The sequence below is a fragment of the Thiobacillus sp. genome (assembly GCF_013693775.1).
Lineage (GTDB): Bacteria > Pseudomonadota > Gammaproteobacteria > Burkholderiales > Thiobacillaceae > Thiobacillus.
Genome location: NZ_CP059257.1, coordinates 1,498,811 through 1,729,496 on the forward strand (window position 1 = coordinate 1,498,811; position 230,686 = coordinate 1,729,496).

Below are 230,686 nucleotides of genomic sequence, written 5' to 3' on the forward strand. Positions count from 1 at the left end.
CCATACTCCGCCTCACGCCTCACCCCTAACGCCTCACTTAATACAATGCCCAAAGACTTCCCCGCGCACGCCGCGTCGCCGACCAGATCCAGCGCGAACTGCCGGAATTGATCCGGCAGGAAGTGAAGGATCCGCGCGTCGGCATGCTGACCATCACCGAGGTGGAGGTCAACCGCGACATGGAGTTCGCCAAGGTCTACTTCACCACGCTGGGCGGCCAGGCCGAGCATGACGCCTGCCTGCAGGGTCTGCAGCGCGCCAGCGGCTTCCTGCGGTCGCAGCTGTCGCACCGCATGCAGCTGCGCGTGGTGCCCAAGCTGACCTTCGTGTACGACCGTTCGGTCGAACGCGGCATCGAACTCACCCAACTGATCGAATCGGCCGTCGCCGAAGACGCCAAACACCCGAAAGACGAGTGAAACCCGCCCGCCAGATCGTCGATGGCGTGCTGCTGCTGAACAAGCCGGTCGGCATTACCTCCAACGCCGCGCTNGAAAAAGCCAAGTGGCTGCTCAACGCCNNAAAGGCGGGACACACCGGCACCCTCGACCCCTTCGCCGACGGCCTGCTGCCGCTGTGTTTCGGTGAAGCCACCAAGTTTTCCGCCTACCTGCTCGACGCCGACAAGCGCTATCGCGCCGTGCTGCAACTCGGCGTCACCACCACGACCGGCGATCCGGAAGGCGAGGTGCTCGACACGCGTGAGGTGGCGGTCGGCTGCGACGACATTGCCGCGGTGCTGCCGCGCTTCCTGGGCGAGATCGAGCAGATCCCGCCCATGCACTCGGCGCTCAAGCATCAGGGGCGCCCGCTTTACGAATATGCCCGCGCCGGGATCGAAATCGAACGCCCGCCGCGCAAGGTCACGATCCGCGCGCTGGAGATCGTCGAATGCGCCCCGCCGCGCGTGGTGCTGGATGTGCAATGCACGGCCGGGACCTATATCCGTACCCTGGCGCAGGATATCGGCGCCGCATTGGGATGCGGCGCCCACCTCACCGCGCTGACGCGCACCGCTGCAGGCGGATTCAGCCTGGATCAGGCCCACGCACTGACGGATCTGGACGCGCTCGACGCCAGCCAGCGCCACGCCCTGCTGTTGCCCGCAGACTGCCTGGTGATGCACCTGCCTGCCGTCCAGCTCGATGCTGCCGGCGCCTTGAGCTTGTGCCAGGGACGCAGCGTCCTGCACCCGGACGCGCGTGCGGGGCTCATGCGCGTGTATGCGCCGCCGCACGCCTTCCTCGGCCTCGCCGACGCCAACAATGGCCAGCTGGTGCCGCGACGTCTGATCGCCACCCAACAGGCTTGAGTTGCACGCCTCTTTCCACGTAAAATACGCGGTTTCCCCGAACGTGTCCCGCTCAGCCGCAGGCCACGCGATTTCAAAGGAGTACACCATGGCTGTGAATACCGCGCAAAAGCGCAAATCGTCCAAGATTACCAACGCGCCGCCGCCGACACCGGTTCGCCCGAAGTGCAGGTTGCCCTGCTGACGGCTCGCATCAACGACCTGACCGGCCATTTCAAGGCCAACATAAAGGATCACCACTCGCGTCGTGGTCTGCTGAAGATGGTGAGCCGCCGCCGCAAGCTGCTCGACTACCTGAAGCGCACCAACCTCGAAGGCTACAAGACCCTGATCGATCGCCTCGGTCTGCGCAAGTAATCCCTGCAGAGCCACTGTGATGATCCGGCACCCTGCTGCACCGGCGCTGTCTGTATCAGAGCTGTGGATGGGGCGTATTGCCCCCTGAATTTCGCACGCCCCGCTTCTGCGGGGCGTTTTTGCTTTGAAAGGAACTCGTGTGAGCGCTATCAAGAAAACTTTCACCTACGGCCGCCACCAGGTCACGCTGGAAACCGGCGAAATCGCCCGCCAGGCCTCCGGCGCCGTCATCGTCAACGTTGACGACACCGTGGTACTGGTCACCGTCGTCGCCAAGAACGAAGTCAAGCCGGGCCAGGATTTCTTTCCGCTGACCGTTGATTACCAGGANAAAACCTACGCCGCCGGCCGCATCCCCGGCGGCTTCCTCAAGCGCGAAAGCCGTCCGTCCGAAGGCGAAACGCTGATCTCGCGCCTGATCGATCGTCCGATCCGCCCGCTCTTCCCCGAAGGCTTCTTCAATGAAGTGCAGATCATCGCCACCGTGATGTCGTCCAATCCCGAAGTCAGCGCCGACATTCCCGCGCTGATCGGCGCCTCCGCCGCGCTGTCTCTGTCCGGCCTGCCGTTCGACGGCCCGGTGGGCGCGGCGCGCGTCGGCTTCATCAACGGCGAATACGTGCTCAACCCGACCAACTCCGAGTTGAAGAACTCGGCGCTCGACCTGGTCGTCGCCGGCACCGAGACCGCCGTGCTGATGGTCGAGTCCGAGGCCATGGAACTGCCCGAAGACATCATGCTGGGCGCCGTCGTGTTCGGCCATACCCAGATGCAGGCGGCGATCAACGCGATCAACGAGCTGGCCGACGAAGCCGGCGCCGACGCCTGGGACTGGCAGCCGCTCGCCGAAGATACGGCGATGGTGGAACGCCTCAAGGCCCTGGCCGAGGACGGTCTGCAGCAGGCCTACAACATCAAGCAGAAGCAGGCGCGCATGACCGCCGTCGACGAAGTCCGCAGCAAGGCCTTCGCCGAACTGATCACTGCCGACATGGACACTGTCGCGCAGAATCACGTCAAGGACGCCTTCCACCGCCTGGAAGCCAGCGTCGTGCGCAACCGCATCCTGTCCGGCCAGCCGCGCATCGACGGCCGCGATACCCGCACCGTGCGCCCGATCACCATCCGCACCGGCGTGCTGCCGCGTACCCACGGTTCCGCCCTCTTCACCCGCGGCGAGACCCAGGCACTGGTCGTCACCACGCTCGGCACCGGGCGCGACGAGCAGACCATCGACGCGCTGGAAGGCTCCTACTCCGACCGCTTCATGCTGCACTACAACATGCCNCCCTACGCCACCGGCGAAACCGGCCGCGTGGGTTCGCCCAAGCGCCGCGAGATCGGCCACGGCCGTCTGGCCAAGCGCGCGCTGCTGGCGGTGCTGCCGACCAAGGAAGAGTTCGGCTACACCATGCGCGTGGTCTCGGAAATCACCGAATCCAACGGCTCGTCGTCGATGGCTTCGGTGTGCGGCGGCTGCCTCTCGCTGATGGACGCCGGCGCCCCGCTGAAGGCGCACGTCGCCGGCATCGCCATGGGCCTGATCAGNGAAGGCAACCGCTTCGCGGTGCTGACCGACATCCTGGGCGACGAGGACCACCTCGGCGACATGGACTTCAAAGTCGCGGGCACCGAAAAAGGCGTCACCGCGCTGCAGATGGACATCAAGATCACCGGCATCACCAAGGAGATCATGCAGGCCGCGCTGACGCAGGCGAAGGAAGGCCGCATGCACATCCTCGGCATCATGAAGTCGTCGGTTTCCGAGACGCATGAAATGTCGGCCTACGCCCCGCGCATCATCGCGATGAAGATCAACCCGGAGAAGATCCGCGACGTCATCGGCAAGGGCGGCGCCGTCATCCGCGCGCTGACCGAGGAAACCGGCACCCAGATCGACATCCAGGAAGACGGCAGCGTGAAGATCGCCTGCACCAGCATGGAAGCCGGCGAACTGGCCAAGAAACGCATCGAGGAGATCACCGCCGAGGTCGAAGTCGGCAAGGTCTACGAAGGCCCGGTCATCAAGCTGCTGGACTTTGGCGCGATCGTCAACGTGCTGCCGGGCCGCGACGGCCTGCTGCACATCTCGCAGATCGCCCACGAGCGCGTCAACACCATCGGCGACTACCTGAAGGAAGGCCAGATCGTGAAGGTAAAAATCCTGGAAGCCGACGAGAAAGGCCGCCTGCGCCTGTCGATGAAGGCACTGCTGGACGCACCGGCCGCCACCGACAACGAAACGCCGGAAACGGCAGGCTGACCACGCTGTTTGTCGCCACAGAAAGCCGCGCTCAAGGGCGCGGTTTTTATGCCTGTGCGGGTGCCGCAGGAAACAGGACGTTCACGACCAGACCCACCCNCTCTGCCCCTGTTCCCAGGCTCACCTGTGCGCCATGCAAATGGGCGATTCGCTGGACGATGGTCAGGCCGAGTCCGGCACCCTCCACGCTGCCCGACAGCCGATGGAATGGCGAAAAGGCTGCGGCACGCTGCGACTCCGGGATACCCGGCCCGTTGTCCGCCACCTGCCAGATCACGCCCTGTTCGGAACGCCGGACCGTCAGCGTGATGCGCGTGCCGCCATACCGCAGGGCATTGTCGATCAGGTTGGCGAGCATTTCCCGCAGCAATTGCGCATCGCCCATCACCCAGGCCTCGCTGTCCTTCATGTCGAAACCAATCTCCACCCCGCTCGCCAAGGCCTGCGGAACCCACTCCCGCGCAACTTCCCGCACCACGTCCACGCCATCCAGCCGGTTCAGGCGCAAGGTGTTTTCCGCCGCATCGACACGCGCCAGAATGAGCAGCTTCTGCACCAGATCGCCCATGGTCCGGGTCGACTGGGCAATACGCGACAACGCATGCTGGGCATCCTCGTGTCGCGCGCCGGCCAGCGCTGCCTCGGCTTGCGCGCGGATGCCCGCGATCGGCGTGCGAAGCTGATGCGCGGCGTCCGCGACGAAACGCGATTGCGACTCCACCGCTTCGGACAGGCGCTGCAGCAGCGAATTGATTTCATCCAGAAACGGGCGCAGCTCGGCGGGAGTCTCTCCCAGAGGAACCGGGCTCAGATCGAACGCCTGCCGCGCTGACAACCGGTCGCGCAGCCGGCTCAGCGGCTCGAGCCCCTTCCGCACGCCATAGGCAATGGCGATCGCCGCAGTCAGGGTCATCAGCAGCATCGGAATCACGATCGCCAGCGTGGCGCGTTCGGCCATGGCCGAACGGTGCGACAGCGTCTCGCCCACCTGGACCAGGGCGGTCCCACGCGCACTCGTGCCTTTGAGCGAAAGTCCAAAAGCAGCCACCCTGACCTTCTCGCCGTCCTTGATGCCGTCATAGACAACCAACTGGCCCGGCCGGATATTCTGATGGTCAGGAAGCCGCGGCATATCCTGCTCGCCGTCGATGACACGTCCGGCCGGATTGGTAATGCTGTGGAACAGCAAATCCTCCTGGTCGAACACCAGCAATTCGCGCGCGGCAACCGGCAGGTCCACCTGCACCTGCCCCTGCATGACCTCGACCCGATCGGCCAGCGCGAACGTACGCCGGATCAGCGATCGGTCAAACGCCGCATTGATGAAGTACTGGCTGGAGAAATAGGCGATCACCCACAACAGAATGAACAGCGGCAGCATCATCGACAGCATGCGGACGATCAACTGCCGCCGCAGGCTTGTCTGGCCTTCCCCGTTCAACGCTCGGCTTCCAGCAGATAGCCCAGGCCGCGCAGTGTGCGTATCACCACGCCGGAACCCTCGAGCTTGCGGCGCAGGCGATGGATATAGACTTCCACCGCGTTGTCGCCTACGCCGTCATCCCATCCCGTCAGACGATCCGCGATCGCCTCCTTGGCCGTCACACGCCCGGCATGGCTCAGCAGAATTTCGAGCACCTCCACCTCGCGAGCCGACAACACCAACGGCGTCTCGTCGACGCTGGCCTGCCGCTTCACGCTGTCGAAACAGAAGCGGCCCATGCGAATCTGGGTATCGGCCACGCCATGCGCCCGCCGCAACAAGGCGCGCAGCCGCGCCAGCAATTCATCCAGCGCAAACGGTTTCAGCAGATAATCGTCCGCGCCCGCATCGAGACCGCGAACGCGATCCTCCACCGTATCGCGTGCGGTGAGGACCATCACCGGCAGGGTTGCGCCGCGTTTGCGCGCATTGCGCAACACCTCCAGGCCTTCCCGTCGCGGCAGCCCCAGATCGAGCAGCATGGCATCGTAGGCATAGGTCTTCAGCGCGGTCTCGGCCTGCACCCCATCGCGGCTCCAATCAACCGCGAAGCCTGCCTGCCGGACCGCCAGCATGACGGCCTCACCCAGGGTCGGATCATCTTCCACGAGCAGGATCTTCATGTTTGAAGTCTGACACAAACTCAGGCCATCCGGCCTTCAGTCCATCGCGAATAACAATGTTCTGATCGGGCGAATTCGTAAGGTTCATGTAAGTATCGCACCGCATAGTGCCCTCCATGCAGTCGCAATCAGTGGCCGCATATCTTTCACTTGATCATATGGAGAAACTCATGAACAAACTGCTGTCTTCCCTGGTTGCCGCTACGATTGCCGGCGCTTTCAGCCTGTCCGCCATGGCTGCCGATGCAGCACCCGCCGCACCTGCTGGCGCCACCGCCGCAGAAAAGCCCGCTGCTGCGCCCAAGGCCAAGAAGCACGTCAAGAAGCATGTCAAGAAGCACGCTGCCAAAAAGCTGAAGAGAAGAAGTCTGACGCTGCCGCTCCGGCCGAGTCCGCGAAGTAATTCTTCAAGGACACAAAAACCGCGCTCTCGGGCGCGGTTTTTTATGCCGTACTGGCGAGAAACGATTGCCACCAGCGTTTGCGCTGGCCGGTCACCACCCCGTGCATCTCGAGTTCACGCGGCGGCGTGCGGCTCATCAGCCAGCCTGGAAGGATCGATGACTTGGTTGCACTCGATCCGCACGAACTGCCGAGATGGTTGGGGTCATAGATCTTGATGAAGTTGGGCGCATCCAGGTTGTCCGCATACACAATCGCGCAGTAATCCTCGTGATGCTCGCGCCGCAGCAATTCATCCAGTTCGCGCATGAACTGCTGCACCTTGTCGGCAGCAGCCGGCTCCGCAGGAACATCCTGCCCCACCGCATAGAGATACCAGCCCGCTCCGGTGTCCACCTTTTGCCAGAACGACGTCAACTGGTCCCAGCGCATCACACTGTACAGCAGCCCGTTGTAATAACGGTCGAATTCGTCGAGGTCTGCCATGGCTCTCTCCGCAGCGAGTCTGGTGGGGCGACGGGACGCCGCCGGTTTATTCTGCTACACGTCAGGCTGCCCTGAACAGGCGACCTGGCGCTACTTCTTCTTGTTGTTATTTGGCGACCTGGCGCTCGCGGATTTCCTCGAGCGTCTTGCAGTCGATGCACAGCGTCGCCGTCGGGCGCGCCTGCAGGCGCTCCAGCCCGATTTCGACCCCGCAGGATTCACAGTAGCCGTAATCTCCGGCGTCGATCTTGGCGATGGTTTCGTTGATTTTCTTGATCAGCTTGCGCTCCCGGTCACGGTTGCGCAGCTCCAGCGCCATGTCCGATTCCTGGGTGGCGCGGTCGTTGGGGTCGGCAAAAACCGTCTGCTCGTCCTGCATCGAATGCAGGGTAGTATCGATGTCCTGCGACAGCTCGGCTTTCCAGGCTTCGAGCATTTTGCGAAAATGCGCGAGCTGTTTTGCATTCATGTATTCTTCGCCCTNTTTGGCCTTGTAAGGCTCGAAGCGCATCAAAGTTTCAGCCATCTCGTTCTCTGTTCTCTTTGAAAATTTCGGTCTAATCCGGGCCAAGCCCAACCTGCTTTAATATCAGAATCGCTTACGCGCCGCAACCATATGACACTACACGCCCTACTCTTCGACGTGGACGGCACGCTTGCCGACACCGAACGCGACGGCCACCGGCCCGCCTTCAACCAGGCCTTTTCCGACGCCGGTCTCGACTGGCACTGGGACGTCGCGCTCTATGGCAAACTGCTTGCCGTCACCGGCGGCAAGGAGCGGATGAAGCACTATATCGACCACTTCCGGCCGGACTATAGGAAGCCGGACAATTTCGACGAACTGGTGGCCGAACTGCACAAGGCCAAGACCCGAATTTACAGTGCGCTGGCCGCGCAAGGCGGCATTCCCATGCGCTCCGGGGTCAAGCGCCTGCTGGTCGAGGCGCGCGCCGCCGGCCTGCGCCTGGCGATCGCCACCACCACGACGCCGGAAAACGTCACCGTACTGCTGGAACATAGCCTGGGCGCCGGCACCCAGGACTGGTTCGAAGTGATCGCGGCAGGCGACATCGTGCCGGCGAAGAAACCCGCGCCCGACATCTATCACTACGCGCTGGAGAAAATGGGCCTTGCCGCCGCCGACTGCCTGGCGTTCGAGGATTCGGAGAATGGCCTGCGCGCGAGCCTGGGCGCCGGCCTGAAAACACTGGTGACGGTCAACGACTACACGCTGGATCACGATTTCACCGGCGCGGCCGTCGTGCTCTCCGATCTCGGCGAACCCGGTGCGCCAAACCAGCGACTCGCCGGGGCCGAACTCAGCCAGCGGTTCGTCGATGTGGCGTATTTAAGGGCGCTACACCAGGGCTAATCCCCTTCATGGGTTATGCATCAGCGCGGCTTCGAGCGTGTTCTCCAGCAGGGTCGCGACGGTCATCGGGCCCACCCCGCCGGGCACCGGGGTGATCCAGCTGGCGCGTTCCACCGCGGTATCGAAATCGACGTCACCCACCAGCTTGCCGTCGGGCAGGCGGTTGATGCCGACGTCGATCACGATCGCGCCTTCGCGAACCCAGTCGCCCGGGATCATGCGTGGCCGCCCCACCCCCACCACCAGCACCTCGGCCGAGCGCACGAAGCTCTCGAGGTCGCGGGTGGCGCTATGGCATACGGTGATCGTGCAGCCTGCAAGCAGAAGCTCCAGGCTCATCGGCCGGCCGACGATGTTGGACGCGCCGACCATCACCGCATTCTTGCCACGCAGCTCCTCGCCGGTAGCGCGCAGCAGCGTCATGATGCCGCGCGGCGTGGACGGACGCAGCGTCGGCATCTTCACCGCCAGCCGGCCGATGTTGTAGGGGTGGAAGCCGTCGACGTCCTTGTCCGGGCGGATGCGCTCGATCACCGTCTCGGCATCGATGTGCGCCGGCAGCGGCAGTTGCACCAGGATGCCGTCGATGGCCGGGTCGGCGTTCAGCGTGTCGATCAGCACCAGCAGCTGGTCCTGCGTGGTGGCGCTGGGAAGGTCGTGCGACACGCTGGTGACGGCGGCCCGCTCGCAGGCACGCTTCTTGTTGCGCACATACACGGCCGAAGCGGCGTCGTCGCCGACCAGGATCACGGCCAGGCCGGGACGGCGTTTGCCCTGCGCCTCGCGTTCGGCCACCTTGTCGTGGACCACTGCGAGGATGGTGTCGGCCATGGCCTTGCCGTCGAGAATACGTGCGCTCATCAAGACAACCCTGAAGCAAAAGGGTGATTTTCCCGAAACTCCCCTCCGACTCAAGCGAAAATTGACCCGGCCGATTCGCCAAGGTATAGTCTCGCCTCTCGAAATGCGCCCGGAATGCCGGACGCCGATAGGATTTCGGGGTGTAGCGCAGCCCGGTAGCGCGCCTGCTTTGGGAGCAGGATGTCGGAGGTTCGAATCCTCTCACCCCGACCACCCCAGACAGTAAGTGATCGTGCCCGAGAAGTGAGTCTCTGCCCGTAGCTCAACTGGATAGAGCACCAGCCTTCTAAGCTGGGGGTTACAGGTTCGATTCCTGTCGGGCAGGCCAAGGTTTTCGTTGCCAGCCGTGCTGGCGACAACAATGGTGGATGTAGCTCAGTTGGTAGAGTCCAGGATTGTGATTCCTGTTGTCGTGGGTTCGAGTCCCATCATCCACCCCACCGTTTCACGAGAAGCAGAACCAGGCCCGCGCAAGCGGGCCTGGTTCGTTTCATTCCCGGATCTCGCCGTCGACGTACAGCCAGCGTCCGTCCACCCGCTCGAAGCGGCTGGTTTCGTGTAGTTTGAAAGCACGGCCGTTGAGCTTGTAGCGTGCGACGAACTCGACCGTCGCATGGGTTTCGTCCAGCGGCGTATGCGCCTTCACCGTCAGCCCCAGCCATTGCGGGCGCGGCACCGCGTCGAGACCCAGCGCCACGGGACAGGTCGCGGGATGCCAGGTCGCGCGCAAATAGTCCTCCAGGCCCAGCACGTAGGCGCTGTAGCGCGAACGCATCAGGCTTTCGGCGTCCGGCGCCCGCTCGCCAACATGAAACCGGCCGCAGCAGTCCGCCAGCGGACGGCCCGATCCGCACGGACAGGCTGTGGCGCTCATGATTTCTTCACCGTGCAGCGCAATTTCGGCTTGATGTGCGGCCACACGGCGTCGAGCATCGCGCCCTGGGCTTTTTCGTTCGGGTGGATGCCGTCAGCCTGCATCATGCCCGGCACGACCGCAACCTTGCAGACAAAACACGGCACGCGGATGATTTTTCCTCGCGCGCCACGTCGACGTACAGCTTGGCCACCGCATCGGCATACGGCTTGCCGTAATTCGGCAACACCGGCGCCTCCAGCAAGGCCACCCAGGCGCCTGCCGCTTTCGCCTGGCGGATCATCGTCACCAGGTTCTGCCGGATCGTTCCGGGCGGCGTGCCGCGCAACGCATCGTTGCCGCCGAGTTCGATCAGCACGCCTTGCGGATGATGCCGATCGAGCGCAGGCTGCAGGCGCTGCAGGCCGTTCTGCGTGGTGTCGCCGCTCACGCTGGCGTTGACCGCGCGCCAGTCCGGCGCCGCTTTCTTCAGGCGGCTATCGAGCCTGTCCACCCAGCTCGAGCCATTCGCCAGACCGTATCCGGAACTCAGGCTGTCGCCGACAATCAACAGGGAACAGGGATTCGCCGCCGCCCAGCCCGGAATCCACAGCAACAACAGCCACCACACGCGATAATTCATTCACTCACCTTGAACCGATTCATTCCAATGACGCTACCCGACAGCGCGCAGTTCCCCGATACCGTCGTCCTGGCACGCGACCTGTCCCAGCGCGTACCGACCGCCGGCGGCATGCTCGACATCCTCAGCGAAGTCGGACTCGCCGTCAAAGCGGGTGAGACGCTCGCCATCACCGGCGCGTCCGGCTCCGGGAAATCGACCCTGCTGGGTCTGCTGGCCGGACTCGACCATCCTTCCGCAGGCGAGATCACCCTGCTCGGCCAGCGTCTTGATGCGCTCGACGAAGACGCCCGCGCCCGCCTGCGCGCGGGCCGTATCGGGTTCGTGTTCCAGTCGTTCCAGCTGCTGCCCGCCCTCACCGCCCTGGAAAACGTCCTGTTGCCGCTGGAACTGGCCGGCCGCCCCGACGCGCGCGACCGCGCCGCCCACTGGCTCGACCGCGTCGGCCTGGCCACGCGCGCCACCCACACGCCGCGCCAGCTGTCCGGCGGCGAACAACAGCGCATCGCCATCGCACGCGCCTTCGCCACCGACCCGGAAATCGTGTTCGCCGACGAGCCCACCGGCAACCTCGACGCCGACACCGGCGCACGCATCATCGAACTGCTGTTCGAACTCAACGCCTCCGCCCATACCACGCTCATCCTGGTCACCCACGACGATGCGCTGGCGGCACGCTGCCAGCGCCGGCTGCACCTGGTCGCGGGCCGCGCGCGCGAAGAGGCCGTTGCATGAGCTTCGCGCGGCTCGGCTTGTGGCTGCTGCGGCGCGAACGTGCGAGCGGCGAATGGCGCGTGCTGCTGCTGGCGCTGATCATCGGTGTCGGCAGCGTCAGCACCACCGGTTTTCTCGGCGACCGCCTGAAGCGTGCCATGAGCGAGCAGGGTGCCAGCTTCCTCGGCGCCGACCTGCTGGTCACCAGCCCACGGCCGATCGAAGACTGGCCCGATCTCGCCGTTACAAAAAGCGCAGGCACGGCCAGCCCGCTTGCGCGCAGCCAGGCGCTCGAATTTCCCAGCATGCTCGCCAAGGGCGACGCCTTCCAGCTCGCCACCCTGCGTGCCGTCGATGCGTCCTATCCCTTGCGCGGCAGCGTGCGCATCGCCGACCGCCCCTTCGCGGCCGGCACCGCACGNCCCGCGCAGCCGCCACCCGGCATGATCTATGTCGCCCCCGACCTGCTGCCGCTGTTGTCGGCCAAAGTGGGCGATCGCGTGCAGATCGGCGAAGCCCGCTTCACCATCGCCGGAATCGTGGCCGAGGAACCTGGCCAGCTCGGCGGCGTGTTCGGCCTCGCGCCGCGCGTCTTCATGCGCGCCGATGACGTCGCGAAAACCCGCGTGCTGCAGCCCGGCAGTCGCGTGACCTACCTGTACCAGTTTGCCGGCGACCCGGCGCAGCTCACCGCATTCAGCGCCGCGCTGAAATCGCGGCTCGACAGCACCCAGCGCCTCATCGGCTCGCGCGAAGGCGTCGAGACCCTGCGCGGCGCCTTCGCCAATGCCGACCGCTACATCCAGCTCACCGCGCTGATCAGCCTGCTGCTGTCGGTGGCCGCCATCGCCATCGCTGCCCATCGTCATGCGCTGCGGCATTACGACCAGGCCGCGCTGCTGCGATGCTTCGGCGCCACCACGGCACAGCTGCGTACGCTGTATGCCATCCAATTGCTCACGCTGGGCCTGCTGGGCAGTCTGATCGGCGTGGCGATCGGCGCGCTGATGCAGCAGGCGCTGGCGCTGCTGGTCCTGCCCGATGCCGTCACCCGCCTGCCGTCGCTTGGGCTCGCGCCCGTGGGCGCTGCCGTCTTCAGCGGCCTGCTGGCATTGACGGGTGCCAGCCTGCCCGCGTTGATGCGCCTCGTCCGCGTGCCGCCGCTGCGGGTGCTGCGGCGCGATCTGCCGCCGTTGCCGGTCGTCGCATGGCTCAGCGCGGCGATCAGCGGGTCGGCGCTACTGCTGCTGATCGCCTGGTATGCGGGTAACGCCAGGCTGATCGGCGTGTTCGTCGGCGCACTGGCCGGGTTGATCGTCGTGCTGGCCCTGCTGGCACGCCTGGCGCTGGCAGCTGGCCGCGGTGTCCAGAAAATGAGCCACGGCCCGGTACGCTTCGGACTTGCCCAGTTGCTGCGCCACCGTTTCGACAGCACCCTGCAGCTCGGCGCCTTCACCCTGGCCCTGTTTCTCGTGGCGCTGCTGGCACTGGTGCGCAGCGATCTCATTGCCGGCTGGCGCCAGCAATTGCCGCCGGATGCACCCAACTACTTCCTGATCAACATCGCCCCCGCCCAGCAGCAATCCGTCGCCGCCTACCTGTCGCAACACCATCTCAAGGCCTCCGCGCTCTATCCCATGGTCCGCGGCCGCCTCACCACCAAGAATGATGTCCCCATCGCGTCCACCCTGCCGCCGGAGGCGCGCGATGCCAACAGCCTGCGGCGCGAACTCAACCTGACCTGGACCGCCACCCTGCCCGCCAACAACGCCGTACTCGCCGGACACTGGCACGGCGACAGCCACGTCGCCGAAATCTCGGTTGAATCGGGCATGGCCGAACGCCTGCATCTGGCCCTCGGCGACCGGCTCGGTTTCCGGATCGGCGACCAGACGCTCGCCGCCCGCATCACCAGCATTCGCAGCGTGAAATGGGACTCGATGCAACCGAACTTCTTCGTCATCTTCGCCCCCGGCCAGCTCGACGCCCTGCCCGCCAGTTCCATCGCCAGCCTCTACGTGCCNCCCGATGCGGCCAGCGTATTGCCGAGCTTCATCAAGATGTTCCCCGGCATCACCGTTCTCGCACTGGACCGGCTCATCGCCAACCTCGAAGCGGTGTTCGCCCAGATCATCGGCGCCATCCAGTTGCTGCTGGGATTCCTGCTCGCTGCCGGCATGGCCGTCGTTATCGCCACGCTGCTGGCCAGCCTCGACGCCCGCCAGCAGGAGGCTGTCCTGTTGCGCACCCTGGGCGCCCAGCGCGCCTACCTGGCCAAAAGCCTGTGGAGCGAATTCCTCACCCTGGGCCTGCTGGCCGGCCTGCTCGCCAGCGCCTGCGCAGAAATCGCCATGGCGCTGATCGCCCAGCGCCTGTTCGAACTGCCGCTGCGCCTGCATCCGTGGCTATGGCTCGCGCTGCCGGTGGCTGGCGCCCTGCTGGTCGGGATGAGCGGCTGGCTCACCACGCGGCACATCACGCGCGTGCCGCCGATGCAGTCGATCCGGGCGCTGAATTGATGGCTGGGGATTGAGGAATCGCAGATGCCGACCCGGAAGGAACCGTTCCGGCTTGCGTGTTCATCGAATGACCGTCGATGCGGCGAAAGCGGTTCATTCACGATCCCATGCCCAGCAGCATTCATTCGTCGAGCGCCTACATCCGCAGCAGATTATGCCTATAGCCGCGTCACTCTTGAAAACGCAACATTCCAAAGATGAGGCACTGAAAGGACCATTAACAATCATTGCGATACTGGAGGCTGAAGATGCACCCATACAGAAACTTTCTGCTCATGATTTTGGCTGCATCGTTGCTGATGTTCGGTTTGATGTACCTGAACACCTATCAACTCAGTCATGTTTGGTTCAGTCAAACCCGCATGTTCATGACCTTGATCATGTCTGGCTGCATGTCGCTGGTCATGCTATTTTTTATGCGCCACATGTATAAGGATCGACGCGCCAACACAGTGATCGTCGTCGGCAGTATCGGCTTAATCGGTTTGGGTCTGTGGCTCGTGAGGAGCCAGGTAACGGTGGGAGATGTTGCATGGATGGAAGCCATGATTCCCCATCATTCAATTGCGATTCTCACGAGTGAACGCGCGCGCATCGCAGANCCCCGTGTAAGAAAACTTGCGGATGGAATCGTCCAGACCCAACGGCGTGAAATTTCGGAAATGGAATTCCTCATCAACGATATTCAAGAGAAAGAAACAGGAGATCCTGTCCGCTGAAGTCTAACTTGTCGTTCAACACGGAATCCAACAGGGAATGACCGCTCCGCAGCAGCCACGTATTGTGGTCCGGTCAGTTCGGCGTTGGCCCTGGAATTACAGAGAGGAGTCACGATGAGCAACAAACAGATGGCACCCGAAACGAAAGGGGTGACGGTGAAGTTACTTTCGACGGTTGACCTGGGTCCTGAGATCGAGGGCATGGCCGGGCGCCAACTTCGAATGCGCATGGTGACCATCGAGCCTGGTGGCGTCTTCGGCCCGCTTCACGACCACAAGGACCGGCCAGGCACCGTCTACGTCCTGCAAGGAACGATCACGGACCATCGGAATGGCGTCGCGACGGACTATGGGCCGGGCGTGGGCTGGCCCGAGGACAGGAACACCCTGCACTGGCTTGAGAACAGGGGAACGATTCCGGCGGTGGAGATCTCGGTCGATATCGTGCGGCACGAGTAGTCAGGCCGCCTGCAGCATGCCTTCCCGTTCGATGAAGGCAATGATGTCTGCCAGGCCCTGTTCCGTCTTGAGATTGGAAAAATGAACGGCCGCGCGCCGCACACCCGTTCGATCAACGATGCCCTGGTAGCGGGCAAGCCCTGTGCAATCGGGTGCTTTTTCACAAGCAGTTGTTATGTCTTGTTTTTGTTCACATGGAGAGCGGTCACCCCCGTCGGGGCCGGGCGATCAGCGATGCAGGCGTCCCGCCGCCGGCTGCAGGTCCGCACTCAGCGCCTCGCGCTCGTCGAAGACGAAACAATCGCCGCGGTAATGCGCGCCGCCGACTTCCTCGAAATACTTGAGGATGCCGCCTTCGAGCTGGTACACGTGCTCGACGCCGATTGCCTTCATGTGGATGGCGGCCTTTTCGCAGCGGATGCCGCCGGTGCAGAACGACACCACGGTCTTGCCGGCATAGTCGGCCAGGTGTTCGGCCAGCCGCGNGGGAAATTCGCTGAAGACGCCGATGTCGTAGTCGACCGCGTTCTCGAAGCTGCCGGCCGCCACTTCGTAGTCGTTGCGGGTATCGAGCATCACCACCGGGCGGCCTTCGTCGTCGCAGCCGCGATCCAGCCACTGCTTCAGCGTGGCCGCCGCCACCGCCGGCGCGCGGCCCGCTTCGGGACGGATCAGCGGATGCTTCATGGTGATGATCTCCTTCTTCAGCCGCACCCGCATGCGCTTGAATGGTGGCTCGGCCGACAGGCTCTCCTTGGGCGCGAGATCGCTGAAGCGCGGATCGGCGCGCAGATGGGCGACGATGGCGTCGATCGCCTGGCGCGAGCCGGCCAGGAACACGTTGATGCCTTCCGGCGCCAGCAGGATGGTGCCCTTGAGGTCGAGGGCAAGACAGCGCGCGGTGAGATCGGCCTTCAAGGCCTCGCGGTCGGCGAGGGAAACGAATTTGTAGCAGGAGATATTGACGACTGACACGGTAAAACCCTTTCATTCCGATTCCAGATCCAACCTGGCTTTGTCGCCTTCGCCTTGCCGTGCGACGGCACTGTCTGCGGCTCGGCTTCGCGCCACTTTGGATCTGGAATCGGAATCAGCAAGTCGGCATTATCCCGGAAACCGTCCCCACGGGATCAACCGGCCGGTTCTGCCCTGCCGGGGTTTTGATACCCTTCGGTCTTCCCCCTGCCTTTTCCCGATCATGGACGAACAACTGCAAACGCTGGCATACGCCAAGAAAACCGCGATCGAGCTGGCCGTCCAGTTCGGCCCCAAGCTGCTGGTGGCGCTGCTGATCCTGGTGGCGGGCTATTACGTCGGGCGCTGGGTGGGCAAGCTGGTCGACTCCATGCTGGCGAAACTCGGGCTCGACGAGCCGCTACGCGTGTTGCTGGTTCGCATCGTGCGCATCCTGGTGCTGGGTCTGTTCCTCATCATGGCGCTGCAAAACCTNGGGGTGCAGCTGTTGCCGCTGATCGCCGGGCTGGGCGTGGCCGGTGCGGGCATCGCGCTGGCCATGCAGGGTGTGCTGGGCAACCTGGCGGCCGGGCTGACGATCCTCTTCACCCGACCGTTCCACGTGGGGGAATACATTTCCATTGTCGACGAGGAGGGCACGGTCGAGGACATCAAGCTGTTCAATACTGTACTGAGCCACCCCGACCGCTCTCGCATCGTCATCCCCAACCGCAAGATCGTCGGCGAGATCCTGCACAATTTCGGCACGCTGCGGCAACTCGACGTGATCGTCAACGTGGCTTACGACACCGACATCCGGCAAGCGCTTGCCACCATTCAGGACTTGCTGCGCGCGCACCCGAAGATCCTGCAGGAACCGGAGCCTTTCATCCGTGTGCTGGCGCTGACCGATTCCAGCGTGCAGATCGCGATCCGCCCCTGGACTCCGGTGGCCGATTTTTACGCCACGTCGGGCGACATCACCCAGGCGGTACTGGAAACCTTCCGCGAACACGGCATCCAGATTCCCTTCCCGCAGCGCGAAGTGCGCCTGCTCGGTGCAGAATGAAGCGCGCCGCCCCCTCGCCAGCCGCGCGCCAAAAGCGGCCTACACCGACCCGCTGGCCGAGGTGCTGCGCCCCGGGCAGTCGGTCGAGCTACTGAAGGAACTGCACATCCTCACGCGCGACGGCAAGCTCAACCAGGACAGCCGCCGCAAACTGAAGCAGGTGTATCACCTGTGCAACTTCATCGAGCCGCTGCTGGAGGACGTGCTGGGCCGGCAGGACACGCTGACGCTCGCCGACCACGGCGCCGGCAAGTCGTATCTGGGCTTCATTCTGTATGACCTGTTCCTGAAGGCGCGTCCCGGCGCGCACATCTATGGCATCGAGACGCGCGACGACCTGGTGGAAAAGTCACGTGAACTGGCGGCCCGGCTGGGGTTCGAGCGCATGTCGTTCCTGAATGCGACGGTCACGGAATCGATCACCACCGAGAGCCTGCCGCCGCGCATCGACATCGTCACCGCGTTGCATGCCTGCAATACCGCGACCGACGACGCCATCCGGTTCGCGCTCGCCAAACAGGCCCGCCACATCGTGCTGGTGCCATGCTGCCAGGCCGAGGTCGCGGCCGTGTTGCGCAAGCACAAGAACGCATCCTTCGGCAAAACCCCGCTGTCGGAAATCTGGCGCCACCCGATCCACACCCGCGAATTCGGCAGCCAGCTGACCAACGTGCTGCGCTGCCTGCAGCTGGAATCGCACGGCTATGCGGTCACCGTCACCGAGCTGGTAGGCTGGGAGCACTCGCTGAAGAACGAACTCATCATCGCCACCCAGGCAAACGCGCCGCGCCGGAACGCACGGGAACGTCTGCAACAGATCCTGGTTGAACTCAACCTGCAGGAACTCGAAGCACGTTTTCTGGGAACCCCATAAGCCGCAAACCATCCTATGCTTCGAAGGCATCGTTAATTTTGCGGATCGAATCATGCGCCTGCCCGCTTCGCCGTTTCGCTTCTTCGCGGCTGCCCTGTTCGCAGCCCTGGCCGGCTGCGCCACGCCGCAATACCAGACGACCGTCCGGCTGATCCCACCAGCCGACGCGCAGGGCCGCGCCTGCGTGCAGACCTGCGATGCCAAGAAAGCGACCTGCCAGAACGATTGCCAGACCCGCTACCAGGCCTGCGTGAAAGCGCTCGAGCCCCAGGTGGAAGCACGCTATCTCGATGCGCTGAAAAAGTACGAACTCGAGCTGAAGCAGTATGCGGCGGCGTTGCGGCACTATGAAATGCAGATGCAGTTCGACTGGATGAACCGCTACCCCTTCTACCCTTACTGGTGGGACCCGTGGNNGCCCTATTTCCCGCCGCCCTATCGCGAACCGGTGATGCCGACGCGTGAAGGCGTGCGCGCGCAACTGGAAAAATCCGAGTGCAAGGCCGACTGCGGCTGCCTGCCGGCCTACGACACCTGTTTCGTCGGCTGCGGCGGCCAGCGCGTGACCGAGACGGTGTGCATCAAGAACTGTCCGCCCGCGAAATGAGGCTTATGCCGCCGCCTGAAGCGTAGCCAGCTTCACCGGTACGCTGGCGGTGTCGGTGTTGATCCAGATTTCGCCATCCTGCACCATGCATTGCAGGCGCACGCTGCGTGCGGCCAGTGCCGCCAGCGCCTGGCTGGTTTCGGCGGGCAGCTGCCACACGGTCAGATTGGCAAAGCGCGTGAGTTTGCCGGCGATCTGCTTCCACCACACGTCGCAACTGCTGCTGTAGCACAGCACCACGACCTGTTCGGCGCGGCCACACGCGCGGCGGATGCGCACATCGTCAGGCTGGCCGATATCGATCCACAGCGTGATCTCGCCCGCCAGGTTCTTCACCCACACCTCTGGCTCGTCGACATCGAACAGGCCCTTGGTGAAGGCGATGCCTTCCTGCGCATGCAGCGCGTAGGCCAGCACCCGCACCATCATGCGTTCGTCGGTTTCGGAAGGATGGCGTGCAATCGTCAGCGCATGGTCGCCGTAGACGTGGCGGTCCATGTCGGCAATCTGCAGGTCGGCTTTGTAGATGGTGGCTTTGAGCGCCATGGGGAGGTCTCGCTTGAAACGCAAAAATGCCCGAACGGCATCAATACCCGGAGGGCATAAATAAAAAACCCCGGCGAACCGGGGTTTTTCACATCAGGTCGAAAAGATTACGACATGACCTGGATGTTCGAAGCTTGCTTGCCCTTGGGGCCAGTCGTCACTTCGAAGCTGACTTTCTGGTTTTCCTGCAGGGACTTGAAGCCGCTGGAGTTAATTGCGGAGAAATGTGCAAAGAGGTCTTCGCCGCCGTTATCCGGAGTGATGAAGCCAAAGCCTTTTGCATCGTTGAACCACTTAACAGTACCCGTTTCCATCTTGTTTCCTATCTATCTAAAAATGAGCGACATGCTCTATCGGTCGTATTTCAAGGAAAAGGCTTACCAGAGGTACCGCAATTTAAAGCTTGAATCCAACAGATGCCGTATTGATAACACATAAGATTCAGATGTCCAAGATTTTTTCATCCGCCGGCCAGTGGGCGCAACACCAGCGTGTCACCGCGTTGGGTGAATTCCAGGTGCTTCAGCACGCTCATGCCCAGCAATACCTGATCCTCCGCCATGCCGGGGTTGAGGCTGGCCGGTACATTGCGCAGCACGAAGGGCCCGAAGGCCAGTGCGCCGATCCGGGTGGCACGGGTGGTTACCGTGCCGTTGGCGGTCATCGACTGCTGATATGCGCCAGCCTCGAGTCCGAGCTCACCCGCCAGATGGGCCGGCACCGATACCAGGGTGGCGCCCGTGTCGAGCAGGAAGCTGACCGGCCGGCCATTGATCGCCCNCGGAAAAACATAGTGTCCGTTGCTGCTGCGCTTCAGGACCAGTTCGGCACCCGGCGCGAGTTGCAGGTCGCGATTGGGGTGATCGCGTGCCTGCAGACTGTTCTCGAAATAGAGATAGAACATTCCCAGAACCAGCAGGCTGGCGACGAAGGCCATGCCGCGACCAAGCTGACGGTGGGGATTAGGCTCGTTCTCTTGCATTCTGATTCATCGTGCTTGGTAGTTTCTTGCTGCAGGGCCATCAAGAATAGTCGCGTCAAGGCCGACTATATTCACAGAAGCGGCAATTGTGAAAGGGGAAGCGATGTTCACCCTGACAGATTATTCAGCATGGTCAGGCGTCAGATACGGCGTAGGTCTGAGCCTGCTTCTGTGCGCAAGTTTCCTTCATGCGCATGCCGCGCAGCCTGCCGCCGCAGTCTGGTTCCCGGATGCCCCGACTTTTCGCCACTATGCCTGGACCGACCCACCCTGTCCCGGATGCTCGGACCTCGACCCGCAGCCCACCTGGACCCGCATGGCCCAACTCGCCGGCCTGTCCGACGTGCATTTCAAGCGTGCACCGGACGACAGCGAGGGCGATGCCTATTCCCTTGCGCCGAATGTCATCGTGTTGTCGCCTTCGGCGCAGAAGCTGCCATCCTGCCAACTGGCGTTTGTGATCGGACACGAAATCGTCCACATTGCACAGCGCCACTTCGACGAGGACGCCATCGCCCTGTCCGTCTATTCTGGCAAGCCTCCCTACTGGACCCACGACGGCGATGATGCCATGCAGCTAGCCAATGGCGATTTCGGCTTGGCACTCAAGCTGTCCCCTTTGTGGAAACAACAGGAACGCGAAGCCGACTGGCTCGGCTCACTGCTGGCGGCGCAGGTCTGCGGCTGCAGTCTCGANAAAAGCGCGCTGGCCTATTTCCACCCGGGCGACGGCGATGGNGGCGGCATTGCCGCTGCCCACCCGCCAGACACGGAACGCATCCGCCAACTCATACCCTTTACCGAATCGGCCCGGCGCCTGATGGCCCTGGCACCACGCTGAGACGGCAATCAAGAAACGGGCTGCATGCGCGGCTGGCTGAAGTGGCAGTGCGGCGCATCGCCGAAAATGTCGCGCAGGTAACGGGTTTCGATGTGCAGCAGGCGTTTGTGGTCCCCGCCTTCCAGATAGACATCCGGCTGTGCCATCAGATCGTCATCCCACACCATTTCCACGCCCCAGGCATTCGGCAGACCCGGTACCACGCCGGGCTCGCATTCGCCGAACAGGCGGCTCACGCTGGCTTCGTCGGCCAGGCTGAATTCCACGCCGTGGTCCAGGCCCAGCCTGCCGAGATGGACTTCCTGGTCAGCAGGGATCATCGCCACCATCTGGCAGCCGACGCCGTCGAGCAGCACGCCCTTGGCCACGCGGTTGGACGGGATCCCTGCCGCGCGTGCCGTTTCGGCGCTGGTGTGCGTGTGCGGATGCGCGACGATGTCGAATGGAATCATGTGCTCGTCGAGAAAGCGTGCCATGCGGTGAAGTGCGTTCATGATCGTCTCCAGGCAAAGAAATGAACGACTTTCACTATAGTTCAGACCCCGCCCGGCCGCTGGCGGCTAACGCCGCTGCGGACGGTCGGCGGCACGAAAATGCCGGCGCGGCGCCCGCGTATGCTCCTGCTGCTGGCAGGCGCGGCGAAACGCCAGCAACGCCTCCTGCGCCTGCCCCAATACGCTGTCGGAGGGATAGTGTCCCGCTGCGTTCGGCTCGCCCGCTGCCACTCCGGTCAGTAGCTCGATCCCCTCGGTCGCCAGCTGCGCCGTATGGATATGGAAACGCCCTCCGGCGACCGCCTCGACCACGCGCGACGCCAGCATCAGGTGGCGCCGGTTGCGCGCAGGGATCAACACGCCCTGGCTGCCGTCCAGGCCGGCGGCCTCGCAGACGGCGAACCAGCCCTCGATCTTTTCGTTGATGCCCCCTACCGGCAGCACCTCGCCGTGCTGGTTGACCGCACCGGTGACGGCGATGCCCTGTTTCAGCGGCAGGCCCGACAGCGCCGACAGCAGGGCATAGAGCTCGGCACAGGAGGCGGAATCCCCTTCCACTTCGTGATATTGCTGTTCGAAGGCGATCGAGGCGTTGAGGGACAGCGGCGCCAGATGCGCGAACAGCGCCGCCAGATAGGCCTGCAGGATGAACACGCCCTTGTCGTGGATCGGCCCGGAGAGCTCAACCTCCCGCTCGATGTTGAGCAGCCCTTCCTCGCCCGCATAGACACGCGCCGACAGCCGCACCGGCAGGCCGAAGCGGTAGTCGCCGAGGTCGATCTGGGTCAGGCCGTTGACCTGGCCCGTGCGCGCGCCATGCAGGTCGATCAGCACGTCGCCTTCGGCGATCTCCTCGCGCAGCCGCTGTTCGGGGTAATCGTGGCGCGCAGCATGCGCGGCAAGCGCCATCTCGACATCCGCCGCTGTCACCTGGCCCGGTCCGCGCGCACGGCAGATCGCCGCACTTTCCATCACCATCGCCTCGGTCCGCGCAAAGATCGCGCTCTCGCGTGCCTGGTCGCCCGCCTCGCGATGCGACTCCTCGAGCAGGCGCGCCACCGCCGCCGCCGAGAAGTGCGGCAGGCCATGTTCGCGGCAGACGTGGGCGACAAAAATCGCCGAGGCACGGCGGGTGGTGGCACTGGCCAGGAAGCTGTCGGCAAAATCCACCTTGGCGCGGAAATGGCGGGTGAACTCCGGCGCGGCCTCCTGCAATTCGTAATACTGGTCGCGCGAGCCGATCAGCACGAGCTTGACTTCGACGTCGACCGCCTCCGGCACCAGCGACACCGCCGCGATCGGCGAGAACGACACGCCCGGTTCCTCGATCTGCAGCCGCCCGCTGCGCAGGAAGCGCCGCAGCTTCTCCCACACCAGCGGATCGGCCAGCATGTCGCGCAGATGCAGCATCAGGAAGCCGCCGTGCGCCCGCAACAGGCTGCCGGCGCGGATGCGCGAGAAGTCGGTCATCAGCACGTCGTTCTCGGACTGGTATTCGATGCTGCCGAACAGGGCACGAAACAGGGNGTTGTCCTCGACGATGACCGGTGCGCCGGCCAGCCCGCCGTTGTCCACCACGAGGTTGACGCGGTAGCGCGCCAGCACGGCATGCAGTTCCTCCTGTCGCCCCTCCTCGTCCTCGCCGCCGTTGAACAGCTCCAGGTTGTCGAACAGGTCGCGTTCCAGCGCATCGAACCAGGCATTGAGCTTGGCGGCATCCTTGATTTGCTTCTTCAGCCCGGCACGGATCGCCTGCAGCTCGCGTTCGACCAGCGGCTTCACCACCTGCCGCCGCAGCGCGGCCAGCGCCTCGTTCATCGCACGCTCGAGCGGCTGGGTCTTCTCGACGTAGCGGGCGATCTCGGCGCGCAACTCCTGATCGGCCTGCTCCACCGCCACGCGGCGCGCCTTCGGCAGCGCCAGCACCTCGTCCTCGGTCAGCGCCTGGCCCTTCTTGCCAATGAGGGTGAACACCATGCGTCCGGCCTCGCGGTGCAGCGNAAAGCTGCGCGCCTCGGCAAAGGCCGACAACTCGGCATAGTGGCGCGCCACGTCGTCCTTCCAGGCCTTTTCGATGCGCTCGCTCTCGGTCTTGTAGTCCTGGCCACCCAGCTGCGGCGGGATCTCGGCCTGCAGATTCTTCACCGCCTGCGTCAGCAGCTGGCGCAGCAGTCGCCCTTCGCCAGCCGGCAGGCGCAAGGCCAGGGNGCGTTCGGGCGTGTCGAAGTTGTGCAGATAGCACAGGTCCGGCGGTACCTTTCGGTTCACCGCCGCCTCGACCATCGCCTGCCTGAGCAGCGAGGAACGGCCGCTGCCGACTTCGCCCAGCACGAACAGGTTGTAGTTGGGCTGGTCCATGCCGAGGCCGAAGCGGGCGGCCGCCTCGGCACGCGCCTGGCCGATCCAGGGCAGGGCCTCGTCCGCCAGTTCGGCGGTGTCGACGAAGCCAAGCGTGGCGGGATCGATGGTCAGGCGCAGGTCGGCTGGGGACAGAGGAATGGTCGGCATGGCGGGAGGCAGTCTTCTTGTAGGTTCCCGGATTATTACGCAAGACCGCCCGGCCGGCCCGATCCGGATTTCAGCATGCCGGCCCACTGCATCTGGCTGTGCAAATAACGCTCGCGCAGGTGGGCCGCGTTGTCCCGCAGCACATCGACAGGCGCAGCCAGCACCTGCATCACTGCGCGTTCGATCTCGTCGACCGCCACACCGCCGGGAATCGAATCCGGTTCCCAGGTTTCGGCGAAGGCGGTCGTCTTGAGAGGACGGTCTCCCTGCTGCGGCGGGATCAGGCTGACCCGCGGCAACCCATAGGCCAGCGCGACGATCCGCCCATGCAGACTGCTGCCGACTACGCCACGGCTGGCGGCGATCAACGCGCAGACATCCCACAAGTTCAGCGACGGGAACAGGCACGTCGTGCCGGGCGGCAGCCGCTGCTGCAGGATGTCGTAAAGCCCCGCGTCGTCGTGCCAGGGCGCTGCGCCGGCGCGATAGCACACCAGCCCCAGCCTGGTCGCGGCGACCACCCGGGACAATTCACGTACCAGGGCATCCAGCGTGGCGTCGTCGCCGAAGTCGGCGCTGAACTGGAGCGCCAGGTAGCCCTGGGGAAAGGCCTCCCGCATCGCCTGTACTGCGCCCTGCCGCTGGTGCGCTGCAATCGTCTCGCCGAAACGGTCCGCCACCATCACGGCCGGGTCAGGACACAGCGGGAAATCGAGGCCCTCCGCCCGCAGCGCGGCCTGCGTCACCTGGTCCCGCACGCTGACCCAGTCCGCCTGCCCGAGAGCGGTCCTGACCGCTTCACGGTGCGCAGCCGACACGCCCTGCCATTCCACGCCGCCCACGGCGTTGAAGATCAGCATCCCGCCCGGCGCCAGCACATCGCGCCCTGCCACATAGGGCGCGAGACGCGACGTGCCGAGCTGATCGGCAGCCCACACGGCAGCCGCAACCGGGTCGGGATCGTAGCGCGCAATCGCGGCAGCGGCCTCGACAGGATCGAGCAGCATGACTGCAGCCTGCCAGGCCGTGCAGGTCAGCAGTTCGCCGCCAGCATGAATCAACTGGAGCGGCCGCTCCGCACCCAGCGCGCGCACCCGATGCCCGCCAAACGCCCGCAGATCGCGTTCGACCAACCCGGCAAACGCAAACGCCCGCTCCGGCAGCAAAGCCGTCATCAGATNGGGAAACAACAGGTCGCCGAAGTTGTGGCGATCGAAGGCGCCAAACAGGACCGACGGGGCGCCGACGCCGGGTTGCGGATTCTTCACGTGTCCTCGGATTCACACACCATGGAATTTCACATTACATTCTAGGCAGCCCACATCCGCTACAGCCACCCGATGAAATCCGCCCGACCGTCCTTCTTCGTCCTGATCGCCCTCATCGGCGGGCTGGCCATCCTGAGTTCCACGCTGTCGAAGACGCCGGTGCTGCCACTGTTCGCCCACGCGCTCCATGCCACGCCAGCGGAAATCGGCTGGATTGTCATGGCCTCGACGATTCCGGGCATCCTCATCAGCTACCCCGCCGGCGCGCTGTCGGACTACCTCGGCTCGCGGCGCCTGCTGCTGGCCTCGCTGGTCGTGTTCGCCACCGCGCCCTTCCTGTACCTGCTGATTCATACGGCCTGGCAGCTGATGGCGGTGCGCTTCTACCACGGCTTCGCCACCGCGATCTTCGGCACCGTGGCAACGGCGGCCATCGCCGAACGCTACACCACGGAACGCGCGGCACGACTCTCCACCTATTCCTCGGTCACCATCGTCGGGCGCTCGATCGCGCCATTTCTCGGCGGCAGCTTGATCTCGCTGGCGAGTTTCCACGCCGTCTACCTCGCCTGCGCCATCAGCGGCATGCTGGCGCTGGGCGCCGGTCTGCTGCTGAAGGACCATGCGCCCAGACCGCAAGCGAAGCTCGAATTTCCCCATTTCTGGGCAAGCCTGACCACCGTGCTGCGCGACCGCGGCATCATGCTGGTGAGCGGGGTCGAAGCGGCGCAGTACCTGGTGTTCGGCGCCGTCGAGGCCTTCCTCGCGCTATACGCGTCCTCGCTCGGCATCCCGGCGTGGCAGATCGGCGTCATCCTCGGCGTGCAGCTCGTCAGCATCGTGTTCGCCAAGCCGCTGATGGGCAAGGTGTCGGACCGCGTCGGACGCCAGCGCGTCATCCTGCCCGGCCTGCTGGTCGGCGCTGCGAGCGTCGTGCTGCTGCCTGTAGCNCCCGGCTTCCTCACGCTATCACTGCTGAGCCTGGCGTTTGGCGTCGGCTTCGCCACCGTCACCTCGTCCACCTCCGCGCTCGTCGCCGACCTCACCCGCGACGGCCGTTACGGCTCGTCGATGGGCGTGCTGCGCACGGTAATGGACGTCGGCCAGTCGATCGGCCCGGTGCTCACCGGCTGGATGGTCGGCGTCGCCGGCTACGGTAGCGCCTTCGCGCTGCTGGCGGGGATCCTGGTTTGCGCCGCGCTGATGCTCGGGCTGCTGCTGCGCGACGCGTAAGACCGCGCCCGATCGGCTATAGTGAGGCAGCCCGTTTCTCACAAGGAGACTTCCATGCACATCCGACCCCTGCTCGCCGTCCTGGCTTTCGCCCCGCTATTCTTCTCGCTGCCGGCTGCAGCCGACTCGAACGCCAGCGCCCTGCTCGCCACCGCCCGGCACGACGCGGTCGCAGCCCAGGCCTGCCTCGCCCGCGCCAAAGGCGACCGCGTGGCCCAGATCAACTGCTGCTCCGGACACAAGGGCGTCTGCGGTTGCCGCGCCGGCAAAATCATCTGCTGCGACAACACGAGCAGCACCGAGCCGGGGTGTACATGTCATGGTGATGAGGGCGTCGTCGAGTAATCAAGCAACGCTGGCTGCGCAGCTCCAACGTCCAGGGCGAATCATGATCGAACCAAGAACGGCGATCAGTCGCGCAATCGCCTCATCCTTATTTAGGAGTATCTCGCGTTGAGTACAGAGAAAAACTATCGGGCACTCAGTTGTATCGAATGCGCCAACGGCGCAGGGCTAGACTTTGATTTCACCATGGCGTTCCAGCCGATCGTGAACACCACAACCCACGAGATCTTCGCCCAGGAGGCCCTGGTCCGCGGCCTGCAAAACGAGCCGGCCGGGCAGATCTTTGAGCACGTGAATGAAGCCAACCGCTACCGCTTCGACCAGGCCTGCCGCGTCAAGGCGATCGAGATCGCCAGCGAGCTCGGTGTCCCTTGCTTCCTCAGCATCAATTTCATGCCGAACGCCGTCTATCGCCCGGAGTTGTGCATCCGCACCACGCTCGAGGCTGCCGAGAGGTTCGGATTTCCAATCGAGCGCATCATTTTCGAGATCACCGAAGGCGAGAAGGTCGACGACCATGCCCACCTGCGCGAGATCGTGCAGCACTACCAGCAACGGGGCTTTCTGACCGCCATCGACGATTTCGGCGCCGGCTACTCAGGCCTGAACCTCCTGGCTGAAATCCAGACCGATCTGGTCAAACTCGACATGGCCTTGATCCGCAACATCGACCAGGACAAGGGGCGGCGGGCGATCGCCCGCGGCATCATCCAAGTGTGCAATGAGCTGGACGTCCGGGTGATTGCCGAGGGTATCGAGACCCGGGAAGAACTGGAGACCTTGCAAGGCTTCGGTGTCGAGTTGTTCCAAGGCTACTATTTTGCCAAGCCTGCGTTCCGGGCCCTGGCATCTTTGTCGCAGCCGGGATTCGGTGCGGCCACATGACGTGACCTGGGCGCACGCCTATTTACTCGCTGCCACCCAAACCCCATCCCACCCTGTCTCCGGTGGCGTCTGCCGGAACGCCGCAATACGCTCCAGCATGACCTGACTGGGCTGGTCGCCCGGCGCATTCGCCATGCATACACGGAACGCCGCCTCGGCTGCCTCCCACTCCTGCGCGCGGTAGCGCGCGAGTCCTTCTTCATACGCCTGCACCGCCTTGCGCGTGGTGTCGCTCGCCTCGGCAGCCAGCCCCAGCAGCTCGTACACCCGCACCGGCTCCAACTTGCCGGCGACGCGCAGGCTGTCGATCTCGCGGAAGGCCAGCGTGTCGCCTGCCAGGTCGCGCGTGCCCTCGCTGACCAGGATGCGCGTGCCGTAAAACTTGTTGGCCTGCTCCAGCCGTGACGCGAGGTTCACGGTGTCACCGATGACGGTGTAGCCGCGCGAGGTCTCGGAGCCGATGTTGCCAACCGTCACGTCGCCGCTGGCGATACCCATGCGCACGTTGACCTCGGGCAGGCCGTGGCGGACGCCGAAGAGATCGGGCAAACCCGTGCGGAAGTCGTCCATCTTCTTCATCTGCTCGAGCGCGGCGAGGCAGCCGAGCCGCGCATGCTCGGCGGGGTCGGTGAAGGGCGGCCCCCAGAAGGCCATGACCGAGTCGCCGATGTATTTGTCGACGATGCCCTGCCGGCCGCGGATCACCTCGGCCATCATCGAGAAGTAGCGGTTGAGGAAGCGTACCGCGGCATCCGGCGTGAGGCCTTCGCACATGCGGGTGAAGCCGGCCAGGTCGGAGAAGAACACGGTCATCACCTGGCGCTCGCCCTTGTCGGCCGGGATGCGGCTTTCCAGCAGGCTCTTGACGATGCGTGGATCGACATACTGGCCGAAGGTCGCGCGGATACGCTCCTTCTCGCGCAGCCCGACCACCATGTGATTGAACGAGGTCGCCAGCGTGGCCAGCTCGTCGTGGGTGCGCACCAGGATTTCCACGTCGAGGTCGCCCGCTTCCACCGCGCGCGTGCCGCCCANGAGGCGCTTGACCGGGTCGACCAGCGAGCGCGTGACGAAGGCGGCAAAGATCAGACCGAGCGTCGTGGCGATGCCGGTGACGATCCAGTTGAGGGTGGTGGCGCGCGCCTCCTCGGCCTTGGCCTCGCTGGCGGTATCCTGGGTCAGCTTGTTGAGGATGTCGATGGTCTTGCCGATCTCGGCGTCGACGGCGTCCTTCGCCTGCAGCAGCGCTTCACGCACGATCTTCTCCGAGCGCGGGGTGCCCTCCTGCGCCTCGATCTGGAACTGGCGGAAGGTCGCGTGGAAATGCTGGCGCGTGGTCTGGATCAGGGGCAGCTCCTTGCCCAGCACGGCAAGCGTCACGCGGTCGAGTTCGATGCCCTTCTCCGCTTCGGCCTCGCTCAGCATGCGCAACGAGGAGTCGACGATCTGGTCGGCGTTGATCCCGCGCATGTCGAAGGCGTTCGACTCCTTCGCCAGGTATGCCGGGTCGGGCTTCGCGGCCTCCATGCCCGCCATCACCCGTTCCATGTGCACCATCTGGTCGCGAATGAGGATTTCCACGCTCGCCACCTGCTGCTGCAGGGGCAGGTAGTAGTCGGAGAGCGCCCGCACCTGGTTGTTGAGCTGCCGGAAGTTGAGCACCGACAGCCAGGTGACGACGACCATCAGCGCCAGTAGCGCGGTGGTGATGCTGAATATCTTCAGGCTGATGGGAAGTTTCATGGGGCAAACCCTAGCGTACCGTCAATTCACTGGAATTCGAACCTTAGCGCAAGCCACGGATTCGGCAATGCCCCGGGGCTGATCCAGGCCAAGCGACCGCTCACAGCACGGGCTTGAGCGGCAGCAACTGCCACAAGCGCATCTGGCCGCGCTTGGTCAACGGGACGTACTGGTCGGGCTCGTCGGCCGCGTTCCAGCTGTTTTCAGGCTGCATGTCGGCTTCGATCAGGGCTTGCACCTGCCTTGCCAGCGCCGCATGGTGCACAACCACGCCGACCTCGGTGTTGAGGTTTTCCGACCGCGGGTCAAGATTGTAGGTCCCGATGTACGCGATGCGGCCGTCCACCACCATGCTCTTGGCATGCAAGGCGAACACCGGCGGCGTGTCGGGCGGGTTCACCCGCGACATCAGCATCTTCCGGTTGGCGGGATCGGGCTTGTATTCATGGATTTCCAGACCCATTTTCAGCAGCTTCCTGCGTTGATTGCGATAGCCCGAAAAGGCCGGGAAGTTGTCGGTGGACGCGAGCGAGTTGGTCAGGATGCGCACCTTGACCCCGCGCGCGACGGCGGCCTTGAACAGCGCCAGCGCCTTATCGGACAGCACCAGATAAGGCGACTCGATGACGATCGATTCGCGCGCCGTCTCCACCAGCTGCGCCAGGGCCGCCGAGGTCTGGCCGCCCCCATTCAGCCGCCAGCGGTTGTCGTTCTTGCCGGGGATGTCGTGGATGAACTCGACCTGCCCCCACGCCAATTCGCGTGCCAGACGATCGAAGCTTTCCGGCGTCGCGTTGATCGCCTCGCGCACTTCGGGTGCCAGATTCTCGGGCGAGCGGGCATAGGCATGCAAATCGTCGAACACCTGCTGCACCTCGGCGTCGTCGACATGCACGTNTTTCTTCATCAGGCCCCAGCCGTCATAGCGCGACGCCACGGGCACCGCGAGCGGGCTGTCCCAGAAGGCGGCGAAGCTCGCCTGCAGGGTCTTGACCGCCGCGCCCAGCAGCAGCGCATCGCGGTCGCGGAAATTGTAGGCGTGGTCGTAGTTGAAATATTCGTCCGCCATGTTGCGGCCGCCGGTGATCGCCACCTTTCCATCCACGATGAAGGTCTTGTCGTGCATGCGCTGGTTCGCCCCGCGGAAATCCGTCAGCACGTTGAGCGCACGCTTGTAGAACGGCGTGCCGACATGATGCACGGGGTTGTAGATGCGGATCTCGATATTGGGATGCCTGGCCAGGGCCAACAGCGTCTTGTCGGGCACGTCGATCAGCATGTCATCGACGATGACGCGCACCTTGACCCCGCGGTCCGCTGCGCGCAGCAGCGCTTCGGCAGCCAGGATGCCGATGTTGTCGGTGCTCCAGATGAAGTACTGCACCTCGATCGAGCGCTCGGCGTGGTCGGTGAGCCAGGCACGCGCCAGCAGCGCCTCCTCGCCGGTATCGAGGACATAGGCACCGGTCTCGCCCGGATGCGCGGCGATCTGGGCATCGACGACGGCGAGCGATGCGGCCGTGGCGGGGCCGAACGCGATCCAGAGCAGCAGCGCGAGAATGAGGCGCTGCATCATGCGGACGGCGCGGTCAGCCCGCCCGGCCCGGCACCACCGGCGTGCCGCTGGCCACGTCGCCGCACTGGCCACGATGGCGCAGCGCGTGATCCATCAGCACGATCGCCATCAGCGCCTCGGCGATCGGGGTGGCGCGGATGCCGACGCAGGGATCGTGGCGGCCGTGGGTGACGACCTCGATCGGCTGGCCGTGCAGGTCGATCGAGCGGCCAGGCAGCCGCATCGACGAGGTGGGTTTGATCGCGATATGGGCGACGACGGCCTGGCCGGACGAGATGCCGCCCAGCACGCCGCCGGCATGGTTGGAGAGGAATCCCTCGGGCGTAATTTCGTCGCGATGCGCGGTGCCCAGTTGTCGTGCAGCCTCCATGCCGTCGCCGATCTCCACTCCCTTGACGGCATTGAGGCCCATCAGCGCGTGGGCAAGGTCGGCGTCGAGCTTGTCGTACAGCGGCTCGCCCCAGCCGGGCGGCACGTTCTCGGCCATCACGCTGATCTTCGCGCCGACCGAGTCGCCCGACTTCCTGAGCGCGTCCATGTATTCCTCGAGCTTGGGCACAATGGCGGCACTGGGCGCGAAGAAGGCATTGTTGCCGATCTCGTCCCACGATTCGAAGGGCACGTCGATCGGGCCCAGCGCGCTCATGTAGCCGCGGATGACGATGCCGTATTTTTCAGCCAGCCATTTCTTGGCGATGGCGCCGGCGCCGACAATGGGCGCGGTCAAGCGTGCCGACGAGCGGCCGCCGCCGCGCGGGTCGCGGAAACCGTATTTCTGCGTATAGGTGTAGTCGGCATGGCCCGGGCGGAAGGTCTCGGCGATGTTGCCGTAGTCCTTGCTGCGCTGGTCCTCGTTGCGGATCAGCAACGCGATCGGCGTGCCTGTCGTCTTCCCTTCATACAAACCGGAGAGAATCTCGACGGTATCGGACTCGCGCCGCTGGGTGACGTGGCGCGAAGTGCCGGGCTTGCGGCGGTCGAGGTCGTGCTGGATGTCGGCTTCGGCGAGCGCCATGCCGGGCGGGCAGCCGTCGACCACGCAGCCGATCGCGGGGCCGTGCGATTCGCCGAACACGGTGACACAGAACAGTTTGCCGAGTGTGCTGCCAGACATGGAATTTAGCCGGAAAAAGCCGAAAGAATGCGCCGGAGTCTAGCACAGGCGCGGCTTCTGGCACGGATCGGCCCGGTCCGTTGAACTTGCCGTCATGCACATGTTCTATCCTGAACATCTCACTCATGCGAGGACCGCCCATGAACACCACGCAACACGTCACCACCCTCGGCCAGAGCCTCTGGCTGGACAACCTGTCGCGCAGCCTGCTCCATGACGGCACGCTGGCCAGGCTGATCGCCGAGGACGGCGTCTCGGGCGTCACCTCGAATCCGTCGATCTTCCAGAACGCCCTGGCCACCAGTCCCTACTACGCTGACGACCTGGCACGCTTGAAAGCCGGCGAACCGGATGTCGAGCGGCGCTACGAGGCGCTGGTCATCCCCGACATCCAGGTTGCCTGCGATCTGCTGCTGCCCACCCATGAAGCCAGCGGCGGCAACGACGGCTACGTCAGCCTGGAAGTCGCGCCGCGCTGGGCCTACGACTCGACGCGCACGGTGGAAGAGGCGCAACGCCTGTCCGCCGCCGTGAACCGTCGCAACCTGCTCATCAAGGTGCCGGGCACGCCCGAAGGCGTCAGCGCATTCGAAGCGCTGACCACACTCGGCATCAACGTCAACGTGACCCTGCTGTTCTCGATAGCCCAGACCGAGGCGGTCTTCCATGCCTATATCCGCGGCCTCAGCGCACGCGTGCAAGCCGGTGCCGATGTGCGCCGCAGCAAGGCGGTGGCCAGCCTGTTCCTGTCGCGCGTCGATACGCTGGTCGACACGCAATTGACCGCCATCGGCACCCAGGCGGCGCTGTCGCTGCGCGGCAAGGCCGCGGTGGCGATGGCCAAGCTCGCGTATCAACGCTACCTGCGGATNTTTCATGGCGAGGCATTCGCCACGCTGGCACAGCAGGGCGCCACGCCGCAGTACCTGCTGTGGGCGAGCACCGGCGTGAAGAATCCGGACTACCGCGACCTGCTGTACGTCGAGCCGCTGATCGGCCCGGAAACCATCAATACCCTGCCCGACAAGACGCTCGCCGCACTGCGCGACCACGGCGATCCGGTGCCGCGTGTGGCGCAAGGCGTCGCTGAAGCCGAGGCACAGCTGGCGGAACTGGCCCGCCTGGGCCTCGACATGGATGCCGTCGGCAATACCCTGCAGGACGACGGCGTCAAATTGTTCGAGGCCGCATTCCAGAAGCTGCTGCTGCAGGCCGGCTAGGTTCGCCAGCAACCCGATTCGGATGCCTTGAAAAGCCGGCATTGCGCCACGCCCTGTCGCGGATCGAGCAAGAACAATTTATGTCCGACTAAAAATCTTGAATGGACAGCGGGCACGCCGAGGAACAGGATGGTCACTTCCAGCCGCATGCAAGGCGTGCGCACCTGGAGTCCAGAAAACGATGCAAGGAGATCCGACATGACCCTGACCTACACCCGCCTGCCCGCCCGCAATCTCGACAAGAGCGCCGGCCTGCTGCGCCCTGCCTGCATCCTGCCCGAGCGGGTTGAGCTGGATAACCCGGCGCTCGACGTCATGACCGACTTTCGTCGCCTGACGGCCTTCATCGCCACGCCCGGCGACACCATCAAGCAGGCGGAAGAGCGCATGATCCGCCGCAAGGTGCGTCTGCTGTTCGTCATGGACAGCCAGGACCGCGTCGCCGGCCTGGTGACCCGCACCGACATCCACGGCGAGAAGCCCATGCAGGTCGTGCAAAGCCGCGGCATCCGCCGCGACGAAGTGCTGGTGGCCGACATCATGACGCCGGTGGAACGGCTGGAAGCGGTCGACTACGACGACATCGCCCATGCCCGCGTCGGCCACGTGCTGGAAACGCTCAAGGCACGCGGTCGGCAGCATGCCCTGGTGATCGAACACACCGGCGGCCGGCAAATGGTGCGCGGCCTGCTGTCGCTGTCGCAGTTATGCAAACAGCTGGGGGTCAACGTCGAAACCACCGAAGTGGCCAATACCTTCATCGAGATCGAGCAGCACCTGGCGCACGCCTGAATCATCCGCCCGCTTCCGTCTTCTTCAGGCGGAAGCGGGCGGGTTGCCGAGCACGCGGTAGGTGCTCTGCACGAATCCGCTTTCACAGGTCCGGACCGGACGTGCTCGAGAGGATATCCTGCGATACCGGGCTGAACACGACCACCCTGCGTCCGGGATAGGGCCATTCCCCGAACGTCGGCGCTGTTTCGAAGGTATTGCGCCCCATCACCAGCGCGTCGATTCCCGCCATGAAGTCGGCATAGCCATGGTCGTCGGTCGAATCGGTGGCGCCGATCAGCCAGTCGAGATTGCCGTCCGGTCGGGCAATGAATCCATCCAGGCTGGTGGCGATGAAGACGGAAAACCGGATGCTCGCGACTGTTTCTCCTCATGAAAACGATGCATGGTGGCATGCGCATAGACCGGCAGCCTACGTCACCCTTTTGCCGTCGCACGGCCAAAGACCTCATGGACAGGGCGGTTTTACGGCACCGTCAAGGTTTTCCCGCACGGCGTCTTGTGCTCAAATCCGGTACTCCGGATGCGTCGACGCGCGCCGGAGGCGCGAAATTGCCCACCCCATAACAAGCACATGAACATTTCCGTCAGCGAACTGATCGTCCGGTATCTGGAACGCCTGGGCATCGACCACATCTTCGGCATGCCGGGCGCGCACGTGCTGCCCATCTACGACCGCCTGCACGATTCGGGCGTGAAGAGCGTGCTGGTCAAGCACGAGCAGGGTGCGGCCTTCATGGCGGGCGGCTACGCACGGATCTCGCACCAGCCCGCGGCCTGCATCGCCACGGCGGGCCCCGGCGCGACCAATCTGCTGACCGGCATCGCCAACGCCTATGCCGAACGGCTTCCCGTGCTGGCGATCACCGGCGAGACCTCCACCTACATCTTCGGCCGCGGCGGCCTGCAGGAAAGCTCNGGGGAAGGCGGCGCCATCGACCAGGGCGCGCTGTTCGCCAGCGTCACCCGCTACCACAAGCTCATCGAACGCACCGACTATCTGGGCCAGGTGCTGAACCAGGCTGCACAGGCGCTGCTTGGACGTGAACCCGGGCCGGTGCTGCTGTCGATTCCCTATAACGTGCAGAAGGAGAGCGTCGACGACAGCGTGCTCGACCAGATCCACTTTCCGCGCAAGGCCGCCGTCCGGCACACAGCCTCGATCGCCGAACTCGCCGAGCTGCTGCGCGCCGCGCACACCCCGGTCATCGTCGCCGGCTACGGCTGCATCCAGGCAGGGGCACGCGACGTCGTCGCTGCCCTGGCGACACAATTCAACATTCCGGTCACCACCAGCCTCAAGGCCAAGGGCGTGGTCGCCGAGGGCTCGCCCCTGTCGCTCGGCTGTCTCGGCGTCACGTCCAACGGCGATGCCTATCGCTACCTCGTCGATCACGCCGATCTGCTGGTCTTCCTCGGCGCCAGCTTCAACGAACGCACCAGCTATCTGTGGGACGCCAAATTGCTGGGCGGCAAGAAAGTCGCCCAGATCGACCGCGACGCGGCGCAACTCGGCCGCGTGTTCCAGCCCGACGTGGCGATCTGCGGCGACATCCGCGCCGTGGCGGAAGACCTCCTCGCCACCCTCCGGGCCGACGCCATGCCGCCCAAGACGCTGGATCGTCTCGATGGCCATCGGCGCGCCGCCGTCCGGACGGCCGATGAACCCGACGCGGCATCGGCACAGTCCTTCCGCCTGATGCAGGGGTTCTTCAGCCGGCTCGCGCGGCACTTCCCGCACAACGCCCTGGTGTTCGACGACAACATCGTCTTCGCGCAGAGCTACTTCGACGTCTCCGACCGCAACCACTACTTCCCCAATTCCGGCATTTCGTCGCTGGGCCACGCGATCCCCGCCGCCATCGGCGCGCGCTGCTTTGCGAAAGACAGCCCCACCTTCGCCATCCTCGGCGACGGCGGCTTCCAGATGTGCTGCATGGAAATGATGACCGCGGTGAACTACGGCATCCCGCTCAACGTGGTGGTGATCAACAACGGCACGCTCTCGCTCATCCGCAAGAACCAGTTCCAGCTCTATGGCGAGCGCTACATCGACTGCGACTTCACCAACCCCGACTTCGGCCTGCTCGCGCAATCGTTCGGAGTCCATCATTACCGCATCGAAAGCGATGCTGCGCTCGACGCCCTGTTCGCACACGCCGACCTGACCGGCACGATCAACCTCATCGAGATCCTGCTCGACAAACACGCCTTCCCACGCTACCTGTCGGCTCGCTAACCCTGACGAACAGATCGGCGCAATCGCCGCCATCATGCCGTTCAGCGCCGGGCGGCTGACGGGACGCTCGACGCCGAAACCATGACGACACCGGAAGCGGCCCGGCGCGCGCGTCCGACCTGCCACGCTCCATCCCCTACCCGCTCGGCGGATTTGCGCTATAAATACCAACTATGGGCACCCGAACCGATCATTAATAACAGGAGAGCATCATGTCATTGCCACTGCGTTTCCTGGCCATCGCGGCCGCGTTCCTCATCGCACACACAGCCAGTGCAGCCCCCATCGTCATCAAGTATTCCCACGTCGTGGCCGACCAGTCACCCAAGGGGCAGGCCGCACTGAAATTCAAGGAACTGGCCGAGAAGAAGTTTCCAGGCGTGGTCGAAGTACAGGTCTTCCCGAACAGCCAGCTCTACGGCGACGGCAAGGAGATGGAAGCCCTGCTGCTCGGGGACGTGCAGATCATCGCGCCCTCGCTGGCCAAATTCGGCAAATACACCAAGAAACTGCAGGTCTTCGATCTGCCTTTCCTGTTCGACAACATCCAGGCGGTCGACCGCTTCCAGGATGGCCCTGTGGGCCAGGCGCTGCTGAACTCCATGACGGATAAAGGCATCAAGGGCCTCGGTTACCTGCACAACGGCATGAAGCAGCTGTCGGCCAACAAGCCGCTNGCGCACCCCGCGGATGCGAAAGGCCTGAAATTCCGGATCCAGAGCTCGGACGTGCTCGAAGCGCAATTCAAGGCCGTCGGCGCCAACCCGCAGAAACTCGCCTTCGCCGAGGTCTACCAGGCACTGCAATCGGGCGTGGTGGATGGCACCGAAAACCCGTGGTCGAACACCTACACCAAGAAATTCCACGAGGTCCAGAAATACATCATGGAATCCGACCATGGCGTGCTCGACTACATGGTCGTCACCAACGCGGGCTGGTGGAACGGCTTGCCCCGAATATCCGCAAAGGCTTGAACGAGGCGATGGTCGAGTCGATCAAATACGGCAACAAGATCGCCTTTGACGAAGCCGCCAATTTCCGCCAGAAAGTGATCGACGACAAGAAGGCCGAAGTGTTGCCCATGACCCGGGCCGAACTCAACCAGTGGCGCAAGGCCATGGCCCCGGTGTGGAAACAGTTCGAGCCTGAGATCGGCCGCGACGTCATCGACGCCGCACTCAAGGCCAACGAGCGCTAAGGCTGTGGGGCCGGCCCGACGGCCCTTTTTCCGGGCCTGCATTCTTGATCAGGCACCCTATGAAGATTCTCGACCGCATCGAGGAACTGATCGTCATCGTCATGCTTGCGCTGATGACGCTGCTGACCTTCCTGCAGGTGGTCATGCGCTATGGATTCAATTCCGGTTTCCCGTGGGCGCTGGAACTGTCCACGGTGTTTTTCGCTGCCATGATTTTTGTCGGCATCTCATATGGTGTGCGGACGGGCGCGCACATCGGCGTCGACGCGCTGGNTCAAGCGCTTCCTCCCAGATTGCGCCGCGCGATATCCATCGTCGTCGTCTTGCTGTGCCTGCTCTATGCCGGCCTTGTGATCTACGGTTCGTGGGTCTACGTCAGCAAGATGAAGCTTATCGGCATCGAGATGGAAGACCTGCCCATCCCCATCTGGATCGTACGGTCCATCCTGCCCATCGGCTATCTGCTGCTGGTGCTAAGGCTCGGGCAGGTCCTGTGGGCGCTGATCACCGGCCGTTCCGACCGGCTGCACCTCGGCAACGAAGCCGACGATGCACTCAGGCTCAAAAGCGGGGATGCCCCATGAGCACCGCATTCCTCTTCGTTTCGCTCTTCCTTCTGATGGCGCTGGGCATGCCGGTGGCCATTTCCCTGGGCCTGTCCAGCATGCTGACGATCCTGTTCTTCGCCGAGGACTCGCTGGCCAGCCTGTCGATCAAGCTGTACGAGACCAGCGAGCACTACACGCTGATGTCGATCCCGTTNTTCATCCTGGCCGGCACCATGATGAGCACCGGCGGCGTGGCCAAGCGCATGGTGCGCTTTGCGGTGGCGGCCGTCGGCCATCTGCGCGGCGGACTGGCCATTGCCAGCGTGCTGGCCTGCACGCTGTTTGCCGCGGTGTCCGGATCGAGTCCGGCCACCGTGGTGGCGATCGGCTCCATCGTGATCGCCGGCATGGTCAGGAATGGCTATCCGAAGGCCTTTGCCGCCGGGGTGATCTGCAACGCGGGAACGCTGGGCATCCTCATCCCGCCATCCATCGTGATGGTGGTCTATGCCTCGGTCACCGAGCTCTCGGTCGGGCGCATGTTCATGGCCGGCATCCTCCCCGGCCTGCTGCTGGCCGGCATGCTGGCGGCGGCGGTCTGGTGGCGTGCCGGCAAGCTGACGCTCACGCGCACCGAGCGCGCCGGTTCGCGCGAATTGCTGATCGCATTCAAGGACTCGATCTGGGGCCTGGCCCTGCTGGTCATCATCATGGGCGGCATCTACGGCGGCGTGTTCACGCCGACCGAGGCGGCGGCCGTCGCCGCCGTGTACGCCACGTTCATCGCAATCTTCGTCTATCGCGACATCGGCGTACGCCAACTGCCCGAAGTGCTGATGGAATCCGGCAAGACAACCGTGATGCTGATGTTCATCGTCGCCAATGCCCTGCTGTTCGCCCACGTACTGACGACCGAACGCATCCCGCAGACCATCGCGGAACACATCGTCGCCGCCGGCATGGCCCCGTGGATGTTTCTGCTGGTGGTCAACCTCATCCTTCTGGTCGCGGGCAATTTCATGGAGCCCACCGGCATCATCCTGATTCTGGCGCCGATCTTCTTTCCGATCGCCACTCACCTCGGCATCGATCCGATTCACCTCGGCATCATCATGGTCGTCAACATGGAGATCGGGATGATCACGCCGCCGGTGGGATTGAACCTGTTCGTCACCAGCGGCATCACCGGCATGAGCCTGGTACAGGTCACGCGGGCTGCGCTGCCGTGGTTGTCGGTCCTGCTCGTCTTCCTGATGATGGTGACCTACATCCCGCAAATTAGCCTGGTATTGCCGCAGCTGGTTTTCGATTGAAGGATCCACGCAAGCGCTGCCGGCTTGACGATGCCAGGTCGCTCTGACACAGTCGGAGCACTTCTTTGAACCCCTCAGGACATCAGCAATGGATACCGCCAAGCTGTACGCACAACTCATCCAGAGCGCAGGCGAGGACATCTCGCGCGACGGATTACTGAAAACNCCCGAGCGCGCGGCCGCCGCGTTCAAGTTCCTGACGCAGGGCTATACACAGTCGCTGGACGAGGTTCTCAACGATGCCGTGTTCGATTCGGACAACAACGAAATGGTCATCGTCAAGGACATCGAGCTGTATTCGATGTGCGAGCACCACCTGCTGCCATTCGTCGGCAAGGCCCATGTGGCCTATCTGCCAAAAGGCAAGGTGATCGGCCTGTCGAAGATCGCGCGCATCACCGACATGTTCGCGCGCCGCCTGCAGATCCAGGAGCAACTCACCACCCAGATCGCCGACGCCATCCAGGCCGCCACCGGTGCGGCCGGCGTCGGCGTCGTCATCGAGGCCCAGCATTTCTGCATGATGATGCGCGGCGTGCAGAAACAGAATTCGTGGACCATCACCTCGATGATGCTGGGTGCCTTCCGCGACAACGATCGTACCCGGCAGGAATTCCTCCAGCTCGTCGCCAAATCGCATTAGGCACGCAGCCCGAAGGATTTGACCGGCCGACGACACGGCTCAGCCCATGCCGCCCGCCTGTTTCTCCGACCGCCCAACCAGCGCCAGCCTGGGTTTTCCTGTTGCTTTCCCTAGGGCAGCGATGACGGCCCGGGAAATTTGCGATGCCCCGTCCGAATCGCGCGACACCGGAAGCTCGGAACGCACGTTGTAAGCACCGCTCTCCAGCTTGAACACGCTCACCGCCTCGGCCAGCTTGCCCGCCTGGTCCTGCAGGCTCTCGGCCGCAGCCGCAGCCTCTTCGACCAGGGCCGCGTTCTGCTGCGTCATCTCGTCCATCTGGCCGACGGCCTGGTTGACCTGTTCGATCCCGGCGCTCTGTTCCTGGCTCGCCGCCGCAATCTCGCTCATGATGTCGGTGACCCGTTTGACCGAGGTGACGATCTCGTCCATGGTCTTGCCGGCTTCGTCCACCAGCTTGCCGCCGGCGTCAACTTTGCCAACCGAGTCCTCGATCAGGGACTTGATCTCCTTGGCCGCACCGGCGCTGCGCTGGGCGAGGTTCCTGACTTCGCTGGCGACGACGGCAAAGCCGCGGCCCTGTTCGCCCGCACGCGCGGCTTCGACCGCTGCGTTCAAGGCGAGGATGTTGGTCTGGAAGGCGATGCCGTCGATGACGCCGATGATGTCGGAGATCTTCCGCGAGCTGTCCTTGATGGAGGCCATGGTGTCGACGACCTGGCCGACGACGGCTCCGCCCTTGGCGGCTACGTCGGCGGTGGAAACCACCAGCTGGTTGGCCTGGCGGGCGTTCTCGGCGTTCTGCTTGACGGTGCTGGTCAGCTCTTCCATCGAGGAGGCGGTCTCTTCCAGACTCGAGGCCTGCGATTCGGTACGCGACGACAGGTCGGCGTTGCCGGAGGCGATCTCGCGTGAGGCGACGGCAATGGTCTCGGTGCCGTGACGCACCTGGCCTACGATGGTCACCAGGCTGGCGTTCATGTCTTTGAGCGCTTGCATCAGCTGGCCGACTTCATCCGTGGAGTGGATGTCGATACGCTGCGTCAGGTCGCCGGTTGAAACAGTCTGGGCAAGCTTCACTGCATGCTTGATCGGAGTCGTGATGGAACGCGTGATCAGCCAGGCGGCCAGGCTGCCGAGCAGCAGCGACAAGACCATCATGAAAAGCATGAACACGCGCGCACTGGCATAGGCCGCCTCCGCGTCCGCCACGGCCCGGGCACTTCCCTTTTCCTGAAGCCCGGCCATGTCTTCCAGGGCCTTGATCCATTGCTCCTGTGCCGGGCGTGCCTCACCGACCAGCACCTGGGTCGCCGCAATGGGGTTGCCAAGCGCAAACCCCATTGCCTTGTCGAGCAGGGGATCGGTCTTTGCACGCGCCGCCACAATCCTGGCGAGCCGCGATTTTTCCTCCTCGCCCGTGACCATTGCGGCCAGTTTCCTGCTTGCCTCGGCATATAGCGTCCGCTCCGCCTGGATACGCTTCGCTTCGGCTTCCATGGCGCCGTCGTCCGTCAGCAGGACAAGATTGCGGACCGAGATGGCGACGGTTTGCAACGTATCGCGCATGGTGCCGACCAGTTTGATCTTGACCATGTGATCCCNCGTCACCTGGTCAAGATGGCCCTGGATCTGCGACATCCGTATCAGGCCGAACGCTGCAACCAGCAGCACCAGGACCAGGACCAGACCGANACTGGCGCCCATCCGGGCGCCAATTTTCATGTTTGTGAACGACATTTCCTACCTATGTATTGAACAAGTACGGATTTCCTGAACACCCGAATTCCGGGCTCGAAGCCGGCATACGACGCCAAGGATGGAGCGGAGAGGATGGGGAATGTACTTGTGCCAAATGACAGCGGTGTGACTGCGTGTGACGACAGCGTGCCGCACAGTCATGGGCAAGGCCCGATGAGATCGAAGCAGGGCCCCCGATCGGAGTCCGTCAGAATGGCGCCGAACGCTCGAACACGAGCGCTTCGCCGGTCAGCGGATGGGCGAAGCGCAAGGCGCAGGCATGCAAGAGCAGACGACCAGCCTGGGCCTGCACATCCGGCGGCGCATACAGGGTATCGCCCAGGATGGGATGGCCCAACTCGCGCAGATGGACGCGCAACTGATGCGAACGGCCGGTCACGGGTTCGAGTTCGACGCGCGTGCGCGTTCCGGTTTCATCGACTTCCAGCACGCGCCAGCGAGTGAGACTCGGTTTGCCGTGAATGCGATCGACCATCCGCAGTGGCCGCCTGGGCCAGTCAACGATGATGGGCAGGTCGATCGTTCCCCAACCGTCCGGCACGGCGTCCGGTCTGCCGGCCACGATTGCGACGTAGCGCTTCGACACCTCGCGTGCCGCGAAGGCCATGCTCAGTGCGCGCTGCGCCTCCGCGCCGCGCGCCATCACCATCAAACCGGACGTGGCCATGTCGAGCCGGTGCACGATCAACGCATCGGGATAACGGGCCTGCACCCGCGCACTCAGGCAATCCTGCTTGTCGACACCGCGCCCCGGCACGGCCAGCAGGCCGCTGGGCTTGTCGAATACCAGCAGGGTATCGTCGGCGTAGAAAGGCTCGATGGCAACGCTGTCTGGAGTCGGCGTCATGGTCACCGATCGAGTGAGGTTTTTCTTACGCCTGAAGCCCGTCCAGCAATGCCAGCCCCCACGCCACGCCGAAGCCGTTGGCGTCGCTCATCACCGCACCCAGCCCGCCCTTGCAGCTATGGCCGGACAGATCCATGTGCAGCCACGGCGTGTCGCCGACAAAACGCGACAGGAAGCGGGCGGCGAGGATGTGGTCGGCTTCGCCTTCCATGCTGCACTGCTTGACGTCGGCCACGGTCGAGTCGAGGCTGCTGTCGTAGTCCTCGGGGTAGGGAAAGACGACGATGCGTTCGCCGCTCACCGTCGCCGCGCGCGAAGCCGAGTGCGCGAGCGCGCTGGAGGTGGCGAACACGCCGGACATGCGGCTGCCGAGCGCGTAATGCATGGAGCCGGTGAGCGTGGCGAAGTCGGCGATGAGCGCGGGCTTGGCCCTGGCCGCCAGCGTCAGCGTGTCGGCCAGCACCATGCGGCCTTCGGCGTCGGTATGGACGACTTCGATGGTGGTGCCGTTCAGCGCCGTGACCACTTCGTTCTGCCGGTAGGCTTGCGGGCTGATATGGTTTTCTGCGAGCGCGACCCAGCCGTCCAGTGCGACCGGCAGTTTCAGCTTCGAGGCCGTGGCGAGGATGCCCAGCACGACCGCCGAGCCGTTCATATCCTCGTGCATGCCCTGCATGTACTTGGCCGGCTTGAGGTTGTGGCCGCCGGTGTCGAAGCAGATGCCCTTGCCGACGAAGGCGACGGGCCTGGCCTTGCCGGCCTTGCCCTGGTAGCTGACGCGCACGATCGCCGCGTCCCTGGCGGGCGAGCCCTGCGCCACCGCGCAGAAGGCACCGGCACCCATCTTCTTCAGTTTGTCGAAGCTGTATTCCTCGACCGTCCAGCCGTACTGCTTGGCCAGCGTCTTGATCCGTTTGCGGTAGACGCCGGGCGTGAGTTCGTCCGGCCCCTGCACGGTGAGGCTACGGGTCAGGAGATTGCCTTCGGCCAGGGCCTGCGCGCGGGCAAAGCCGCTGGCCGACTTGTAGCCGAACAGCTGCACGCGCTTGAGCACCGTGTCGGTTTTGGATTTGCGCGACGGCAGCGGCACGGCGTTGACCAACGCGGTATACACCGCCGCCTCGGCAGCACGCGCCTTGAATGCCTCGTCGCCGAACACGGCCAGCGTCAACGACTTGGGATGCTCGGCCATCAGGTGCGCAAGCGCCTTGCGCACCAGTTCATGGGTTTCGAAGGTGCTGGCATCGGCCTTGAGCATGGCGAACACCGCAAGCGTGCCGCCGGTCAACTGCACCGCCACCGGCGACTTCGCCAGCGCGTCGACCTTGAGCTCGCGTCGCTTCATCACGGCCTTGAGTTCGGCGCTGCCCGGCACGTCCGGCAAGGTTTTCGACACCGACAACAGCACGAGCGCATGGCCTGCATCCTCCAGTGATTTGGCTGTGATTTCCTGTTTGTTTTCAGCGAGTTTAGGCAGCATGTGGGTTCCTTGGGGGTGGCGTTTTTCTTGATGGTTGGCGGGGTTTACCGGATAATTGCGCGTTTGAATTTTTCCGGCGCTTTTTCCGAGCCCATCCATTAAGGGTAACCGAATGAAGATTGAAGACAAGAAACGCGTGCTGCGCGAAATGGTGTTGCACCGCCGTTTTGAAGAGCGCTGCTATCAGGCCTACATCGAACGCAAGATCGGCGGCTTCCTCCACCTCTACCCCGGCCAGGAAGCCTGCTGCAACGGCGTGATGGAGGCCGCACGCCCCGGCCACGACTATGTGATCACCGGCTACCGCGATCACGTCCACGCGATCAAGTGCGGCGCCGATCCGAAAGCCGTGATGGCCGAACTGTATGGCAAGGAAACCGGCTCCTCCAAGGGACGCGGCGGTTCGATGCACATCTTCGACGGCGACAAGCGCTTCATGGGCGGCTACGCGCTGGTCGGCGGTCCCTTCCCGCTCGCGGCCGGCATCGCCAAGGCGATCCAGCTCAAGGGCGGCGACGAGATCGCCATCTGCTTCCTCGGCGATGCCGCCAACAACCANGGGGTGTTCCACGAGACGCTGAACATGGCGGCGCTGTGGAAACTGCCGGTGCTGTTCGTCTGCGAAAACAACCTGTACGGCATCGGCACCTCGATCGAACGTTCCACCGCCGTGGTGCACCAGCACAAGCGCGTCGCCGCCTACAACATCCCGGCCGACGAATGCGACGGCCAGGATATCGAAATCGTTTACGAAGCCGCGCGCAAGGCCGTCGACCATGTGCGCTCGGGCAACGGCCCCTACTTCCTCGAACTGATGACCTACCGCTATCGCGGCCATTCGATGTCCGATTCACGCGGCTACCGTTCGCGCGAAGAGGAAGAACTGTGGAAACAGCGCGACCCCATCTTCATCCTGCGCGACCGCCTGATCAAGGACGGCGCGATGAGCATGGCCGACTTCGAGACGCTGGAAAAGGAAACCGACGCCTACATCGAGAACGAAGTCATCAAGTTCGCCGAGGAATCGCCCGAACCGCGCGTCGAGGATCTCGAGAAATACGTNTTTGCCGATCGCGCAACCCAGCTCCCGTGGCTCACGGGCAAGGCCGCTTAAGGTTTTAAGGAAAAGACAGCATGGCAAACATCATGTACTGGGAAGCGATCCAACGCGCCCACGACGAAGAAATGGCACGTGACCCGCTGGTCATCTGCATGGGCGAAGACATCGGCGTAGCCGGCGGCACCTACAAGGCGACCAAGGGCCTGTACGANAAATACGGCCCGCTGCGCGTCATGGATACCCCCATCTCCGAAGGCGGCTTCACCGGTCTCGGCATCGGCGCCTCCTTCCTCGGCGTGCGTCCCGTCATCGAGATCATGTCGGTCAACTTCGCCTGGCTGGCGATGGACCAGATGTTCAACTCCGCCGCCAAGGTGCGCTACATGTCGGGCGGCCAGCTGACCGCGCCGTGCGTGTTCCGTTCCGCCGGCGGTGCCGCGCACCAGCTCGGCGCGCAGCACTCGGCGCGCATGGAAAAGGTGTTCATGGGCATTGCCGGCCTGCGTGTGGTGACGCCGTCCAACCCCAGGCAGGCCTACGGCCTGCTGAAGTCGGCGATCCGCTGCGACGACCCGGTGTTCATCAACGAACACGAACTCATGTACAACATGAAGGGCGAAGTGCCGGACGGCGAATACTTCCACCCGCTGGAAGGCTCGGAAATCGCGCGCGCCGGCACCGACGTCACGCTGTTCGGCTACAACATCTCGGTGCACTGGTGCCTGAAGGCCGCTGAGATCCTCGACAAGCAGTACGGCATCTCGGCCGAGGTCGTCGACCTCTACTCGCTCGCCCCGCTCGACCGCGCAGGCATCAAGGCCTCGGTCAGCAAGACCCACCGCGCCGTCATCGCCGAGGAAGACGAAGCCCCGGTCGGCGTCGGCTCCGAGGTGATCGCCATCATCAACGAGGAATGCTTCTTCGAACTGGATGCCGCGCCGGTGCGCGTGCATTCGGCACTGGTGCCGCAGCCTTACAACCACACGCTGGAAAAGGCGACGATCCCGGATCACGAGGACGTGGTGAAGGCCGTGTTGAAAATGTTCGGCAAGGCTTAACGGCAGGGGCTAGGGGCTAGGATTTAGGGGCTAGGGGGTGGAGGTTTTCAGCTATCGCGACTTGTCGGTTTGGCAGTTGGCGATGCAGTTGACCGAATCGGTTTACACCGTCACCCGCAACTTCCCCAAATCGAGCTCTACGCCCTTGCCAATCAGTTGCAACGCGCGGCGGTATCCATTCCGTCAAATATTGCAGAGGGTCACGCGCGCAATACAACGCGCGATTATTTGCGTTTCGTGTCGATAGCGATGGGCTCACTGGCAGAGGTCGAAACCCAGATTGAACTCACTGCACGCTTGAATTATCTGGGCATCGAGCAGCGCGATGCCTTGTTTACCACCACTGACGAGTTGGGACGCATGTTGCAGGGTTTGCGCAAGTCGCTACAAAGTAAGCCTCTCTTGAAATCCGAGTGGGTAAGCTGACGTCATATTGACCNNAACCTGGATGAGTGAATTCATGACTGCCAAGCTGTTTGAAACTGCCCTTGGAATTGCCCCGCCGTGGACGGTGGCGTCGGTCGACTTCGACGAGTCGGCCAGGACCTTGACCGTGCTGATTGACTTCAAGGCTGGCAGCCGCTTCAAGGTCTCGGGCCATGAAGGCGTGCATCCGGTGCACGACACCGTGACCAAGACCTACCGGCACCTGAACTTCTTCCAGCATGAGTGCCATCTGCAGGTGCGCACGCCGCGAGTGAAGCTGCCCAATGGTTCGGTGCGACTGGTCGAGCCTGACTTTGCCGGGCGGCTGAATGGCTTCACGCTGCTGTTCGAAGCCTTCATCCTGATGCTGGCGCGCCAGATGCCGTTTGCCGCCGTGGCGCGCATCGTGGGCGAATCGTCCCACCGGGTGCTGGCGGTGTGCCAGAAGTACGTGGAGATGGCCTGCGGCCTGGCGGATCACTCCGGTGTCACGGCGCTGGCCATTGACGAGACCTCGCGCGCCCGAGGCCACAGTTATGTCACCCTGGCCGCAGACGCCGAGGCCAGGCGCGTGCTGTTCGTCACGGAAGGGCGCGACGCCCAGACCATTGCGCAACTGGCCGAGTATCTGGGCGACCATGGCTGCCCGGCCGGGAACATCGCCTCGGCGAGCATCGACATGTCGCCAGCCTTCATCGCCGGAGTCAGCCAGCATCTGCCCAATGCCCGCATCACCTTCGACAAGTTCCACGTCATCGGCCACGCCAGCACGGCGGTGGACAAGATGCGCCGCATCGAGCAGCGCACCGACAAGTCCCTCAAGGGCATGCGCTGGACGCTGCTCAAGGATGCCTCCCGGCTCAAGCCCGAGGCTGCTGCCGATCTTGACGCACTGATTGCCAGGATGACTGTCAAGCGCACGGCGCGCGCCTGGGTCTACAAGGAGCAACTGCGCGAAATCCTTGATCGCAAACAAATCAACGTCGTGCGCGCCATGCTGGAACACTGGTGCACTTGCGTCATGCGCTCCAAGGTCGAGCCGATGAAGGAGGTTGCCCGGATGATCCGATCCCATCTGGAAGGAATCGTGGCCTGGGCTCAGACACGGCAGACCAATGGATTTCTGGAGGCGATCAACGGCTTGTTCCAGGCCGCCAAGCGGCGTGCCCGTGGCTTCACCCGCATCGACACAATCAAAACCGTCATCTTCCTGATCGCCGGCCGTCTCGATTTCCACGCCATTAACCCTCATGCAGAACAACCCACTTGAAATTCAACAGAGCCCAAAGTAAGCTGCCCCCTAGCCCCTAAATCCTAGCCCCTAAATCCTAGCCCCTAAATCCTAGCCCCTAAGCACCTATGAACCACTACGCCATCACCATGCCCCAGCTCTCGGACACCATGACCGAGGGCGTGGTCGTCACCTGGGAAAAACAGCCGGGCGACAAGGTCGAGCGCGGCGACATCGTCGCCACGGTCGAAACCGACAAGGCCATCATGGACGTCGAGGTGTTCAAAGCCGGTTATCTGGCCGGCCCGCTGGCTGACGTCGGCGCGACCATCGCGGTAGGCGCTGCGCTCGGCTACATCTCCGACACCCCGGGCGACGTCGCGATCGCCGCCGACGAGGTGGTGGAAGAAAAAGCCCAGACCGAGATGATCCCGCACCATGCCGGCACGCCGATCGTGATGCCGCAGCTCTCCGACACCATGACCGAAGGCGTGGTCGTCACCTGGGAGAAGCAGCCGGGCGACAGCATCCGCCGCGGTGACATCGTCGCCACGGTCGAGACCGACAAGGCCATCATGGACGTCGAGGTGTTCCAGGAGGGCTTCCTCTCCGGCCCCATCGCCGACGTCGGCAGCGTGGTCGAGGTCGGCCACCCGATGGCCTTCATCGTCGACGATGCATCGAAAGCGAACGATACCGGCGTCACCCTCTCCGCCGACCACAAGGTCAAGAACATCCACAAGGTCGCCCCGCATGCGGCCGACAAGCCGGCGCACATCCCCATGCCCAAGGCTGCGCCCGCGCAGGTCGCTGCCAGCGGCAACCAGCCGCCGGTCGCACGCGTGCCGGGCCGTCCGGCTTCGCCCTATGCCCGCAAGGTCGCGGCGCAGCTCGGCGTGAACATCGCCGGCCTCGCCGGCAGCGGCCCCGCTGGCGTGATCGTCGCCGCCGACGTCGCGCGCGCGCGCCCNTCGATGCAGGAGGTCGCGCATTCGCTGCCGCAGGTCGACGTGCCNGGCCAGGGCCGTGCGATGACCTCGATGGAAAAGGCCGTGAGCCACGCGATGACCGCCTCGCTCACGCTGCCGACCTTCAACGTCACGGTGAACATCGACACCGCCGCGCTGACCGCCGCCGCCAAGGCGAAGAAGGTCTCGGTGACGGTGGCGATCGCCAAGGCCTGTTCGGTGGCGATGGCGAAATTCCCGCGCATGAACTGGGCCTACCAGCCGGTCGACAAGCTGGTCGAGCGCGCCAACCACGACTTCGGCGTCGCCGTGATGTCGAACGACGGCGGCCTGGTGGTGCCGATCCTGCACGGCATCGAGAAGAAGCCGCTGGAAGCGCTGCAGAGCGACTGGACCGGCCTCGTCGAGCGTGCACGGGTGCGCAAACTCGCGCCGGCCGAGTATTCCAATCCCACCTTTACCATTTCCAACATGGGCATGCTNGGGGTATCGCACTTCACCGCGATCCCCACNCCCGGCATCGCCGCGATCCTGGCGATCGCCGCCAACGGCCCGCAGGGCACGCCCTTCACCATCACCGGCGACCACCGCGTGCTGAACGGCGCCGACGTCGCGCTGTATCTGGCCACGCTGAAACAGACCATCGAGGCGCCGGAAGGCTGGATTGCAGGCGANGGGATCAGGGTCGGGGTCAGGGGTCAGGGAGCGTCGCTGCGGCTGCCGCCGCATCGGCCAGCCATGCGGCACCGGCCGTCTCGCCTATCCCCGAANGGCAACTGGGATGTTCAAGTGGTCGTCGTCGGCGGCGGCCCCGGCGGCGAGGACTGCGCACGCGACCTGGCCGACCACGGCATCAAGGTCATGATGGTCAACAACGAGCCCTTCCCCGGCGGCGAATGCCTGTGGCGCGGCTGCATCCCGTCCAAGGCCTGGCGCGCCGCAGCCGACGTCATCCGCAACCGCGCGTACGATGCCGAAATGGGCGTCGACGGCACCAATACGCCGGCGCTCAACTGGGCCCAGGTCGANAAGCATCGCCGCTGGGTGCAGACCAGCCGCGGCGACATGGCGCTGAAGGCCGACAAGGGCATGAAGATCGACGTGCGCGAAGGCTACGGCGAATTCGTCGACACCCACACGCTGAAGATCACCCCGGTCGAAGGCGAGCCCTATACCGTCAGCTTCGGTGCCGCCGTGATCGCCACCGGCGCCCCGGCCTTCGTGCCGCCGATTCCCGGCGCGCGCGAGAACCTGGCGACGGGCGGCGTCGTCACCTCCGACACCATCTGGAACCTCGCCACCCCGCCGAAAAAGCTTGGCATCGTCGGCGGTGGCGTGATCGGCGTCGAGATGGCGCAGATCTTCCGCGACTTCGGCACCGAGGTGCTGATGCTGGAGCGCAACGAGCGTATCCTCGCCGAAGTCGAGGAAGAAATCGCCAAGACGCTGATCGCCTCGCTGGAAAAGGAAATCACCGTCGTCACCGGCGCCGACATCAAGGAAGCGAGCGGCACGCCCGGCGCGATGACGCTGCGCTACGCGAACAAGGAAGGCGTCGAATCCGTGTTCGACTGCGACGTCATCCTGATGGCGACCGGCAAGCGTCCCGACACCCGCAAGCTCAACCTCGACAAGGTTGGCGTCGAGCTCGACGGCGCGGCGATCAAGGTCAACGCCCGCTGCCAGACCAGCGCCCCGCACATCTACGCGGTGGGCGACGTCATCGGCGGCTACATGCTCGCGCACACCGCCGCCACCCAGGGCCGCGTTGCCGCCGACAACCTGCTCGGCCACGGCAGCGAATACGACCAGGACAAGGATTGCGGCGTCACCTTCTCGCGCCCGCAGGCCGGCTTCGTCGGCCTGTCCGTGGCGCAGGCCAAGGCCAAAGGCATCGACGCGGTGGAAGCCAAGATGCCGATGAGCATCGACGCTAAGGCCATGATCACCGGCGAGACCGAGGGCATGATCAAGCTGGTGGCCGACAAGGCCACTGGCCGCATCATCGGCGTGCACTATCTGGCCGATCACACCGACACTCTGATCGGCATCGGCGTCATGATGGTGGCCGGCGAGATGACGCTGACCCAGGTCGCGAAGGCGATCTTCCCGCACCCGACGCAGACCGAGCTGTTCGGCGAGTTGGCGCGGCGGCTGCTGAACCGCCTGCGGCGGACGGCGAAGAAGTAAGTGCCCTGTCATCTGACGTAAAAAGAGCCGCATCAGCGGCTCTTTTACGTCAGGGAAACAAATCATGAGAATGAACCCAGTGTCAGACTTTTTCGGATATGCCGTCAGAAGTGGACACCGTATGGAGCACTCGACTAGCGCAGGCGCGGATGCTTGTCTGCCGGTTTAAAATGATCTGGCCGGTGATCCGGGATGAATCCGTCGCGATTCGGCATGGCGATTTTGCCAGACTTTCCGCAGTGATGGGCTCATCGCCTTTAAGGATATTGGCTTCAGACAGGATGTACCCGGTTACCGAATAGACCTCGTCATTCGTCAATGACCCTGGCGTATAGAACGGCATGGCACGCTTGATGTAGTCAAACAATGTCGTTGCGTAGGGCCAATAGCTTTCAACCGTCTTGACCGGCGCTTTCTTGGGATCATTGTTCACCAGTGTTCCCCTCCCGCCGAGCAGGCGATCGCCTACGCCGCCCTCCATTTTTGCCCATGGCAGGAGGCACACTTTTCGTCGTAAACCTGTTTGCCCCTTGAAATCGTGCCACTGCCCGACGGCAGATCCCGCCCATCCGGCAAAGACGACACGAAATCCTGCAGGTCGTGTGCAGATGCCGGCTCTCCAAATCCATACCGCACCGGATCTGCGCCCACGGCATACGTATTCAATGCGAATAGAGCGCCGCACGCCGTTACCTGTAAAAAGAGTTTAGTAGTAGTGAACATTGCTGACTCTCCCCTCGGTATCAACTTTCCAGCTTTGGATTGCATTGAGATGGTAGATCGAGCCAATCGGTCCATTTAAACCCCGAACCTCAATTAGTTGCCCAAGCGTGGGCTGGACGTAGCCTGTTTCATCCACGCAACGGCTTTGCAGAATCGCTTCTTTACCGTTCCATACCCAGGGAAAACGAAAGCGTGTCTGGCAAATAGGCAGGATCGGGCCCTGCAGGTCCGCAGGCTTCCATGTTCTCCCTCCATCCGTAGACACATCGACACGTTTTATACGGCCGCGGCCGGACCACGCCAATCCCGTAATCTCATAAAAACCGGGGCCTGAGAGCGTCATTTCTCCGGATGGTCGCGTAATGACCGACTTGGCATCCATGATCAAGGAAAATTGCACCGCCTTGCCGCTGGGAAGCAGGTCGGTATATTTCGAGGTTTCTTCGCGCGTCATGAACGGCTTGTCCGACAACTCGATTCGGCGAACCCACTTGATATGCGTATTGCCCTCGTATCCCGGCGCGATCAGGCGTAACGGATAGCCTTGTTCAGGACGGATCGCCTNCCCATTCTGTCCATAGGCCAAGAAACAATCTTTCATTGCCTTGTCGATTGGGATGCTTCGCGTCATGACCGCAGCGTCGCCGCCCTCCACGAGCAACCATTTGGCGCCGGATTTGACACCCACTTCGTTCAGGATGGTCGACAGCGGAACCCCTGTCCATTCGGAAGTCGAGACGAGACCGTGCGTGCCTTGTACGGTTTTCAACGTGGGCTTCGACCACTCCGTGAGACCATTGCCAGAACATTCAATGAAAAGAATTCGGGATATCGACGGGAAGCGCTTCACGTCCAGCATCGAGAATTTCTTTGGCTGTTTCACCATCCCGTGCACAAACACCTTGTGCGTGGCCGGATCAATTGTGGCGATGCCCCCATGATCCCGTTCGAAATGCAGCCCTGACGGAGTAATAATGCCTACGCCATGCTCCAGTGGCGTCATCGACCAAGAGGAGAGGGNGGTCTTGGTACCAAAGCGCCAACGAACCTCCGTTTCGAACTGGGAGCGCGTCCCGTAACCCCCGTCTTCGCCAATGGCGGTGCCTGGAATTTTCGTGGCATCTTCGGGGACCGACCGCCATACCGCACCAGGAGGGGCTTTGCCGTCCGTGGGCGTAGCGGTTTGCGCGATGGCTCTTCCGGCCACGCCTGAACTGGCGAGCGCTGCGACGGAAGCCAGGAAATGGCGTCGATTTTGTGGGCGCTGAAGAGGATCAACGCCTTTAGTAGACTCATCTTTTACAGGCTTTGCCGGCTCAATATGATGCTGACTGAAATATACTGAATTGGCGTTTGTTCTGGCTTTGGCGAGGAATGCTTCCTCGGCCTCAACCAAAGACGCTATTTTCAATTTGTTCTTGGCGTCGCTATTTGGATCAAGAATGGACATCTTCATTCCTCCACTTTTATTGATTAAGCCGTTGAACTCGACAGTATCTTTCTTGCTTAAACTGAAGTCGTAAAACCGAACGTTGCAGTGACAAGATCTCCTTTCTGCAATTTCTGGATCGTGGGCCGCCTCGGACATTGAACGATTTGAAACAAAGTGTTTCAGATTCGGGGCGCTGAACATCATGATTTTGACGCTGGATTCACACCACGCAATTGTCGTGCCAGTAACCCATGGATGCTTGCCCAGTGCTACCAGACGGCGGGCCAGCTGGCTACTATTTTTCGGTCTCTAGCTGAGGTAGCCCATTCGCGTAGCTATGCCGACGCTTGGGTTATAGGACACCCCAATCTCATCGGAGGCATCATCGCGCCACAGTAGCAGGTTGCAGGCGCTCGAGTAATGACCGGGATTGGGCAGGCCAGTCGCATCCATCAAGTGGGTGTTGCTCATGCCCAGACGCTGGGCCTCGCTGCCGGCAACCCGCTCGGCTACGCCAGCGAATACGACCCGAACAAGCGCGATGGCGTCGCCTTTCGCACCCGCAAGCCTGTTTCATGGGTCTGTCCGTGGCAGGCCAAGGCCCAGGTCATGATCAAGCTGGCAGCTGGCGTGACGACTGCTGACCGCCTGCGGCGGAGGGCGAAGAAGTAACCCTACCCCCATAAACAACACAGGCCGCATATGTGGCCTTTAATTTATGTCTCGGAATAAAGCATTGCCCACCAGGGCTGTTGAGAAATCACGATGCAAAACTTAGCACGCATGCGGCCAGCGATGAGTTCGAAGCAAGATCCGGAGAATCAGCCTTCGAGCAAAACAGCTTGAACTTACAATTCAAATTTATTATATATATTGTTTATACTATTATTTATGGAGTGTTGCTTGTGGCCCCATTTGATAAGAACGCCAGGAAAATTGCCCCAACACCCCCAAGCGCAAGAAGGCAACGGATCACTCGCACAAAATGCTGATTAAGCAAAAGCCCAACTATAGACAGATATCTTCCGATAATGGTCCCAAGCAAAAACAAGTGCATACCCAGATCAAGTTAAAACTGAAAACACACACAGAAACGATGGAGGATAGAAAAAGACCTCAATTGATAAGAGACAGCTTCACGATGCCAGAAGCGGAGTATCAAGTCCTCAGTGAGGTAAAGAAAGCCTGTTTGACCGCCGGCTTCACCGTGAAAAAAGTGAGTTGCTGCGGGTCGGCGTAGCCTTGATTCAGGTTTTAGACATAGCGGATTTAAGAAAAATAGTTAACGGCCTGGCACCACTCAAAGTTGGCCGCCCGAAAAAGAAATATAGGAAGCAGACCAAGACCTGCGACATACATCCAAAGCCGCAGCCGCAGACGACCTATAAGGTGCCACTGATTAGGACTGTCAAATGTTTGATCAAACACTCAACTTACCGAACGCAGAATGGCCGTACATACAGATCCTTGTCCGTCTCGCCTTGAGCCTCGCACTGGGGCTGTTGATCGGGCTCGAACGTGAGAGGCGTGGTAAGGAAGCCGGTCTACGCACATTCGGATTTATCTGTCTTCTCGGCGCACTAGGCGGATCATTAGGAACGGCTTTTTCGCTTGTAATCCTAATTCTTGTAGGCGTGCTGACGGTATTACTCAATATCCAGACACTGCGTATGAATCAAGGAACAGAATTAACGACTTCCGCCGCCATGTTGGTGACGTGCACAGCGGGAATATTGTGTGGACAAGGACACACAATATCCCCGGCAGCAGTCATGGTCAGCGCAACCGCCTTGTTGGCCTGGAAGGAAAGGCTGGCCGGGTTTTCGATGGGGCTGACAGAAAGTGAACTACGATCCGCAGTAATGCTGGCCATTCTGGCTATTGTTATTTATCCAGCCTTACCTGTTGGTGCCATTGGACCCTGGAATCTATTTGAGCCGCGCGCAGCATGGATTGCGGTTATTCTCATCGCCGGCATTGGGTTCGTAAACTATATTCTCTGGAAGCTTTACGGCATGCGCGGCGTCGAACTATCCGGATTTTTNGGTGGATTGGTCAATAGTAATTTCACGGTGATCGAGATGGCATCCCGATTACAACAAAAATCGAATGAATTCGTCGACTCTGCCTATCGTGGCATTCTGCTTGCGACCATGGCAATGATTATGCGCAATGCAAGTCTATTGCTAATCCTTGCTCCACTCGCACTGGTGGGATCATTTACCGCTTTTTTGCTGATGATGCTTTCAAGCACGACACTCGTACTCTGGAACTATCGCCATAGAAACCAGAATCTTATCGACGAAACNTCGGATATGAAGCTTGACCTGCCATTCTCATTGCCGTTAGCACTTAAATACGGCGTAGTATTTTTAGGACTTCATATTGTCGGAGGTCTTACTCAACGAATGTTTGGGGATGTCGGCTTTTATCTGGTTAGTATCGTTGGCGGTTTGATGTCTAGTGCGAGTGCAGTCGCTGCAGCGGCAGCCTTGGCATCACAGGGGCATCTGTCTCCCACCGTTGCTGGAAACGGGGCTGTTTTAGCGTCGTTCACCAGTATCGCCTTCAGCCTTTCCTTTGTGGTTCATTCAGGCAACAGCCAACTTATCAGACGCTTGGCGGTAGCAATGGCTTGTGTTGTTTTGACGGGCACCCTCGGCCTGATCGCGTGGAATGCCATCCACCCTCTGGCGATACAGTGGTTCCCCCAAATAGAGGGAAAACTAACAATGTAAAAGCCAGGAGAACTCAATAACACGACTCGTTCTCCTGTCAGATACATTCAACTGAACGATTTCAGCCGAACAAGCCCTTGAAGAGCAGCCGGATGCTGTCCCACATGCGGCGAAAGAAGCCGCCTTCATCCACGTTCTCCAATGCGACCACGTCGGCCTGCTTGATCACCTTGTCACCCTGGCGGATTTCGACCTTGCCAATGACGTCGCCCTGTTTCACCGGAGCGATCAGGGTCGGCTTCAACACGAGCTGGGTGGTGAGCTTGGCGGCTTCGCCGCGGGCCACGGTGGCAGCCAGATCTTCGCTTGCGCCCGCCTTGACGGTGCGCGCAGNCCCTTTCCAGACGGGCGCTGCAGCCAGTACGTCACCCTTCTTGTTGAACATCTTGGTCTCGAAGAAGCGGAAGCCATAGCCCAGCAGCTTGGCGGTTTCGGTGGCGCGCGCGGCCTCGCTGTCTGTACCGAATACGACGGCAATCAGACGTTCGCCATTCTTCTGGGCCGAGGCCACCATGCAGTAGCCGGCTTCTTCCGTATGGCCAGTCTTCAGGCCATCGACGCCGTCATCGCGCCACAGCAGCAGGTTGCGGTTGGGCTGGTGGATGCCGTTCCAGGTGAAATCCTTCTGCGCATAAAGCGCATAGTGGGCAGGATCGGCATAGATGATGGCGCGCGCCAGGACTGCCATGTCGCGGGCGCTCGAATAATGGCCGGGATTGGGCAGGCCGGTGGCGTCCATGAAGTGGGTGTCCTTCATGCCGAGCCGCTTGGCTTCCGCGTTCATCATCGCGGCGAAAGCATCTTCGTCGCCGGCGATATGCTCGGCCAGCGCCACGCTGGCATCGTTGCCCGACTGGATGATGATGCCGTGGAACAGGTCATCGACCGAGACCTTGTTCCCCACTTTGACGAACATCTTCGAACCGCCCGTACGCCAGGCTTTTTCGCTGATGGTAACCATGTCGTTTTCGTGCAGCCGGCCGTGCTTGATTTCCTGCGTCGCGATGTAGGCGGTCATCAGCTTGGTCAGGCTGGCGGGCGGCAAATGCATCTCGCCCTGGTGGTCGACCAGAACGTTGCCGCTGGCCGCGTCCATCAGCACCCAGGATTTGGCGGCCAACTCCGNGGGCGGTGGGACGAGGGAGGCGCTCCAGGCAGCCGGGGCGATCAGTACGCTGAAAATCAATATGAGTCTTTGCAGAAAGAACGGGGTAGTCATGGATTCGTCGATGAGTGAACAAACAAGGTTGGCATTGGACCAGACAGACACGCACAAGCGCGCGTAAGTTCAGGATAACATCGCCCGCCCGCTCTGCGACAGCTTCGTGGCGCTGCCCTGTTAAACTCGCGCCATGTCGAAACTGCACTGAACCGCATGCCCGCGCCCGGATCCCGCCACCTCACCCGCCAGATCGTGATCGCGATGCTCGCGGGCATCGTGCTGGGCGTCATCCTCAATCGGCTGGGGACGGCAGACTGGGTGCAACTGGTTCTGGTCGATGGCCTGCTATATGTGGTCGGCTCGGTCTTCGTGGCGGCATTGAAAATGATGGTGGTGCCGCTGGTGTTCGTGTCGCTGGTGGCCGGCGTCACCTCGCTGTCGGACCTGAATGCGCTGGGCCGCATCGGCATCAAGTCGCTGGCGCTGTACCTGGCCACGACAGCGATCGCCGTCACGATCGCGCTGACACTGGCGGGAATCGTCGGGCCGGGACAGGGCTTCAATGCCGGCAGCACGGCCGCCAGCTTCACCGGCAAGCCGGCGCCGCCGCTCACCCAGGTGCTGATCGACATGGTGCCGACCAACCCGGTCGCAGCCATGGCCGAAGGCAACATGCTGCAGATCATCGTGTTCGCGCTGCTGTTCGGCGTGGCGGTGACGATGTCCGGCGCACGCGGCAAGCATGTGCTCAATTTCTTCGGCGATCTCGATGTGGTCATCATGCACATGGTCGAATGGATCATGCGGCTCGCCCCGTATGGCGTCTTCGCGCTGATCACCCGCACCTTCGCCAGCCAGGGCCTGGACATCCTGCTGCCGCTCGCCGCCTACTTCCTCACCCTGACGGGCGCGCTGGCCCTCCAGGTCTTCGGCGTCTATCCCCTGCTGCTGAAGCTGCTGGCCTCGCTCAATCCGCTCACCTTCCTGAGAAAAATGCGCGACCCGGCGGCGTTCGCCTTTTCCACCGCCAGCTCCGGCGCCACCATTCCGGTCACGCTGCGTACGGTGGAGTACAAGATGGGTGTGAAGAACAGCGTCGCCTCGTTCACCGTGCCGATGGGCGCCACCATCAACATGGACGGCACCGCCATGATGCAAGGCGTGGCCACCGTGTTCATCGCCAACGTGTACGGCATCCACCTGGAATTCACCGATTACCTGCTGGTCGTGCTGACCGCCACCCTGGCCTCGATCGGCACCGCCGCCATCCCCGCGGTCGGCCTGGTCACGCTCACCATGGTGCTCGGCCAGGTGGGCCTGCCGGTCGAAGGCATCGCCCTCATCATCGGCGTCGACCGCCTGCTCGACATGATGCGCACCGTGACCAACGTCACCGGCGACTGTGCGGTGAGCTGCATCGTCGCCAAGAGCGAAAAAGCCCTCGACCAGGCCGTGTTCGACGACCTTTCGGCCGGTTCGGTCGAGGCAGCCACCCGCCGCCCCCTTTCCACCCATTCCGCTTCCTGATCCCATGTTTTATCCGCTGATCCGGCCTGCCCTCTTCTCGCTCGACCCCGAAGACGCGCACGGCTTCACTCGCCAGCCTCGACGTCGCGCACGCACTGGGCCTGTTGAAGCTGCTGCCGCGCACGGCGGGAACGCCCGTGCACGTGATGGGCATCGATTTTCCCAATGCCGTGGGCCTTGCCGCCGGGCTCGACAAGGACGGCGCGCACATCGGCGCGCTGGCCGACCTGGGCTTCGGCTTCATCGAGATCGGCACGGTGACACCGCGCCCGCAACCGGGCAATCCCACGCCGCGCATGTTCCGCCTGCCCGCGGCCGAAGCCATCATCAACCGCATGGGCTTCAACAATCTTGGGGTCGACAATCTGGTACGCAATGTCCAGTCGAGCGGCTTCCAGGGCGTGCTCGGGATCAACATCGGCAAGAACAAGGACACGCCGAACGAGCATGCGGTCGACGATTACCTGAGCTGCCTCGACAAGGTCTACGCGCATGCACGTTACGTGACGGTGAACATCTCCTCGCCCAACACGCAGAACCTGCGCGAACTGCAGAAGGACGAGGCGCTCGACGCGCTGCTCTCAGCAATCAAGCTGCGCCAGTCCGAGCTGGCGCAACGGCACGGCAAATATGTCCCCATCGCGCTGAAGATCGCACCCGACCTCGACGACGCACAGATCGCCGCGATCGCCGCGCTACTGATGATGCACCGCATCGACGCGGTGATCGCCACCAACACCACGATCGCGCGCGATGCCGTCGCCGGCCTGCCCAATGCGGAGGAGACTGGCGGCCTGTCCGGCGCGCCGGTGCGTGCGGCATCCACCCGGGTGGTGCGCGAACTGGCGCGCCATCTGAAGAATGAAGTGCCGATCATCGGCGTCGGCGGCATCCTCTCGGGCGACGATGCGCGCGAAAAGATCGATGCCGGCGCGTCGCTGGTGCAGTTGTATTCCGGCCTGATCTATCGCGGCCCGGTGCTGGTGCGGGAATGCGTGCAACGCCNCGCCTGACGGCCATGCGGTTTGCGCGTGCCGTCGTTGCGGCGTGGCTGTTGCATGCCGGCGCGCATGCCGCGCCGACGGAGCCGGTCCTGACCCATTTTCCGCAACCCGGCCTCGATGCCGACCAGCTCGGCGTGATCGTCAACGACGACGATCCCGACAGCGTGGCGATCGCCGCGTACTACCGGGAAAAGCGCGGCATCCCCGCGGCCAATGTGATCCACGTGCGCTTCAAGCCCAGGCGCAGCACGCTCTCTCGCGAGGAATTCGTCAACCTCAAGCGTCTTGTCGACCGCAAGACGCCGAAGAACGTGCAAGCTTATGCGTTGACCTGGGCGCAGCCCTACCGGGTGGACTGCATGTCGATCACGTCCGCCTTCGCCTTCGGCTTCGATCCCGCCTGGTGTGCCAACAGCTGCAAACCGACGCAGCCGAGCCCGTATTTCAACAGCAGCGTGACACGGCCCTATGCCGCCTACCACATGCGCCCGGCCATGAGCCTGGCCGCTGCCAGTGTGGCCGAAGCGAAGAAGCTGATCGACCGCGGCGTGGCGTCCGACGGCAGCAATCCGGCCGGCACCGCCTACCTCGTCAGCACGAATGACAAGAACCGCAACGTGCGTGCCGCCGGTTACGCATCCGTGCGCGCGCTGATGCAGTCCGTCATGCCGACCGACATCGTCGAAGCCAACGCCCTCGAAAACAAGCCCGACGTGATGTTCTACTTCACCGGACTGGCTCAGGTAGCGGGCATCGACAGCAACCGTTTCCTGCCCGGCGCCATCGCGGATCATCTCACTTCGGCCGGCGGCGACCTGTTCGGCGGCGGCCAGATGAGCAGCCTGCGCTGGCTGGAAGCCGGCGCCACCGGCAGCTACGGCGCGGTGGTCGAGCCGTGCAATTTCCCCGCCAAGTTTCCGGTTCCCGGCATTGTCATGGCGCACTACCTGCAAGGCGAAACGCTGATCGAGGCCTATTGGAAAAGCGTGCAGATGCCGGGACAGGGCATTTTCATCGGCGAACCGCTGGCGCGCCCGTTTGCCGGCATCCGTCACGATACCCGCGGCGGCGGCCTGACCCTGTCGGCGCGCTTGCTCACGCCAGGACTCTATGAGGTGCAAGCCGCGCCGTCGATGATCGGTCCCTACCGCAGCGTCGGCCGCATGGCCATCGCCTGGGGAACACGCCAGATCAGGCTCGAACACGTTCCGCCTGCGTACTACCGCTTCGAACGCCGCGCCGAGCCCGCACCGGTGCAATAAAGCCGGCACTTCTGGCGCGGTGTGGCTTTGACTATGCTGCAGATTATCCATCCCGCACGAGGCTCGCCATGCACATCGGCATTCCCAAGGAAATCAAGAACCACGAATACCGGGTGGCGCTCACGCCCGAGGGTGTACGGGTACTGGCCCAGGCCGGGCACCGGGTGAGCGTCGAGACGCGTGCCGGCGCCACCGTGGGATTCGACGACGATGCCTTCCGTGCCGCCGGCGCGGTCATCACTGACACTGCGGCCGAAGTCTATGCCGCCGATCTGGTGGTGAAAGTGAAGGAACCGCAAGCGGACGAAGTGGCGCTGCTGCGCGCAGGCCAGTTGCTGTTCTGCTATCTGCACCTGGCGGCCGCACCGGAACTGGCGCGAGAGCTGAGGGCGCGCGACGTGACGGCGATTGCCTATGAAACCGTGAGCAACCCCGCCGACGGCCTGCCGCTCCTGCAACCGATGTCGGACATTGCCGGGCGGCTCGCGCCGCAGATGGGTGCGCTGGGCCTGCACACGTCCCACGGCGGCAATGGCAAGCTGATCAGCGGCATGCCCGGGGTACCGCCCGCCCATGTGCTCATCATCGGCGCCGGCGCGGTCGGCATGAGCGCCGCGCGCATGGCCGTTGGGCTGGGCGCCCAGGTCACGCTGATCGACCGCCAGGCCGACAAGCTCGCGCATGCCGAAACGCTGTTCGGTGCGCGGGTGGCCTCGCGCTTTTCCTCGCCCGAGGCGATTGCGGCGTTTCTTGCACAGGCCGACATCGTCATCGGTGCCGCCCAGATCCCGGGACGTCATGCGCCGCGGCTGATCAGCCGGGAATTATTGAAGCAGATGCCATCCGGCTCCGTACTGGTGGATGTCGCCATCGACCAGGGCGGCATTGCCGAGACTTCTCGCCCCACCACCCACAGTGCGCCGTTCTTCGTGGCCGAAGGCGTCGTCCATTATTGCGTCACCAACATGCCCGGCGCGGTGGCGCGCACCGCCACCGACGCGCTCACCCATGCCACCCTGCCCTACGTCCAGGCACTGGCTGCACAGGGTCTGGCCGCACTGGATACGGATGCCGGACTGAAGGCCGGGCTGCACGTGCACGCTGGCCATATCATGCACGCCGGGCTGGCCCAGGATCTGGGACTGGGCTGAATCACGACGGCGTTGACGCAGGCAACGCCAGCCACTCGCGCCCGAGCACGTTCCCCGCCGCGTCGAAGCGGTATACCAGCGGCACCCCGGACGGAATCTCCACCCGCTCCATCGCCACCGCATCCAGCGCATCCAGATGCATCACCAGCCCGCGCAGCGTATTGCCGTGGCTCACCACCAGCAGGCGCCGCCCTGCACGTAAGCGCGGCACCAGCACGTCGTTCCAGTACGGCAGCATGCGCTGCTGGCAATCGCGCAGGCTCTCGCTGGCGGGCAAGTCGCCGGNGGCCAGCGCGGCATACAGCGGATCGAAGCGCGGATGGCGCGGGTCGTCGCGCGACAGCGGCGGCGGCGGTTCGAAATAGCCGCGCCACCAGCGGCGCGATGCCGCCTCGCCCCAGGTGGCGAAGATCTCGCGCTTGTTCATACCCTGCAGCGCGCCGTAATGCCGCTCGTTCAGGCGCCAGGTCGTGAACAACGGCACCCCGGGCGTGCCCATCGCTGCCAGCAGCGCGGCGGCGGTCTGGCGGGTGCGCTGCAATACCGAACCATGCACCTCGTCGAAGGCGTAACCCGCCTGCGCCAGCTGTCGCCCCGCCGCGGCCGCCTCGGCCAGGCCGGTTTCGGTCAGCGGAATATCGGCCCAGCCGGTGAAGCGATCGGACAGGTTCCATTCGCTGTGGCCGTGGCGAAACAGCACCATCCAGTAGACCGGCGCGTTCATTCGGGCGGTTCCGTCAGCACGTCGTGCAGATGATGGCGGTCGCCCCAGGCCTCCAGATGCCAACCCTGCCCGTCGAAATGAAACCAATTGAGCGCGCAGTTGGGGATCGTGAAATCACGTGGCGTATTCAGCGGGCGGCCAGTGGCGCGACGGTAGATCACGTCGAGCACGCCGCTATGGCTGACCGCGGCGATCGTCTGGCCGCCGTGATGCCGCACCAGCCAGTCGATCGCCTCGCCCACCCGCCCGGCAAAGCTGCGCAGCGACTCACCCGTCCCGAAATCGTAGTCGAGATCGCGCGCCACATAGTGCGCATAGGCCTTCGGATACCGTTCGGCGCCCTCTGCCGCCGTGAGCCCCTGAAACAGCCCGAAATGCCGTTCGCGCAGTTGCGGCAGGCATTTCACCTCCAGGCCCTCGCGCTGGGCCAGCACCCGTGCCGTTTCCAGTGCCCGCGACAGATCGCTGCTGTAGATCGCGCCGAATCGATGATGCGCCGCGTTGAATGCCATCGCCAGCGCTTGCGCCCGCCCGGTCTCGTTGAGCGGAATGTCGGTGTGGCCCTGGATGCGCTTCTCCACGTTCCATCCGGTTTCGCCATGGCGGATGAGGCAGATGCGGGTGCCGACAGGCTTGGCAGCGTGGTGCATGATGAGCAGATTGGTTAAGTGAGACCCGGTTTAAATCTGGCATAAAACTTGAACAGCGTCAGCAGGGTTGCGACACTTGTAACAGAACGACACTTGCGGCGTCCCGTACATTGCACGACACTAACGCCACATAACAAAAACCTGCAACACCGGATACGCGGAGAAAAAATCAACAAGCGAACCGGCACGATTGAGCAAACTCGACGAAATCTATCGCCTGCACCGCCTGCTGGATGGGCGACGCACCGGCATATCGCGCGCCGTACTCATCGGCGAGCATGGTTTCGCCCGTTCCACCCTCGCCCGCCTGATCGCCGACCTGCGCGACAAGCTCGGTGCGCCGCTCGTCCATGACCAAGACTTTGGCGGCTACCGCTACGACACCGCCGACGGCCGCCACCTCATGCCTGGCCTGTGGTTCACAGCCGACGAACTACTTGCTCTCGTCACCCTGAAACATCTGCTCGCCAACCTCGAGCCCGGCCTGCTCGACGACCATCTGCGGCCGTTGCAAAGCCGCATCGATTCCCTGCTGTCCGGCCAGCATCTGGGCGCAGGCGAGGCCTTGCAACGCATCCGCCTGCTCAGCATGGCTGCCCGGCGCAAGAACCCGCACCACTTCCAGACCATCGCCGGCGCCGTGCTACAGCGCCAGCGGCTCCGGATCGACTACTACGCGCGCGACCGCGATGCCACTAGCAGTCGCGAAATTTCGCCCCAGCGCCTCGCCCATTACCGCGACAACTGGTACCTCGACGCCTGGTGCCACGACAAGAAAGGCCTGCGCATCTTCGCCGTCGAATGCATCCGCGCCGTCGATCCGCTGACCAAACCCGCCAAGACCATCGCCGAATCCACCCTGAACCGCGAACTCGCCAGCAGCTATGGCATCTTCGCCGGCACGCCCCGCGCCACCGCTGTGCTCGTGTTCACCGTCCAACGCGCCCGTTGGGTCGCGGAAGAAACCTGGCATCCGCAACAGCAAGGCCGCTGGCTGGATGACGGGCGCTTTGAATTGCGTATCCCGTATTCGGATAACCGTGAACTACTGATGGACATCCTGAAGTACGGGCCTGACGTCGAAGTGGTGGAGCCCGAAGACCTGCGCGAGGCCATCAANAAACTGTTGGGATCGGCTGCGGGCCAATATTGGCGAGGAGAAACGGGAGGCTCAGGTTCTGGGCCTGGAGGTGGGTAGCATGACCGCCATGGACAAACGCCTTCCAATCGCACATGCCGCCAAGGATTTCGACGGCAATTGGCGACCGCCTCACGATCTGGCCGACCATCTGAATGAAGTCGGCGTACTGGCCGCCGAATTCGCCCGAACGTTCGGTTCGGAGTGGGCCCAGCTTGCCGGGCGCTGGCACGATCTGGGCAAGTATCGGCAGCGTTTCCAGAATTACATCCGACTTGCCAGTGGCTTCGAGGCTGACGCCCACATCAAGGGCGAATCAGGTAAAGCACCGCACTCGACCGCGGGCGCATTGCTGGCATGCGACCGCTTCGGCCCGGCCGGCCGCGTGCTGGCGTATGTGATTGCTGGGCATCATGCTGGATTGTCGGATTGGTTCGGCGGGCTGGATGCACGCTTGGAAGCCGCCGCCAGCCGCGATGAACTCAATGAAGCCTTGGCTGAAAGCCCACCCGCCGAATTGCTCGATCCATGCAATTTCGAGCCTGATTTACAAGCCATTCCCGGCGGCAAGAACGGCTTCGCACTATGGGTACGCATGTTGTTCTCCGCCCTGGTCGATGCCGACTTTCTCGACACCGAGCGTTACATGGATCCAGAACGCTTCGCGCAGCGAAACCAGTGGCCCACATTGCAGGAACTGGCACCACTATTCGATACCCACATACGGGTACTCGCCGCACACGTCCAGCCCACACCAGTCAATACACTGCGCGCTGACATCCTGGCTCAGTGCCGAGCAAAGGCCACGCTGGCACCCGGCTTGTTTTCGCTGACCGTCCCAACCGGCGGCGGCAAAACACTCTCCGGCATGGCTTTCGCGCTGGAACATGCCCGCACGCACGGCAAACGCCGTGTCATTCACGTCATCCCTTACACCAGCATCATCGAGCAGACAGCCGACATCTTCCGCGCCATCTTCGGCGAGGCGATCATCGAACACCACAGCAACGCCGAATCCGAGCCCGGCCGCGAAAACAGCGCCAGCCGCCTAGCCTGCGAAAACTGGGATGCGCCCATTGTCGTCACTACCAACGTGCAGTTCTTCGAGTCGCTGTTCGCCGCACGTACCTCGCGCTGCCGCAAGCTGCACAACCTGGTCGACTCCGTGGTCATCCTTGACGAGGCGCAATTGCTGCCGCCGGAATTCCTGCAGCCCATCCTCGATGTGCTCAATCTCCTGACTCGCTATTACGGCGTCAGCGTCGTCTTGTCCACGGCCACGCAACCTGCCCTGAGCACGTGCGAATACTTCGACGCCCGCCAGAACCTGCGCGGCCTCGACAACGTGCGCGAAATCATCGACGACCCCGACGCGCTCTACACGGCGCTGGAACGTGTCGAAGTACGCTTGCCTGCGGACTGGCACACGCCGACCGATTGGCCGACATTGGCGGCAGAATTGGATGATCACGATTCCGTGCTTGCCATCGTCAATACCCGCAAGGATGCGCGCGCCCTCTGGGAGAAGATGCCGCAAGGCACGTTGCATCTGTCTGCGCTGATGTGCGGCGCGCACCGCTCGCAGGTCATTTCCGACATCAAGACACGCTTGAAGAACAGCGTGCCGACACGCGTCATCAGCACACAGCTGGTCGAAGCAGGCGTCGATGTGGATTTCCCTGTCGTGTACCGCGCGGTTGCCGGGCTGGACTCCATCGCTCAGGCAGCAGGACGTTGCAACCGCGAAGGACGTCTGGCAGAAAAAGGCGAAGTCGTCGTTTTCATCCCACCCAAACCCGCACCACGCGGATTGCTGCTGACCGGTGAGAACGCCTGCAGAACCGTGCTGCACGGCGTGACCGAGCAACCGCTGACCCGTGCCCGCTTTGCCGCGTATTTCGATCGCCTGTATTTCGGCTGCCAACTCGACAAAGAAGGCATTTGCAAGCTGCTGGAAGTCGAAGGCAGCACGCTTGCCGTCAACTTCAGAAGTGCCGCCGACAAATTCCGCCTGATTGCCGATGAAGACAGCGTACCCATCGTCGTGTGCTACCGGGGTGCGGATGGGCAGGACGACAGCATAGACAAATGGCTCGCCACATTGCGTAAGAGCGGCCCGGAACGCTGGCTGATGCGCAAGTTGCAACGCTACACCGTTAACCTGCGTCGAAATGAGGCTTTGCCATTGCTGAATCAGGGAGACATTGAGGAAATCATGCCGGGGTTGTATGTGCAGGTGAGTGATCTGCTTTATGACGCAAAACTTGGCTTACTCTCCAACGGTCAACTCAGTAACGCGGGGCTGTTTGTTGTTTAGGTGTACGCAAAATGAGAGTGCAATGACTAAAACATTTTGATCCCCAGCGTCTAAAGCGGTTCACTAACATTGCTTCGGTCATTCGGAGGCAAACATGAATTGGATTGGAATATTTCGCGAGGTACGTAAGCTCGTAACTGAAACTCAGACGGACCGCTTTTATGCTTTGTATGCCCTGCTTGTATTCATTTTCATTGTTTATGTGTAGGGCCAATTTCAGCATGGAGAACAAATGAAAACCTACTGCCTGGAGCTCTCCGGCCCCTACGCCTGTTTTACCCGCCCGGAAATGAAAGTCGAGCGCGTGAGCTACGACATGATGACGCCATCCGCCGCGCGCGCATGCTTCGAGGCGATTCTNCTGAAACCGGCGATCCGCTGGCATGTGCGCAAGATCGAAGTCATGAAACCCATCCGCTGGATCAACCTGCGGCGCAACGAGGTGGCCAGTGTGGTATCCACCCGCAACGTTGAGACAGCAATGAAATCGGGCAAGGGCGATCTTGGTCTCTACATTGAGGAAGACCGCCAGCAGCGCGCCGGCCTGTTTCTCCGCGATGTGTCCTACCGGGTGCACGCCGACCTGGAGTTTCTCGCTGCGCGCGATCCGCAGGCGAATGCCGCCAAGTACCACGAAATGTTCGAGCGCCGGGCCAGCAAAGGTCAGTGCGTCAACCAGCCTTATCTCGGCTGCCGCGAATTCGCCGCTGCTTTCCGCTTGGTGGCCAAGCCTGATGACGAAGCCACGCCCATCGATGAGACGCGCGATCTGGGCTTCATGCTGCACGACCTGGATTTTTCCCATCCAGCCGATCCACAGCCGCGCTTTTTCCGTGCGCGGCTGGAAAACGGCGCGGTGGCCATCCCGGCCTGGGACAGCGAGGAGGTGCGAGGATGATTCTGCAAGCGCTCAATCGCTACTACGAACGGTCGGAAGACCTGCCCCGCGAGGGCTGGGTGCGCCGTGGCGTCGATTACGTCGTCGTGCTCGACGAGCAAGGCGAGTGCGTCAATCTGGAAGCCCTCGGCGAGCAAAAGAAAGGTAAGACCGTGCCGAGCGAGAAATTGGTGACCGCCATCGGCAAACAGGCAATGAAGCACACCAATAGCGGCAAAGACGCCAACCTGCTCTGGGACAATGCCAGTTTCGTTTTGGGCGCAGGCAATAAGGGCAGCACCAAACTCGCGAGTTTCATCGATACGCTGAATGTTTGGCTTGGCAAGCTTGACGANCCGGGTGTCAACGCAGTTCACCGGTTTTGTGTCAACTTGCAAAACCATCCGGAAGCTGCTGGTGCGTTGATCGAACGTTTTCAAGCCAAGGAGGATTTCGAGAAGCGTGACCCGGTTCTGATCTTTCGCCTCGTGTCTGACGTGGAAAGCGTTCACTTGCGCCCTGCCGTCCGTAGCACATACGAATCGGCCCTGATTGCTTCGCAATCCGGAAGCGATCTACGCGGCAACTGTCTGGTAACCGGTGAAGTTAACGTGCCGCTTGCGCCAAACGAATCTGTCATTAAGGGCGTCTGGGGCGGACAGCCCGCCGGGTGCAACATCGTTTCCTTCAATGCTCGCGCGTTCGAGTCCTATGGCAAGCGCGAGCGCAACGGTGAGAACGCGCCGGTCAGCTTGCAGGCCTCCTTCGCCTACACGACAGCTTTGAATCATCTGCTGGCCTCAAAGCAACGCATCCAGGTCGGCGATACCTCGATTGTATTCTGGGCAGAGGAGCCCCACGACCTGGAAAACGCAATGGTCGACCTATTCGGCGAGCCACCCAAGGACAACCCGGAGAGGAACGTCGATGCGGTAAAAGCCCTGTATTCCGCCGTCGAGACTGGCAAGTTCTCGGTTGGTAAGCTGGAGACGCGCTTTCATGTGCTAGGCCTCGCCCCCAACGCCGCACGCATCAGCATCCGATTCTGGGAAACCGCCACCGCTTTTGAACTGGCCCGCCGCATCAAGCAGCATTTCGACGATCTGGCCGTCGTCCACGCCGACTACGAGCCAGAACACCTTTCGCTGTTCCGCCTGCTCGCCGGGCTGGCGCTGCTCAACAAGGCCGACAACATTCCNCCCAATCTGGGCGGCGAAATCATGCGCGCCATTCTTGAAGGCCTGCCCTACCCGGCGGCCATGTTCAATCTGGCCGTTTCACGCTGCCGAGCCGAACAAAAGCCGACATACGCCCGCGCCGCCACCATCAAAGCCAGCCTCAACCGCTGGATACGCTTCCGCAAAACTCAAGAAAAGGAGTTCCTGCCCATGCTCGACTTGTCCAATCCCAATCCGGCCTACCGGCTAGGGCGACTATTCGCCGCGCTGGAAAAAATCCAGGAGGAAGCCAGCCCTGGACTCAATGCAACGATCCGCGACCGTTACTACGGTGCTGCATCAAGCACGCCTGTTTCAGTCTTCACCACGCTGCTGCGTCTGAAGAACCATCACATGGGCAAGCTCTCGCCCGGTCGCACCACACAAATGGAAAAGCTGCTTGGCGAAATCCTCGGTGAAGTCGCCGACTTTCCGCGTCAGCTTCCCTTACAGGATCAGGGGCGTTTCGCCCTCGGCTACTACCACCAACGCCAAGCCTTCTTTACCAAATCCACCCCGGAGGAAAAACAATGAGCCTGACCAACCGCTACGACTTCGTACTGCTATTCGATGTGAAGGACGGAAACCCCAATGGCGACCCTGACGCCGGCAACCTGCCACGCCTGGATGCCGAAACCGGCCATGGTCTGGTCACTGATGTGTCGCTCAAACGCAAGGTGCGTAACTTCGTTGGACTGGTCAAAAATGAGCAACCGCCTTACGAGATTTACGTGAAGGAAAAGGCCATCCTCAACAAGACCCACGAGCGCGCCTACGAAGGCATTGGTAAAGCGGATTTGCTGAAGGGCGACGACAAGAAACGCAAGGGTGGCGATGCCGTCGGTGAAGCACGCGACTGGATGTGCAAGAATTTTTCGACGTACGCACCTTCGGCGCAGTCATGTCTACTGGCGTTAACTGCGGTCAAGTGCGCGGGCCGGTGCAGCTGACATTCGCGCGCTCGGTCGACCCCATCATCGCTCAGGAGCATTCGATCACCCGCATGGCAGTGGCGACCGAGGCCGAGGCTGAAAAACAGGACGGTGACAACCGCACCATGGGCCGCAAGCACACCGTGCCTTACGGCCTCTATGCCGCACACGGCTTCGTTTCCAGCTTCCTCGCCAAACAGACAGGTTTCTCGGACGAGGATCTGGAATTGTTGTGGCAGTCACTCGCACAGATGTTCGAGCATGACCGCTCAGCTGCACGTGGCGAAATGGCAACCCGTGGTCTCTATGTATTCAAGCACGATTCTGAGCTGGGCAATGCGCCGGCGTATGCGCTGTTCGAGCGGATTCAGCCGCGCATGAAAGATGGTGTGACCGCACCACGCAGTTTCGCGGACTATGAGGTGACGGTAAACGAGACGGCTATGCCATCAGGCGTGACCTTGATGCGCAAGGCTTAAAGGCTACCGCCGCCCCGCCCANNAATACCCCGGGCGGCGGCTGTGGTGGGCCACCGCGACGATAGTGATAGCAACAGGGTNGACGCGATAAATCAGACTGTAAGGATAATCGTGCAAGTTGAAGCGCCGGCAGGCATGTTTGATCCCAACGCCCAGTTCCGGGTATTCGAGCAAACGCCCTGCGGCTCGCATGGCGGCGTTATGGAAATCCTGCGCAATATTGAGGCCACCTTCGTCACGGTAATATCTGATGGCTTCGCGAAGCTCGGTACGAGCTTGCTGCTGCCATAGAAGTCTCAATTGCTCGCCTTCTTCAACATTTCATCAATTTCCGCCACGACTTGCTCATGCGGAATCAACACGGCAGTACCCGCATCGATTTCCGCCACGCGCTGGGCGATCTCCTCGTCCCAGGCCTTGGCGACGGCTTCGGGCGCATCTTCTGCCGGCCCTTCCAGGCTGACGATCAGTCGGTGGATGAGCTCGCCGCGTTCTTGTGGAGAAAGCTGCAAGGCCTGGTTTTCAAGCTCTTTCAAAATCGCTGCCATGACCAACTCCTTTAAATATGGCCTGGATGAAATGGTAGCACTCACGGCATGACCGAGACAGACCCGATTCCCCTCTCCGCGCTCCAGCACTGGGCCTATTGTCCGCGACAGTGCGGGCTGATTCATCTGGAGCAGGCGTTCGCCGACAATATTCACACGGCGCGTGGACAGGCGGTGCACCATCTGGTCGATACGCCCGGTTACGAAACCAAGGCAGGCGTGCGTATTGAACGAGCGCTTCCGTTGTGGAGCGACCGCCTCAATCTCATCGGAAAGGCCGATCTGGTCGAGTTTCATCCCGACGGCACGGTGTTCCCCGTGGAGTTCAAGCATGGTGCCAAGCGGCAAAAGCTGCACGATGACCTGCAACTCGCTGCGCAGGCGATGTGTCTCGAAGACATGCTCGGCCGGCTGGTGCCCAAGGGCGCGATCTTCCACGCCAGCAGTCACCGGCGGCGCGAAGTGGCGATTACGCCTGCCTTGCGGCAATTGGTGATCGAAACCGCTGAAGCGATCCGCGCCATGCTCGCGTCTGGCAGGCTGCCGCCTCCGGTGAACGACTCACGCTGCAAGGAATGTTCACTGAAGGACATTTGCCAGCCCGAAGCCGTTTCCGACCACACCCGGCAAAGCATACTGAAACGCAATCTCTTCAACCCCGAGGAATAAATTGCATACCATCCAGAACACGCTGTACGTCATGACGCCCCAGGCCTACGCCCACCTGGAAAACTCCACAGTGCGCATCGACGTCGAACGCGAGAANAAACTCCAGGTGCCGCTGCACCATGTCGGCGGGCTGGTCTGCTTCGGCAATGTGATGGTCTCGCCTGCGCTCATGCACCGTTTGGCCGACGAGGGCAAATCGCTGGTGCTGCTGGACGATTCGGGCCGCTTCAAGGCCCGGCTCGAAGGTCCGGTTTCCGGCAATATCCTGCTGCGCCAGACCCAGCATCGTGCTGCGGGCGACGCTGCTGTCATGCTCGAACTCGCTCGCGCCTGCGTGGCCGGCAAGCTGAAGAACAGCCGCAGCGTATTGCTGCGCGGCGCGCGCGAAGCGGAAGACGAATCCGAGGCCGCTCGACTTTCCCGCACCGCCGACAATCTGGCCGCCTCGCTACGTGCCACAGCCATTGCTGGCACGCTGGACGAACTGCGCGGCGTTGAAGGAGAGGCCGCGCGCGGTTACTTCGAAGTGCTCAATCTCATCGTCAAACCCGCGTTCCGCACCCTCTTCCAGCTCAATGGACGCACCCGCCGTCCGCCGCTCGACCGTTTCAACGCACTGATCTCGTTTCTCTACGCCATGCTTATGAACGACTGTCGTTCAGCCCTCGAAGCTTGCGGTCTCGATCCGCAGCTTGGTTTTCTGCACGCCGTGCGCCCAGGCCGGGCCGCTCTTGCACTGGATTTGCAGGAAGAGTTCCGGGCCATCCTGTGCGACCGGCTGGCCCTTACTCTCATCAATCGGGGGCAGATCGGAGAAAACGATTTCGACCTGCGAGAGGGCGGCGCAGTCATGCTTAACGATCGGGGCCGTCGTACTGTCGTAACCGCCTGGCAGGATCGCAAGCAGGAAGAGATAACGCATCCCCTCACCGAATCCAGGCTACCGTTTGCCCTGTTGCCCTTCATCCAGGCCCGTTTCATGGCACGCGCCCTGCGCGGAGAAATGGAAAGCTATCTGCCATTTCTGGCCAAATAATCATGCTCATCATCGTTACCTACGACGTATCCACGGAAACCGCCGCCGGGCGGAAACGCTTGCGCCGCATCGCCAAGGCTTGCGAACGTGTCGGCCAGCGCGTACAAAAGTCAGTGTTCGAATGCACTATCAACGAAATGCAATTCGAGCAATTCGAACGCGAACTTCTTGCCGAGATCGATCTGAAGCAGGACAACCTACGTTTTTACCGCATCACCGAGCCAATCGAACTGCGTGTCAAACAACATGGTTGTTTCCGTTCAGTGGATTTTGAAGGCCCTCTCGTCATATGACGCGCGAACCCCAATCGATGGCGTAAACCCCAGTGTTTCGCGCGTGCGATAACTCATTGTTCTTTAACAATCTGGAACCCATCCCAACCGTGGCGGCACCTATCGAATTGCTTCGTGTCGTAGGTTCGCGCAAACTGATCTCGCTTTGCCGCGCAAACAACACGTTGCCGCGGTAGAGCATCGCCCGGCCTCACGGTCGGGCGTGGATTGAAACCGGCCGATCGCCATCTGATTGACCGGGTTTTATTGCATCGCCCGGCCTCACGGTCGGGCGTGGATTGAAACACGAAGTTGGCGATGTCGGGCTGCGGGATACCGAATGCATCGCCCGGCCTCACGGTCGGGCGTGGATTGAAACAGATCCAGCAGGCCGCCGAGCTCAGCAGGATCAAACCGCATCGCCCGGCCTCACGGTCGGGCGTGGATTGAAACCAACTCGATACCGCCAAGAGCACGGCAGCGATTGCGTGCATCGCCCGGCCTCACGGTCGGGCGTGGATTGAAACACCATGAACGCCATCCGCATCGAAATCGAATCTGTGCATCGCCCGGCCTCACGGTCGGGCGTGGATTGAAACATGAGCAAGGAATCTCTCCAACAAGCAGTCGATCGCATCGCCCGGCCTCACGGTCGGGCGTGGATTGAAACCGGTGTCCAGAATGCCGCTGATGTTGGGCGCGACGCATCGCCCGGCCTCACGGTCGGGCGTGGATTGAAACCAGCCGTCGGCCTTGCCTGGGTCGCCGGCATAGGCGCATCGCCCGGCCTCACGGTCGGGCGTGGATTGAAACCAATCGGAAAATATCTCGTCGCCAAGGAAGACGAGCATCGCCCGGCCTCACGGTCGGGCGTGGATTGAAACCACCCGCAACAAGGCCATTCAATGAACGAAAGCATGCATCGCCCGGCCTCACGGTCGGGCGTGGATTGAAACCGCAAGCTGTACGGCTACACCCAGCCGACCAAAGCAGCATCGCCCGGCCTCACGGTCGGGCGTGGATTGAAACTGATGGACATCATCCAAACAACCGGTGTCGTTGGTGCATCGCCCGGCCTCACGGTCGGGCGTGGATTGAAACTTGAACAGGCGGATACCCATGATGCCGAACATCACGCATCGCCCGGCCTCACGGTCGGGCGTGGATTGAAACGAGTCCGGCCTCAAGTTCAAGGCCGTCCACACCCGCATCGCCCGGCCTCACGGTCGGGCGTGGATTGAAACACGTCGTCGACGGCGGAGATGATCGAGAGCATAGGCATCGCCCGGCCTCACGGTCGGGCGTGGATTGAAACGAGTACCGGCTGAAACTCGCGGCCGGGGCGCTGGAGCATCGCCCGGCCTCACGGTCGGGCGTGGATTGAAACTTGACCAGATCTTCCTGGTCGATCTGGACGCGCATCGCCCGGCCTCACGGTCGGGCGTGGATTGAAACTCAGCGTACTGGTAGGTACCCCACTTGATCGGGCGGCATCGCCCGGCCTCACGGTCGGGCGTGGATTGAAACAGCGGCGTGGTGCTCAAGGGCGCGCAATAGCTTCGCATCGCCCGGCCTCACGGTCGGGCGTGGATTGAAACTCGTTGCCCTGCATCGACTGCGCAAGGGTGTCGACGCATCGCCCGGCCTCACGGTCGGGCGTGGATTGAAACTCCTCGTCAGAAGGCGCCACTCCTTTCACCTCAACGCATCGCCCGGCCTCACGGTCGGGCGTGGATTGAAACATCGTCAGCGCTTTTGCCTCATCAATGGTGCGGGTGGCATCGCCCGGCCTCACGGTCGGGCGTGGATTGAAACATGAAGGGGCAATCATGAAGCTCGTCTGCCCGCGCATCGCCCGGCCTCACGGTCGGGCGTGGATTGAAACAAGCTCAACGGCATCCCCAGCGCCATGATCGCCGTGCATCGCCCGGCCTCACGGTCGGGCGTGGATTGAAACCGGTCTACGGTGCCGAGATGCTGGACGGTGGAAAGGCATCGCCCGGCCTCACGGTCGGGCGTGGATTGAAACTATAGGGAGAAGACCGTGGTGGAAAAAGCGGATTGGCATCGCCCGGCCTCACGGTCGGGCGTGGATTGAAACATCCACACGAGCTACAGCGGCACGCTGGCTGTGAACGCATCGCCCGGCCTCACGGTCGGGCGTGGATTGAAACTGACGAACCGGACGGCGTCATGGTTGATACGCATGCATCGCCCGGCCTCACGGTCGGGCGTGGATTGAAACAGTTCGGCGAGCAGGCTGGCCACGCGGTCGAAGCGCATCGCCCGGCCTCACGGTCGGGCGTGGATTGAAACCTCATGGATCTGTCGCGCAACTTCATGAAGCCGTTGCATCGCCCGGCCTCACGGTCGGGCGTGGATTGAAACCTGTGGGGGTGCGAAATGAAACTTCCTGCATACGCATCGCCCGGCCTCACGGTCGGGCGTGGATTGAAACTTGAGATACAGGGGCGTGGCGATTGAAACTCCGCGCATCGCCCGGCCTCACGGTCGGGCGTGGATTGAAACAACGTCTACAACTGCACGGCAGCGGTCGGCGTGAGCATCGCCCGGCCTCACGGTCGGGCGTGGATTGAAACTTTTGAAGAGGTGCAGGACTTGCGGCCCCTTGTGGGCATCGCCCGGCCTCACGGTCGGGCGTGGATTGAAACAGGATTTGGAGGATTTTTGCGAGCGCCATCTGAAGCATCGCCCGGCCTCACGGTCGGGCGTGGATTGAAACCTCCAGCAGGCCGGCATTACCGAGCAGCAAGCTGCATCGCCCGGCCTCACGGTCGGGCGTGGATTGAAACACCAGGCAATCGTCGAGAGCGAGCTGGGGCCGCATGCATCGCCCGGCCTCACGGTCGGGCGTGGATTGAAACAGAAAAGACATTCTTGTCCAGCAATCTGAAGCGCGGCATCGCCCGGCCTCACGGTCGGGCGTGGATTGAAACGGCAAGGCTACCTTGTATCAGCAGGCGTGCAGCGCATCGCCCGGCCTCACGGTCGGGCGTGGATTGAAACAAGATGGCCGATTCCAAGGTCGGGGACGATCTGTGCATCGCCCGGCCTCACGGTCGGGCGTGGATTGAAACCTCGGCAATTCCGCGATAAAACGCCGCACCCTCTCCGGGCATCGCCCGGCCTCACGGTCGGGCGTGGATTGAAACGGGTAGCGCGTTGTATTGCGCTCGGTCGGCGTCGGCATCGCCCGGCCTCACGGTCGGGCGTGGATTGAAACCGGTGCAAGCCGCCACCCGCCAGCCGCGCGGTCTGGCATCGCCCGGCCTCACGGTCGGGCGTGGATTGAAACCGCGCGCGCTGGGCGCCGACACCATGACCATCGTGCATCGCCCGGCCTCACGGTCGGGCGTGGATTGAAACCGCCTTTCCCACCAGTGCTGGTGCGGCCTTCGGATGCATCGCCCGGCCTCACGGTCGGGCGTGGATTGAAACCCTGCTTGGTCGAGTACAGCGCGCCGTCGCCGACCGCATCGCCCGGCCTCACGGTCGGGCGTGGATTGAAACCACCCAAAACTCTTTGCCTACCAGATCACCCGTGGCATCGCCCGGCCTCACGGTCGGGCGTGGATTGAAACCTTGGCATAGTAGACGCCTTCCTTGCTGACCTGGGGCATCGCCCGGCCTCACGGTCGGGCGTGGATTGAAACAATCGTGCGTACGGGCTTCAAGCTGCTGCCCATCAGCATCGCCCGGCCTCACGGTCGGGCGTGGATTGAAACGAGTGGGTAACTACGATGTCGCCAGGCTCGATCAGGCATCGCCCGGCCTCACGGTCGGGCGTGGATTGAAACGAATACGGCTACCTGCACGCGATCCAGGCGCGCTTCGGCATCGCCCAGCTTCATAGTAGAGAGCGGATTGAAACAGCTTACCGATACCGGGCAGCGTCAGTTCGGCGCCGGGCATTGAAGAAACGAAAGTTTGCTTGGGCACGGCAACCCGATACATATCAATCGCTCGAGAACTGAGCTATACCGAATCCAAATTTGGCATAAAAAACAGGGATGCGCTTTATTCGCAACGAAACAACACATGGCCGGCCGATCCGCCAGCGCCGGGTGCGACAACTTGACACACCATAATAAATAGATATATTTATCTTCATATGCGAAACATGTCATTAAATTCGCATGTACTAATCAAGTCATCAATCACGGGAGACGTGTATGGAAGCGACAACCTACAACTATAAGGTCGTCCGCCAGTTCGCCATCATGACGGTGGTGTGNGGGATCGTCGGTATGCTGGTCGGGCTCATCCTGGCCTCGCAACTGATCTGGCCGGACCTGACCTTTGGCATCGAATGGCTGTCATATGGCCGTCTCAGGCCGCTACATACCAATGCGGTGATCTTCGCCTTCGGCGGCTCCGCGATGTTTGCGGTGTCGTACTACATCGTGCAGCGCACCTGCCAGGTTAGGCTGTGGGCAGAGAAGCTGGCCGAGTTCACTTTCTGGGGATGGACGGCCGTGATCGTGCTGGCAGCCGTCACGCTGCCGCTCGGCATCACCACTTCGAAGGAATACGCCGAACTCGAATGGCCGATCGATCTGCTGATCACGGTGGTGTGGGTTTCCTACGCACTGGTGTTCTTCGGCACCATCATCAAGCGCAAGACCAAGCACATCTACGTGTCGAACTGGTTCTTCGGTGCCTACATCCTGGTGATCGCGCTGCTGCATCTCGTCAACAGCGCCGAACTGCCCTGGATTCTGGGCGGCAGCACGAGCGCCTGGTACAAGTCCTACTCCGCCTATGCCGGCGTGCAGGACGCGATGGTGCAGTGGTGGTACGGCCATAACGCGGTGGGCTTCTTCCTCACCACCGCCTTCCTCGGCATGATGTACTACTTCATTCCCAAGCAGGCCGGCCGCCCGATCTATTCCTACCGCCTGTCGGTCGTTCACTTCTGGTCGCTCAATTTCATCTACATGTGGGCCGGCCCGCACCACCTGCAGTACACCGCGCTGCCCGACTGGGCGCAGTCGCTCGGCATGGTGTTCTCGCTGATGCTGCTGGCGCCGTCCTGGGGCGGCATGATGAACGGCATCATGACGCTGTCCGGCGCCTGGCATAAGCTGCGCACCGACCCCATCCTGAAGTTCATGGTCACCGCGCTGTCGTTCTACGGCATGTCGACCTTCGAAGGTCCGATGATGTCGATCAAGACCGTCAACGCACTGTCCCACTACACCGAATGGACCATCGGCCACGTGCATTCCGGCGCGCTGGGCTGGGTCGCGATGATCACGATCGGTTCGATGTACTACCTGATTCCGCGCCTGTTCGGCCGCGAATCGATGTACAGCACCAAGCTGATCGAATGGCATTTCTGGTTCTCCACTATCGGTGTGGTGCTGTATATCGCCTCGATGTGGATCGCCGGGGTGGCGCAAGGCCTGATGTGGCGTGCAGCCAATCCCGACGGCACGCTGACCTACAGCTTTGCCCAGGTGGTCGCCACCATGCATCCGTTCTACGGCATCCGTCTCGCCGGTGGGGCGCTGTTCTTCGGCGGCATGCTGATGATGGCCTACAACGTCTGGCAGACCGTCCGAGCCGGGCGCGTCGTCAATGACGCCCCCATCCCGCAAGCCGTCCACGCCTGATAGGAGACCGAACATGATTTCGCATGAAAGCATTGAAAAACCTCGGTCTGCTGATCGTGCTGACCATCCTCATCGTCAGCGTCGGCGGCCTGGTGCAGATCGTGCCGCTGTTCTTCCAGACCTCCACCACCACGCCGGTGGAAGGCCTGAAGCCCTACACGGCGCTGCAGCTGATGGGGCGCGACATCTACATCCGCGAAGGCTGCGTCGGCTGCCATTCGCAGATGATCCGTCCGTTCCGTGCCGAGACCGAACGCTACGGCCACTATTCGGTGGCCGGCGAATATGTCTACGACCGCCCCTTCCTGTGGGGCTCCAAGCGTACCGGTCCCGACCTGGCACGTGTCGGCGGCCGTTATTCGGACGCCTGGCAGGTCGCGCACCTGATGAACCCGCGCGACGTGGTGCCGGAATCCATCATGCCCGCCTACCCCTGGCTGGACCGTCCGCTCAAGGACACCGGTATCCAGGCCAAGATGCGCACGCTGGACATCGTCGGCCACGGCTACACCGAGCAGGAAATCGCCGAGGCACCCGCGGCGCTCCAAGGCAAGACCGAGCTTGATGCCGTCATCGCCTACCTGCAGGTGCTCGGCACCCACGCCCCGAAGAACTGAGACTGGCATGGACAGCGGAACTCTCAGCGGCATCATTACGGTCGCCTTCATCGTAGTGTTCATCGGCATCGTCTGGTGGGCCTTCAGCACGCGCAACAAGCAGCGCTTCGAAGAGGACGCCAGACTGCCTTTCGAGGATGACGACGACCTGCCCGCCAAACAAGGAGACAAGCAATGAGCGATTTCACAAGCGGCTTCTGGCCGATCTACATCAGCGTCCTGACCCTGGTGAGCATCCTCGGTACCTGGGTATTTCTCAAATCGCAGACCACCCGCAAGTTTGCGCCCGGCGAGAAGGCCGAGCTCATGGAACATACCTGGGACGGCGACTTGCAGGACCTCAACAACCCCCTGCCGCGCTGGTGGCTGGGGCTGTTCTACGGCACCATGATTTTCGGGCTGGGCTACCTGGCCTTGTGGCCGGGACTGGGCAATTTCGCCGGTTTGCTGGGCTGGACGTCCAAAGGGGAATACCAGGCCGAGGTGAAAGCCGCCGAAGCCAAGTTCCAGCCGATGTATGCCGGCTTCATGAAGCAGGATGTCGCCACCGTGGCGGCCGACCCGAACGCGCGCGCCATCGGCAAGCACCTGTTCCTGACCTACTGCTCGCAGTGCCACGGCTCCGATGCCATGGGTGCCAAGGGCTTCCCTAACCTGACCGACAACGACTGGCTCTATGGTGGCGAACCCGACACCATCGTGGCCACCATCACCAACGGCCGTGCCGGGGTGATGCCGGCATGGGAACCGATCCTCGGTGCACAAGGCGTCAAGCAGGTGGCCAACTATGTGCTCTCGCTGTCGGGCCGCAAACACGATGCCGCTCTGGCCGAGGCAGGCAAAGCGAAATTTGCCGAGAACTGCGCCGCCTGCCACATGCCGGATGGCACCGGCATGAAGGCGCTGGGCGCGCCCAATCTCACCGACAAGGTGTGGCTGTATGGCGGCAGCGAGGCCACGATCATCGAGACCATCAGCAAGGGACGCAACGGGGTCATGCCTGCCCTGACCCAGACGCTCGGCACCACGTCCAACAAGGAAGCCAAGCTGCACCTCCTGGCCGCCTATGTGTACGGGTTGTCGCAGAAGCGGTGATGGGTGAGCGGTAAGCAGTGAGCGGTATTCGCCGGGACGACCCGGCGAGCCGCTTGAACGTATTGTTCCAGTACGTTGAAGCGGCTCAGACTTTCACGGACAAACGCAGTGACCAACGACAAGCCATCGGCCACCGCCGACGCAGCAACCGAGCAGCAGCTCTATGCGATCCGGCAGAAGATCCAGCCGCGCGCAGTACATGGCGTATTCGCCAACTGGCGTGTCGCGCTGGTACTGCTGACCCAGACCCTCTACTACGGCATGCCCTGGCTGCAATGGGACCACCGGCAGGCGGTGCTGTTCGATCTGGCCGCGCGCAAGTTCTATATCTTCGGCCTGGTGTTCTGGCCGCAGGATTTCGTCTACCTCACCGGCCTGCTGATCCTCTCGGCGCTCTCGCTGTTCCTGTTTACCGCGGTGGCCGGGCGATTATGGTGCGGCTATGCCTGCCCGCAGACCGTGTATACCGAGATTTTCATGTGGGTGGAAAACTGGCTGGAGGGCGACCATCTCGCGCGCAGAAAACTCGACCAGTCGCCGTGGAACACCAACAAGCTGAAGAAGCGCGGACTCAAGCACGCTGTCTGGTTCGCGATCGCGCTGTGGACGGGCTTCACCTTCGTCGGGTATTTCACCCCGATCCAGACGCTGGCGGCTGAGACGATTCAAGCCAACCTCGGTCCGTGGGAAACCTTCTGGATCCTGTTCTACGCCTTTGCCACCTGGGGTAACGCCGGTTTCATGCGCGAGCAGGTCTGCAAATACATGTGTCCGTACGCGCGCTTCCAGAGCGTGATGTTCGACTCCGACACGCTGACCGTGACCTACGACAGCTCCCTCGGCGAGCCACGCGGCCCACGGAGCAAGAAGGCCGATTACAAGGCAGCCGGGCTCGGTACCTGCGTCGACTGTAACGTCTGCGTACAGGTCTGCCCCACCGGCATCGATATCCGAAACGGCCTGCAGTACGAATGCATCGGCTGCGCCGCCTGCATCGACGGCTGCGACCAGATCATGGACAAGATGGGCTACCCGCGCGGCCTGATCCGCTACACGACGGAAAACGTGGTGAAAGGAAAATACCCGGACACCGGCATCGTCAGGCACATCCTCCGTCCGCGCACCATCATCTACACCGTGCTGCTGACGCTGATCGCCAGTGCGTTCCTCTATAGCCTCGCCACCCGCGTGCCGCTCAATGTCGGCGTGGTGCGCGATCGCGTGGCGCTGTCGAAGGAAACCGACGACGGCTTGATCGAGAACGTCTATCGCCTGCAGATCATCAACAAGGACGGCCAGGCTCACCGCTATACGATCCAGGCACATGGCATCGAAGATCTTCGGGTCACGGCCGCCACGCGCGATATCGCGGCCGCGCCTTTGCAGACCATCGACATTCCCGTCAGCCTGACAGCCGACCCCGAAGAACTGAAGGGCCGCTCGATCGCCATCACGTTCACGATACAAGCCACCGACGACCCGCGCATCAGACAGGACGTCGCCACCAAGTTCTTCAACCGTTAGATTGCGAGGCACGGCGCCATGACGAATACAGTCCTTCATGCCAAACCCTGGTATCGCGAACCCTGGCCATGGTTCCTCATGAGCCTGCCCGCCACCGCAGTCGCCGCCGGGCTGACTACCGTGTGGATCGCCTACCAGAGCGCCGACGGGCTGGTGGTGGGCGATTACTACAAGGAAGGACTCGCCATCAACCAGACGCTGGAACGCGACGACGCCGCACGTGCCCTGGCGCTCGCCGCCACCGTGAAAGGCGAGGATGGTGCGCTGGTGCTCACGCTGGCCGGCCATCTGACGACCTATCCCGGCCAATTGACCCTTACCCTGGCTCATCCCACGCACCAAGGCATGGATCACACGCTCACCTTGCACTACGCCGGCGGCGGCCGCTATCGCGCCACGCTTCCCGCCATGCCCGACGGGAAATGGCATGCCCAGCTGACCGATGCCGCATCCACCTGGCGCCTTGCCGGCGTGCTGCATTCTCCATTCAAGCAAGCCGTCACGCTGTCATCCGGCTCAGCCGTTCATCAACCACAGGGAGAATAAAATGGACGTTGTACTCAATCTGCTATTCAGCAGCCCGATCGGCCTCTTGAGCCTGTTTACCATCCTCTTCATCATCGGCATGGCGATCACCCTGATGGTCTGGTACAAGCGCAAGATGAACAACCCCGAAGAATGACGTCCACCCAGACGAGGAGTACGCCATGATGCAGCGCCTGATCCACATTCTGTGGCCGTCCTTCCTTGTGGCCGGCATGGCCGACATCGTCTTCACCACCTTGTTCGATCCGCTGGAGATCATGTACCACGGCGAAGCGGTGATCGAGCAGCGCCTGGCCGCGTATACCATCGGCTTCTTCGTGTTCTGGCTGCTGGGTATCGCGTCCAGCGCCATGACCTGCTATTTCCAGCGCAGCGCGGATGAAATCAACCGTTGCCCCTTGCCGCCGCGCAAGCGGCCCGAGGGCTGCCCCAAGCGCGATGATGGCAGTGGCTGCTGCTGAAAATCCGGCCATCATGGTGACCGGCGCTGCCGCCTAACCCGGGCAAACCTGGTTGCGGCCCTGGTTCTTGGCCCGATAGAGCCCCGCGTCGGCGCGCCGTAGCAGGTCATCGATTTCTTCCGATGCATCCTCCAGCGCAGCAAGCCCGGCACTGACGGTAATTTGGGCCGGGCACCCGGGGACCACGTTTTGCGCAATCAGCAACCGCAGGCGCTCGGCCATCGGCAAGGCTTCAGACAGCCCCTGGCCTGGCAGCATGACGACAAACTCTTCGCCTCCCAAGCGCGCGAAGATATCGCCCCCGCGCAACGTGGCATGGATAGTGGCAGCCAGTGCCACCAGCACCTTGTCGCCGATTTCGTGGCCGAAACGGTCATTGACCGATTTGAAGAAATCGATGTCCAGCATGATCACCGACAATGGCAACCCTTGACGCTTGGCTCGGCTGATCTCCACCTTGGCCAGACCCATAAAATGGCGACGGTTGCTGGCACCGGTCAGGGGGTCGATCGAGGCCAACTTCTCCAGATGCTGGTTGGCCAGCTGCAAGTCATGGGTACGCGCCTCCACGCGTGCTTCGAGTTCGCGGTTGAGGCGGTCGAGTTCGCCATGGGTCGCCCGCAGGTCCTGTAGTAGCGCGGCCAGCGCGAGCGACGAGAATGCCAGCACGGCCAGATATTCCTGCAGCAGCAGAACCGTATCGGCCGGCGTAGCGGCAAGTAGAGGACTCACGCCTTTGAGGGTAGCCATGATTGCGATGACGGCGATCAGCAGCACGATACTGGCCGCACCCCGTACCCCGAAACGGACGGCCGCCCACAGGGGAAGCGGGAACAACAAGAACGGTCTTCTGGGGAAGCTGTCGGTGATGCCCTGCGAGAACACCCAGACGGTGAACAGCAGGGTCAGCGTCAATAGCGCGGCGGCTTCCAGGGGGCGGCGTTTGGCGGGTTGCGACGAGCCCTGCAGCCAGGCCAGTATGAGCGGCGTGACCAGCAGCACGCCCATGGCGTCACCCAGCCACCAGATTGTCCATAAGTCCCAAAACGGCGTGGTGGTCAGAGCGCTCAGCGAATAGAGCGATGCGCCCAGCAGGGCCGCCAGTCCGCTGGCCAGAACCAGGACCAGCCCGAACAGGGCGACATGGCGCAACCGATCAAGCGAAAAGGGGCAGGCGACACGCTGCAGCAGCCAGGCCGCCAGCAGGCATTCAAACAGGTTGACAGCAGCAAAACCGATCGCCTGCGCGAGGTTGAAGGTGGGTAGGTCGGCGGCGATTTCCGCTGCCACGGCCGCCAGCAGGTAGAGCGGCCAGTCACGCCGCGGCGCCAGCAACAGTGCCGCCAGCAGGATGCCGTTGGGCAGCCAGAAGATAGAGATGCCCTCGGACATGGACGAGGCGGCCACGCCGAGCACGGCCCCCAGGTAATACCCCAGCCCGACCGCAAGCAAGCGCAGCGGTCTCGCGGACATCGTCCCGGCCTTATTGAATGCCATGTCTATCGGGTACGACGCGTGAATGCGCAATACGCACCGCCCGCTTCCCTCCGCTTGTTATGTCACCAACTATCGCGAGGCCAAAGCGGAATTGTCAATGGCATTCGTCAATCACCCTGCCGGTGCGGCAGGACTCAGGCGGTACGCGAATAACGGGGCTGCGTACTGGTGGTTTCCTTCAGATAGCGGTCGAAGCACATGCCGATGTTGCGCAGGAACAGCCGGCCGCGCGGGGTGACGCTGATCCGGTCCGACGCAACCGTGACCAGCCCGTCGTCGGCGAGCGGGCGCAGATCGGTCAATGCGTCAGCGAAATAATCGGTAAAGGCAATGTTCCATTCCTGGCCGAAGGCCGTAAAGTCGAGCTCCAGGTCGCACATTACGCGCGTGATCGCGTCGCGTCGGATCTGGTCGTCGCGCGTGAGCCTGAGGCCGCGCTCGACGGCCAGGCCGGTTGCTGCGATGCGTTCCTGATAACGCTTGAGATTCTTCTCGTTCTGCATGTACACGTCGGCCGTCTGGCTGATGCTGGAGACGCCGAAGGCCAGGATGTCGCAGTCCTTGTGCGTGGTATAGCCCTGGAAATTGCGCCATAGCGTCTTGTTCTGCTGCGCGCGTACCAGCTCGTCGTCCGGACGGGCGAAGTGGTCGAGGCCGATGTTGACGTAGCCCACTGCGCCCAGCATCTCGTTCACCGCCTGCTGCAGCCCGAGACGCGTCGCGGAATCCGGCAGGTCCTCTTCCTTGATCAGGCGCTGGTGCTTTTTCAACCATGGCACATGGGCATATGCGAACACCGCCAGGCGATCCGGCGACCATTCGGTGACCTGTTCCAGCGTATGGCGGAAGCTGGCGACCGTCTGTTTCGGCAGTCCCACGATCAGATCCAGATTGATGCTGGAGAATCCCAGCTCGCGCGACCAGTCGAGCACCTGCTGGATCAGGGACTGCGACTGAATGCGGTTCACAGCTTGCTGCACCGCCGGATCCATGTCCTGCACGCCAAACGAGACGCGATTGAAGCCGGATTCGCGCAAGGCCACCAGATGCGCGCGCGTCAGTTCGCGCGGGTCGATCTCGCAGCTGATCTCGGCATCGGCAGCCAGCGTGAAATGCCGGCGCATCATGTCCATCAGGCGGCGAATATCACCGGGATTCAGGTAAGTGGGCGTCCCGCCACCCCAATGCAATTGGCGAACCAGGCGGCCCGGATCCACCCGTTGCGCCGTATGCGCCATTTCCTGGTCGAGGTAGGCCAGATAGGGTTGGGTCTTGCTGTAGTCGCGCGTCGCCACCATGTTGCAGCCGCAGAAGTGACAGAGCGTGTCGCAGAAGGGGATGTGGGCGTACAGCGACAACCCGCGGTCAGGGGATGCCGCAGCCAGCTCATCGGTCCAGTCCGTCTCGCTGAAGCCAGTGCGGAAATACGGTGCGGTCGGATAGGACGTATAACGGGGGCCGGGTACGCTGTATTTCTGGAGCAGTTCCAGAAGAGTCGAAGTCATGGAGGCGCCCACCATCAGATAACGATGTCTTTTATCATAGTACGAACGCGAAATCCAGCACCTCCGGGCTGGGGAGCGCAGCGGGTTTTGCGGTAAAGTTCGGGCTGACAAAGCCGTTGGTATGCGCTGCTCACCCGGAAATCACATGTCATCCATTCCGCCGCCGTCTCTGGTTCGTTTCCTGCTGCTGGTCGCGCTGTTGCTCGGGGCCGCCGCCGTCCGCGCTGACGATGCATCCGATCTGGCACAGCGCGTCTACGACCGTCCCAACGGACGCGACCTCACCACGCTCGGCCGCATGGTGCTCACCGAGAAAGGCCAGGCGCCGCGCATCCGTGAACTGGTCACCTACCGCCTCGACAAGGCGCGCGGCGAAACCGCCAATCTGATCCGCTTTCTCGATCCCGAGGACATCGCGGGAACCGGCCTGCTCAGCATCGACAAGGCCGATGGCAGCACCGACCAGTGGCTGTATCTGCCCGCGCTCGATCGGGTACGGCGCATTTCCAGCAACCGCAAGGGCGGACGCTTCGTCGGTTCCGACCTCTATTTCGAGGACCTGCAGGAGCGCAAACCCTCGAAAGATCGCCAGCGCCTGCTCGGCAAGCAGCTCGAAAACGGCATTCTCTGTGACGTGCTCGAGAGCGTACCGCTTGACCCCGACGATTCGGTGTACAAGAAACGCATCAGCTGGATCGATCCCGCCACCGCAATCCCGCAGCGCGTGGATTATTTCGAGCAGAGCGGCAACACACCCAGCAAGCGCTGGCTGCTACGCAGCAAAAACGCACCCAGGGCTACTGGACGCTCACCGACAGCCGCATGATCGATCTGGAAAGCGGGCACGAAACCCGGCTGGTGATCGATACCGCGCTGTACGACCAGAAACTGCCCGCCAAACTCTTCACCTCGCAAGCCCTTGCCGACGAAAGCCTGGAATCGGAATATCGCCCATGAAAAACCTGTTGCTGCCCCTGAGCCTGTCGCTCGCCACCCTGCCCGCGCTCATCCCAGCCCATGCGGCCGATGACCTGCCGCCGCCGNNCGCGCCGTCGCGCAGGATGCGCCGGACGACCTGCCACCGCCACGCACCACGACGCGCAAACCGCGCGCGCAAACCGCCGAGCCCTCGCCTGCCGACAGCGCCCAATCCACCAGCACGGCCGACGATCTGCCACCTCCGCCCCCGCAGCCACAAGCCGAAAGCACGCGGTTTCCAGCCCTCGCTCAAGGTCGGCATCGACGACCTGCTGCTGGAAGGTGGCAGCCTGCCCGACGCGCCCGAGGCCGATACCTATTCCACCCTGCGCACGAGCGCCTACGTCCAGTGGCAGCCCAGCCTCAACTGGGAATTCCGCGCCGGTGCGCGGCTCGACGGCATGACGCAGGATGGCGGCCTGGCCAGTCACCGCGAACTGCTGGCCGACTACGGCGACACCTATGTCCGCTACCGCAGCGGCGACACCCGCCTCACCCTCGGCGCGCAGACCATCATCTGGGGCCGCGTCGATGAAATCCCGCTGGCTGACCGCGTCAGCCGGGTCGACCTGACCCGGTTCGCCCTCGACGACCTGGCCGACCGCCGCCGCGCACAGCTCGCCACCCGCTGGGAACAGAATTATGGCGACTACAAGCTGGATGCGGTGTGGCTGCCGGTATTCCGTGCCGCGCAGCTGCCGGACGTGGCCAGCATCTGGAGCCCGGTCAACCGTACCACCGGCCAGATCATCGGCATCGACCCGGCGCTCACCACNCCCTGGGTCAGCGCCGCGCGCATCGACGAGGACGAACACGGCAGCGGCGGCGGCGCCCTGCGACTCACCAAGACCGGCGATCCCTTCGATTTCGGCGTGACGCTCGCGCGCACCCGCCAGTCGCTGCCGTATTACCGGCTCGACCTGGCTGCGCTCAGGCTCACCGCCGTGCACCCGTTCAACACCTTCGTCGGCGCCGACATGGAACTCGAGCATGACGGCCTTACCTGGCGCATGGAAGCCGGCTACACCGGGGACGTGCCGGTGACCCTGCCCACGACCGTGATGGACACCACGCATTCGCTCGACTGGGTCGGCGCACTGGAATTCTTTCCCGGCGGCGCGGATACTCGCGTCAACCTGCAACTGGTCGCGCACGCGCTGCAGACCGACCGCAGTATCCTCGAGCTGAAGGAATACTACGGCGCCAACGGCGAGATCGAGACGAACTTCGGCCAGGGACGCTGGAAAGCCGGACTGCGTTTCGCCAGCGGCTTCAACGTGCGCGATGTCTACCTCAGTCCCAAGCTCAGCTACGTGGGCTGGGAGCCGTACGAACTCTATGTCGCCGCGCATTACTTCGACGGCGAGGCGCGTACCCTGGGCGGCTTCCACCAGGATCATTCGCTGATCACGTTGGGCCTGCGCACCAAGTTCTGACCGGGGCCGGCGCATGAAGCTGCTGAAACCCTGGATCGATGGCAGCCGCATGCTGCCGCCCTGGCTGGCGCTGGCCATCCTGCTCGGGATACAGCTGGTATCGATACCGTTCCTGTTGAAACTTCATTTCAACAACGCACCGGACATCTACTCGCCCCCTGATTCGCCCACCATCCAGCTGCGCGAATCACTGTTCAAGGAATTCCCCAACGACGAGGCCGTCATCGCCCTGTTCGAAGGCGACGACCTGTACACCCCGACGTTTCTCGCCGCGCTCGACCGCGCCGCGAAGAGAATGGCCGCACTGCCTGCGGTCGACCGGGTCCTGACGCTCACCACGGTCGAGCACATCGACGCCACCGACGACGGTTTTGCCGTATCGCTGCTGGTCGATCCGAAACATTTGGCCGAGCGCACGCCGGCGCAGTGGAAGGCCCGCGTGCTCGGCGACCCCATCGCGCCCGGCCTGATCGCCTCGCGCGACGGCCGCGCCGTCGCACTGGTGGTACGTCCGAAATTCCTGAAGGAAAGCCTCGCCCGACGCGACATCGAGAACGCACTCGANAAAACGATCACCGCCGAGAACCTCGATAGCCACCACACCGCCACCGGAGGCACGGTGGCGCAGACGGTTGCGGAACTGCGCTCGCTCTGGCGCGACAGCGCGATCTTCATTCCGCTCACCTTCGTCATCGGCATGGTATTGCTGTGGTGGGTGGTCGGACGCATCCGTCCGGTCGTGATCGGCGGGCTGGCCATGGGCATGGTGGTATCGGCCAGCGTGGCCGGGCTGGTGGCATTCGACCAGCCCTACACGCCGATCACCGCGATGATCCCCACCCTGATGGCGGCCTATACTGTCGCCACGCTGCTGCACCTGTATGCCGGCATCCAGCGCGGCCGCATCGCGTTGCTGCCGCGGCGGCAGCGCATCGCCCGCGCGCTGAAGGACACCTTCGTCCCTGGCCTGTTCAACATTCTGACGACAGGCGCCGGCATGCTGAGCATGCTGTGGATCAGCATNCCCCCGGTTCAGACCTTTGGCCTGGCGGGTGCCATCGGCACGCTCATGGTGTTCCTGGTGGTGTTCATCCTGGTGCCGCCCATCCTGTTGAAATGGGACACACCGCGTTGGCCGCGCCGCCGCTCGGGCCTGGCGCATGCCCGTCGGATCGCGGCGGTAGTGGCCGTATTCAGTCTGCGGCACGCGAAAGCTGTACTGATTACCTCGGTCCTCTTGGTGCTGGCGACCATCCCGCTGGTGATGCAGGTCAAGGTCGAGTCCAACATCCTGGAATTCTTCGCGCCCGACCATCCGCTCAGCCGTGGCACCGAACGGATCGAAAGCAAACTGTCCGGCGTCACCGGGCTCGAAATCGTGCTCACCGGCTCCGGTCGCGACAGCCTGAAAGACCCGGGCCGCCTGGCCCAGATCAGAGCTCTGCAGACCTGGCTGGAACAGCAACCGGAAATCGACCGCAGCCTTTCGCTGGTCAACGTACTGGAGGAAATGAATCGGGCGCTCAGCGGCATCGCGCCCAACGCGGACGCGCTGCCGACCAGCCGAAAACTGGTCGAGCAACTGCTGTTGATTTACGACGGCAGGGATATGTATGAACTGGTCAACCACGAATTCCAGCGGGGTCGCATCGCGCTCAGCCTCAACGTGCACGGTTCAAACGAAACAGGCCAGGTGATCGACCGGATCCGCGCGCACCTTGCCGCCCACCCCATTGCCGGTGTGCGCTACGATATTTCCGGATTCGGCCAGCTGTTTGCAGACCAGACGGATCGCATCGTCAACGGCCAGATCAAGAGCTTCACGTCGTCCTTCCTGCAGATCCTGCTGCTGATGGCGCTTCTGTTCCGCTCACTCAAGGCCGGTCTCATCTGCCTGATCCCCAACCTGGCGCCGCTGTTCTTCATCTTCGTGGTGATGGGCGTGTCAGGCATCGCACTCGACGTCGCCACCGTGCTGATCGCCGGCATCATCCTCGGCATCACCGTGGACGACACCATCCATCTGTATCACGGCTATCTGCACCGTCTCAAGCATGGCGCCGGTCCAGTGTTTGCCATCATCCGCAGCGTGGAAAGCTCGGGCCGCGCGGTGATCGCGATTTCGGTGGTATTGATTGCGCAGTTCAGCCTGCTCGGATTGTCCGACTACCGCCCCACAGCCCATTTCGGCATGCTGTGCGCTGTCGGCCTGTTCGCCGGTCAGGTGTTCGAATTGCTGCTGATGCCCGCCCTGCTCGGCATGCAATTGCGCAAACCGCGTCCGGTCGCCGTCACGGCACCGTGACCTTCAGTGCGCCGAATTCGTCGTTGAATATCCCCACCTCGTCGCCCGACGCGAACTGCCAGCCTTCCAGATGACCGAACTCGGTGCGCGACCGCGGTTCCAGATCGAGTTTGAAACGGCGTGCCGTCGACAGCGTGGGGTTGCGCACGGCGAGGATCACGGTGAGATAGCGGTCGCTGGTATTCTCGATTTCAGCCACCAGTCCCTTGCCCAGTATCGATGAGCGGAAACCGATGACAACCGGCAGGGCCGGTTTGGCTGCAACCGCAGCTGCCTGGACGTCGGTTTCCTTGTAGGCCAGCTGCGCTTTCAACTGTTCGATTTCGCGCAGGCTTTCGGTCAGCTGGTTGCGCGTCTCGACCAGATAGCGCTCGCTCTGCTGGCGCGTCTCGGTCTCCTTGGACAGCCGCCGTTTCATATCGCCCAGATCGACGTTGAGCATGAAGGCATACAGCGCCAGGCCACACACCAGCGTCAACAGCACGGCATTCAGGCCGAGCGACACGAACAGCCCACGGCGTCTCGGCCGAGCGGGAGAGGACGTGCCTGCGCTCGTGTTCATGCTCAACCGGTGTTGCGCATCCCGGACGCGATGGCGTTGATCGATCGCATCAGCGGCGTCAGCCATGATTCCTGCTCGGCATCCCATACGCTTTCGGAACGATAGCGTTTCAGCATGCGGACCTGGATGTGGTTGATGGGGTCGATGTAGGGGCGGCGGCGGGACAGCGACAAGGCAAGCGACTGGTTGTCTTCCANAAGGGTCTCAATCTGCGCAACCTGCATGACGCTCGTCACCGTCAACGTGAACTCGTCCACCACCGCGCGGTAGATCGCCATGGTATTGGGGTGGTCGCACAGGCGCGCATATTCCTCGGAGATTTCCATGTCGGCCTTGACCAGCGACATCTGCACGTTGGACAGCAGACTGCGGAAGAACGGCCACTCGCGGTACATGGTCCGAAGATGCTCGAGGCCCGCCGGATCGGTCTCGATGAAATAGGTCAGCGCCGTGCCGATCCCGAACCAGGCAGGCAGCGTATGGCGCGACTGGGCCCATCCGAATACCCATGGAATGGCGCGAATCGACCCGAGCGAGCGATCGGCCTTCTTGCGGTGCGACGGACGGCTGCCCATGTTGAGCAGGCCGATCTCGGTGACGGGCGTGCTCTCGTAGAAATAGTCGATGAAGCCCGGCATGCCGATCAGGGCGCGGTAGGCTTTCTCGCCAGCCGCCGCCATATCGCCCATCCAGTCGAGGTATTCCTGCGGGTAGCGTACCTCGCTCTGTGCAAGCGCCGTGGCGCTCGCCTTGAGCAGGCCGGTGACCCCCATGGCGATTTCGTAATTGGCCGTTTCGGGATTGCTGTATTTGTAATACAGCATCTCGCCCTGCTCGGTGAACTTGATCTCGCCGTTCACGGTGCCCGGCGGCTGGGACAGGATCGCCTCGTGGGTCGGCCCGCCGCCACGGCCCACCGTGCCGCCGCGGCCGTGGAACAGGCGGCATTCGACGCCGAAATGCTGGGTCAACGCGATGATGGAAAGCTGTGCCTGGTAGAGGTTCCAGTTCGACGCCAGGATGCCGCCGTCCTTGCACGAATCCGAATAGCCGAGCATGACTTCCTGGTGGTTGCCGTTGGCTGCCACCAGCGCCCGGTACACCTTGTTGGACAGCAGTTGGTCGAGGATGGCCTCGCTGCGCTGCAGGTCATCCACCGTCTCGAACAGGGGTGCAACCTGGATGCGGCAGAACCAGTCGCGGCCGTTGTGGCCGCACAGGCCGACGAGACGCGCCAGCAGCAGGACTTCCATCACGTGCGATGCGCTATGGGTCATCGAGATCACATAGGTGCCAAAGACTTCGTCGCCCACTTCGGCCTGCAGCTTGGCCATGCGGCGAAACACCGCGAGCGTCTCGCGCGCCTCGTCATCCAGCGCGCCATCGCTGATCTCGATCAGGTCGATATGGCCGACCCAGGCCGCCAGGCGCTGCAGACGATCGGTTTCGGACGCCGCAGCATAATCGAAATCGGGATCGATCTGCTGCAGCACCGCCACGACCGTGCGCGTATGGACGGTCGACTCCTGGCGGATGTCGAGCTGCAGCAGGTGAAAGCCGAAACTCTCGACCAGCCGGATCAGCGCCTGCAGGTCCTGCATGGCAACGATGCGGTCGCCATGGCTGATCAGCGAATCGCGCACCAGGCAGAGATCGTCGAGGAAGGCCTCGGCATTCTCGTAGGCCAGGTGGGAGGTGAAGCTAGGCACGTCCGCCAGACACTGATGGACATAGGACAGATTGGCGTCGAGCCGAGCCAGCATCATAGCCGCCATGCGTCGGTAGGGCTCGCGGCTGTATATCTGTACCGCGGTGCCGCGGAAGACCTGCTCGCCGAACTCGGCCTCATACTCGCCCAGCCGTTCCAGGAAAGCGGCCGATGGCGTGCACCAGCCGCTGCTGTGGGTGAGCGTCTGCCGCAATTCGAGCACGCGCGCACGGTATTCGTTGAGCGCCGCCTTCATCTGCGTATGCACCGTCCACTCGGTGACGTCTGCCGTCACGAACGGATTGCCATCGCGGTCGCCGCCGATCCACGAGCCGAAGCGGATGAAGCTCGGCACGCTGATCGAGGCGCCCCCATCGGCATTCACGCCGTAATGCTTGCGCAACGCCTTTTCGAAGTAGGAATACGCCTTCGGCACCGCCTCGAACAGGCTTTCCCGCACGTAATACAGTCCGTTGCGCACTTCGTCGCGCACTTCGAGCTTCGCGGTACGCAGTTCGTCGGTGCGCCACATCACCTGGATTTCCGCAGCCAGTTGCGCTTCCAGTTCGCGCTGGTCGTTCGCGCCGAGCGTCGGGCTGTAGAGCTGGTCGCAGATCAGGAACACCCGGCGCATGCCTTCCATGACCGCGCGGCGGCGCGCTTCGGTCGGGTGGGCGGTGAACACCGGCGCATAGTGCAGGCGGTTGACCATGCCCTGCAGCGTATTCGCCGAAAGCCCCTGCGCCTTGAGATCGCCCAGGGTGCGGTCGAACGAACCTTCCCACAGCATCATGCTGTGCGACAGCATGCGGCGGCGGTTGCGGTGGGCAAAGCTTTCCTCAGCCACGTTGACCAATTTGAAATAGCTGGAAAAAGCGCGCACCACCAACTCGACCTTGGCAGCCGGCATGGCGTCGATCAGGGCCATCAACTCGGTGCGGCGTTGCTGGTCTTCCTGCTGATGCAGTTCGGCAAAGCCGCGGCGCAGGGTTTCCACTGCCTCGAACACGTCTTCGCCGGCAAATTGCAACAGGACCTGGCCGAGCAGCGTGCCCAGCAGTTTGACCTGCGCGCGCAGGTGGTCATCCGTCAGGAGATTTTCGGGTGCGTTCATGGCAAAAATCAATGCCCGACACAGCGGGATCGGAAGCGACAAAGCCCGCTATTTTCTCATAGTCGGCGCCGATCACCCAACCGCGCGCCGCGCGTTGCGGAACATGCGCAACCACGGGCCTGCACCGGCCATGCCGTCGGGCCGCCACGACAATTGGGCGGCGCGGACTACGCGCTCCGGATGCGGCATCAGGATGCTGAAGCGGCCATCACGCGTGGTGAAGCCGGTCAAGCCGCCGACCGATCCGTTCGGATTGAGCGGATAGCATTCGGTCGGCGCACCCTGGTGATCGACATAGCGCAGCGTCGCCACGGCCTGCGCCGCATGCGCCGCCTCGCGGAAAACAACTCGCCCTTCACCATGCGACACCACGATCGGCATCGTCGAACCGGCCATGTCGGCGAAGAAGATCGACGGCGAGGCCAGTACCTCGACCTGCGCGAAGCGCGCCTCGAACTGTTCCGACAGGTTGCGTTCGAAACGCGGCCAGGCGGCGGCGCCGGGAATCAGGTCATGCAGCTGGCTCATCATCTGGCAACCGTTGCACACGCCCAGTGCGAAACTGTCGGCTCGCCCAAAGAACGCCGAGAATTCATCCCGGGCACGCGGGTTGAACAGGATGGATTTGGCCCAGCCGCCGCCCGCGCCCAGCACATCGCCGTAGCTGAAGCCGCCGCAAGCCGCCAGCCCCGTGAAATCGGCGAGGCTCACGCGGCCGGACAGGATATCGCTCATATGCACGTCGACAGGTGCGAAGCCGGCGGCGTCGAACGCGGCGGCCATCTCCACCTGGCCGTTGACGCCCTGCTCGCGCAGCACCGCCACGCGAGGACGTATGCCACGGGCGATGAAGGGGGCGGCGATGTCGTCGTCCACATCGAAAGTCAACGCATAACGCAGGCCCGGGTCGACGGCATCGGCATTGCGTGCAAATTCCTGATCGGCACACGCCGGGTTGTCGCGCAGTTTTGCCATTTCATGGCTGGTGCGCGCCCATGCCTGCTGCAGGTCGGCGCGTGCCTCGTCCAGGATCACCCGCTCCTTGCGCAGGATGCGCACGCGGTCCGTCCCGTTGGGCTGGCCAACGATGTAGAACTCGCCGCGCAGTCCTGCATCGAAGAAGGCCTGCATCACCGCCTGAGTGTCGCTGCGGCGAACCTGCAACACGGCGCCGGCTTCTTCGCTGAACAGCACGCTGAAAATTCGTTCGGAATAGCCGCGCGGATCCTGCATGTCCGGCTCCGGCAGGCCCTCGTCCTCGGCATCGAGACGGATCTTCTCCGAGCACAGTTCGTCGACATCCACCTCCACCCCGCAGTGGCCGGCAAACGCCATCTCGCACAGGACGGCGAACAGGCCGCCATCCGAACGGTCGTGATAGGCGAGCAACTTACCGCCGGTGTTAAGCGTCTGCACGGTGTCGAAGAACGCACCAAGTGTCGCGGCCACCGGCGCATCCGGGCAACGGTCGCCGACCTGCTTGTAGGCTTGGGCAAAACTCGACCCGCCGAGACGGTGCTTGCCCAGTCCCAGGTCGATCAACACGAGATCGGTATCGCCGGCGTCGGTACGCAGCTGCGGCGTCAGGTGTTGCGTCGCATCGGGCGTGGTGGCGAACGCCGAAATCACCAGCGAGATCGGCGAGGTGACCGTCTTCTTCTCGCCGTCGGCCTGCCACACGGTCTTCATGCTCATCGAATCCTTGCCAACCGGGATGCTCACACCCAGCGCCTGACAATAATTCGAGACCGCGGCAACCGTGTCGAACAAAGCCGCATCCTCGCCGGGGTGGCCGGCTGGCGCCATCCAGTTGGCTGACAGCTTCACGCTGTCCAAGCCCTCGACTCGCGCGGCAGCCAGGTTGGTGATCGCCTCGACGATCGCCATACGCCCCGACGCCGGCGCGTCGATCAGCGCCAGGGNGGCCTTCTCACCGATGGAAAACGCCTCACCCTGCGTGGTTCGATACCCTGCCAGCGTAATCGCACAATCGGCGACCGGGACCTGCCACGGCCCCACGCACTGATCACGCGCGGTAAGACCGCCGACGCTACGGTCACCGATGGAAATGAGGAACATCTTCGACGCCACCCCAGGCATCGCGAGCACGCGATAGACTGCGTCCTTCAGGTCGATGCCGTCGAGCACGAGGGACGCCGGCAACTCAGCCTGGTGCACCACGTCGCGTGTCATCTTGGGCGGCTTACCGAGGATCACGTCCAGGCTCACGTCGACCGGGGCATTCTTGAAGTGACTGTCGGACACCAGTAAATGGTTTTCTTCCGTGGCCTCGCCCAGCACCGCGAACGGGCAACGTTCGCGCTCGCAGATGGCGCGGAATTCTTCGAGGCGACCTGGCGGGATCGCCAGCACGTAGCGCTCCTGCGCCTCGTTGCACCAGATCTCGCGCGGCGACATGCCGGACTCCTCCGACGGCGCGGCACGCAGTTCGAAGCGGCCGCCCCTGCCGCCGCCGTGCACCAGTTCGGGCAGCGCGTTCGACAGGCCGCCGGCGCCGACATCGTGGATCGACAGGATCGGATTGGCCTCGCCGAGCTGCCAGCAACGGTCGATGACTTCCTGCGCGCGCCGCTCCATCTCGGGGTTGCCGCGCTGCACCGAGTCGAAGTCGAGGTCGGCGGCGTTGGCGCCGGTGTCCATCGACGAGGCCGCCCCGCCGCCCAGGCCGATCAGCATGCCGGGGCCGCCCAGCTGGATCAGCAGCGTGCCGGTCGGCAGCAGTTTCTTGTCCACATGATCGGCGCGGATGCTGCCGACGCCGCCCGCCAGCATGATGGGCTTGTGGTAACCGCGGCGCTGCCCGGACACGGTTTCCTCGAAGGTGCGGAAGTACCCCGCCAGGTTGGGGCGGCCGAATTCGTTGTTGAATGCCGCCGCGCCGATCGGGCCTTCGAGCATGATCGCGAGCGGGGTGACGATGCGCTCGGGCTTGCCGTAGGCACCCGTTTCCCACGGCTGCACATGGCCGGGAATGTTGAGGTTGGACACAGAGAATCCGCACAGCCCAGCCTTGGGCTTGGAGCCGATGCCGGTCGCGCCCTCGTCGCGGATTTCCCCGCCGCTGCCGGTGGCGGCACCAGGGAAAGGCGAGATCGCGGTCGGGTGGTTGTGCGTCTCGACCTTCATCAGCACGTGGGTCAGTTCGTTGCTGTAGGCGTAGCTGCCGTCGGCACGCGGGTAGAAGCGCTCGATGGTCGCGCCTTCGATGACAGATGAGTTATCCGAATACGCTACCACCGTACCTTGCGGATGGGCGGCGTGGGTGTCGCGGATCATGCCGAACAGCGATTTCGCCTGCGCCTCGCCGTCGATCACCCACGCGGCGTTGAAGATCTTGTGTCGGCAATGCTCGGAATTGGCCTGTGCGAACATCATCAGTTCGGCGTCGGTCGGGTTGCGCCCGATGCGGCTGAAGTTGTCGACCAGATACTCGACCTCGTCGTCCGACAGGGCGAGTCCCAGCGCGCGGTTGGCTGCTTCCAGGGCCACCCGCCCGCCCGCCATCACGTCGACCGTGGTCAGTTCGCGCGGCGGCACATGCTGGAACAGCGCGTGCGCAGCGTCCAGCGAGCTCATCACGGCTTCCGTCATGCGGTCGTGCAGCAGCGGCAGCAATGTCGCCAGCGCCTGGGCCGTCAGCACGGCGCCCTGCGGATCGCGCAGGCGATAGGCGACGCCGCGCTCGATGCGGCGCAGCTGGACGAGGCCACTGTTCCTGAGAATATCCGTGGCCTTCGACGACCAGGGCGAAATCGTGCCCGGGCGCGGCGTAACCAGAACCTGCACGTCATCAGCCGAAGGTCGGTCGGTCGGGGTACCGTAATCCAGCGTTTTGGCCAGTTGCTGCCTGGCCGCCGCATCCAGGTCGGCTTCCAGTTCAAGGAAATGCCAGTAGCGTGCGCTTAGCTCGCCCAGTGCCACCCCGAGACGGGCTGCCTCCTGACGAATTTTGTCGAGCCGAAAGGAAGACAGCGCGTCACTGCCGGGGAGCGATACGGTGGAAGACATGTGCGGCTTTGCAAACAGGGCAAAGACGCTATTTTAGCCGATCGGAACGCTTCGCCGGATGGGTCGGTTGGCGAATGGCCGCCTGCTTCCGCCAGATTTCGAGACACTCGAGGCCGCAGAAATGATGGACATAATCCTGCGCGTCCGCCACTTTGGCCGCATCTGGCGGGATTTCCTTCAAACAGACCTCACAATTGATGACCGTGCAGGCATCTTCATCGGAACACTGTGCGACTGGCGCACCTGATGGTGTGCGGTGATGGACCGTCATACGCACTCCGTTATGTGAACTGCGGATACCCGGAATATAGGCCCCCGGGAACGGCTTGCAAAGCTGTCCCCTTCTTCACCGATCAGTATCCCGCCTCCTTGATTGCCGTTTTGATGGTTTTGTAATCCGCCTCCTTGTCGATCACGAACCCCGTCACTTTGCTGTGGATCGTTTTTTGCAAGGACTTGACCGCCTCTTGCCTGAGCTCAACGGCCGCGACACCCAGCTTGTCCTGTTCGGCTGCAGTCAGCCGATTACTCGCCAGCAGCGTGAAATCCGGCGTGTTCGGCAAGGCGTACCACACCTCGAAATCCCCTTTTTCCAGCAGCGCATTCGCAGCCTTGCTCCGCAGGCTGCCGGCCTGGGCGTAATTCCGCTCCAGGGCGATGGAGACATCTTCCTGCGTTTTGAAATTCAGGATCTTGGNGGTGCCCGCATTGTGGCGCTTGATGGTGTAGCGGCCCATCACGTCAAGCCAGGACTCCTTTTCGGTCAGCGCCGCCGTCTCGATCGTGGCGCCTTTCCGGCGCACCAGCAGGCCGGTGGCCTGGTCTTTCACCCGAGCCACGGGCGAATAATCCTGGTCGAGGACGGACACGGCAACGGACGGCGGCACGAAATACAAATCCAGCCGGCCTCGATCCAGCGAGCGAAGCGTCGATTTGATCGTGCGGAACAGCGTCAGGTTGGGCTTCAACCCCAGCGAAGCGCCAAGCGCCCGGGCAAATGGCATCGCCGCCGTGCGAAAGTCGTCCATGAACACATCGGCCTTGCCGGTCCCGGNGTAGATCCCGATACTCAGCGTCCCATCACCGGCATAGGCCATGAGCGGCCATGCGGGCAGCAATGTCAGGCCTGTCAGAAAACCACGTCGATGCATGTTTGTCTCCCTTGTTCAGGCCCGATGGCCGGCTGCACATTAGCGGCCAACGTCCGGGAAAATGAATGTTCGGAGTGGGGTCAATTATGACTATTCACCCGCCCAGGCCCGGCTGGTGCGGGCCCGTTCCGCCAAGACAACCGCCATACGCCCCGCCCGGATTATGATGTCCGCAGCGCCCTCCATTGAGCCTTGCCCCATGCCGACCACGCCGCATTCATCTGTCACTCCCGCTCTCTATATGGCGACCGATATTCATGCCGGCGAGCGAATATGGGCAACCGCACACCCCGACCCGCTGATGGAGAAAGCGGGGGCGACGGCAGCCGAATGGGCTGGCACAGTGGCCGACGATTCGGGCGAGCCCGTCCTGATCCTGGCAGGGCCCGGCAACAACGGNGGAGATGCCCTGGTCGCAGCACGTCACCTCGCGGCACAAGGATTTCGCGTCGTCGTCGCGAGCCGTGCCGACCCGACCCGACTGCCTCAGGATGCCGCGCGTGCCCGGGATGCCTGGCTGCAACAGGGTGGGACCGTGCTGCCTCACTTCCCGTCGTCGCAACGTTACAGCGTCCTGATCGACGGCCTCTTCGGCATCGGCCTGACGCGCGACGTAGCCGGCGAGGACGCGCGCTGGATTGCGCAGGCCAATGCGCTGGCCTGCCCCAAGCTGGCACTGGATGTGCCGAGCGGGCTCGATAGCGACAGCGGCCGGATCCGCGGTTGCGCCCTGCGGGCAGACCACACCCTGACATTTCTCGGACTCAAACCCGGTCTTCTTACCGCCGAGGGACCGGACTATGCGGGCACACTGCATCTCGACATGCTGGGCGTCGATCCGGCCACGATGCCAGGAACGCCCGGGATCGCCCTGGCACAACTGGATGAACGCCACCATCTGCCCGCGCGCGCCAGAAACAGTCACAAGGGCCAGTTCGGTCATGTCGGCATCGTCGGCGGTAGCAGCGGCATGGTGGGCGCCTGTCTGATCGCCGGCCGCGCGGCGCTGCTCCAAGGTGCCGGCAGCGTGACCCTGGGTGTGCTGGATGACCGCATTGCGGTCGATTACGGCGAGCCGCGACTGATGTTTGCCAGTCCGGAGCATCTGGCGGCGGCCGTGCAATTGAATGTCCTGGCGATCGGCCCCGGACTGGGCCGNGGNGCGCGCGCGCATATCCTGTTGGAAGCCGCACTTCCGGCCCCCTGTCCACTGGTACTGGATGCCGATGCCCTGAACCTGTTGGCCGACGATCCCGAACTGGCCAAACAAGCGGCCCGTCGCACCCATCCCACGCTGCTCACCCCACATCCCGGAGAAGCCGCTCGCCTGCTCGGCGTGAGCGGGATGGAAATACAGGCGAATCGTATCGAGGCGGCCCGCACGCTGAGCCGAACCTATCACGCAGAAATTGCACTGAAAGGGGCAGGCACCGTGATCGCCCACCCCGACGGCCGCTATGCCATCAACACCACGGGCGGTCCCTGGCTCGCCCAGGCCGGTTCGGGCGATCGGCTCACCGGCATGGTGGCGGCGCTGCTGGGTCAAGGCTTGGCGGCAGGCGACGCGCTCGAAGCCGCCATATGGCTGCACGGCTGCGATATGGACACCGCTACGCCTTCAACAGCGCGTTGATGATCCTGCGCAGCGCGGCCAGTGCTGCCTCAGGCGAGGGATCGAATTGCGCCCGCACGATCGCACCATCGATCGCCAGCGCCACGGCCTGTGCGATCTGCGCGCGCTGCCTTGACTTGGGCAGCACGGCGGCAATCGCTGCGGCCATGTCCTGTTTGTGGCTGTACGCAATCTCGATGACGTCCGGCAGCGTGCCGCCCAGTTCCCCGACGCTGTTGATGAAGGCGCAGCCGCGGTAACGCGCGTCGCGAAACCATTCCTCGACAGCTGGCACGATCGCGCCGGCGCCGCCGCCGTGGCGTGCCAACGCATAGTTGAACCAGGCCATCCAGCGCGTATGCCGATACGCCAAATAGGCGCGAATCAGATCGTTCTTGCTTGGAAAGTGCCGGTAGAACGTGACCTTGGTCACGCCGGATTCGGCAATGACGCGATCAATGCCGGTGGCGCGCACGCCATCCCGGTAGAAAAGCTCGTGCGCGGTGTACAAGATGCGCTCGCGCGCACTGGGCAGCGCGTCGTTCCGATCGGCCTGAATGTTCATGCGTTCATTGTAGACAGATCCGTCTACATGACCTAGACTGCACCGAACGTAGACAGATCTGTCTACATCACGCCAAGGAGCCGACATGGAAAGCAAACCGCCACTGCCNCCCTTTACCGAGGAAACCGCTGCAAGGAAGGTACGTATGGCCGAAGATGCCTGGAATTCACGCGACCCCGAACGCGTTGCGCTGGTCTACACCGAAGACACCCGCTGGCGGAATCGTGCCGAGTTTCCGGTCGGACGCGAGGCGGTCCGCCGGTTTCTCGAACGCAAATGGGCACGCGAACTGGATTACCGTCTGATCAAAGAATTGTGGGCCTGTACCGGCAACCGCATCGCCGTACGCTTCGCCTACGAATGGCATGACGATTCCGGACAATGGTACCGCTCGTATGGCAACGAGAACTGGGAATTCAACGAGCACGGCTACATGATGCGCCGCTTCGCCAGCATCAACGACCTGCCCATCAAGGAATCGGACCGCCAGTTTTTCTGGCCACTCGGCCGCCGCCCCGACGACCATCCCGGCTTGAGTGATTTGGGACTGTAGTGCGATCCGGGCGACTGAATCCGGATATCAGCAAATGCGCGACTTGAGGTAGGCGTCGAAGTCCTCGCCGACTTCGCTGTGCTTCAACGCATATTCCACCGTGGCCTGCAGATAGCCCAGCTTGCTGCCGCAGTCATAGCGGACACCGTCGAAGGCATAGGCCAGCACCTGCTGTTCCTTCAGCAAGGCGGCGATGGCATCGGTGAGCTGCAGTTCGCCGCCGGCACCCGGCGTGAGATGCTGGATGTGGTGGAAGATGCGCGGCGTGAGGATGTAACGGCCGACCACGCCGAGGTTGGATGGCGCGTCTTGTGGCTTGGGTTTCTCGACGATGGCATTCACCCGCGACACGCGTTCGGCCATGGGGCTGGCATCGACAATCCCGTAGGACGCGGTTTCTTCGGGCGCGACCTGCTGTACGCCGAGCACCGAGCACTGGTAATAACCGTACTGATCGACCATCTGCTTCATCACTGCCGGCCTACCGTCGATCAGGTCGTCTGCGAGAATGACGGCGAAAGGTTCATTGCCGATCACCGGCTGCGCGCACAGTACGGCATGGCCGAGCCCCAACGCTTCGGCCTGGCGGATGTAGATGAAATTGACGCCGGCCGGGCGGATCGACTGCACCAGTTCCAGATCGCGATTCTTGCCGCGCGCGGCCAGTTCGGTTTCCAGTTCATAGGCCTTGTCGAAGTGGTCTTCGACCGTGCGCTTGGTGCGGCTGCTGATGAAGATGATGTCGGTGATGCCGGCATCCATCGCTTCCTCGACCGCATACTGGATCAACGGCTTGTCGACGATGGGCAGCATTTCCTTGGGGCTGGCCTTGGTAGCTGGCAGAAAACGCGTGCCGAGGCCGGCGACTGGAAATACGGCTTNTTTGACTTGTTGCATGTCTCTTCCTTGAAAGTCCCTTGGTTCAAAAATCCAGTGGCTGCTGCGTGTTGTTATTGTCGGATGCCAGCAAGCTCAGCAGCCCGGCCTCGTCGAGAATGGTCACGCCAAGCTCCTGTGCCTTCGCCAGCTTGCTGCCGGCTTCCTCGCCTGCCACCACATAGTCGGTCTTCTTCGACACCGAGCCGGCCACCTTGCCGCCTGCGGCCTCGATTTTCTCCTTCGCTGCATCGCGCGTCAGCGTCGGCAACGACCCTGTCAGCACCAGCGTCTTGCCTGCAAGGATACCAGCCGATTGTTGCATGCCGGATGTTTCGGGCCAGCGCACACCTGCATCGCGCAACCTGCTGACCACCTCGAGATTGTGCGGCTCGGCAAAAACTGGACGATGGACTGTGCCACGATGGGCCCGGCGTCGCGCACGGCCAGCAGGTCNGGTTTCGCTTGCGGCAATCAGCTTGTTCAATGAACCGAAATACTGTGCGAGATCCTTGGCGGTCGCCTCCCCGACGTTACGGATACCCAGCGCGAAAATGAACCGCGCCAGCGTAGTGGCCTTGCTGGTCTCGATCGCCGCGACCAGATTGGTTGCCGATTTCTCCGCCATGCGCTCCAGGCCGGCAAGCGTGTCGAGGCTCAGGCCATACACGTCGGCCGGGCTGTGCACCAGACCGCGTTCGACCAGTTGATCGACCAGCTTGTCGCCCAGACCCTCGATATCCATCGCACGGCGGCCGGCGAAATGCAGCAGAGCCTGCTTGCGCTGCGCCGGGCAATAAAGCCCGCCTGTGCAACGCGCCGCCGCCTCGCCCTCGATCCGCACCACGTGCGAACCGCACACCGGGCAGACGGGATAACTGCGCAGGATGTTGAAACGCGGCGGTTCCGGCTGGGGCCGCCGCTCGACCACCACCGCCACAACTTCGGGAATGACGTCGCCGGCGCGCCGCACAATGACCGTATCCCNCACGCGCACGTCCTTACGATCGATCTCGTCCTGGTTATGCAGGGTGGCGTTGGTCACCGTCACCCCGCCCACGAATACCGGCGCAAGGCGGGCCACTGGCGTCAGCGCACCCGTTCGGCCAACCTGGACGTCGATGCCGAGCACGGTGGTGAGCTGCTCCTGGGCCGGGTATTTGTGCGCCACCGCCCAGCGCGGCTCGCGCGTGACGAAACCGAGTGTGCGCTGCAAATCGAAGCGGTTGACCTTGTAGACCACGCCGTCGATATCGAACGGCAACTGATCGCGGCGTGCCGCGATGTCGTCGTGAAAGGCGACCAATGCCGCCGCCCCTCGTCCGGTGACACGTTCGGCGCAGACTGGAATCCCCATATTCAGCAGGGCATCGAGAGTCGCGCTGTGGGTGGGCGGTAGCGTCCAACCCTGCACCTCGCCCAGCCCATAGGCAAAGAACGACAGCGGACGCTGTGCGGCCAGCTTGGGATCGAGCTGGCGGATGCTGCCGGCTGCGCCGTTGCGCGGGTTGACCAAGGTGTCCTTGCCGGCCTCGCGCTGCTTCGCGTTGTAACGCTCAAAGTCGTCGCGCCGCATGAACGCCTCGCCGCGCACTTCCAATACGGCTGGAGGCGATTCCATTCGCAGGCGCAACGGGACGGCATGCACGGTACGGATGTTCTGCGTGACGTCCTCACCCGTTTCGCCATCGCCACGGGTGGCGGCCTGCACCAGCACGCCATGCTCATAGCGCAGGTTGATCGCCAGCCCGTCAAATTTCAGTTCGGCTGCATATTCGACCGGCGGATCGTGCTCGCCCAGTCCCAGTTCCTTGCGCACCCGCGCGTCGAATGCCTGCGCGCCGCTCGCTTCGGTATCGGTCTCGGTACGGATCGAGAGCATCGGTACTGCATGGCGTACCTTGGGAAAGGCATCGAGCGGCTTGCCACCGACACGCCGGGTGGGCGAATCGGGTGTGACGAGTTCGGGATGCTCATCTTCGAGCGCCTGCAACTCACGGAACAGCCGGTCATATTCCGCATCGGGAACGGTCGGCTGATCAAGGACGTAGTAGGCATAATTATGACGCTCGATCTCCCGGCGCAGCGCTGTCGCGCGCGCCAGCACATCGGTCGACGCCATCAGGAAAACAGACGCAGCGACCGCCGGGACCCGGATGGCACGCCACGCGCTTCCATGCGCTCGTAAATGTGCATGAGCTGGTTGCGAATTTTCTCGATGCCGGTATCGGTCAGCGGACGCAGATTGTCGTCCACCAGGATGCCGCCGGTTTCGTTGGCGAGCTTGCGGCCAAACGCCACCATGCCGTCGAATACCTTCAGGCCATCCGGCACGCGCGGCACGTCGAACTGCAGGGTGACGCCCTGCGAGCTCTGGCCCTCCATCGCCTCGACCGCGAACGGCTCGGCATCGTGGTTGCACAAGGCATAAAGCGGCTCGCCGCGGCTGTCGAGCAGTTGGAATACGCCATCGCCACCCAGCACCATGCCGCAGCTTTCCGCTTCGCGCACGATACGGGTCAGATTCACCGCCCCCTCGCCGCGCGCGACCACATTGAGGCCGATAAGGACATCGACGTCGACGCAGAAACGATCGATGGCCTGGGCGCGTTCGAGTGCATCGACCATATCGTCGCAGGCGAGGCGCAGACCATGCGCCTGCGCCATCGCCTGCAGCACGTCGCACAGGGCGGCAAGCTGCTCTTCCTGCACCGCTCCGTTACGATCGGCCAATTGCATGGTAACCGTCACCTGCTGATACCGCGCGTCACGCCACGGCTGGACGTCTTCCCATGCCGCCGCCCCCACCGGCAGGCCGAGCCAGCGTATCGCTTTGCCCAGCGTCCGGGTCTGATTGAAAGCATCGGCGAACACATTGGCCATGACGCCATCGCAGCCGATGCGGGCACGGTATTCGATCAGTTCGTCGTAGGGTGCCGGCGCCGCAACCGATGGCGGACTGGCGGGGCGCCGTTCACTGGGCGTTGCAGCAGCAGGATTCGAGGTAGGAACAGCATCTACCGGCACGCCCGCATCGTCACCAGCCAGCGACGCGTCCGCATCGAAGCGCACATGAGGTTCGCCGGTCTCGTTCTCGTCGTCGTCTCCAAGAACCGGCTCCCGCAGCGCCGGCTCGACCCGTTCATGCATGGCGCGCGGCCTGGCATCATCCTGCATCAACGCATCGGCCACCGGCATTTGAAAGGCCGCATCCGCCTGCTTGCGGAAGCGGCGTTCCTGGATCCAGTTGAATATCAGGACTGCCGCCACGACGGCTCCACCGACGATCAACAAGCCGATTTGCAAATCACTCATTCGTTTTTCCCGACTGAACGGATTGGGCAGGCACGATCCGGACGAACCATTCATCCGGCGCCACCATGCCCAGATCATTGCGCGCGCGTTCCTCGATCGCATCGCGCCCCTGCTTGAGATCGTTGATCTCAGCCAGCAGGCTTGCGTTGCGGACTTCCAGGCGCTGATTCAATGCCAGCTGGATGTCGATTTTCTGCGCGCCCTCCCGCACCCTTAGCCAACCGCCCTCACCCAGCCAGAGTGGATATTGCAACAGGACAACCGCGATGGCCAGCACCCAGGTCAGTCCCTGGCTGCGGATGCGCGCGATGAACCGGGTCGCGTTGGGGTCAGCCGCGCTGGCGGAACGCATCGCGTCCAGGGTAGCTCGCCGTGTCGCCGAGTTCTTCCTCGATGCGCAGCAGCTGGTTGTACTTCGCCATGCGGTCGGAACGCGACAGCGAGCCGGTCTTGATCTGGCGCGCGTTGGTCGCGACCGCCAGATCGGCAATCGTGGTGTCTTCGGTTTCGCCCGAGCGGTGAGAAATCACGGACGTGTAGCCCGCCTGCTTGGCCATCTCGATCGCCTGGAAGGTTTCCGACAGGGTGCCAATCTGGTTGACCTTGATCAGGATCGAGTTGGCGATGCCTTNTTCGATGCCTTCCTTCAGGATCTTGGTATTGGTCACGAAGAGATCGTCGCCCACCAGCTGCACGCGCGCGCCGAGCTTGTCGGTCAGCAGTTTCCAGCCGTCCCAGTCGCCTTCGGCCATGCCGTCCTCGATGCTGATGACGGGATATTTGTCGCACCAGGCCGCCAGGTAATCGGTGAGTTCGGCAGAGCTCAGTTTCAGGCCTTCGGATTCGAGGTGGTAGCGACCGTCCTTGTGGAACTCGGATGCGGCGCAGTCGACGCCGATGGCGACGTCGATGCCTGGTTGCAGGCCGGCTTTCTCGATCGCCTGCACGATCAGCTTCAGCGCCGCCTCGTGCGATTCCAGGTTGGGGGCGAAGCCGCCTTCGTCGCCCACCGTCGTCGCCATGCCCGCATCGTCCAGCAGCTTCTTCAGCGCATGGAAGACCTCGGCACCGTAGCGCAGGGCTTCGCGAAAGCTCGGCGCACCGACCGGGATGATCATGAATTCCTGCATGTCGATGTTGTTGTTGGCGTGCGCGCCGCCGTTGATGATGTTCATCATCGGCACCGGCAGCGCCATCGGCGCGGCGCCGCCGAGGTAACGGTAGAGCGGCAGCCCGGCCTGTTCGGCGGCGGCGCGGGCGCAGGCCATCGACACCGCCAGCAGCGCGTTGGCACCGAGGCGTGACTTGTTCTCGGTGCCATCGAGATCGATCATGGTCTGGTCGATGAAGGCCTGGTCCTCGACATCCAGCCCGATGATGGCTTCGCAGATTTCGGTGTTGACGTGCTCGACAGCCTTCAGCACGCCCTTGCCCAGGTAGCGCGACTTGTCGCCGTCACGCAGCTCGATCGCCTCGCGCGAGCCGGTGGACGCGCCGGACGGCACGGCGGCACGGCCCAGCACGCCGGACTCCAGCAGCACGTCGACTTCGACAGTGGGATTGCCGCGGGAATCGAGGATTTCCCGGGCGATGACATCAATAATGGCGCTCAATTTCTTTTCCTTGGTTTCATGTGTCCGCTTCGCGGATCAGTTTTTCATCAACTTGTGTTCAATAAACCCGCGCTGTTTCACCAGCGCGTCGATTTCCTTCAGCGTTTCCAGCAATTCCTTCATCATGCCGAGCGGCCACGCGTTGGGGCCGTCGGACAAGGCGACGTCCGGATTCGGGTGCGTCTCCGCGAACACGCCCGCCACGCCGCTGGCCACCGCGGCACGCGCCAGCACCGGTACGAACTCGCGCTGGCCGCCGCTCGAGGTGCCCTGCCCGCCCGGCTGCTGCACCGAGTGGGTGGCGTCGAATACCACCGGGCACTGCGTGGCGCGCATGATCGCCAGACCGCGCATGTCGGACACCAGCGTGTTATAGCCGAAGCTCACGCCGCGTTCGCACACCATGATCTGCTCGTTTCCGACTTCACGTGCCTTGTCGACCACGTTCTGCATATCCCACGGCGCCAGGAACTGGCCCTTCTTGATGTTGACCGGACGTCCGGCGCGCGCGACGTTCTGGATGAAGTTGGTCTGGCGGCACAGGAAGGCCGGCGTCTGCAACACGTCGACCACTGCCGCCACTTCGTTCAGCGGCGTGTCCTCGTGCACGTCGGTCAGCACCGGCACGCCGATCTTCGCCTTCACTTCGGACAGGATGCGCAGCCCCTCTTCCAGGCCGAGTCCGCGAAAGGACTGGGTCGACGAGCGGTTGGCCTTGTCGAACGAGGATTTGTAGATGAAGGGGATGCCGAGCGACGCGCACATTTCCTTGAGCGTGCCGGCGGTGTCCATCGCCAGCTGTTCGGATTCGATCACGCAGGGGCCGGAAATCAGGAACAGCGGCTGATCAAGCCCGGCCTCGAAATGACATAGTTTCATTTGGCGTGCTCCTGTTGACGCGCCAGCGCNAGCTTGCACGAACGCAATGAACAAAGGATGGCCGTTACGCGGGTTGCTGGTGAACTCGGGGTGGAACTGGCAGCCGACGAACCAGGGATGCACCGAGGTGGGCAACTCGACCATTTCGCACAGGTCGGTGCCTGGCGCGCGCCCGGCGACGACGAGGCCCTTGGCTTCGAGATCGGCCAGCAGGGTATTGTTGACTTCGTAGCGATGGCGATGGCGCTCGACGATGCTGGCGGCGCCGTAGATTTCGCGTGCCAGCGTGCCGTCCTTGAGCTCGCACGGCTGGCCGCCCAGGCGCATGGTGCCGCCCAGATCGGATTGCTCGCTGCGCTTCTCGACCTGGCCGCCGCGGTCGAGCCATTCGGTGATGAGGCCGATCACCGGATGCGTGGTGGCCGGTTCGAACTCGGTCGACTGCGCGTCCGCCATGCCGGCGACGTCGCGCGCGAATTCGACCACCGCGAGCTGCATGCCGAGACAAATGCCCAGATACGGCACCTTGTTTTCACGTGCATAACGAATGGCGGCGATCTTGCCTTCGACACCGCGCTTGCCGAAACCGCCGGGCACCAGGATCGCGTCCATGTCCTTGAGACTGTCGATACCGCTTTTCTCGATCTGCTCGGAATCGATGTAATGGATCTTCACCCGGCTCTTGGTGTGCATGCCGGCATGGATCATCGCTTCCGACAGCGACTTGTATGACTCGGTGAGGTCGACGTACTTGCCGACGAAGGCGATGTTGACGGTGTGCTGGGGATGCTCCAGCGCGTGAACCAGGTTCTTCCATACGGAAAGATCCGCCGCACGCGCGAGGATGTTGAGCTTGTGGCAGACGATCTCGTCGAGCATCTGATCGTGCAGCATCGCCGGAATCTTGTAGATCGAGTCGGCATCCAGCACCTGGATGACCGCTTCGGGCCGCACATTGGTGAAGAGCGCAATTTTCCGGCGTTCGTCGACCGGAATTTCACGATCGGCGCGGCACAGCAGAATGTCGGGCTGGATACCGATCTCGCGCAGTTCCTTGACACTGTGCTGGGTTGGCTTGGTCTTCAGTTCGCCCGCAGTGGGGATATAGGGCAGCAGGGTCAGGTGGATGAAGCAGGTGTTTTCCGGACCGTCCTCGAAGCCCATCTGGCGGATCGCTTCCAGGAAGGGCAGTGATTCGATGTCGCCCACCGTGCCGCCGATTTCCACCATCGCCACGTCCGCGCCCTTGGCGCCTTCGCGGATCGACAGCTTGATCTCGTCGGTGATGTGCGGGATGACCTGCACCGTGCCGCCGAGATAATCGCCACGACGCTCCTTGTCGATCACGGACTTGTAGATCTGGCCGGTGGTGAAATTGTTGCGCTTGCTCATACGCGCGCTGGAAAAGCGTTCGTAATGCCCCAGGTCAAGGTCGGTCTCCGCGCCGTCGTCGGTCACGAACACCTCGCCGTGCTGAAACGGACTCATGGTGCCGGGATCGACGTTGATGTACGGATCGAGCTTTAAGAGGGTGACACGGATGCCGCGCGATTCGAGCAGCGCAGCGAGTGAAGCGGAGGCGATCCCTTTCCCTAGGGAAGAAACCACCCCACCAGTGACAAACACATACTTCGTCATGTTATGAGCGGGGGCGGGTGATGGCGGATTCTACTCCATCGCCGGTGACGGCTCAATGACGCGGCGAAATCAATGACTTGCCAGCCGACGCCAGGTCGCCACCACCGTGTCCGGGTTGAGCGAAATCGAGCCGATTCCCTGGTCGACCAGCCAGTCGGCCAGATCGGGATGGTCGCTCGGCCCCTGGCCGCAGATGCCGACGTATTTGCCCTGCCGCCTACAGACCGCGATGGCTTCGGCCAGCAATTTCTTCACCGCCGGATTGCGCTCGTCGAAACCGCCAGCCACCAGGCCGGAGTCGCGGTCGATACCGAGGGTGAGCTGGGTAAGATCGTTGCTGCCGATGGAGAAACCGTCGACATAGTGCAGGAAGTCCTCGGCTAGCAGCACGTTGGNAGNGATCTCGCACATCATGATCAGCCGCAGGCCATGATCGCCGCGCTTGAGGCCGTTATCGGCCAGCAGCCCGGCCACCGCCGCGCACTCCTCCACCGTGCGCACGAAGGGGATCATCACCTCGACATTGGAAAACCNCAGCGTCTCGCGCACCTTCTTCAGCGCCCGGCATTCCAGCTCGAACGCCGGACGGAACATCGTCGACACGTAGCGCGCCGCGCCGCGCAACCCCAGCATGGGGTTTTCCTCCTTCGGCTCGTAGCGCTCGCCACCCACCAGATTGGCGTATTCGTTGGACTTGAAGTCGGACAACCGCACGATCACCGGCTGCGGCCAGAAGGCGGCCGCCAGGGTGGCGATGCCTTCGGCGAGTTTGTCGACATAGAACGACACCGGGTCGACATAGCCCGCGGTACGCTGGTCGATCTCGTCGCGCAACGCCGGCGTCTGGCCGGCATAGTCGAGCAGCGCCAGCGGATGCACACCGATCATGCGGGCGATGATGAATTCCAGCCGCGCGAGCCCGACGCCGTGATTGGGGATTTGCGCAAACTCGAACGCACGCTCGGGATTACCGACGTTCATCATCAGCTTGACCGGCGGTTCGGGCAGCGTTTCGCTGGCCAGCGTCTCCACCTCGAACGCCAGTCTGCCCGCGTAGACTTTGCCGGTGTCGCCTTCGGCGCACGACACGGTCACCAGTTCGCCGTCCTTCAGCACCGTGGTCGCGTTGCCGGCACCGACCACAGCGGGGATGCCCAGTTCACGCGCGACGATGGCGGCATGGCAGGTACGCCCGCCACGGTTGGTGACGATGGCTGCGGCACGCTTCATCACCGGCTCCCAGTCGGGGTCGGTCATGTCGGTGACCAGGATGTCGCCCGGCTGCACATGGTTCATTTCAGCCGGACTGGCAATCACCCGGACAATGCCGGCACCGATCTTCTGGCCGATGGCGCGACCGCTGATGCGCACCTCGCCGGTGCCTTTCAACACATAGCGCTCGGTGCTGCCGGCAGTGCGCGCCTTCACGGTTTCCGGGCGCGCCTGCACGATGAACAGTTCGCCGGTCTCGCCGTCCTTCGCCCATTCCACGTCCATCGGCCGTTCGTAGTGCCGCTCGATCTGCATCGCCTGGCGGGCCAGTTCCAGCACCTCGGCGTCGTTCAGGGCGAACTGTCGCCGCAGTTCGGGTGGCGTGTCCTCGATCACGGTCGTGCCGTCGCGCCACACCATGCGGGTGGCTTTTTCACCGAGTTCACGCCGCACCACCGCGGNGAAGCCCTGCGCCAGCATCGGCTTGTGCACGTAGTACTCGTCCGGATTCACCGATCCCTGCACCACCGTCTCGCCCAGACCATAGGCTGCGGTGATGAACACCACGTCGCGGAAGCCGGATTCGGTGTCCAGTGTGAACAGCACGCCGGAGCAGGCGATGTCGGAGCGCACCATGCGCTGGATGCCGGCGGACAGCGCCACGCCGGCATGGGCGAAGCCGTGGTGCACGCGATAGGCGATCGCACGGTCGTTGTAGAGCGAGGCAAACACCTTCTTCACGTACGTGAGCACGTCGTCCGCGCCGCGCACGTGCAGATAAGTTTCCTGCTGGCCGGCGAACGAGGCGTCGGGCAGGTCCTCGGCCGTGGCCGACGAGCGCACCGCCACCGATACCGTGTCGCCGAGCCCCGCGTACGCTGTGCGCAACCCGGTTTCCAGCGCAGGCGGCAGGCTGGCCGCTTCTATCCATGCGCGGATCTCCGCCCCTGCCTGCGCCAAGGCCGTCACGTCCGCGACGTCGAGCGGCGCCAGCCGCGCGTCGATGCGTGCGCGCAGGCCGTTATGGTCGAGAAAGTCCCAGAACGCCTGGGAAGTGGTGGCGAAGCCCCNCGGTACCTTGACCCNCGCGCCGGACAGATGGCGGATCATTTCGCCGAGCGACGCATTCTTGCCGCCCACCAGCGGCACATCCGCCATCGACAGGGCATCCAGCGGCACAATATAGTCTGTAGACATAGGTGAACTCCATGAACGGTTACAGCATATTCTGCGTGTCCGACCACACCGGGGTGACGGTCGAGTCCGTCGCCAAAAGCGTATTGGCGCAGTTTCCTCATCTCGAGTTTAGCCTGATTACGCTACCCTTCGTCGACAGCGCGGAGAAAGCCCAGGCCACGGCTGCACGCATCGCCATGGCCCCTCGTGCGCTGACCTTCTCCACCCTGACCGATCCTACGCTCCGCTTGCCGTTTCGTCAGGCCGGGCTCAGCCTGTTCGACGTGTTCGACCTGATCGCGCCCGCTGTCGAATCGGCGCTCGGCCAGACCGCCACCCCCAGCGGCGGCCACACCCATGGCATGGCATCCGACTATGAAGCGCGTATGGATGCCGTCAACTTTGCACTCAATCTGGACGACGGCCTCAATCCCGAACGCCTCGACCAGGCCGACCTGATCCTGGTCGGCGTCTCGCGTGTCGGCAAAACNCCCACCGCGCTTTATCTGGCCTTGCAATATGGCCTGCGCGCGGCCAACTATCCGCTTACGCCGGACGACCTCGAACAGGACGACCTGCCTGCCTGCCTGAAAGCCCATCTACCCAGGCTGCGCGGCCTCACCCTGTCGCCCGAGCGCCTTGCCGCCATCCGCCAGGCGCGTTACCCGGACAGCCGCTACGCCAGCCTGGCGCAATGCCGCACGGAGCTTGCCGCCGCCGAGGCGCTCTTCAAACGCCGCATGCTTCCCATTGTCGATACCACCCGCATGTCGGTGGAGGAGATCGCCGCGCGCTTGCGGCTATCCTGAGCATCTCGCTGCCCTGGCCGAGGGCCAGCCCTCAAGTTTTGCGCGCTTCACCCGATTGAACAAACGACCTGGCGCCCGTTTATACGCCGTTCAAGCCCCGCCAAATTATCAAATGATCAGGAGTTTCCCGATGTCTTGCCCCTATCCACGTACTTGCTCACACACTGAAATGGCAGCAGTCTGTCCATTCCGATCTTCACGGCCGCGCTGACGACAGGTTCGGCGCACTTGTCCGCACCATCAAAAGGAAGGCTGACACCAGCCACATCCTTGTTTCTCCCGAATGCCAGCCTTCGCCTGCCACGCAAACGCCCGGTCCGGCCTGACTCGAGTTCGCACGGGACACATGACCGGTTTCGTTTCGTTCACGGAAAGTGCGCAGCGTGAATACCCGTGCCCTTGACCTGGACAACACGCCTGTGCCGGCGGCAAGGCATTCCGTGCTTCCCGCGACCTGGCGACGCGTGCTGCTGGCAGGGTTCATTGTCCAGCTGTTCCTGATTTTGTTCGTCACCACCATCGGCCTGCAGCAGCTCCGGTTGACCGCCAACAATCTCGACACGGTCATCGATGTCCATATGCGCAAGCTCAGCCTCACCAAGACGATGATGGCCGCTGCGCGCGAGCGCACACTCAGCATGTTCAGGTTGTCGATGAGCCACGATCCGTTCGAGCGCGATCAACTGTTCGTACAGTTCAACCAGCACGGAGCGGAGTTTGCCGCTGCCCGAATGGCGCTGTTGGGCATGCCCCTGAGCCCGCGCGAACACGAACTCATCGACCTGCAGGGACGCCTGACCGGCATCGCCCGGCCGATGCAGAATCGGGTTGTCGATGCGCTGAACAGCGATTCCGACCAAAGGGCCGAAGAGCGGGTCCTCAGCAGTGCCATCCCGGCACAGAACAACGTCCTGAGCGTACTCTCACTGCTCGACACCGAAACCCAGAAGCTTGCACTGGAAGCCAGCCGCAAGGCGCATCAGGCGCACGAAGTGGCGCGCTTCTGGATGTATCTCCTGTCGGGGATCGCCCTGTTGCTGGGCATGTTCGTCGCTGCTGCGGTCATGTATTACACCAAGCGGGCCAGCCGCGAACGCCACCATCTTGCCACGCATGACGCCTTGACAGGCCTGCCCAATCGCATGCTGTTCATGGACCGCCTGGAACAATCCCTGGTACGCGCGCAACGCCGCAACACGCTGGTGGGCGTGATGTTCATCGACCTGGATCGTTTCAAGCGCGTCAACGACACCCTCGGCCACGCCAGCGGCGACGCGCTCATTTGCGAAGTTGCGCAGCGCCTGCGCGCGACCACGCGTGCCGAAGATGTCGTCGCCCGGCTGGGCGGCGACGAATTCGGCGTGGTCATCGATGTCGCCCGGATCAGTCAAGTTCTACAAGTGGTGGANAAAATCCTCGGCGTCGTCAGCGAACCCTATCGAATCGCTGAACGCGAACTGTTTTCCAGTTGCAGCATCGGCGTCAGTGTCTATCCGAACGACGGCAGCGACGGCACCAGCCTGCTGAAGCATGCCGACACGGCGGCATTCACCGCCAAGAATGGCGGCAGGAACCGCTTCCAGCTCTATGACGCCGCCATGAACACCATGGCGGAAGAACGGCTGCAACTGGAAACCGAACTGCACTACGCGCTGGAACGAAATGAATTCCTGTTTCACTACCAGCCCAAGCTCAACCTGGAAACCGGACGCATCCAGGGTGTCGAGGCGCTGATCCGCTGGAATCACCCCGGCAAGGGCCTGCTCAGCCCGGCGGTTTTCCTCGAACTGCTGGAAGAAAGCGGCGGCATCGTCAAAGTCGGCCGCACGCTGCTGAGATCGGCCTGCTTCCAGACGGCAAGCTGGCATGCCGCCGGCTTCGTCGACCTCGATGTAGCCGTCAACATATCGGGCAAGGAGTTCTGGCACGACAATCTGGTCGCCGACGTCCGCGAGGCCCTGGAGCAGTCCGGCTTGCCGCCGCATTCGCTGCACCTCGAACTGACCGAAGGCATTTTCATGCAGGATGTCGAGGCGGCCGTCTCNCTCATCCTGGCCTTGAAGGCGCTGGGCGTGGCCGTGGCCATCGACGACTTCGGAACGGGCTATTCGTCCTTGGCTCACCTCAAGCGATTCCCGCTCGACATCCTCAAGATCGACCGTTATTTCGTCAAGGACATCCCGCACGCCCCGATCAACGAAGCGCTCATCGGCTCGATTCTCGCCCTGTGCCGGGGACTGAAACTCGGCACCGTCGCCGAAGGCGTGGAGAACCGGGAACAGCTCGACGTCCTGCGTAAACTCGGCTGCCAGATCGTGCAGGGGTATTTCATCAGCCGGCCGGTGCCTGCAGATGAAATCGCCGCACTGCTGGACCGCGACTGGCTAAGGGAATTCGACCAGGCTTGAGCCTGTCGGCTGCGGCAGCCATCCCGGGCGGCCCAATCCGCGTTTCCGTTAAAGAAACGCGAAACCGGGCCGAATCAGCAGGGGCGACCCTTCGCGAATGGGAGAGCGGATGCTATCCGAAGACAACCTGGTCATCACCGGCATACAGGAAAATGGNAAAAAATTCCGCCCGTCGGACTGGGCCGAACGCCTGTCGTCCACACTGGCCAGCTTTCATCCTGACAACCGCCTGCGCTATTCATCGGGCGTCCAGCCCTGCATGATCGAAGGGGAATACTGCCTGATCGTCGCACGCTGGCTGAAAGCCGCCGACCCGGCCGCCTACGACTATGTCATGGGGTTCGCCCAGGCGAACCAGCTGCGAATCCAGATGGATCGCCGCGCCGGCGCACGCGCCTTATCCTGCTGACACCCATGCGGCCCTAGGTGGCCCGCTGCCGGGCCGCCTCGAACACGGCCACGGCCAGGGCCGCCGCCGCATTCAGAGATTCGATCCTGCCCGGCATCGGGATACGTATCGCGGCACTTGCGGCGGCACACACCGCCTGCGACAGACCCGCGCCTTCGTTGCCCACGATCAAGGCCAACGCGCCGGTCAATGCATGCGCATACAGGTTGCCGTCCTCGGCCAGCGCGAGCGCGAGGCTCTCTCCTTCGAAACCTGCCAGCCAGTCCACGATATCGACGCCGCTGACGAGCGGCAGCACGAACTGCGCGCCCTGCCCGCCACGCAGCGCCTTGGGCGACCATGGATCATGGCAGCCTTTCGACAGCACGGCCAAGGTCGCCCCTGCCGCCGCGCCGGTACGCAGCATCGAACCGAGATTGCCCGGATCCTGGATGTCTTCCAGCACGATGACGAGGGGCGTGGCCTCGATGGCCGGCGGCGCGAGCCAGGCAGCCTCGGCAAGCAGGCCGGTCGGCGTCGCAACCGGCGCGAGTTCGGCAAACAGCGCGTCCGACAGCTCGACGGCCTTGGCGTGCGGACACTGCCCGGCCAACCGTTCGAAGCGGCCGGCATCCAACGAGGCCGCGCGCACCAGCGTATGCGGCTGGCCGCCGGCATCGAGATAGGCCGCCAGCAAATGCTCGCCGTCGAGCAGGGTCATCCNGGCCTCGCGGCGCGCGCGGGCCGAGTCGGCAAGCTTTTTCAGCCGTTTGAAGAGAGGGTTGTCGCGTGAGGAAATGACGGTTTCGGTCATGCCAGGATTATCCGCGATTCGTCTTCTCGGGCGTACACTCACACCATGCGCATCGCCCTCATCACCCCGTATGGCCGCGAGCATCGCAACGGCAACTGGCACACAGCCTCGCGCTGGGCGCGCTTCCTGCGCGAGGCCGGACACGCGGTGCGGGTACAGGTGGAATGGGACGGCCGCCCGGCGGATCTGATGCTGGCACTGCACGCTCGGCGCAGCTTTGCCTCGATACGCGCCTTTGCCGAGCGTTTTCCGACCCGGCCGCTGCTGCTCGCGCTCACCGGTACCGATCTGTATCGCGACATTCATGAGGATGCCAACGCCCAGCAGGCGCTCGAACTCGCGCACCGGCTCATCGTGCTGCAGGATCGCGGTCCCGACGAACTGGCACCGCATCTGGCCGCCAAGACGCGGGTGATCTACCAGTCGTCGCCCGACATACCCCGCCGCCCGCCCTCCTCCAAGGCCTTCGAAGTGCTGGTGATCGGTCATCTGCGCGAGGAGAAGGACCCGTTCCGCGTCGCGCTCGCCACCGCCTATCTACCCGAGCATTCGCAGATCCAGGTCACCCACCTCGGCAGCGCCCTGTCCGAGGACATGGCGCAGACGGCCGAAATGGCGCAGGCCAAGCTGCCACGCTGGCACTGGCTCGGCCAGGTGCCGCACAAGACCGTACTGAAGCACCTGTCGCGCGCGCATCTCATGGTCATCAGTTCGGTGATGGAAGGCGGCGCCAACGTGATCTGCGAGGCGCTGGCGGCCGGGGTGCCGGTGCTGGCATCGCACATGCCGGGCAATATCGGCATGCTCGGCGAGGACTATCCCGGCTATTTTCCGGTGGGCGACGAACGGCAGCTGGCCAGGCTGATGGCGATGGCCGAGAGCGATCCGGCGTTCTATGCCGACCTGCTCGACCATGCCGCGACCCGGCGCAGCCTGATGCGCCCCGAGCAGGAAGCCAGCCGGCTACGGCAGGTGGTCGCGGAATTCGAGCAAAACCCGGCGTAGCCCCGACACCGTTCGATCAGCCGGCTCAGCCCTCGTCAAGCAGGATCCCGAACATGCGTGTCCGCCGGGCCTTGCTCAATCCGCGCCAAACCCGAATTGCCTCGCGGGCGACACGCGCATCGCCCGTAACCGAGTACTCGACCGCGAGCGCGCGCCAGACATCGGCCAGTTTCGGATCGAGCGCCTGCAATTTTTGCAGGGCCTGCGTCACTCCTGCCTGGCCTTTCACCCGATAAAACGTCAAACCCAGGTTCTGCCAGGCCGGGAGATAGTCGGGATCGATCTCCACCGCGGCGCGATAGGCCCGCATCGCCTCATGCGCGTGTCCGCTGTCACGCCAGGCATTGCCAAGATTGTTGCGGGCCAGCACGTCGCCCGGAGCCAGGCTGAGATTGTGCCGATACGCCGCGATCGCCTCGTCGAAGCGTCCCAGTTCACCCAGTGCGCGTCCCTGGACGAACCAGGCCAGCGGATTCCTCGCATCGACCCGCGCCCAATCCTGGCCCCATGCCAGCAAACCCGACCAGTCGGCACGCCTTTCCAGAGCTTGGGCCTGTTCGACCCATTCGACCTGGGCCCGCGCCGCCAAGGCGGCCTGGCCACCCTGCAGACCGAAGGTCTCGGCCGCCACGGCCGGCCCTGCGCAGGCAAGACCGGACAAGCACACAAGCAACAGGACGGCACGACTCGACATAGGACGGGAATCGCAGTCCTTGCGGCCCGCGACGAAGGAATCGACCGGATTCATTTTACGCCGTGCTTGACGCATCGCTTATGCTGTCGGCTGCACAAGAAAACAGCTGCCCCATGTCCGCCACCGAACATTTCATTCCCGGCAAGGATGCTTCGCTCGAAGCGTCGATCGCCACCCTGCAATCCAAGCTCGAAGCCATCGGCTTCCACATCGAGGAGCGTTCCTGGCTCAATCCTGTGGAAGGCGTGTGGTCGGTGCACATCCGCGACCGCGACTGCCCGCTGCTGTTCACCAACGGCAAGGGCGGCTCGGAACTGGCGGCACGGGCGAGCGCCCTGGGCGAGTACTTCGAACGGCTGTCGACCAATTATTTCTGGACCCATTTCTATCTGGGCGAGACGATCGCCAACCGCAGCTACGTCCACCACCCCGATGAACGCTGGTTTGCGCTCGACGGCGGCGACGATGCCTGGCCGACCGACCTGCTTCCCGCGCTGCATGGCCTTTACAACCCCGATGAGCGCGTGCGCGCCGACCAGCTGATCGACCTCAACTCCGGCAACACCGAGCGCGGCATCTGCGCCATTCCCTACCGGCGGCTTTCCGACGGCAAGACCGTGTATTTCCCGGTCAACCTCATCGGCAATCTCTACGTCAGCAACGGCATGTCGGCCGGCAACACGCTGATGGAAGCGCGCACCCAGGCACTGTCCGAAATTTTCGAACGCCACATCAAGTTCCGCATCATCGAGGAAGGCCTGTGCCTGCCCGACGTGCCCGAGGACGTCATCGCCCGTTATCCGCGCATCGCCGCGGGTATTCGCGGCCTGCGCGAAGCCGGCTTCGGCATCCTGGTGAAGGACGCCTCGCTCGGCGGCCGCTACCCAGTGATGAACGTCACCCTGCTGCACCCGCACGACCAGGGCTGCTTCGCCAGCTTCGGCGCGCATCCGCGCTTCGAGGTGGCGCTGGAACGCGCACTAACGGAGTTATTGCAGGGCCGCGCGCTCGATTCGCTCGAAGGCTTNCCCGCGCCTGGTTTCGACCAGGCCGAGATCGCCGACCCGCAGAATCTGGAAATCCACTTCGTCGATTCCAGCGGCGTGATTTCCTGGCAATTCCTGCGCGGCACCCCCGACTTCGACTTCGTCGACTGGAACTTCGGCACCACGACAGAAGAGGACTACGCGTGGTCAGTCGGCGCCCTGCACGCCGAAGGCCGAGAGATTTACGTCGCCGACTTCGAACACCTCGGCGTCTATGCCTGCCGCATCCTGGTACCGAGCGTGTCCGAGATCTACCCGGTCGAGGAACTCGAATTCGAGAACAACAGCGTCGGCAACCTGCTCCGTCCGGCGCTCGCGCGTCTGCCGGAGCTTGTCGAAGCGGAATGCGCCGCGCTGCTCGATCTGATGATTGAACTCGAACTGGCGGACGACCGCCTGGTATCGGTCCTGATCGGCCTTGCGCCGGACGCCGAGTCGCCTTGGACCGACCTGCGCGTCGGCGAACTGAAACTGCTGCTCGCGTTGGCCATCGGCGACGACGACGCCATCCTCGAAGGCTGCACCTGGATCGCCCAGTACGGCCAGCGCAGCGACGCGCGGCTGAAGGTCTATCGCTGCATCGCCGACCTCGTCCGGCTCGCCGACCCTGGTCCCTTCGAGCCTGCGCTGGCGCTGATGTACGGCCGCGAGACGCTGGAACAGGCGTTCGCACTGTTCAACCAGGACGAGCGCTTCTTCGGGCTGACGACGCTGGGCGACAACTTCGAGGGCAGCGCGATCCACCAGCGCCTGCTGGAGGCGTACCGCAAGGTGCGGGGCTAGCACGCTCCCTGCGAAACCGCCTTCTGGATCAGTTTCCCTTTTTCAACACCATGGCCTGGACAGCCGGACTGTCTGTCAGCACATTCATGGCCTTGTTGATCCCATCCTCGACCGCTTTGCTCGCCGATCTGGACGGATTTTCGCTGAAGTCGAATCCCGGGTTCCCCGCCGAGTCACCCACGCCATGGACCACTGACGAGGCACTCAGGGTATCCCCTTCATAGATATTGATCTTGTAAGTGATCGTAGCGGGATATATCTGGAATTTCGTGAACGGGATGTCGAAGCTGTAGCCCTGGATTTCCGGTGCAACCATGAAATCCAGCGCGTCCGCCTCGGCCTCGGATTTGCTCGGCGGGTTCTTCAGCTTCACGACCTTGACGAAATTTTCCTCCAGTGCGTCGCGGAATTGGTGCGCACTGGCCTGTCCGAGATTCGTGAAATTCCAGCCATCGCCCCATTTCGATTCCGAGTGCTGGTAGTTTTCAAAGGCACTCGAGAAATAGACCCNCACGCTCAAAGGCACTTTGTGGGTGGGAATCGGAATGGCCGCACGGTTTGGCGTAGCCGGCACCTGGTGTGCACACCCGGCAAGCAACCCGATGGCGAGTCCTGCAAGTCCTGATTTGAACAACATTGTGGTCATGTTTTTCCTCCCTGTTGAAACCACGTCCGTCGAATCCCCTCGACAACCCAACGCATCCCCACGGCCAGACCTGGCAGGCAGGGCCGTGCTGCGAACGCGCCGACTGGCTCGTCCGGCCCCTAAATTCCGGGCATGCCGACGAATCGGTCCAGCGCCTTGAAATCGGCAATCCAGCGACACACGCCCACATACTGCGACGTATCCACACGGCCCTCCCCGGCAAGCGCGACGTAGGGGAAACAGGCGATGTCGGCAATGGTCGGGACGGAACCGGCCAACCACTGCGCTGCGCCGAGACGAGACTCCAGCACGCCAAGCGCCTGCCCGGCTGCCTGATGCGCAGCCTCGAGATCGCCCGGAAGCCCCAGGTGAACGATTGCGCGGGCGCGAAACAGGCCTGTCTGTATCTCATTCTGAGCGAGTTCGAGCCACTGCATCACCTGGCCGAACTGCGCAGGATCGCGGGGCAGCCAACACGCCGTCTTGTCGTAGCGCGACGCCAGGTAACACAGAATGGCGGTCGACCNCCAGAGGCTGAATTCGTCCTCCTGAATAGAGGGAATCTGCCCGCGCGGATTCAGCGTCAGATAGGCGTCATCCACCTGGTTCCGGCCATCCTTGATGGATACCGGTATACGTTCATGCGGGATGTCCAGAAAAGACAGCAGCAAACGGATCTTGTAGGCGTTCCCGGACGTCTCGCGGTCATAGAGTTTCAACATGTGCAATCCCCGTCAAGCAACATTGTCGGCTTCGATCTTCCTGAGCAAGGCATCGGCTTCGGCCAGTTGGGCTTCGCTGAAGACATGTACGCCGGCTTGCTGCAGGATTGTGGCGGTTACACCACGATCTTTCACCCGGGTATCGGTGAACGTGCCATCGAAGATGAAACCTGTCCCGCAGGATGGACTGCCTTCCTTCAACACGGCAATCCGGATATGCCGCGCACGGGCCAGTTCAAGTGCTTGCTCCGCGCCACTGATCAGATAGGCCGATACGTCACGGCCATTGGAATCGACAGCCTTGGCAATGCCGGCGAGCACTTTCAAGCCACCGGCACCTTCGGCAATTTCAGCGCGCGGGCGCGGAACTGGCAGGCCGCCTGCAACCTCCGGACAGACGGCCACGACACGCCCTTCGTGTTGCCATTGCTGCAGGATGTCATGGTCGCAGCGCATGTCGCCGCCGTTATAGCGAACTGCCTCGCCGAGCAGGCAGGCACTTACAAGAACGGATTGCATGCCTCCATTAAAACGGGATCGAACGGGGATTTCAACTTCGCCCCTTGCCCGCGGTTCCTTGTCGCGGTCGACTCCGCCTTCACGCGTTTCGTTGCCGAACCGTCTCGTACAGGCACAATGCCGCCGACACCGAGACATTGAGGCTTTCCACCGTGCCCCCAATCGGGATGCGCGCAATCTGGTCGCAGCTCTGCTTGACCAGGCGGCGGATGCCCGCTCCTTCGGCGCCGAGCACCCAGGCGATGCCGGTCTTGGCGTCGATGCCGGACAGGGGCTGCTCGCCGTCCATGTCGGCGGCGATGACCCAGATGTTGTGTTCCTTCAGGTCCTCGATGGTGCGCGCGAGGTTGGTGACCATGAGGTAGGGCACGGTCTCAGCCGCACCGGAGGCGACCTTTTCCACCGTGGCGTTGATGCCGACGGCGCTGTCCTTGGGCGCGATGACGGCGTGGACGCCGAAGGCGTCGGCCGATCGCAGGATCGCGCCGAGGTTGTGCGGGTCGGTGACGCCGTCGAGGATGACCAAGAGCGGCGGCCCCTGAATGTTTTCCAGCACTTCGTCGAGCGACTGCGTCAGCGCGACCGGCTTGACGCGGGCAACGACGCCCTGGTGCTTGGCGGTCTTGCCGACCAATCGGGTCAGGCGGTCGGCTTCGACCTGTGCCAGCTTGACCCCGTTGTCCCTGGCCTGATGCACCAGGTCGCGCGCACGCGCGTCGCGGCGGGTCAAATCAAGGTAAATTTCGAATATCCCTGACGGGTCCTGGCGCAGGCGAGCCAGCACGGGGTGAAAGCCGTAGATAAGTTTTTCTGCGGCGTGCTTGTCGGCGAGCTTCTCGCTCATTTCCGCTTGCCGCCGCTTCTGCCGGCCTTCTTCTTCGGCGCGGCGGTTTCTTCCTGCACCGACTCGATTTCAGCGACCAGGCTGAAATCGATCTTGCTGGTCTCGATATCGGCGCGCATCACCCTGATGCGCACGCGGTCGCCCAGCCGATATTTCTTGCCGGTGCGCTCGCCGAGCATCATGTGCTTGGCCTGGTCGTAATGGAAGTAGTCCTGGCCGAGTTCGGAGACGTGCACCAGGCCTTCGATGAAGATGTCGTCGATCGCGACGAACAGCCCAAAGCTGGTCACCGCGCTCACGGTGCCGTTGTATTCGTCGCCGATGCGGTCCTGCATGAAGTAGGTCTTGAGCCAGGCATCGACGTCGCGGGTGGCGTCATCGGCGCGACGCTCGGTCATCGAGCAGTGGGCGCCGATTTCCGCCAGTCCCTTGGCCGGCAGCTTCTCGCCCAGCAGTACCGCCTTGATGCCGCGGTGCACCAGCAGGTCAGGATAGCGGCGGATCGGCGAGGTGAAGTGGGTGTAGGCCTCGTACGCCAGACCAAAGTGGCCCTTGTTGTCGGGGCTGTAGATCGCCTGCCGCAGCGAGCGCAGCATCACGGTCTGCAGCAGGCCGTGGTCGGGACGGTNCCTGATCTTCTCCAGCAGCGCAGCGTAATCCTTGGCGTGCGGCTTGTCGCCGCCGCCGAGGTCGAGGCCGAATTCGGCGAGGAAGCCGCGCAGCGCGGCGAGCTTTTCGGGCGTCGGGCCTTCGTGAACGCGGAACAGCGCGGGCTGCTTGTTTTCGTGCAGGAAATCCGAGGCACAGACGTTGGCCGCCAGCATGCATTCCTCGATGATGCGGTGGGCGTCGTTGCGGACCACCGGTACGATCTCCTTGATCTTGCCGTTGTCGTCGAAAATGATCTGCGTCTCGGTCGAGCCGAAGTCGATGGCGCCGCGCTTGGCGCGCGCCTTCAAGAGGGTGCGAAACAGCTTGTCGAGCGCCTGCAGGTGCGGCATCAGCGCGGCGTGCTTCTTCTCCGGCTTGGCAGTGCCGGAGAGCCAGTCCCACACCTGGTTGTAGGTGAGGCGCGCGTGCGAATAGATCACCGCCGGGTAGAAGCGGTATTCCTTGATGCTGCCCGCCGTGGTGATGCGCATGTCGCACACCATCGACAGACGGTCGACTTCCGGGTTGAGCGAGCACAGGCCGTTGGACAGCGCCTCCGGCAGCATGGGGATGACGCGGCGCGGGAAGTACACCGAGTTGCCGCGGTTGAAGCCTTCGCTGTCGAGCGCATCCTTGGGTTTGACGTAATGGCTGACGTCGGCGATCGCCACGATCAGGCGGTAGCCGCTGCGGCCCAGCGGCTCGCAATACACGGCGTCGTCGAAGTCGCGCGCGGTCTCGCCGTCGATGGTGACAAGCGGCAGATGGCGGATGTCCTCGCGGTCGGCCATGTCCTTTTTCTGCACCTTGCTCGGCAGCTTCGATGCCTGCGCCTCGACCTCGGGTGGGAACACGTAGGGCAGGTCATGCTTGCGCAACGCAATCTCGATTTCCATGCCTGGGCCGGTGAAGCTGCCCAGAATCTCGGTGACGCGGCCGACGGCCTCGTTGTGCGCGCCGGGCTGGGTGACGATTTCCACCGTGACGACCTGGCCGGATTTTGCTGCGCCCGCATTTTCCGTGGGAACCAGAATGTCCTGGTTGATGCGGCGGTTCTCCGCGATCAGGAAGCCGACGCCGCCTTCGAGGTAGTAGCGGCCGACGACGAACTGGTTGACGTGCTCCAGTACTTCGACGATCTTGGCCTCACGCCGCCCGCGCTTGTCGAAGCCGGCGACCCGTACCAGCACCTTGTCGCCATGCAACACGCGGTGCATTTCCTTGGGCGACAGATACAGGTCGTCACCGCCCTCTTCCGGTACCACGAAGCCGAAGCCGTCAGGATGGCCTTCGACACGGCCCTTGATCAGATCGAGCTTGTCCGGCAGACACAGCTGGCGCTTGCGGTTGAGCATCAGCTGGCCGTCGCGCTGCATCGCGCCGAGACGGCGCTGGAACAAGTCGCGCTCGGCCTCGGTGATGTGCAGCTGCTCGGTAAAGGCCTCGACATCGACCGGGCAGCCCGCCTCGGTAATCAGTTGCAGAATGTATTCGCGGCTCGGCAAGGGCGATTCGTAGCGCTCGACTTCACGTTCGTAGAACGGGTCGGCCAGGCGGATTGCCGGGATCTTGTGCTTGCTGGCGCGGCTACGGGATTTTTTGAAGTCATCTTCGTTGACAATTTATCTACGTCTCTCTAAAATGCGCGCCTTCATTGCCCAGATGGCGGAATTGGTAGACGCACTAGGTTCAGGTCCTAGCGGTGGCAACACTGTGGAGGTTCGAGTCCTCTTCTGGGCACCAAACGCTGCAAGTAAAAGCCGACCTTGTGTCGGCTTTTTACTTTTTCAGATTTCATTTTAACCATCAGGCCTCGTAGGGGTGACGACGCACGATCGTCTCCACCCGGTCCGGGCCGGTCGACACGACGTCCACTGGCACTTCGCACAAGGCCTCCATCCGCTTCAGGTAGGTCTGCGCCTTCTGCGGCAGCTTGTCGAATTCCTGCACGCCCACGGTCGTATCGCTCCAGCCCGGCAGATCTTCGTAAATCGGCTCGACGTGGGCGATCGATTCGGCGCCCACCGGCAGGATGTCGCAGGTCTCGCCGTCGATTTTATATCCCACGCATACGCGCACGGTCTCCAGCCCGTCCAGCACGTCGAGCTTGGTCACGCACAGGCCAGTGACGCCATTGATCTGGATCGAACGCTTGAGCGCAGCGGCGTCAAACCAGCCACACCGGCGTTGCCGGCCGGTGGTGGCACCGAATTCGTGCCCCTTCTCGCCGAGGTACTGGCCGACGTCGTCGAACAGTTCGGTCGGGAACGGCCCCGAGCCGACGCGCGTGGTGTAGGCCTTGGTGATGCCGAGGACGTAGTGCAGCGTGTTCGGGCCGACACCGGCGCCGGTGGCGGCGCCACCGGCCGTGCAGTTGGACGAGGTCACGAACGGATAGGTGCCGTGATCAATGTCGAGCAGCGTGCCCTGCGCGCCCTCGAACAGCAGGTTCTCGCCTGCCTTGTTCGCTTCGTAGAGGCTGCGTGGCACGTCTGCCACCATCGGCTTCAGGCGTTCGGCCAGCGCCATCATTTCGTCGAGCGACTGGTTGAAGTCGACCACGTCGGTCTTGTAATAGTTCTTCAGCATGAAGTTGTGGTGGTCGAGCACCTCACCCAGCTTGGCAGCGAACCGTTCCCGATGGAACAGGTCCTGCAGACGCAGTGCGCGGCGCGCCACCTTGTCCTCGTAGGCCGGGCCGATGCCGCGCCCGGTGGTACCGATCTTGCCGGCGCCCTTGGCGATCTCGCGCGCGCGGTCGAGCGCGACGTGGTGCGGCATGATCAGCGGGCAGGCCTCGCTGAGCTTGAGACGGCTCGCCACATCGACGCCGGCAGCCATCAGCATGTCCATTTCCTCGATCAGCGCGGTCGGCGACAGCACGACGCCGTTGCCGATGTAGCAGGTGACGTTGTCGCGCAGGATGCCGGACGGGATCAGGTGCAACACGGTTTTCTTGCCCGCCACCACCAGCGTGTGGCCTGCGTTGTGGCCGCCCTGGAAACGCACCACGCCCTGTGCGCGGTCGGTCAGCCAGTCGACGATTTTGCCTTTGCCCTCATCGCCCCACTGGGTGCCGATGACGACGACGTTTTTGCTGCCATGGTGCAATCTCCTTTATTTGAGCCTGTTTCAGCAGTAATCATGCCCCACGCCGGTTACCTGCGGGATGCAGTGCAAGGCGCGGGGAGCGAAGTTTGGTTGTTCCAAATGAGCGACCCGCAACGCGGCAATGCGCCCGCAGGCAACCGGCCCTCCGTTGAGACCAGGATCGGCATCTGCGGCGTTGCAGCGCTTGGCAATGGAATAACCATTGCCTGCGCACTGCGCCTTGCATCCATCCGATCCTGGTCTCAACGTGGGGCATGATTACTGCTGAAACAGGCTCATATCCGAGCCGGCAACGACCAGCTCGCGTAAATCCAGACTGAAGCCGGTGGCCGGGCGTGCCCGACCGAATACCCGCCCCACTTCGTCGTAGCGTCCGCCCTGTGCGATCGCATGGCTACGCCCGCCCGTGTAGGCGGCAAACACGACGCCGCTGTGGTAGCCATAGCCGCGCAGTTCGGCCAGGTCATAGGCTGCATCCACCTTGCCGAGCCCCTGATCGATCCGTTCGAGCGTGTCCAGCGCCGCCTGCACCGACGTCAGTTGCGGCAGTCGTGCACGCGCCTCGGCCAGTACGCTGCGATCGCCATACAGTTGCGGCAGTGCAGCAAAGGCCTCGCGCAACGCGGCGGACAGACCTGCAGTCAACACCGTCACGGCGCTGCTGTCCTTGGCCTGCAATGCACCGAACAATTGATGCTCGACCGCACCGGACAGGCCGGCTTCCTGTGCCAGCGCCCGATATACGCCGACGTGGCCGATGTCGAGTTGCAGCGTTTTCACACCGCACGCGTCGAGGCCCTGCAACATCAGCGTGAGAATTTCGAGATCCGCTTCCGCACCGGCTTCGCCATACAGTTCCGCACCGACCTGGATCGGCTCGCGCGAGCGATGGAAACCGTCGGACTGGGTATGCAGCACGCTGCCCGCATAGCACAGGCGGTTCACCGCATTGGCGGCGAGCAGGTGCGCGTCGATACGCGCCACCTGCGGCGTGATGTCGGCACGCACGCCCATCAGCCGGCCGGTCAGCTGATCGACCAGCTTGAAGGTCTTGAGGTCGAGGTCGGCCCCCACACCCGTCAACAATGAATCGACGTATTCCATCAGCGGCGGAATCACCAACTGATAACCGCGACCGCGAAACAGATCGAGCAGCGCGCGACGCATGTCCTCCATGCGCCAGGCCTGCGGCGGCAATACATCCTCGACGTTTTCGGGCAATAGCCAGGCAGTCATTTCAATTCAGTAGCATCAACAAAAAACGCCGCCCAACATCGAGGCAGCGCCGATAAAACGCAATTGGCCGTCGCGGAGCGCCTGCATCCTGCGAAAGCCGTCACGCCATGCGGCAGGTGCGGCAAACGGCAGAATACCCTCAATCACCAGCAACAAGCCCAGTGCAGCCAGCCAGTCCGAACCCGTCATTTACCACCGGCTGCACGCGGGTTCTTCATGTATTTGAAGAAGTCTGCGCTGGGGTCGAGCACCATCACGTCGCTCTTGTTCTTGAAGCTCTCGCGATAGGCCTGCATGCTGCGGTAGAAGGCATAGAATTCCGGGTTCTTGTCATACGCAGCGGCGTAGACCGCCGAGGCCTTGGCGTCGCCCTCACCCTTGACGCGCTGGGCATCGCGATACGCTTCGGCGACGATCACCTGCTTCTGCCGATCCGCATCAGCCTTGATCTTTTCCGCTTCCGCCGCGCCGGTCGAGCGCAGTTCGTTGGCCACCTGCTTGCGTTCGGCTTCCATCCGGCGATAGACGTTTTCCGACACGCTCTCCGGCAGATCGACGCGCTTGATGCGCACATCGACCACCTGCACGCCGATCGAGCGCGCATCCTGGTCGGCCTTGGCGCGAATGAGGTCCATGACCTTATCACGCTGCCCCGAGACGACATCGTGAATCGTGCGTTTGCCGAATTCGGCACGCAGGCCGTCATTCACTGTCTGGTTCAAGCGAATCTGCGCGCGTGTTTCATCGCCGCCGACCGAGACGTAAAACTGCCGGGCATCGATCACGCGCCATTTGATGTACGAATCGACCAGCACGTTTTTCTTTTCCGAGGTGATGAAACGCTCCGGTTCCGCCGCATCCAGTGTCAGGATGCGCGTATCGAAATAGCGGACGTTCTGCACCAGCGGAAGCTTGAAATAGAGGCCAGGCGCCTTCTTGACTGAGACCACTTCACCCAACTGGAACACCAGGGCATTCTGGCGCTGATCGACAGTGAACATGCTGCCGCTCAAGATCACCAGCACCACGACCAGCCCGATCAGGATGGGGGCAGTATATTTGTTCATGGCCGATCCTCCCGATCACGGCTGCGCAAGGCATCGCGCGAGCGTAGATCCACGGGGGCAGGCGGCGTAGGCGTCGCGGCAACCGGAGGTTGCAACAGCGCGTCTGACGCACCGCTGCTGGGCTGGTTGGCAATCTGCTGCAATTTGTCGAGCGGCAGATACAAGAGGCTGTTGCCACCCTTCTGGTCAACCACCACTTTGCTGGTGTTGTTCATCACGGTCTGCATGGTGTCGAGATACATACGCTGGCGTGTCACCTGCGGAGCTTTCTGATATTCGGTCACAATTTGCGAAAAGCGACTGGCATCACCTTCGGCATTGGCAATCACCGCCTGCTTGTAGCCGGCGGCTTCTTCCTTCAGGCGCGAAGCCAGACCACTTGCGCGCGGAACCACGTCATTGGAATACGCTTCCGCCTCGTTCTTCAGGCGCTCGCGATCCTGTCCCGCCTTGACCGCATCGTCGAACGCAGCCTGCACTTGCTCGGGCGGCTGGATGTTCTGCAGCGTGACCTGGCTGATGCTGATGCCGGTCTTGTAGCGATCGAGAATCTGTTGCATCAGCACCTTCGCCCGCGTGGCGATTTCAGCACGCCCTTCGTACAGCACAAAATCCATCTTGTTCTTGCCGACGATTTCGCGCATCGCGGTTTCGGCCACCTGCAACACCGTATCTTCGGGCGCACGATTGACGAACAGGTATTCCTCGGGATCCTTCAGGATGTACTGCACCGCAAACTGCAGGTCGATGATGTTCTCGTCATCCGTCAGCATCAGCGACTCGCGCAGCACCTTGCTCTTGACGTTGTTGCGATAGCCGATTTCGACGGTGCGCACCTGATCGATATTGACGATTTCGCGTGACTCGATCGGCCACGGCAAATGCCAGCGCGGCCCCGGCTCGGTCGTCTCGATATACTTGCCGAAGCGCAGCACCACGCCGCGCTGGCCCGTGTCGACGATATAGAAACCGCTCGCCACCCAAACCAGAAACAGCGCACCGAGCAACAAGCCGAGCAGATTGCCGCCGCCCGCGCCACCCGACGAGAACCCGCCGCCCCCTTCCGTATTCCGGTTGCCAAACATGCCGTTGAGACGCTGGTTAAGGCGCCGCCAGAGCTCATCCAGATCGGGCGGTCCGCTGTTTTTGTTGCGATTACCGTTGTTGCCCCATTGCGGGTCGTTCCAGGCCATATCGTTAAGTTATGCAGAGAGAGCGGTGGATTGGGAGGTATCTTCGCCTGATGCGCCGGCTTCGTCCCGGGCGCGTTCAGCGACCAGGATTTCTGACAGGGCATCACGTANAAGTTCAAGCCCCGCGCCGGATTGCGCGGATACATACACGCTTTGCAGTTTACCATATTCGTCCCGCCCCACCCCTGGCGCAACACCCGTCAGATCGAGCTTGTTGTAGACCCGGAGTTGCGGCACGGCATCCGCCCCGATTTCCGCCAACACCTTGTCGACCGCTTCGATCTGGCGCTCGCGTCCTGGGCTGGCCGAATCGATCACATGCAGCAGCAGATCGGCTTCCGCCGTAGCCTCCAGCGTGGCTCGGAACGCCGCCACCAGGTCATGCGGCAGACGGGTGATGAAGCCGACGGTATCCGAGAGCACCACTTCGCCTACCTGAGGCAGGTATATCTTGCGTGTGGTGGTGTCCAGCGTGGCAAACAACTGGTCGGCCGCGTAGGTGCCGGCACGCGTCAGCGCATTGAACAGCGTGGATTTCCCGGCATTGGTATACCCGACCAGCGCCACCGACAACACATGCTGGCGCGCGCGTGAACGCCGCTGGGTACGGCGCTGCTTGCCCAATTTAGCGAGCCGGTCGCGCAGCGCCTTGACCCGCATCCCGATCAGGCGACGGTCGGTTTCCAGTTGTTTTTCACCCGGGCCGCGCATGCCCACACCGCCGCGCTGGCGTTCGAGGTGGGTCCAGCCGCGCACCAGCCGGGTCGAAAGGTGCTGAAGCTGGGCCAGTTCGACCTGCAGCTTGCCTTCCGCGCTGTGCGCACGGCGCGCAAAAATATCCAGAATCAACGTGACGCGATCGACCACCCGACAATGCACGCGGCGCTCCAGGTTGCGTTCCTGGGCAGGTGACAGTTCGTGGTTGAAGATGACGACGTCCGCTTCGGTGGCAGCGACCAGCGCGGCGATCTCGTCGGCCTTGCCGCTGCCAACGAACAGCGCGGCATCGGGGCGGCTACGCTTGCCCTGCACCTCACCCAGAATTTCTAGCCCGGCGCCGGCCGCCAGCAACCGCAGTTCGGCCACGTTTTCGGCAAAATCCAGATCGCCGAAATCAAGCGCCACCAGGATGACGCGCTCGCCGCCGGCATGCCGTTCAAACAAGGCGATAGCTCCTGCCTACACCCGGATGAATGGGGGTCATGGATAAAACAAGGCAATACAGGGGTGGTTTCACTGGCGGACATTCAGGCTGGCATAGGGGCGGACAGCCATGCGCACCTATGCGAGCGGATTGGAAAGTTTGATTCTAGTCCCGATCACGCCCGTGCGGACGCCCGGAAGGCTCGCCGCCTTCTACAATTCCACCGTGCGCAGGCGCTCGGCCGCCTGTTCCGGATTGATGGTGTTGACGAACAGGCCCGAACCGAGTTCGAATCCGGTGGGTATCGACGTGCGAGGGCAGATTTCCAGGTGCCAGTGATAGCTCGGCGCATGCGCCTGCTGCCGGCTATCGTGCGGGACCGAGTGCAGAAAGAAGTTGTACTGCGCGCCGCCGATGACAGCATCCAGTCGTGCCATGGTGCGCTTCATCACCCGCGCCAGATCGGCCAGATCCTCGCCGCGTACGTCAAGAAAATCGGCCTGGTGCGCCAGCGGCAGGATGTGCACCTCCCATTCGTAGCGGCTGGCGAACGGCTTGATGGCGATGAACTTTTCGCCGCGCTCGACCACGTACTGGCCGACGTTGATCTTGCGCCGCACCGCGCCGGACGTGCGGTCATAAATGGTCGCCTCGAAGGTCAATGCCTCGTCGATCAGCGCGCAGAAGATACAGTGGTGGTGCTTGGCGTAGTGCGCGGCACTATTCTTTACTTCGGCGTCGACGTTCTCGGGCACCACCGGCATCGCGATCACCTGACTGTGCGTATGCGGGATCGACGCACCAGCCGCCGGGCCGAAGTTCTTGAACACCAGCACGTATTTCAGCCGCTCGTCCGACTCGAACAACTGGCGCATGCGCCTCTGGTAGACGCCGAACAGCGCCGTCAGGTGCGATTCAGCCATCTCGTGCACGGCGATGCCGTGTTCATGGTGATCGATGATGACCTCGTGCCGGCCGTAACCGTCGATGGTCTGCTGCAGGCCGAAGTTGAAACCGGCTTGTTCGCGGTCGTCGCCCAGCACCGGGTAAAGGTTCTCGACCATGCGGATCTGCCAGTCACCCTCCGGCGGCCAATGCAGGATCACCGGCGGCGTCTTGTGCTCGTTGCCACGGCAGAACGGGCAGGTTTCGACGTGCTTGCGGGTGTCGCGCGGCGCCAGTTCTTCGGCCTNTTTCGGGCGCATGCTGCGTGCGGTGGCGACCAGTACCGATTCGCTCGGCACGATGGGATTGATGCGGATTTCGCGAACTTCGCTGGATTCGGNGGTATTCGGGTCTGGCATGGGAGGTCTCCTCAGCTGGCAAGCATAAAACAGCCGGCAAGGACTGTCGGTTCATAATTCTTATGCCCCCTGTCACGCTTTTTATCCCCTCGTGCTCAAGGGACTTGCGTTGACGAAGTACGGAGCGGCGCCGACAATGCGGAATCTTTGCTGGTTTCCGGAGTACCCTCATGGACGAAAAAGCCCTGCACGACGAGCAGCGCCTCATGCGCATGATGCGCAAGACCCTGACTTCCATCGTGCGCGATACCGCGCCGCGCGATGGCAATCCCAGNCCCCTGACCGAGGCCACCGTCCTCGGCATCAAGGATTGTCTGATGGTGATTGCCAGCCGCGAGACCGAGCTTGCCCAGCTCACCGGGCGCACCTTGGATGAGCGTCCGCGCTTCACCGACGAGACGCCCACCAGCCACGCCGTCAAGATCAGCAGCATCCCGAAGAAGACGCATTAATGCATCGCGTTCAGCGATGCATTATTTAGAGACAGCCGAATGCCGCAAGCTACCAGCCTGTTCACCGATGTCGAATCGAAAGTCGTCGGTACGTCGGCAGTGGTGATCTATTCGCCTTCAGGCAAGCACCGCAAGCGTTTTCCCGAGGGCGTGGTCGAAGTCTACGCCAGCGAGGACGAGGCGCGTGCGCATGCGGATCCCGCCAAGAGCCGCCACGCCGCCATTGCCAGCGGTCCATCGCGTTCCTCCGAAGGGTTCAAGCTGTTCTATCTGGTGCGCTGGCTGGACTGAGCGTGGTTGGTGCCGATTTATCGGCTTTACAACCACGGCCCACCCTTGCGGGTGAGCCCGCGCATGCGCGGCTCAGGTTGAGCCGTAGACCTTGCGCCGTACCCGCTTCTTGCGCCGCATCCGCGTCGCCTCGCTTTCGGTGAGCGGCGCGCGCGTCTTGCCTTCATACGGATTTTTGCCCGTGTCTTCCTTCACCTGGATCCGAAGCGGCGTGCCCTGCAGCTTGAACGCCTTGCGGAAACTGCTTTCCAGGTAGCGCTTGTAGTCGTCGCGCAAGCCTTCCAGCGCGTTGCCGTGCAGAATGATCACAGGCGGGTTCTTGCCGCCCTGGTGCGCGTAGCGCGGTTTGGGACGGAACAAGCCATTCTTGGGCGGCGCATGCTGCTCCACCGCCATCTCGAGCACGCGCGTCAGCTTGGGCGTCGACATCTTGAGGAAGGCGGCGGCATGCGCGGCTTCGACATCCTTCAACAGGGTATCCAGGCCCTTGCTCTTCAAGGCCGAAATGTAATTGAATCGGGCGAAATCCAGGAAAGCCAGCTTGCGGCCGATGTCGCGCTTGATGTCGTCACGCTGCTCGGCGGACAGGCCATCCCATTTATTCACCGCCACCACCAGCGCGCGCCCGGTTTCCAGCACGAAGCCCGCCAGATGCGCATCCTGCTCGGAAACGTTCTCGCGCGCGTCGAGCACCAGCACCACGACGTTGGCATCCTCGATCGCCTGCAGCGTCTTGATGACGGAGAATTTTTCCACCGTCTCGAACACCTTCCCTTTACGCCGCACGCCGGCGGTGTCGATCAAAATGTAGGGCTTGCCGTCGCGCTCGAACTCGACGTAGATCGAATCGCGCGTGGTGCCGGGCTGATCGAACGCAATGACGCGTTCCTCGCCCACCAGGGCGTTGACCAGTGTCGACTTGCCGACGTTGGGACGTCCCACCAGGGCAATCTTGGGGATGCCGAATTCGTCGGTCTTTTCTTCTTCTTCGGAGAACGGCGCCAGCGCCTCATCCACCAAGTCGGAAATGCCGTCGCCGTGCGCGCCGGAGATCGCCAGCGGCTCGCCCAGTCCCAACTCGTGGAATTCGGCGGTCACCACCGCGCGATTCATGCCCTCGGCCTTGTTGACCGCCAGCAGCACCGGGCACGTCGCACGGCGCAGACGATCAGCGATCACCTTGTCCTGCGGCGTGAGGCCACTGCGCGCATCGACCATGAAAATGATGGCGTCGGCCTCGTCGATGGCCTGCAGTGTCTGGCGCGCCATCTCGGCCATGATGCCCTCCTTGGCCACCGGCTCGAGGCCGCCGGTGTCGACCACCAAATAGGGCTTGCCACCGATGCGCCCGCGCCCGTAGTGGCGGTCGCGCGTCATCCCCGGCATATCGTGCACGAGGGCATCGCGCGTACCGGTGAGGCGGTTGAACAAGGTGGACTTGCCGACGTTCGGGCGCCCGACAAGAACCAAAGTGGGAAGCATCATCCTAGAAACCGTAGTTGGACGCGCCCGAGGGTGCGTCTGGGCAGGTGACTGCCGCGAAGTGAGGAGGCAGCAGGCCGGGGCCTGCAACGACGAACGACAAAGGCAGGCGCGTGGCCAGGCGTGCCGGCGGGTGCGTAGCGGCCTCCATCTGCCGGTGAGTGCGATCGCAGGTTGAAGTATCGATATTCATGCAGCATTCCTAAAATTGAGCGGTCAACTGCGGTTTTTAGGATGATTATCCTTGCTGACGCGTCAGAGCCGACGCGTCGTGTTGTTTACTTGAGCCGGAACGCGACGACATTGCCTTTGGTCGTCTCCACCGCGAAACCCGGCCCGATATCGACTGGCGCCGAATGGACGCCGCTGTCGACTTTCGCACGCGCCACGAAGCTGCCATCCTCGCTCGACAGCACATGGACGTATCCCTCGCCGTCGGCCACCACGACCCAGGCACCGAGTGCCAGCGGTGCGGTCACTGCACGGCGCGCCAGCTTGTCCTGCCGCCAGCCGGCGCGGCCGCTGGTTTTATCGTAGGCCGTCACGGCGTCCTTGTCGTCGGTGACGTAGACATTGCGCTCGTCCATCGCCAGGCCGGTGTTGCTCGAGGTGTCGCGCGCCCACAGCAGCTCCCCGTTGCGGCGGTCGAAACAGGCCACCCGCCCCTGATAGGCAACCGCGCACACCTGGCGTTCATCCACGGCCGGATTGCCCATCACATCAGCCACCCGTTCGAGTTCGGTCGCTCCGCGCGGCAGCGCCACGGTCGCCTCCCACAACTGCGCGCCATTGGCCGCATTGAGCGCAACCAGTTTGCCGCCCGGGAACCCGGCATAGAGCACCTCGTCACGCACGGTCATGCCGCCCGAACCGCGCAGGCTCAATACCGGCAGAGTGCGGGTGTACAGCCATTTGCGGCTGCCGTCGGCGGCCCCGAGCCCCTGCACACGGCCATCGCCCGTACGTGCGATGACAATGTCCCCTACGACCAGCGCCTGGCCGGTCACTTCGCTCGACAAAGCCACTTTCCAGCGCACCTGGCCGCTGGTCTGATCCAACGCCAGCAACTCGCCCTTGGTGCTGCCCACCAGCACCAACCCTTGCCCCACGCCGGCACCGGCCGACAGCTTGGCGTCGGCATCGGTTTTCCACACCGTGTTGCCATTGGCTACCGCGATGCGCACCACGCGGTTGCCGCCTGCGGCAAACACATCGTCGCCTGCGGCCCGGGNGCGGAACAGATAACCGCTGGTATCTCCCGTTTCGCCCTTCCAGGCTTCGGTAAGGCTGGCAGTGGGTTTGAATTCGACCAGTTCCGCGGGCTTGGCCTTGACCGGACCGTGGCCAAACCAGCCGCCCACCGTGCTGGTCATCGAACCGACCGTGCTGCATCCCGACATGACCAGCGCCAGGCCGGCGACCATCATGCGCATCTTCACTTGGTTTCTCCTCCCAGGGCATCGAGCTTCAGTTCGACGATGCTGCGATAGGGATTGTCTTTTTCCATCTTGCCGAACGCCGCCTGATACGCCACACGCGCCTCGGCTTTCTTGCCTTGCGCCATCAGCACATCGCCCCGCATGTCTTCGAAACGGAAGGCGAACGCATCGCTATGCGAGCCTGCCAGGGTTTTCAACGCCACGTCGTATTGTTTCTGGTCGAGTTGCACACCCGCCAGGTGCAGGCGCGCCAGATCCTTGACGGCCGGCTCCTTGCTGTTGGCCACGGCCCATTCCAGCTGGCTCTGCGCGCTTTTCAGATCCTTGTTCATGACATTGAGCTTGGCCAGCAGCATCGCGGCACGTGGTGCATACGCCGTGCCTTTGTACTGGTCGAGCAGCATCGCACCCGCTTCGCGTGCGCTCTTGGCGTCATTTACAGCCAGCGACTGCGTGAGTTNTTCGTACACGGTTGCCGCTTCCAGGCTTTGCGTCACCGTGTGGTTCTGCCAGTAGCGCCNAGCCTGCTGCCCCGCGACCACCACGGCCAGACCGACCATCACCAGGCTGCCCCAGCGTTTCCACCAGGCTTTCAGTTCGTCCAGCCGTTCCTGCTCGTCGAGATCGTAGGTTGCCATGCGCTATGCCTTTTGAGTTGATGCTTCTTGAATGAATTGAATCGCCCGCGCCACCTCGACGCGGGTCTGTTCGCCTGCCTCGCGCAGCGGCTTCAGCGTCACCTGCTGCGCGGCGGCCTCGTCGTCGCCGATGATCACCGCATAACGAGCGCGACTGGCATCGGCCTNTTTCATCTGCGACTTGAAACTGCCGCCGCCACAATGCAGGATCGCGGCGAGTCCGACACTGCGCAGCGAACCGGCCACCTGCCAGGCAAAGGCCTGTGCCGCGTCGCCGGCATGGACGACATAGGCATCGTATGCCGGGGTCGCGATGGTACGTCTACCCGCTTCGACCAATGCCAGCAGCCGTTCGATACCCATCGCAAACCCGGCTGCGGGCGCCGGCTTACCGCCCAATTGCTCGATCAGGCCATCGTAGCGGCCGCCCGCACACACCGTGCCCTGCGCGCCGAGCTGGTCGGTCACCCATTCGAACACGGTGCGGTTGTAGTAATCCAGACCCCGCACCAGCCTGGGATTGATCTCGAAGACAATGCCATTCTCGCGAAGCAGCGTCTGCACCCCTTCGAAATGCGCCAGCGCTTCGTCCTCGAGCTCATCCATCAGCTTGGGCGCCGCATCGTTCAGTGCCTGCATCGCCGGGTTCTTGCTATCGAGGATGCGCAGCGGGTTGCTGTGCAGCCGGCGCCTGGCATCTTCGTCAAGCACGTCCTGGTGCGATGCGTAATAGGCGATCAGTTTCTCGCGGTGCCGCTGCCGCGCAGCATGATCGCCCAAGGTGTTGAGCTGAAGCGTCGGCGCGATGCCCAGTTCCTTCCACAGATCGGCGCACATCACGATCAGTTCGGCATCGACGTCCGGCCCGGCAAAGCCGAGCGCCTCGACGCCGACCTGGTGAAATTGCCGGTAGCGGCCCTNTTGCGGACGCTCATGGCGGAACATCGGTCCGGTGTACCACAATCGCTTACCACCGTCGTACAACAGGTTGTGCTGGATCACCGCACGCACCGACGACGCCGTGCCTTCCGGGCGCAGCGTCAGCGATTCGCCGTTCAGTTCGTCGACGAAGGTATACATTTCCTTCTCGACAATGTCGGTCACTTCACCGATGGCACGCTTGAACAGACCGGTATGCTCGAGAATCGGCGTACGTATCTCGCGGTAGCCGTAGCGCCGCAGCCAGTCGCGCACGATCGTCTCGAACCCCTGCCACGTGTCGCTGACATCGGGCAGGCAGTCGTTCATGCCGCGCACGGATTGAATGTTATTGCTCATAACGTAATCAACAGAAATGCATTTCACGCAGTGCCGTAATGGCTGCGCACATAGTCTTCGACGATGGTCTGGAATTCTTCGGCTATCTTCTCGCCTTTCAGCGTCACCGTTTNTTCGCCGTCGACGTATACCGGCGCGACCGGCACTTCGCCCGTACCGGGCAACGAGATGCCGATATTGGCATGCTTGGACTCGCCAGGGCCGTTGACCACGCAACCCATCACCGCCACCTGCATGGATTCGACACCGGGATACTGGCTGCGCCACACGGGCATCTGGGTACGCAAATAGGTTTCGATATCCTGCGCCAGTTCCTGGAATACGGTGGAGGTGGTACGACCGCAGCCAGGACAGGCCGTGACCTGGGGTGTGAATGCACGTAAGCCCAGCGCCTGCAGGATTTCCTGGCCGACACGGACTTCCTGAGTGCGCTCGCCGCCCGGCTCGGGCGTCAAGGATATCCGTATCGTGTCGCCGATGCCTTCCTGCAGCAACACCGACAAAGCCGCGGTCGAAGCGACGATGCCCTTGCTGCCCATGCCGGCTTCGGTCAATCCGAGGTGCAACGGGTAGTCGCACTGCGACGCCAGATCACGGTAGACCGATATCAGATCCTGTACCCGGCTCATCTTGCATGACAGGATGATCTTGTCGCCGCCGAGCCCCAATTCCTCGGCCTTCCTGGCCGATTCGAGCGCAGATGCGACCATCGCGCGGCGCATCACGACCTCGGCGTCTTCCGGCTGTGCAAGCCGGGCATTGTCATCCATCATGCGCGCTGCCAGCGCCTGGTCGAGGCTGCCCCAGTTGACGCCGATGCGCACCGGCTTGTCGTATCGGCATGCCACCTCGATCAGCGTGGCGAACTGCTCGTCGCGCTTGTTGCCCCGACCGATATTGCCGGGATTGATGCGCAGCTTGGCCAGCGCTTCTGCGCACTCGGGCACCTGGGTCAAGAGCTTGTGGCCGTTGAAATGGAAATCGCCGATCAGCGGCACGCGACAGCCCAGCACGTCGAGGCGCTCACGAATGCGCGGCACCGCAGCGGCGGCGTCCAGCGTGTTGACAGTCAGCCGCACCAGTTCCGATCCAGCCTCGGCGAGCGCCTGCACCTGACGCACGGTCGCGGTGATATCGACTGTGTCGGTGTTGGTCATCGACTGCACCACCACGGGGGCGTCACCGCCGACCCGCACTTGGCCGATCTGCACCTGACGGGTGGGACGACGGATAATCTGGGACATCATTCTTCCAGCGTGAAGCGGGCAACCGTCACGTCAATAAAGGGTTTCAGGTCGATGGGGCGGCCGTTGTACGTCATCTGCACCTGCGTGGCATTGCCAATCACCACATCGAAGGGAGGCTGGCCGTGAACGTCCGCGCTGCTACCTGCGGGATTGAGTTGACGCATCAGCATGCGACCGCTGGCATCCTTGATCTCGGTCCACGACTCGTCGCCGAAATCGAGGTGCAGCACACTGCCCTCCGCCGCAGACTCGGCCGTCCCAGACGTCGTAGCCTCAGGCGACGTACCGTCAGCCGCAGCAGGGATCACGGGCGACGCGGGCGCAGGCGACACGACATCAGCCGGTGCAGCGACAGGGGCGGTTGCGACGGCCGGTGCCGGGCGCGGCTGTATCACGGCGGGTGTCGGCGCATCGGTGCGCTCTCCCCATCGCTGTTGAGCCACGCATACAAGGCAACCGGCACGGCCACCACCAGCAACAGGCCGAGCAGCGACAAGATCAGCCACGGAGACGTCAGCCATGACCGCGGCAGCGCCGGTTCGGTCGGAACGAACGCAGCCGGTTCGGTCGGAGCGCCATCCATGCGCGCCAGCAGGGACTCCGGCACCAGCCCCAACAGACGCGCATAGTTCCGCACAAAGCCACGTGCGAAAACGGGCTGGCCCAGGCTCTCGAAGTCGTCCCGTTCCATCGCCTCCACCTGGCGATGCATCAGACGCAGACGCACGGCTGCATTGTCCAGCGTGATGCCCTGTGCTTCGCGTGCTTCCTGCAAAATCTGGCCGACCGAGGCCAGCCCACTCCCACTCATTCGAAATGCCCCGTCAGCAACTGCTGCGTCTCGTTCGAATCGGGGAAGCGTTTGCGCAGCTGCAAGGCATAGGCGGCTTCCTGCGCCCGATCACCCAGCTTGCGTTCCAGCCGCACGCCCAGCCACAGGCTTTCGGCAGACGGCGGCGCCAGCTCGTCATGCCGCCCCAGCAGACGCTGCGCTTCCGCCAAGCGCCCTTGGCGGAAATACAGTCCGGCCAGCTTGAGGACGGAGTTGGGGCTATCGGGCTGCAGTTTGAGCGCCTTGCCCAAATTGGCCTCGGCCAACGCGATATCGCCCTTCTTTTCGGCGCACAAGCCGGCATTGGTCATGGCCAGTTCGGGCTGCGTGTACAAAGGGTTGCGAATGGCAGCGCTGAATTGCGCCAGGCCTTCATCGTAGCGGCCGCGGGTACAGAGAAACCAGCCGTAGTTGTTGTGCGCGTTCGAATCGTTGCGATCGAGTTCAATGGCGCGACGGAAATTTTCCTCGGCCAGTTTGTCCTCGGCCAAATCCATGTAGATCATGCCGTAAATGTTGTAGGCCGGGCCATAGCGATTATCGGCCATGATCGCCTTGCGCAACTCGTCGAGTGCGACCTTGTACTGGGTACGCGCGACATAGGCCCCGGCCAGATCCGTGAATGCACGGGCACGTTCGCGACTCTGGCTGTCAGCCTCGCTGGCGGCCACACCGCCGCTCCCGTCCATCGGCTGTGCCGCGCAACCCGCCAGCAATGCCGCTGCAACCAGTACCCCTACCCATTTCTTCACGCTGCCTCCTTGTGCATTCGCTTCATGACACGCCCGCTCTTGTCCGCGACTTTCCCGGCCAGTTGCCCGCAAGCCGCATCGATATCGTCACCGCGCGTCTTGCGCGTGGTCACCACCAAGCCTGCATCCTGCAGGATCTGGCGAAACACGCGCATCGACTCTGTCCGCGGTTTTTCGTAGCCCGAGTCCGGAAACGGATTGAAGGGAATGAGGTTGAACTTGCACGGCACGTCGTGCGTCAGCTCGACCAGCTGGCGCGCATGCTCGGGCTGGTCGTTCACGCCGGCCAGCATCACGTATTCGAAGGTGATGAAGTCGCGCGGCGCATGCACCAGATAACGCCGGCAGGCGGCCATCAATTCGCGCAACGGATACTTCTTGTTGATCGGCACGATCTGGTCGCGCAACGCATCGTTGGGCGCATGCAGGCTCACCGCCAGCGCGACCGGACAACGTTCGGCCAGGCGGTCCATCGCCGGCACCAGGCCGGATGTGGATACCGTCACCCGTCGCCGCGACAGGCCGTAGGCATGGTCATCGAGCATGATCCCGAGCGCGGTCACCACATTCTCGAAATTCGCCAGCGGCTCGCCCATCCCCATCATCACCACATTGGTCACCGGCCGATCGGAAATTTCGCCGGCGCCGTGATTGAACGCGGTGCGATTCGGCTCGGTCTTGAGGCTGTGGTGCGCCACCCACAACTGGCCGATGATTTCGGCCACCGTCAGGTTGCGATTGAAGCCCTGCCGCCCGGTCGAGCAGAAGGTGCACTCGAGCGCGCAGCCGACCTGCGACGACACGCACAGCGTGCCGCGGTCGTCTTCCGGGATGAATACGGTTTCGATGCCGTTGGCGACACCGACGTCGAACAGCCACTTGCGCGTGCCGTCCGCCGAGGTATGCGCGTAGTTGATCGCCGGCGCCTGCACGCAGGCCTGCTGCTGGAGTTTCTCGCGCAGGCTCTTGGCGATGTCGGTCATCTGCGCGAAATCGGCCACCCCAGACTGGTGCATCCAGTGGAACACCTGACGGGCGCGGAACGGCTTTTCGCCAAGTTCGGTGAACCAGGCGGCCAGACCATCCAGATCGAAATCGAGCAGATTCTGCGGCATGCGTAGGGTTTAGCGGCCCGCGTAGACTTCGCTGGCCGGGAAGAAGTAGGCGATTTCGATCGCCGCGGTTTCCGGGGCATCGGAACCGTGCACGGCATTGGCATCGATGCTCTCGGCGAAGTCGGCGCGGATGGTGCCCGCTTCGGCCTTCTTCGGATCGGTCGCGCCCATCAACGCGCGGTTCTTGGCGATCGCGTCTTCGCCTTCCAGGACCTGCAGCACCACCGGACCCGAGATCATGAATTCGACCAGATCCTTGAAGAACGGACGATCCTTGTGCACGGCGTAAAAGCCCTCGGCTTCCTGGCGCGACAAATGCTTCATTTTCGACGCAACGACCTTGAGGCCATTGCTCTCGAAACGGCTGACGATCTTGCCAATCACGTTCTTGGCGACGGCATCGGGTTTGATGATGGAAAAAGTGCGCTGAACAGCCATGTGTATGCTCCAGACAAAAGAGGGAAAACAGGAAAAAGGTTCAAAAACCATGAAAATCAGCCCGCTAGAATAACATGGCCCACCCCGGACTGTCTTGTCCTGCCGGCGGGCGGCGGTTTGCCGGGCTTGCCCGGGCGCATGCAACGCCATGGCTCGTCAGGGTTCGACGTGCGGCAGCAGCCCCGCCTCACCCGGCGCGGCCCCCAGGTCGGCGTCAAAGCCGATTCCCGCCGCCCACACCAATCGGCCGTCGCACCACATCAGCGGCATGCGTGCCCGCTGCCAGGGCGGGATCCCGTGTTCCTGCAGCAGGTTCTTCAGGCTGCGCCGAGGACCGCCGGCGTGAAGCCTGAGGTGCTCACCGCCCGCCCGTACACCAAGCGTGACGTCGCCTGCGGCCAGCGCCGTCTGCCGGAGCCCCGTTCCGCTCGCCCGGTCCATCCGCACGCTGACCCCGGCGGCCGGCACCCAGATTGCCGCCTCGCCCTGCCAGCGTATCGGCTCCGTCCAGCGCGGCAACGGCGCCACCAGATAGGCCCCGCCGCGGTAGCGCCACAACGCCACCTGTCCCAGATTGACGCGCACCCGCGCATCCTCATGCGCATCCCGCAACTGGTGCAGGGCCTCATCGAGCCGGCGCAGGCTGGGCATGGGCTGGCCGTGCTGCTCGATGAAGTGGCGCAGCAGGTTGCGGGCCCGCACAGTCGAGAGGCGCGCCAGCGCGGCACAGTCGAGACGGTCGCCGGCGATGGCCTCCCGTGCATCCAGCCGTGCCAGATCGTCCAGTAATTCTGCGGCATCGGCCTGCAGCGCGGCCGCACGTGCCAAGGTGCGGCCGGCGCNCGGAAAATGCTGCGCCAGCAACGGCATCACCTGCTGACGTAGCGCGTTGCGGCGATATCGGGTGTCCCGGTTGCTTTCGTCGTCGATCCAAGCAAGGCCCTGCTCCCGCGCGGTACGCAACAACTCGGCGCGAGGAATGGACAGCAACGGCCGCAATTGGGTTGCGTGCCAGCCAGGCTGGTCTTGCCGTTCGGCCATGGCCGCCAGCCCTTTCGGCCCGGCGCCACGCAGCAATTGCAGTAGAAGTGTCTCGGCCTGATCGTCCTGATGGTGTGCCGTGAGGAGAAAATCCACATCCAACGCAGCAAAGATCCGTTGACGTTCCCGCCGCGCAGCCGCTTCGATGCCGGCCGGATCGTCGCGTGCGATCTGCACACGATGGACGGCCAGTTCAACTGCGTGCGTTGCACATAGCCGGTCGCAGAAATCAGCCCAGTCGTCCGCATGGGGCGACAGGCCATGGTGCACGTGCACCGCCTGCAGTTCGAATGGATGGAGGTCGCGCAACGCCAGCAGGGCATGCAGCAGGGTGACAGAATCGAGCCCGCCCGACAGGGCCAGCGTCAGCCGTGCATGCGGAGGAGCGTGGCGGCCAAGCACGTCCGCCACCTCTGCAACGATCGCCTTATTTGGCGGGGTTTCCTTGAAGCTTCCATACGCCCGCAGACGCTGGTAACGCGTATCCAACAGGGCGTCGAGCGACTGTTTGCGCAATTCGGCGAGCGTATCGGTCAGTGCGCGGCGCATCGCCTGGAACATGGCGTCCCAGTCGCGCTGCGCGCCTCCCAGCGGCTCTTCGACGATGCGGTCGACCAGCCCGTTGGCTTTCAGGCGATCGGCGGTGATGCCCAGGGTTTCGGCAGCAACCGAGGCCTTGTCGGCGCTCTTCCACAGGATCGAGGCGCAGCCTTCCGGCGAGATCACCGAATAGGTGGAGTACTGCAGGATCAGCATGCGGTCGCCGACGCCGATCGCCAGCGCGCCGCCCGAACCGCCTTCGCCAACGATGGTGCACACGATCGGCGTCTTCAGCTCGGCCATCACATAGAGATTGCGCGCGATCGCCTCGGATTGCCCGCGTTCCTCAGCGCCGATGCCGGGATAGGCTCCCGGCGTGTCGATGAAGGTGAAGATCGGCAGGCCGAACTTTTCGGCGAGGCGCATCAGCCGCAGGGCCTTGCGGTAGCCCTCGGGACGCGGCATGCCGAAATTGCGGTAGATCTTTTCCTTGGTGTCGCGGCCCTTCTGGTGGCCGATCACCATCACCGGCTCGCCGTTGAAGCGAGCCATGCCACCGACGATCGCGGCATCGTCGGCATAGGCACGATCGCCGTGCAGTTCGACGAAATCGGTGAACAGCCCCTGCACATAGTCCAGCGTATACGGGCGCTGCGGATGGCGCGCCACCTGCGACACCTGCCAGGCATTGAGCTTGGCGTAGATGTCCTTGGTCAGCGTCTGGCTCTTCTTCTGCAGGCGGCGGATTTCTTCCGAAATATCCAGCGCGGAGTCATCCTGCACAAAGCGTAGTTCTTCGATCTTGGCTTCGAGCTCCGCAATCGGCTGCTCGAAATCGAGGAAAGTGGTTTTCATCGGTGGTCTTTATCAAACTGTCACAAAAACAGGTCAGCCGGGCATTTTAGCAGCCCGGCGCCTTTACCATCCGATTCGGCGCCATGTGGCTTAATGATGGTGATGGCCGTGCGCACCGTGCGCGTGACGATGGGCGACTTCGTCCGCCGTCGCCGCACGCACGTCGGCCACGACGCACTGAAAATGCACGGCCTGGCCGGCGTAGGGATGATTGCCGTCGACCACCACCTTGTCTTCGGCGACATCGGTCACGGTGTAGAGCATTTCCTCGCTGCCGTCGACTGGTGAACCGACGAACTGCATGCCGACCTCGATGTCGGCAGGAAATGACTCACGGGGTTCCAGCCGCACCAGATCTTCCTCGAATTCGCCGAATGCATCGGCCGGCTGCAACTTGAGGTCGACGGTCTCGCCGACGGCCTTGCCTTCCAGCGCCTGTTCCACCAACGGGAAAATGTTGTCGTAGCCGCCGTGCAGATAGCTGACCGGTTCGTCGCTCTCCTCCAGCAGCTTGCCGTCCATGTCCTTGACGATATAGGTGATGGTGACCACGGTATCCTTGCCAATATTCACTTGAGTTCCTTTACCAGTTGGAGCACTTCCGCCGCATGGCCGCGGCTGGAAACGCCATACAGTGCGTGACGGATGACGCCCTGTTTGTCGATGACGAAGGTGGAGCGAACCATGCTCTTGCGCATGACGCCATCCACTTCCTTGTCCTGCAGTACGCCATATGCCGTACAGGTGGCCTGCTCCTTGTCGGCCAGCAGCCTCACGCTGATGCCGTGCTTGTCGCGAAACTCGCCATGCTTGATGCAATCGTCGCGCGAAACGCCGAGTACGGCGGCACCCAATTTGGAGAACGCGTCTTCCAGTTCGGAAAACTCGATCGCTTCGGTCGTGCAGCCCGGTGTATCGTCGCGCACATAGAAATACAGCACCAGCGTCTTGCCCCGGAACTGGGACAACTCGACGATGTTCATGTCCGCGTCGGGGTTGGAAAAGTCCGGCGCCCGATCTCCTGCTTTCAGCATGGGTTACTCCGCCTTAGTGTCTTTCCGGCAGCATTCTAACAGCCCTGCAGGTGCCGCATCGCTATAATCGCGTCCATGATGACTGCCTTGCTCGGTGGCTTGAGCCCCACCCGTTTCCTGCGCGATGTCTGGCACAAGCGCCCGCTCCTGATCCGCAACGCCGTACCCGGCTTCACCGGCCTCCTGTCTCCCGACGAGATGCGGCAACTGGCCACCCGCGACGATGTGGAATCGCGATTGGTCCAGGGCAGCGGCACGCACTGGCAGTTCGACCATGGCCCGTTCAGCAAACGCGATTTCAAGCGCCTGCCCAAGACCGACTGGACGCTGCTGGTACAGTCGCTCAATCACCTCCTGCCCGCAGCTGACGCCTTGCTGGCATGCTTCAACTTCATCCCGCATGCCCGCCTCGACGACCTGATGGTGAGCTACGCCGTGTCCGGCGGCAGCGTGGGGCCGCATTTCGATTCCTACGACGTCTTCCTGCTGCANGGGCAAGGCCACCGCCGTTGGCGGATCAGCACGCAGTCCGACCTGACGATCCTGGACGACGTGCCGCTGAAAATCCTCCGGCGTTTCGAGGCGGAAGACGAATGGGTGCTCGGCCCCGGCGACATGCTCTATCTGCCGCCGCATGTCGCGCATTACGGCGTCGCCGAGGACGAATGCATGACCTATTCGATCGGCTTTCGCGCACCCACCACCGAAGAAATGGCCCACGGCTTTCTGATGCATCTGCAGGACACGATCGCGCTTGAGGGCCGTTATGCCGACCCCGATCTGCGCCTGCAAGCCCATCCCGGTGAAATCGGCCGCGCGATGCTGAGCCAGATCGAGGACATGATCGCCAAAATCAAATGGAGCAAGCGCGACATCGCCGAGTTCGCCGGGCGCTACCTGTCCGAACCCAAGCCGAATGTNTTTTTCGATGCGCCGGACACGCCGCTCAACCGGAGCGCCTTCAACAAATATACGAACAAGCATGGCGTCACGCTCAATCCCAAATCGCGTCTGCTGTTTACCGGAAAGCGCTTTTTCATCAACGGCGAGGCTTTCACGCCTGCAGCAGGCGAGACCGCCGCACTGAAGCAACTGGCCGACCAGCGCCATCTCGCGCCGCCCGTGCCTGCNCCCCTGCGCGAGCGTTTGTACGACTGGTATGAAGCCGGCTGGCTGGAGACCGACACCCCATGAACGCCTTTGAAACCCCTGCCGAATTCCGTGCCGCATTCGACACGCTGGTGGCTGCAACGCACCGCCAGTTGCGCGTGTACGACCATGACCTGAGCCTGCTGGACCTCGACGACGCATCACGGCTCGCCACATTGCGCGCACTCTGCGTGGCAGGCGGCGGACGCCGCATCGAACTGCTGCTCGACGACATCAGCCGCGTCGCTCGCGACCATCCTCGCCTGATGTTGCTGTTGCGGGATTTCGGCCATGTCCTCGAAATCCGCCAGGCCGATCCCGACGCACCCCGTCCCGATCAGGCGTTTGTACTGGCTGACCGCCACGGTGTGCTGCTCCGTGCCGACAAGACTGCGGTGCACGGTACGCTGCATGGAGACGATCCCGGCCACGCGACAGCGCTGCACCAAAGCTTCGAAGACATGTGGCAACGTTCGCCGGCCAGCGTGTCGGCGACGACGCTCGGCTTGTAAGCTAGAGTCCGCTCAGCCAGTCCAGTTCGGATTCACTGAAGCCAGCCTGGCGACGCGCCGCCAGATTGAATGGCGGCTTCAGGGGCGGCGCGCCGTAATCGACCAGCAACTGCCGAAATGTCGTATCCGGCTGCAGGCCACGTGCCGCGCACAGCCAGTCGAACCAGCGGCTGCCGATGGCGACATGGCTGATCTCGTCGCGCTCGATGACAGCGAGAATCTCGACCATGCGCGTGTCGTGCGCGGCCTTCAGCTTGTCGACGATCAACGGCGTGGCATCGAGCCCGCGTGCCTCCAGCACGCGCGGCACCAGTGCCATGCGCACCAGCGGATCGTGTGCGGTTTTCAGTGCCATGTCCCACAGGCCGTTATGCGCCGGGAAATCCCCGTAGGCAAACCCCAGCGTTGCCAGATGCGCACTCAACAGTTCGAAATGCAGCGCTTCCTCGTCCGCAACCGAAAGCCAGTCGGCGTAATACGTCGGCGGCATGCCGGCAAAGCGGTGCGCCGCATCGAGCGCCAGATTGATGGCATTGAATTCGATATGCGCCAGCGCATGGATGAGCGCCGCCCGGCCGGTCAGCGTGTCGGTACGGCGCCGCGGCACCTGGTGCGGCGCGACCCGCTCGGGTTTGTCAGGCTGTCCGGGCTGGTCGATGGGAACGCGTAACGCGCCGGCCGCAAGATCGATCCGGCCCGCCCGCCAGTCGGCCCACAACGCGTGCACACAGCATGTTTTGTCCGCCGGCAGGCGGGCGTGCAGACACGCGGCCACACGCCGAGGCAACGAATCTAGCGCCGATCCACCCACCGGATGCCCATCAGCGCGATGGTCAGGAAAATCAGCAAGGGCAGAATCGATACCACGACAACCGGCCAGTCGTTCAGCAAACCGAGATGGCCGAACAATCGGCTCAGCAGATGAAAACCGAGTCCAGCCAGAATCCCGATGAAAATCTTGCTGCTGGTACCGCCGGAACGCGGCCCCTGGATCGCAAACGGCATGGCGATCAGCATCATGATCGGGATGACGAAGGGCCCGACGAACTTCGACCACAAGGCCAGTTCATAGCGCGTGGCCTTCTGGCCGTTTTCCTTGAGATGCGCAACATAGCGCCACAGGGTACGTGCCGACATCTGTTCCGGTGCGATCAGCAACACGCTGAGGATGTCCGGGGTGAGCACCGACTGCCAGTTCAGGTGCGCATTCCGGATCGCATGAATACCGTCGGCGTCGAACCGGGTTTCCACTACCTGCTGCAGATCCCAGGTCTGGCCGCCGCGCCAGTGGGCCTCCTGGGCCGCACGGATCCAGCCGAGGCGACCGTCTGCGTCGAAGCCGTAAATCTCGATATCGCGCAAGGTGTTGTCCGGCATCACTTCGCGCACATTGATGAACGCGCTGCGATCCTTGACCCACAGGCCGGAACGGAACTGCTGTGCCACGACGGAATGGGTGGCCAGCAATTTGTAGCGTTGCGCCGCCTGCTCCGACCACGGCGCGACATACTCGCCAATGACCAGCACCAGCAGCGACAGCAGCACGCCGATTGCGCTGAAATAACCGGCTACACGCCAGTTGGAGAGGCCCGATACGCGCATCACCGCATATTCGGAATTGCCCACCAGGCGCGACAACGTGAACAGGGTACCAATCAACGCAGCCACCGGCAGGATTTCATACAGATGCCCGGGAACGTTGAGCATCACCACCACAGCCGCCTGGCCGAGACCATAATTGTTGCGGCCCAGCGCACCCAGTTCCTGGATCACGTCGAAAAACGCAAACAGCACCAGGAGCGCCAGCAACACGAAGGCCGAGGCAAGCAGGACCTGCCCGCCCAGGTAGCGCGCGAGCAGCCTCATGCACGCCTCCCGCGTGGCGCAAATTGACGGGTTCGCAGCCAGAACAGAGCGGCCACGGCGAACAGCATCACCAGATGCGATGCCACCATCCCCCAGGGGTTGAGTTTGTCCTGGGCCACCCAGGCCTGCGTCAGGACAGCAGATTGTTGTAGACGAAGTACAGCAGCAACGCGGTCATCAGCCCGTAGGAACGGCGTGCCCGCGTGTTGACGAAACTGAGCGGAATGGCCATGACGGCAAGGATGAGTGCAGACACGGGCACCCCTACCCGCCACAGCAGTTCGGCCCGCGCCGGTGGCGTCTTGTCGGCCAGCAATTCGTTCAGGGGCGCCTGGCGGATGCCGGTTTCCTTGCCGTTCACGGGAACCGGGTCGAGCCGCATCCAGTAGCGCTCGAATTGCACAATGCGGTAATCGAGTTTGCCGGGCGTTCCCTCATATCGGCGTCCATCCTTGAATACCAGATAACGTGAACCGTCAGGCATTTCCGTGTGACTCCCCTCGCGCGCCACCACTAGGCCGAGCTGGCCGTCGATGCGCGACTGCATGAAGACGTTGCGCACAATGCCGGTCAGCGGATTCAGCGACTCCACGTAATAAACGCGCTGGCCGGCGGTGGATTCGGCGAACATGCCGGGGGCGATCAGCGAACTTTCGCTGCGACTGCGCAGGTCCTGGCGATACTCAATTTTTTGGTCTGTGCCCAGGGATTGATCACCAGCGTAATCAACAGGATGACCAGCGAGAACGGCACGGCGAACGCCAGCACCGGCCGCATCCATTGCGTCAGCGACAGGCCTGCATTGAACCAGATCACCATTTCGCTGTCCCGCCACATACGCGACAAGGGCAGCAGCACACCGGCAAACAGGGCGATCGTCATCAATACCGGCAGGAAGAACAGCAGCGAAAAGCCGAGAAAGGAAAAAACCGCCTCGTTGGCAAGTTCGCCGCGCGCCACGTCGCCGAGCAGGCGGATGAACAACACGACCAGCGCGATCGCGACCAGCACCGTCAGCACGGCGCCGGTGGTGAGCGCCATCTCACGGGTCAGCGCGCGGCGATAGAGCATGGGGATGGCCGGAAACCGTTCACAAAATGAACGGGCTTTTGACATTCCACCGCGCCCGCGCCAATAATCGCCCAATGGGCAACGCCGAATTTCGGCGCGACACTCCAACTGGCTACGCCTGACGGCGGCGCAGGGACAAATTGTATTTTTGAGCACGGACATGGAAAACAAGGAAATCGAACTCGAATTTAGCATAAAAAGCGGCGCCCCCGAAAAACAGCGCACGGCCTGCGTCGTCGTCGGCGTGTTCGAAAGCCGCAAACTGTCGGGACCGGGTATCGACGTCGACCGTGCCAGCGACGGCTATCTGTCGGACATCCTGCGCGGCGGCGACATGGAAGGCAAGGCCGGCAGCACGCTGCTGCTGCACCGGGTGCCCAACATCCTGGCCGACCGTGTCCTGCTGGTCGGACTCGGCAAGGAACGCGACTTCCATGANAAAGGCTACCGCGAAGCCATCGCCTGCGCGGTGCGAACGCTACGCGATACCGGTTCGATGGAAGCCACCATCACGCTCAGCGAAATCCCGGTGAAGAAACGCGACGTCACCTGGAACGTCGAACAGGCCGTGGTCAGCGCCCACGATGCCTTGTATCGCTTCGATCACATGAAGAGCAAGTCCAGCGAGACGCGCCGCCCACTCAAACGCGTCATTTTTGCCGTGTCGCGGCGCGGCGAGTTGAAATACGGCGAGACCGGGCTTGCGCGCGGGCTGGCCATCGCCCACGGCATCGGCCTGGCCAAGGATCTTGGCAATACACCTTCCAATATCTGCACGCCGGAATATCTGGCCGGCGAGGCGAAGAAGATGGCGAAAGCCCACGGTTTCGGCTGCGAGATTCTCGATTATGCCGCCTGCGAAAAACTGGGCATGGGCTCCTTCCTGTCGGTCGGCAAGGGCAGCGACAAACCGCCGCGTTTCATCGTGCTGAAACACGAAGGCGGTGCCAAGGGCGACAGGCCCGTAGTACTGGTCGGCAAGGCAGTCACCTTCGACGCCGGCGGCATTTCGCTCAAACCNCCCGCCGAGATGGATGAGATGAACTACGACATGAGTGGTGGCGGCGCAGTCATCGGCGCCTTCCGCGCCATCGGCGAACTAGGCCTGCCACTCAACGTCGTCGGCCTCATCCCGGCCTGCGAAAACATGCCGGATGCAAACGCCAACAAACCCGGCGACATCGTCACCTCAATGTCCGGCCAAACCATCGAAATCCTCAACACCGATGCCGAAGGCCGCCTGATCCTGTGCGATGCGCTGACCTATGCCGAACGCTTCGAACCCGACGCCGTGGTCGACCTGGCCACGCTCACCGGTGCCTGCGTAATCGCCTTGGGCGCGCACCCCAGCGCGCTCTACAGCAACCACGACCCGCTGGCGCGCGAAATCGAGCACGCCGCCGACCATGCCTGGGACCGCGTCTGGCGCATGCCGCTATGGGACGACTATCAAGAGCAACTGAAGAGCAGCCTGGCCGACATGGCCAACATCGGCGGCCGCCCGGCCGGCTCGATCACCGCAGCCTGCTTCCTGTCGCGCTTCACCAAGAAATATCACTGGGCGCACCTCGACATCGCTGGCACCGCCTACAAGGGCGGCCGTGANAAAGGCTCGACCGGACGGCCGGTGTCGCTGCTGGTGCATTTCCTTCTGAACCGCGCCCAGAAATAAGCTGCCCGCAGTGACCGAAATCACCTTCTACACGTTTGCCGACAACCCCCTCGGCGTCGCCCGCCGCGTCGCCACCAAGGCGCTCGGCCAGGGCAGGCAGGTGATGATCTACGCGCCGGACGCGGCGGTGGCCGATGCTATCGACCGCCTGTTATGGACGACGCCTGCGCTAGGATTTGTGCCGCACTGCCGCGACAGCGACGCGTTGGCCAGCGAAACGCCGATACTGATTGGCACCGACGCCGCTGCCTTGCGCCAGGCAGACGTGATGATCAACCTGCATCACGAACAGCCTCCCGCCTTTGCCCGTTTCGAACGGCTGGTCGAAATCGTCGGTCAGGACGAAAGCGGACGCGAACAGGGCCGCGCCCGTTACCGTTTCTATCAGACACGCGGCTATGCCTTGAAAACACACGACCTGCGTCAGCCCGCCGGCTAGAAGGTTCCCCATGAGCGACAGCCCCTTGTTGAACAAGATGGATGCGCTGCTGAAAAAGCATCGTGGCGCCACCGAGGGCAAAACGGCAACCGAGCCGTCAGGTCCTTGCGCACAGGCTACGCCACCCGATGCCTGGCTGCCTGTGCTGACCCACGTGATCGAACGCGGAACGCCGCCCGCACCGCCGGAACATGCCGCCCCGCCTGCCAGCCCTCCTCGCACCTGCCCCACCGCTCATTCAAGCCGAAGCGCCCGCCCCCGCTCCCCGCCTTCTGCTGTAAGTGACACGCTGGCCGAGCAATTGATGAGCGAACTGGCGCCCCGCCTGTCCGAGGTCATGGAGAAACAGGTCGCCGCCGAACTGCGCAAGAACCTCGACCAGACCGTGTCGAGCCTGCTCAGCCAGCTCGACGTCAACGTCCGGGAAATCGTGCGTGACGCCGTCGCCGAGAAACTCAAGCAGCCGCGCGACCCATCGAGCTGATAACCCATCGCCCATTGCGTCGTTGGAATTAATCCCGGGCGGTCGTAACTTGTCCCAAGGCTTTTTGGGATAATCACGCCTTTGCCCGCACGCCATGGAACTCGCCAAATCCTTCGAACCGGCCGATATCGAAAAACGCTGGTACGCCCAGTGGGAAAGCGCCGGCTATTTCAAGGCCGGCGACACGCCCGACGCTCCCGCCTACTGCATCATGCTGCCGCCGCCCAATGTCACCGGCACGCTGCACATGGGCCATGCTTTCCAGCACACTCTGATGGACGCCCTCACCCGCTACCACCGTATGGCGGGCGACAATACCCTGTGGCAGCCTGGCACCGACCATGCAGGCATCGCCACGCAGATCGTCGTGGAGCGCCAGCTCGATGCGCAGAACATCTCGCGCCATGACCTCGGACGCGAAAAATTCCTCGAAAAAGTCTGGGAATGGAAAGCACATTCCGGCTCCACCATCACGCGGCAAATGCGCCGGCTCGGCACCAGCCCGGACTGGAGCCGCGAGCGCTTCACCATGGATGCCGGGCTGTCGAAGGCGGTCACCGAAGTCTTCGTGCGGCTCTATCGTGAAGGCCTGATCTACCGCGGCAAGCGGCTGGTGAACTGGGATCCGGTACTCGGCACGGCGGTGTCCGACCTTGAGGTCGTCAGCACCGAGGAAGACGGCTTCATCTGGGAAATCAACTATCCGCTGGAAGATGGCAGCGGTCACCTGACCGTGGCCACCACCCGCCCCGAAACCCTGCTCGGCGACACCGCCGTCGCCGTCCATCCCGAGGATGCGCGCTACGCGCACCTGATCGGCAAGCACGTCCGCCTGCCGATCGCCGAACGCAGCATCCCCGTCATCGCGGACGAATACGTCGACCGCGAATTCGGCACCGGCGTGGTCAAAATCACCCCTGCGCACGATTTCAACGACTGGCAGGTGGGCCAACGCCACAAGCTGGTGGCAATCAGCGTGCTGACGCTCGACGCCAAGATGAACGAACTATGCCCCGCCGAATACCAGGGGCTCGACCGCTACGACGCACGCCAGAAACTGCTCGACGAACTGCAGGANAAAGGCCTGCTGGTCTCGGCCAAACCGCACAAACTGATGATTCCGCGCGGCGACCGCACCCATGCAGTGATTGAACCGATGCTCACCGACCAGTGGTTCATGAGCATGGAAGGCTTGGCCAAGCAAGGGCTCGCCGCGGTCGATTCCGGCGAACTGAAATTCGTGCCGGAGAACTGGACCACCACTTACCGGCAGTGGCTGGAGAACATCCAGGACTGGTGCGTCTCGCGCCAATTATGGTGGGGCCATCGCATCCCGGCGTGGTATGACACCGACGGCAATTTCTACGTCGCGCACACAGAAGAAGAAGCAAGGAAACAGGCNGGGGGGCGCGAACTGACGCAGGATAACGACGTGCTCGATACGTGGTTCTCAAGCGCGCTGTGGCCCTTCTCGACACTGGGTTGGCCCGAGCAGACGCCGGAACTCGAGCGCTACCTGCCGACTTCGGTTCTGGTCACCGGCTTCGACATCATCTTCTTCTGGGTTGCCCGCATGGTGATGATGTCGAAGCATCTCACCGGCAAGGTGCCGTTCCGCGAGGTCTACGTCACGGGTCTGGTGCGTGACTCCGAAGGCCAGAAAATGAGCAAATCGAAGGGCAACGTGCTCGACCCGATCGACCTCATCGACGGCATTGCGGTCAACGACCTCGTCGCCAAGCGCACCCAGGGACTGATGAATCCCAGGCAAGCCGCCAGCATCGAGAAGCGCACCCGCAAAGAGTTTCCCGACGGCATCGCCGCCTATGGCACCGACGCCCTGCGCTTCACGTTTGCTTCACTCGCCACCCATGGGCGCGACATCAAGTTCGACCTGCAGCGCGCCGAGGGCTATCGCAACTTCTGCAACAAGCTGTGGAACGCCACCCGTTTCGCGCTGATGAACCTGGAAGGCCACGACTGCGGGCAGGACACCAGCCAGCCGATGCTTTTCTCGGATGCCGATCGCTGGATCGCCTCACGCCTGCAACAGGCCATCGGCGACGTGCGCGAAGCCTTCGCCGCCTACCGCTTCGACCAGGCCGCGCGGGCAGTCTACGAATTCGTGTGGGACGAATACTGCGACTGGTATCTCGAACTCGCCAAGGTGCAGTTGAACACCGGCACACCCGAGCAGCAGCGCGCCACGCGCCGCACCCTGGCCACCGTGCTCGAAACCACGCTACGGCTCGCCCACCCCATCATCCCCTTCATCACCGAGGAGCTGTGGCAGAAAGTCGCGCCGCTGGCTGGCGTGAGCGGCGACAGCATCATGCTGGCAGCCTATCCACAGGCCAACGAGGAGCAACGCTACCCCGACAGCGTCGCGCGGATTCAATTGCTGAAGGAACTGGTAAACGCCTGCCGCACCCTGCGCGGCGAAATGAACCTGTCACCCGCCCAGCGCGTGCCGCTGGTGATCGAGGGCGATGCTGGCGTGATCAACGCGCTGGCGCCCTACATTGTTGCGCTGGGCAAACTTAGCGAAGTCAGCGCGGTGACCACGCTGCCGGAAGCCGACGCCCCGGTCGCGCTGGTCGGCGACATGCGGATGATGCTGGTGGTGGAAATCGACAAGGACGAAGAACGCGCCCGCCTCGCCAAGGAAATCGCCCGTATCCAGGGCGAAATCAAGAAAGCCGAAACCAAGCTCGCCAACCCCAGCTTCGTCGACAAGGCCCCCGCTGCCGTGGTGCAGCAGGAGCAGGCCCGGCTGGCCGACTTTACGGCCATGTTGCAGACGCTGGAGGCGCAGCATGCGCGGCTAAATTGATCGCTTACAGCGACGCCGAAATAAAAAAGCGCGGTTATCCGCGCTTTTTATTTCTTAATTTTCCCACACCTCACGCTGTCTTAAACCCGCATAAAAGCCGGGGTCGAGACCCCGGCTTTGATCAACCTTACCAACTGCTGAGGATTACATCTTCCAGCTGTATTGGATACCCAAGGAGTTCTGATACATCTGGATCTTGTCTGTACCACCAGCACCCAATCCATCCGGACCCGTCACATCATTCTTGAAGGCATGCATATAAGCCATGGTCAACTCGTTGCCCGATGCCAGCGTGTAGGTAAAGCCCAAGGTCATATGGTCTTTGACTACGCCCGGAGCCAAGATGTTGAACATCGCGTCACGTGCCTGGATCGGATTGTCGCCATGGTTATAGCCTGCACGCAACGTCATCTGCTGGCTGTACTTGTATTCGACACCCAGTTTCCACACATTAATGTCCTGCCAGCCAAATCCAGGGCCATTATCTGTGCCGAGCGGGAACGCATTGTTGCTGGGGTTCGCAATGGAATTCACGCTGGCATAGTTGATACGCTGGTAATCCAATGCCAGCTTGACTAAGGGCGTTGCATCCCAAGCCACACCGAGGTTGTAATTCTCAGGAATGTCAAAGCCACCTTGCTCAGCAAACAATCCTTTGTACTTGGAAAACTCATCGAATTTCATCTTGGACGCATAGGCAGCACCAATGGTCACAGTTGGGGACAGCTTACCCATATAACCAATCCGTACGCCATAACCAAACGAGTCATCGTAACCGCGGTTGGTAAGATTGGTCGAATCAGATGACATGCCTGAAAATGCTTGCAGGCCTTCAGCCTTGAAACGCTGATAGCCAATCAATGGAGAAATACCGATCGAGTGGTTTGGAGCAAGTTTATAGGCAGCAGTGGGGGCAACGATCAATTGCATCAAATCGACACCTAGCTTACCAGAACCGCAAAGAAGGTTAGCCGGCCCACCACCGCAGTTGATCTGACCACCTGAATAATTTGTATTCATCCCACCATTGCCATACACCGTCACGCCAAGCGCTAGGTCAGGGGTATACATATGGTTGTAGCCGAACTCCGGAATCAGGAAGTACTTGGAATCGCTGTCAGCCGAGCCATCCAAACCAGCAGACCCCGTACGACTGGCTTCACGCCGTGGGCTGAACAGATCCACACCCAGGTCGAGACGGTTGCCTACGAACGCCATCGAAGCCGGGTTGTTCGCGCCGCCGAAGGCGTCGTCGGACATGGCCGTGGCTGCGCCGCCCATACCTTTGGCCTTCATGCCGTAACCGTGCGAAAAATAGCCATTGGTGGCATAGGCGCTGCCGGCCAGACCGGCCAAAGCCATGAATGCGAATACGCGGGTGAACTTCATTATTGTCTCCTAGGGGCAAAGTTATTACGGATCAGCCTATTGAATGGCCTGACTTGAAGGCTACGCGTGCACCAGGGCTTAGACAAGCCAGCCAGCGCAGCCCACTGAACAATCTGTATCGAATGTGGTACAAAGACACATAAAAAAGAGCCGAACGAATTCGGCTCTTTTTCATCATGCGGGAATCTGCTTCAGCGACTGTTCTTAAATGAACAAACAGATGTCGGTTTCGCCGGCAAACTCGAAGAAGGTCGCCGCACCGCCGTACTCAAGGCCATCGATGAAATCGGAATGTTCGAAGCCGAACAGTTCGACGGTCATCTGGCAGGCGATGAACTTGACTTCAGCTTCCTGGCATAATTCGCGCAGGTCAGGGATGGTCGCCACGCCGTTGTTGGCGATGGTCTGCTTCATCAGGGCCGTCGCCACGTTTTCATAGCCGGGGATGAGCGACTGGATGGCATTGGGCATGTTCCAGTTGATGCTCTTGAACCATTTCGGACCAAAGGGCATTTTCATCGGCATGCCGGGGTTGCCCAAGGGGCTCACTTTCAGGACAGACAGATCCTTGCGGACGAGCTGGAGGCCGTAGAAGGTGAAGAAAATCTGGGTTTCGTAGCCCAGTGCAGCCGCCGTCGAGGCCAGGATGAACGGGGNGTAAGCCCAGTCCAGCGTGCCCTTGGTGGCGATGATGGCCATTTNTTTGGTATCCATGCTCTCTCTCCTGTTTCGTTAAAAAACAGCGCCGTATGTTCTTCTTCAGGAACAGTTGGCGCCGGTTAGGTTTCTTTTATTATTTTTCTTCATGAAGAAGGTGAACTCGCCACCTGCCTCGGCAGTGGACAGGAGTTCGTTGCCGGTCTGTTTGGCGAAAGCGGCGAAGTCCTTGACCGAACCCGGGTCGGTCGACAGGATTTTCAGTACTTGTCCGCTGGCGACTTCGGCCAGGGCTTTCTTGGCACGCAGGATGGGCAGGGGACAGTTCAGACCACGTGCATCGAGTTCTTTATCGAAATTCATGTTGTTCTCCTAACATTAAATCCATTAAATCGGCATGTACTAAAAAACGCTGCGGTACCTTAAACCAGAAGTTCCCCTATTGCAACCGAAATTGCTGCGCAATAGGCAAATCAGGCCATTCTTAAATGTTCGACTGACGCGGCTGACTCAGCGCATTGCCCGAACGTGCCCACGCCATGATTCCACCGGCCAGGTTGTGCATGTTGTTATAGCCCTTTGAGGCCATGAATGCACACGCCTGTGCCGAGCGTGCGCCCGAGCGGCAGTAGATCACCACCGGCTTATCCTGCGGAATGTCGGCCGCGCGCAACGGGAGCAGATGCAGCGGGATGTGAATGGCACCATCGATCACGCCTTGCGCCACTTCGGCCTCGGTACGCACGTCGATCAGATGCGCGCCCTTGGTGGCGATTTCGGCCACGTAGGCGACATCGACTTCCTTGAATCCTGACAGTCCGAACATAGATGTCATACTCCTGCAATGGAATAAATTAGAACTTTCTAATATAACCCAAAGCCAATGCCAAGCCAAGCATGCACTCGGTCGCGTTGCGGGAATTCATTCAGCAGCGCTGGGCACCGTGATACAGATTCACGACATGACGGGCTTCTGCGAAAAACAGCCAGCGCTCCACGGCTGCGCCTGCAATTCCCGCGCAGGCCGCGACGACAGCCGCAGCTTGCCCACCTTGCGCATTGAAGACCCATACCAGCATCAATCCGGGCAGCGCAAAGCCCAGTCCGAACACCACGATCTTGAGCAGGCCGGCCTTCTGACGTGCGATCTGGAAGCCGAACTCCTGGGTCAGAAAGGTCCCATGGGTATGTCCGGTATCGAGCAGTTTGACCTTGGCGCGTGTCAGACCGGTCGCAGTATTGATCGTGGGAGTAAGGCCTGGGCTGCGTATCCAGAAGTAATAAATCGCCTTCAGAACTGCGGCGATCGAGACGATCAGTGCCGACATTGCGATGTAGGGCAGGGTGTCGAGCCCCGCCACGACAGCACCAAGCAGCAGCAGCAGGCTGCCGCTGGCGTAGCCGAGCGCTAGGTAATTGGCTGGCACCAGCGGGGTGTTCCACTGGCGGATGGTTTTCAGGCAAGCGTAGATCATGCCGGTGGAAAACACCGTGATCCAGGCCAGCACGGCCGACAGAAACCCAAAGGTTTCACGCAGCCACTGCGGCGCCTCGAACCAGATACTGGCCAGGTAAACCAGTGCCAGCGGCATGAACACCACGGCAAATACGCCTTCGCGCGACAGCCACGAGGTACGGAAGCGGCTGAATGCACGCCAGGCATTTTTCGGGTTGGCGAGATGGAAGGTGGACGACAGCAGGCCGAACACGATCAGAGTCATCGCGACGAGACCACCAATGACAAGTTGTGCGGGTGTGAATCCGCCGCCAAGTTTGAACGTGTCTGCAATGAACAGCAGCGAGAACAGGCCGAAACCGGCGCCCGACGCCACAGTGAAGAAGATGACTGAAAATGCTGGATGCATGATGTTTTCCTAATTAATCAGTATCCAGCATTTCGGCGGAGACTAACCTTCAGGTTATGTCGGGACCAAAAAGCGGGATGCATGGATTCTCCTGGCTCTATTTATTGGGCAGCGCGGTTCAACGGCGCACCAGCTTGTTGGCGAACTGCTTGATGCTTTCCTTCAACCCACCCTTGGGCTGAGCCTCGACCGGGATCACCGGCTTGCGGCGCGGCGGCAGGTAGGTGTTGGTCGGGTTGTAGTTGAGTTCGGGCATCAGGGNGAAGCCGCCGCGCTCGCGCACGGTGCGCGATACCGCCGAATCGGGATCGTCGAAGTCGCCGAACATGCGGGCGTGCGCCGGGCAGGTCAGCACGCACGAGGGCTGGCGCTCTTCGACCGGCAGCTTCTGGTCGTAGATGCGATCGACGCACAGGGTGCACTTCTTCATCGTGCCGCTGGAGCGGTCGAGTTCGCGCGCACCGTAGGGACAGGCCCATGAGCAGTAGTTGCAGCCCATGCACTTGTCCTGGTCGATCAGCACGATGCCGTCTTCGGCGCGCTTGTACGAGGCGCCGGTCGGGCACACGGTGACGCAGTCGGCGTCCTCGCAATGCATGCACGACATCGGGAAATTGACGGTCTTGTTGTTCGGATACTCGTCCATCTCGTAATGGCGGATCCGGTTGAACCACACACCCGACGGCTCGGCGCCGTAGGGCTGGTAGTCGGACAACGGGCCGATGGTGCCAGAGGCATTCCATTCCTTGCAGGCGATGGCGCAGGCATGACAGCCCACGCACACGTCGAGGTCGATGACCAATCCAAGTCTCATTTTGTGCTCGCTTTATATATACAGGTGCTGCTCGGTTCTGCTGTTCAGTTCTTTTCGTGGCTGCGCGCGTCGTACCGCAGCACGTCGGGGCGCTCGTAACGCTCGTCGCCCGGCAGCGGCTTCAGCTCGTCGAACTGCGGCCAGGAGCCGGTCTCGCCCGGCGCGGCTTTCCATATCTTCACCCGCAGGTCGAACCAGGCAGCCTGACCGGTGACCGGGTCGGAGTTGGTGACGCGGCGCTCGCCCGCCTTTTCAGGCAGAAGCTCGGAAATCAGGTGGTTGAGCAGGAAGCCCTTGGTCGCTTCCGATGCGTTTTCCTTCAGACCCCAGGCGCCCTTCTGCTTGCCGATGGCGTTCCAGGTCCAGATGGTGTTCTCCTGGGTGCCTTCCATGGTCTTGACCTGGCAGCGGATCTTGCCGTTGTGCGACTCGACCCAGATCCAGTCGAAGTCCTTGATGCCCATTTCGGCCGCCTTGCGCGCGTTCATGTACATGTAGTTCTGCGCCATGATCTGACGCAGCCACACGTTCTGCGAATCCCACGAGTGGTACATGAACATGGGACGCTGGGTCAGCGCGAAGAAGGGGTACTCGTTCGCGTCGACGCGCTGCTGCTCGAGCGGCTCGTACCACATCGGCAGCGGGTCGAAATACTTCACCAGACGCTCGCGGTCGACCTGATTGTTGGGCTGCGGGCCGTCGTACAGCCCCTGCCCCGCTAGGCGGAATTTCTGCAGCGGCTCGGAATAGAACTGCATGATGATGGGCTCGACCTTGCCGACGAAGCCGACGTCCGCTGCTACCTCAAGATAGTCCTTGTTGGCGTAGCGCATGTACTTCTGGTTGTCGGGCCAGTGGTGCGCGAAGAAACTCTGGTTCTCAATATATTTTCCCCACTGGTTGGGATTCGGCTCACCCTTGAGCGACTTGCTGCCGTCTTTGCCGCGCCAACCGGCGAGGAAGCCCACACCCGGCGAACGTTCGAAGTTGACGATGAAGTCGGGGTAGTCCTTGAACTTGCGCGTGCCGTCCGGCTTGGTGAAGGCCGGGAATTTCAGGCGCGAGGCGAGTTCGACCATGACCTCCTGCCACGGACGCACGTCGCGGTCGAGCTTGACCAGCGGGTAGCGGATCGCATCGGCGGCGGCATCCGGCTCCGAAATCGGCCGGTCGAGCAGCGAGATGCAGTCGTGCCGCTCGAGATAGGTGGTGTCCGGCAGGATCAGGTCGGCGAAGTTGGTCATCTCCGAATGGAAGGCGTCGATCACCACCAGGAACGGAATCTTGTACTGGCCGGGCTCCTCCGGATCCTTGGCGCGCAGCATGTCCTGGATGTTGGCCGTGTTCATGGTCGAGTTCCACGCCATGTTGGCCATGAACAGGATCAGCGTGTCGAGCGCGTAGGGATCATGGTTGGTCGCGTTGGTGATCACCATGTGCATCAGGCCGTGCGACGCGATCGGCACTTCCCACGAATAGGCCTTGTCGATGCGCAGCGGGTTGCCGAATTCGTCGATCACGAGGTCTTCCGGACGCGTCGGGAAACCGAGCGGCGGGCGCGACAGCGGCGTGTTCGGCGCGTTGATGATGTCGATGTTATTTTCCGGCAGCTGGTGCGGCGGGATCGGCTTCGGATACGGCGCGCGGGCGCGGAAGTTGCCCGGCGCGTCGAGCGCGCCCAGCAGCATCTGGATCATGTGGATCGCGCGGCAGGAATGGAAGCCGTTGGAGTGGGCGGAAATGCCGCGCATCGCGTACATCGCCACCGGGCGGCCCACGACCTTGTCATGCTTGCGGCCCCACACGTCGGTCCATTCGATCGGCAGTTCGACCGTCTCCTTGAACGCCACGTGCGCCATCTCCAGCGCAATGCGCTCGATGCTCTCGGCCGGCAGGCCGCATTCCANGGCCACATTCTCCGGCGCATAGCGATCGTCGAGATAGCGCTCGACCATCAGCGACATCACGGTCTTGACGCGGCGGCCATCCGGCGCCACGTATTCGCCGAACAATGCCGGGGCGATGTCGCCGTCGATGCCGTTCCTGAAGGCTTCCTTGTCGATGTCCCAGATCAGCGGATGGTCGTTCTCGTCGCGCAGGAACAGGCCGTCGCCCTTCTGCCCCGGCGTTTGTACCACCAGCCAGGAGGCGTTGGTGTAGCGCACCAGGAATTCGTAGTCAAATTTTTCATGCTTCAGCAGCACGTGCACCATCGACATGGCCAGCAGGCCGTCCATGCCGGGCTTGATCGGCAGCCATTCGTCGGCGATCGCCGAATAGCCGGTGCGCACCGGGTTGACAGTGACGAACTTGCCGCCCTTGCGCTTGAGCTNTTCCAGGCCGATCTTGATCGGGTTGGAAGAATGGTCTTCCGCCACGCCCCACATCAGGAAGTACTTGGCGTAATCCCAGTCGGGCGCGCCGAATTCCCAGAACGAGAAACCGATGGAATAGAGACCGGCCGCCGCCATGTTCACCGAACAGAAGCCGCCGTGGGCGGACCAGTTAGNGGTACCGAACTGCTGCGCCCACAGGCCGGTCAGCGCCTGCATCTGGTCGCGGCCGGTGAAGTAGGCCAGTTTGGAGGGATCGGTCGCGCGGATTTCTTCCAGACGATCGGTCAGCACATCGAGCGCCTGATCCCAGGAAATCGGCTCGTAGATGCCTTCGCCGCGCTCGGTGCCCGGTTTGCGCATCAGGGGCTGGGTCAGCTTGGCGGTGGAATACTGCTTCATGATCCCGGCCGAACCCTTGGCGCACAGCACGCCCTGGTTGGTGGGATGATTGCGGTTGCCCTGGATGAAGCGGACCTTGTTGTCCTCCAGCGTCACCTTGATGCCGCAGCGGCAGGCACACATGTAGCAGGTGGTGTACTTGATTTCCTGTGCGTCGTGATTTTCGAGTTTGATCTTGGCGTTCATGCGGTCTCTGGATTCAAAATTGTCCCCACGGCTCCTTATTCAGGAGTCGTATTTCCCTACCCGGATATAACACTAGGTGACTGCTGGAAGCAGCGCCAGCGCATCGGCACTGGATGCTGCGGGGACGGCTATATATTAAACATTCCGAATATATTGTTATTTTGCATGCTAAGGCGTCGGGATGGCAAGCAAAATGGCTGATAGCCCTATAAGGCCAACCAATCAAAAGACCTTATTAATTAAATACTTGATCATCTTTATTTCGTCTGTTTCGCAGGGGCCTGCAACTCGGCCAGCATGGACTCGGCCACAGCCAGGGCCTCGCCTTCGTCCCACTCGGCCGGCCCGGTCAGCACGTGGCGCACCCGTCCCTCGGCATCCAGCACAAACGTGGTGGGCAGGGCGAACACCTTCCAGCGCCGCGTGTTGCTGCTGTCAGTGTCGAGCAGAACAGGAAACCCAGCTTCATTTTCGACAGATAGGCGTTCACCTCGTCCGGCGTTTCTGCGCTGGAAATCGCGACGATCTCCAGCGGCCGCCCCGCCATTTTGGTGCGCAGACGCTCCAGCGACGGCATTTCGCGCTGGCAGGGCGGACACCCCGTGGCCCAGAAGTTGAGCAGCACCACCTTGCCACGGTAATCGGCCAGGGTTCTGGGTGTCCCCGCCAGATCGTGCGCCTTCAACTCCGGCGCCGGCGAGGCGGCACGCGTCTCGAAGCCGGCCGCGCCGGCACCGGTGATCCACAACAGGCCGACGGCCAGACCAGTCAGTATTCTTCTCACTTGCATCCCCACGTTTCAAGTTGGTGCAGCAGCATGGCGTCCATGCGGCGGCTTTCGGCTATTTCAAAATCGGTCGGCGTTTCGCGCGCCCAGTAGCCTTCACGCAGATTCTCCAGAATCGCGTCGCTCACGGTCGCGCCATGTCCCGCCAGGTGGTCCAGCAGACCCGGCAGCCACGGCGTGGCGGCCGAACGGCGCGGCTGCAGCACGCGTACGCGCACACCGGAGAGATCGCCCAGGTCGAGATAAGCCGGCTCGTCCAAAGGCTCCGCCGTCGTATAGAGATTCGGATGCATCAGCACCACGCAGAGCCGGCTCCGCCGTTCCGCCTCAAGCAAGGCAGCCGCCCGCAGCACCGGCACGGCCGCACGCGCCACCGCAAAAACCACCACCTGTTTGCTGCTCGCCTGCGCGGCCCGCAGCCAGGCTGCCAGATCCTGCGCCGGCAGCGCGTCCATGCTGCTCGGCAGCTGGGGCAGAAAATAGGCATTGGCGGGATCGAGCGACCAGACTTCCACGCCCTGTGCGGCCAGTTGCCGCGCCGCGACCAGCTCCGGTTCGCTCCGCCCGCGCTCGGAAGCCACCCAGAGCAGCAGGCGCTGGCCCGAGGCCGGGAAGTCCTGATAGTCCGGGATGCCGGCGTGCGCAGCGAACGCACACAGCCACAGCCCCGACAGAAACAGTCTGAAAAAACGCATACGATCACTCAAACGGCCACAATCATCCATCTTGCCGCAGTGCGCGCACTGTACAAGATGACGATCGGACTACTCGGCACCCCGGAAGGGGTCGCCTGCCAATGGCCGGAGCGCCCACCCTGCTTTTCCAGCAGCCGGATATCCTCCATGCGCATGCCGCGATCGACCGCCTTGCACATGTCGTAGATGGTCAGCAGCGCGACGCTGACACCGGTCAGGGCTTCCATCTCCACCCCGGTCTTGCCGACGGTCTCGGCTGTCACCGTGCAGGCGATCCACGACCCGTCGGCATCATGACTGAATTCGACGCCCACCTTGGTCAAGGCGATCGGATGGCAGAGCGGGATCAGTTCGGCGGTGCGCTTGGTTGCCTGGATCGCCGCGATACGGGCGATGCCAAGCACATCGCCCTTGGCTGCCTGGCCACCCAGAATGCGCGCCAGGGTATCGGGTAACATGTGGATGCGCCCGCTCGCCACTGCGATGCGGCGCGTGTCGTCCTTGTCCGCCACGTCGACCATGACGGCGCGGCCACGCTCGTCGAAATGTGTGAACTCGCTCATATCCCGGAACCTAGTAGACAATCCGCGCATCCTAATCGAAATGCTGTCGCTCGCCGTCATTCACTTCTGCTAATGCTGCGCATCCTGCTCGCGTTCATTCTGGCCATCCAGCCGGTTCTTGCTGCCGACTTGCCCGATCTGGGCGAAGTATCGCGACAGTATTTTTCCGACCAGGAGGAACAGGCGCTGGGGCGCACCATCATGCGCGACGTGTATGCCGATCCGCGCTATCTGGACGACCCCGAAATCGAGAACTACCTGAACCAGCTCGGCTACAAGCTGGTCTCGGTCAGCGCACGCAACCAGCGGACTTTCAACTTTTTCGTGGTCGACGATCCCACGATCAACGCTTTCGCCATGCCGGGCGGCAACATCGGTGTCCACACCGGTCTGCTGCTCGCGGCGCAAAGCGAATCCGAACTGGCGAGCGTGATCGCGCACGAAATCGCCCACGTCACCCAGGACCACCTCGCCCGCATGGTTGCGGCGCAAAGCCAGAGCTACTGGCCAACCATGGCCGCCCTGGCCCTGGCCCTGCTGGCCTCACGTTCCAACCCCAATGTGGCGAGCGCGGCCATCGCCTCCACCCAGGCCTATTCGATCCAGAACCAGCTCAATTACAGCCGCGACTACGAACGCGAAGCCGATCGTCTGGGCTATGACATGCTGACCAAGGCCGGCTTCGACCCGCACGCCATGAGCGAATTCTTCGAGCGCCTGCAGCGCGCCAACCGTTTCTACGACACCAGTGCACCGGCCTACCTGCGCACCCACCCGCTCACCAGCGACCGTATCGCCGACATGGAGGCGCGCAGCGAATCGGCGCCCTACCGCCAGATAGAAGACAGCCTCGACTTCCAGCTGGTGCGCGCGCGTCTGCGGGCGCGGGAGGGCACACCGGACGACGCCGTACTCGCGGCCCGCAGCACCCTGAAAGACAAACGCTACAGCAACGAGACTGCCGCCCGCTACGCGCTGATTTCCGCCCTGCTGCGCGCTCGCCAGTTCAAGGAGGCCGAAGCCGAAGTGCAAAAACTGCCCTCCGGCAAGAACACCGATCCAATGATTCTTCAACTGGCTGCTTATACCGCGCTCACAGGCGGCAACCCGAAACTTGCCGTACAACGCTACCGGGCAGCCAGCGAAGCCTACCCGGGTTACCGGCCCTCGCAATATGGCTACATCAATGCCTTGCTGACCACAGGCCAGAACCACGACGCGCTGACACGGGTCAATGGGCAGCTCGCGCTCTATCCACTCGACCGCCGTCTGTGGCGGCTCGCTGCNCAGGCCCACGCCCAACTCGGCCAGCGCTTGCTGAGCCACAGCGCCCAGGCCGAGGCCGATGCATTGAGTGGCAATCTGGTCGCTGCCATCGAACAAATCAATCTCGGCCTCAAGGCCGGAGATGGCAGTTTCCATGAAATGTCCGCAGCCGAAGCGCGGCGACGCGAATGGCAGGAGGCCGAAAAATCGCAGCGCAAAAAATAAGCTTTTGTTGCGAAACCCTTTATTTGGCGCCGCTGGTAGGAATTTACCCTGCGATTTGGCCGTAAAAATCCCGCATGGCCTTGCATGGCAAAAAGCAATTCCACTATGATTCGGTTCATCCATTATTGGATAGCGTTCACTGCACGGCACTTCCAAGCGGCAGACGCTTTCACCATCAAGTCAAAAACGAGGAGGATGACCATGCGAAAGTTGCATCAGCTAATCACGGCATGTGCTTTGGGCGCCATCACGCTGACGGGCAGCGCGCTCGCCGCCGACACCGCCAAGGAACTCACCGGCAAACAGATTGCATTCGANCGGGTCAAAGGCAACTGCCTGGCCTGCCACGGCATGCCGACCGTGCCCGATGCGGAATCCACCGGAATGTATGGCCCGCCCCTGATCGCCATGAGCGCGCGCTTCCCCGACAAAGCCAAGCTGCGTGCCCAGATCTGGGATGCGACCGTCGCCAACCCCTCCACCACCATGATTCCGTTCGGCAAGCACGGCGTGCTGACGGAAGCCGAAATCGATAAAGTGACCGACTTCATATACGGTTTGTAATTACCCGTTGCATTGTTCAATCAGGAGATATGCCCAAATGAATGCACTTCGTAGAAACGTACTGAAAGGCGCCGCAGGCGCAGGCACCGTGGCCGTGGCCGTGGCCGCCGGCCTGCTGAAGCCCACCCAGGCCCTGGCGGGCGTCCCGCGTAGCGCCTTTGAGGCCAAGAATGTCGGTGATGCACTGAAGAAGATGGGTGCAAACGCGCCTGCCGATTCCAAGGACATCACCATCAAGGTCCCGGACATCGCCGAAAACGGCGCCGTGGTACCGGTGGAAGTGACCAGCGGCATCGCCGGCACCACCGCCATTGCCATCCTGGCCGAAAAGAATGAAACNCCCCTGGTGGCCGACTTCAGCCTGATGGGCGGCGCCGAAGGCTATGTGTCGACCCGCATCAAGATGGCGCAAACCTCNCTGGTTCGCGCCGTGGTGACGGCTGGCGGCAAATCCTACACGGCGGCCAAGGAAGTCAAGGTCACCATCGGCGGCTGCGGCGGTTAATTTCCAGCCACTCGATCGATCGAATTGAATACCCCTCGCTGGGGACATACATTTTAGGAAAGGAAAGCCAAATGGCTGAACCGATGCGTATCCGCGCCACGATGGCCGGCGATGTTGCCGATGTCAAAGTGTTGATGAACCACCCGATGGAAACCGGCCTGCGTAAAGACGCCAAGACCGGCCAATTGATTCCGGCCCACTACATCACCGACCTGACGGCCACCGTCAACGGCACGCAAGTGCTGGATGCCGGCCTCTCCGACGCCGTGTCCAAGAACCCCTACCTGGGATTCAAGGTCAAGGGGCCGAAAAAGGCGACAAGGTCGTCGTCAACTGGGCCGACAACAAGGGCGACAAGAATAGCGCCGAAGCCATCATCGGCTGAGTCGGGCACCACACGAGCGGGGCGTCAGGCCCCGCCCGCTTCCGCTTCAAATCATCAGGTTTCTGGAGGACGGCATGAAACAACAAATCATCACGAAACTGCTGACAGGGATGGCAGGCTTGGGCATGGTCCTGGGAGTCGCTACGGCGCACGCTTCGCCCGAACAGGACAAGCAGGACCTCATCAAATACTTCTCAACCAAGTACCCTAACGTCAAGCACGAAGACTTCGTCTATGGCGCGCTGGCGTTCGATCCGGACAGCAAGGCGCAATACGACGCCATCATGGAATTNCCCCCCTTCGACTCGCAGATCGAAGAAGGCCGCAAGATGTGNGAAACCCCCTTCAAGAACGGCAAAACCTATGCGGATTGCATGCCCAATGGCGGCAAGCAGATCGCCGGCAACTATCCCATGTTCGACGAAGCCAAGGGCAAGGTCGTGACACTGGAGAACGTCGTCAACGACTGTCGCGTGGCGAATGGCGAAGCACCCTTCAAGCTCAGCGATCCGAAGACCATCGGCGTGCTCAGTGCCTATATGCGGACGCTGTCCGACGGCATGATCATGAACATCAAGGTCCAGAGCCCCAAGGCCATGGCCGCGTATGAAGACGGCAAGAAAACCTACTACAGCCGCAAGGGCCAGCGCAACTTTGCCTGCGCCAGCTGCCACATACAGAACGCCGGCAACCGCCTCCGCTCCGATCTGGTCTCGCCTGTGGTGGGTCAAGCCGTGCACTGGCCGGTGTTCTTCAGCGGCGGCGACGATCTGACGACGTTGCAGAATCAGTATACGTTCTGCTTCAAGCAGCTGGCACGTGCCGTACCGCCCGCAGAAGACAGCACCACCATGAACAACCTGGAATATTTCCATTCTGCGATGTCGAACGGCCTGCCGATGAAGGCCTCGGTATTCCGCAAGTAAGTCACTGCAACACCAGAAAAGCCCGGGCAACCGGGCTTTTTCATTGGTTTGCCGGACCGCTCCTTATGAATATGAGCGGGAGCTACTATTTACGGATAGCGCGCGTAAACCGACAATACGAACCACATCCCCTTTCACCCCTGACATTCCTGAGGAAAATTCCATGCACATGAACCGTCGCGAGTTCCTGCAACTACTCGCTGTCGCCGCTGCGTCCGGCATGGCACTGGACAGCAAGTCCGCACTGGCGGGCGGCAAGGTGCCGTCCAATTTCTACGATGTACCGCGTCACGGCAACGTTTCGTTGCTGCATTTCACCGACTGCCATGCCCAGCTGCTGCCCATCTGGTTCCGTGAACCCAACGTCAACCTGGGCGTCGGCAGTGCGCTCGGCAAGGCCCCTCATCTGGTCGGCCAGAATCTGCTGAAGCACTACGGCATCAAGCCCGGCAGCGCCGAGGCCCACGCCTTCACCTATCTCGACTTCACCGAAGCCGCCAAGGTCTACGGCAAGGTCGGCGGTTTCGCCCACCTGAAAACCCTGGTTGACAAGCTGCGTGCGCAACGCCCGGGCGCGTTGCTGCTCGACGGCGGCGATACCTGGCAGGGTTCGGCCACGTCGCTGTGGACCGATGCCCAGGACATGGTCGACGCCTGTATCGCGCTGGGCGTGGACATCATGACACCGCACTGGGAATCGACCTTCGGCGCCGACCGCGTGGTGGAAATCGTCAACAAGGACTTCAAGAAGGCCGGCATCGAGTTCGTCGCGCAAAACATCGTCACCAACGATTTCGGCGACCAGGTGTTCAAGCCCTACGTCATGAAGGAACAGAATGGCGTGAAGATCGCCGTCATCGGCCAGGCCTTCCCCTACACGCCGATCGCCAACCCGCGCTACATGGTCCCCGACTGGAGCTTCGGCATCCGCGACGACAGCATGCAGAAATGGGTGGACGAGGCACGCGCCAAAGGCGCGCAGGTGGTCGTGGTGCTGTCGCACAACGGCATGGACGTCGACCTCAAGATGGCCAGCCGCGTCACCGGCGTCGACGCCATCTTCGGCGGCCATACGCACGACGGCGTACCGCAGCCGGTCAAGGTCAAGAACGCCAAGGGCATCACCCTGGTGACCAATGCCGGCTCCAACGGCAAGTTCCTCGGCGTGATGGACTTCGAAGTCAAGGGCAAGCGCGTGGAAAGCTTCAAGTACCGCCTGCTGCCGGTGTTCTCCAACCTGCTGCCGGCCGATCCGGCGATGGACGCCTATATCAAGAAGGTGCGCGCGCCCTACGAGAAGAAGCTGAACGAGAAACTCGCCGTCTCCGACGATTTCCTGTATCGCCGCGGCAACTTCAACGGTACCTGGGACCAGTTGCTGGTCGACGCGCTGATGGACGTGAAAGGTGCAGATGCCGCCTTCTCGCCCGGTTTCCGCTGGGGCACTACCCTGCTGCCGGGCGAGGACATCACGATGGAACGCCTGATGGACCAGACCGCGATCACCTATCCGCAGACCACGCTGACCAACATGAGTGGCGAGATGATCAAGACCATCATGGAAGACGTCTGCGACAACCTGTTCAACGCCGACCCCTATTACCAGCAAGGTGGCGACATGGTGCGCGTGGGCGGCATCGAATACACCGTCAATCCGAACGCGACGATCGGCAAACGCATCACCGACATGCGCATCAAGGGCAAGCCGGTCGATGCTCACAAGACCTACAAGGTTGCCGGCTGGGCGCCGGTCGGTGAAGGTGTCGCCGGCGAACCGATCTGGGAGGTCGTCGCCACCTACCTGCGCGACAAGAAGGTCATCAAGGGCCTGAAGCTGAACGAGCCNAAAATCGTCGGCGTCGGCAAATCCAATCCGGGTATCGCCGACTACACAGGTGGCGTTTCCTGACTCGACGAGGCACGATAAAAAGGGCGCAAGCCCCTTTTATTTGGCAAACGCCATGAATTCATGGCAACCCGATCGCGCGGCCTGCCGCATGGCGATGATGCGGCGGCGAGCGTCTTCACCGCCGTCGTCTTGGCCAGCCCCGGCAGGCCTTCGACCAGCACATGGCCGTCTGCGAGCAGGCCGATCACCAGCCGGTCGAGCAGGACGTCCTGGCCGACAATGACGCGCGACAGCGCCTGGCGCAGTTCAAGCATGCGGGTTTGGTTTGACATAGTGCATCCTGTCTTTGAAAGCGGACACCTTAGTGGCGCGTCCCGGCGGCGACAATGGGTGCTAAGACCTAATCGGCCCGCCTCAACCGCATACCAACCTGCCTTGGCCCGCCATCAGGGCTCATGAACCCAGGGTGTATCACGCCTCCATCGTCACAAAAATGTAATTTTTACTATCGTAATCAATGAGCCATCGTCAAAAAACACGCGACGACATCCACGATTACAAGGCCACGCAATGGACGCTGATTCGCAGACCATTACCATTCATCTTCTGGGTGCACTCTTCGCCGGAGGCGTTATCGGGCTGGAGAGAAGCTTTCATGGCAGGCCGGCCGGTTTCCGCACGCATGCGCTCGTATGTCTCGCATCAAGTCTGCTCATGCTGATTACGCTTTATCAATTGAAGTGGTTGCCCGGCGTGCCGCTTGACACAGTCCGCACGGATCCGACCCGTATGGCCCAGGGCATCATGACCGGCATCGGCTTTTTGGGTGCGGGCGTGATCTTCAAGGAAGGGCTTTCCGTTCGCGGCCTGACCACGGCAGCTTCAATCTGGATTACAGCCGCCATCGGCATTCTGATTGGCATCGGATTCTATTTTCCCGCCGTGCTCGGTACGGCGCTGACAGTAGGAACCCTCTCCCTCTTCCGTTGGGTTGAAGCCAAATTACCCTCCCATTTCTATGCGCATCACTTTGTCCGATTCGACAGGGGCAATGCAATGCCGGAGCAGGAACTGAAGCAATTCGTAACGAGCAGCGGCTTTACTATAGCCAACATGAGCTACCGGCTTTCCGATGACGGCTTCTGGTTCGAATATCGGATGGTTATCAGAACGATCAATCCGGACAATATCTCTACGTTCGCGGCGGCATTACGTAATATGGAAAATGTGCGTGCCTTCCGTATTTCCCCTACGGGCGATTAGCGGCCCGCGGATCCACGCCATTTCCTTCGGTATTTCATTGTCGCGTTACCCGACGAATTTTCCCCTTTACATAACATTCATTTGAAATGTATATTTTTACCCCAATTGCCGGAGAGGCTGCGGGCCATGCGACAGCGGCTCCGCTATGGGGTATGCAAGGCCGGTCGAATCCAATTTCTTCTGTGAAAGAGCACCATGAAAACTGAAACGCTCCATATTGTCGGCTCTGTCAGCACCGAAGCAGCTGAACGGGCTGGCGCAATCCTGAAAACCGTGCCCGGCGTGCACGACGTGTCATTTCTCGATGGCCCGGCACGCCTGTATGCACACATTGACGACAAAACGACGACACGCGCCCAATTGGCGGCGGCGCTTGCCGGAGCCGGTGTGCTCGTCGAAGAAAAGCAGTCCCCGCATGCGAACGGAAGTTGTTGCGGTGGTTGCGGCAGCTAGGCTCTTGGAGGCGTCGCCCACAGGGCGGCCCATCCCGCATGTCCTAGCGTCTTGAGCGTCTCGATATTGCGTTCGTAGATCGTTTCCGCTTCGGGGAACGCCGCCACCGCACGTTCTATGCTCGCCTCGCGCAGCAGGTGCAGGGTGGGATACGGCGCCCGGTTGGTGTAGTTGCCGATGTCGTCGACATCCGTGCCCTCGAACTGGAAGTGCGGGTGGAAGCTGGCGATTTGGATCACGCCGTCCAGCCCGTGCTCGCCCACCGCCGCCTCGGCCAGTTGCATGAAATCGTTGAAATCGAGGAAATCCGACAATAGCGTGGGGTGAATTAGCAGCGTCGTGTCGATTTCATCGGGATCGGCGGCGGCCAGAAAGTCCAGCTCGCGGTCGAGGTCTTCCAGCAGGCCGTCCAGATGCGGTGCCCGGCTCACCACGTAGCGCACCTGATTCTTGACGTAGACCGCCTTGGCGAACGGGCACAGGTTCAGCCCGATCACCGCCTTCTCGATCCACTGTCGCGTCGCCGCGACGACCGCCTCGTCGTCCATGTTCCCTGCCTCCACAGCCTGTAAGGGCGGAACTTTAACGGATACAATGCTTTATTGTTCGACGTTCATGCACGACGCCACCAAAACCATGAAAAGCAGCGCCATCCGCCAAAGCTTCCTCGATTTCTTCGCCTCCAAGGGCCACACCATCGTCCCCTCCAGCCCGCTGGTGCCGGGCAACGACCCCACCCTGCTGTTCACCAACGCCGGCATGGTGCAGTTCAAGGACGTGTTCACCGGGCAGGACAAGCGCAGCTATAGCCGCGCGGTGTCGTCGCAGCGCTGCGTGCGCGCCGGCGGCAAGCACAACGACCTGGAGAACGTCGGCTATACCGCACGCCACCACACCTTCTTCGAGATGCTGGGCAACTTCAGCTTCGGCGACTACTTCAAGCAGGACGCGATCAAGTACGCCTGGGAATACCTCACCACGGTGCTGAAGCTGCCGACCGAGAAGCTGTGGGTCACGGTCTACGCCGAGGACGACGAAGCGTACGACATCTGGCACAACGACATCGGTGTACCGAAGGAACGCATTGTTCGCATCGGCGACAACAAGGGCGCCCGCTACGCCTCCGACAACTTCTGGGCGATGGGCGACACCGGCCCCTGCGGTCCCTGCACCGAGATCTTCTACGACCACGGCGAAGGCATCTATGGTGGGCCTCCGGGAAGCCCCGAGGAAGACGGCGACCGCTACATCGAGATCTGGAACAACGTGTTCATGCAGTTCAACCGCGACGAATCGGGCACCATGCACCCGCTGCCCAAGCCCAGCGTCGACACCGGCATGGGCCTGGAGCGCATTTCCGCCGTGATGCAGCACGTGCATTCCAACTACGAGATCGACCTGTTCCAGGCGCTGATTGCCGCCGCCGCGCGCGAGACGAACACGAGCGATCTTGTCAACAACTCGCTCAAGGTCATCGCCGACCACATCCGCGCCTGTTCCTTCCTCATCGTCGACGGCGTTATCCCCGGCAACGAAGGCCGCGGCTACGTGCTGCGCCGCATCATCCGCCGCGCAATTCGCCATGGCTATAAGCTCGGTGCGCGTGCCGCCTTCTTCAACCGCATCGTGCCCGACCTGGTCGCAGCGATGGGCGCGGCCTACCCCGAACTGGCCAAAGCGCAGGATAGGGTCATGGACATCCTGCGCCAGGAAGAGGAGCGCTTCTTCGAAACCATCGAGCACGGCATGGGCATCCTTGAATCCGCGCTGAAAGACCTGCCCGCCGGTAGCACACTCGATGGCGAGTTGGCATTCAAGCTGCACGATACCTATGGATTTCCTCTGGACCTCACCGCCGACATCTGCCGCGAGGCAAGTGTGACCGTCGATACGGCTGCCTTCGACGCCGCCATGCAACGACAAAAGGACCTGGCTCGCGCAGCCGGCAAATTCAAGCTCGGCGCCGGACTGGAGTATGCGGGCGCGGCGACCACCTTCCACGGCTACGACACGCTGACGCACGACGGCAGCGTCCTCGCGCTGTACAAGGACGGCGTCGCCGTCGGCGAACTGAAGGAGGGCGAACTCGGCGTCGTCGTACTCGACCACACGCCCTTCTATGCCGAATCCGGCGGCCAGGTCGGCGATCGTGGCACGCTGCAAAGCACCAACGGCCAGTTCGAAGTGGAAGACACGCAGAAAATCCAGGCACAGGTATTCGGCCATCACGGCGTGGTGAAGACCGGCTCGCTGGCAGTCGGCGACGCCGTGCTCGCCCGCGTCAACGAGGACGCGCGCGCGCGTACCATGCGCAACCACTCGGTCACCCACCTGATGCACAAGGCGCTGCGCGAAGTGCTGGGTGAACACGTGCAGCAGAAAGGCTCGCTGGTTGACAGCGAGAAGACCCGTTTCGATTTCGTGCAGTCGAGCCCGATGACCGACGCGCAGATCCGCGAGGTGGAAGCGCGCGTCAACGCGGAAATCCTTGCCAACACCGCGACGCAGGCACGCGTGATGCCGATCGAGGCGGCCCAGAAGACCGGCGCCATGATGTTGTTCGGCGAAAAATACGGCGACGAGGTGCGGGTACTCGACATCGGCAGCTCGCGCGAACTGTGCGGCGGCACCCACGTGGCGCGCACCGGCGACATCGGCGCCTTCAAGATCCTGCTGGAAACTGGCGTCGCAGCCGGCATCCGCCGCGTCGAGGCGACCACCGGCACCGGTGTGCTTGCCTACCTCGGCGAAACGGAGAAGAATCTCGGCGCCATTGCCCAACAAGTCAAGGCCACGCCGGCCGAGGCTGCCGAGCGCGTGGCGCAACTGATGGAGCACAGCCGCGCGCTGGAAAAGGAACTCGACCGCCTGAAGTCGAAACTCGCCTCAAGCCAGGGCGACGAACTCGTGCAGCAGGCCGTCGACGTCGGCGGCGTGCGCGTGCTGGCGGCGCAACTCGACGGCGTCGACGCCAAGGCGTTGCGCGAAACCGCTGACAAGCTGCGTGACAAGCTGAAATCCTGCGCGCTGGTGCTGGGCACGGTCGCCGACGGCAAGGTCAGCCTGGTCGCGGCGGTGACGCCCGACGTCACCGCCCGGATCAAAGCAGGCGACCTGGTGAACTTCGTCGCCACCCAGGTCGGCGGCAAGGGCGGCGGCAAGCCGGATCTGGCCATGGCGGGCGGCAGCGAACCCGGGCACCTGCCCACTGCACTGGCATCGGTGCAGCCCTGGGTTCAAACAAAGCTGGCCTAACGAATGGCATAGAATTTGCTGAGGTCATAGCCAAGTACGTCAAGGTACGCTTTGTCACATCGGGATCGTTTTCACACCATGACTTCACTGGCAGATAAATTTGCTTCGCGCTTGGCCAACCTGACGCCGTTCGGTAAACGAAACGACGATCCGCTGGCCAATCTCAAGGCGGCATCCCGCTGGGTCGAGAACCTGCCCATCGGCGACGCCTTCAAATGCCAGGAAGCCATTCTCAATGCACTCAAGCGCTTCAACGAGAATTCGACGCAATACACGAAAGATCGCCTGGCCATCTTCATGCTGCTGGACGAAAAATCACGTGACCTTCAGGACACGCTGGTGCGCCAGTACCTGCGCAATCCGCGCATGTCGCGCCCTGCCGAAAGCCAGCTGTGGCATGCCGTATATGGCCTTTACTGGGAGGTCGCGCGCGGTTATCACGCCTTCGTGCTGCATCTTGCACGTACCACCGGCAAGGTGCAGCACGAAGACGCGATCCCGCTGATCACCCTGCGCGCCATCCGCACCTTTGGCCAACTGCTGAAATGGCGTGCCATCCGCTATCTGCCTGCCGGCGACAAACTCTGGCTGCGACTGCACAACCTGTATCACATCGCCGAAACCGAGGGCTTTCATCGGCAGACGCTGTGGACCTACGCCGAGGACACGGCCGGCTGCAGTTGCGAGACCGCCTATCTGCATATCCTGATGCTGAGTCTGGCCCATTCCGGCACGCTCTATCCGCGCCAGCTCGACCAGACCGATCGCTGGCTGTGTAATTGGCACGACATGCTTAAGATGGACCGCAGGCTCGACGTCAACACCGACAATTTCGTGGTCGACCTGTCTGCCGACCACGGCCCGCGCCGCGTGCGCAAGCCTGACACCGACAAGCCCTTGCGTTTCTGGGCCACCGCAGACCTGCTGCTCAAGTTGCAGGAACTGTACACAGCACTCCAGTCTGGCACACCGCCGGCGCAACTTGGCCTGACGGAAACCGCACGCACGGCCGAAAGCCTTGAGTTGCTCGAACACCTGCAACGCCAATGGGCTTCACTGGCCACGCGCGAACAGCGCCGTGCGCCGCGCAAATCGGTCAAGCGCCTGGTTGACGTGACCCACGGCCTGAGCGCCATCATCAACCAGATCAAGGCGGCCGACACCCCTGCCAGCGTCTCCCCCTATGGAACGGGCCTGAACTACAACGAGGCCGACGACGTGCAGGTATACGGTTTCATCACCGACCGCACACGCGAACGCGTCTCGCAAATGACCTTGCCAGTCACCCAGCATTCGCCGGATGTCGAGCGTTGGGTCATGAACGACGAAAGCGAATACGGATATGGCGCCATCGTCGAATCGCGCGACAAGGACTGGTTGCGCGTNGGGGCGCTCATCGGCGTCAAGCCGCACGATGCCCGCGACTGGCAACTGGGTATCGTGCGCCGGCTGTCCCGCCTCAACGACGACACCAGCTCGGTCGGCATCGAGACCCTGGCCGAGAAACCTACCCTGGCCATGCTGTACGATACCGCCACCTCGGGTTACACCGTCAACGGATTCGACAATAGCAGCGCCAGCCTGCCCCATCCCAGCCTATGGCTGGATGGCGACCAGAAGACGCTCATCATCGACCCGATCCATTTCGCGCTTGGCAAAGTGTTCCAGATCCAGGGCACGTCGGAACGCAAGTTCATCGCCTTGGGCAACCCGATCGAACGCAGCGAGGGCTGGACCCGGGTGGTCGTCGAGCCGGTAAACAGCTAGCCTCGTTCTCAAGTCCACCGCTTCCCGCGCCGCTAACGTCTATTCGCGTGCAGTGCGCGGATGCCGCCCCAATGTGCGTCCTGGTTTAACTTTGACCGGGTCTCTGGCACAATCGTCGAAAATCCGACACGCACGCAACAATTTCTCCTGTACGCAGATACAGGCGTGTTTTCGGTACCAATCGACCTGGAGGACATGTGGTCCAAACCAACAAGCCTAGCTTGCTGATCGTCGATGACGATCCGCTGATCTCCGACACGCTCACCTACGTTCTGAGCAAGGACTTCGATATTTCTGCCGCCGAATCGCGCGCGCAGGTGAAAAGCCTGATGATGCAGCTGGACGAACCGCCGCAACTGGCGCTGGTCGACTTGGGCCTGCCGCCGCAACCACACAAGCCCGACGAAGGCTTCGCCCTGATTGCCGACCTGCTGAGCATCTCACCCAGTATCAAGATCCTAGTCCTTTCCGGCCAGAGCGATGAGGCCAACGCGCGCCATGCGCGTGCGCTCGGCGCGATCGATTTCGTCGCCAAACCATGCGAGCCGGAACGGCTAAAATCCCTCCTATTCAACGCGCTGCTGGTGCAGGATGCCGAGCGTAGCGCCGACAAGGCCCCCGCACCCGTCAAGGATTCGGGCATCGTCGGGGACAGCCCGGCGATGGACAAGCTGCGCGAGCAGATCAAGCAGTACGCGGCAGCGCCCTTCCCGGTGCTGATCGAGGGCGAATCCGGCAGCGGCAAGGAACGCGTCGCCTCCAGCCTGCACCAGTTGTCGCCGCGCTCGCACAAGCCCTACCTTGCACTCAACTGCGCGGCGATCTCGCCGACCCTGGTCGAGCCGACCCTGTTCGGCTACGCCAAGGGCGCCTTCACCGGCGCCACCAGCGCACGCGCCGGCTACTTCGAGGAGGCCGAGAACGGCACCCTGTTCCTCGACGAGATCGGCGAGCTACCGCTGGAATTGCAGGCGAAGCTGCTGCGCGTGCTGGAAAACGGCGAATACCAGCGCGTCGGCGAAACCCAGCCGCGCTTCTCCAACGCCCGCGTGGTCACCGCCACCAACCGTGACCTGCGCGCCGAGATCAAGGCCGGGCGCTTCCGCGCCGACCTCTACCACCGGCTGTCGGTGTTCTCCATCGCCGTGCCGCCCCTACGCGAAATGGGGCAGGACAAGCTCACGCTGCTCAATCATTTCCGCGATTTCTACGCGCGCGAAGCCAAGAGCCAGCCGTTTTCGCTCGATCCGCGCGCGCAGCAGATGTGGGAGGACTACCACTTCCCCGGCAACGTGCGCGAACTGCGCAACATCGCCATCCGTCTGACGACCAAATATCCCGGTATGGCAGTCAATGCGCAGCAGTTGGAAGCGGAACTCGACACCGATCAGGCCTATCCGCAGGAAATTCCGCTCGCCAGCGACAGCAAGGCGCTGATCGAATTGGCACGCAAGCAATTGCAGACCCTGGCCAACTTCAACCTCGACGTCACCCTGCGCCAGTGGGAAAAAGCCTACGTCGAGGCGGCACTCAACATGACCCACGGCAACCTGTCACAGGCCGCCAAGCTGCTCGGCATCAACCGCACCACGCTTTACAGCCGTATGCAGACGTACGGAACCGAATAAACCGCCTCCGTGTATTTCGACTTCTTCGGCCTGAAAGAAGCGCCCTTCCGCATCACGCCGAATACCGAATACTGGTATGCCGGCGGCCAGCGNGGNGAAATGCTCGCCGCCTTGCAGTACGCAATCGGTCAGGGCGAAGGCATCATCAAGGTCGTGGGTGAAGTCGGCAGCGGCAAGACCATGCTGTGCCGCAAGCTGGTCGCCCAGCTGCCCGACACCATCGACAGCGTCTACCTCGGCAATCCCACCCTGTCGCCAGACGACATGCTGGCAGCCATCCTTTCCGACCTGGGCATCGACGCCGTCGCAGAGGGCCGCCAAGCCCGGCTGACACAGCTCAATGCCGCACTCCTCGCCCGCCACGAAGCTGGCCGGCGCGTGGTGGTGTTCGTCGAGGAAGCGCAAGGCATCGCGCTCGACAACCTGGAATTCCTACGGCTGCTGACCAATCTGGAAACCGCCACCGACAAGCTGCTGCAGATCATCCTGTTCGGCCAGCCCGAACTCGACGCGCAATTGGCCGACCCGCGCATCCGCCAGCTGAAGGACCGCATCACCCTGAGCCTGAATCTGTCCCCACTGTCCGAGTCCGAAGTCGCCGAGTATTTGCGTGCGCGTCTCGCGGTGGCCGGCTATCGCGGGCCCGACCTGTTTTCCGCGGCGCTGATCGCGCAGCTGACCCGCCTTTCCGGCGGATTGTCGCGCCGCATCAACGTCCTGGCCGACAAAACCCTGCTCGCGGCCTATGCCGGACAAACCCATACGCTCACCGCGGCACATCTGGACGCCGCGGCAGGCGACGCCGAAATCCGTTCCCCTGCCCAAACCGCACCCACACCACGTCTGCCGCGCTGGGCGTGGCTGAGCGCCGGCCTGGCCGCCGGACTCGGTCTGCTCACGTTCGTCGCCTTGCAGACGCGCTCGCCCGCGGCCTCGCCGGCTGCCGTACCGCCCCAAGCGGCGAGCACGCCCCGCCCGACCGCCCCCGTTCCGGTCAGCCGCGTGATCGAACTGGCACGGCAAACCCAGCGGTGGCTTGTCACCGCCGCACCCGACACCCACGTAATCCAGATCGCCTCGGCTAAAGAAGCCGCGCAGGCAGCCGTATTATTGAGGGATCTGAACGCCGTTACGCCGCAGCCGGTACGGGTGCTGCATGGCCTGAGCCAGGGCGCCCCCGCCTGGATGATCCTGGCGGGCGAATTNCCCAACCGGGACGCAGCCATGACGGTCATGCGCTCCTTGCCCGCCACGTCTACAGGCGTGCCGTTTCTGCGCACGGTCGGCAAAATGCGCAGCGTAGTCTTGCCAACGGGATAAGGATGAATAACGCTGTGTTGAAACGCTCCGTATTGACGGGCCTGGCGCTGTCCAGCCTCGTGCTGGCGGGTTGCGTNCCCCCGCGGGCATTCGACACCTCGCCCGACCATATCACCCGTCCCAGCCCGACAGCCGTTCCTGTCAGNCCCGCCCCCGCGCCCGTCAAGGCCATCCCCGCCTTGTCCCCGCCCAAGCTGAGTGCCCCGGTTCCGACCTATACTGTCGTGGTCAACGATGTGCCAGTGAAGGATCTGCTGTTTTCCATCGCACGCGACACCCAGTACAACATCGATCTGTACCCTGGCATCTCAGGGAACGTCTCGCTCAATGCCGTGCAGGAGCCGCTGCCTGCCATTCTCGACCGCATCGCGCGGCAGGCCGACCTGCGCTACGAGATGAACGGACGAACGGTGTCGATCATGCCCGACACNCCCTACGTCAAGACCTATACGGTCAATTACGTCAACGTTGCCCGCAATACGATCTCCAGTGTCGGCGTAGCGGCGCAGATCGCCAGCACCGGCGGCGGCATCGGCACGGGAACCGGCAACACGTCCGCCTCGACCAGCACCGGCAACTCCTCCACCACCACCGTCGCCAGCCAGTCGAACAATGACCTGTGGACGGTATTGGCCGACAATATCCGAACCATGCTCGCCGGCACCCGGGCCGTCACCCAGAGCAACGAGGAACGCGCGGCGCGGCTGGAAGCCGAAAAGGCCGAGCGCGCCGAACGGGTTTCGCAGGCCGAAGCGGCCAGCAAGGCCGGAGCAGGCGCCGCCAACCTGTTCACCGCCGCGTTTGCCAACCAGCCGGCGGGTGACGGCAAATACGATGTGGCGGTCAACCCGGTCGCAGGTACCGTGACGGTACTGGGTACCTCCAGACAGCAAGAACTGGTGCAGCAGTACCTGGACCGCGTCATGCAGTCCGCACAGCGTCAGGTGCTGATCGAGGCGACCATCGTCGAAGTCACGCTCAAGGACCAGTACCGCGCGGGCATCGACTGGTCGAAGGCCCTGCAGGGCGCCACCGGCTGGACGATCAATACCGTCGGCGCTGGCACCAATGCGCTGGCGGGGACGCTCTCGCCTTTCATCCAGGCCACCTACACCAAGACCGGCAGCAACGGTTTCAGCGCGGCCATCGACCTGCTGGAATCGTTCGGCAAGACCAAGGTGCTGTCCAGCCCCAAGCTTATGGCGCTGAACAACCAGACGGCCCTGCTCAAGGTGGTCGACAACCTAGTCTATTTCTCCGTACAGTCGCAGCANGGGGCGTTATCCTCCACGGGTTCGGTACTCCAGCCCGCCACGTTCACGACCACCGCACACACCGTGCCCATCGGCGTGGTGATGTCGGTGCTGCCGCAGATCAACGAGAATGGCATGGTGTCGCTGACCGTGCGTCCCACCATCTCGCGCAAGGTGGGATCGGTGGACGACCCCAATCCCGACCTTGAAAAAGCGGGCGTCAAGAATTCCATTCCCGTCATCCAGGTGCGCGAAATGGAATCGCTGCTGCAGGTACGCAGCGGCCAGACTGTGGTCCTCGGCGGCCTGATCCAGGACGACAGCAACAATGCGCGCGATGGCGTGCCCGGCCTGTCGCGCCCCGAAGGCATCGGCGCCCTGTTCGGCCAGCATGAACGCCTCAACAGCCAGACCGAACTGGTGATTTTCCTGCGGCCCACCGTGGTCTCCAACCCCACGCTGAACAACGACGCGCTTCAGCCGTTCCAGCGGCTGCTGCCCGACAGTGCNCGGAGCCAGCCTTGAGCCTGCTGCTCAAAGCACTGAAACAGGCCGAGGCCGCCCATCCTGGGCGGCTTGCATCGGACAAGTCCGATCCGGACAGCCGGATCGAAGGCGACCTCGAACTGGAACCGGCCCTCCCTGGCACCGCGAAAGCGCGCGAATGGGTCGAGCCGCCTGGCCTGCTGTTCGGCAACAGCGAACCTGTGCCCGGCACCTCGTCCCCCAGGCTGCGCTGGCCGCAGCTTTCCCGGTGCCGCTCACCGCCCTGCTGGCTGTCCTCGTCGCGTTCGGCTACGGGATATACCTCTACTTCGCCCTGCAACCGCCGGCCACCATGCCGCCGCCGGCCATGACGCACGCTGTCGCACCCGCTGAGCCGGTTCCCCTGGTGCAGCCGATGCCGACCGTATCGACAGCAACGCCCGAACGCCGTCCCGAGCCCATTGCCGCCGCCCGTCCCGTGCTTGCCGAACCCGCCACGGCTCCCGTCACCGCGCACCCCGCCACAGCGCTCCGCCTGCTCCCAGTGCGCAACCGACGGTGGCCGCGCCTGCGCCTGCGATACTGCAGTTCAAGCCCGACGCCCAGACAACCCTGCTCACCCAGGCCTACGCCGCCTACCAGCGCGGGGCACTGACCGAAGCGCAACGGCTGTATACCCAGGCAGCAACACACCGGCGTACGGCGGATGCGCTGCTGGGACTCGCAGCCATCGCCAGTGCGCAAAACCGCGATGCGGATGCCCGGCGCTTGTATCGCGAAGTGCTCGAGATCGATCCCCGCAATGCAGCCGCCCAGGGCGCCTTGCTCGACTTGCTGGGCAACACCGACGGCCTGGTGACCGAAAGCCGGCTGAAAATGCTGATCGAACGCGCGCCCAGCCCGCAGCTCTACCAAACACTCGGCAATCTCTACGCCGGGCAGGGGCGCTGGAACGACGCCCAGTCTGCCTACTTCGAGGCCTATCGGGGTGCGCCCGACAACGCCGATTACGCCTTCAATCTGGCCGTCAGCCTCGACCAGTTGCAGCAGTACCCAAGCGCGCTGACGTATTATGAGAAAGCTCTCGCAGACAGCGGCGCACACCGCTACGACCGCGCCCAGGCCGAAGCGCGCGTGCAGCAGCTGAAGTCGCTTCGATAAGGGCCCCGCATGGAGCGCCGCAAGAAACTCCGCATGGGCGAAACCCTGGTCACGCAGGGGCTGATCACCCTCGACCAGCTGCGCATCGGCCTGAAGGAGCAGAAAGCCACGGGCCTGCCGATCGGCCGTCAGCTCGTTGCACTCGGATTCATCACCGAAGCCGTGCTGCGTGATCAGCTCGCCAATGCACTCGGCAGCCAGGGCATCGACCTCACCCAGGTCGTGGCCGACCCCGAAGCGCTGCAACTGGTGCCCGAGGAATTTGCGCGCCGTCACCACCTGTTGCCGATCGCCCACGATGCCGCGCGCAACGTGCTGACGCTGGCGACCACCGACATGTTCAACGTCGTCGCGCTCGACCAGTTGAAAGCCTCGCTCGGCGGGCAGATCGAAATCGACACCCTGCTGGCGGCGGAAGCGCAACTGCTCGAATGCATCGACAAGTTCTATGGTTTCGACCTCTCGCTCGACGGCATTCTGCGCGAAATCGAAACCGGCGAAGTCGATTACGCCAGCCTCAACCCCGATACCGAGGAATACACCCAGCCTGTGGTGCGGCTGGTCGGCGCCCTGCTGACCGACGCGGTGAAGCGCGAATCGAGCGACATCCACTTCGAGCCCGAGCATGCCTTCCTGCGCATCCGCTACCGCATCGACGGCGTGCTGGAACAGATCCGCAGTCTGCACAAGACCTACTGGCCCGGCATCCTGGTGCGTCTGAAGGTGCTGTCCGGCATGAACATCGCGGAGACGCGCGCGCCGCAGGACGGCCGCATGTCGCTCACGCTGAACGGCCGGCCGATCGATTTCCGCGTCTCTTCGCAGCCCGGCATCCACGGCGAAAACGTGGTGCTGCGCATCCTCGACCGTGAAAAATCCATCATGCCGCTGGATTACATGGGCTTCACGCCCGACGCGCTGCGCGAACTGCAACTGATGATGGCGCGGCCAGAAGGAATCCTCGTCGTCACCGGACCCACCGGCTCGGGCAAAACCACCACGCTGTACTCGATGCTGTCGCATCTCAACAACGAGACCGTCAACATCATGACGCTGGAGGACCCGGTGGAATACCCGGTCACGCTGATGCGCCAGAGCTCGGTCAACGAAACGCTGAAACTCGACTTCGCCAACGGCATCCGTTCGATCATGCGGCAGGATCCCGACATCATCCTGGTCGGCGAAATCCGCGACAAGGACACCGCCGAGATGGCCTTCCGCGCCGCCATGACCGGCCACCAGGTGTTCACCACCCTGCACACCAACTCCGCGCTCGGCGTGTTTCCTCGCCTGATGGACATCGGCATCCAGCCCGGCATCCTGTCCGGCAACATCATCGGCGTCATTGCGCAGCGTCTGGTACGCAAACTGTGTCCGCACTGCCGGGAAGCTTACACGCCGGACGAGGACGAAGCGCGCATCCTCGGCGCCGACCCGCTCGAGCCGCCGCAGATCTACCGCGCCGTGGGCTGCCCGGCCTGCAGCCATAAGGGCTACAAAGGCCGGCTTGCACTGATCGAGCTGTTGCGGATGGACCCCACGCTGGATGAACTGGTCGCCAACCACGCACCGCTGCACGAAATCCGCCGCGCCGCATTCGAACACGGTTACCACCCGCTGGCCGAGGATGGCATCAAGCGCGTGCTGGATGGCGTGACTTCGTTGTCGGAAGTCTCGCGAGTGGTGGATTTGACGGGGCGGGTGTGAGGATGGCGCTGAGTGCTTCGAGTGTGTTGGAGGTCATGCGACGGCTTCGCATTTCGCCTGTGGGCGAGTCACTTTCTTTGCGTGGCCAAAGAAAGCAACCCAAGAAAAAGCCACCCCTGGTGTGTCGGCCTGCGGCTCCCTGCGATGCTCACCACCCGAGGCGGGGCTGGGACTCGCCCTGGCAGGGCTCACAAAACGTGCCCCGCTACGGAGCTCAAACACCCAGCCCCTTTTTCCTCGGGCGGCTGCGCTTCTCGGCGACACACAAAGGGCATCCATGCGAGCGCCAGTGCTTGGCGAGCAGTTGGCATTACGTGCAAACGGCACCCGGGGTTGCTCCCCTTCAGCGCTGCCGATTTGGCGTGTGTGGGCGGGGAAAAGCGGAACCGTGTCCGAGCTCCGCAGCACGGGGCGTTTTGTGCCCCGTGCCAGGGCGAGTTGGTGGAGCGCCCGCCCGCGCGCGCCAAATCGGGACCCGCAGGGCAGCGATGTGGGGTCGCTTTTCTTTGGTTACTTTCTTTTGGCGAAGCAAAGAAAGTAACTCGCCCAAAGGCGAAAAGCGAAGCCATTGCGCATCCCAAGCTGAAAGCGCAGAAGACCTAACCATGCCCTTCTTCGACTACCGCGCCATCGATCAGACCGGCCGTAGCGTCCGGGGCACCCTGTCGGCCGTCAACGACGTCGATCTCGAGCTGCGTCTGAAGCGCATGGGGCTCGACCTCGTCACCCTGGTCGAGTTGTCGCGCCAGTACGCCCCCACTGGCCGCGAGCGGGTGACCCGGCGCGATCTGGTGACGTTCTGCATCCACATGCGTTACATCACGCGCGCGGGCATCCCTTTGCTCGAAGGCTTGCGCGATCTGCGCGACACCATGGAGAAACGCGGATTTCGCGATGTCCTGACCGCGCTGCTGGAAGACCTGGAAGGCGGCAAGGTCCTGTCGCAGGCGCTGGCGGCGCATCCTGCGGTATTCGGTGCTGTGTTCGTGCACAGCATCAAGGCAGGCGAGCAGACGGGTCTGCTGGACACGGTATTCGAGCGGCTGGCCGAGTCGCTCAAATGGCAGGAGGAAGTCGCCTCCAAGGCCAAGCGCCTGATGATCTACCCCGCGATGGTGCTGGCCGTCGTCGGCGCGGCCATCCTGTTTCTGCTGATCTATCTGGTGCCGCAGGTGTTGGGGCTGGTCAAGACCATGGGCGTGGCGCTGCCGCTGCCGACGCTGATCCTGATGGCGGTGTCGAATGCGTTGCGCTCGTACTGGCTGATCGGTCTGGTGCTCGCATTGACAGTGGGCATCGGGCTGCCCTTATGGGTGCGCAAGAGCGAAGCCGGACGCGAATGGTGGGACCGTACCCAACTGCGATTGCCGATCATCGGACCGATCGTGCAGAAGATCGTGCTGTCGCGCTTCACCAACACGCTGGCAATGATGTACCGCTCGGGCGTCACTGTGCTCGACGCCCTGCGCGCCGGCGAGATGATCGCCGGCAACCGCGTGATTGCCGACGGCATACGCCGCGCCGCCCAGCAGATTGCCGACGGGCGCGGGTTGTCGGAAAGCTTCCAGTCGCTGGCGTTGTTTCCGCCGCTGGTGATCCGCATGCTTCGTGTGGGCGAAAGCACCGGCGCGCTCGACGAGGCCCTGGACAACGTGACGTTTTTCTACAACCGTGAAGTACTCGACTCGATCGAAAACGGCCTCCGGGTGCTGGAGCCGCTGCTCACGGCCATTCTGGGCCTGCTGCTTGGCGGCATCCTGGTGTCGGTGCTGCTGCCGATTTACGACCTGATCGGGAATCTGCCGCTGTGATCATGGAAACCACAGTTGAACGCGTTCGATGGTGCGGCTGGGCAAGTGACTGCCGCGAAGCGAAGAGGCAGCAGGCCGTTGCCTGCAACGACGAGCGACAAAGGCAGGCGCATGACCAGTCGTACGAGCGGATGCGTAGCGAATTCAATTTCCCGGTACACGTCATCGAAGGCAGGGAAATCAATTTCCGTGCGGTACTTCCGACATTTATGAGCGGTCTACTGCGGTTTTCATGATCATGTTCGACCATCGACTGCTTCTCTTTGCCACGCCCCGCCAGATCGGCGTCCTCGACTGGCGCCCGGGACATATGCACTGGCTGGGCGAGTTTTCCGCCGATGCGGAAGGCTTGGCCGCATTCCGGAAAATCGTGATCAGGCATGCGCACCTGCCTGTACTGCTGGTGGCCGACACGGTCGACGAGGATTACCGCAGCGAGGTTCTGCCGCATGTGCAGGGACGCGCACGCGACGAACTGCTGGCGCGCAAGCTCAAGCAGGTATTCCGCAACACGCGCTTTACCGGCGCCTGGCGGCAGGCACGCGAAACAACCGGACGCCGCGACGACCGTTATCTGCTGGCGGCCTTGCCCGACGCCGAGTGGCTGACNCCNTGGCTCAGCGTGCTGCACCGCGAACACGTGCCGCTCGCGGGCATCACGCCGCTGGCGCTGGCCTACCAGCATCTGCTGGAAAAACTAAGGGAACAGTCGGCGCATACCTTGCTGGCATGCCGTCTCAACAATAGCCTGCGGCTCTCCTATTATCACAACGGCCTGCTGCGTTTTTCACGCCTGATCGGTGGCGACACGCCCGCGCAACTGCCCGGTAACGCAGCGGACGAAATCGCGAAGACGCAGCTCTACCTCAGCGGACAGCGCATCCTGCCGCGCGAGGCCCGGCTGCATGTGCTGCTGCTCGATCCCAGCGGCCAGCTCGACAGCGCGCAGGCCCAGCTGAATGCCGACCCGGCGTTCAGCACGCGACTGATCGACATGTCCAGTCTCGCACGCGCTTTGCGCATTCCCGACGATTTTCTGGCCGCCACGCCGGAAGTCGCGCCNCTGGCCGCCATCGCGGGCGAAACGCTGAAACTCAATCTGGCGCCGTCCGAATTGCTGCAGCATCACCTCGAATTCCGTTGGCGGCGCGGCCTGCATGCGGCTGCCGGTATCGTTGCAGTGCTGGGCCTGGGTCTTACGGCGGCCTACTGGCTGCATGCCCGGGACCTGGACGACCAGGCACGCCAGCTGGCCCAGCAGTACCAGCAATTCGATGCCCGCTACCAGGCCATTGCGCGTACCTTTCCCACCCAGGTCATGGCCCCCGAGCAACTCGTCCAGACTGTCAACCTGGCACGCCAGCTCGGCCAGGCGCAGACCGATGCGTCCGCACTCTTCGCAGCGGTTGGGCAAAGCCTGCTGGCCACGCCCGATGTCGCGCTGGACAGCCTGGGCTGGACCGATGAGCCACCGACAGTGAACGGCGGGGTCAAGGTCAACCTCGATGCCGGATTGAGCCCGTTCGACGGCAATTACCGAGCAGCCATGCGGCGTATCGAAGAATTCATGCAGACGTTGCAGGCGATGCCGGGTGTACACGACGTGACCCTGCGCAGCAGCCCCGTGAATGCCGACTCCAGCAGCACGCTGTCCGGCAAGACACTTAACTCTGATGCGGCCAGTACACCCGCAGCGCGTTTCAGCCTCAACCTGCTTTTCCGCGAGGCCCGGCCATGACCCGCCCGCCCTTCGCCATCCTCAAACTGCCCCTACTGATGCTGGTGGCCGCGCTGCTGCTGGCGGCCGGCGGCATCCTGTGGGGACAACGTCAGGCACACAATGCCGAAGCGGCTTTGCAACAACAGCGCACGGCGCTCAACCAGGCACGCCAGCAACTCGATCGCAGCCGTCAGCAGCAGCGTCTCCTCACCACCCATCTGGGGGATTACCAGGCGTTGGTGGCACGCGGATTCGTGGGAACGGAAGACCGCCTGGCCTGGATCGAGGCCGTGCAACTGGCCAACCGCGATGCCGGCCTGTATGGGTTGAGTTACCGCCTGATGCCCCGCACAGCCTCGCCGTCCTCGCTGGCGCAAGGCCTGCCGCTGGGGCAAACCCGCATGACCCTCACCTTCCCGCTGCTGGTGGAAACCGATCTCACGCGTTTCCTCGGCGCGCTCAAGACGCGCGCGTCCGGGGTGTACCACGTTCAGGGGTGCCGCCTGTCGCGCCTGGACAATACGCCATTCGAAGCCGCCAATCACCCTCATCTGCAGGCCGAATGCGATCTGCTGTGGTTCACTGTGGCAACGACAACGGAGGCCCGCCATGAATAGCCGGCTTCTCCGACCTGGTCAGTGCGCGCGCACAAAACGCGGATGGGACAAGCGCTCTGGCGCCTGGATTCTGGTGTTGTGCCTGGGCAGCATCGGGACTGGCATGGCGGCTCCGGCCGATCCGGGCCGCCTGTTCTTCACGCCGGCGCAGCGCGCCCAGCTCGAGGCCGCGCGTGCGCGCAACGTCCCCACTGGCCCGGGTCATTTGTTATCGACCGATAGCGCCCCCACACCGCTACGCTACGATGGCGTGGTCATCCGCTCCGACGGCACGATCACACGCTGGGTCGACGGCAAGGCACAGCGCGACGGCTCGGCCGTATCAGGCCTGAAACCCGGCCAGATCCGCGCCAACGGCCGGGTATATGAGCCCTATCAGGTTCTGCGCCCCCGCCTCACCGAACCGGCCAGCCCGGATACGAAGGACGCCGCACCATGACACGCTCGCACGGTTTCACCCTGATCGAGATGGCCATCGTGCTGGTCATCATCACCATCCTGATCGGCGGATTGGCCATGCCATTGTCGGCGCAGATTCAGGCGCGGCGGATCGCCGAGACCCGGCAAACCCTGCAGGAGGCGCGCGAGGCGCTCCTGGGGTATGCGATGACCCATCATGTCGTAGCAGGAACGAATCATTACCTGCCCTGCCCCGACACCGACAACCCGCCTGATGGAAAAGAGAACAGGATAGGCACGGGCTGCTCGGGGCAGAGCGGCCTGCTGCCGTGGGTTGACCTGGGCATTGCACCGCAGGACGCGTGGGGCAATCGCCTGCATTATGGAGTCGTTACGCAATTTGCCGACGCTGGCAGCGGGTTCTCGGCCAGCACCACGCTGCGGCCGCCTGATCCGATCGTCATCTGCACCACGCACACCTGCAACAGATTAAGCCCGGATGTCGCAAATGATGTCGTGTTTGTGCTGGTTTCCCACGGCCCCAACGGCTGGGGGCGAGCAACATCAATGGCACCACACTCGCCGCGCCGACGGGGCTGGACGAAGTGGAGAATCTCAACGGGAACCTAATCTACACCAGTCGTTCGCCCACCCAACCCGATGCCGCCAGCGGCGAATTCGACGATCTGACCACCTGGGTAGCGCTTCAGTATCTGCTAGCCCGCGTCTGCCCTACGGGTTCGGACTGCAACCCGCTGCCTCCGCCGTAGCCTGCAACCGGAACGCCACCCNCCCAGGCTGATTGTCAGACAGCTCCAACCTAAACCCCGAACGCGCCGCCTGCCGCGCGGCNNGATACAACCCCACGCCCAATCCGAAATCCGACGCCACCGGGCTGAGGAACAAGTTGCGGGCCACGTGCTCGGGGGCAGCACTGCCACTATCGGTCACCGTCAAGCTGACCAGTGGATGCAGCGTCAGGCGAACTTCCACAGCAACACCCGGCTGATTCTGTCGTTTGCGCAAGGCGTTGGTCAGCAGATTGTCGACCACGCTGTCGAACAGATCCTGGGGCAAAGGAGTATCGTCGAGCACCTCGGCGAAGAACTGCACGTCATCGTGTTCATAGCGTGTCTGCAGCGCCGCCCACCANNCGTGCGCAGCCACATGGGCGACATCCATTTCCGCCGGCTGTTTGAGCTTGTCGACGGTTTGCGAGAGACGCGCCGCCAGTTGCGGCAGCTGGCGTTTCATCAGCGCCAGCAGACGTTCACTGTCTTCCGGGGTGGACGTATCGGCGGCGGCGAGCAGGGTCTTCAACGACTGCAGGATGTTCTTCACGTCGTGCGTCAGGCGCGCGCCGGTATCGTGGATGGCCTGGCTGTAGGCCTGCTCGCGTAGCGTCTGTTCACGCACCTTGGCGGCGTAGAAGTAACCCAGCAATTGCGACAGCAGGCGAACATGCAGCGCCAGCGCCGGCGTGAGCGGACGCACCGACTGCCAGGTCAGGGTCAGGCCATGGAATGCATGGACGATGGCATGTTCCGCAGATTCGCCGAATGTCCCCTCGCCGCGCGCCGCCTGCCAGCGACCGCCCCGTATCCAAGTCAGTTCGTGCAAGTCGGACAGCGCGTCGCGCACGAAGGATTCCGGATCGCGTTCGCGCTCGGCCAGGGTGGCGAGCCGCTGTGCCCAACCCTCGAATGGCAGGCCCACCGACAGCAGATAGCGCGAAGTCACTTGCCCCAGCCCCGCAAAGCCGGCGCGCGGATTCCACAGCCACGACAAGGCCAGCAGCAGCGCCGCCATGCCCAGCAGGGTCTGCACCAGTGCCCAGGCGTAGCTCACCTTGGCCACCGCCACCACGGCGAACACCCCGAGCGCCATCACCATGATGAGTAGCGACAGCATCAGGCCGTAGATGAAATCGAGCGTCGACGAGGCGCTACGCTGGCGAGTGGCAGGCAGGAACAGAATGACCAGCGGCAGCAGCGGCAGGACATAGCGCACTGCTGCCCGGAGTTCGTCGGGGAGCGAGGCGCCGCCGAGACTTTGCGGCAACACCCAAGCCAGCAGCAAGGCAAGCAAGTAAGCCAGCGCAAACAGGTAGGCCAGTCGCGGCCCGCGTTCGTTTTGCGAAGTCGCGACCGCCCCCACCAGCCCCGCGAGGATCGCCAGCCACAAGGCCATCACCCAGGTACTGTCGACCAGGACCAGCAACGCGGCCATGGCAAATACCGGGAACGCCAGGCGCGGCTCGATACGCGCTTCGCTGCGCACCAGCGGTTGCCACAGCAGGAACAGGCCGTAATGCGCCAGTAGGAAGGCCCGCGTCACCGTCGCGTCGGCATCGAATACCACGGCCACATGCAGGGCCAGCAGCATCGACCCCAGCCAGCGCCCCGGCGCCACACGCGTGAAGCGCGTGGCGAGTGAAGTCAGCCAGGCCAGAGGGGATACAGTTTCAGTGCGTTCGCTCATGCAGGGAAATCGGAGAGGAATGCAGGACGATCAGCATGCCCATGGTATCGGCATTCCGCCCCGGAAATGGAGAGGATACCGATGTTAGGCCACGCACAAAGTCTGACGGAAACCTGGCATCAGCGTTGTATTTTCGTCAAAACCGGGGCGAACGCGATGCGCCTGATAGATTTTTTCCTTATTTATCATTGAACTACCAAATAAAATACCATGGCACGCATTTTGCAAATTGGCCCTCAGGAGAATACTACTGGAGAGCCTCACCATGCCGCATCCCCACATCGCGCGACGCCAGTCGGGCTTCACCCTGATCGAGATCGCCATTGTGCTGGTCATTATCGGGCTGTTGCTCGGCGGTATTCTCAAGGGACAGGAACTCATCACGCAAGCCCGCATTCGCAACGTTGCCAACGACTTCCAGTCGATGACGGCCGCCATCAATTTGTATCAGGATCGATATCGGGCATTGCCNGGGGATGATGCGGGCGCAGCGGCACGCTGGGGCATCACTGCGCCGACACCAAGCTCGGGAACAGTTGGCGATGGAATTATTGCGGGCGATTACAACACAGCCACTGCTTCCGATGAATCCCGTCAGTTCTGGTTGCATTTACGTCGGGCTGGTTTGGTTGGAGGAGCTGTCACAGATGACACCAACCCGCCCAATGCTGCGTCAGGCGTGACGGGCGTACAGAATGGCGCCTTCAACATTCCGGGTATTGTTATTTGTTCCAATAATCTGCCAGCCAAAATCGCACAAGCCATCGACACCCAATTTGACGACGGCAAGTCGGACACCGGCACGGTGCGCGCCGCAGCGGGCACGACAGCTGGTGCAGCTGCATCTCCTGACGCCAACTACGTGGACGATGGCACCAAGTTCTACGTCGTCTGCAAGGCACCCTAACCCTGCAACACCCTGAACTCCGCCGCCGCCAGCCCATCGGCGGCGCCGCGCAACACCAGCACGTCCCCGACCTGGATACGGGTGTCGGGCTGGGGATCGACGCCCTTGATCCCCTGACGGCGGATTGCCACCACCTCCACGAGTAGTTCGGTCAGCCGCAGCTCCTCCAGGCTATGCCCCGCCGCCACGGCACCCTGCGTGACCAGCACGGTATGCAGACGGGGCTGGGCATGCTGGTCGAGCTCGTCGTCGGCATCGCTGGCGCCGCGAAAGAAACCGCGCATCATGGCATAGCGCGTTTCGCGCACTTCGCGGATCCGTTTCAGCACCTGGCTCAAGGGCACGCCGAGCAGCATCAGCGCATGCGAAGCCAGCATCAGCGAACCCTCCATCACTTCGGACACCACTTCGGCCGCACCCGCCGCTTTCAGCGCGTCGATGTGGGTGTCGTCGATGGTGCGCACCACGACTGGCAGATCGGGCCGCAGTTCGCGGACATGGCGCAGGATGGCCATGCTGGAATGCAGGTCGGAATACGTCACCACAATGGCCTGCGCACGGCTGAGGCCGGCGGCGACCAGCACTTCGCGCCGGCTGGCATCGCCGTAGACGACGCTGACACCGGATGCCGCCACTGCGCGGATGCGCTCGGGGTCGGCGTCGAGCGCGATGAAGGTGATGCCCTCCACTTCCAGCAGACGGGCCAGGTTCTGTCCGCTGCGGCCATAGCCGCAAACGATCACGTGCTGGGTCTTGCCAAAGGTCTTGACCGCGATGTCGTGCACCTCCTTGGCGCGACCGGCCCATTCGCTGCCCGCGATCAGCCGGGTCAGCACGTCCATACGATTGATCAGGAGCGGAGCGATCAGCATCGACAACACCATCGCCGCCAGCACTGGTTGCGTGATCGGCGCACCCAGCAATTGCAGATCGGCGGCCTGGGCCAGCAGCACGAACCCGAATTCGCCCGCCTGCGCCAACCCCAGCGCAGTCCGTACCGAGGTGGGGCGAGTGTTGCCGAAGGTCAGGGCCAGGCCGCCGACCATCAGCCCCTTGCCGGCGACGATCGCCACGACCAGCAGCAATACGTCGCTCCAGTTCAACATGACCTGCATCAGGTCGAGCCGCATCCCGATCGTGACGAAAAACAATCCCAGCAACACATCGCGGAACGGCTTGATGTCGTCTTCCACCTGGTAGCGGTATTCGGTCTCCGAAATCAGCATGCCGGCCAGGAACGCACCGAGCGCCAGCGACAGACCGGCACTCTCGGTCAGGAACGCCAGCCCCAATGTGAACAGCAGCAGGTTGAGCGTGAAGAGTTCGGGCGACTTACGGCCTGCCACCCACTGGAACCACGGGCGCATGATGCGCTGTCCGACGAACAGTAGAAAACCCAGCACCACGACAGCCTTGAACACGGCCAATCCCAGGGTGATGGCCATGGTGTCGGATTCCTTCGCAAACGCAGGAATCAGGATCAGCAGCGGCACCACCGCCAGATCCTGGAACAGCAAGGCACCGAAAATCTGGCGGCCGTGTGGCGTCTGGATTTCCAGCCGTTCGGCCAGCAGCTNTGATACGATGGCCGTGGACGACATCGACATGATGCCGCCCAGCGCCAGCGCGGCGAGCAAAGGCAAATGCAGCAGCCACGCAATCGCCGCGGTCAGCGCGATGGTCAGCACGACCTGCGCGCCGCCAAAACCGAACACTGTCATGCGCATGGTCATCAGGCGCGCCAGGCTGAATTCCAGGCCGATCGAGAACATCAGGAACACCACGCCGAATTCGGCCAGGTAGCGTTCTTCGGCGCTATCGGGAATCCAGCCCAGGGCAAACGGGCCGATGGCAATGCCGGTCACCAGATAACCAAGCATGGTGGGTAGGCGCAAGGCACGCGCAGCTGCCGCCACCAGCACGGCGACCGCAAGTAGAATCAGGACAAGCTGGAGGCTGGAATGCATCAAGGAAAACAGGGAGGGGAAAGCAGGCTTTAGTATACTTGCCGACCATGCGCCCCCAACCCATCTCCACCGAACATTTGCTTGCGCTTGCGCGTCAGGTGCTCGATATCGAAGCCGATGCCCTACGCTCCCTGTCGACCCGGCTCGACGCCGGTTTTGCGGATGCCGTGCAGTTGATCCTGGCATGCCGCGGCCGCGTGGTGGTGTCGGGAATGGGCAAGTCCGGCCATGTCGGGAGCAAGATCGCCGCCACCCTGGCCTCTACCGGCACCCCNGCTTTCTTCATGCACCCGGGCGAAGCCAGCCACGGCGATCTCGGCATGATCGCACCCGACGACGTGGTGCTGGCCCTGTCGAACTCGGGCGAGAGCAACGAGATCGTCAGCATCGTGCCGCTCATCAAGCGGCGCGGCGCCAAGCTCATCGCGATGACCGGCAATCCCGGTTCGACCATGGCACGGGAAGCCAATGTCCACCTCAATGCCGCAGTCGACAAGGAAGCCTGCCCGCTCAACCTGGCCCCCACTGCGAGCAGCACTGCGGCGCTCGCGCTGGGTGACGCCTTGGCAGTGGCGCTGCTGGATGCACGCGGCTTTTCGGCCGACGATTTTGCGCGCACCCACCCGGGCGGCAGCCTGGGACGGCGATTGCTCGTCCATGTGCGCGACGTCATGCATGCCGGCGAAGATCTGCCGAAGGTCGGCCGCGACGCCTCGCTCAAGGCCGCGCTGTTTGAGATGACCCANAAAGGACTCGGCATGACCGCAGTGGTCGAGACGGACGGCAAGGTGGCCGGACTGTTCACCGACGGCGACCTGCGGCGCGCCCTAGAGCATACGCTCGACCTGCAGCAGGCGAAGATTGCCGACCTGATGACCCGAAACCCGAAGACGATCCGCGCGGACGAACTCGCCGTGGCGGCAGTGGAAAAAATGGACACCCTGAAAATCAATGGCCTGCTGGTGGTCGACACCGACCATATCCTGGTCGGAGCACTCAACATGCACGACCTGCTGAAAGCGGGGGTGGTGTGATGACACCCGATCTGATTGCGCGCGCGCAGAAAATCAAACTCGTCGCATTCGACGTCGACGGCGTAATGACCGACGGCACCCTGTTTCTGGCGGACGATGGCCAGGAATACAAAGGCTTCAACTCGCTCGACGGGCATGGCCTGAAAATGCTCAAAGGCAGCGGGGTCGAACTGGCCATCATCACCGGACGCGATTCGCGGGTGGTGGAACATCGGGCACGGAACCTCGGCATCGAGATCGTGCATCAGGGCGCGCACGACAAGTTGGCCGTGTACGAGGCCTTGTGCCGCGAGTTGAACCTCGATTGCGAAGCCACCGCCTACATGGGCGACGACGTGGTCGACCTGCCCGTAATGCGCCGTGCTGGTCTGGCCATTACCGTGCCGGCCGCNCCCGAACTGGTGAAAGCCTACAGCCATTACACCACCGTGCGCGAAGCNGGCCACGGCGCAGTGCGCGAGGCCTGCGAGTTCCTGATGCGCGCGCAGGGCACGCTGGACGCGGCGCTGGCGCCGTATCTGAGATGACAGGCTGCATACGCTGCGCCCTGAACGCCGTCCGTCCGGGGACGGCATGATCTCACGCGGATCATTGTGGCTGCCGCTGGCCATCCTGCTGCTGCTGGCCGCGCTCAGTTTCTGGATCGAACGCATGGTGGAGATCCCGGCCAACGGCGGCGCGTCGCCTACCCGGACCGATCCCGAAGGCATCATGGAGAACTTCAATGCGATGCGCACCGACCTGAATGGCAAACCGCAGTACCGGCTGTCCGCCAAGAAATTGAAGCATTACTCGGACAGCAAATTCACCGAATTGGAACTGCCCCACTTCACCCAACTGGACGAACAGTCAGGCGACGTGAGCGCAGTGTCGAAACAGGCAACCGTGTCTCCCGACGGCCATGAGGTCGACCTGCGCGACGACGTTCTCGTGGAACGTGCCGCGCATGCAGGACAATCGCTCATGACCATGCGTTCGGCGCGACTGCTGGTTTTTCCAGAACGCAACCAGATGCGCTCNCCCGGCCCGGTGGTGATCCATGACGCCACCCTGGATCTGCGCGCGGACGCGATGGAGTACGACGCCAAGCAACGTATCCTCAAACTGACAGGACGGGTGCATGCCCGTTATATTTCCGGAAAAGGCTAGCGCCATGACTAAATTGAATACCAGGCTTTACGTGGTGCTGTGCGCCGCCTTGCTGGCCACCTCCGCCCACGCGGAAAAGGCCGACCGCGACAAACCGGTCAACCTTGAAGCGGATACCGTCACCCTCGACGACATCAAGAAAGTCAGCGTCTACCAGGGCAATGTCGTATTGAGCCAGGGCACGCTGATGCTACGCGCCGATCGCGTGCAGGTGACCCAGAATGCGGACGGGCTCGACAAGGTCAGTGCAATCGGCCGCCCCGTGGCGTTCCGCCAGAAAACCGACAGCGGCGATGAATTCATCGAGGGCTTTGCCGATCGCATCGAATATGACGGCGTCACCAGCCAGCTCGAACTGATCGGCCAGGCCCGACTGCGGCGCGGCAGCGACGAACTGCACGGCGCGCAGATTTCCTACAACGCCAACACCGGGTTCTATAAGGTCGTCGGCCAGCCCAACGCCCAGACTCCGAGCGGGCGCGTGCGCGCCGTCATCCGCCCGAAACCGCACACGCCCGCACAGCCTGCAGCCAAACCATGAGCCAGATTACCGCCCAGGGCCTGCGCAAGACGTATGGCAAACGCACCGTGGTGCACGACGTCTCCTTCGAGGTCGAAAGCGGCGAAGTCGTCGGCCTGCTCGGCCCCAATGGTGCCGGCAAGACCACCTGCTTTTACATGGTGGTGGGCCTGGTCGCGGCCGACGGCGGCAGCGTGCAGATGGATACGCACGATCTCACCCACATGGCGATTCACCAGCGCGCACGCCTGGGGCTGTCTTACCTGCCGCAGGAGCCCTCGATCTTCCGCAAGATGACCGTGGAAGACAATATCCGCGCCATTCTCGAGCTCAAGTCCTACGACAAGGCCGAGCGCGAGGAACACCTCGACAATCTGCTAGAAGACCTGCACATCGCCCACCTGCGCGAAGCCTCCGCCGTCAGCCTCTCAGGCGGCGAGCGCCGCCGTGTGGAAATCGCCCGCGCACTGGCGATCAACCCGCGCTTCATCCTGCTCGACGAACCNTTTGCGGGGGTGGATCCCATTGCGGTGATCGACATCCAGAAACTGGTGCATTTCCTCATCGAGCGCGACATCGGCGTCTTGATCACCGACCACAATGTGCGCGAAACCCTGGGTATCTGCGATCGCGCCTACATCATCAACGAAGGGCGCGTGCTGATTGCCGGTACGCCCGATCTCATCATTCAGGACGACAACGCCCGCAAAGTCTATCTCGGCGAAAATTTCCGTCTGTAACAACCGCCATCCCCAGGCGAATCACGTTAAACTGGTCTCAAGCCGGCACGCTTTTTGCCGTAGTCAAGATTCATGAAACACAGCCTTCAACTCAAGCTCGGTCAACACCTCACGCTGACGCCCCAACTGCAACAGTCGATCCGACTGCTGCAGCTGTCGACGCTGGAACTGAATCAGGAACTGGAGCAGATGCTGCAGGACAATCCCCTGCTGGAACGCGAGGAAGAGGACGAAGCCAGCTATGCGACAGCGGAGGCGCCCGCACATACAGCCGAGGCCGAGGCGCAAAGCACGGAAACGGCATTGCCCGACCATACCGACTCGGAACCTGTCACTGCACTGGATGACTCCGACTGGAACGACTACAGCGTGGCCAGCGGCGATGACGAGGACAACGATTACACCCAGGGTTCGATATCGGGCGCGACCTTGCGCGAGCATCTGCTGAACCAGTTGATCGTCAGTCCGCTCACCCTGCGCGACCGCACCCTGGTCGCCGCGCTGATCGACGACCTGGACGATTCGGGTTTCCTGACCCAGCCGCTGGAAGACATCACCGCGAGCCTCCAGGCCGAACTCGAGGAGCTCGAACCCGAGGAACTCGAAACCGCGCTCAAGCATCTGCAGAACATGGACCCGACCGGCGTCGGCGCACGCAACCTGGCCGAATGCCTGACCCTGCAACTGCGCGCACTGCCGCCGGACACGCCCGCGCGCGACGCCGCCATGCGGCTCACCGCACACTATCTGGATTTGCTCGCCGCACGCGATGTGGGCAAGCTGAAGAAAATGCTCGGCATCGACGACGCCACGCTGCGCGCCGCACGTGCCCTGATCCTGTCCCTGAACCCGCGTCCGGGCGCCGCTTTCGGCGCCGACGACACGCACTACGTGATTCCCGACGTCTACGTGCGCAAGGTCAAGGGCATGTGGATCGCCAGCCTCAACGCCGACGCCATGCCCAAGCTGCGCGTCAACCGCGTCTATGCCGACATCCTGGCACGCCACCGCGAAAGCGGCGGCAGCCAGCTTGCCAGCCAGCTGCAGGAAGCCCGCTGGCTGATCAAGAACGTGCAGCAACGTTTCGACACCATCCTGCGCGTCTCGCAGGCCATCGTCGACCGCCAGAAGCAATTCTTCGAACATGGCGAGGTGGCGATGCGCCCGTTGGTACTGCGCGAAATCGCCGATGCAGTGGAGCTGCACGAATCGACCATTTCGCGCGTGACTACGCAAAAATACATGATGACGCCGCGCGGCTTGTACGAGCTGAAGTATTTCTTCGGCAGCCACGTCTCGACCGACAGCGGCGGCGCCTGTTCCTCGACCGCCATTCGTGCCCTCATCAAGCAGCTGGTTGCTGCCGAAAGCGCCAAGAAACCGCTGTCGGATGGCCAATTGGCGGAAGTTCTGGGCCAGCAGGGTATCGTGGTAGCCCGCCGCACGGTCGCCAAGTATCGCGAGTCGCTGCAAATCCCACCCGCCAACATGCGCCGCGCACTTTGATCGCAAAGGCTTTTCCCGCACAGTCCGCCTGACAATCCGTGCCATGCTTGAATGTGCCGGGCTTTCGTCCCACAATGAAATCGAGCACAACAGATCGCTCCTGGAAGGTCGGTAGCATGCCGGCTTCCAGTTATGTTCAGCAGACTTAGGAGGCTCTATGAATTTGACGATTTCCGGTCATCATCTGGAAGTGACCCCAGCCATCCGCGACTACGTTTCCGAGAAACTCGACCGCGTCAAACGCCATTTCGACCACGTCATCAACGTGACGGTCATCGTGCAGGTGGAAAAACTGGTGCACAAGGTGGAAGCCACGCTGCATGTGAAAGGCCATGACTTCCATGCCCACAGCGAGGACGGCAACATGTACGCCGCAATCGACCTTCTGGCGGACAAACTGGATCGCCAGATCGTGAAGCACAAGGANAAAACCTCGGACGTCCATCAAGGCGGTGGCGGACTGAAGCATCAACCGACCGAAAGTCCGGCCTGACGTCGTAATCCCCTGCCCGGAGGCCTCAAACAGCCTTCGGGCGTATAATCTGCAGATGCCGGACAACCTCTTTCCCCGGCTGTGCAAAGGCATGAACCTAATCGCNCCCCTTATCACCCCTGATACCACCTTGCTGGACATCAGCTTCACCAGCAAGAANAAACTGTTCGAACATGCAGCCGACCTGTTCGCTCAGACCCGCGGTCTCAAAGCCTCCGACATCTTCACCAGCCTGTTCGAACGCGAACGCCTGGGCTCGACCGCGCTCGGCCATGGGATCGCCATCCCGCACGGTCGCATCAAAGGTCTCAGNGACGCGTGCGGCGCATTCTATCGCCTGAAGAGCCCGCTCGAATTCGATGCGCCGGACAACCAGCCGGTGACGCTGTGCTTCATCTTGCTGGTTCCCAAGGACGCCAACGAACGGCATCTGCAGATTCTGGGCGAGCTTGCGCAACTGTTCGGCGACGAAACCATGCGCGCACAGATGCTGGAGGCCGCCACCCCGTCCGATTTGATGGGACGGCTCGAGTCATGGTCAAGCTGAGTGCGCAGGCCGGCGCATGGATGGCGAACTAAGCCACGTTTCGGTTGAAACCCTGTTCCGCGATCTGGCGGAACAGCTCGGCCTGCAATGGGTAGCCGGACGCACCGGCGGCGATCGCACCCTATCCTCCGAGACCATTCAGAAACCAACCCTGGCGCTCATCGGCCATCTGAATTTCGTCCACCCCAACCGGGTACAAGTCCTGGGCTGCGCCGAAATGGACTATCTGCGCGGTTTGTCCGAACCCAGTCTGCAGGAAGCGATCGACCACCTGTTTTCGAACGAACTCGCAGCCATCGTCATCTCCAATGGCGAGGCCGTCCCGCCGGTCCTGCGCGAGACCGCCGAACGCACCGGCACGCCCTTGTTCTCATCGACGCTGGCCAGCCCGATCCTGATGTCCTATCTGGGCCATTACCTGACGCAAAGCCTGGCCGAAACGACCTCGCAGCACGGTGTGTTTCTCGAAGTGCTGGGCATGGGCGTCCTCATCAAGGGCGATGCCGGCGTCGGCAAAAGCGAGCTGGCGCTGGAGCTGGTCACACGCGGCCACCGGCTGGTGGCCGACGACGTCGTCGAACTCAAGCATGTCGCACCGGAAACCCTCGAAGGCAACTGCCCCGCGTTGATTCGTGATTTCCTCGAAGTACGCGGCCTCGGCATTCTCAACATCCGTTTCCTGTTCGGCGAGACGGCGGTCAAGTTGCAAAAGAACCTCAGACTGATCGTCGAACTGGTCCATCCTCAGGAAATCGGCGAAGTCGGGCTCAATCGGCTCGACATGGTGGCCTCGACTGAAAACATCCTCGGCGTCGCCATTCCCAAGGTGCGCATTCCGGTCGCAGCTGGCCGCAACCTTGCGGTACTGGTCGAGGTGGCCGTGCGCAACCACATCCTCAAGAGCCGCGGAATCAATCCGGTCGAACAGTTCATCAAGCGCCAGCAGGCCGCCATCGACGGAGACGATTGAATGCAAGTCGTACTGGTATCGGGATTATCGGGCTCGGGAAAAAGCATCGCGATCGCGGTACTGGAGGACGTCGGCTATTACTGCGTCGACAATCTTCCCCTGGCCATGCTGCAGCCCCTGGTCGGTTATCTGCAGCGCGAAGGGCACGACCGCATCGCCATCGCCATCGACGCCCGCAGCAGCGCGAGTTTTACGCAGCTGCCGCCGATTGCGGATGCGCTACGCAATCAGGGTGCCGACCTGCGAGTCATCTTTCTCGAGGCGAAGACCCTGACGCTGGTCCAGCGCTTTTCCGAAACGCGGCGGCGCCACCCACTCTCCAGCGATACGGTTTCGCTGCAGGAAGCCATCCAGCTCGAACGCGAGATGCTGGCCGACATCGCGCCGCTGGCGCACCGCATCGACACCAGCGATCTCTCCGCCGCCGCCTTGCGCCTGTGGATCAAGGATCTGGTCGGGCAGGATCGTTCGCGCATCACACTGCTGTTCGAGTCCTTCGGCTTCAAGCACGGCATTCCGCTCGATGCCGACCTGGTGTTCGACGTGCGCTGCCTGCCCAATCCGCACTACGTGGCCGAACTGCGCCCCCTCACCGGGCGCGACCAGCCAGTGAAAGACTTTCTCGAAGACAGCCCCAACGCCATGGCGCTGCTGGCCGATATCCGCGGTTTCGTGGAAAACTGGCTGCCGTGTTTCATTCGCGACCACCGTGCCTACCTGACGGTCGCCATCGGCTGCACCGGCGGTCAGCACCGCAGCGTGTATTTCGCGGAAACGCTGGCCGCCGCCTTCCGTGAACGCGAGCAGGTGCTGGTGCGGCACCGCGAACTCAGCTGATGACGAGCCTGCGCGCCGGCGATCTGGGCGTGCTGCTGACAAGCGGCAGCCTGGTCGTCGCGTTGACGATATGGGCCTGGGGCGGCGACCGTGGCGACACGGTCGTCATCCGCGCTGCCGGCCAGGTGGTGGAAACCGCATCGCTTGCCCAAGCGCGAACCTTTGCCGTCGATGGCCCGCTCGGCACGACACATATCGAGATCGAACCCGGCCGCGCGCGCATTGCGCGCGATCCGTCGCCGCGCCAGCTGTGCGTCAAGCAAGGCTGGCTGACGCAATCCGGACAGGCGGCGCTGTGCCTCCCCAACCAGGTCAGCCTCGAAATCCGCGGACGGACCACGGCCTATGACACGCTCGGTTATTGAACTGCCGGTCCATGCGGACGACCGCCGCATCGCGCGGCTGGCGGCGCTGGCAATCGGCCTCACGCTCGCGGAAGCCGCACTGCCGAGCCCGGTGCCCGGCGTGAAACCGGGGCTCGCCAACATCGTCATCCTGCTGGTGCTGCTGCAATACGGCTGGCGTGCGGCCGCCTGGGTGTCGGGTCTGCGCGTACTGGCCGGCGGCCTGCTGCTGGGCAGCCTGTTTGCACCCGGTTTCTGGCTGTCGGCCGCCGGCGCACTCGTCAGCCTGTCGGTGCTGGCGCTGGCACGTTATCTTCCTAGCCGCCATTTCGGCCCGGTCAGCCTGTCGGTGCTGGCGGCATTCGGCCACATCGGCGGACAGCTCGCACTAGTGGGCATCTGGTTGTTGCCGGCCGCTGCGCTGATCAAGCTGCTGCCCGTGTTTGCCGCCGCTGCGCTGGTTTTCGGCACGGTTAACGGGCTGATCGTGATGCGCATGCTTGCCACCCCAACACCCGAACCGGACATGTCACCGGATATTCTGGCCGGCACTCGCAAGGGATAAGCCGAGCTGTGCGGACGATGTCCGAGAGCCGACATCCCCCGCCCTGCGGGCAACTTCGCGCACCGATCGAGTGCAAATCGCTGTCGCATAGTGGATTATTGGCGGCATCCGGGCGACAATCCGCGCCATGCACCCTACCCTGAATACCGTTACCCTTGCGCTCTCCGGCGCCTCCGGCATGGCCTACGGCCTGCGTCTACTCGAATGTCTGCTGGCCGCCGACCTACAGGTCTATCTGCTGGTGTCGCAGGCGGCGCACATCGTCGCCAAGCAGGAACTCGGCGTGGCGCTGCCTGCACGCGCCAGCGATCTCGAACGGCAGTTGTCGGAAGGCCTGAACACACGCGACGACCAGCTGCGCGTGTTCGGGCGCGAGGACTGGAATGCGCCGGTCGCATCCGGATCCAATCCGGCCGATGCGATGGTGGTCTGTCCGTGTTCGATGGGCACGCTCGCCGCCATCGCCCACGGCTTGTCCGACAACCTGATCGAACGCGCCGCCGACGTGATGCTGAAAGAGCAGCGGAAGCTCATCCTCGTGCCTCGCGAAGCGCCGTTTTCCACCCTGCACCTGGAGAACATGCTGACGCTGTCGCGGATGAACGCAGTCATCTTGCCGGCCAATCCCGGCTTCTATCATCAGCCGCAGTCGGTCGCCGACATCGTCGATTTCGTCGTCGCGCGCATTCTCGACCAGCTCGGCGTCCAACACGAACTCATGGCACGCTGGGGCGACAGCCGGTGAACGCCGCCGCAAAATTGACCAGCCTGCCGCTGTTTCCACTGAACACCGTGGTGTTTCCCGGCGGCCGGATGCCGTTGCGGATTTTCGAACAGCGCTACATCGACATGGTGAAGCAGGCGATCGCCGACGACAGCCCGTTCGGCATCTGCGCCATCCGGGAAGGCAAGGAGACCGGCACGCCCGCCGTGCCCTATTCGATTGGCACGCGAGTCCGCATCACAGATTGGGACATGCCCGAAACCGGCATCTTGCATATCGACACCCAGGCCGACACACGGTTCGTCATCCGCCATGCCCAGGTCGAACCCAGCGGACTACTGATCGGAACGGTTGACGAAGTCAGTGCCGAACCGGCCAGCGCGATCCCTCACGAACTCGAACTGGCCGTGGAGATCCTGCGCCACATCATTGACGAATACGGTCACGCGCACTTCCCCGCCCCGCATGCATTCGACGATGCCGTATGGGTCGGCTACCGGCTGTCCGAAGTGCTGCCACTGAAGCTCAGCGTCAAACAGAACCTGCTGGAGATGAACGACAGCGTGACGCGCATGCGCATCCTCACCGAATTCCTCAAGCGGCAGATCAACTGATGGCGCGCTTCTATCCCACCCTCGAAGAAAAACACCGCGCCTTCATCGCTGCGCAGCAGATGNNTTTTACTGCCACCGGCACCGCCACGAGCCGTCTCAACCTGTCACCCAAGGGCATGGACAGCCTGCGCGTATTGTCCGACGTCTGCGTCGCCTACCTCGACCTCACCGGCAGCGGCAATGAAACCGCGGCCCACCTGGCCCACGATGGCCGCATGACGCTGATGTGGTGCAGCTTCGATGCCGACCCATTGATCCTGCGCCTGTATGGACGCGGACGCGTCGTGCGCAGGCAGGACCCGGAGTGGGGCGAACTCCATCGCCATTTCCCCGCCCTTCCCGGGGAACGCCAGATCATCGTGCTCGACGTCGAATCGGTGCAGACCTCGTGCGGCTACGCGGTGCCGCGCTACACCTATGCGGGTGAGCGCGACACCCTGGCGCGCTGGGCCGAGAANAAAGGACCGGTCGGCCTGCTCGATTACTGGCGCGANAANAACCAGATCAGCATCGACGGTCTACCCACCGGATTATTGGAGGATGCGAAATGAAAGGACGCCTGATCCCGCTTGTACTGCTCCTGTCCGCCTGCAATCCAGCGCCGCCTCCACAACCCAAAACCGAAGACAAGCCCACCCCGGTCTTCGACACGCAGATCCAGTCCGTTAGAAAAGCCCAGGCCGTGGAAGCTCAGGTCATGGACGCCGCCGATGCGCAACGCAAGCAGATCGACAACGCGACGCAGCAATAAAGCCGTGCAACCGGGCGGCTACAGCCTCAGGATTCGATCAAGCACTGCACCACCGCGCCAGCCAGCATCAGGCCGAACAACGGCGGCATGTAGCTGATGGTGCCGTTGACCGCACGGTCACGGCCGCGGCCCTCGACCGGCTGCGGCGGCAAGGGCGGCCGCCCCGCCTCGTCGGAAAACACGGTGAGCACGCCTTTGGGAATGCCGCGTTTCCTGAGCCGCTTGCGCATCACCGAGGCGAGCGGGCACATGCTGGTTTTCGAAATGTCGGCAATTTTTATCCGGGTCGGATCGAGCTTGTTGCCGGCTCCCATGCTGGAAGCAACCTTGAGGCCGCGCTCGACGCTGCTGGCAACCAGCGCAACCTTGCAATTGAGCGAATCGATGCAATCGATGACGAAATCGACGTCGGCAGGCACCATATCGGCCACGGTTTCAGGGATGAGGAATTCGCGAATCACCGTCAGTTCGCACGTCGGGTTGATGTCGCGGATGCGCGCGGCCATCAATTCGGCTTTCGGCTGTCCTACTGTGGACAGCAAGGCAGGCAGTTGGCGGTTGATGTTCGACACGGCGACCACATCGTGGTCGACCAGCGTCAACCGCCCCACCCCGGCGCGCGCCAGCGCCTCGGCGCAATACGAACCGACGCCACCCAGGCCTGCCACCAGCACGTGCGCCTGCGCAAGTCGCGCCTGCTCGCCGGCATCGAGCAGAATCCGTGTGCGTTCGAATTGCGGCAGGCTTGCGTCCATCGGCTAGAATCCCCTCATGATGAAATGGCTGGTCACACTCGTTCTGGCGTTGTTGGTGTTGGGTCTGCTCACACCCTGGCTCAATCGGCTGGGCCTGGGCAGGCTGCCCGGCGACGTTCAGATCCGGCATAAACGAGGCGTATTCTACTTCCCCTTCGCCAGTGTCATTCTCATGTCGCTGGCGCTCTCGCTGCTCGTCCATCTGTTCGGCCGATGAACAAGGCGCCCGCCCACAGGATGCTTGACCCAAAATGAACAAGGCATTCGTCAAGGAAACCGACGCACCGGATGCGGACGAGGACGAGATCGATGCGCCTGCGCTCCCCGCCGGGTCGAAGAACTACATGACGCCCACGGGCTACGCGCAACTCGATGCCGAATTCAACCAGCTGTGGAAAGTCGAACGCCCCAAACTGGTGGAAACCATCTCGTGGGCGGCCAGCAACGGCGACCGCTCCGAGAACGGCGACTACATCTACGGCAAGAAGCGTCTGCGCGAAGTCGATCGACGCATCCGNTTTTTATCCAAGCGTCTGGAGCACGCCGATGTCGTCGACCCGGCCACCCGCGAGGACACCGACCAGGTGTTCTTCGGCGCCACCGTCACGATCGCGGATGAAGACGGCAGCGAATCCACCTTCGCCATCGTCGGCATCGACGAAGCCGATGTCGGGCGGGGTCGCATCGCCTGGATCTCGCCGATGGCGCGCGCACTCCTGAAAGCGCGCGAAGGCGACACCGTCAGCGTCCAGACGCCCGAAGGGCGGCGCGAAGTCGACATCGTCGCGGTTCGCTACCAGGCCATCGATTGATCCAGCATGACCACAGCCGCCTGTGCCTGGCCGGCACCTCTGTCCCTTATCGATTTCTTGACGCCATGATGAAACCAGCCTCGTTTGCCGCCAGCCTCTTCCTGTTCACCGCTCTTGTCGCCTGCGGCAGNGACGCGCCCTCCGGCGCTGAACGTGCCGCCGCGCCCGTGTCGACCGCNCCGGGACCTGCCGATATCCTGGCAGCGCTACCGTACGATACCCGGCCTTACGGACTCGACGTCTACACGGCAAAGTGTGCGAGCTGCCATGGTGACCTCGGGCAGGGCGTCGCGACGAACCCCGTGCTCAAAGGCATGACACGCGCCGCGATGTATCAGAAGCTGCTGGACTATCGCGCCGGCAAGGCCCAAGGCGCACAACCGGCCGCCATGGCGAAAGCGGTAGCGGACCTGAGTGATGCAGAACTCGCGGCGGCATCGGTTTACGCGGGGAATAACGCACTTGCCGGCCTCCACCCCCGCGCAAGCGGGAACTGTCAGTTCAGCGCGCTGGCCAGCAGGCGCCGGTAACGACTCACCAGTTCGCCGCCGCCCAGCAAGTTGAAGACCGACAGCAAGGTCTTGCGGCCGACATCGTCCTCGAAGCCGCGATCGCGGCGGACGATTTCCAGCAGCTGATCCATCCCCGCTTCGTACTGTCCGGCCGCAACCAGCAGGTTGGCAAGCCGTAGCCGCGCCTCCAGATCATTTTCGTTCGCTGCCACCCGCGAGCGCAAGGCTGCTTCGTCTTCGCCGGCCACCCCCATGAATTGCAGGCGCGCCTTCAAGGCTGGCACGCGCGGATCTGCGTCATCCGGCACGCTTCCGATCAGGCGACGGGCCTCCTCGGCCTCGTTCAGGTCGAGCATGATTTCCGCCGCGTCGAGCCGGACACCGGGATGGGCGGGATCGATTCTCGAGGCATCGGCCAGCAATTGCAGCGCGCCGGATGCATCGCCCGCCCGGCGGGCGTCGGCGGCCTGGCGGCGCAGTTCGTCCGCCGGGCCGGGAACGAGCCGGTCGAGAAAGGCCCGTACCTCGCCTTCAGGCAACGCACCCGAAAACTCGTCGACCGGTTCGCCATCGACGAAGGCCTTGACGCTGGGAATACCGCGCACGCCGTAGCGTGCCGCGAGCTCCTGGTTCTCGTCCGAGTTGACCTTGGCAAGCAGGAACTTGCCGCCATATTCGGCCGCGAGTTTCTCCAGGATGGGCTTCAGCTGCTTGCATGGGCCGCACCAGGGTGCCCAGAAGTCGACCACCACCGGGCGATGCTTCGATTCTTCTAGGACGCGTTGCGAAAAGTCGGCGAGGCCGACGTCGAGAGCATGTTCGGACATGGAACCTCCGCGTGAATCCGTGACGAGGGTCGGCCGGGCCTAAATCTGTCTGGCCAGCTCGGCCGCCATGCCGATATATGACGCCGGCGTCATCGATTTCAAGCGGGCTTTCTCGGCCTCCGGAATCGTCAGCCCGTCGATGAAGGCATGCAGCGTCTCACGCGTCATGCCGGCCTTGCCACGGGTCAGTTCCTTCAACTGCTCATAGGGGTTGGCCACGCCATAGCGGCGCATCACGGTCTGGATCGGTTCGGCCAGCACTTCCCAGTTGGCGTTGAGATCCGCCGACAGTGCGACCGGATTGGCCTCGAGTTTACCCAGTCCACGCAGGCAGGATTCGTAGGCCAGGAGGCTGTAGCCGAAGCCGACGCCCATGTTGCGCAACACGGTCGAGTCGGTGAGATCGCGCTGCCAGCGCGAGACCGGCAGTTTTTCTGCGAGATGACGCAGCACTGCATTGGCCAGTCCCAGATTGCCTTCGCTGTTTTCGAAGTCGATGGGGTTGACCTTGTGCGGCATGGTGGACGATCCCACCTCGCCCGCCTTCACTTTCTGCTTGAAATAACCCACTGAGATATAGCCCCAGATGTCGCGGTTGAGATCGATGAGAATGGTGTTGGTGCGCGCAATGGCGTCGTACAGCTCGGCCATGGCGTCGTGCGGCTCGATCTGGATGGTGTAGGGGTTGAAGGTGAGCCCCAGGCACATCACGAATTCGCGGGCGAAATTTTCCCAATCGAGTTCGGGATAGGCCGACAGGTGCGCGTTGTAATTGCCGACCGCGCCATTGATCTTGCCCAGCAGTTCGGTCGCGCCGATGACGTCCCAGGCACGGCGCAGACGGTAGACGACGTTGGCAAGCTCCTTGCCGACCGTGGTGGGCGATGCCGGCTGGCCGTGGGTACGCGACAGCATCGGCAGGTCGGCCAGTTCGTGCGCCAGTTCGGTCAGACGTGCGATGACTTTTTCCAGGGCCGGCTGCAGCACGCCATCGCGCGCGCCTTTGAGCATCAGCGCATGCGACAGGTTGTTGATGTCTTCCGACGTGCAGGCGAAGTGGATGAATTCGGATACCGCGGCGATTTCGGCGCTGGCCTGGGTCTTCTCCTTGAGGAAATACTCCACTGCCTTGACGTCGTGATTGGTGGTGGCCTCGATCGCCTTGACGCGCTCGGCGTCGGCCACGGAAAACGTGTCGGCGATACCATCGAGCAATGCAATGGCCTGGTCGGAAAACGCCGGCACTTCGACGATGGCGGGCTCGGCCGCCATCGCCTTCAGCCATTCGATCTCGACGATGACACGGTATTTGATCAGGGCGTATTCGCTGAAGAAATCGCGCAACGGCGCAGTTTTCGAGCCATAGCGGCCATCCAGTGGCGAAAGTGCCGTCAGGGCATTGAGTTCCATCTTGTCTTCTCCGTTATAACAGGGCGCCTCGGGGCGCGTGCACCCCGAATTATCCACGAGAACGGGCATCAAGCGGGCCACACATGCCATTCGCGCATTCCATCCGTCATCCTGTCCCGCGTGGCGCGCTCTACAATCCGTACATGGATATTGCCGCCCTCATCGCACAGTATGGCTATGCCGCCGTATTCCTCGGCGCCCTGTTCGAAGGCGAATCCGTGCTGCTGCTGGCGGGTTATGCGGCCCATCGCGGCTATCTCGATTTTCCCGTGTTGACTGTCGTGGCGGGGGTGGGCGCGATGACGGGTGATCAATTCTTTTTCTGGCTCGGGCGCCGCCACGGGCAAGCGCTGCTGGCGCGTCGTCCAGTCTGGCGCGGCAAGGTCGAACAGGCGCTCGATCTCATCCAGCGACACCCGGCCGGCATCATTCTGGTGATGCGATTCATGTGGGGGTTGCGTATCGCCCTACCCGTCGCAGTCGGACTCAGCGACGTGGCACGCTGGCGCTTTTTCTGGCTTAACCTTGCGTCCGCCACACTGTGGGCGCCTCTGGTAGGGGTGCCGGCTACGTGTTCGGCGCCCTGTTGAGCCGCCATCTGGCCGTGCTGCATCGGGTCGAGCACTGGGTTATGCTCGGCCTGGTGGCCGCCCTGCTGGCCTTGCGCGGCTTCCTGCATTCACGTCATATCCGATCATGAAATTTCTGCTGCCCTATCCGCACCGTGAGCTTCACCCATAGCCCGCCTGCGCGCATGGCACCGGCTGTCGCTTGCGCTGACGCTCGGCGTTCTGGGCGCGGCATCAACGTATGCCGACGTATGGGAAACGCGGCTGCTGACCGGCTGGCTGGCCGGCAGCCTGATGTATCTGGTGCTGGTATGGTGGGGCGTGGGACGGCTCGACACCGCCCACACTCGGCTGCGCGCCACCAGCGAAGACCCTGGTGCCACCGCCCTGTATATCGCGCTGGTCGCGGCGTCGTGGGTCAGCCTGATCGGCGTGCTGCTGGTCACCGATGCGGCCAAGACCTCGACGGGCATGGTGCGCGGACTGCATATCGTCCTCGCGCTCGGCACGCTGGCATCGACCTGGCTCTTGATCCAGACCCTGTTCGCGCTGCGTTACGCGCGCCACTACTACCGGTCGCATGCGGGCAAGGACACAGGCGGGCTGGCGTTTCCCGGCGCGGCGCCCGGCTACGCCGATTTTGGGTACTTCGCAGCGGTCATCGGCATGACCTCGCAAGTAGCCGACGTCGCGATCACCACGACGGAGATGCGCCGGCTGGTGCTGGTGCACGGCCTGGTGTCGTTCAGCTTCAATCTGCTGGTGCTGGCGCTGACGATCAACCTCGTCGCCAGTGCGCTGGGATAGGCGCGGTCAGACGACGCGCCAGTCGCGCTATCTCAAACGGTCCGCCGATCGCGGACGGCCTGCGCCAGCGTGCCGCTGTCGACGTACTCCAGCTCGCCGCCGACCGGCACCCCGCGCGCCAGCCGGCTCACTTTCAAACCGCGCGCCTTCATCAATTCGCCGATCGTGTGCGCGGTGGCCTCTCCCTCCGGGGTGAAGTTGGTCGCCAGGATCACTTCCTCGACCACGCCGTCGAGCGCACGGCTGATCAGGCGGTCGAGATGGATCTCGCGCGGGCCGATGCCATCGAGCGGCGACAGCCGACCCATCAGCACGAAATACAGGCCACCGTAGCTTTGCGTGGCTTCCATCATGTTGAAATCGGCCGGCATCTCAACCACGGCCAGCTGCCGCTTGTCTCGGTTCGGGCTGGCGCAGACCTCGCACACTTCCGCCTCGGAGAAGTTGTTGCACAGCCGGCAATGATGCAGATGCGTCAGCGCATGATTGAGCGCGCCGGCCAGCGCCTCGGCGCCGCGCCGATCGCGCTGCAGCAGATGGTAGGCCATGCGTGCCGCCGATTTGGGGCCGACGCCGGGCAGCACGCGCAGGGCAATGATCAGGTTTTCCAGCGCGGCCGGTTGCATCTCGTTGTTTCTATCCGATCAAAAAGGCAGCTTCATCCCCGGCGGGATCGGCAGGCCGGCGGTCACGCTGCCCATTTTTCCTGCACCGTGGATTCGACCTTGCGCACCGCGTCGTTCACTGCGGCGGCCACCAGGTCTTCCAGCATTTCCTTGTCGTCGCCCATCAGGCTGGGATCGATGGTGACGCGGCGCACGTCGTATTTGCAGGTCATCGTCACCTTGACCATGCCGGCGCCGCTCTGCCCCTCGATTTCGATTTCGGCCAGCTTGGCCTGCATCTTGGCCATGTTTTCCTGCACCTGCTGGACCTGCTTCATCATGTTGCCGATGCCGCCCTTCATCATGTTGATTCTCCTAATGGCTGTATGGTGGATGCATCGATCTGGCCGCCAAACTGGTCGACCAGCTCGCGCACGAATGGATCCGATTCGATGGCCGCCACGGCCTCGGCCTGGCGGGCTTCCTTGATGCGCGTACGCACCTGCTGCGNGGTCTGCTCGGCCGCGGCGCCGATCTCGAATGCGATTTGAAGCGCCGCACCATATTTGTCTTTCAACGCCGAAACCAGCTTGTCCTGATAGGTGCGATCGAGCAGATGCTTATGCGACTCGCCCACGCGCAAGGTCACCGCATGGCCATTCTGCGCCACCAGTTCACAGTGGTCGGCCAGCATCTTGGCCATGCCGCCCAGCCGCAGTTCGGCCACGACGGCGAGCCAGTCCCAGGCATCGCCCGGCTCGGGCTCACGGGCCGTCAATACGGGTGCGGATGGCGCATCCGGTCCAACCGGCGCAACAGTCGGTGCGGGCGCAGGGGTGCGCTGGGCACGGCTTCCCGTCTGGCGGCGGGCATCGGCGGTTCGGCCCGCGTNCGCAGACTCGGCACGCATAGCGGGCACGACGCGCTCCGCCGCAGCCGTTCTGACCGGCATCGACCCACGATGCACATCAGCACGTACGGAATCGCGTGAACCCGGGGCAAAGGCCAGCATGCGCAGCAGCGTCATGCAGAATCCGGAAAACTCGTCCGGCGCATACGGCAGATCGCGTCGACCATTCAACGCGATCTGGTAATACAGCTGCACGGTTTCGGCGTCCAGCTGTGCGGCACACGTCTGCATGCGCTCGGCATCCATACTACTTTCCACCGTGCCCGGCGCGTGCAGCAGCAACGCCAGCTGGGTCAACAGATTGCCGAGATCCTGCAAGGTGGCGTCGAAGGCGATCCCGCGCTCAGCCAGCTGCCGCGCCTGATCCAGCAGCGCATCGCCGTTGCGCGCCGCCAGCGCGTCCAGCAGGTCGAACAGGTAGTCGCGCCGCACCGTACCGAGCATGGCTTCGACCGCGGCCGCTTCGACCTTGCCGCCGCCGTAGGCGATCGCCTGGTCGGTGAGCGACAAGGCATCGCGCATGCTGCCGGCGGCGGCACGCGCCAGCAGGTTCAGCGCAGCCGGTTCGCAGGCGACCTGTTCCTGTTCCAGTACCTCGCCCAGATGCTGCGCCACCAGCGCGGGCGGCATCGGCTTCAGATTGAACTGCAGGCAGCGGCTCAATACCGTCACCGGAATCTTCTGCGGGTCGGTGGTGGCAAGGATGAATTTCACATGTGCTGGCGGCTCTTCCAGCGTTTTCAGCATGGAATTGAATGCCGGCTTCGACAGCATGTGCACTTCGTCGATGATGTAGACCTTGTAGCGCCCCACCGTTGGCGCGTACTGCGCGTTGTCGAGTACCTCGCGCATGTTGTCGACGCCGGTGTTCGACGCCGCATCGAGTTCCAGCAGGTCGACGAAGCGTCCGGCATCGATCTGCGTACAGGCCGAGCACACGCCGCACGGCGTGGCCGTGACGCCCGTTTCGCAGTTGAGACATTTGGCAAGGATGCGTGCCAGCGTGGTCTTGCCGACCCCGCGCGTGCCGGTCAGCAGGTAGGCATGATGCAGCCGGCCTTGCGTCAGCGCATTCGACAGGGCCTGCACGACGTGTTCCTGGCCTTTGAGGTCGGCAAACGCGCGCGGCCGCCACTTGCGCGCCAGCGCAACGGTGGNGGTATCGGAATCGCCGAAGAGGTCGGTCATATTGAGAGGTGCGTGAGGAGAAAGGGGTGAGGCGTGAGAGGAAGGTTCTTCGCAATCTTCACACCTGACTCCTCACCCCTCACACCTTACGGAATTCAAAGTGGCGAGCCAGAACCCCGGCACTGGCATCGGTCGCTGTGGCTGCTTCCTTCCGGACCTGACCCGATTCACAACTTAGCCATGCGGGGAGGCCCGCCGCGTGCATTTTAACCCGAAGCGCGCCTATTCCTCATCCGCCGGCACGGTCAGGCGGCGTTNTTTCACCGCGTCGGCCAGCAGCCGCAGCAGTGGGACGGTATCGTCCCAGCCGATGCAGGCGTCGGTGATCGATTTGGCGTATTCCAGCGGCTGGCCGGCGACCAGATCCTGACGCCCCGCGTTCAGGTGGCTTTCGATCATCGCACCGATGATGCGGTTGTCGCCGCCCGCCACCTGGGCTGCCACGTCGGTTCCGACGTCCATCTGGCGCTGGAACTGCTTGCTCGAATTGGCGTGCGAGAAATCGATCATCAACTGCTGGCGCAAGCCCGCCAACGCCAGTTCGCCGCACGCCAGATGGACGCTGGCCGCATCGTAATTGGGCGTCTTGCCGCCGCGCAGGATCACGTGCGTATCCTCGTTGCCGGAGGTGCTGAACACGCCGACATGACCCGACTTGGTGATGGAAATGAAATGGTGGCGCGCCGCCGCCGCCTTGATCGCATCGACCGCGATGCGCAGGCTGCCATCGGTACCGTTCTTGAAACCGACCGGGCACGACAGCCCGGACGCCAGCTGACGGTGCGACTGCGATTCGGTGGTGCGTGCGCCGATGGCCCNCCAACTCACCAGATCGGCGATGTACTGCGGCGAAATCAGGTCGAGGAACTCGGTCGCACACGGCAGGCCGATCTCGTTGACTTCCAGCAACAACTTGCGCGCCAGCCGCAGGCCCTCGTTGATGTCGAAACTCTCATCCAGGTGCGGGTCGTTGATCAGCCCCTTCCAGCCCACGGTGGTGCGCGGCTTTTCGAAATACACGCGCATCACGATGATGAGCTCATGCGCCAGCTCGTCGGCCAGCGGCTTCAGCTTGCGCGCATAATCGAGCGCAGCGGCCGGATCGTGAATGGAACAGGGGCCGACGACGATGAACATGCGGTCGTCCGCCCCGCGCAGCACGTCGTGGATGGCGCTGCGCGCATGGGCCACGTGGGCCAGCACGGTTTCATTGGCGCGCAGTTCGCGCATGACCTGCATCGGGGCGAGCAGTTCGCCGCTTTGCTCGATGCGGGTGTCGTCGGTTCGGGTGGCAGACATGTTCAGGCTCCGGTTGGTGTGCTTCGATCGCGGCGGCTTAAACAAAACCGCCAGCGGGCTGGCGGTTTCGTCAAGGCGTTGCTGCTCGTCTCAGCGCCTCCCGACCGCCTGCGGCGTGGGATAAAAGCGGCTAAAAGAACTTTGCGGCACAATTCATGCATGGGAGTCTACCAAAATCAGGCGAAGTCCGCCAAGTGCCTTCCAGCCCGGCCGGGTTCGCCTCGAACTGGACAGCACGACCGGGCCGTTGTATTGAGCAGGCGGGGAAAAATCAAGGGAAAGTGTGGAAATGATGGCTAACGCGACAGATAACCAACATACCGGCCAGGAATTGCGGCGTGACCGGCGCTTCCAAGTTTCACAAGCCGCCATTATCACGCAACCGGGATACACGGAAATCGCCTGCGAGATTCGCGATTTCTGCCAAGGCGGGCTGTTTCTCAAGTTCACCAACCCGGAAGCGGCGATCACCGCGCTGGCCAAGCGCGCCGATGCTGCGGTGGAAATCGTCTTCACCCCGGTGTCGATCAATACGGCCCAGACCTTCCGCGTACCGGCGCAACTCAAGCGCCTGAGCCCGCTCGGGGTCGGCGTTGCGTTTACCCGCCAGCCGGTCGATGCGCTACGTGCGCTGCAAAGGCTGCGCATGGCGGGACACAGGCAAAAACTGGCCGCCCTGCCGACCTCCGCTGCACANCCCCACCTGCGCGAAGCCAGCACCACCCTGCTGAGCGAGACCCTGCTCCAGGTACACGACCAGATCATGCGTGTACTGGGCGACAAACTGAGCGCGGCAGCCGTGCAGGCATCCGGCATTGCCGAGCACAGCGGCCTGCTGAGCGCCGTGCATGAATTTGCCAATCACGGCCCGGCCGTGCAGACCCGATTTGTGCAAGGCGTGCTCGATGCGCTGAAACAGGCGCGACCGGTCCAGACCCAGGCCACCCGCGACACCATGGACGGCGGATTGGCGCTGGTCGACGAACTGGATTTCGAAGACTGGCTCGCCACCTCGAGCGAGGCCAACAAGCTGGAAGAACAGTTCCGCGAACAGCTTGCAGACATCGAGCCCCGTATCGGCCAGCTGTTCGGTTTCGCCTGCGATCACAACAACAACCCCTTCGGGCCGGCGGTCATCGGCCATGCCTACCGTGGCGCATTGCAGGACGTGCCGGTGCTGGCCAAGGCGCGCCAGGTCGCCTACGTCACGCTACGCGACGTGTTGACCGAGCTGCTGGCACCGTTGTACGCCGAACTGCTGGCCCTGTTGCCGGTTTCGCAGGCTGAGGTCGAGCGCCATAAACCTGCCGTGTCGCCGCAGCACGCCACCCCGGCCAAGGCCGACGCGTCGTCNCCCGCGCAGCCTGAAGATATGGCATCGCCGCCTCCCGCCCAACCGCGCGGCACGCTCAACCGCCTGGCCGGCTCGCTGCTGGACTTTTTCCGCGGCCAGCCGACCGCGCCAGGCGCCGCAACTCCTACGGGCGCAACGGACACCCCTGCCGCAGGCGGCAGCATGCCGGGTTATGCCCCGCAACCCCAGGGAATGCCGGCTACGGCGGGCGCTGGCGGCCAGGCCATGATGTCCGGCACACCCGGCATCGCCCACTCCCCGGTGCTGCAACGCCTGGCTGCCGCTGGCGCNCTGCCGCCGGCCGTCACCCACGAAATGCAGCGCTCGGTCGACATGTTCGGCGCGCTGTTCGACACCATGCATGCCGAGAAATCGGTCAGCGAAGGCATGCGGCCGTTNTTCCAGCAGCTGGAAACCAGCCTCATCAAGCTGGCGATGGCCGATCCGGAATTTCTCGCCTCGCCCGCCCACCCCGCACACAAGGTACTGAACACCCTCGACCGCATCAGCATGGTGGCCGGCGACGACGGCAAGATCACGGATGCGCGTCTGCTACGGCTGATGAGCCGTTGGACCGATCGCATCAACGCCGAGGCCGACAAGAATCCGGGGGTGTTCGAGGAAGCGCGCACCCAGTTGGAGCGCGTGGTGAAGCCGTTGCTGCATGAGCGCGCCGCGCGCGTGTTCCGCCTGCAGGAAATGTGCGAAGGCCGCCAGCGCGCCGAGGTCGTCAAGCAGCGCATCCTGCGCGATCTGCTGAAGCGGCTGGAGAACGAGCGGGCGGTGCCGAATGCCGTCATCGAACTGCTGAACGGCGGCTGGCGCAACGTGCTGCTGATCGCCGAGATGCGCCACGGCGTCGACAGCGACGAAGCGCGCGAGGCCTGGCAGGTGTTGCAGCAGCTATGTACGTGGCTGGATACGGACCAGACAGAGCCGCCCACGGCCACCCAGATCCAGGCCCTGCTGCAGCAAATCGACCAGGCCCTGACCCAGGTATGCGCCGACAAATTCGCGCAGGACCGCATCGTCGATCAACTCGCCGCCGCGCTGTTCGACGAAGGCAAATCGCAACATCAGCGCACTTCGGTCACCGCCCGCCTTGACGACGCAGTCACCGAGCCGCTCACCGAGGCACAGGACAACCTGGCCGAACGCCTGCGCGTCGGCGACTGGTTGCAGTTCAAGTCGCTCGATGCCCCGCTCAACCTGATCTGGATCGGCGACCAGCCGCCGGTGTATGTCTTCGCCAATTACCGCGGCATCAAGAAGCTCGACCTCAAGCGCCAAGACCTGTTGCAGTCGCTGGAAAACGGCGATGCGCAGTGGACCGAGGACCTGGAGCTGCCGCTGATGGATCGTTCCTACAGCGCGATGATCCAGAAAATGCAGCGCGACCTGCTGTGGCAGGCGTCCCACGATCCCGCCACCGGGCTCGCCAATCGCAAGAGCTTCTTCCGCTCCATCCGCCGCAACTGGCTGCGCAGCCGGGCGGCCGACAGCGGCTACGCCATCGGCGTGCTCCAGTTCGACATCAGCAAGCCCACGGGTGAAACCGCCGGCGTCGAGATCCGCACGCCCATCCTGCGCGATTACGCCCAGATCATGCCCACGCTGTTGCCGCCTAATGCGCTGCTTGCACGCTCCGGCGAATCCGGCATCGCATTCTGGATCGAGGCAGCCGGCCAGGCCTCGGCCCAGGCGCAGACTGAAGCCCTGCTGCATGCCCTGACCGCCCATCCCCAGGAAATCAACGGCACCCGCTACCGCGTGCAGCCTGCGGCTGGCCTGGCCTGGGCGCGCGACTGCATCACCCCAGAGGTCTACTACGACAACGCCAATGCCGCCTGNCGCGCGCGAGAGTCGGACGTATCCGTCGTCCAGTACGACAGCGAGACCGACGAGAGCGGCGTGCTGGCGCTGGCCGAATGGGCACATGAACTGACTGCCATCCTCGCCAACAACCAGCTCAGCCTCAACTGCCAGCCGGTGGCCGCCGCGGCCGATGCCGCGCGAACCCCGCTGTATTACGAAGTCCTGCTGCATCCCACCGCGGAGGGCGAACGCAGCATCGCCACGCGCGACCTGATTGCCGTGGCCGAACGCCTGCAGCGCATCACCGAGATCGACCGCTGGGTGGTGCGTCACGTCCTGCAATGGATGCGTGCGCACAGCGATACGCTCGCCCGGATCGGCGGCCTGTCGATCAATCTGTCCGGACAATCGGTCACCAATCCGCTGTTCCTGAAATACCTGCAGGCCGAACTGGCGCGCGGTGACCTCCCCGGCGACAAGCTCATCTTCGAGATCAGCGAAGCCGACGCCGTCGAAGGCCACGCGCAGACCCAGCTGTTCATGCGCCAGTTGCAGCGCCACGGTTGCCGCTTCACCCTCGACGAGTTTGGTGCCGGCAACAGCTCCTACACCAGCCTGAAGAGCATGAAGCTGGATTACCTGAAGATCGACCGTGCGCTGGTGCGCGAAATCGGCACCAGCATGATCGACGAGGCCCTGGTGCGCTCGATTCTTGAAACCGGCAGCTTCCTCGGGATCAGGACAGTGGCGGGATTTGTCGAGAACGAAGAGGCGCTGGCCAAGCTGGCGGAGATGGGGGTGGATTGTGTGCAGGGGTATCTGATCGGGGAGCCGAGGCCGCTGGAGACGCTGGCCTGACGGTTAGACCGTCATTGCGAGACGCACAGCGGCGAAGCATACGATTCCACACGAACTTTAGTGCGAAGTGGATCGGAGTCCTTCAGGGCAATCCAGTCCGGCGTCCGTACCCTGTCGCAGATTGCGGAGTGCGACGCCCTCCGCACCGTTAGCCCTGAGCCTGTCGAAGGGCAGTCAATAGTAGTGATGGATTTCACTTAACCGATGACCCTTGGCCGGAGTAGCCCGGCGGCTAGTCACTTTTCTTGTCTCGCCAAGAAAAGTGACCAAAACGACCCCGACATCCCCGAATTCCCGAAAATCGGGCCCGCCGGACGGGCGGCGAAGAACTCGCCCCGCCTGGTTGTTTTCAATTTGTTTTTGTGGGCGGGACTCAAACACCTTCGCCGCTGATCCGCCCGGCAGGCTCGATTTCCGGCGGGGCTGTAAGGGGAGGAAAGTCAAAACCAGCGTGGTGATGATTGAGCCGCCTGCCGGCTTACGTTAGGCAGCATGAGACAAACTATTTCTTCTTTATTACCTTGGCAGACACCGGCTCGCCTTCAACGTATTCGATTATTTTGCAAGGGAGTCTCCTCCTCGCCTTCTTCGGGTCATTGAACTGCTTGGACAACGCCGATGCCTGGTTAATGAGGGTCAATTGCTTCGGCGTCCCTGGTGGGATAAGAATCCCAGGCACTTTCGTACGCTTACTCGACTTGCTCATTGTGATAGCACGGACATACTTTAGCTACGCGCAATTTCAGTCACGCATTCTCACAAAAACTTTCGTAACCGTTTCTGCATCCTGCGCCGTCAATTCCCCCGTTCGACCTGTCGGAAATAGTCACCGATTGATTCCAACAATTCCTGAACCAAGGCCTCATGCTCCGCATATGTTATGTAGTGGCCTGATTGGGTCTGCCTCATTGTTCCTACAGGATCAAAGCGCGCTGCCATTAGCTCCCTAACGCTCATAGTCCACAGTTTCGGTTACGCCGTTCCACCCACCGTCAACCCATCGATCCGCAACGTCGGCTGCCCCACGCCCACCGGCACGCTCTGCCCTTCCTTGCCGCAGGTGCCGACGCCGGAATCCATCTCCATGTCGTTGCCGATCATGCTCACACGCGTCAGCGCGTCGGNGCCGTTGCCGATCAGCGTCGCGCCCTTCACCGGGTAGGTGATCTTGCCGTCCTCGATCATGTAGGCCTCGGCGGCGGAAAAGACGAATTTCCCGCTGGTGATGTCGACCTGGCCGCCGCCGAAGTTGACGGCGTAGAGGCCGTTCTTCACCGAGGCGATGATTTCGTGCGGGTGCTTGTCGCCGCCGAGCATCAGGGTGTTGGTCATGCGCGGCATGGTCAGGTGCGCGTAGGACTCGCGGCGCGCGTTGCCGGTGGGCTTCATGCCCATCAGTCTCGCGTTCATCATGTCCTGCATGTAGCCGGTGAGGATGCCATCCTCGATCAGCACGGTGCGCTGGGTCGGGTTGCCTTCGTCGTCGACGTTCAAGGAGCCGCGGCGCAGCGGGATGGTGCCGTCGTCGATCACCGTGACGCCGGGCGCCGCCACTCTTTCACCAATCCGGCCGGAAAAGGCGGAGCTGCCCTTGCGGTTGAAGTCGCCTTCGAGGCCGTGGCCGATGGCTTCGTGCAGCAGGATGCCGGGCCAGCCGGAGCCGAGGACGACGGTCATGGTGCCGGCGGGCGCGGGGCGGGCGTCGAGGTTGACGCTGGCCTGGTGCACGGCCTGGCGTGCATATTNTTCCAGGATATCGTCGGTGAAATAACTGTAGTCAAAGCGGCCGCCGCCGCCGCCGGAGCNCTGCTCGCGACGGCCGTCCTGCTCGGCGATGACCTGCAGCGACAGCCGCACCAGCGGGCGCACGTCGGCAGCCAGGTGGCCGTCGGAACGCGCGATGAAAATGACTTCGTATTCGGAGGCGAGGCTCGCCATCACCTGGATGACGCGCGGGTCCATCGCGCGCGCCTTCTTCTCCAGCCGCTCGAGCAGGGCGACCTTGTCGGCATCAGCCAGCGAAACCAGCGGATCGACCGGGTTGTACAGTACGCGCCCTTCGCCGCGCTGCACCATGCCGAAGCTGCGGTTCTGTCCTGCACGCGCGATCGCACGCGTGGCGTCCGCGGCGGCGCCGAGCGCGTCGAGGCTGATGTCGTCGGAATAGGCGAACGCGGTCTTCTCACCCGAGATCGCGCGCACGCCGACACCCTGGTCGATGTTGAAGCTGCCGGATTTGACCTGGCCTTCTTCCAGGCTCCAGCCTTCGGAACGCGAGTACTGGAAATACAGGTCGGCGTAGTCGACGTCGTGTGTCAGCAGCCGGCCGAAGACCGGCGCGAGCTTGTCGGCGTCGAGCCCGTTCGGCGTCAAGAGCGTGGCCTCGGCGGACTGGAACAGTTGCTCGGCGGTCTGGANGGGTACGAAGGCGTCGGTGGGGTTCATGATGGTGTCCTGAATTATTTGGCGACAGGCTCGCNCCCGGTCGGGGACAAGCGCTTGGCCGGCACCCGGCGTTCCACCACATCGACTTCGATTTGCTGGCACTGGATGAAGCGGTGCTTGAGCGCCGGCAGACTCTTGCGCAGGCTGGCCTGGTAGGCTGGGTTGAGATTGGCGATGACGACGCCGGAACCGCGGGGCAGGCGGTCGAGCACCACACCCCACGGGTCGACGATCATGCTGTCGCCGTGGGTTTCGCGGCCGGACAGGTGATAACCGCCCTGCGCCGGCGCGATCACGTAGGCGAGGTTTTCGATCGCGCGNNCGCGGATCAGGGTCTCGAAATGCGCGCGTCCGGTGGTGGCGGTGAAGGCCGACGGCACCACGATGATGTCGACGTCCGGCATGGCGCGGTACAGCTCGGGGAAGCGCAGGTCGTAGCAGACCGACAGGCCAATGCGGCCGAACGGACTGTTGATGACGACGACCCTGTCGCCCGGCTCGATCAGTTTGGCTTCCTGGTAGTGCTCGTTGCCGAGATCGAGGCCGAAGAGGTGGATCTTGTCGTAGCGTGCCACCAGCTTGCCGCGCTCGTCGTAGACCAGGCAGCTGTTGCGCACCTTGTTGGCCGTGCTGGCCTCCAGCGGCACCGAGCCGCCGACCAGCCAGACATGGTGTTTCTTCGCCGTACGCGCGAGGAAGGCCTGGATCGGGCCGTGACCTTCGGCCTCGCGCACCTTCACCACATCGGCGTCCTTCATTCCCATGATGCAGAAGAATTCCGGCAGCACGATCATGCGCGCGCCCGCCTCGACGGCCAGCTCGATGAGACGTTCGGCCTCGGCCAGGTTGGCAGACACATTCGGGCCCGACGCCATCTGGATGGCCGCCACGCGCACGGTGCCCGCCTGCGGGGCCGGCTTCTTGACTTGCGCCCCACGGGAACGGGCAACGGTGGTTTTAACGGGTTTTTNTGTTGGCATGGTCGGATTCCACAATCAGGGTTCAGTCACTTGATTATCAGGTTTGGCCTTCGCTTTGGACAGCCGCTGGACATCGGGGGCCTGCCACGCGCCGGTCACCATGTATTCCTGGCTGATGACTTCCTCGATCGGATCGCGCAGCAGTTTCTGCGCGGCCAGCACCCNCACGCCGGCCAGCGGTCCGCCAAGCAGGGCACCGGCCACGGCCACGCCTTCGGACAACTTCGGAATCACTTTCACCCGCAACTGCACGGTTTCCTGGTTGAGGTCGGCCAGGCCGGACATGTTGACCTTGGCGGCCGGTCCGCGCATCTTGAAGTCGTCGCTGTAGACCACGCCGCGCGCAATGCGCAGCGTGGCGCCGATGTCGTCGAAGGCATAGCCTTCATTGAAGATATCACGGAAATCGAAGTTCAGCCGGCGCGGCAGCGATTGCAGGCTCAGCACGCCGAGCAGTTTCCCGGCCCCGGGATCGATCTTGAGGAACTGTCCCCNCTTGGCCTTGAAGTCGAGCTGGCCGGCCAGCGTGGCCAGCGCGAAATCCGCAGGCGAGCCTTCCCAGGTGGCACTGCCCTGGATCTCCGCGGTCCCGCGTTTGAGCGTATCGGGATAGCCGAAACGCGCCAGCAGCTTGCCCGCATCGGACACATTCAGGCTCAGGTCGGCCCGGGTTTCGCCCGGGCCGCTGTCACGCCACAGGCCGCTCATACGGAACACACTGTCAGGGTGCGTCAGTTGCAGGTTGTCGATCACCAGTCCTTGCGGCGTACCGTGCGCCATGGCTTCCAGCCGCCCCAGCGCATGGTCCTGCAACCGGAAGTCCTCCACCGTCAGATCCAGCACCGGGAAGTCCGATGCCTTCATGTTGCTGCCGGTTTCCGGCCCGGCAGCCGGCAGCCGGGCCGGAATGGTCAACTGCCTGAACTGCGCCGAGATCCGCGCGGGTTGATTGCCCGCCGGCCGGTAGGTCAGCACGCCATTCAAGCCGGTGCCACTCACCTGGGCGCGCAACAACCCGCTACGGTTGCGCCCCTGCAGGCGAACATCCTGGTAGCGCCGCCCCATCAGGTCGAGCGCCTCAAAACCCAGGTCGATCGCCGACAACGACAAGGGTTCGCCGCTTTCGCCGCCAGGCAGCAGATCCATCCAGCCCGAAATATCCAGGCCGCGTCCGTTGCCCGCCAGGCGCAACCCCGGCTCGCCGGGCATCACGGCACGTCCGCCGAAGCGGATTTCGCCCCGGTCGAATTGCCCTTCGGCGGTACTGCGCCAGACCGCCCNCACGATCCTGCCGAGTTGTACGTCGTGCAATTGACCGTCGGCTTGCGGCTGGCTGGTCACCACCAGCGGCAACGGCTGTGTGGCCGTCTTGGCCAGTGGCGCCGGCAGGCTGCTGCCCAGCCCCGTCAGATCGGACTCGATGCGAACGCGCTCGCCCGTCGGTTCCAGGTCGATCTGCCCACGCCAGGCTGTCTGCCCCGACACCTGATCCTTCCAGGCTGTTCCCAGCCACGATGTCAGGCCTGCTGCAGTGGCGCGTCCCTGCGCCAGGATCTGGACCTGGCCGGATCGGGTTTGCGTGTCGAGGCGCAGCGGGCCGCCGAGAAACTGCGCGGTGATGTTCTTGGCGGCCAGGCTGCTCCCGGTGAAATCGATATCGCCGCGCGCCTGGTCGAGCCGCGGCAGGCCAGGCGGCAACAGCGTATCGCCCAGAAACGACAAGCGACCGACCAGCGTCATATCGTGGCTGCGACGCAGCGGCACCTGCAGACTCAAGGCGAGTTTCATCGGCCCGCTGCCGTCCAGTGCGGCCGTGAAACCGTGCAGCCGCCCGCCGACCGGGCTGGTATTGGCAAAGCGGATGAAATCCTGGATCGGACCATTGGCCTGGCCGTCGATATGCAATTGTTCGTCGTGATGCAACAGATCCGGGATCACGGCTTTCACCGGCGCCAGGGCCACGCCGTATATCCGCGCCTGGCTCGAGGTCACTTCCATCATCCGGCCCTGAAACAGCAAGCGCCCCTGGATGCCTTCGATACGCGGCCAGCCAGGCACGTAGTCGATCACCGCATCCTTCACCTGTGCGTCGACCTGGAACACGCCATCGCCCGAATCGAAGGGAANACGCATCAGGTCGCCTTTCAGGTTCAACTGCACGTCATCCGAACGCCCTGCCACGACACCCCGCTTGACCCATTCGACCGTATGGTCGCCAATATGCTTCGGCAGGTAGCGGTACACCGCCGTACCGTCGGCGCGACTCAGATGCGCCGTCAGGTCGATGAGACCGCGCTGGCCGGGGATCAGTTCATAGTAGCCGTTCGCCGACCCGGCCATGTCCGGATTGGAAAAGGCCATGTCATCCAGTGTGAGGCGGCGGCCGCGTGGCGTCTTCTGCCATTTGCCGCGCGCATGTAGGCTGTCGATCGCGAACGAAGGTTCGCGGAAAAGGTCGGGCAGTCCCAACGTCATCTGCTGCGAATCGATCTCGAACACGCCTGCGCGCGCATCGCCCTCGATGCGCCCACTCAGATTGGACAGGCCGGGCTGGTTGTCGATCGCGGCCACGCCGAGGCCGCTGAAGCGGGCCGTCATGCTGAAATTGTCCAGCCCCGGCTGCGCGCCCGTCCAGCCGAACCGCAACAGGTCGAAGCGGCCTTGCGGCTGCAGGGCTTGCAGGCGCGCGCGCAGGGCCGCATCCATCGGCAGGCTCGGCAGCAGCGATTGCCAGCCGCCCAGGCTGAACGCCTGGGCCGTGATTTCGTGCGACGTACCGCCCCACGACAGGCCCGCATTGAACGGCGCGCCGAGGGCGGCGCCGGNGCGCGCCACCCGCAGGTTGTCGAAGGCCACGCGGTACCCGTCCGGACCGTGCTGCCACTGGGTCTGGCCGCGTACCTGCGCCAGCCGTACCGGTGGCAGGTCGTCACCCAGCTTCATCTCGATGTCATGCAGTTCGAGTCCGGCCGTCACGCCGGCCAGCGCACCGCGCGCCACTTCGAATTGCATGTTCAGTGCGCCCCGACCCTGCTGCGGTTGGTACGGCAGCGCCAGCCAGGCGGCAAGGCGCGAAAACGACACCCCTGCCACGTTCGTATCGACTGTCCCGTTCCAGCTCTTGAGGTCGTCCACCTGGCGCGCATGCAGCTTCGCCACGATCTGCACCGGGCGCGCCAGGCTGGCCGNGGGAATGGCGCGCAATTGCAGGCGATGCGACCAGCGCACATTGGTCAGCGTGAAATCGACCGCCGTCAGAGTAAGCGGCGGCGCATCACGCACTTCGTCTATCCAGGTGAGCGTGGCGCTGCCGGCATGGACCTGCCCCTGTCGCAGCAGCCAGCTGGTAAATCCGCTGTCCGACGCGGCCGGGTTGATCGGGATGCCGCCGACGTAGAAATGACCGTCGCGCGCGCNGCGCACCCCGAGCACCAGGCCTTGCAACTCGATGCGCGTGAAACGCGGCTCCAGGAACAGCAGCGAACGCCAGGCAAACGCTGCCTCCAGTTCGGGCAGGTAGAGCGCCGGATGACCCTGCTGGTCGTACAGGCGCACGCCGCGCAGACGGAATTCCGGACGCGCCTGCTGCCATACGCCCGACACCGCTTCCAGCGTCACGCGTTGCCCCAGCGCGCGCGACATGAGATCGGCGACCGTATCGCGGTGCGTTGAAATGTTCGGCAACACCCAGAAGAACATCAAGGCCACCGCCGTCGCAAAGCCCGCGGCGGCCAATGCCGTCAGCGCTGCCAGCCAGCGCGAGGCGCGGCGCAGGAACAGGGACAAGGCGGNGGAAACGGTCATAAAAATACGGTTCTCGGACCCGCTGATTCTATGCGCTTAGCCGTGTTTTGCGGCGGCAACATCCCGGTAAATTCCGGGTTTCATTCGTCCGTGAAACGATGAATCTGCCGCCGGTCGCGTTTGGTGGGCCGTCCCTTGATGGTGGCGGCCGGATTGGTCGCCAGCTTGCGGTCGTCGGCCTGCCGCTGGCGGCGCGCCTGGCTGGCGGGGTCCTCCTGGAGCGCCTGCGCCACCGGCGCAGGCCCGCGCTGCATGGCCAGCGCCCGGACCGTCAGTGTCCAGTCGATCTCGCCGAGATGGAGATCCAGCCGGTCGCCGGGTTTGACGTCGCGCGCGGGTTTGACCCGCTCGCCGTTCAATTTCACCCGCCCGTTGTCGATCGCCTGGGTGGCCAAGCTGCGGGTCTTGAAGAAACGCGCGGCCCACAGCCATTTGTCGAGCCGCATCCGGTCGAGCGGCGTTTTTCAGTCGGCATCGATCACCCCCGCAAACACATCGGGCTTCGCCAGCGCCCGCATGAACCAGTCGAGCGCCCGCCCCGCCTCGCCGCTGCGCCAGGCCAGGTGCAGGGTCTCGCGCGGATTGCCGCCCGCCCACTCGCAACGCACCAGACGGCCGGCCGCCACCTCACGTTCGGCCAGCCAGCGCGGCAGCGAGCCCACGCCCAGCCCGGCCTGCTGGGCGGCCAGCTTGCTCGGCAGATCAGCCACGGTCAGACGCGACTGTTGCGCCAGCCAGCCCGCGCTGCGCAGCGGCAGATTACGCGCGGTGTCGGCGATCACCACCGCACGGTGCGCCGCGAGGTCGGCCTGGGTCAGTGGTTTCTTGAGGCGCGCCAGCGGATGCTGCGGCGCCACGCAGAACACGAATTCGACACTGCCCAGCGGCCGGCTGCGAATGCCACTGCCAGCCGGCGCATCGCCACCTGCGATCGCCAGGTTGGCACAGCCGGACGCGAGGGCATCCCAACTACCGGCCAGCACCTCGTGGCGCAGCCTGATTTCGGTCGACCGGCCCTGGCGATAAAACGCATCCAGCACCGGCAGCAGCGGGGCGACGGGGAGAATGCCTTCAACCGCCAGCGTGAACTGCGGCTCCCAGCCGCCCGCCACCTGTCGCGTCTTGTTCTCCAGTGCATGAGCCGCACCCAGCAGCGCTCGCCCTTCCTCCAGCAGCAGACGCCCCGCCGGCGTGAAGCGNNCGCGATGGCCGGAACGGTCGAACAGCAGCGCATCGAGCTCGGCCTCGATCTGCTGCACGGCGTAGGTCANGGAGGACGGCGCCCGTCCCAGTTCCTCGGCCGCGCGAGCGAACGAACCCTTGCGGTCGATGGCGTCGAGGATGGACAGCGCCTCCAGGGTCAGCGGCATGTTCGAATCATTCGAATGAGTTGATCGAATTGTGCCGGTTTTACTCGCGGAAAACCACGCCTATAGTCACCCCATCGCCTGAACATCAATCCAACCGACAGGAGCGCATCATGCTGACCGTACGCAAATCATCCGAACGCGGCCACGCCAACCATGGCTGGCTCGACAGCTTTCACACCTTTTCGTTTTCGAACTATCGCGATCCCAACTGGATGGGATTCGGCCCGCTGCGCGTGATCAACGACGACCGCATCGCGCCGGGCGCGGGTTTCCCGACGCACAGCCACCAGGACATGGAAATCGTCACCTGGGTCCTGGCGGGCGCACTCGAACACAAGGACTCGCTCGGCAACGGCGGCGTGATCCGTCCCGGCGAATTGCAGCGCATGCGCGCCGGGCACGGCATCGCCCACAGCGAATACAACGCCTCGGCCAGCGAACCGGTGCATCTGTTGCAAATCTGGATCGAGCCGGACGCCTACGGCCTGGAGCCGGGCTACGAACAAATCGCCTTCGCCCCCGAAAGCCTGCAGGGCCAGCTTCGCCTGATCGCCTCGAACGATGGCCGCGACGGCTCGGTGACGATCCATCAGGACGCCGCCATTCATGCAGGCCGGTTGGCGACAGGCGACCGCGTCACCCTGAACGTGGCGCCGGGGCGCCGTGCCTGGCTGCATATCGCGACCGGCCGGGTCAAGGTCCAAGGCTATCCGCTGGAAGCCGGGGATGCGGTGGCGGTCCGCTTCGAATCGGCGGTCGACATCGAGGCGCTGGAACCCAGCGAACTGATCAGCTTCGATCTTCCCTAACCCTTTGGGGCTTCGACCCCTGGCCGGCCCCGATACAATCACTCACTTTTTGATGCAAGGACACGTCATGCCCAAGATTCTCGCTTTCTCCGGCAGCATCCGCCGCGATTCCTGGAACCGGAAACTCATCCGGGTTGCGGTGGACGCGACCCGTGCCGCGGGCGGCGACGTCACGCTGATCGATCTGGCCGATTACCCACTTCCGCTCTACAACGGCGACCTCGAGGAGCGCGACGGCCTGCCCGACAATGCGCAGCGCCTGAAGGCCTTGTTCAAGGAGCACGACGCCCTGCTGATCGCCAGCCCGGAATACAACAGCTCGATGCCGCCGCTGCTGAANAACACGCTCGACTGGGTGTCGCGCGAATGGCAGGGCGAATCGGGCCTGGTGCCCTACCAGAACAAGGTCGCCGCCATCCTGGCCGCCACGCCCGGCACCTTCGGCGGCATGCGCATGCTGCCCCACCTGCGCCAGGTCCTTAACACGCTGGGCGTGCTGGTGCTGCCCGGCCAGTTCTCGCTGGCCCATGCCGACACCGCATTCGACCCCGAGAACGGGGCACTGAAATCGCCTGCACGGCTGCACGCGCTGGTGGTGGATTTGGTAAGAACCACGACGGCGCTCGCGCGTCCGGCCGACCAGCCATAAAAAGCGCCCCGAAGGGCGCTGGCTTCTGCAGAGCAAGGCGTATGCGGCCGGCCTGCCGTTAGCCGCCGGCGATCGGTCCGGCTGGATGGCTGGAGGCGGGCCCAGCGCCGGAAACCCNCGC

General features: G+C 62.9%; 210 protein-coding genes, 4 tRNA genes, 1 other RNA gene, 9 pseudogenes and 1 CRISPR repeat array. Of the genes and pseudogenes, 120 read left to right on the top strand and 104 right to left on the bottom strand.

Features of this window, described 5'->3' with window-relative positions:
• Positions 1–107 precede the first annotated feature (107 nt).
• The 4 genes from rbfA (at position 108) to pnp (ending at position 3,932) form a co-directional block, all read left to right on the top strand.
• Positions 108–419, top strand: coding sequence for a 30S ribosome-binding factor RbfA (gene rbfA / locus HZY77_RS07430; protein ID WP_296820260.1), 312 nt, complete (start codon positions 108–110; stop codon positions 417–419).
• On the top strand, positions 377–1,312 hold the full coding sequence (truB, locus tag HZY77_RS07435) for a tRNA pseudouridine(55) synthase TruB (protein ID WP_363154617.1): 936 nt from the start codon (positions 377–379) through the stop codon (positions 1,310–1,312). Before rbfA ends, truB begins: the two co-directional genes overlap by 43 nt.
• A 117-nt stretch (positions 1,313–1,429) precedes the next feature.
• On the top strand, positions 1,430–1,669 hold the full coding sequence (rpsO, locus tag HZY77_RS07440; RefSeq protein WP_296820867.1) for a 30S ribosomal protein S15: 240 nt from the start codon (positions 1,430–1,432) through the stop codon (positions 1,667–1,669).
• Positions 1,670–1,808: 139 nt separating this feature from the next.
• The gene (gene pnp, locus HZY77_RS07445; RefSeq protein ID WP_296820265.1) at positions 1,809–3,932 is read left to right on the top strand and encodes a polyribonucleotide nucleotidyltransferase; all 2,124 of its coding nucleotides are present in this window, start codon (positions 1,809–1,811) and stop codon (positions 3,930–3,932) included.
• Positions 3,933–3,978: 46 nt separating this feature from the next.
• Here pnp and HZY77_RS07450 read toward each other — a convergent pair whose 3' ends face one another.
• The 4 genes from HZY77_RS07450 to dksA form a co-directional block, all read right to left on the bottom strand.
• The gene (locus HZY77_RS07450) at positions 3,979–5,373 is read right to left on the bottom strand and encodes a sensor histidine kinase (protein ID WP_296820267.1); all 1,395 of its coding nucleotides are present in this window, start codon (positions 5,371–5,373) and stop codon (positions 3,979–3,981) included.
• Positions 5,370–6,038, bottom strand: coding sequence for a response regulator transcription factor (locus HZY77_RS07455; RefSeq protein ID WP_296633162.1), 669 nt, complete (start codon positions 6,036–6,038; stop codon positions 5,370–5,372). The genes HZY77_RS07450 and HZY77_RS07455 overlap by 4 nt, the downstream gene beginning before the upstream one ends.
• A 444-nt stretch (positions 6,039–6,482) precedes the next feature.
• The gene (locus HZY77_RS07460) at positions 6,483–6,926 is read right to left on the bottom strand and encodes a hypothetical protein (RefSeq protein ID WP_296633154.1); all 444 of its coding nucleotides are present in this window, start codon (positions 6,924–6,926) and stop codon (positions 6,483–6,485) included.
• 106 nt (positions 6,927–7,032) lie between these two features.
• Positions 7,033–7,452, bottom strand: a complete 420-nt coding sequence (dksA, locus tag HZY77_RS07465; RefSeq protein ID WP_296820270.1) for an RNA polymerase-binding protein DksA — start codon at positions 7,450–7,452, stop codon at positions 7,033–7,035.
• 90 nt (positions 7,453–7,542) lie between these two features.
• Here dksA and HZY77_RS07470 point away from each other — a divergent pair, with 90 nt between their 5' ends.
• Positions 7,543–8,301, top strand: a complete 759-nt coding sequence (locus tag HZY77_RS07470; protein ID WP_296820273.1) for an HAD family hydrolase — start codon at positions 7,543–7,545, stop codon at positions 8,299–8,301.
• Between the two features lie 6 nt (positions 8,302–8,307).
• Here the strand turns inward: HZY77_RS07470 and folD are convergent, their stop codons facing one another.
• Positions 8,308–9,162 (bottom strand): bifunctional methylenetetrahydrofolate dehydrogenase/methenyltetrahydrofolate cyclohydrolase FolD, encoded by an 855-nt coding sequence (gene folD, locus HZY77_RS07475; protein WP_296820276.1) that lies wholly within the window; start codon positions 9,160–9,162, stop codon positions 8,308–8,310.
• 136 nt (positions 9,163–9,298) lie between these two features.
• Between folD and HZY77_RS07480 the strand changes: the two genes are divergently transcribed.
• The 3 genes from HZY77_RS07480 to HZY77_RS07490 all read left to right on the top strand — a co-directional run bounded on the left by HZY77_RS07480 (position 9,299) and on the right by HZY77_RS07490 (position 9,602).
• Positions 9,299–9,375 (top strand) — tRNA-Pro (locus HZY77_RS07480).
• A 38-nt stretch (positions 9,376–9,413) separates the two neighbouring features.
• Positions 9,414–9,490, top strand: a tRNA-Arg gene (locus HZY77_RS07485).
• 36 nt (positions 9,491–9,526) lie between these two features.
• Positions 9,527–9,602 (top strand) — tRNA-His (locus HZY77_RS07490).
• A gap of 50 nt (positions 9,603–9,652) precedes the next feature.
• Here HZY77_RS07490 and HZY77_RS07495 read toward each other — a convergent pair.
• Both HZY77_RS07495 and HZY77_RS07500 read right to left on the bottom strand, forming a co-directional pair.
• On the bottom strand, positions 9,653–10,036 hold the full coding sequence (locus HZY77_RS07495) for a YchJ family metal-binding protein (protein ID WP_296820278.1): 384 nt from the start codon (positions 10,034–10,036) through the stop codon (positions 9,653–9,655).
• 103 nt (positions 10,037–10,139) lie between these two features.
• The gene (locus HZY77_RS07500) at positions 10,140–10,658 is read right to left on the bottom strand and encodes a GDSL-type esterase/lipase family protein (protein WP_296820280.1); all 519 of its coding nucleotides are present in this window, start codon (positions 10,656–10,658) and stop codon (positions 10,140–10,142) included.
• Positions 10,659–10,685: 27 nt separating this feature from the next.
• Between HZY77_RS07500 and HZY77_RS07505 the strand changes: the two genes are divergently transcribed.
• The 4 genes from HZY77_RS07505 (at position 10,686) to HZY77_RS07520 (ending at position 15,069) form a co-directional block, all read left to right on the top strand.
• Complete coding sequence (locus HZY77_RS07505; RefSeq protein ID WP_296820282.1) at positions 10,686–11,393, top strand: ATP-binding cassette domain-containing protein; 708 nt, start codon at positions 10,686–10,688, stop codon at positions 11,391–11,393.
• A complete protein-coding gene (locus tag HZY77_RS07510) occupies positions 11,390–13,891 on the top strand; it encodes an FtsX-like permease family protein (protein WP_296820284.1) in 2,502 nt (833 codons plus the stop codon). The genes HZY77_RS07505 and HZY77_RS07510 overlap by 4 nt, the downstream gene beginning before the upstream one ends.
• A gap of 248 nt (positions 13,892–14,139) precedes the next feature.
• A complete protein-coding gene (locus HZY77_RS07515; protein ID WP_296820287.1) occupies positions 14,140–14,610 on the top strand; it encodes a DUF305 domain-containing protein in 471 nt (156 codons plus the stop codon).
• Between the two features lie 114 nt (positions 14,611–14,724).
• Entirely contained in the window at positions 14,725–15,069 is a 345-nt protein-coding gene (locus tag HZY77_RS07520) for a cupin domain-containing protein (RefSeq protein WP_296820290.1), read from the top strand.
• Positions 15,070–15,297: 228 nt separating this feature from the next.
• Here HZY77_RS07520 and HZY77_RS07525 read toward each other — a convergent pair whose 3' ends face one another.
• Entirely contained in the window at positions 15,298–16,044 is a 747-nt protein-coding gene (locus HZY77_RS07525; RefSeq protein WP_296820292.1) for a sulfurtransferase, read from the bottom strand.
• Positions 16,045–16,267: 223 nt separating this feature from the next.
• Here HZY77_RS07525 and HZY77_RS07530 point away from each other — a divergent pair, with 223 nt between their 5' ends.
• The 3 genes from HZY77_RS07530 to HZY77_RS07540 are packed head-to-tail and all read left to right on the top strand — an operon-like array spanning position 16,268 to position 18,573.
• Positions 16,268–17,092: a mechanosensitive ion channel family protein gene (locus HZY77_RS07530; RefSeq protein ID WP_296820295.1), complete on the top strand. Its 825-nt coding sequence runs from the start codon at positions 16,268–16,270 to the stop codon at positions 17,090–17,092.
• 52 nt (positions 17,093–17,144) lie between these two features.
• Positions 17,145–17,966: an SAM-dependent methyltransferase gene (locus tag HZY77_RS07535; protein ID WP_296820868.1), complete on the top strand. Its 822-nt coding sequence runs from the start codon at positions 17,145–17,147 to the stop codon at positions 17,964–17,966.
• A gap of 52 nt (positions 17,967–18,018) precedes the next feature.
• Entirely contained in the window at positions 18,019–18,573 is a 555-nt protein-coding gene (locus tag HZY77_RS07540) for a hypothetical protein (protein ID WP_296820297.1), read from the top strand.
• A gap of 3 nt (positions 18,574–18,576) precedes the next feature.
• Here HZY77_RS07540 and HZY77_RS07545 read toward each other — a convergent pair whose 3' ends face one another.
• The 3 genes from HZY77_RS07545 to HZY77_RS07555 all read right to left on the bottom strand — a co-directional run bounded on the left by HZY77_RS07545 (position 18,577) and on the right by HZY77_RS07555 (position 20,101).
• Complete coding sequence (locus HZY77_RS07545; RefSeq protein ID WP_296820299.1) at positions 18,577–19,119, bottom strand: YaeQ family protein; 543 nt, start codon at positions 19,117–19,119, stop codon at positions 18,577–18,579.
• A 107-nt stretch (positions 19,120–19,226) separates the two neighbouring features.
• Entirely contained in the window at positions 19,227–19,433 is a 207-nt protein-coding gene (locus HZY77_RS07550; protein WP_018507521.1) for a cold-shock protein, read from the bottom strand.
• A gap of 146 nt (positions 19,434–19,579) precedes the next feature.
• A complete protein-coding gene (locus tag HZY77_RS07555; RefSeq protein ID WP_296820302.1) occupies positions 19,580–20,101 on the bottom strand; it encodes a TIGR02281 family clan AA aspartic protease in 522 nt (173 codons plus the stop codon).
• Between the two features lie 103 nt (positions 20,102–20,204).
• Between HZY77_RS07555 and HZY77_RS07560 the strand changes: the two genes are divergently transcribed.
• A complete protein-coding gene (locus tag HZY77_RS07560; protein WP_296820304.1) occupies positions 20,205–20,942 on the top strand; it encodes a M48 family metalloprotease in 738 nt (245 codons plus the stop codon).
• A gap of 8 nt (positions 20,943–20,950) precedes the next feature.
• Here the strand turns inward: HZY77_RS07560 and HZY77_RS07565 are convergent, their stop codons facing one another.
• The 3 genes from HZY77_RS07565 to HZY77_RS07575 all read right to left on the bottom strand — a co-directional run bounded on the left by HZY77_RS07565 (position 20,951) and on the right by HZY77_RS07575 (position 25,212).
• Positions 20,951–21,436 carry a YbaK/EbsC family protein gene (locus tag HZY77_RS07565; RefSeq protein WP_296820306.1) on the bottom strand — a complete coding sequence of 162 codons (486 nt, stop codon included), beginning with the start codon at positions 21,434–21,436 and terminating at the stop codon, positions 20,951–20,953.
• Between the two features lie 66 nt (positions 21,437–21,502).
• Positions 21,503–23,944: an ATP-binding protein gene (locus HZY77_RS07570; protein ID WP_296820308.1), complete on the bottom strand. Its 2,442-nt coding sequence runs from the start codon at positions 23,942–23,944 to the stop codon at positions 21,503–21,505.
• Between the two features lie 35 nt (positions 23,945–23,979).
• Complete coding sequence (locus tag HZY77_RS07575) at positions 23,980–25,212, bottom strand: polysaccharide pyruvyl transferase family protein (protein WP_296820311.1); 1,233 nt, start codon at positions 25,210–25,212, stop codon at positions 23,980–23,982.
• Positions 25,213–25,284: 72 nt separating this feature from the next.
• Here HZY77_RS07575 and HZY77_RS07580 point away from each other — a divergent pair, with 72 nt between their 5' ends.
• From HZY77_RS07580 to HZY77_RS07590, 3 genes are all read left to right on the top strand, one after another.
• Entirely contained in the window at positions 25,285–26,445 is a 1,161-nt protein-coding gene (locus HZY77_RS07580; RefSeq protein WP_296820313.1) for an MFS transporter, read from the top strand.
• 54 nt (positions 26,446–26,499) lie between these two features.
• Positions 26,500–26,790, top strand: a complete 291-nt coding sequence (locus tag HZY77_RS07585) for a hypothetical protein (RefSeq protein ID WP_296633103.1) — start codon at positions 26,500–26,502, stop codon at positions 26,788–26,790.
• 186 nt (positions 26,791–26,976) lie between these two features.
• On the top strand, positions 26,977–27,675 hold the full coding sequence (locus HZY77_RS07590; protein WP_296820315.1) for an EAL domain-containing protein: 699 nt from the start codon (positions 26,977–26,979) through the stop codon (positions 27,673–27,675).
• A gap of 18 nt (positions 27,676–27,693) precedes the next feature.
• Here the strand turns inward: HZY77_RS07590 and HZY77_RS07595 are convergent, their stop codons facing one another.
• The 3 genes from HZY77_RS07595 to aroC all read right to left on the bottom strand — a co-directional run bounded on the left by HZY77_RS07595 (position 27,694) and on the right by aroC (position 32,108).
• Entirely contained in the window at positions 27,694–29,418 is a 1,725-nt protein-coding gene (locus HZY77_RS07595) for an adenylate/guanylate cyclase domain-containing protein (protein WP_296820317.1), read from the bottom strand.
• Between the two features lie 100 nt (positions 29,419–29,518).
• On the bottom strand, positions 29,519–30,994 hold the full coding sequence (locus tag HZY77_RS07600) for a phospholipase D family protein (RefSeq protein ID WP_296820320.1): 1,476 nt from the start codon (positions 30,992–30,994) through the stop codon (positions 29,519–29,521).
• Positions 30,995–31,007: 13 nt separating this feature from the next.
• Complete coding sequence (aroC, locus tag HZY77_RS07605) at positions 31,008–32,108, bottom strand: chorismate synthase (RefSeq protein ID WP_296820322.1); 1,101 nt, start codon at positions 32,106–32,108, stop codon at positions 31,008–31,010.
• Positions 32,109–32,248: 140 nt separating this feature from the next.
• Between aroC and tal the strand changes: the two genes are divergently transcribed.
• Both tal and HZY77_RS07615 read left to right on the top strand, forming a co-directional pair.
• On the top strand, positions 32,249–33,328 hold the full coding sequence (gene tal / locus HZY77_RS07610; protein ID WP_296820324.1) for a transaldolase: 1,080 nt from the start codon (positions 32,249–32,251) through the stop codon (positions 33,326–33,328).
• Positions 33,329–33,526: 198 nt separating this feature from the next.
• Positions 33,527–34,120 (top strand): CBS domain-containing protein, encoded by a 594-nt coding sequence (locus HZY77_RS07615; protein ID WP_296633086.1) that lies wholly within the window; start codon positions 33,527–33,529, stop codon positions 34,118–34,120.
• An 82-nt stretch (positions 34,121–34,202) separates the two neighbouring features.
• Here the strand turns inward: HZY77_RS07615 and HZY77_RS07620 are convergent, their stop codons facing one another.
• Entirely contained in the window at positions 34,203–34,352 is a 150-nt protein-coding gene (locus HZY77_RS07620) for a hypothetical protein (protein WP_296820326.1), read from the bottom strand.
• Positions 34,353–34,364: 12 nt separating this feature from the next.
• Positions 34,365–34,472: pseudogene (locus HZY77_RS17780) on the bottom strand (dihydrofolate reductase); the annotation flags it as partial.
• Positions 34,473–34,694: 222 nt separating this feature from the next.
• Between HZY77_RS17780 and HZY77_RS07625 the strand changes: the two are divergent.
• The 5 genes and pseudogenes from HZY77_RS07625 to folE all read left to right on the top strand — a co-directional run bounded on the left by HZY77_RS07625 (position 34,695) and on the right by folE (position 40,061).
• Entirely contained in the window at positions 34,695–36,359 is a 1,665-nt protein-coding gene (locus tag HZY77_RS07625) for a thiamine pyrophosphate-binding protein (protein ID WP_296820328.1), read from the top strand.
• 212 nt (positions 36,360–36,571) lie between these two features.
• Positions 36,572–37,557: pseudogene (locus HZY77_RS07630) on the top strand (TRAP transporter substrate-binding protein).
• A gap of 59 nt (positions 37,558–37,616) precedes the next feature.
• Positions 37,617–38,141, top strand: a complete 525-nt coding sequence (locus HZY77_RS07635) for a TRAP transporter small permease (RefSeq protein WP_296820330.1) — start codon at positions 37,617–37,619, stop codon at positions 38,139–38,141.
• On the top strand, positions 38,138–39,418 hold the full coding sequence (locus HZY77_RS07640) for a TRAP transporter large permease subunit (RefSeq protein ID WP_296820333.1): 1,281 nt from the start codon (positions 38,138–38,140) through the stop codon (positions 39,416–39,418). Before HZY77_RS07635 ends, HZY77_RS07640 begins: the two co-directional genes overlap by 4 nt.
• 88 nt (positions 39,419–39,506) lie before the next feature.
• Positions 39,507–40,061 (top strand): GTP cyclohydrolase I FolE, encoded by a 555-nt coding sequence (folE, locus tag HZY77_RS07645; RefSeq protein WP_296770197.1) that lies wholly within the window; start codon positions 39,507–39,509, stop codon positions 40,059–40,061.
• A 39-nt stretch (positions 40,062–40,100) separates the two neighbouring features.
• On the opposite strand, the gene HZY77_RS07650 is transcribed toward folE, so the two are convergent.
• From HZY77_RS07650 to HZY77_RS07660, 3 genes are all read right to left on the bottom strand, one after another.
• On the bottom strand, positions 40,101–41,786 hold the full coding sequence (locus HZY77_RS07650; protein WP_296820336.1) for a methyl-accepting chemotaxis protein: 1,686 nt from the start codon (positions 41,784–41,786) through the stop codon (positions 40,101–40,103).
• 223 nt (positions 41,787–42,009) lie between these two features.
• On the bottom strand, positions 42,010–42,669 hold the full coding sequence (locus tag HZY77_RS07655) for an RluA family pseudouridine synthase (protein WP_296820338.1): 660 nt from the start codon (positions 42,667–42,669) through the stop codon (positions 42,010–42,012).
• A gap of 25 nt (positions 42,670–42,694) precedes the next feature.
• A complete protein-coding gene (locus HZY77_RS07660) occupies positions 42,695–44,149 on the bottom strand; it encodes a leucyl aminopeptidase family protein (RefSeq protein WP_296820340.1) in 1,455 nt (484 codons plus the stop codon).
• 112 nt (positions 44,150–44,261) lie between these two features.
• Here HZY77_RS07660 and pdhA point away from each other — a divergent pair, with 112 nt between their 5' ends.
• From pdhA to HZY77_RS07685, 5 genes and pseudogenes are all read left to right on the top strand, one after another.
• Positions 44,262–45,263, top strand: a complete 1,002-nt coding sequence (pdhA, locus tag HZY77_RS07665) for a pyruvate dehydrogenase (acetyl-transferring) E1 component subunit alpha (protein WP_296820342.1) — start codon at positions 44,262–44,264, stop codon at positions 45,261–45,263.
• A gap of 20 nt (positions 45,264–45,283) precedes the next feature.
• Positions 45,284–46,267 carry an alpha-ketoacid dehydrogenase subunit beta gene (locus HZY77_RS07670; protein WP_296820345.1) on the top strand — a complete coding sequence of 328 codons (984 nt, stop codon included), beginning with the start codon at positions 45,284–45,286 and terminating at the stop codon, positions 46,265–46,267.
• 82 nt (positions 46,268–46,349) lie between these two features.
• Positions 46,350–46,693: pseudogene (locus tag HZY77_RS07675) on the top strand (four helix bundle protein).
• Positions 46,694–46,727: 34 nt separating this feature from the next.
• Positions 46,728–47,963: an ISL3 family transposase gene (locus HZY77_RS07680; protein ID WP_296820769.1), complete on the top strand. Its 1,236-nt coding sequence runs from the start codon at positions 46,728–46,730 to the stop codon at positions 47,961–47,963.
• A 110-nt stretch (positions 47,964–48,073) separates the two neighbouring features.
• Positions 48,074–51,082, top strand: a complete 3,009-nt coding sequence (locus tag HZY77_RS07685) for an FAD-dependent oxidoreductase (protein ID WP_296820347.1) — start codon at positions 48,074–48,076, stop codon at positions 51,080–51,082.
• An 82-nt stretch (positions 51,083–51,164) separates the two neighbouring features.
• Here the strand turns inward: HZY77_RS07685 and HZY77_RS07690 are convergent, their stop codons facing one another.
• Both HZY77_RS07690 and soxC read right to left on the bottom strand, forming a co-directional pair.
• On the bottom strand, positions 51,165–51,515 hold the full coding sequence (locus HZY77_RS07690) for a hypothetical protein (RefSeq protein ID WP_296820349.1): 351 nt from the start codon (positions 51,513–51,515) through the stop codon (positions 51,165–51,167).
• 273 nt (positions 51,516–51,788) lie between these two features.
• Complete coding sequence (soxC, locus tag HZY77_RS07695; RefSeq protein ID WP_296820351.1) at positions 51,789–53,441, bottom strand: sulfite dehydrogenase; 1,653 nt, start codon at positions 53,439–53,441, stop codon at positions 51,789–51,791.
• Positions 53,442–53,657: 216 nt separating this feature from the next.
• On the opposite strand from soxC, the gene HZY77_RS07700 reads away from it, so the two are divergent.
• Positions 53,658–53,909, top strand: coding sequence for a hypothetical protein (locus tag HZY77_RS07700; protein WP_296820353.1), 252 nt, complete (start codon positions 53,658–53,660; stop codon positions 53,907–53,909).
• Positions 53,910–54,649: 740 nt separating this feature from the next.
• Positions 54,650–55,975 (top strand): DUF4010 domain-containing protein, encoded by a 1,326-nt coding sequence (locus HZY77_RS07705; RefSeq protein WP_296820356.1) that lies wholly within the window; start codon positions 54,650–54,652, stop codon positions 55,973–55,975.
• Between the two features lie 61 nt (positions 55,976–56,036).
• On the opposite strand, the gene HZY77_RS07710 is transcribed toward HZY77_RS07705, so the two are convergent.
• Positions 56,037–57,194 (bottom strand): D-alanyl-D-alanine carboxypeptidase family protein, encoded by a 1,158-nt coding sequence (locus tag HZY77_RS07710; RefSeq protein ID WP_296820358.1) that lies wholly within the window; start codon positions 57,192–57,194, stop codon positions 56,037–56,039.
• Between the two features lie 156 nt (positions 57,195–57,350).
• On the opposite strand from HZY77_RS07710, the gene HZY77_RS07715 reads away from it, so the two are divergent.
• From HZY77_RS07715 to ald, 4 genes and pseudogenes are all read left to right on the top strand, one after another.
• Positions 57,351–58,664, top strand: coding sequence for a dicarboxylate/amino acid:cation symporter (locus HZY77_RS07715; protein WP_296820360.1), 1,314 nt, complete (start codon positions 57,351–57,353; stop codon positions 58,662–58,664).
• A gap of 4 nt (positions 58,665–58,668) precedes the next feature.
• Positions 58,669–59,677, top strand: a pseudogene (locus HZY77_RS07720) (quinone-dependent dihydroorotate dehydrogenase).
• Positions 59,656–60,930: a TIGR03790 family protein gene (locus HZY77_RS07725; protein ID WP_296820365.1), complete on the top strand. Its 1,275-nt coding sequence runs from the start codon at positions 59,656–59,658 to the stop codon at positions 60,928–60,930. Before HZY77_RS07720 ends, HZY77_RS07725 begins: the two are co-directional and overlap by 22 nt.
• A 68-nt stretch (positions 60,931–60,998) precedes the next feature.
• Positions 60,999–62,081: an alanine dehydrogenase gene (ald, locus tag HZY77_RS07730; protein WP_296820368.1), complete on the top strand. Its 1,083-nt coding sequence runs from the start codon at positions 60,999–61,001 to the stop codon at positions 62,079–62,081.
• 1 nt (position 62,082) lies between these two features.
• On the opposite strand, the gene HZY77_RS07735 is transcribed toward ald, so the two are convergent.
• Together HZY77_RS07735 and HZY77_RS07740 are read right to left on the bottom strand one after the other, a co-directional pair.
• Positions 62,083–62,805, bottom strand: a complete 723-nt coding sequence (locus tag HZY77_RS07735) for a 2,3-bisphosphoglycerate-dependent phosphoglycerate mutase (RefSeq protein ID WP_296820370.1) — start codon at positions 62,803–62,805, stop codon at positions 62,083–62,085.
• Entirely contained in the window at positions 62,802–63,455 is a 654-nt protein-coding gene (locus HZY77_RS07740; RefSeq protein ID WP_296820374.1) for a histidine phosphatase family protein, read from the bottom strand. The genes HZY77_RS07735 and HZY77_RS07740 overlap by 4 nt, the downstream gene beginning before the upstream one ends.
• 190 nt (positions 63,456–63,645) lie before the next feature.
• On the opposite strand from HZY77_RS07740, the gene HZY77_RS07745 reads away from it, so the two are divergent.
• The 5 genes and pseudogenes from HZY77_RS07745 (at position 63,646) to cas7c (ending at position 70,415) form a co-directional block, all read left to right on the top strand.
• On the top strand, positions 63,646–64,653 hold the full coding sequence (locus tag HZY77_RS07745; RefSeq protein WP_296820376.1) for a WYL domain-containing protein: 1,008 nt from the start codon (positions 63,646–63,648) through the stop codon (positions 64,651–64,653).
• Position 64,654: 1 nt separating this feature from the next.
• Positions 64,655–66,910 carry a CRISPR-associated helicase Cas3' gene (gene cas3, locus HZY77_RS07750; RefSeq protein ID WP_296820378.1) on the top strand — a complete coding sequence of 752 codons (2,256 nt, stop codon included), beginning with the start codon at positions 64,655–64,657 and terminating at the stop codon, positions 66,908–66,910.
• Between the two features lie 232 nt (positions 66,911–67,142).
• Complete coding sequence (cas5c, locus tag HZY77_RS07755) at positions 67,143–67,808, top strand: type I-C CRISPR-associated protein Cas5c (protein WP_296820380.1); 666 nt, start codon at positions 67,143–67,145, stop codon at positions 67,806–67,808.
• Complete coding sequence (gene cas8c / locus HZY77_RS07760) at positions 67,805–69,538, top strand: type I-C CRISPR-associated protein Cas8c/Csd1 (protein WP_296820382.1); 1,734 nt, start codon at positions 67,805–67,807, stop codon at positions 69,536–69,538. The genes cas5c and cas8c overlap by 4 nt, the downstream gene beginning before the upstream one ends.
• A pseudogene (gene cas7c, locus HZY77_RS07765) lies at positions 69,535–70,415 on the top strand (type I-C CRISPR-associated protein Cas7/Csd2). Before cas8c ends, cas7c begins: the two are co-directional and overlap by 4 nt.
• A gap of 3 nt (positions 70,416–70,418) precedes the next feature.
• Here cas7c and HZY77_RS17785 read toward each other — a convergent pair.
• Together HZY77_RS17785 and HZY77_RS07775 are read right to left on the bottom strand one after the other, a co-directional pair.
• Positions 70,419–70,715, bottom strand: a complete 297-nt coding sequence (locus HZY77_RS17785; protein ID WP_363154526.1) for a type II toxin-antitoxin system RelE/ParE family toxin — start codon at positions 70,713–70,715, stop codon at positions 70,419–70,421.
• Positions 70,712–70,963: an addiction module protein gene (locus HZY77_RS07775; RefSeq protein WP_296820386.1), complete on the bottom strand. Its 252-nt coding sequence runs from the start codon at positions 70,961–70,963 to the stop codon at positions 70,712–70,714. The genes HZY77_RS17785 and HZY77_RS07775 overlap by 4 nt, the downstream gene beginning before the upstream one ends.
• A gap of 48 nt (positions 70,964–71,011) precedes the next feature.
• Here HZY77_RS07775 and cas4 point away from each other — a divergent pair, with 48 nt between their 5' ends.
• The 11 genes from cas4 (at position 71,012) to HZY77_RS07830 (ending at position 82,819) form a co-directional block, all read left to right on the top strand.
• Positions 71,012–71,632, top strand: coding sequence for a CRISPR-associated protein Cas4 (cas4, locus tag HZY77_RS07780; RefSeq protein WP_296820388.1), 621 nt, complete (start codon positions 71,012–71,014; stop codon positions 71,630–71,632).
• A 1-nt stretch (position 71,633) separates the two neighbouring features.
• The gene (gene cas1c, locus HZY77_RS07785; RefSeq protein WP_296820390.1) at positions 71,634–72,668 is read left to right on the top strand and encodes a type I-C CRISPR-associated endonuclease Cas1c; all 1,035 of its coding nucleotides are present in this window, start codon (positions 71,634–71,636) and stop codon (positions 72,666–72,668) included.
• Positions 72,669–72,670: 2 nt separating this feature from the next.
• The gene (gene cas2, locus HZY77_RS07790; protein ID WP_296820392.1) at positions 72,671–72,961 is read left to right on the top strand and encodes a CRISPR-associated endonuclease Cas2; all 291 of its coding nucleotides are present in this window, start codon (positions 72,671–72,673) and stop codon (positions 72,959–72,961) included.
• A gap of 177 nt (positions 72,962–73,138) precedes the next feature.
• Positions 73,139–76,832: a CRISPR direct-repeat array (repeat unit 37 nt; unit sequence GCATCGCCCGGCCTCACGGTCGGGCGTGGATTGAAAC).
• 301 nt (positions 76,833–77,133) lie between these two features.
• The gene (gene ccoN, locus HZY77_RS07795) at positions 77,134–78,576 is read left to right on the top strand and encodes a cytochrome-c oxidase, cbb3-type subunit I (protein WP_296820395.1); all 1,443 of its coding nucleotides are present in this window, start codon (positions 77,134–77,136) and stop codon (positions 78,574–78,576) included.
• A 23-nt stretch (positions 78,577–78,599) separates the two neighbouring features.
• Positions 78,600–79,193, top strand: coding sequence for a cytochrome-c oxidase, cbb3-type subunit II (ccoO, locus tag HZY77_RS07800; RefSeq protein WP_296820397.1), 594 nt, complete (start codon positions 78,600–78,602; stop codon positions 79,191–79,193).
• Between the two features lie 7 nt (positions 79,194–79,200).
• Entirely contained in the window at positions 79,201–79,371 is a 171-nt protein-coding gene (locus HZY77_RS07805) for a CcoQ/FixQ family Cbb3-type cytochrome c oxidase assembly chaperone (protein ID WP_296633318.1), read from the top strand.
• The gene (gene ccoP / locus HZY77_RS07810) at positions 79,368–80,288 is read left to right on the top strand and encodes a cytochrome-c oxidase, cbb3-type subunit III (protein ID WP_296820399.1); all 921 of its coding nucleotides are present in this window, start codon (positions 79,368–79,370) and stop codon (positions 80,286–80,288) included. Before HZY77_RS07805 ends, ccoP begins: the two co-directional genes overlap by 4 nt.
• Positions 80,289–80,396: 108 nt before the next feature.
• Positions 80,397–81,812, top strand: coding sequence for a cytochrome c oxidase accessory protein CcoG (gene ccoG / locus HZY77_RS07815; RefSeq protein WP_296820401.1), 1,416 nt, complete (start codon positions 80,397–80,399; stop codon positions 81,810–81,812).
• A gap of 18 nt (positions 81,813–81,830) precedes the next feature.
• Entirely contained in the window at positions 81,831–82,358 is a 528-nt protein-coding gene (locus HZY77_RS07820) for a FixH family protein (RefSeq protein ID WP_296820403.1), read from the top strand.
• A gap of 1 nt (position 82,359) precedes the next feature.
• Entirely contained in the window at positions 82,360–82,494 is a 135-nt protein-coding gene (locus tag HZY77_RS07825) for a DUF3149 domain-containing protein (RefSeq protein ID WP_296633311.1), read from the top strand.
• 25 nt (positions 82,495–82,519) lie between these two features.
• Complete coding sequence (locus tag HZY77_RS07830) at positions 82,520–82,819, top strand: hypothetical protein (RefSeq protein ID WP_296633310.1); 300 nt, start codon at positions 82,520–82,522, stop codon at positions 82,817–82,819.
• Between the two features lie 33 nt (positions 82,820–82,852).
• Here HZY77_RS07830 and HZY77_RS07835 read toward each other — a convergent pair whose 3' ends face one another.
• Together HZY77_RS07835 and hemN are read right to left on the bottom strand one after the other, a co-directional pair.
• A complete protein-coding gene (locus tag HZY77_RS07835) occupies positions 82,853–84,292 on the bottom strand; it encodes a diguanylate cyclase (RefSeq protein WP_296820406.1) in 1,440 nt (479 codons plus the stop codon).
• Positions 84,293–84,450: 158 nt separating this feature from the next.
• Positions 84,451–85,821: an oxygen-independent coproporphyrinogen III oxidase gene (gene hemN / locus HZY77_RS07840; protein WP_296820407.1), complete on the bottom strand. Its 1,371-nt coding sequence runs from the start codon at positions 85,819–85,821 to the stop codon at positions 84,451–84,453.
• Between the two features lie 145 nt (positions 85,822–85,966).
• On the opposite strand from hemN, the gene HZY77_RS07845 reads away from it, so the two are divergent.
• The 4 genes from HZY77_RS07845 to HZY77_RS07855 all read left to right on the top strand — a co-directional run bounded on the left by HZY77_RS07845 (position 85,967) and on the right by HZY77_RS07855 (position 90,540).
• Positions 85,967–86,647 carry an outer membrane lipoprotein-sorting protein gene (locus HZY77_RS07845; RefSeq protein WP_296820409.1) on the top strand — a complete coding sequence of 227 codons (681 nt, stop codon included), beginning with the start codon at positions 85,967–85,969 and terminating at the stop codon, positions 86,645–86,647.
• Positions 86,587–86,778, top strand: coding sequence for an outer membrane lipoprotein-sorting protein (locus HZY77_RS07850; RefSeq protein WP_296820870.1), 192 nt, complete (start codon positions 86,587–86,589; stop codon positions 86,776–86,778). Before HZY77_RS07845 ends, HZY77_RS07850 begins: the two co-directional genes overlap by 61 nt.
• On the top strand, positions 86,775–88,235 hold the full coding sequence (locus HZY77_RS17790) for a DUF1302 family protein (RefSeq protein WP_363154533.1): 1,461 nt from the start codon (positions 86,775–86,777) through the stop codon (positions 88,233–88,235). The genes HZY77_RS07850 and HZY77_RS17790 overlap by 4 nt, the downstream gene beginning before the upstream one ends.
• Positions 88,236–88,248: 13 nt before the next feature.
• Positions 88,249–90,540: an MMPL family transporter gene (locus HZY77_RS07855; protein WP_296820411.1), complete on the top strand. Its 2,292-nt coding sequence runs from the start codon at positions 88,249–88,251 to the stop codon at positions 90,538–90,540.
• Here HZY77_RS07855 and HZY77_RS07860 read toward each other — a convergent pair.
• The 5 genes from HZY77_RS07860 to HZY77_RS07880 form a co-directional block, all read right to left on the bottom strand.
• Entirely contained in the window at positions 90,527–91,168 is a 642-nt protein-coding gene (locus tag HZY77_RS07860; RefSeq protein ID WP_296820413.1) for a hypothetical protein, read from the bottom strand. The genes HZY77_RS07855 and HZY77_RS07860 overlap by 14 nt on opposite strands.
• On the bottom strand, positions 91,105–93,924 hold the full coding sequence (gene ppc / locus HZY77_RS07865) for a phosphoenolpyruvate carboxylase (RefSeq protein ID WP_296820415.1): 2,820 nt from the start codon (positions 93,922–93,924) through the stop codon (positions 91,105–91,107). Before ppc ends, HZY77_RS07860 begins: the two co-directional genes overlap by 64 nt.
• A gap of 72 nt (positions 93,925–93,996) precedes the next feature.
• Positions 93,997–97,953 (bottom strand): phosphoribosylformylglycinamidine synthase, encoded by a 3,957-nt coding sequence (gene purL / locus HZY77_RS07870; protein WP_296820417.1) that lies wholly within the window; start codon positions 97,951–97,953, stop codon positions 93,997–93,999.
• A 28-nt stretch (positions 97,954–97,981) separates the two neighbouring features.
• Positions 97,982–98,224, bottom strand: coding sequence for a DUF3330 domain-containing protein (locus HZY77_RS07875; protein ID WP_296633295.1), 243 nt, complete (start codon positions 98,222–98,224; stop codon positions 97,982–97,984).
• An 82-nt stretch (positions 98,225–98,306) separates the two neighbouring features.
• Positions 98,307–99,104: a PhnD/SsuA/transferrin family substrate-binding protein gene (locus tag HZY77_RS07880; protein WP_296820420.1), complete on the bottom strand. Its 798-nt coding sequence runs from the start codon at positions 99,102–99,104 to the stop codon at positions 98,307–98,309.
• 199 nt (positions 99,105–99,303) lie between these two features.
• Here HZY77_RS07880 and HZY77_RS07885 point away from each other — a divergent pair, with 199 nt between their 5' ends.
• Positions 99,304–100,737 (top strand): NAD(P)H-hydrate dehydratase, encoded by a 1,434-nt coding sequence (locus HZY77_RS07885; protein WP_296820422.1) that lies wholly within the window; start codon positions 99,304–99,306, stop codon positions 100,735–100,737.
• Here HZY77_RS07885 and HZY77_RS07890 read toward each other — a convergent pair.
• On the bottom strand, positions 100,715–101,281 hold the full coding sequence (locus HZY77_RS07890; RefSeq protein WP_296820424.1) for a TetR/AcrR family transcriptional regulator: 567 nt from the start codon (positions 101,279–101,281) through the stop codon (positions 100,715–100,717). The genes HZY77_RS07885 and HZY77_RS07890 overlap by 23 nt on opposite strands.
• Positions 101,282–101,366: 85 nt before the next feature.
• Here HZY77_RS07890 and HZY77_RS07895 point away from each other — a divergent pair, with 85 nt between their 5' ends.
• Entirely contained in the window at positions 101,367–101,834 is a 468-nt protein-coding gene (locus HZY77_RS07895; RefSeq protein WP_296820426.1) for a nuclear transport factor 2 family protein, read from the top strand.
• Between the two features lie 27 nt (positions 101,835–101,861).
• Here the strand turns inward: HZY77_RS07895 and galU are convergent, their stop codons facing one another.
• The 8 genes and pseudogenes from galU to ppsA form a co-directional block, all read right to left on the bottom strand.
• Complete coding sequence (gene galU / locus HZY77_RS07900; RefSeq protein ID WP_296820428.1) at positions 101,862–102,731, bottom strand: UTP--glucose-1-phosphate uridylyltransferase GalU; 870 nt, start codon at positions 102,729–102,731, stop codon at positions 101,862–101,864.
• A gap of 25 nt (positions 102,732–102,756) precedes the next feature.
• Positions 102,757–104,832 (bottom strand): NAD-dependent DNA ligase LigA, encoded by a 2,076-nt coding sequence (gene ligA / locus HZY77_RS07905; protein ID WP_296820431.1) that lies wholly within the window; start codon positions 104,830–104,832, stop codon positions 102,757–102,759.
• Positions 104,832–106,025 carry a cell division protein ZipA C-terminal FtsZ-binding domain-containing protein gene (locus HZY77_RS07910; RefSeq protein ID WP_296820433.1) on the bottom strand — a complete coding sequence of 398 codons (1,194 nt, stop codon included), beginning with the start codon at positions 106,023–106,025 and terminating at the stop codon, positions 104,832–104,834. The genes ligA and HZY77_RS07910 overlap by 1 nt, the downstream gene beginning before the upstream one ends.
• Positions 106,018–106,377, bottom strand: a complete 360-nt coding sequence (gene ftsB, locus HZY77_RS07915; RefSeq protein ID WP_296633282.1) for a cell division protein FtsB — start codon at positions 106,375–106,377, stop codon at positions 106,018–106,020. The genes HZY77_RS07910 and ftsB overlap by 8 nt, the downstream gene beginning before the upstream one ends.
• Entirely contained in the window at positions 106,355–107,638 is a 1,284-nt protein-coding gene (gene eno, locus HZY77_RS07920) for a phosphopyruvate hydratase (RefSeq protein ID WP_296820435.1), read from the bottom strand. Before eno ends, ftsB begins: the two co-directional genes overlap by 23 nt.
• A gap of 36 nt (positions 107,639–107,674) precedes the next feature.
• The gene (kdsA, locus tag HZY77_RS07925) at positions 107,675–108,517 is read right to left on the bottom strand and encodes a 3-deoxy-8-phosphooctulonate synthase (protein ID WP_296820436.1); all 843 of its coding nucleotides are present in this window, start codon (positions 108,515–108,517) and stop codon (positions 107,675–107,677) included.
• Positions 108,514–110,155, bottom strand: a pseudogene (locus tag HZY77_RS07930) (CTP synthase). Before HZY77_RS07930 ends, kdsA begins: the two are co-directional and overlap by 4 nt.
• 69 nt (positions 110,156–110,224) lie before the next feature.
• Complete coding sequence (ppsA, locus tag HZY77_RS07935; RefSeq protein WP_296820438.1) at positions 110,225–112,564, bottom strand: phosphoenolpyruvate synthase; 2,340 nt, start codon at positions 112,562–112,564, stop codon at positions 110,225–110,227.
• Between the two features lie 11 nt (positions 112,565–112,575).
• Here ppsA and HZY77_RS07940 point away from each other — a divergent pair, with 11 nt between their 5' ends.
• The 3 genes from HZY77_RS07940 to HZY77_RS07950 all read left to right on the top strand — a co-directional run bounded on the left by HZY77_RS07940 (position 112,576) and on the right by HZY77_RS07950 (position 116,169).
• Complete coding sequence (locus HZY77_RS07940) at positions 112,576–113,352, top strand: pyruvate, water dikinase regulatory protein (protein ID WP_296820440.1); 777 nt, start codon at positions 112,576–112,578, stop codon at positions 113,350–113,352.
• Positions 113,353–113,735: 383 nt separating this feature from the next.
• On the top strand, positions 113,736–115,760 hold the full coding sequence (locus tag HZY77_RS07945; RefSeq protein ID WP_296820443.1) for an EAL domain-containing protein: 2,025 nt from the start codon (positions 113,736–113,738) through the stop codon (positions 115,758–115,760).
• 109 nt (positions 115,761–115,869) lie between these two features.
• Complete coding sequence (locus HZY77_RS07950; RefSeq protein ID WP_296633267.1) at positions 115,870–116,169, top strand: DUF3579 domain-containing protein; 300 nt, start codon at positions 115,870–115,872, stop codon at positions 116,167–116,169.
• Between the two features lie 13 nt (positions 116,170–116,182).
• Here the strand turns inward: HZY77_RS07950 and HZY77_RS07955 are convergent, their stop codons facing one another.
• A complete protein-coding gene (locus HZY77_RS07955) occupies positions 116,183–116,962 on the bottom strand; it encodes an RNA methyltransferase (RefSeq protein WP_296820446.1) in 780 nt (259 codons plus the stop codon).
• Between the two features lie 45 nt (positions 116,963–117,007).
• Between HZY77_RS07955 and senB the strand changes: the two genes are divergently transcribed.
• Positions 117,008–117,967, top strand: a complete 960-nt coding sequence (senB, locus tag HZY77_RS07960) for a selenoneine biosynthesis selenosugar synthase SenB (protein ID WP_296820448.1) — start codon at positions 117,008–117,010, stop codon at positions 117,965–117,967.
• A 25-nt stretch (positions 117,968–117,992) separates the two neighbouring features.
• Here the strand turns inward: senB and HZY77_RS07965 are convergent, their stop codons facing one another.
• A complete protein-coding gene (locus HZY77_RS07965) occupies positions 117,993–118,715 on the bottom strand; it encodes a tetratricopeptide repeat protein (protein WP_296820450.1) in 723 nt (240 codons plus the stop codon).
• Positions 118,716–118,774: 59 nt separating this feature from the next.
• On the opposite strand from HZY77_RS07965, the gene ycaO reads away from it, so the two are divergent.
• Entirely contained in the window at positions 118,775–120,490 is a 1,716-nt protein-coding gene (gene ycaO / locus HZY77_RS07970) for a 30S ribosomal protein S12 methylthiotransferase accessory factor YcaO (RefSeq protein ID WP_296820452.1), read from the top strand.
• Positions 120,491–121,255: 765 nt separating this feature from the next.
• On the opposite strand, the gene HZY77_RS07975 is transcribed toward ycaO, so the two are convergent.
• From HZY77_RS07975 to rnr, 4 genes are all read right to left on the bottom strand, one after another.
• Positions 121,256–121,858, bottom strand: coding sequence for a glutathione S-transferase family protein (locus HZY77_RS07975; RefSeq protein ID WP_296820454.1), 603 nt, complete (start codon positions 121,856–121,858; stop codon positions 121,256–121,258).
• A 12-nt stretch (positions 121,859–121,870) separates the two neighbouring features.
• Complete coding sequence (locus tag HZY77_RS07980; protein WP_296820456.1) at positions 121,871–122,377, bottom strand: DUF523 domain-containing protein; 507 nt, start codon at positions 122,375–122,377, stop codon at positions 121,871–121,873.
• Between the two features lie 79 nt (positions 122,378–122,456).
• Positions 122,457–123,221: a 23S rRNA (guanosine(2251)-2'-O)-methyltransferase RlmB gene (rlmB, locus tag HZY77_RS07985; RefSeq protein WP_296820459.1), complete on the bottom strand. Its 765-nt coding sequence runs from the start codon at positions 123,219–123,221 to the stop codon at positions 122,457–122,459.
• The gene (gene rnr / locus HZY77_RS07990; protein WP_296820871.1) at positions 123,218–125,440 is read right to left on the bottom strand and encodes a ribonuclease R; all 2,223 of its coding nucleotides are present in this window, start codon (positions 125,438–125,440) and stop codon (positions 123,218–123,220) included. Before rnr ends, rlmB begins: the two co-directional genes overlap by 4 nt.
• 88 nt (positions 125,441–125,528) lie before the next feature.
• On the opposite strand from rnr, the gene HZY77_RS07995 reads away from it, so the two are divergent.
• A tRNA-Leu gene (locus HZY77_RS07995) sits at positions 125,529–125,615 on the top strand.
• 63 nt (positions 125,616–125,678) lie between these two features.
• On the opposite strand, the gene HZY77_RS08000 is transcribed toward HZY77_RS07995, so the two are convergent.
• The 7 genes from HZY77_RS08000 to HZY77_RS08030 form a co-directional block, all read right to left on the bottom strand.
• Positions 125,679–126,983: an adenylosuccinate synthase gene (locus HZY77_RS08000; RefSeq protein WP_296820461.1), complete on the bottom strand. Its 1,305-nt coding sequence runs from the start codon at positions 126,981–126,983 to the stop codon at positions 125,679–125,681.
• A gap of 258 nt (positions 126,984–127,241) precedes the next feature.
• On the bottom strand, positions 127,242–128,219 hold the full coding sequence (locus HZY77_RS08005) for an ATP phosphoribosyltransferase regulatory subunit (RefSeq protein ID WP_296633247.1): 978 nt from the start codon (positions 128,217–128,219) through the stop codon (positions 127,242–127,244).
• A gap of 15 nt (positions 128,220–128,234) precedes the next feature.
• On the bottom strand, positions 128,235–128,408 hold the full coding sequence (locus HZY77_RS08010; RefSeq protein ID WP_296820463.1) for a DUF2065 domain-containing protein: 174 nt from the start codon (positions 128,406–128,408) through the stop codon (positions 128,235–128,237).
• Positions 128,405–129,286 (bottom strand): protease modulator HflC, encoded by an 882-nt coding sequence (gene hflC / locus HZY77_RS08015; RefSeq protein WP_296820465.1) that lies wholly within the window; start codon positions 129,284–129,286, stop codon positions 128,405–128,407. Before hflC ends, HZY77_RS08010 begins: the two co-directional genes overlap by 4 nt.
• Entirely contained in the window at positions 129,283–130,479 is a 1,197-nt protein-coding gene (hflK, locus tag HZY77_RS08020; protein WP_296820469.1) for an FtsH protease activity modulator HflK, read from the bottom strand. The genes hflC and hflK overlap by 4 nt, the downstream gene beginning before the upstream one ends.
• Before the next feature lie 9 nt (positions 130,480–130,488).
• Entirely contained in the window at positions 130,489–131,643 is a 1,155-nt protein-coding gene (hflX, locus tag HZY77_RS08025) for a GTPase HflX (protein ID WP_296820471.1), read from the bottom strand.
• Between the two features lie 192 nt (positions 131,644–131,835).
• The gene (locus tag HZY77_RS08030; RefSeq protein ID WP_296820473.1) at positions 131,836–132,927 is read right to left on the bottom strand and encodes a DUF4931 domain-containing protein; all 1,092 of its coding nucleotides are present in this window, start codon (positions 132,925–132,927) and stop codon (positions 131,836–131,838) included.
• A 170-nt stretch (positions 132,928–133,097) separates the two neighbouring features.
• Here HZY77_RS08030 and HZY77_RS08035 point away from each other — a divergent pair, with 170 nt between their 5' ends.
• Together HZY77_RS08035 and HZY77_RS08040 are read left to right on the top strand one after the other, a co-directional pair.
• Positions 133,098–133,379 carry a hypothetical protein gene (locus HZY77_RS08035; protein WP_296820476.1) on the top strand — a complete coding sequence of 94 codons (282 nt, stop codon included), beginning with the start codon at positions 133,098–133,100 and terminating at the stop codon, positions 133,377–133,379.
• Between the two features lie 39 nt (positions 133,380–133,418).
• Positions 133,419–133,670 (top strand): hypothetical protein, encoded by a 252-nt coding sequence (locus HZY77_RS08040; protein WP_296633228.1) that lies wholly within the window; start codon positions 133,419–133,421, stop codon positions 133,668–133,670.
• A 72-nt stretch (positions 133,671–133,742) separates the two neighbouring features.
• Here HZY77_RS08040 and der read toward each other — a convergent pair whose 3' ends face one another.
• The 15 genes and pseudogenes from der to HZY77_RS08115 form a co-directional block, all read right to left on the bottom strand.
• Entirely contained in the window at positions 133,743–135,152 is a 1,410-nt protein-coding gene (gene der / locus HZY77_RS08045) for a ribosome biogenesis GTPase Der (protein WP_296660837.1), read from the bottom strand.
• A 4-nt stretch (positions 135,153–135,156) separates the two neighbouring features.
• Positions 135,157–135,345: a hypothetical protein gene (locus HZY77_RS08050; RefSeq protein WP_296633225.1), complete on the bottom strand. Its 189-nt coding sequence runs from the start codon at positions 135,343–135,345 to the stop codon at positions 135,157–135,159.
• Positions 135,346–135,430: 85 nt separating this feature from the next.
• Complete coding sequence (gene bamB, locus HZY77_RS08055) at positions 135,431–136,585, bottom strand: outer membrane protein assembly factor BamB (protein WP_296820872.1); 1,155 nt, start codon at positions 136,583–136,585, stop codon at positions 135,431–135,433.
• Between the two features lie 2 nt (positions 136,586–136,587).
• Positions 136,588–137,229: a tetratricopeptide repeat protein gene (locus HZY77_RS08060; protein ID WP_296820478.1), complete on the bottom strand. Its 642-nt coding sequence runs from the start codon at positions 137,227–137,229 to the stop codon at positions 136,588–136,590.
• A gap of 3 nt (positions 137,230–137,232) precedes the next feature.
• Positions 137,233–138,507, bottom strand: coding sequence for a histidine--tRNA ligase (gene hisS / locus HZY77_RS08065; protein WP_296820481.1), 1,275 nt, complete (start codon positions 138,505–138,507; stop codon positions 137,233–137,235).
• A 23-nt stretch (positions 138,508–138,530) separates the two neighbouring features.
• Complete coding sequence (ispG, locus tag HZY77_RS08070) at positions 138,531–139,751, bottom strand: flavodoxin-dependent (E)-4-hydroxy-3-methylbut-2-enyl-diphosphate synthase (protein ID WP_296820484.1); 1,221 nt, start codon at positions 139,749–139,751, stop codon at positions 138,531–138,533.
• A complete protein-coding gene (locus tag HZY77_RS08075) occupies positions 139,751–139,984 on the bottom strand; it encodes a DUF4115 domain-containing protein (protein WP_296820486.1) in 234 nt (77 codons plus the stop codon). The genes ispG and HZY77_RS08075 overlap by 1 nt, the downstream gene beginning before the upstream one ends.
• A 161-nt stretch (positions 139,985–140,145) precedes the next feature.
• Complete coding sequence (locus tag HZY77_RS08080; protein WP_296820488.1) at positions 140,146–140,565, bottom strand: helix-turn-helix transcriptional regulator; 420 nt, start codon at positions 140,563–140,565, stop codon at positions 140,146–140,148.
• Positions 140,562–141,338: a type IV pilus biogenesis/stability protein PilW gene (pilW, locus tag HZY77_RS08085; protein ID WP_296820491.1), complete on the bottom strand. Its 777-nt coding sequence runs from the start codon at positions 141,336–141,338 to the stop codon at positions 140,562–140,564. Before pilW ends, HZY77_RS08080 begins: the two co-directional genes overlap by 4 nt.
• Positions 141,335–142,453 (bottom strand): 23S rRNA (adenine(2503)-C(2))-methyltransferase RlmN, encoded by a 1,119-nt coding sequence (rlmN, locus tag HZY77_RS08090; RefSeq protein WP_296820494.1) that lies wholly within the window; start codon positions 142,451–142,453, stop codon positions 141,335–141,337. Before rlmN ends, pilW begins: the two co-directional genes overlap by 4 nt.
• A 9-nt stretch (positions 142,454–142,462) precedes the next feature.
• Positions 142,463–142,891: a nucleoside-diphosphate kinase gene (gene ndk / locus HZY77_RS08095; protein ID WP_296820496.1), complete on the bottom strand. Its 429-nt coding sequence runs from the start codon at positions 142,889–142,891 to the stop codon at positions 142,463–142,465.
• A gap of 156 nt (positions 142,892–143,047) precedes the next feature.
• The gene (gene tilS / locus HZY77_RS08100; protein WP_296820873.1) at positions 143,048–144,343 is read right to left on the bottom strand and encodes a tRNA lysidine(34) synthetase TilS; all 1,296 of its coding nucleotides are present in this window, start codon (positions 144,341–144,343) and stop codon (positions 143,048–143,050) included.
• Between the two features lie 30 nt (positions 144,344–144,373).
• Positions 144,374–145,327, bottom strand: a pseudogene (locus HZY77_RS08105) (acetyl-CoA carboxylase carboxyltransferase subunit alpha); the annotation flags it as partial.
• Positions 145,328–145,417: 90 nt separating this feature from the next.
• Complete coding sequence (locus HZY77_RS08110; protein ID WP_296633204.1) at positions 145,418–145,900, bottom strand: peptidylprolyl isomerase; 483 nt, start codon at positions 145,898–145,900, stop codon at positions 145,418–145,420.
• Positions 145,897–146,361, bottom strand: a complete 465-nt coding sequence (locus HZY77_RS08115) for a peroxiredoxin (RefSeq protein ID WP_296820499.1) — start codon at positions 146,359–146,361, stop codon at positions 145,897–145,899. Before HZY77_RS08115 ends, HZY77_RS08110 begins: the two co-directional genes overlap by 4 nt.
• Positions 146,362–146,436: 75 nt before the next feature.
• Between HZY77_RS08115 and HZY77_RS08120 the strand changes: the two genes are divergently transcribed.
• Positions 146,437–147,555, top strand: a complete 1,119-nt coding sequence (locus tag HZY77_RS08120) for a cupin domain-containing protein (protein WP_296820501.1) — start codon at positions 146,437–146,439, stop codon at positions 147,553–147,555.
• The gene (locus HZY77_RS08125; RefSeq protein ID WP_296820503.1) at positions 147,552–148,022 is read left to right on the top strand and encodes a hypothetical protein; all 471 of its coding nucleotides are present in this window, start codon (positions 147,552–147,554) and stop codon (positions 148,020–148,022) included. The genes HZY77_RS08120 and HZY77_RS08125 overlap by 4 nt, the downstream gene beginning before the upstream one ends.
• Before the next feature lies 1 nt (position 148,023).
• Here HZY77_RS08125 and HZY77_RS08130 read toward each other — a convergent pair whose 3' ends face one another.
• From HZY77_RS08130 to HZY77_RS08145, 4 genes are all read right to left on the bottom strand, one after another.
• Positions 148,024–148,740 (bottom strand): ferritin-like domain-containing protein, encoded by a 717-nt coding sequence (locus HZY77_RS08130; RefSeq protein ID WP_296820874.1) that lies wholly within the window; start codon positions 148,738–148,740, stop codon positions 148,024–148,026.
• A 74-nt stretch (positions 148,741–148,814) separates the two neighbouring features.
• On the bottom strand, positions 148,815–149,888 hold the full coding sequence (gene lptG / locus HZY77_RS08135) for an LPS export ABC transporter permease LptG (protein ID WP_296820505.1): 1,074 nt from the start codon (positions 149,886–149,888) through the stop codon (positions 148,815–148,817).
• A 130-nt stretch (positions 149,889–150,018) separates the two neighbouring features.
• Positions 150,019–150,519 carry an LptF/LptG family permease gene (locus HZY77_RS08140; protein WP_296820507.1) on the bottom strand — a complete coding sequence of 167 codons (501 nt, stop codon included), beginning with the start codon at positions 150,517–150,519 and terminating at the stop codon, positions 150,019–150,021.
• Between the two features lie 11 nt (positions 150,520–150,530).
• On the bottom strand, positions 150,531–150,959 hold the full coding sequence (locus HZY77_RS08145) for an LptF/LptG family permease (RefSeq protein ID WP_296820509.1): 429 nt from the start codon (positions 150,957–150,959) through the stop codon (positions 150,531–150,533).
• Between the two features lie 160 nt (positions 150,960–151,119).
• Here HZY77_RS08145 and HZY77_RS08150 point away from each other — a divergent pair, with 160 nt between their 5' ends.
• The 4 genes from HZY77_RS08150 (at position 151,120) to HZY77_RS08165 (ending at position 156,387) form a co-directional block, all read left to right on the top strand.
• Positions 151,120–152,631, top strand: a complete 1,512-nt coding sequence (locus tag HZY77_RS08150; protein WP_296820512.1) for a leucyl aminopeptidase — start codon at positions 151,120–151,122, stop codon at positions 152,629–152,631.
• Positions 152,632–152,641: 10 nt separating this feature from the next.
• Entirely contained in the window at positions 152,642–153,070 is a 429-nt protein-coding gene (locus HZY77_RS08155) for a DNA polymerase III subunit chi (RefSeq protein ID WP_296820514.1), read from the top strand.
• Between the two features lie 10 nt (positions 153,071–153,080).
• On the top strand, positions 153,081–153,554 hold the full coding sequence (locus tag HZY77_RS08160; protein ID WP_296820516.1) for a hypothetical protein: 474 nt from the start codon (positions 153,081–153,083) through the stop codon (positions 153,552–153,554).
• 94 nt (positions 153,555–153,648) lie between these two features.
• Complete coding sequence (locus tag HZY77_RS08165; RefSeq protein WP_296820518.1) at positions 153,649–156,387, top strand: valine--tRNA ligase; 2,739 nt, start codon at positions 153,649–153,651, stop codon at positions 156,385–156,387.
• Positions 156,388–156,531: 144 nt separating this feature from the next.
• On the opposite strand, the gene HZY77_RS08170 is transcribed toward HZY77_RS08165, so the two are convergent.
• From HZY77_RS08170 to moaC, 10 genes are all read right to left on the bottom strand, one after another.
• Positions 156,532–157,776, bottom strand: coding sequence for an outer membrane protein transport protein (locus HZY77_RS08170; protein WP_296820520.1), 1,245 nt, complete (start codon positions 157,774–157,776; stop codon positions 156,532–156,534).
• Positions 157,777–157,980: 204 nt separating this feature from the next.
• Positions 157,981–158,490 (bottom strand): DsrE/DsrF/DrsH-like family protein, encoded by a 510-nt coding sequence (locus HZY77_RS08175; RefSeq protein WP_296820522.1) that lies wholly within the window; start codon positions 158,488–158,490, stop codon positions 157,981–157,983.
• A gap of 45 nt (positions 158,491–158,535) precedes the next feature.
• Positions 158,536–158,796, bottom strand: coding sequence for a sulfurtransferase TusA family protein (locus HZY77_RS08180; protein ID WP_296820525.1), 261 nt, complete (start codon positions 158,794–158,796; stop codon positions 158,536–158,538).
• A gap of 121 nt (positions 158,797–158,917) precedes the next feature.
• Positions 158,918–159,259, bottom strand: a complete 342-nt coding sequence (locus tag HZY77_RS08185) for a rhodanese-like domain-containing protein (protein WP_296820528.1) — start codon at positions 159,257–159,259, stop codon at positions 158,918–158,920.
• A 100-nt stretch (positions 159,260–159,359) separates the two neighbouring features.
• Entirely contained in the window at positions 159,360–160,298 is a 939-nt protein-coding gene (locus HZY77_RS08190) for a DmsC/YnfH family molybdoenzyme membrane anchor subunit (RefSeq protein ID WP_296820530.1), read from the bottom strand.
• A 118-nt stretch (positions 160,299–160,416) separates the two neighbouring features.
• Positions 160,417–161,112 carry a 4Fe-4S dicluster domain-containing protein gene (locus HZY77_RS08195; protein ID WP_296820534.1) on the bottom strand — a complete coding sequence of 232 codons (696 nt, stop codon included), beginning with the start codon at positions 161,110–161,112 and terminating at the stop codon, positions 160,417–160,419.
• 44 nt (positions 161,113–161,156) lie between these two features.
• Positions 161,157–164,033: a molybdopterin oxidoreductase family protein gene (locus HZY77_RS08200; RefSeq protein WP_296820536.1), complete on the bottom strand. Its 2,877-nt coding sequence runs from the start codon at positions 164,031–164,033 to the stop codon at positions 161,157–161,159.
• 349 nt (positions 164,034–164,382) lie between these two features.
• Complete coding sequence (locus HZY77_RS08205) at positions 164,383–164,817, bottom strand: TlpA disulfide reductase family protein (protein ID WP_296820538.1); 435 nt, start codon at positions 164,815–164,817, stop codon at positions 164,383–164,385.
• Positions 164,814–165,515: a hypothetical protein gene (locus HZY77_RS08210; protein ID WP_296820540.1), complete on the bottom strand. Its 702-nt coding sequence runs from the start codon at positions 165,513–165,515 to the stop codon at positions 164,814–164,816. Before HZY77_RS08210 ends, HZY77_RS08205 begins: the two co-directional genes overlap by 4 nt.
• An 8-nt stretch (positions 165,516–165,523) precedes the next feature.
• Entirely contained in the window at positions 165,524–166,078 is a 555-nt protein-coding gene (gene moaC / locus HZY77_RS08215) for a cyclic pyranopterin monophosphate synthase MoaC (RefSeq protein WP_296820542.1), read from the bottom strand.
• Positions 166,079–166,150: 72 nt separating this feature from the next.
• Here moaC and HZY77_RS08220 point away from each other — a divergent pair, with 72 nt between their 5' ends.
• The 6 genes and pseudogenes from HZY77_RS08220 (at position 166,151) to soxB (ending at position 171,858) form a co-directional block, all read left to right on the top strand.
• Complete coding sequence (locus HZY77_RS08220; protein ID WP_296820545.1) at positions 166,151–167,569, top strand: M48 family metalloprotease; 1,419 nt, start codon at positions 166,151–166,153, stop codon at positions 167,567–167,569.
• 201 nt (positions 167,570–167,770) lie between these two features.
• Positions 167,771–168,133, top strand: a complete 363-nt coding sequence (gene soxX, locus HZY77_RS08225; RefSeq protein ID WP_296820547.1) for a sulfur oxidation c-type cytochrome SoxX — start codon at positions 167,771–167,773, stop codon at positions 168,131–168,133.
• Between the two features lie 37 nt (positions 168,134–168,170).
• Positions 168,171–168,638 carry a thiosulfate oxidation carrier protein SoxY gene (gene soxY / locus HZY77_RS08230; protein ID WP_296820550.1) on the top strand — a complete coding sequence of 156 codons (468 nt, stop codon included), beginning with the start codon at positions 168,171–168,173 and terminating at the stop codon, positions 168,636–168,638.
• Positions 168,639–168,709: 71 nt separating this feature from the next.
• Positions 168,710–169,023 (top strand): annotated as a pseudogene (gene soxZ / locus HZY77_RS08235) (thiosulfate oxidation carrier complex protein SoxZ).
• Between the two features lie 74 nt (positions 169,024–169,097).
• Positions 169,098–169,949, top strand: coding sequence for a sulfur oxidation c-type cytochrome SoxA (gene soxA, locus HZY77_RS08240; RefSeq protein ID WP_296820552.1), 852 nt, complete (start codon positions 169,098–169,100; stop codon positions 169,947–169,949).
• A gap of 163 nt (positions 169,950–170,112) precedes the next feature.
• Positions 170,113–171,858: a thiosulfohydrolase SoxB gene (gene soxB, locus HZY77_RS08245; protein ID WP_296820554.1), complete on the top strand. Its 1,746-nt coding sequence runs from the start codon at positions 170,113–170,115 to the stop codon at positions 171,856–171,858.
• Here soxB and HZY77_RS08250 read toward each other — a convergent pair.
• Complete coding sequence (locus tag HZY77_RS08250; RefSeq protein ID WP_296820556.1) at positions 171,837–172,130, bottom strand: hypothetical protein; 294 nt, start codon at positions 172,128–172,130, stop codon at positions 171,837–171,839. The two genes, soxB and HZY77_RS08250, sit on opposite strands and share 22 nt — an antisense overlap.
• Before the next feature lie 238 nt (positions 172,131–172,368).
• On the opposite strand from HZY77_RS08250, the gene HZY77_RS08255 reads away from it, so the two are divergent.
• Entirely contained in the window at positions 172,369–173,061 is a 693-nt protein-coding gene (locus tag HZY77_RS08255) for an MgtC/SapB family protein (protein WP_296820560.1), read from the top strand.
• Positions 173,062–173,256: 195 nt separating this feature from the next.
• Positions 173,257–173,514 carry a hypothetical protein gene (locus HZY77_RS08260; RefSeq protein ID WP_296820563.1) on the top strand — a complete coding sequence of 86 codons (258 nt, stop codon included), beginning with the start codon at positions 173,257–173,259 and terminating at the stop codon, positions 173,512–173,514.
• Here the strand turns inward: HZY77_RS08260 and HZY77_RS08265 are convergent.
• The gene (locus HZY77_RS08265) at positions 173,511–174,062 is read right to left on the bottom strand and encodes a DUF1415 domain-containing protein (RefSeq protein ID WP_296820566.1); all 552 of its coding nucleotides are present in this window, start codon (positions 174,060–174,062) and stop codon (positions 173,511–173,513) included. The two genes, HZY77_RS08260 and HZY77_RS08265, sit on opposite strands and share 4 nt — an antisense overlap.
• 88 nt (positions 174,063–174,150) lie before the next feature.
• Here HZY77_RS08265 and alaS point away from each other — a divergent pair, with 88 nt between their 5' ends.
• The 14 genes from alaS to HZY77_RS08335 all read left to right on the top strand — a co-directional run bounded on the left by alaS (position 174,151) and on the right by HZY77_RS08335 (position 191,268).
• On the top strand, positions 174,151–176,769 hold the full coding sequence (gene alaS, locus HZY77_RS08270; RefSeq protein ID WP_296820569.1) for an alanine--tRNA ligase: 2,619 nt from the start codon (positions 174,151–174,153) through the stop codon (positions 176,767–176,769).
• Between the two features lie 78 nt (positions 176,770–176,847).
• The gene (locus tag HZY77_RS08275) at positions 176,848–178,536 is read left to right on the top strand and encodes a hypothetical protein (protein WP_296820571.1); all 1,689 of its coding nucleotides are present in this window, start codon (positions 176,848–176,850) and stop codon (positions 178,534–178,536) included.
• A gap of 221 nt (positions 178,537–178,757) precedes the next feature.
• Positions 178,758–180,164 (top strand): sigma-54 dependent transcriptional regulator, encoded by a 1,407-nt coding sequence (locus tag HZY77_RS08280; RefSeq protein ID WP_296820574.1) that lies wholly within the window; start codon positions 178,758–178,760, stop codon positions 180,162–180,164.
• A 9-nt stretch (positions 180,165–180,173) separates the two neighbouring features.
• Complete coding sequence (locus tag HZY77_RS08285) at positions 180,174–181,484, top strand: AAA family ATPase (protein WP_296820576.1); 1,311 nt, start codon at positions 180,174–180,176, stop codon at positions 181,482–181,484.
• Between the two features lie 14 nt (positions 181,485–181,498).
• Positions 181,499–183,262 (top strand): pilus (MSHA type) biogenesis protein MshL, encoded by a 1,764-nt coding sequence (mshL, locus tag HZY77_RS08290; protein ID WP_296820578.1) that lies wholly within the window; start codon positions 181,499–181,501, stop codon positions 183,260–183,262.
• Positions 183,259–183,594, top strand: a complete 336-nt coding sequence (locus HZY77_RS08295) for a hypothetical protein (protein ID WP_296820580.1) — start codon at positions 183,259–183,261, stop codon at positions 183,592–183,594. The genes mshL and HZY77_RS08295 overlap by 4 nt, the downstream gene beginning before the upstream one ends.
• Positions 183,595–183,781: 187 nt before the next feature.
• Positions 183,782–184,384, top strand: coding sequence for a tetratricopeptide repeat protein (locus HZY77_RS08300; protein ID WP_296820582.1), 603 nt, complete (start codon positions 183,782–183,784; stop codon positions 184,382–184,384).
• A gap of 9 nt (positions 184,385–184,393) precedes the next feature.
• Positions 184,394–186,091, top strand: a complete 1,698-nt coding sequence (locus HZY77_RS08305) for a type II/IV secretion system protein (RefSeq protein ID WP_296634525.1) — start codon at positions 184,394–184,396, stop codon at positions 186,089–186,091.
• 605 nt (positions 186,092–186,696) lie between these two features.
• Positions 186,697–187,902 carry a type II secretion system F family protein gene (locus tag HZY77_RS08310; RefSeq protein WP_296820584.1) on the top strand — a complete coding sequence of 402 codons (1,206 nt, stop codon included), beginning with the start codon at positions 186,697–186,699 and terminating at the stop codon, positions 187,900–187,902.
• Between the two features lie 2 nt (positions 187,903–187,904).
• Complete coding sequence (locus tag HZY77_RS08315; protein WP_296820586.1) at positions 187,905–188,138, top strand: hypothetical protein; 234 nt, start codon at positions 187,905–187,907, stop codon at positions 188,136–188,138.
• A gap of 2 nt (positions 188,139–188,140) precedes the next feature.
• Entirely contained in the window at positions 188,141–189,640 is a 1,500-nt protein-coding gene (locus HZY77_RS08320) for a monoheme cytochrome SoxX (RefSeq protein WP_296820588.1), read from the top strand.
• Positions 189,637–190,239 (top strand): hypothetical protein, encoded by a 603-nt coding sequence (locus HZY77_RS08325; protein WP_296820590.1) that lies wholly within the window; start codon positions 189,637–189,639, stop codon positions 190,237–190,239. Before HZY77_RS08320 ends, HZY77_RS08325 begins: the two co-directional genes overlap by 4 nt.
• Positions 190,232–190,678 carry a hypothetical protein gene (locus HZY77_RS08330; protein ID WP_296820593.1) on the top strand — a complete coding sequence of 149 codons (447 nt, stop codon included), beginning with the start codon at positions 190,232–190,234 and terminating at the stop codon, positions 190,676–190,678. The genes HZY77_RS08325 and HZY77_RS08330 overlap by 8 nt, the downstream gene beginning before the upstream one ends.
• The gene (locus HZY77_RS08335) at positions 190,675–191,268 is read left to right on the top strand and encodes a prepilin-type N-terminal cleavage/methylation domain-containing protein (RefSeq protein WP_296820595.1); all 594 of its coding nucleotides are present in this window, start codon (positions 190,675–190,677) and stop codon (positions 191,266–191,268) included. The genes HZY77_RS08330 and HZY77_RS08335 overlap by 4 nt, the downstream gene beginning before the upstream one ends.
• Positions 191,269–191,370: 102 nt before the next feature.
• Here the strand turns inward: HZY77_RS08335 and HZY77_RS08340 are convergent, their stop codons facing one another.
• Positions 191,371–193,119 carry an ATP-binding protein gene (locus tag HZY77_RS08340; protein ID WP_296820596.1) on the bottom strand — a complete coding sequence of 583 codons (1,749 nt, stop codon included), beginning with the start codon at positions 193,117–193,119 and terminating at the stop codon, positions 191,371–191,373.
• Between the two features lie 265 nt (positions 193,120–193,384).
• Here HZY77_RS08340 and HZY77_RS08345 point away from each other — a divergent pair, with 265 nt between their 5' ends.
• Positions 193,385–194,026, top strand: coding sequence for a prepilin-type N-terminal cleavage/methylation domain-containing protein (locus tag HZY77_RS08345; protein ID WP_296820598.1), 642 nt, complete (start codon positions 193,385–193,387; stop codon positions 194,024–194,026).
• Here the strand turns inward: HZY77_RS08345 and HZY77_RS08350 are convergent.
• On the bottom strand, positions 194,023–195,993 hold the full coding sequence (locus HZY77_RS08350) for a monovalent cation:proton antiporter family protein (RefSeq protein ID WP_296820601.1): 1,971 nt from the start codon (positions 195,991–195,993) through the stop codon (positions 194,023–194,025). The genes HZY77_RS08345 and HZY77_RS08350 overlap by 4 nt on opposite strands.
• A 47-nt stretch (positions 195,994–196,040) precedes the next feature.
• Between HZY77_RS08350 and HZY77_RS08355 the strand changes: the two genes are divergently transcribed.
• From HZY77_RS08355 to HZY77_RS08430, 16 genes are all read left to right on the top strand, one after another.
• A complete protein-coding gene (locus HZY77_RS08355) occupies positions 196,041–197,027 on the top strand; it encodes a KpsF/GutQ family sugar-phosphate isomerase (protein ID WP_296820604.1) in 987 nt (328 codons plus the stop codon).
• Complete coding sequence (locus HZY77_RS08360; protein ID WP_296820607.1) at positions 197,027–197,554, top strand: HAD-IIIA family hydrolase; 528 nt, start codon at positions 197,027–197,029, stop codon at positions 197,552–197,554. Before HZY77_RS08355 ends, HZY77_RS08360 begins: the two co-directional genes overlap by 1 nt.
• A 46-nt stretch (positions 197,555–197,600) precedes the next feature.
• Positions 197,601–198,176 (top strand): LPS export ABC transporter periplasmic protein LptC, encoded by a 576-nt coding sequence (gene lptC, locus HZY77_RS08365; protein ID WP_296634506.1) that lies wholly within the window; start codon positions 197,601–197,603, stop codon positions 198,174–198,176.
• 4 nt (positions 198,177–198,180) lie between these two features.
• Positions 198,181–198,717 carry a lipopolysaccharide transport periplasmic protein LptA gene (gene lptA / locus HZY77_RS08370; RefSeq protein ID WP_296820610.1) on the top strand — a complete coding sequence of 179 codons (537 nt, stop codon included), beginning with the start codon at positions 198,181–198,183 and terminating at the stop codon, positions 198,715–198,717.
• Entirely contained in the window at positions 198,714–199,436 is a 723-nt protein-coding gene (lptB, locus tag HZY77_RS08375) for an LPS export ABC transporter ATP-binding protein (RefSeq protein WP_296634503.1), read from the top strand. The genes lptA and lptB overlap by 4 nt, the downstream gene beginning before the upstream one ends.
• A gap of 72 nt (positions 199,437–199,508) precedes the next feature.
• Positions 199,509–200,942, top strand: coding sequence for an RNA polymerase factor sigma-54 (locus tag HZY77_RS08380; RefSeq protein WP_296634501.1), 1,434 nt, complete (start codon positions 199,509–199,511; stop codon positions 200,940–200,942).
• Positions 200,943–201,099: 157 nt separating this feature from the next.
• Positions 201,100–201,435: a ribosome-associated translation inhibitor RaiA gene (raiA, locus tag HZY77_RS08385; RefSeq protein WP_296820612.1), complete on the top strand. Its 336-nt coding sequence runs from the start codon at positions 201,100–201,102 to the stop codon at positions 201,433–201,435.
• Positions 201,436–201,526: 91 nt separating this feature from the next.
• Positions 201,527–201,982 (top strand): PTS sugar transporter subunit IIA, encoded by a 456-nt coding sequence (locus HZY77_RS08390; protein WP_296820614.1) that lies wholly within the window; start codon positions 201,527–201,529, stop codon positions 201,980–201,982.
• A 16-nt stretch (positions 201,983–201,998) separates the two neighbouring features.
• A complete protein-coding gene (gene hprK, locus HZY77_RS08395) occupies positions 201,999–202,952 on the top strand; it encodes an HPr(Ser) kinase/phosphatase (protein ID WP_296634497.1) in 954 nt (317 codons plus the stop codon).
• Positions 202,953–203,789: an RNase adapter RapZ gene (gene rapZ / locus HZY77_RS08400; protein ID WP_296820618.1), complete on the top strand. Its 837-nt coding sequence runs from the start codon at positions 202,953–202,955 to the stop codon at positions 203,787–203,789. It begins immediately after the preceding gene.
• Entirely contained in the window at positions 203,789–204,154 is a 366-nt protein-coding gene (locus HZY77_RS08405; RefSeq protein ID WP_296660692.1) for a NusG domain II-containing protein, read from the top strand. The genes rapZ and HZY77_RS08405 overlap by 1 nt, the downstream gene beginning before the upstream one ends.
• Positions 204,135–204,698, top strand: a complete 564-nt coding sequence (locus tag HZY77_RS08410) for a Gx transporter family protein (protein ID WP_296820620.1) — start codon at positions 204,135–204,137, stop codon at positions 204,696–204,698. The genes HZY77_RS08405 and HZY77_RS08410 overlap by 20 nt, the downstream gene beginning before the upstream one ends.
• Positions 204,699–204,825: 127 nt before the next feature.
• Positions 204,826–205,443: a flavin prenyltransferase UbiX gene (locus tag HZY77_RS08415; RefSeq protein WP_296634489.1), complete on the top strand. Its 618-nt coding sequence runs from the start codon at positions 204,826–204,828 to the stop codon at positions 205,441–205,443.
• Complete coding sequence (locus tag HZY77_RS08420) at positions 205,440–206,036, top strand: LON peptidase substrate-binding domain-containing protein (protein ID WP_296820622.1); 597 nt, start codon at positions 205,440–205,442, stop codon at positions 206,034–206,036. The genes HZY77_RS08415 and HZY77_RS08420 overlap by 4 nt, the downstream gene beginning before the upstream one ends.
• Entirely contained in the window at positions 206,036–206,587 is a 552-nt protein-coding gene (locus HZY77_RS08425; protein ID WP_296820625.1) for a pyridoxamine 5'-phosphate oxidase family protein, read from the top strand. Before HZY77_RS08420 ends, HZY77_RS08425 begins: the two co-directional genes overlap by 1 nt.
• Positions 206,584–206,787 carry a hypothetical protein gene (locus HZY77_RS08430; protein WP_296820626.1) on the top strand — a complete coding sequence of 68 codons (204 nt, stop codon included), beginning with the start codon at positions 206,584–206,586 and terminating at the stop codon, positions 206,785–206,787. The genes HZY77_RS08425 and HZY77_RS08430 overlap by 4 nt, the downstream gene beginning before the upstream one ends.
• 26 nt (positions 206,788–206,813) lie before the next feature.
• Here HZY77_RS08430 and HZY77_RS08435 read toward each other — a convergent pair whose 3' ends face one another.
• Positions 206,814–207,542, bottom strand: a complete 729-nt coding sequence (locus HZY77_RS08435; RefSeq protein ID WP_296820628.1) for a tRNA threonylcarbamoyladenosine dehydratase — start codon at positions 207,540–207,542, stop codon at positions 206,814–206,816.
• Positions 207,543–207,558: 16 nt separating this feature from the next.
• Between HZY77_RS08435 and HZY77_RS08440 the strand changes: the two genes are divergently transcribed.
• The 3 genes from HZY77_RS08440 to HZY77_RS08450 all read left to right on the top strand — a co-directional run bounded on the left by HZY77_RS08440 (position 207,559) and on the right by HZY77_RS08450 (position 208,884).
• Positions 207,559–207,759, top strand: coding sequence for a DUF2905 domain-containing protein (locus HZY77_RS08440; protein WP_018508520.1), 201 nt, complete (start codon positions 207,559–207,561; stop codon positions 207,757–207,759).
• A gap of 34 nt (positions 207,760–207,793) precedes the next feature.
• Entirely contained in the window at positions 207,794–208,354 is a 561-nt protein-coding gene (greB, locus tag HZY77_RS08445; RefSeq protein ID WP_296820631.1) for a transcription elongation factor GreB, read from the top strand.
• Positions 208,351–208,884: a c-type cytochrome gene (locus HZY77_RS08450; RefSeq protein WP_296820634.1), complete on the top strand. Its 534-nt coding sequence runs from the start codon at positions 208,351–208,353 to the stop codon at positions 208,882–208,884. Before greB ends, HZY77_RS08450 begins: the two co-directional genes overlap by 4 nt.
• On the opposite strand, the gene HZY77_RS08455 is transcribed toward HZY77_RS08450, so the two are convergent.
• Together HZY77_RS08455 and purB are read right to left on the bottom strand one after the other, a co-directional pair.
• Positions 208,851–209,693, bottom strand: coding sequence for a co-chaperone YbbN (locus tag HZY77_RS08455; protein ID WP_296820636.1), 843 nt, complete (start codon positions 209,691–209,693; stop codon positions 208,851–208,853). The genes HZY77_RS08450 and HZY77_RS08455 overlap by 34 nt on opposite strands.
• A gap of 39 nt (positions 209,694–209,732) precedes the next feature.
• Positions 209,733–211,103: an adenylosuccinate lyase gene (gene purB / locus HZY77_RS08460; RefSeq protein WP_296820639.1), complete on the bottom strand. Its 1,371-nt coding sequence runs from the start codon at positions 211,101–211,103 to the stop codon at positions 209,733–209,735.
• A gap of 83 nt (positions 211,104–211,186) precedes the next feature.
• On the opposite strand from purB, the gene HZY77_RS08465 reads away from it, so the two are divergent.
• The gene (locus tag HZY77_RS08465; protein ID WP_296820642.1) at positions 211,187–211,693 is read left to right on the top strand and encodes a DedA family protein; all 507 of its coding nucleotides are present in this window, start codon (positions 211,187–211,189) and stop codon (positions 211,691–211,693) included.
• A gap of 273 nt (positions 211,694–211,966) precedes the next feature.
• The gene (locus HZY77_RS08470; protein ID WP_296820645.1) at positions 211,967–212,479 is read left to right on the top strand and encodes a DUF1345 domain-containing protein; all 513 of its coding nucleotides are present in this window, start codon (positions 211,967–211,969) and stop codon (positions 212,477–212,479) included.
• A gap of 32 nt (positions 212,480–212,511) precedes the next feature.
• Here the strand turns inward: HZY77_RS08470 and recR are convergent, their stop codons facing one another.
• The 5 genes and pseudogenes from recR to HZY77_RS08495 form a co-directional block, all read right to left on the bottom strand.
• On the bottom strand, positions 212,512–213,105 hold the full coding sequence (recR, locus tag HZY77_RS08475; RefSeq protein ID WP_296820648.1) for a recombination mediator RecR: 594 nt from the start codon (positions 213,103–213,105) through the stop codon (positions 212,512–212,514).
• Positions 213,106–213,123: 18 nt separating this feature from the next.
• Positions 213,124–213,446: pseudogene (locus tag HZY77_RS08480) on the bottom strand (YbaB/EbfC family nucleoid-associated protein).
• Complete coding sequence (gene dnaX, locus HZY77_RS08485) at positions 213,446–215,182, bottom strand: DNA polymerase III subunit gamma/tau (RefSeq protein WP_296820650.1); 1,737 nt, start codon at positions 215,180–215,182, stop codon at positions 213,446–213,448. Before dnaX ends, HZY77_RS08480 begins: the two are co-directional and overlap by 1 nt.
• Before the next feature lie 99 nt (positions 215,183–215,281).
• An RNA gene (gene ffs / locus HZY77_RS08490) (signal recognition particle sRNA small type) lies at positions 215,282–215,379 on the bottom strand.
• A gap of 25 nt (positions 215,380–215,404) precedes the next feature.
• Positions 215,405–216,481 carry a 3-deoxy-7-phosphoheptulonate synthase gene (locus HZY77_RS08495; protein WP_296820653.1) on the bottom strand — a complete coding sequence of 359 codons (1,077 nt, stop codon included), beginning with the start codon at positions 216,479–216,481 and terminating at the stop codon, positions 215,405–215,407.
• 292 nt (positions 216,482–216,773) lie between these two features.
• On the opposite strand from HZY77_RS08495, the gene HZY77_RS08500 reads away from it, so the two are divergent.
• Complete coding sequence (locus HZY77_RS08500; protein ID WP_296820656.1) at positions 216,774–220,508, top strand: DUF1631 family protein; 3,735 nt, start codon at positions 216,774–216,776, stop codon at positions 220,506–220,508.
• A 972-nt stretch (positions 220,509–221,480) separates the two neighbouring features.
• Here the strand turns inward: HZY77_RS08500 and tldD are convergent.
• The 5 genes from tldD to HZY77_RS08525 form a co-directional block, all read right to left on the bottom strand.
• Positions 221,481–222,953: a metalloprotease TldD gene (tldD, locus tag HZY77_RS08505; RefSeq protein WP_296820659.1), complete on the bottom strand. Its 1,473-nt coding sequence runs from the start codon at positions 222,951–222,953 to the stop codon at positions 221,481–221,483.
• Between the two features lie 14 nt (positions 222,954–222,967).
• Positions 222,968–223,933 carry a carbon-nitrogen hydrolase family protein gene (locus HZY77_RS08510; RefSeq protein ID WP_296820663.1) on the bottom strand — a complete coding sequence of 322 codons (966 nt, stop codon included), beginning with the start codon at positions 223,931–223,933 and terminating at the stop codon, positions 222,968–222,970.
• 15 nt (positions 223,934–223,948) lie between these two features.
• Entirely contained in the window at positions 223,949–227,737 is a 3,789-nt protein-coding gene (locus tag HZY77_RS08515; protein WP_296820668.1) for a YhdP family protein, read from the bottom strand.
• 80 nt (positions 227,738–227,817) lie between these two features.
• Complete coding sequence (locus tag HZY77_RS08520) at positions 227,818–228,183, bottom strand: RNA-binding S4 domain-containing protein (protein ID WP_296820671.1); 366 nt, start codon at positions 228,181–228,183, stop codon at positions 227,818–227,820.
• A gap of 18 nt (positions 228,184–228,201) precedes the next feature.
• Entirely contained in the window at positions 228,202–229,107 is a 906-nt protein-coding gene (locus HZY77_RS08525; RefSeq protein ID WP_296820674.1) for a LysR family transcriptional regulator, read from the bottom strand.
• Between the two features lie 110 nt (positions 229,108–229,217).
• On the opposite strand from HZY77_RS08525, the gene HZY77_RS08530 reads away from it, so the two are divergent.
• Positions 229,218–229,916: a pirin family protein gene (locus HZY77_RS08530; RefSeq protein WP_296820677.1), complete on the top strand. Its 699-nt coding sequence runs from the start codon at positions 229,218–229,220 to the stop codon at positions 229,914–229,916.
• A gap of 67 nt (positions 229,917–229,983) precedes the next feature.
• Positions 229,984–230,565 carry an NAD(P)H-dependent oxidoreductase gene (locus HZY77_RS08535; RefSeq protein ID WP_296820679.1) on the top strand — a complete coding sequence of 194 codons (582 nt, stop codon included), beginning with the start codon at positions 229,984–229,986 and terminating at the stop codon, positions 230,563–230,565.
• The last annotated feature ends 121 nt before the right edge of the window (positions 230,566–230,686 follow it).

Excerpts from the sequence above, each read along its gene's own strand:
- HZY77_RS08520 (WP_296820671.1), bottom strand. The coding sequence starts at position 228,183 with ATGCGGCTCGACAAATGGCTGTGGGCCGCGCGTTTCTTCAAGACCCGC.
- HZY77_RS08010 (WP_296820463.1), bottom strand. The coding sequence starts at position 128,408 with ATGACGGGTTCGGACTGGCTGGCTGCACTGGGCTTGTTGCTGGTGATT.
- HZY77_RS08005 (WP_296633247.1), bottom strand. The coding sequence starts at position 128,219 with ATGACTGCCTGGCTATTGCCCGAAAACGTCGAGGATGTATTGCCGCCG.
- HZY77_RS08455 (WP_296820636.1), bottom strand. The coding sequence starts at position 209,693 with ATGTCCGAACATGCTCTCGACGTCGGCCTCGCCGACTTTTCGCAACGC.
- HZY77_RS07805 (WP_296633318.1), top strand. The coding sequence starts at position 79,201 with ATGGACAGCGGAACTCTCAGCGGCATCATTACGGTCGCCTTCATCGTA.
- hemN (WP_296820407.1), bottom strand. The coding sequence starts at position 85,821 with ATGACTTCGACTCTTCTGGAACTGCTCCAGAAATACAGCGTACCCGGC.
- HZY77_RS07680 (WP_296820769.1), top strand. The coding sequence starts at position 46,728 with ATGACTGCCAAGCTGTTTGAAACTGCCCTTGGAATTGCCCCGCCGTGG.
- HZY77_RS07980 (WP_296820456.1), bottom strand. The coding sequence starts at position 122,377 with ATGCAATCCGTTCTTGTAAGTGCCTGCCTGCTCGGCGAGGCAGTTCGC.
- aroC (WP_296820322.1), bottom strand. The coding sequence starts at position 32,108 with ATGTCTGGCAGCACACTCGGCAAACTGTTCTGTGTCACCGTGTTCGGC.
- HZY77_RS07620 (WP_296820326.1), bottom strand. The coding sequence starts at position 34,352 with ATGGCGGGAATCGACGCGCTGGTGATGGGGCGCAATACCTTCGAAACA.
- HZY77_RS07700 (WP_296820353.1), top strand. The coding sequence starts at position 53,658 with ATGACCGGGATTGGGCAGGCCAGTCGCATCCATCAAGTGGGTGTTGCT.
- HZY77_RS07830 (WP_296633310.1), top strand. The coding sequence starts at position 82,520 with ATGATGCAGCGCCTGATCCACATTCTGTGGCCGTCCTTCCTTGTGGCC.
- hflC (WP_296820465.1), bottom strand. The coding sequence starts at position 129,286 with ATGAACAAATATACTGCCCCCATCCTGATCGGGCTGGTCGTGGTGCTG.
- HZY77_RS08190 (WP_296820530.1), bottom strand. The coding sequence starts at position 160,298 with ATGCATCCAGCATTTTCAGTCATCTTCTTCACTGTGGCGTCGGGCGCC.
- HZY77_RS07545 (WP_296820299.1), bottom strand. The coding sequence starts at position 19,119 with ATGGCGCTCAAAGCCACCATCTACAAAGCCGACCTGCAGATTGCCGAC.
- HZY77_RS07590 (WP_296820315.1), top strand. The coding sequence starts at position 26,977 with ATGGCGTTCCAGCCGATCGTGAACACCACAACCCACGAGATCTTCGCC.
- HZY77_RS08180 (WP_296820525.1), bottom strand. The coding sequence starts at position 158,796 with ATGAATTTCGATAAAGAACTCGATGCACGTGGTCTGAACTGTCCCCTG.
- HZY77_RS08160 (WP_296820516.1), top strand. The coding sequence starts at position 153,081 with ATGAGCGACAGCCCCTTGTTGAACAAGATGGATGCGCTGCTGAAAAAG.
- HZY77_RS08440 (WP_018508520.1), top strand. The coding sequence starts at position 207,559 with ATGATGAAATGGCTGGTCACACTCGTTCTGGCGTTGTTGGTGTTGGGT.
- HZY77_RS08185 (WP_296820528.1), bottom strand. The coding sequence starts at position 159,259 with ATGTTCGGACTGTCAGGATTCAAGGAAGTCGATGTCGCCTACGTGGCC.
- purB (WP_296820639.1), bottom strand. The coding sequence starts at position 211,103 with ATGGAACTCAATGCCCTGACGGCACTTTCGCCACTGGATGGCCGCTAT.
- HZY77_RS08040 (WP_296633228.1), top strand. The coding sequence starts at position 133,419 with ATGCCGCAAGCTACCAGCCTGTTCACCGATGTCGAATCGAAAGTCGTC.
- rlmB (WP_296820459.1), bottom strand. The coding sequence starts at position 123,221 with ATGAGCGAGAAGCTCGCCGACAAGCACGCCGCAGAAAAACTTATCTAC.
- ftsB (WP_296633282.1), bottom strand. The coding sequence starts at position 106,377 with ATGCGTTCCGCCAGCGCGGCTGACCCCAACGCGACCCGGTTCATCGCG.
- kdsA (WP_296820436.1), bottom strand. The coding sequence starts at position 108,517 with ATGAAACTATGTCATTTCGAGGCCGGGCTTGATCAGCCGCTGTTCCTG.
- HZY77_RS08310 (WP_296820584.1), top strand. The coding sequence starts at position 186,697 with ATGCCCTTCTTCGACTACCGCGCCATCGATCAGACCGGCCGTAGCGTC.
- der (WP_296660837.1), bottom strand. The coding sequence starts at position 135,152 with ATGCTTCCCACTTTGGTTCTTGTCGGGCGCCCGAACGTCGGCAAGTCC.
- cas3 (WP_296820378.1), top strand. The coding sequence starts at position 64,655 with ATGACCGCCATGGACAAACGCCTTCCAATCGCACATGCCGCCAAGGAT.
- HZY77_RS07660 (WP_296820340.1), bottom strand. The coding sequence starts at position 44,149 with ATGCTGCCTAAACTCGCTGAAAACAAACAGGAAATCACAGCCAAATCA.
- HZY77_RS07965 (WP_296820450.1), bottom strand. The coding sequence starts at position 118,715 with ATGAATCCGGTCGATTCCTTCGTCGCGGGCCGCAAGGACTGCGATTCC.
- rlmN (WP_296820494.1), bottom strand. The coding sequence starts at position 142,453 with ATGCCGCAGAATCTGCTCGATTTCGATCTGGATGGTCTGGCCGCCTGG.
- HZY77_RS08050 (WP_296633225.1), bottom strand. The coding sequence starts at position 135,345 with ATGAATATCGATACTTCAACCTGCGATCGCACTCACCGGCAGATGGAG.
- HZY77_RS07520 (WP_296820290.1), top strand. The coding sequence starts at position 14,725 with ATGAGCAACAAACAGATGGCACCCGAAACGAAAGGGGTGACGGTGAAG.
- HZY77_RS07835 (WP_296820406.1), bottom strand. The coding sequence starts at position 84,292 with ATGTCCGCGAGACCGCTGCGCTTGCTTGCGGTCGGGCTGGGGTATTAC.
- HZY77_RS08115 (WP_296820499.1), bottom strand. The coding sequence starts at position 146,361 with ATGCTGAAAGCAGGAGATCGGGCGCCGGACTTTTCCAACCCCGACGCG.
- HZY77_RS08530 (WP_296820677.1), top strand. The coding sequence starts at position 229,218 with ATGCTGACCGTACGCAAATCATCCGAACGCGGCCACGCCAACCATGGC.
- HZY77_RS07615 (WP_296633086.1), top strand. The coding sequence starts at position 33,527 with ATGACCCTGACCTACACCCGCCTGCCCGCCCGCAATCTCGACAAGAGC.
- lptG (WP_296820505.1), bottom strand. The coding sequence starts at position 149,888 with ATGAGGCTGCTCGCGCGCTACCTGGGCGGGCAGGTCCTGCTTGCCTCG.
- HZY77_RS08210 (WP_296820540.1), bottom strand. The coding sequence starts at position 165,515 with ATGCGTTTTTTCAGACTGTTTCTGTCGGGGCTGTGGCTGTGTGCGTTC.
- ald (WP_296820368.1), top strand. The coding sequence starts at position 60,999 with ATGCACATCGGCATTCCCAAGGAAATCAAGAACCACGAATACCGGGTG.
- HZY77_RS08140 (WP_296820507.1), bottom strand. The coding sequence starts at position 150,519 with ATGTTCGCCGAATCCACCGCCGGCCAGCGCGTTTATTACGTGGAGTCG.
- HZY77_RS08125 (WP_296820503.1), top strand. The coding sequence starts at position 147,552 with ATGAACGCCTTTGAAACCCCTGCCGAATTCCGTGCCGCATTCGACACG.
- senB (WP_296820448.1), top strand. The coding sequence starts at position 117,008 with ATGCGCATCGCCCTCATCACCCCGTATGGCCGCGAGCATCGCAACGGC.
- HZY77_RS08430 (WP_296820626.1), top strand. The coding sequence starts at position 206,584 with ATGAAAGGACGCCTGATCCCGCTTGTACTGCTCCTGTCCGCCTGCAAT.
- folD (WP_296820276.1), bottom strand. The coding sequence starts at position 9,162 with ATGAGCGCACGTATTCTCGACGGCAAGGCCATGGCCGACACCATCCTC.
- HZY77_RS08255 (WP_296820560.1), top strand. The coding sequence starts at position 172,369 with ATGGACGCTGATTCGCAGACCATTACCATTCATCTTCTGGGTGCACTC.
- HZY77_RS07910 (WP_296820433.1), bottom strand. The coding sequence starts at position 106,025 with ATGAGTGATTTGCAAATCGGCTTGTTGATCGTCGGTGGAGCCGTCGTG.
- HZY77_RS07500 (WP_296820280.1), bottom strand. The coding sequence starts at position 10,658 with ATGAATTATCGCGTGTGGTGGCTGTTGTTGCTGTGGATTCCGGGCTGG.
- HZY77_RS08170 (WP_296820520.1), bottom strand. The coding sequence starts at position 157,776 with ATGAAGTTCACCCGCGTATTCGCATTCATGGCTTTGGCCGGTCTGGCC.
- HZY77_RS07655 (WP_296820338.1), bottom strand. The coding sequence starts at position 42,669 with ATGACGCCGACTCCAGACAGCGTTGCCATCGAGCCTTTCTACGCCGAC.
- cas4 (WP_296820388.1), top strand. The coding sequence starts at position 71,012 with ATGACCGAGACAGACCCGATTCCCCTCTCCGCGCTCCAGCACTGGGCC.
- HZY77_RS07585 (WP_296633103.1), top strand. The coding sequence starts at position 26,500 with ATGCACATCCGACCCCTGCTCGCCGTCCTGGCTTTCGCCCCGCTATTC.
- HZY77_RS08250 (WP_296820556.1), bottom strand. The coding sequence starts at position 172,130 with ATGTCAAACCAAACCCGCATGCTTGAACTGCGCCAGGCGCTGTCGCGC.
- HZY77_RS07460 (WP_296633154.1), bottom strand. The coding sequence starts at position 6,926 with ATGGCAGACCTCGACGAATTCGACCGTTATTACAACGGGCTGCTGTAC.
- HZY77_RS08315 (WP_296820586.1), top strand. The coding sequence starts at position 187,905 with ATGGAAACCACAGTTGAACGCGTTCGATGGTGCGGCTGGGCAAGTGAC.
- HZY77_RS07875 (WP_296633295.1), bottom strand. The coding sequence starts at position 98,224 with ATGACGGTCCATCACCGCACACCATCAGGTGCGCCAGTCGCACAGTGT.
- HZY77_RS07715 (WP_296820360.1), top strand. The coding sequence starts at position 57,351 with ATGCCCGCGCCCGGATCCCGCCACCTCACCCGCCAGATCGTGATCGCG.
- HZY77_RS07860 (WP_296820413.1), bottom strand. The coding sequence starts at position 91,168 with ATGGCTGACGCCGCTGATGCGATCGATCAACGCCATCGCGTCCGGGAT.
- HZY77_RS08260 (WP_296820563.1), top strand. The coding sequence starts at position 173,257 with ATGAAAACTGAAACGCTCCATATTGTCGGCTCTGTCAGCACCGAAGCA.
- HZY77_RS07495 (WP_296820278.1), bottom strand. The coding sequence starts at position 10,036 with ATGAGCGCCACAGCCTGTCCGTGCGGATCGGGCCGTCCGCTGGCGGAC.
- HZY77_RS08330 (WP_296820593.1), top strand. The coding sequence starts at position 190,232 with ATGAATAGCCGGCTTCTCCGACCTGGTCAGTGCGCGCGCACAAAACGC.
- HZY77_RS07470 (WP_296820273.1), top strand. The coding sequence starts at position 7,543 with ATGACACTACACGCCCTACTCTTCGACGTGGACGGCACGCTTGCCGAC.
- ccoO (WP_296820397.1), top strand. The coding sequence starts at position 78,600 with ATGAAAGCATTGAAAAACCTCGGTCTGCTGATCGTGCTGACCATCCTC.
- HZY77_RS08145 (WP_296820509.1), bottom strand. The coding sequence starts at position 150,959 with ATGCTCTATCGCCGCGCGCTGACCCGTGAGATGGCGCTCACCACCGGC.
- HZY77_RS07890 (WP_296820424.1), bottom strand. The coding sequence starts at position 101,281 with ATGAACATTCAGGCCGATCGGAACGACGCGCTGCCCAGTGCGCGCGAG.
- HZY77_RS07455 (WP_296633162.1), bottom strand. The coding sequence starts at position 6,038 with ATGAAGATCCTGCTCGTGGAAGATGATCCGACCCTGGGTGAGGCCGTC.
- HZY77_RS08080 (WP_296820488.1), bottom strand. The coding sequence starts at position 140,565 with ATGAGTGGGAGTGGGCTGGCCTCGGTCGGCCAGATTTTGCAGGAAGCA.
- alaS (WP_296820569.1), top strand. The coding sequence starts at position 174,151 with ATGAAAAGCAGCGCCATCCGCCAAAGCTTCCTCGATTTCTTCGCCTCC.
- HZY77_RS08265 (WP_296820566.1), bottom strand. The coding sequence starts at position 174,062 with ATGGACGACGAGGCGGTCGTCGCGGCGACGCGACAGTGGATCGAGAAG.
- HZY77_RS08405 (WP_296660692.1), top strand. The coding sequence starts at position 203,789 with ATGACGAGCCTGCGCGCCGGCGATCTGGGCGTGCTGCTGACAAGCGGC.
- HZY77_RS08415 (WP_296634489.1), top strand. The coding sequence starts at position 204,826 with ATGCACCCTACCCTGAATACCGTTACCCTTGCGCTCTCCGGCGCCTCC.
- HZY77_RS07775 (WP_296820386.1), bottom strand. The coding sequence starts at position 70,963 with ATGGCAGCGATTTTGAAAGAGCTTGAAAACCAGGCCTTGCAGCTTTCT.
- HZY77_RS07505 (WP_296820282.1), top strand. The coding sequence starts at position 10,686 with ATGACGCTACCCGACAGCGCGCAGTTCCCCGATACCGTCGTCCTGGCA.
- rapZ (WP_296820618.1), top strand. The coding sequence starts at position 202,953 with ATGCAAGTCGTACTGGTATCGGGATTATCGGGCTCGGGAAAAAGCATC.
- HZY77_RS07820 (WP_296820403.1), top strand. The coding sequence starts at position 81,831 with ATGACGAATACAGTCCTTCATGCCAAACCCTGGTATCGCGAACCCTGG.
- HZY77_RS08305 (WP_296634525.1), top strand. The coding sequence starts at position 184,394 with ATGGAGCGCCGCAAGAAACTCCGCATGGGCGAAACCCTGGTCACGCAG.
- HZY77_RS07565 (WP_296820306.1), bottom strand. The coding sequence starts at position 21,436 with ATGAACGCACTTCACCGCATGGCACGCTTTCTCGACGAGCACATGATT.
- HZY77_RS08470 (WP_296820645.1), top strand. The coding sequence starts at position 211,967 with ATGTATCTGGTGCTGGTATGGTGGGGCGTGGGACGGCTCGACACCGCC.
- HZY77_RS08410 (WP_296820620.1), top strand. The coding sequence starts at position 204,135 with ATGACACGCTCGGTTATTGAACTGCCGGTCCATGCGGACGACCGCCGC.
- cas2 (WP_296820392.1), top strand. The coding sequence starts at position 72,671 with ATGCTCATCATCGTTACCTACGACGTATCCACGGAAACCGCCGCCGGG.
- HZY77_RS08325 (WP_296820590.1), top strand. The coding sequence starts at position 189,637 with ATGACCCGCCCGCCCTTCGCCATCCTCAAACTGCCCCTACTGATGCTG.
- HZY77_RS08380 (WP_296634501.1), top strand. The coding sequence starts at position 199,509 with ATGAAACACAGCCTTCAACTCAAGCTCGGTCAACACCTCACGCTGACG.
- ndk (WP_296820496.1), bottom strand. The coding sequence starts at position 142,891 with ATGGCTGTTCAGCGCACTTTTTCCATCATCAAACCCGATGCCGTCGCC.
- HZY77_RS07550 (WP_018507521.1), bottom strand. The coding sequence starts at position 19,433 with ATGGAAACGGGTACTGTTAAGTGGTTCAACGATGCAAAAGGCTTTGGC.
- hprK (WP_296634497.1), top strand. The coding sequence starts at position 201,999 with ATGGATGGCGAACTAAGCCACGTTTCGGTTGAAACCCTGTTCCGCGAT.
- HZY77_RS08435 (WP_296820628.1), bottom strand. The coding sequence starts at position 207,542 with ATGGACGCAAGCCTGCCGCAATTCGAACGCACACGGATTCTGCTCGAT.
- HZY77_RS07825 (WP_296633311.1), top strand. The coding sequence starts at position 82,360 with ATGGACGTTGTACTCAATCTGCTATTCAGCAGCCCGATCGGCCTCTTG.
- recR (WP_296820648.1), bottom strand. The coding sequence starts at position 213,105 with ATGCAACCGGCCGCGCTGGAAAACCTGATCATTGCCCTGCGCGTGCTG.
- lptA (WP_296820610.1), top strand. The coding sequence starts at position 198,181 with ATGACTAAATTGAATACCAGGCTTTACGTGGTGCTGTGCGCCGCCTTG.
- HZY77_RS08335 (WP_296820595.1), top strand. The coding sequence starts at position 190,675 with ATGACACGCTCGCACGGTTTCACCCTGATCGAGATGGCCATCGTGCTG.
- HZY77_RS08465 (WP_296820642.1), top strand. The coding sequence starts at position 211,187 with ATGCCATTCGCGCATTCCATCCGTCATCCTGTCCCGCGTGGCGCGCTC.
- moaC (WP_296820542.1), bottom strand. The coding sequence starts at position 166,078 with ATGAGCGAGTTCACACATTTCGACGAGCGTGGCCGCGCCGTCATGGTC.
- HZY77_RS07845 (WP_296820409.1), top strand. The coding sequence starts at position 85,967 with ATGTCATCCATTCCGCCGCCGTCTCTGGTTCGTTTCCTGCTGCTGGTC.
- HZY77_RS07740 (WP_296820374.1), bottom strand. The coding sequence starts at position 63,455 with ATGCACCACGCTGCCAAGCCTGTCGGCACCCGCATCTGCCTCATCCGC.
- hflK (WP_296820469.1), bottom strand. The coding sequence starts at position 130,479 with ATGGCCTGGAACGACCCGCAATGGGGCAACAACGGTAATCGCAACAAA.
- ccoP (WP_296820399.1), top strand. The coding sequence starts at position 79,368 with ATGAGCGATTTCACAAGCGGCTTCTGGCCGATCTACATCAGCGTCCTG.